Here is a 224810-nt window from a genome sequence, read left to right as displayed (position 1 = left end):
GAGTCGTTGACCCGCTGCTCCGGCGCGGCCGAGGGCAGCCCGCCCGCGAACCCGCGCAGGGCGGTGAGCACGGTGGCGCCCGGGGCGCGGCGGTGGTGCAGGTCAGGTTCCCTGACCAGCCAGCCGTCCGGCTCGGGCTCCAGCGCGTACAGCCCGCCCGCGCGGTGCCACGGCGTGCCCTGCGTGTGGTACCAGCGCTGGTAGGCGTGCTGCAGCACGCTCACCGGGTGCTCGGCGAGGCCGAGTCCGCGCGCCATCCGGGCGCGGATCATCGCTTCGAGGGTGAACAGCGTCATCTGCGTGTCGTCGGTGATGCGCCCCGGCCCGCCGTAGGCGATCCCGTACTCCCGCACCCCGCCGGGGAAGCCCGCCCTGATGTCGGCCAGCCCCATGAACTCCACCGGCCCGCCGAGCGCGTCGCCCACCGCTCCCGCCAGCACACATCCCAACCACTGGTCCCGCATGTCAGGAGCCTAGTGGAGGCCGGATTGCAGCTCCGCGAGCCGTTTGCCGATCACCTGCGTCGTCCCGGGGACAGCGGTGACGAACGGCTCACCGCGCCCGGCCACCCGGTAGAGCGCCCACCGCCCGGCGGCCACGTCGATGACGTCCACCCACGCCGTCGCCCTGACCCGCCTGCCGCGCGGGTCGCGGCGCGCGGTGTAGAGCTTGCCGCCGCCGGTGCGCTCGGTCTTGAGCAGCGCCTCCAGCCTGCGCGCCGGGGGCGGCAGTCGGCGCCCGAAGCCGTCGCCGTCGGCGAGGTCCTGCACGCGCACCGACAGCGCCTCACCCCGGGCGGGCGGGGTGCTCGGCAGCCGGTAGAGGAACGCGTCGAGCAGCCGCGCGGCCTCCACCGGCTCGACGGTGACGGTGTCGCCGATCCGCTCGGCCAGCACCCCGACCCGCCCGGCGGCGGCGGTGAGCACCGAATACGGCCCCTCGGCGTCGTGCAGCCACCCGTAGTACTCGACCTGCCCGCGCTGCATCACCGTCAGCAGCTCCACGAACCCGTGATCGAGCCCGTCACGCCCGGCGACCCCGGCCGCGGTGAGGGCGGCGCGGAACTCCGCGTCCGCCTCCTGCTGAAACCGCGGCGAGTAGTAGCGCTCGCCGCCGGTGAACAGCGGGTGCGGCTCGCCGAGGTCCAACTGCTTCAGCAGCCGGTACAGCGCCGCCACCGACAGTTCCGCCTTCACCGCCTACCCCCCGATCACGGGCGGCGCGGTCACCTGGTCGGTGCCGAAGATCGCCTCCGGGTCGTCCTCCTGCAGGAACGAGGCGCGGGTGTGCTCCTCGTCCTCCCCGCCCTGGCCGCGCGCGCCACCACCCGCACCGCCCATGCCGCCTCGCCCGCCGCCCTGAGCCCCTTGGCCGCGCGCGTGCGGGTCGGCCTGCCCGTGAGACCTGCCCTCCGCGCCCAGGGCACCGGGGCCGATCCCGCCTGGCCTGCCCCCGATCCCGCCTGCGCCTCCTGGCCTGCCACCGGCTGTGCCCGCGGCTCCTCGTCCCGCGCCACCGGAACCTGATCCCAGGCCCTGCGGGAGGTAGGGCGGGAAGGTGGTCGGTCCGGGCGGCGGGGTGACCGGTGGAACCACCGGGAGCCTGCCGGGCTGCACGACCTTGGAGTCCACCTGCTGCGGCAGCGTCGTCCCGTCATCGACCAACTGCGGCCGAGTCCGCTCGTCCCCGACCACCGGCGGCGGCGTCACCCGCCCCTCGCCCCGGTCCCCACCGCCGGGCGGTGTCACGTCGTCGCGGTCACCGGGACCGCCCGGCGGCGGGGTCCGCTCCGGCGGGTCGACAACGATCTCGCCATCCCAACCGTCCAAGCTTGGGTAGTCCGTGGGGAGCGCGGACTCGTTGTCCCAGCTCGCCATGTCGTACTGGTCGTAGACGCGGATGTTGTGCTCGGACTTGGCCTGGTGGCGGGCGTACTCGGTCTCGGTGTCGGTGGACCACGGCGCGATGTCGTCGAGGAAGCCCGTCTCCGGCGCCCTCTCCGCGACCGGCACGACGTTCCCCTTGGCCGAGTCGAAGGAATGCGCCTGCTGGTCGAGCAACTGGTCCGTGCGCTCGAGGTTGGCCACGCCGATACTGCTCACCCGCGCGATGGGGTACGCCGCCCCGAACGCCGCCGCGCCCGCCGAGCCCTGCCAGCCGGACTCGATCTTCATGCCCAGCGCCGTGATCCGCTTCGCTCTCTCCAGCTCGTGTTTGGCCTCGGCCACGGTGATGTCGTGCACCTCCCGGAGGGCTGACGACCCGGGACCGCCGTGCAGCGCGTGGTAGATCTCGTACCCGCTCATCCCGGTCATGTCAGCCCGCCTTCATCGTGGTGATGACCTGGCTGGCGACCGACGCGGCGACCAGGCACGGGTCCTTGTCCCCGACCTTGTCGCGGGACTGCCCGAGAGCGACCCCGACCATCTCCTCGTCGGAGGTGCCGACCCACACGGTGCAGTCGCCGGTGTCGCGCAGGTCGACCTTGTTGGCCACCACGGCGGGGAAGCCCTCGACCGGCGGCAGCTCCTCGAAGACCGCCAGCTCGCCGCGGGCCTTCGCGCCGTAGACGCCGTCGAGCCCGTTCGCGGTGACGACGGAGAGCAGCACGCTGCCCCCCGACTCGTTGCGCCACAAGCACGCCTTGCCCCCGACGGCGGGTTCCCCGACCCCGGGGTGCGCGACGCCGAGAGCGCCCGCCTGCGCCTTGGTGATGGAGGTGCACGGGTCGGCGGCGAACGCCGAGACGTCGAGCGGGTTCGACACCTGGGGCGTGCCCTGGTCCGGCCCGGTCGGCTCGGCTGTGCGGGTCCGCGGGAGGGTCGTGGTCGCGATGTCGTCGGTGGGCACGGGGCTGCCCTTGTCGGTGGTGGAGCAGCCGGAGAGCAGGCAGGCCATCAGCACTGCCGGGGCGGCGAGACGCACGTCAGATTCCTCCGGGCTTCGAGGCGGGCGCGTCGATCTTCATCAGTCCTTCGGCGGTGATCTGTTCGACGCCGAGGTACCTGTTCAGCGAGTTGGTGAACTTCACGGCCTGCTGGAGGCAGTACTTGTGCTTCTCTTCCAGAGACGTCAGGTAGCGGTTGCCCGAGAAGCACGTCTTCGCGGCGTAGTGCTCGCTGACCCACTCGCTGCCGGAGGGTCGGGCCATCTGCCACCCCTCGACACGCTTGATCGAGAGCTGGTACTCGTCCGCGAGTTCCCTCCACTCCTTGGCGATCGCCCTGATCTCGTCCGGGGAGAAGGAGAACTTGCCCGTGCCGCCGACCAAGCCGATCTGGCTCGGCGGCTGCGGCGTGGGTGCTGCGCCGGCGATGGGTGCCAGCGATGCCTGGATGCTGTCGAAGGCAGGTTGCATGGTGAAGAGACCCCCCTGGTGCTCACCCTGTGAGACAGAGCGTACGACATCTGTAATCGGACTCTGGGGGTATCGGGAAAGTCAGCGTCCGATGACCTGGGGATTCACCCGTTCTCAGCGGTCGCGAGGACCACGGACGCAGCGGCTGTCGCGGTCGAGCACGGGGTGTCGACCTGGGTGCGGGGCTGTTGGACCGAAACGGTGAACATGGTGGTCTCGGCGGTGCCGACGTGGATGGAGCAGGCGCCGGTGGGGCGGTTGTCGTGGCGTTCGGAGGTGACGGCGGGGTAGCCGTCGAGTTCGGGGAGGGGCTCGAAGTAGGCGGAGAGCTGGCGGGTCTGGTAGACGGCGTCCAAGCCCGCTTCGGCGGACCAGAGGACGGTTACGGCGCCGTCGCCGCCGTAGGTCCAGCGGCACGTGAGGCCGCCCTGGTTGCGCTGTTCCGCGCCGTCGGCCGCGCCCAGGGAGGAGAGGTGTTCGGGGGTCAGGGAGTCGCACGGCGCCTTCTGCAGGCGGGCGGTGTCCAGGGGGGTGGTCACCGCCGGGGCCTGGAAGTCGGTGGGGGCCAGGGAGGGCGGCTGGGCCGACGGAGTCGGCCCATCACCGGATGTCTCGGGGGAACCGCAGGCCGCCAAAACGACGGTGAGCAGGGCGAAGGCACCCACGTGGCGCACGTCAAACCTCCGGTGCTGTGCAGAAGGACCACCGCCAACCCTATGGCGTAGATCTCATATCAGCGTGATCCCGCACACTGGCTGGGATGAGCGAGCGGGAGCGGTTGGCGGGGTCCGGGTCCGCGCAGGCGCCGTGGCGGCTGTGGGGGCCATATCTGTCTGCCCGGCAGTGGGGCACGGTGCGGGAGGACTACTCGGCGAACGGGGACGCCTGGGGGTACTTCCCGTTCGAGCAGGCGCGGTCGCGGGCCTACCGGTGGGGGGAGGACGGGATCGCCGGGGTGTGCGACCGGCACGGGTTCCTGAACTTCGCGGTGGCGGTGTGGAACGGGCGCGACGAGATCCTGAAGGAGCGGTACTTCGGGCTGTCCAACGCCGAGGGCAACCACGGTGAGGACGCCAAGGAGCACTGGTGGATCACCGACGGGACGCCGACGCACTCCTGGATGCGCTGCGTCTACCGCTATCCGCAGGCCGCCTTCCCCTACGCCGAGCTGCGCGAGATGGCCGCGCGCGCCGGGCGGGGCGCGCGCGAGCCGGAGCTGTCGGACACCGGGGTGCTCGACGACGACCGCTTCTTCGACATCCGCGTCACCTACGCCAAGGCGGGTCCCGATGACCTGTGCGTGGAGATCGCGGCGACCAACCACGGGCCCGACCCCGCACCGCTGCACCTGGTGCCGCAGTTCTGGTTCCGCAACACCTGGTCGTGGGGCCGGGACGCGCGCAGGCCCGCACTGATCGCCTCCAGCGCGGGCGGCTGGAGCCGGGTGCTGGCCGAGCACGCGCTGCTGGGCCGCTACACGCTGCAGTTCGACGGCGAGCCGACGCTGCTGGTGACCGACAACGAGACCGACGAGGCCGCGCTGTTCGACCGGCCGGTGAACCCCAGCCGCTACACCAAGTCCGGCATCGGCGACCACATCGTCAGCCAGATGATCGATGCCTGCCAGGTCCCGCCCCCCGGCACGGCCTCGCAGCCGGGCACGAAGGCGGCGGGCTGGTACCGCTTCGCCGAGGTCGCCCCCGGCGAGACGGTGACGGTCAAGCTGCGCCTGGTCGCGGGCGACGGGCACGGCGCGGCCTTCGGGCGCACGTTCGCCGCGGCGATGGCCGAGCGCGAGGCCGAGGCCGAGGAGTTCTACGACGAGCTGGCCGGCCACCTCGACGCCGACGAGCGCACCGTCGTGCGCCGCGCCTACGCCGGTCTCTTGTGGACCAAGCAGCACTACCGCTTCCGCGTCAGGGAATGGCTCGACGGCGATCCCGCGCACCCGCCCGCCCCCGGCGAGCGGCTCGGCGGGCGCAACGCGCACTGGAAGCACGTGGACGTCTCCGACGTGCTGTCCATGCCCGACGAGTGGGAGTACCCGTGGTTCGCCGCGTGGGACCTGGCCTTCCACATGGTGCCCTTCGCCGTGGTCGACCCGGCCTTCGCCAAGGACCAGATCCTGCTGCTGTGCCGGGAGTGGCTGATGCACCCCAACGGCCAGCTCCCGGCCTACGAGTGGGCCTTCGGCGACGTCAACCCGCCGGTGCACGCCTGGGCGGCGCTGCAGGTCTACCGGGCCGAGCAGGCCGCGACCGGCGAGGGCGACCGGGTGTTCCTGGCCAGGGTGTTCCACAAGCTGCTGCTGAACTTCTCGTGGTGGGTCAACCGCAAGGACCCCGAGGGCAACTACCTGTTCGAGGGCGGCTTCCTCGGCATGGACAACATCGGCCCGGTCAACCGCTCCGAGCCGCTGCCGGGCGGGTGGCGCCTGGAGCAGTCCGACGCGACCTCGTGGATGGCGACCTACGCGCTGCACCTGATGCAGATGGCGCTGGAACTCGCCCGCGCGGACGAGGCCTACGAGGACGTGGCGACGAAGTTCGTCGAGCACTTCCTGTCGATCGCGCACGCCTCGACCCACTTCGGCTCGGCCGACCGGCCGATCTGGGACGAGGAGGACGGGTTCTGCTACGACCTGCTCTCCCGGGTGCGCCCCGACGGCGGCGTGGAGTCGCACCCGGTGCGGGTGCGCTCGATGGTGGGCCTGATCCCGCTGTTCGCCGTCGCGCCGCTGCCCGCGTGGGTGTTCACCGAGCTGCCGAACTTCGCCGAGCGGCTGAACTTCCTGCTGCGCCGCCAGCCCGCCTTCGGCCAGTTCCTGACCTGGCACACCGACGGCGAGCGCAGCGCGCTGCTGACGCTGCTGGACACGCGCAAGCTGCGCCGGGTGCTGCGCCGGATGTTCGACGAGGGCGAGTTCCTCTCCGCGCACGGGGTGCGCTCGCTCTCCGCGGCCCACCGCGACGGCGTGGACGTGCACATCGACGGCTGGCCGCACCGCATCGCCTACGAGCCGGGGGAGTCCAGCACGCCGATGTTCGGCGGCAACTCCAACTGGCGCGGCCCGATCTGGTTTCCCACCAACGCGCTGCTGGTGCAGTCGCTGCACGTGCTCGACGCCTTCCACGGCAAGGACCTGCAGGTGGAGCTGCCGACCGGTTCGGGCACCCAGGTCACCGCCGGTGAGGCGGCGCGCGAGCTGCAGCGCAGACTCGCCGGGCTGTTCCTGCCCGGCCCGGACGGCCGCAGGCCTGCCGACGGCGACCGCGTCGAGGCGCGGCCGGGTGAGCGCTGGCGCGAGCACGTCACGTTCAGTGAGTACTTCGACGGAGACACCGGTGAGGGCCTCGGCGCGGCCCACCAGACGGGCTGGACGGCGCTGGTCGCCGTACTTATTGCGGGCTGGCCCGGCACGAGCGGGAAATAATCCACCACCGAAGGTGATGCGTCCGTAACCAAGGCCGTGCTGCGCTGACCGCCGATCGGGTGGCAGTATCCCCACCACTCCGGTTAACCAGACACGAGGAGTAGATGGTGTCCCGACGACAGTTCCGCAGGCTGAGCCAGGTGACCACCGGGCTGGCGGCTCTCGCGCTCGCTGTGACCGCGTGTGGCGCGAGTGGCAGCGGCGCCCCGGAAGACCCGGGCGGCGCCCCGGCCAACCCCACCTCGGCAGCCCCCTCGGTGGCGAAGGACCCGGCGCTGGCCGCCATGGTGCCGACCGACATCGCCAGCGACGGGAAGATCGTCGTAGGGCAGGACCAGAGCTACCCGCCGAACGAGTTCATCGACGAGCAGGACAAGGCCGTCGGCATGGACATCGACCTCGGCAACGCCATCGCGGCGAAGCTCGGTCTGACGATGGAGTACCAGAACTCCGCCTTCGACGGCATCATCCCCGGCCTGACCTCGGGCAAGTACGAGCTGGCCATGTCGTCGTTCACGATCAACGCCGACCGCCTCCAGCAGGTCGACATGGTGTCCTACTTCAGCGCGGGCACCTCGATGGCCGTGCTCAAGGGCAACCCGGACGGCATCAGCATCGATGACCTGTGCGGCAAGAACGTGGCCGTGCAGAAGGGCACCGTCCAGGTCGAGGACCTGGAGAAGAAGTCCGCCGAGTGCACCGGCGCGGGCAAGCCCGAGATCACCGTCACCCAGTTCCAGAACCAGACCGACGTGACGCTGGCGCTGACCGCCAAGCGCGCGCAGGCCATGCTGGCCGACTCGCCGGTCATCGACTACGCCGTCAAGCAGACCGAGGGCACCCTGGAGACCGCGGGCGCCCCGTACGACACCGCGCCGTACGGGATCATCGTGCCCAAGGGCAAGGGCGACTACGCCAAGGCGGTGCAGGGCGCGCTGCAGGCCCTGATCGACGACGGCACCTACACCAAGATCCTGGAGGCGTGGGGCGTGCAGGGCGGCGGCATCCCGACCGCCGAGGTCAACCCCGCACCGGCGGGCTGATGTCGCAGGAGCAGCCGCTGAAGGTCGTGCCGGTGCGCCATCCCTGGCGGTGGGTCACCGGCGCGATCCTCGCGGTCCTCATCGCCCAGGCCGGGGTCAGCGTCGTCACCAACGACAATTTCGGCTGGCCGGTGGTCTGGGACTACCTGTTCGACGAGCGCATCATCCGGGGCCTGCAGAACACGCTGGTCCTGACAGTGCTCTCGATGCTGATCGGCGTGTTCGGCGGCATCCTGCTGGCGATCATGCGGCTCTCTGGCAACCCGCTGGCCGCGGGCGTGGCCAGCGCCTACATCTGGCTGTTCCGCGGCACGCCGCTGATCACCCAGCTGATCTTCTGGTTCTTCTTCGCCGCGCTGTTCCCCAGGATCGGGCTCGGCGTGCCCTTCGGCGGCCCGGAGTTCGTCTCCTGGGACACCAACGTGCTGATCACCCAGTTCTACGCGGCCCTGCTCGGGCTCGGGCTGAACGAGGCGGCCTACATGGCCGAGATCGTGCGCGGCGGCATCCAGTCGGTGGACGAGGGCCAGACCGAGGCGGCGGGCGCGCTGGGCATGACCCGCGGCCGCGTGCTGCGCCGGATCGTGCTGCCGCAGGCCATGCGGGTGATCATCCCGCCGACCGGCAACCAGACGATCTCGATGCTGAAAACCACGTCGCTGGTGATCGTCATCGGGTACTACGAGCTGATGGTCGCCGCGCAGACGATCTACTCGCGCAACTTCCAGACCATCCCGCTGCTGATCACCGCGGCGCTCTGGTACCTGGCGCTGACCTCGGCGCTGACCGTGGTCCAGATGCAGATCGAGAAGCGCTACTCGCGGGGCACCAGCCGCTCGGTGAAGGCCCAGCGCGGACTGGTGAACCGGCTGCTCGCCTCGGGGAGTGATCGAGTATGACCGAGACCGGCACCCCGGTGGTGCGCGCCGTGGGCGTGTGCAAGAGCTACGGCAGGCTCGACGTGCTGCGCGGGATCGATCTGGAGGTGGCCTCCGGTGAGGTCATGTGCCTGATCGGGCCGTCGGGCTCGGGCAAGTCGACGTTCCTGCGCTGCATCAACCACCTGGAGAAGGTGGACGCGGGCGAGCTGTACGTCGACGGCGAGCTGGTCGGCTACCGCAAGGGCGGGGACAAGCTCTACGAGCTGAAGGAGAGCGAGGTCGCGTTCAAGCGGCGCTCCATCGGCATGGTGTTCCAGCGGTTCAACCTGTTCCCGCACATGACGGCGCTGGGCAACGTCATCGAGGCGCCGATCGGTGTGCTGGGCAAGAGCAAGGCGCAGGCCAGGGCGCGGGGGGTCGAGCTGCTGGAGCAGGTCGGCCTGGGTGACAAGGCCGCCGCCTACCCCAACCAGCTCTCCGGCGGCCAGCAGCAGCGCGTCGCCATCGCCAGGGCGCTGGCGATGGAGCCGAAGCTGATGCTCTTCGACGAGCCGACCTCGGCGCTGGACCCGGAGCTGGTGGGCGACGTGCTCGCCGTCATGCGGGACCTGGCCGAGCAGGGCATGACGATGGTCGTGGTGACCCACGAGATGGGCTTCGCCAGGGAGGTCGGTGACTCGCTGGTCTTCATGGACGAGGGCGTCGTGGTCGAGCACGGCCACCCGCGCGACGTGCTGACCAGCCCCCAGCACGAGCGGACGAAGTCCTTCCTGAGCAAGGTTCTGTGAGCGCGGCCTGGCAAAGAAGTTACCCGTCGGTAGGATCTGGCCCTGTGAGCACACCTGACGCACAGGGCCAGATCGCCGTCTCGGCCTCGGCGGCGCGCGTGTACGAGCTGGTCAGCGATCTGCCCGCGATGGCGAGGATGGCCGAGGAGTTCGCAGGCGGGCGCTGGCTGGGCCGCGACACCATCGCCCGGGTGGGCGCGCGTTTCCGCGGCTCGAACCGGCGCGGCGTGCGGTTCTGGACCACCGTCGCCACCGTGACCGCCGCCGCCCCCGACAAGTTCGCCTTCCGGGTCAGCTCGATGGGGCTGCCGGTGTCGGAGTGGGCCTATGAGATCACCCCGACCGAGTCCGGCTGCCGGGTCGTGGAGAGCGCCTGGGACCTGCGGCCCGGGTGGTTCCGCCCGCTGACCGTGCTGGCCACCGGGGTGACCGACCGCAAGGCCCGCAACCAGGCCAATATCGCCACCACGCTGGCCCGGCTCAAAGCGGCCGCCGAGGGGTAGGTCGGTTGCCCATCGCGACCAAACCCCTGCCCAGGGCGCGGGTCGATCTCTATGATCGACCTGCCGGGCGACTACAGGGGGTGGTTCCGCGATGACGAGCAGCGACGGCGAGCGCAGGCTGGACCCGCACGACGAGCACCCCCCGGCCTGGGCGCACATCACCGCGGCCGAGGTGCTGCGGCGCACGGCAGAGCAGGACAGCGGCGGCGTGCTGCGCAGGCGCAGACTGGCCACCCCCGCCGTGCTGAAGTGGGCCGACCGCTACATCACCGGCACCCTCGACCTGCGCAACACCGAGTTCGCGCTGCTGGAGTTCGAGCGCTGTCGCTTCGAGAACGCCCCCGACCTGCGCCAGGGCAAGCTCGCCGGGATCGAGTTCCACGACTGCGTGCTGCCCGGCCTGCAGGCGCGCAACCTGCGCACCGACAACGACCTGGTGCTGCTGCGCACGTTCGTGCGCGGCACCGTCGACCTGACCGACGCCGACGTGCGCGGCACCGTGGTGCTGCGCGACAGCACGCTGGTCAGCCGCAACGGCAGGCCCGCGCTGCACGGCGACCGGCTGCAGGCCGCGGGCGCGCTGCTGGCCGCGCGGCTCTCGGCCAAGGGCGAGATCCGGCTGCCGGGCCTGCGCACCGGCGGCAACGTCAACTTCGCGGGCGCGGTGCTGGACAACCCGAAGGGCTTCGCGCTCAACGGCAACGGCATGCAGGTCGGCGGCAACCTGTACTTCACCGTCTGCCCGCAGGGCAACCCGTTCCGCAGCGTCGGCCAGGTCTTCCTGCCGACCGCGCGGGTGGAGAGCGACCTGTCGATGCGCGGCGCGCGGCTCTCGCCGAGGACCGAGCACTCCCGCGCGGTGCCGCCGGACGACCCGTTCTTCGACCCCAACGCCACCCTCGTCGCGGACCGGTCCAAAGTGGATGGCAATGTGAACCTCGACCGCGGGTTCACCAGCACCGGCACCGTGCGCATCGTCAACGCCACGATCGGCGGCTCGCTGCGCCTGGCCGCCTCCCGCGTCGACCTCTCCGGCGGGCACGAGGAGTTCGTGGAGATGGGCGTCAAGGCGGGCCCGTACTCCGATCGCTCGCTGCACCTGGACGGCACCGCCGTCGGCAGCAACATCGACGCCCGCGACATGCGGGTGGCCGGGCAGGTGCGGCTGGTCGAGGTGGCGGTGCAGGGCAGCGCGCTGTTCGACCGCGCGGTGATCAGCAACCGCGGCGGCGACGCGGTGGAGGGCAGGCGCTTCAGCGTCGGCGGCAACCTCGACGCCCGCGCGGTGCTGGTGTTCGGCTCGGTGCTGCTGTCCGGGGCCAAGATCGAGGCCAACCTGGACCTGCGCGGCAGCAGGCTGCTCGCCCCCGGCGTCTACCACCGCGACGGCTCGGTGAAGCCGTCGCTGGACCTGCGGGTGGCCCGCGTCGGCCGGGACCTGATCTGCGCGGCGGGCGACGAGCCGTTCTCCGCCCACGGCGAGATCCGGCTGCGCCGCGCCGAGGTCGGGCAGGTCACCGACTTCACCGGCGCCGAGCTGGGCAACAGCCACAACGCGATGACGGTCAACGCCTTCGGCTTCCAGACCCAGGAGCTGCGCCTGGCCGTGGCCTCCCCGCCGCGCGGGCGCGTCGACCTCGCCCACGCCAAGTGCGCCTCGCTGCTGGACAACGCCGCGTTCTGGTCGGCCCAGGGCCGGATAGAGGTGGACGACTTCCGCTACGAGTCCCTGGCCGACCCCATCCCGCTGGATGACGACGAGCGGGTGCTGACCAGGCTGGGCTGGCTGCGCAAAGGCCTGCGCGAGACCTACAGCCCCGGCCCGTACGAGCAGCTCGCGGCCATGCTGCGCGACGCGGGCAACGAGGAGCACGCCTCCACGGTGCTGGTGGAGAAGCAGCGCCGCCGCTACGCCGCCCTGGCCGACGGCGCCCGGTTCACCGCGCCGGGCATCCGGCTCTGGAGCTGGATGCAGCGCGCCACGGTCGGCTACGGCTACCGCCCGACCAGGGCGCTGACGTGGCTGCTCACCTTCCTGGTGATCGGCACGGTGTGGTTCTTCACCATCCCCGAGCCGCCGGAGTCCAACACCGACGACGAGCTGGTCTGGAACCCGCTGCTGTACACATTGGACCTGCTGGTGCCGATCGTGGACTTCGGGCACAAGAACAAGTGGACCGTCGTCGGGGTCTCGCAGTGGATCTCGGCGGTGTTCATCGCGCTGGGGTGGATCTTGGCCACGACCGTGGCGACGGGTCTGACGCGGCTGCTGCGCCGGGGCGGCTAAGCTGCGCGAACGTGGCCACGCTCGCTGAGTACCCCCTGATCGCCGCAGGCAAAGTGCGGGAGCTCTACGCCGTCGACGACGACCACCTGCTGATGGTGGCCTCCGACCGCGTCTCCGCCTACGACCACGTGCTCAGCACGCCGATCCCGGACAAGGGCCGCGTCCTCACCGCGATGAGCGTGTTCTGGTTCGAGCTGCTGGCCGACAGCATGGAGAACGCGGTCCCGCACCACATGGTCGCCTACGACGACCCGCGCATCCCGACCGAGGTCGCCGGGCGGGCGCTGCTGGTGCGCAGGCTGGACATGCTGCCGGTGGAGGCGGTGGCGCGCGGCTACCTGGCGGGCTCGGGCACCGCCGACTACCGGGCCACCGGCGCGGTCTGCGGCGTCGCGCTGCCCGAGGGCCTGACCGAGGGCTCGCGGCTGCCCGAGCCGATCTTCACCCCGGCCACCAAGGCCGAGATCGGCGCGCACGACGAGAACATCGACTTCGGCGCCGTGGTCGGCCTCATCGGCGCGGACCTGGCCGAGCGGGTCCGCGCGCTGACCCTGGACATCTACCGGACCGCGGCCGCGCACGCCCTGGACCGGGGCATCATCCTCGCCGACACCAAGATCGAACTCGGGCTGCGCGGCGGCGAGGTCGTGCTCGGCGACGAGGTGCTGACCCCGGACTCCTCGCGCTACTGGCCGACCGAGACCTGGGAGCCCGGCCGGGCCCAGCCCTCCTACGACAAGCAGTACGTCCGCGACTGGCTGACCTCGCCCGCCTCCGGCTGGGACCGCGCCGCCGACGGCCCTCCGCCGCCGCTGCCCGACGAGGTGGTCGCCAACACCCGCGCCCGCTACGTGCAGGCCTACGAGCGCCTGACCGGCCGGGAGTTCGCCGACTGGATCGGCTGAGTCAGCGCCGGGGCCACCCGCGCGTCAACCGCGTGCGGTGTCCTCGACGCCATGACGGCCCGCCTGCTGGTGTCCCTGTCCGGGATCGGTGCCCGGAGCCTGGCGAGCGCCGACGCGCTCGCCGACGACCTCGACCGGCGCGGGGCGCCGCTGTCGGTGCTCATCACCCCGCGCGGCGTCGACCCCGACGTCGCCGACTGGGCGCGCGGGCGGCCGGTGCTCGCCCACGGCTACGACCTCACCGCGCCGCGCGGCCGGGGCAGGAAGGCGGAGTTCGCGGGGCTGCCCGCGCACGAGGCCGGGCTGCGCCTGACCGCCGCCGTGGCCGCCCTGGACCGGGCGGGCCTGCGCACGAGCGCCTTCGCCCCGCCGCGCTGGCTGGCCTCGCCCGGCACGCTGACCGCGCTGCATGCCCTGGGCTTCACCCGCTGCGCCGACCTGCTCGGCGTGCGCGACCTGGTCGGCGGGGGTGCGGATCGGGGCAGGGTGCTGGCGGTCGGCGCGTGGCCGGAGCACCTGGACAAGCAGTGGTGGCGCCACGCCGTGGTGCGGGCCGCGGGCCGCTCGGCCCGGCGCGGCGGACTGGTCCGGCTGGCCGCCGACACCGGCGACCTCGCGCGGCCGGGCGGGCGCGACACCCTCCTCGCCGCGGTGGACGCCGCGCTCGCCGCGGGCGCGGCGGCATCGGCCTACCCGGGAACGGGGACGGCCCCCGCCGGGGCGGGGGCCGTCGTGCCGCTCTGGCGTCAGAAGGTCAGCTTCCAGGAGTTGATGTACCCGGTGTCGCTGCGGTAGGTGTCGCGGACCTGGAGCTTCCAGGTGCCGTTGGCGGCCTCCGACGAGGCGTTCACCGTGTAGGTGGTGATCACGTTGTCGGCGGAGTCCGACGTGCTGGAGTTCTTCAGCCGGTAGGCGGTGCCGTCCGGGGCGATCAGGTCGATGACCAGGTCACCGCGGTAGGTGTGGCGGATGTCGACGCCGACCTGCAGGTTCGACGGCGCGTTGCCGGTGCGGCCGGTGACGGCGATGGAGCTGGTGATCGCCGCGCCCGCGTCCGGGATGGTCACGTCGGTGGTGTTCTCGAAGGTGCCGCCGGGCGGGGTGGTACCGGTGTCGACCGCGGCGAAGGCGTCCACCCGGCCCTCGCCGAAGAAGTTGTTCTTCGCCGTGGTGCCCTGGCAGCGGCTGTCGGAGCAGGACAGGTCGTCGGCCTGGGTGGCCAGCAGCTGGCGCAGCTGGGCCGGGGTGGCCGACGGGTTGACCGACTTGAGCAGCGCGGCGACGCCCGCGACGTGCGGGGAGGCCATCGAGGTGCCGGACATGCTGGAGTAGCGCCCGCCCGGGACGGTGGAGTAGACGCTGTCGCCGGGCGCGGCCACGGCGATCTTGTCGGTGCCGAAGTTGGAGAACGACGACTTGCCGTTCGCGGAGGTGATCGAGGAGACGTTCACGACGCCGGAGACCTCACCGGGCACCTTCAGGCAGGAGTTGCTGATGGTGCGGTTGCCCGGGGTGGAGTCGTTCGGGCTGGAGGAGTCGCTGGTCTTGTTGGCCAGGTTGTAGTTCTCGTTGCCCGCCGCGGCGACGTTGAGCACGCCCTTGCCCTCGGCGTAGTCCACCGCCCGCTTGACGCCTTCCAGGATCGCGTCCTGGTCGAGGTTGTTGGGGCAGTTGAACATCCACGGGTCGGTGTAGTAGCTGTTGTTCGTCACCTCGAAGCCGCGGTCGCCGGAGAAGACGAACGCGCAGATGGTGTTCTCCGGGAAGAACAGCCCGCTCGGGTTCTCCGCGATGCGCACCGAGGCGATCTTCACCCCGGGCGCCACGCCGACCGCGCCGCGGCCGTTCTTGGCGGCGGCGACGGTGCCCGCGACGTGCGTGCCGTGGGTGCCGGTGTCGCGCCAGGCGCCCGTCCTGGTGTCGAGCTTGCCGTAGGCGCAGGAGGCGGAGTTCGCGGCGTCGAAGTTGGCCTTGAGGTCGTAGTGCTGGTCGTCGACGCCGGTGTCGAGGATGCCGACGGTGACGTTCGCCGAGCCCGGGTTGACCGCCCAGGCCCGGTCCGCGCCGATCTGGCTCATGTCCGAGCGCACCGGCTCCCCGGTTGCGGGGGTGACCTGCGACGGGTTCGCCGGGATGGCCGGGTTGGCCGCCGCGGCGGGCACGTCGGAGGTGCGGGTCGCGCCGACCTTCTGCACCCCGGTGACCGAGCGCATGCGGGTGGCGAAGTCGGTGGCGGTCGAGTGGGCGACCACGACGCCGATGGCGTCGTAGGAGGCCCAGACGGTGCCGTTGTTGGTGCCGATGGCCGTCTTGGCCCCCGCGGTGTCGCCGGGGGCGGTGATGACCAGGTAGGCGCGGTTGCCCGCGGCCGGGGCGGCCTGGGCCGGGGTGGCCGCCACCAGGACCCCGGCGCCGGCGACCGCGGCGGTGACCGCGGCGCGCAGGGCGCGTGAACGCAGGAACACGTTTCCTCCGATGTGTCCGCGGGGCGGGTGCAGGGGCCGCCCCGTCGTGGCTAATGAGGGGACCGGAGGCGGTTCGGGACGCGCGGGCGGCGAAGATGCTCCGCGCGGGTGAGTGCGGGGTCTATCTGCGCACCGCGCGCGCCGGGGTTTCGGCGCTCGGGCACTCAGACCTCGGTGGTGTCGGCCAGGGGGAGCACGACGAGCTTCGCGCCGTCGGGGGCCAGGCCGTCGAAGCGGGCCAGGGAGATGTCGATGCCCGCGCGGCTGAGCGTCATCTCGTGGATGGGCACCGCGGCCCTGGGCGCGACGGCGCGGAAGAAGTCGACGGCCTCCGACAGCTTCAGCCAGGGCGCGCCGGTGGGCAGGCCGAGCACGTCGACGCGCTGCTCGGGCACGTGCAGGGAGTCGCCGGGGTGGTAGAAGGCGCCGTGGTCGATGACGTAGCCGACGTTCGGCGGCACCTCGACCTCGGGGTGGATGCTCGCGTGCGAGCCCCCGACGGCGGCGATGGCCGCGCCCGCGACCTCGGCGTCCTCGCCCGCGTGCAGCACCCGCGCGTCGTGTCCTGCGAGGTCGACGGCCGACGCCGGGTCGGTGATCAGCTCGGCGTGCGGGTTGGCGGCCAGCAGCGCGGCGAGCCGGTCGACGTCGAGGTGGTCGGCGTGTTTGTGGGTGACCAGCACGGCGTCGAGGTCGCGCAGGTCCTCGAAGCCGTGCGACCAGCAGCCCGGGTCGACGAGCAGCCGGGCGGTGCCGGTCTCCAACAGGACGCAGGAGTGGCCGAAGTGGGTGATCCGCACGCCGCACAGGGTATCGCCAGCCCCCCGTACCGGCGGGTAGCTTGGCCGCATGACGACCGTTCAGGCGAACACGTTCGAGTCGCTCAACCCGGCGACGGACGAGGTGGTGGGCGTCCACCCGGTGCACTCGGCCGAGGACGTCCGGGCCGCGGTGGCCGCCGCGGGACCGGCCGCGGACTGGTGGGCGGGCCTCGGCTTCGCGGGCCGCGCCGAGCGCCTGACCCGCTGGAAGGGCGTGCTGACCCGCCGCGCCCAGCAGCTCGCCGAGGTCGTCCACGCCGAGACGGGCAAGCCGCACGGCGACGCGATGCTGGAGATCGTCCTGGCGATCGACCACACCGCCTGGGCGGCCCGCAACGCCCGCAAGGTCCTGGGCGCCAAGCGCCGCCCGTCGGGCCTGCTGATGGCCAACCAGGCCGCGACGGTGGAGTACCAGCCGCTGGGCGTGGTCGGCGTGATCGGCCCGTGGAACTACCCGGTGTTCACCCCGATGGGCTCGATAGCCTACGCCCTGGCCGCGGGCAACGCCGTGGTGTTCAAGCCCAGCGAGTACACCCCCGGCGTGGGCCGCTGGCTGGCCGACAGCTTCGCCGAGGCCGTCCCCGAGCACCCGGTCCTCCAGGTCGTCACCGGCTTCGGCGAGACCGGTGCCGCCCTCTGCCGCTCCGGCGTCGCCAAGATCGCCTTCACCGGCTCGCCGGGCACCGGCCGCAAGATCATGGCCGCCTGCGCCGACACCCTCACCCCGGTCCTCATCGAGGCGGGCGGCAAGGACGCCCTCCTGGTCGACGCCGACGCCGATCTCGCCGCCGCCGCCGAGGCCGCCGCGTGGGGCGCGATGTCCAACGCGGGCCAGACCTGCACGGGCGTGGAGCGCGTCTACGTCCACGAACGCGTCTACGACTCCTTCCTCACCCACCTGACCGACCAGGCCACCGGCCTCAGGGTCGGCTTCGACGGCGACGCCCAGATCGGCCCCATCACCATGCCCGGCCAGATCGACATCATCCGCCGCCACATCGCCGACGCCCTCTCCCGCGGCGCCCGCGCCCTCATCGGCGGCCCCGTCCCCGAAGGCGAGCGCTACGTCCAGCCCACGGTCCTGGTGGACGTCCCCGAGGACTCCTCGGCGGTCCGCGAGGAGACTTTCGGCCCGACCATCACCGTGACGAAGGTCCGCGACATGGACCAGGCGGTGGAGCTGGCCAACGCCACCGCCTACGGCCTGGGCGGCACCGTCTTCGCCAAGGCGCGGGGGATGGAGCTGGCCCGCAAGCTCCGCGCGGGCATGGTCAGCGTCAACTCGGTGATCAGCTTCGCAGGCATCCCGTCACTTCCCTTCGGCGGCGTGGGCGAATCCGGCTTCGGCCGCATCCACGGCCCCGAGGGCCTGCGCGAGTTCGGCCGGGCCAAAGCCATCACCCGCCAACGCTTCAAGGCCCCCCTGAACATGACCACCTTCGCCCGAACGCCCACAGTGGACGCCCAGGTCGCCAAGCTGATCACCCTGCTGCACGGCAAGCGCACATGACGCACTGAACCCGCCACGCCTACGCCTTTGTCCACAGCCCCCGGTACTGCACGGGAAACCACCGCCCCCACAGCGATAACCTGGCGGCGGGGGGCCGGATGTCGGGCCTGTCACCGCGGCGAACGCGCTTCGCCCGCCGAGACCGCCCGGCCGCCGCGATGTCATCGGCGTTGCGCTGGACAGCGAGCTGGTAGAGAGCATCGGGATGCATGGTGTTCTCCTTCGGGTAACCATCGGGAAGGCAGGAGCCATCGGACCGGCACCCACGTCGGTGCGGCCTGGCCGGATCAAGGACCTACAAGGTCAGGGCGTCTCCGCCGTGCCCGGAATCGCGTAGCTCATCAGCTGGAACCGCACCGGCCGCGACCCGCTGGGCCGGTTCTCCAGCTCGTTGCGCCCGGAGTAGCGCTGGAACAGCGCCTCGATGTCCTCGCGCAGCTGACTGGCCTCAGCGGCGGTGAGGTGCTGTGTCATGCCGGTGAACCCCCCGAACCCGCGCCAAGCGTCCGGCTCGCGGTCGTGCGTGCGCAGATAGTCGCGCATCCGCTGAAACTCGTGCTCCAGCAACGCTTCCGTGGCGGCCTCGGCGGCGAGGGTGTCCTCCTCGCTGAGCCCGTCATGGGTGTAGCTCTGCTCTCGATCAATGAGCCGCCAGGGCTTCTCCCGCCCCTGACCGCCCTCCGCCTGCTGCACGAACCCGTACTTGGCCAGCATGTTCAAGTGGTACGAGCAACTGGCCACGCTCTCGCCCACAGCCTCAGCGCACTGCGTGGCCGTCGCCGACCCGTTGATGGTGAGCAGGTCGATCAACTTCCACCGCAACGGGTGCGAGAGCGCCTTGAGCCGCTTCGGGTCGCTGATCATCTTCCGGTCCGCCATACATATCAAGCTACCTTGCTAAAGCACTCTTGAGCAAGAGTTCTTTAGCAAGATTCCTTGATATACCCCTCAGACCGTGATGACCCCTTCCAGGTGCGGCTTCCCCTTGCGCACGTCGACGAGCCCGAACCGGTACCCGTCCTCCACCCGCACCGACGAGAACGCCACCTTCGCGGGCAGCAGCACCGGCAGCTTGAACCGCACATCGACCGTGTGCGCCTCAGGCAGCCTGCCCTCGTAGGCCGCCAGACAGCGCGCCTTCGTCCACATCCCGTGCGCGATCGCCCGCCTGAACCCGAACAGCCGCGCCGACAGCGGGTGCAGGTGGATCGGGTTGCGGTCCCCGGACACCTCCCCGTACCGCCGCCCGATGTCCTCGGGCACCCGCCACACCGCCGACGGCGCCCCGGGCGCCGAGCCCGACCCAGCCGACGACGCCCCCGACCCCCCGCCGCGCACCAGGTACGTGCTGGTGTCGTGCCACACCGCCTCGCCCGCCGCGAACGCCTGGCTCACCATGTCGAACTGCCTGCCCTTGGCGTGCGGGCGCAGGTTCTCCACGTGCACGCGCAGGTCGAACTCCTCGTCGACGCGCAGCGCCCGGCTCTGGCTGATCCGGTTGCGCAGGTGCACCGACCCGATCAGCGGGAACGGGAAGTCAGCGTCGGTCATCAGCTTGACCTGCATGGGAAAGGTCAGCACGTGCGGGTACGTGGCAGGCAGCTCGTCGGCGAGCCGGAACCCGCAGACCCGGTCGTAGGCGGCCAGGTGAGCGGGGTCGACCCGCACGCCCCGCCACTGGTAGACGCGCTCGGGCAGCTCGTCGCCCCCGCGCTTGGTGAGGCCGGCGACGGCGGCCTTCGGGTAGAGCAGGCCCAGGCTCGGGGACTCGCCGAGATCCACCACCGCCATCACGCCCCCAGCAGGCTCTGCCCGCACACCCGCACGACGTTGCCGGACACCGCCCCCGACGCGGGCGCGGCGAACCACGCGACCGTCTCGGCGACGTCGACCGGCAGGCCGCCCTGGGACATGCTGTTCATCCGCCTGCCCGCCTCGCGGATGACCAGCGGCACGGCCGCCGTCATCCGCGTCTCGATGAAGCCGGGGGCCACCGCGTTGATGGTGATGCCCTTCTCGGCGTAGCGCGGCGCGTAGGCATCGACCATGCCGATGACGCCCGCCTTGCTCACCGCGTAGTTCGTCTGGCCGACGTTGCCCGCGATGCCCGCGATCGAGGACACCCCGATGACCCGCCCGCCCGAGCGCAGCGCGCCGGACTCCAGCAGCGCGTCATTGACCCGCAGCTGGCAGGCCAGGTTGACCTGCACGACCGACTCCCACGCGGAGTCCGTCATCTTGGCCAGGGTCTTGTCGCGGGTGATGCCCGCGTTGTGCACGACGATGTCGACGCCGCCGTGGCGCTGGGTCAGGAACTCCACGAGGGCGTGGGGCGCGTCGGCGGCGGTGATGTCGAGCTGCAGGGCCAGGCCGCCGACCTCGTTGGCCACCCGCACCAGGTCCGCGCCCTGGGCGGGGATGTCCAGCAGGACGACCTTCGCGCCGTCGCGGGCCAGGACCTCGGCGATGGCCGCGCCGATGCCCCGGGACGCCCCCGTGACCAGGGCGACCCGGCCCGCCAGCGGGGCGGCCCAGTCCTGCGGGTCGGGCGCGTCGCCGCCGTGGCCGCCGATCCTGATGACCTGGGCGTCGACGTAGGCGGACTTGGCGCTGAGCAGGAACCGCAGCGTCGACTCGGCCTTGTCCTCGTGGCCGTCGGCGACGTAGACCAGCTGCGCGGTGGCGCCGCGCTTGAGCTCCTTGCCGACCGAGCGGACGAAGCCCTCCAGCGCGCGCTGGGCGATGGCCGCGCCCGGCTCGCCCGCGCTCTCCGGCGGGGTGCCGAGCACGACGACGCGCCCGGAGCCGGCCACCGAGCGGATCACGGGGTGGAAGAAGTCGTACAGCGCGCGAAGGCCCTCCGGCGAAGTGATGCCGGTGGCGTCGAAGACGAGCGCGCCGTAGGCCGGACCCCCGGGCGGCGGGTCGGTGAGCACCTCGGCGCCCGCGGCCTTGAGCACCGCGCCGACCTGCTCCAGCAGCCTGCCGCCCGGTGCGGCGCCCAGCAGCGCCGGGCCGGGCAGCGGCGGCTCGCCGGGCCGGTGGCGGCGCAGCGGCGTCGGGTTCGGCAGTCCGAGTCGCTTCACCAGTGCCTTGCCCACGCCGGTCGTGCTGAACTGCTGGTAGCGGTCCGTCATCCGCGCATCCTCCCTACTCCGTAGTATTCTTACTGATGAGTAGGTTAGGATCGTACCCCAGAAACCGACCCGTGTTCAGGAGGAAAGGCCATGGCCCCGAGTCGCGTGCGCCGGGTGGCGATCGTCGGCGGGAACCGCATCCCGTTCGCGCGGTCGAACGGGCCCTACGCCCAGGCGTCGAACCAGGACATGTTCACCGCGGCGCTCGACGGCCTGGTGGCCCGCTTCGGCCTGCGGGGGCAGCGCGTCGGTGAGGTCGCCGCGGGCGCGGTGCTCAAGCACAGCCGCGACTTCAACCTCGCGCGCGAGAGCGTGCTGGGCAGCAGGCTCTCCGCCGAGACACCCGCCTACGACGTGCAGCAGGCCTGCGGCACCGGCCTCCAGGCCATCGCCCAGGTCGCCAACAAGATCGCCTTGGGCCAGATCGACTCGGCCATCGCCGGGGGCGTCGACACCACCAGCGACGCGCCGCTGCAGGTCAACGACAAGCTGCGCCGCATCCTGATCCAGCTCAACAGCGCCAAGACTCTCGGTCAGCGCCTCGCCCTGCTGTCCAAGCTCCGCCCCGGCCACATCGTGCCGGACATCCCGCGCAACGCCGAGCCGCGCACCGGCCTGTCCATGGGCGAGCACGCCGCGGTCACCGCCAAGGAGTGGGGAGTCGGGCGCGAGGCCCAGGACGAGCTGGCCGCGGCCAGCCACCAGCGCCTCGCCGCCGCCTACGAGCGCGGCTTCTTCACCGACCTGGTGACCCCCTTCCAGGGCCTGACCCGCGACCAGAACCTGCGCCCGGACTCGTCGGCGGAGAAGCTCGCCACGCTCAAACCCGCTTTCGGCGGCCCCGAGGGCACCATGACCGCGGGCAACTCCACCCCGCTCTCCGACGGCGCGTCCACCGTGCTGCTGGCCACCGAGCAGTGGGCCAAGGAGCGCAAGCTGCCCGTGCTGGCCTACCTGACCTTCACCGAGACCGCGGCCGTGGACTACGTGCAGGGCGGCGAAGGCCTGCTGATGGCCCCGGCCTACGCCGTGCCGAGGATGCTCGCGCGGGCCGGGCTGTCACTGCAGGACTTCGACTTCTACGAGATCCACGAGGCGTTCGCCTCGCAGGTGCTGGCCACGCTGGCCGCCTGGGAGGACGAGGCGTTCGCCAAGGAGAAGCTGGGCCTGACCGAGCCGCTCGGCCCGATCGACCGGGCCAGGCTCAACGTCAACGGCTCCTCGCTGGCCGCCGGCCACCCGTTCGCCGCGACCGGTGGGCGGATCGTGGCGACGCTGGCCAAGCTGCTGGCGGAGAAAGGCTCGGGCCGGGGCCTGATCTCCATCTGCGCGGCGGGCGGCCAGGGCGTCACGGCGATCCTCGAACGCTGATCTGCGCACCTCTACGGCTCTCTAGCGTGAGTGCTAGAGAGCCGTAGAGGCTGCTAGGCCGGGGCGGACACCCGGCGGCGCATGACGAGGTTGTTGCCGATCAGGGCCGCCGCGGTGACGGCCGCGCCGAGCAGCTGCGCGGGCACCGGCACGGTCTCGGTGGCCGCGGAGACGGCGAAGGCGGTCAGCAGGACGACGTCCGTGAACAGCACGCGTTGAGCGGGGTGGTGACCCGGTTGCCGGTGTTGCAGGCCAGCACCCCGGCGACCAGGGCCAGGCACACCAGCAGCCCCGGCAGCACCTCGCCATAGGCCGACACCGCATCGACCGCTCGACAAGCCGCGCGCCCTCCGCCTGGGCGCCATGGTTGATTCCCCCCGGTGCGGACCGACCCCAAGTCGCGGTCCGTACACGCCTCAGGACGCGCAGGCATTGCCAGAGAGTTGAGTGATCCACGCCACACACAGGCGGGCGACACGCGATACCGCTTTCTGCCCGTGTATCGGACAGGGCCTATACGCGCCGATAACGTCCGAGGATGGACCCCATCCGCAATCCGTTCGCCCCCGGAGCCGGTCAGCGGCCGCCCGAGCTGGCCGGGCGGGAGAAGGAGCTGGCCGCCTTCGACGTCGTGCTGGAGCGGGTCGCCAGGGGCAGGCCCGAGCGCAGCCTGGTGCTGACCGGCCTGCGCGGCGTCGGCAAGACGGTGCTGCTCGGCGAGCTGCGGTCGATGGCGGTCCGCCGGGGCTGGGGAGCGGGCAAGATCGAGGCCCGCCCGGAGTCCGACCTGCGCCGCCCGCTGTCGGCCGCGCTGCACCGGGCCATCCGCGACCTCGCTGTGCGCCACCGGGCGCCGGACCGGGTCGAGGGCGTGCTCGCCGTGCTGAAAGCGTTTGCGCTGAAGTCGAACCCGGGCGAGGCGAAGCTGCGCGACCGCTGGCAGCCGGGCATCGACGTGCCCGCCGCGGCCGGGCGCGCCGACTCCGGCGACATCGAGATCGACCTGGTGGAGCTGTTCACCGACGTCGCCGAGCTGGCCCAGGACGTGGGCACCGGGGTGGCGGTGCTGATCGATGAGATGCAGGACGTCGGCGCCGAGGACGTCTCGGCCCTGTGCGCGGCCTGCCACGAGCTCTCGCAGTCCGGCGCGCCGCTGGTCGTGGTGGGCGCCGGGCTGCCGCACCTGCCGACGCTGCTGTCGGCCAGCAAGTCCTACTCCGAGCGCCTCTTCCGCTACGTGCGCATCGACCGGCTCGCCAGGGCGGACGCCGACCAGGCGGTGCTCGTCCCGGTCGAGCGGGAGGACGCGGGCATCGCCCCGGACGCACTCGACGCGCTGTTCGAGCGCTCCGGCGGCTACCCGTACTTCATCCAGGCCTACGCCAAGGCCGCCTGGGACGCCGCGCCCGCCGATCCGATCACCGTCGAGGACGTCGCCGTGGCCGCCCCGGAGGCCGAGTCGGAGCTGGCCGTGGGCTTCTTCGGCTCGCGCTACGAGCGGGCCACCCCCGCCGAGCGGGAGTACCTGCGGGCGATGGCCGAGCTGACCGAGGGCCGCGACGAGGGCGCGAGCACCGCCGACGTGGCCGTGCTGCTGGGCCGCAAGCCCTCGTCGCTGTCGCCCGCCCGCGACAGCCTCATCAAGAAGGGCCTGGTCTACAGCGCCGAGCGCGGCCGGATCGCGTTCACCGTGCCGCACTTCGGCAAGTTCGTCCTCACCATGGAGGACTAGAACCACCTCGCGCGGACTCCCCGATCAGAGTCGTCTCACCGTGTCTAGCGACGACGCTAGACAGCGGGATAACCCGGCAGTCATTTTCCGTTCACCGGACGATCGTCAGCCGAGGGCCACTTAAGCCGGCGATCGTCCGGCGTGTGCGCCACCTCACCGGCTGATCGCTGGCTTTCCCTTCGCGAGCGAGGCATACTAGAGCTACCAGGAACGCAAGGCAACATCCGAGGGGAAGCGAAAAGCAATGAACGTCGCCGCGAAGATCCGAGCCCGCCGCGCCGAGGCCCGCACTCGCAAGGCGGTGACCCGCGCCATCGAGCAGGCCGCCACGCCGTCGATGCGCCACGAACTCATCACGCTCGCGCAGACCCAGCAGGTCAACTGGCGCTGAGCCCCCCGATCGCGGCGCGAGGATGTGATGCAGGGCACATTCTCGCGTCCGTGTAACACCACCGGACTCCCTGGCGATGTTCCGGTTGACCCCGTAGTGCTGGCGGACCCCCGACCTGGCAGCACTACGGGGTTTCTTTCTGTCCGGACCCAGGTGCGCCCACTGGTGCCCATCACTCGCAGTTAGCGGTGACTGGTCCATCCGGCGCGACGGGCGGCAGCCGGCCGTCAGCCTGTTGGCCTAACTATTGACCCGGCAGCCGTAACCAGCGGTACTGTGATCACCCCGGCGAGTGACCCATCCCACAGTTAGCCGTTCGGCGATGAACACACTCCGTTCACCGTCTACTACGGGGTAGTCACGATCTTCAGTCGCGGAATGCAGCAGACTGATCACCGACAGCGCCAGCCGAACAGGAGTAAGCGACTGTGACCGTGACCGGATCGGAGACCCGACCCAATCTCCGGCCTGTTGTGCGCCCCGCCGACCACGCGCCCGCGCCGACCGCGTGGAGTCCCGCGGTCGCGCCGCCGCTGCGCGGCACCGAACGGGTGCTGCTCGTCGCCGAACGCGCCGTCGGCAGGCTCGCGCCCACGCTGCGCGCCGCGCTGCTGATGCTGCTCAGCGCGCTCGCGGGCGTGGCGACCGTCGCCGCGTTCGCCGGGCTGCTCGCCGCGGTGCTGAGCTGTCTGGTGCTCCTCACGCTGGCGGTCCTGCGCCGCTAGGGATCTCCCAGGGCCGGGACAACGGCCCGCACGAGCAAGGACCGGCTGGGACAGGGGTGCCCCAGCCGGTCCTTTTCTTCCCGCGTCAGTGCGAGCCGACCGCCCGCAGCTTCGGGTCGCCCTCGTCGGCGTGGTAGTCGGCCGGGGTGGTCTTGTCCAGGCCGTCGGCCCAGCGCAGCTTCCTGGCCAGCAGCGTCACCAGCACGGCCACCACCAGGTTCGCCAGCAGCGCCACGAAGCCGACGTAGATCGTCATCGGCGAGTCGATCGGGTGCCAGCCGAACAGGCTCAGCTCCGAGAGCTTCAGCGCCGAGCCGCCGAAGTGCAGGCGGCTGCCATCGGCGCTGGGGATGGTGTAGAGCAGCCACATGCCCCACGCCATGCCGACCGCCCAGCCCGCGATGAGGCCCTTCAGGTGGAACCAGCGGGTGTAGAGCGCGATGGCCACCGCAGGCAGCGTCTGCAGGATCATCACCCCGCCGATGAGCTGCAGGTCGATGGAGAACTGCGGATCGATGAACAGGATGAACCCGACCGCGCCGAACTTGACCACCAGCGAGGCGAGCTTGGCCTGCTTGGCCTCCTGCACCGGGGTGGCCCGCTTGTTCATGTACTCCTTGTAGATGTTGCGCGTCCACAGGTTCGCCGCCGCGATCGACATGATCGCCGCGGGCACCAGCGCGCCGATGCCGATGGCGGCGAAGGCGATGCCCGCGAACCAGTCCGGGAACATCTGGTCGAACAGGTTCGGCACGATGGTGTTCGTGTCCGGACGGCCGGTCGCCTCGTTGACCAGCGGCTTGGTGCCCGCCGCGATGGCCATGTAGCCCAGCAGCGCCAGCAGGCCCAGCAGCAGCGAGTACGCGGGCAGCGCCGACATGTTCCGCTTGATCACGTTGCGCCCGCGGGAGGCGAGCACGCCGGTGAGCGAGTGCGGGTAGAGGAACAGCGCCAGCGCCGAGCCCAGCGCCAGCGTGGCGTACTGCAGCTGGTTGTTGCCGGAGAGCAGGATGCCGTCGCCCGGCGCCGGGGTGGCGTCGAACTTGGCGTCGGCCGCGCCGAAGATCTCCGACCAGCCGCCGAGCTTGATCGGCAGGTAGATCACCGCGACGATGATCACCACGTAGATCAGGATGTCCTTGACGAACGCGATCAGCGCGGGCGCGCGCAGGCCCGACTGGTAGGTGTAGACCGCCAGGATGATGAAGGCGATCAGCAGCGGCAGGTGCCCGACGATGCCCGAGCCGTTGAAGCCCAGCGTGCGCAGCACCGCCTCCAGGCCCACGAGCTGCAGCGCGATGTAGGGCATCGTGGCGACGATGCCGGTGATCGCGATCAGCAGCGCCAGCGTCGGCGAGCCGTAGCGGCCGCGGACGAAGTCGGCCGGGGTGACGTAGCCGTGCGTGCGCGAGACCGACCACATGCGCAGCAGCGGCAGGAACACCAGCGGGTAGACGACCACGGTGTACGGCAGCGCGAAGAAGCCCGCCGCGCCCGCGGAGAACATCAGCGCGGGCACCGCGACGAAGGTGTAGGCGGTGTAGAGGTCGCCGCCGATGAGGAACCAGGTGATCCACGAGCCGAACTTGCGCCCGCCCAGGCCCCACTCGTCCAGGTGGTCGAGGGTCGACCCGGCCTTCCACTTCGCCGCCACGAACCCCATGACGGTGACCACGCCGAACAGCACGGCGAAGACGACCAGCTCGGTCCACTGCAGGTCGTTCACCGGCCCGCCCCCTCATCCAGCTCGTCCACGTCGAGCGGCTCGCCCGGCGCGGTGGTGGTCGGCTTCTCCCTGGTCTTGAAGTAGACGATCGAGGTGGAGAGCACGCCGACCACGATCCCGAGGAACTGGAACCAGTAGTAGAAGGGCATCCCGAACAGCTCGGGGCCCGTGCGGTTGAAGATGGGCGTGACCAGCCACAGCAGCGGAACGATCAGCAGCAGGTTCCACGGGCTCCAGCGCAGCCCGGACGTCCCCGGTGGTGCCATCGACTCACTCCCTCACGACGGTGTGGTGCGGCGAAACAGTAGAGCCGCGAGCGGGAGAAGTCACCAATCAGTTTGACAACCGGACAAAAAGACGCGACGAACGGTCCGGTCGCTCGCTACGGTGCCCGCCATGACCGTCGACGCGTCCGCCCTCACCTGGGCGGAGACCGTTCTGGGCCGCCCCGTCGCCGGGGTCAGGAGCCTGCGCGCGCAGGGCTCGCCGTGGCTGCTCGACCTCGACGGCGGGGACCAGCCGACCGCGGTCCTGCACACCGGCAGACCCCCTGCCGACCTGCGCACCCAGGCCGCCGCCCTGCTCGCCGCCGCCGAGCGCGGGGTGCCCGCGCCCCGGCTGCTCGGCCAGGACCCGAGCGGCCTGCTGCTCACCACCACCCTGCCCGGCGGCAGCCACCTGTCGGCCCCGCCGACCGTGCCGCGGCTGCGCGCGATGGGGGCGGCGCTGCGCCTGCTCTCCTCGGTCCGCATGGACCCGACCCCGGAGCTGCCGCTGCGCGCGCGGGCGATCGAGGGCGAGGAGTTCGTCCCGTCGCCGCTGCAACGGGCGGCCGAGGCGGCGCTGGCCGCGCTTCCGCCGCCGTCCGGGCCCACGGTGCTCGTGCACGGCGACCTGTGGACAGGCAACACGATGTGGATCGGCGACGAGCTGACCGGCTTCATCGACTGGGACTGCGCGGGCGTCGGGCACATCGGCCTCGACCTCGGCTCGCTGCGCTGCGACGCCGCCATCCAGGTCGGCCGCGCCGCCGAGCGGCACGTGCTGCACGGCTGGGGCGAACCCGTCGCCGACCTGGCCCGCTGGGACGTCTTGGCGGCGCTGAGCACGCCCGCCGACCTCGCCCTGTGGATACCGATCATCCACGACCAGGGTCGCACCGACCTGGACGCGGCCACCGCCAACGCCCGCCGCGACGAGTTCCTGGAACGCGCGATGGCGAACCTTGCACCCTGAACCTGCACCCCAGAGGTCCACAGGCTGTGCACAAGTCCATCCCCAGGCTGTGGACAACTGGTGTGCACGTGGGAGCCCAGTGACAGGTGTGACTACCGAGGTCCGTCCACCGTGTTGTCCACAGGTCCGGGGCTGTGGACGGCCAGCGCGTCGCCGACGATCAGCAGGCAGGAGACGCACCGCAGCCCGGAGTGCGTGCGCGCGGCCTTCGCGTAGGGCACGGTGTGCGCGCACAGCGCCTCGATGAGGCTCGCCCGATCCTCGGCCGGGAAGGCGTGCACGCGGTCGTCGTAGGCCGACCTGCGCCATTCCCATCTCGCCGCGTCCATCGCCGCGCGTCCTCCTCGATTCGCCCCAACCGCGCCTTCCCGACAGAAGCGAAAGGCCACCGCGGGGAGTAAATACCCCGCGGTGGCCTCCAGCCAAGCGTTTACGCCAGGCGCTGCTTGAGCGCGGCCAGCTCGTCCTTGAGCGAGCTCGGCAGCTTGTCGCCGATCTTGGCGAACCACGCCTCGATCAGCGGCAGCTCGGCGCGCCACTCCTCGACGTCGACGGCCAGCGAGGCGTCGATGTCGGCCGGGTCGGCGTCCAGGCCGGAGAGGTCGAGGTCGGCGGCGGTCGGCACCCAGCCGATCGGCGACTCGTGCGCGGCCGCGGTGCCCTCGATGCGGTCGATGGCCCACTTGAGCACCCGCGAGTTCTCGCCGAAGCCCGGCCACAGGAACCGGCCGTCCTCGCCGCGGCGGAACCAGTTGACGTAGAAGATCTTCGGCAGCTTGTCGGCGTCGGCGCGCTTGCCGGTCTCGATCCAGTGCCGGAAGTAGTCACCGGCGTGGTAGCCGATGAAGGGCAGCATGGCCATCGGGTCGCGGCGCACCTCGCCGAGGTTGCCGGTCGCCGCCGCGGTCTTCTCCGAGGAGAGCGTGGCGCCGAGGAAGGTGCCGTGCTGCCAGTCGAAGGACTCGCTGACCAGCGGGATCGTGGTGGCGCGGCGGCCACCGAAGAAGATCGCCGAGATCGGCACGCCGTTCGGGTCGTCCCACTCCGGCGCCAGCACCGGGCACTGGTTCATCGGGGTGCAGTAGCGGCTGTTGGCGTGCGAGGACAGCTCGTCGGACTCCGGGGTCCAGTCCGCGCCCTTCCAGGAGGTGGCGTGGGCCGGGGGGTTCTCCATGCCCTCCCACCAGATGTCGCCGTCGTCGGTGAGGGCGACGTTGGTGAACAGCGAGTTGCCCTTGTCGATGGTGCGCATCGCGTTCGGGTTGGTCTTCCAGTTGGTGCCCGGAGCGACGCCGAAGAAGCCGTACTCCGGGTTCACCGCGTAGAGGCGGCCGTCCTCGCCGAAGCGCATCCAGGCGATGTCGTCGCCCAGGGTCTCGACCTTCCAGCCGGGGATGGTCGGCTCCAGCATGGCGAGGTTGGTCTTGCCGCAGGCGCTGGGGAAGGCCGCGGCGATGTAGTGGACCTTGTTCTCCGGGGAGATCAGCTTGAGGATCAGCATGTGCTCGGCCAGCCAGCCCTCGTCGCGGCCGATCGCCGAGGCGATGCGCAGCGAGTAGCACTTCTTGCCCAGCAGGGCGTTGCCGCCGTAGCCGGAGCCGTAGCTCCAGATCAGCCGCTCCTCGGGGAAGTGCACGATGTACTTCGTGTCGCTGCACGGCCACGCCACGTCGCTCTGACCGGGCTCGAGCGGCGCACCGAGGGAGTGCAGCGCGGGGACGAAGTCGCGCTCGCGGCCGTCGGCGTCGGTGAAGCGGGCGAGCGCGGTCGCGCCCATCCTGGTCATGATCTTCATCGACACCACGACGTACTCGGAATCGGTGATCTCCACGCCCAGCATCGGCTTCTCGGCATCGAGCGGGCCCATGCAGAACGGGATCACGTACATCGTGCGACCGCGCATCGAGCCGCGGTACAGCTCGGTCATGATCGATTTCATCTCGTCCGGGGCCATCCAGTTGTTGGTGGGCCCGGAGTCGGCCTCATCGACCGAGCAGATGAATGTGCGCTCTTCCACGCGCGCGACGTCATTGGGGTCGGAAGCGGCGTGGAACGAGTTGGGCTTCTTCGCCAGGCGGGTGAAAGTGCCCGCCTCGACCAGCTTGTCGGTGAGCCGGGTCCACTCCTCGTCGGAACCGTCGACCCACACCACGCGCTCCGGTGCGGTCAGCTCGGCGACCTCGCGCACCCACGCCAGGAGCCTTTTGTGCGTGGTCGGTGCCTGGTCAAGACCTGGGATGGTCACTGCCGTCATCTCGCCTCGTCTCCTGACTGAAACGCCGGAACGCCGATCAGGACGCACTCCGCCCCCGGACCGGGGACGTCGGCGTCCTCATCGAACGACTGACACCCGCCCCGGGTGGGGGCGGGTGGAGCCGGAAGGAATGAACTGAGGTTAGCGAAGTGAACGGCAGGCCACCGAACGGCGACCTGTAGCTTCTCTCACAGGAACGATAAGGGTATCGATTCAGTACCCAGATGCCCAGGAGAACGCATGTCCCATTTGATGGTGTTCCTCGTCAAACCGTGATTCCGCGCACGTGAGGCGGATTACCAAGAAAGAAGTCCCGCCGCACCGGGGTGCGACGGGACTCTTTGCGTTCGGTCGATCAGCCGGGGATCGGCCGGATCAGCCCTGCCAGGCGGCGTCGGAAGCGGTGTCCGACTGGTACTCGCCGTCCGCGGTGATCTTGCCGGTCTCGACGGTGGTCCACTCGTCCTCGCCGGTGTGCGTCGCCACGGTGACGTCGCCGTCGGCCTCGATGACGACCGCCTGGTCGGCGGAGCCGTCGCCGTCGGTGTCGGAGAAGGCGTAGGTGTTGCCCTGCTCGTCGGTGACGACCGCGGTCTCGTTGGTGCCGTCGCCGTCGGCGTCGTACTCCGCCGGGCCGACCTCCATGTCGCCGTTGGCGGTGTCGACGGTCATCGAGTCGCCGGAGGCGTCGGTGCCCGTGGGGTCGTCACCGGTGTCGGTGCCGGTGGTGGTCGGGGTGTCCGAACCGGTGTCGGAGCCCGCGTCGTCGGCGCCGCCGCCGGACGGGGCCTCGATCGAGTTCGGGTCGGCCGCGGCCCACTCGCCCGAGGCCTCGTCGTACTCGGCCGCGCCGGTGACGTTGCCCTCGGCGTCCAGCTCGACCATCGTGTCGGCGGTGCCGTCGCCGTCGGTGTCGTGGAAGGACATGTAGCCGTTGTCGGTCTGGACCACGGCGGCGTCGTTCTGGCCGTCCTGGTCGTAGTCGTAGTTCTCGGCGACCTCGTACTCCTCGCCGCCCACCTCGACGGTCAGTTCGTCGTGTGCCGCCTCAGCGCCGGCGTCGGTGGTGTCGACATCGGTACCGGTCTCGTCCACGTACACAGTGCCCCCTCAACCCTTCCCTCAACGGGATGCTCTAGTTGGAAAGTAAGACTGCCGAGACCCCCGTCGGGTTCCGCGTGTTGCGGAGATTCCTCGGCTCGCCGTACCTGGTCAGGATTTGTCGCGCAGGGCGCGGATGCTGGCAAGCAGCTTCTCCGCCCGCTCCCGTCCCGCGACGACGTCCGTCAGGCGCTTGTTTACCACGGTGACGCGCTTCTGGCGCTCGCTGACATCGAGTCGCAACGCCTTGTCGACCTCGCGGAGTTGTTCCTCGATCCCGGCGATGCGCTTGCCGAGCGCCTCGTCGAGGGCGAGCGAGAGCTGCGACTCGGCGTCGATGAGCTGTTCGGACACCAGCTGGTCCAATGTAGAGCGGGAATCGGCGATGGCGTCGGAGAGCCACTGCTTCATGTGCTGCTTGTCGGCTGTGTGCTTGCGGGTGCGCGCGATCCACCAGCCCGCGCCCAGGCCGATGATGATCGTCGGCACCAGCAGCACCGGCGCGGCGACCGCGCCCGCCAGCGGCAGCACCGCCATCTTGCCCGCGCCGAAGCCGCCGGAGACGCCCATGAAGACGAGCAGCTTGTCCTCGGCGGTGGCCTGGCGCTTCTCCGCGGCGCGCAGCACCACCTGGGCGCCGCCCGCGCGGGCGAACTGACCGCGGATGACCGAGAGCTCGTCGGGGGTGAACAGGTCGGCCAGCACCAGGTCGGCGACCTGGTTGAGCCGGTTGCCGACGTTGTTGCCGATGCGCGCGGACACCATCTGCAGCGCGGCGTCGACCTGGCCGGGCAGGGACTTGATCTTCTCGCGGTCGGCGGCGTCGATGGCCGCGCGGAACCAGCTCTGCACGTCGCGCATCTCGCGGCTGACCTCGTGGGCGTTCTCCAGCCGCGCGCGCTGCACCTCGCTGCGCAGCCGCACCTGCCAGCCGCGGGTCGACGAGCGCCGCTCGGCGGTCAGCTCCTCCTTGCGCGAGCGCAGCGCCTCGGCCTCGGCCTCGCCGGTGGTCAGGACCCGCTTGTCGGCCTCCAGCCGGACCCCGACCTCCTGCAGCGCCGAGGACAGCGCGCGCAGGGTGTTGGCCTCGGCGAGCATCACCGATCGGCCGACCAGCAGCGAGGTCAGCGCGGTCTGCAGCTCCACGACACCGGAGCGCTCCTTGAGCATCTCCGCGGCCTCCGGGCTGGGCGCCTTCGCCGCCATCTCGAACATGCGCGAGGACACCGGGTGGAACTTGGCGCCCGCGAAGCGCGGGGCGTGTTCGGCCAACAGCGCCTGGTTCGCGTCGAGGACCTGCCGCCAGCCGCGGAACTGGTCCACCTTGGACAGCGCGAAGACGACCGTCTCGACCTTGTCGCCGACGTTGGCCAGGAAGGCCAGCTCGCCGATGGTGAACGGGGCGGAGGCGTCGACCACGAACAGCAGCGCCGTGGCACTGGCCGCCGCCTCGATCGCCAGCTCGCCGTGCATCGAGTCCAGCCCGCCGACGCCGGGGGTGTCCACGATGACCAGCTTCTCCAGCATCGCGGCGGGCCCGTCGATCTCGACGTAGCGCGGCGGGATCTCCCCGTCGGGCAGCTCGTGCGCCGCGGAGACCCAGTTGATGAGCCTGCCGAGGTCGATCGGCACGTCCGGGTGCTGGCCGGGGTAGCAGGCGCGGGCCTTCCACTCCTCGGCGTGGTCGAACATCAGGTAGGTCGCCGTGGCCACCTCGGCGTCGACCGGCGACATGCCCGGAGCCTCGATCAGGGCGTTGACCAGCGACGACTTGCCGCGGTTGGTCTCGCCGACGACCACGACCGAGGGCTTCTTCGACCGCTTGCCCCTGGCCTCCTCGACCCACTGGGCCGACTCCGGCTCGATGTCCTTGAGCAGCGCGAGCAGCGTGTCGCGGGCGTGGGCGACCTGCTTGGGCAGCGACGGCGGCTGCGGCTTGGTCATGCGCCGTGCGCCTTGTAGACGGTCACGATCGGCGGGCGCAGGACCACGCCGCGGTCGCTGAACCCGACCACCTCGGTCTCGGCGACGACGCCGTCGAGCGCGGGGTCGGCGGTGTCGGCGGTGCCGCCCGCCTCGTGCACAACGGGGTCGAAGCGCTCACCGTCCGGGCGCAGCGCCCGCACGCCGACGGCGGCCAGGCCCTCCTCCAGCCGCTCGGCCACACCGGAGCTGCGGGCGCGGTCGTGGGCGTAGAGGCACAGCGACACCATCGCCTTGCGGTCGGCGATGAGCTGCTCGTGCTCGGCGGGGTCGATCGGCGCGACGCCGGGCTGCGGCGGATCGGCGTAGACCGGCGGCGGGTACTCCGAGGCTGCGTACTCGGAGTGCACGTACTCGGGCTGTGTGTACTCCTGCTGGGCGTATTCCTGCTGGGCGTACTCCGGCTGGGCGTAGTCCTGCTGTGTGTACTCCGGCTGGGTCGGCTCGGCGTCGCCGCCCGCGTTGTCCTTGCGCCTGCCCTTGAACCAGGTCGCCACGGTTATCACCCAGCCTGTGCTTTGAGTTGCTGCCAGATCAGGAAGTACGAGCGGTGCACCACGTGCGCGACCCGGCTCTGCGCCGGGGTCGCGCCGAAGGAGGCGAAGGAGCGCCACCAGCCCGCGCGCTCCAGCGCGTAGGCCGAGAGCTCCTTGGCCGGGCGACCCTTGAGGCCCAGCTGCTCGCCGATGTCGGCGGTCGAGCCGACCCGCAGCACCTCGTCGGCGAGGTCGTCGGGCATGTTCACCGCGCCGGAGGCGACCAGCGTCAGCGCCTCCAGCAGCCGCAGCTGGTGGGCCTCGGGCTTCTGCAGCAGCACCTCGATGGCGTCGTGCACGCGCTGGCGCTCGCCCGCGTCACCGGTCGCCGAGGCCAGCGCGGTGACCGAGGCCAGCGCGGCGGCGGCCTTGATGCCGTCGGCGCGGGCCCGGAAGACGCTGTCCAGGCGCGTGCGCACCCCCGCCAGGCCGGAGGACTCCAGCAGCCGCCTGCGCAGCGCGCCCGCCGTCAGGTCCGGGTCGGCGCGCAGCGCGGCCACGGCGCTGGCGATGCCGTAGAGGTCCAGCTTCTCCAGCAGCCGCACCCTGGTGCCGACCGGGACGTCGCACTCCCAGGTGGTGAAGATGTCGGCCGACATGAGCAGGGTCTCCCAGATCATCTCGTCCAGCTGCGAGAGCGACCGGAGCGCGTCGGCGTCGGCTGAGGTGAAGCCGCCGGACTCGGCGGTCTCGGCGAGCAGGCCGATCACCGGGATGACGTCGGCGACCCTCGGCTTGAGCGTCGCGGCCTGCTTCTCGGCGATGATCGACGCGGCCCGCCACACGTCGCCGTCGGAGCCCGCGACCGACTCCGGGGTGATCGTGTCCGCCTTGTTGAGCACGGCGATGGCGTTGACCGGGCCCGCCTCGCGGCTGGCGGTGGCCGCGGTGAAGGCGGCCAGGGCCTGCTGGTCGTCGGCGCGCACGCCCTGGGTGACGACGTAGAGCACGGCCTCGGCGCCCGCGACGGCGTTGCGGGAGGTCTCGTCGAGGTCGTCGTCGGTTGGGGTCTCGTCGTCGGCGCCCTCGCCGTCGTCCTTGCGGTGCTTGGCGGCGCCGAGCAGCTGCTCGGTGCGCTTGACCGAGGCGAGGTCGAGGGAGCCGAGGCCAGGGGTGTCGATGACGGTCAGGTCGCGCAGGACGGCGTTGGTCAGGTACGCCTCCAGGTGCGAGACCTTGTCGAAGTCGACCTCCAAGTCCTTGGGGATCATGCCCGCCGCGTCGAAGGGCAGCACCTGCTTGCGGCCGTCGAAGAAGACCAGCTCGACCCGGTCGACGCTGCCGTACTGGAAGCGGGTGACCAGCCGGGTGCACTCGCCGACGTCGGTGGGGGCGACCCTGCGGCCGATGAGCGCGTTGACCAGAGTGGACTTGCCGGACTTGATCCGGCCCGCAACGGCGACCTGCAGCGGCGCGCCCAGCCTGCGCAGCACCTCGCGGAAGCCCGCCGCGGTGCGCGGCGAGACCTGCGGCTGCAGCCGCGTGCACAGGTGCGCCACCGCCGCCGACAGCGGACCGGCGAAGGTGGGCTGCTCGGTCGTCACGCTTCTCCCCTCGGCACGCCTGAGATCGTGCCATGCCGGGGGCGGCGCGCGCGGGCGGTCCTGGGCATTCACCCGGCGTACACCCGTGGGCGGACGCCGGGTGCGACGCCAGTCGGACGCCGGGGCGGTCGGGCGCTGCCTAGGCTTGCCGGGTGCGGAGGCTGAGCCTGTGGTTCAAGGCCCACCCGATGGCGGGCGACGCCCACATCGCGGTGGCCATCGCGCTGTTCGAGCTGCCCCTGATCGCGAGCAACTGGTCGGGCACGGCGACGTGGGTGCTGCTGGTGGTCGGCTTCGCGCTGATCGCCCCGCTGGTCATCCGCAGACGCCACCCGGAGCTCTCGGCCTACCTGGTGCTGATGGCCGGGGTGGCCCAGCTGGTGACCCACGGGCCCAGCGGCGACCCGGAGATCCCCGACCTGCGGCTGCGGCTGGCCGACATCGCGCTCGGCATCGCGCTGTACACCCTCGTCGCCTACGTCGGCAGGCGCCAGGCGGCGCTGTACGCGGTGTGGCTGGCGATCGGCACCGTGACCTGGGCGCTGTGGCGCTTCGACGGGGCCGACTCCGTCATCATGATCGTCTTCGTCTCGATCGTCTTCGCCCTGAGCTGGGTGCTGGGGGAGTTCGTCGGCGCCCGGCGGGCCTACAACAGCGAGGTCGAGCGCAGGCTGGCCCTGCTGGAGACCGAACGCGACCACCAGGCCAAGCTCGCCGTCGGCGAGGAGCGCGCCCGCATCGCCCGCGAGCTGCACGACGTGGTCGCGCACGCGGTCAGCGTCATGGTGGTCCAGTCCGAGGGCGCCGCCTACGCGGTGCGCTCGGACCCGGACCTGGCCGAGCAGGCGATCCGGACCGTGGCCCAGACCGGCCGCGACGCCCTCACCGAGATGCGCCGCCTGCTGGGCGTGCTGCGCAGCGACCCGGCGGCCGAGACCGGCCGGGCCCCGCAGCCGGGCGCCCAGTCCATCTCCGAACTGGCCGAACGCGTCCGCGCCGTCGGCGTCCCGGTGGTCCTGGAGCTGACCGGCGAGCTGGACGACCTGCCCGCGGGCGTCGGCCTCGGCCTCTACCGGATCGTGCAGGAAGCCCTGACCAACACCATCAAGCACGCGGGCCCCGGCGCCTCGGCCTCGGTGAAGGTCAAGCGCACCGCCGAGCAGGTCGAACTGGAGATCAGCGACCGCGGCCGCGGCGCCCGCCGCGGCGACCTCGCCTCCGGCGGCAACGGCCTGATCGGCATGCGCGAACGCGCCAACGTCTTCGGCGGCACCCTCACCGCGGGCCCCGGCCCGACCGGCGGCTGGCGCGTGCACGCCGTCCTGCCGCTGAGCGCGGCTTAGGGCGCACTCAGGAACGGCGCGCTAGTTTGGCGCGGTGATCCGGGTAGTGGTGGTCGATGACCAGGAGCTGATGCGCGTCGGCTTCCGCATGGTGCTGGGCGCCCAGGACGACATGGAGGTCGTCGGCGAGGCGGGCAACGGCCAGGTGGCCATCGAACTGGCCGAGCAGCTGCGCCCCGACGTGGTCCTGATGGACGTCCGCATGCCGGTCCTCGACGGCGTCGAGGCGACGAAGGCGATCACCGCCGCGGGCACGTCCAAGGTCCTGGTGATGACCACCTTCGACCTCGACGAGTACGCCCTCTCCGCCCTGCGCTCCGGCGCCAGCGGCTTCCTCCTGAAGGACACCCCACCCGCCCACCTGGTCTCCGCCCTGCGCTCGGTGGCCAGCGGCGACGCCGTCGTCTCCCCGAGCGTCACCCGCCGCCTCCTGGACCGCTTCCTCGGTCAGAGCGGCGGCGAACTCCGCGACGCCAAGGTCCTCGACGCCCTGACCGACCGCGAGCGCGAGGTCCTCGTGCTGGTCGCCCAGGGCATGTCCAACACCGAGATCGCCCGCAAGCTCTTCCTGTCCGAGGCCACGGTGAAGACCCACGTCGGCCGAGTGCTGTCCAAACTGGACCTGCGAGACCGAGTCCAAGCCGTGGTCCTGTCCTACGAAACCGGCCTGGTCCGCCCCGGCGACCTGTAACCCCTACCCGCGCTCACGCCCCGGCAGCGCGGCCCCGAGCAGAAACCGGTCGTAGTGCTCCTCGGCGTCGCCCTCGACCACCGGGGGAGTGGAGCCGTACCGCCCGTCCGCGCGGTCCCGCTTGGGCCCGGACACCCAGAACTCCTCCCCGGTCTCGACGTCGAAGAAGTTGCCCTTCCTCCCTGGCCACCGCCGCAACGTCCGCCCGTGCAGATACGCCGTCCTCCACGTCTTGCTGAACCGCACCCACGCAATCCACGAGGGCCCTCGGTCCAGGTCGAAGCCGGTCTTGAGCTGCACGTACATGATCCGCCGAGCCATGCCGCCGACGCTAGACGGCCACACCCGCACTCGCGCGGCATTTCCCCCGGCCCCCACCGCCGCAGGCCACCTGCCCACCCGACGCAAGTCGCCGACGAGACCTGTCCGGTGGGGTGGATGCGCTTCGGTGGGAGAAGAATCGCCGCCAGACTGGCGTGCGTGAGACCGGCTTGCCGACCCCGCGCTGTGGCTCACGCAGCGGCGATTCTTCGTAGGGGCCCCGCCGAAGCGCGTCCACCCACCGGACACACCCCGACAACCCCGCGCACCCGAGACCCGCGTTCCCCAGCCGCACGCGAACCGGCCCAAACAGCCGGCCCCCCGCCGCCAGGTTATCGAGGATGAACCCCCAGATTCACCCTCGAACCCTCACCCTGTGGACAACCTCACCGATAGTCAGCAACGTCCACAGTGGCCAGATCCACCCCGGGAACCACCACCTCGGAGTACCACCGCCCCCAATCCGGCCGACTCCCGTCCACATCGCTGAACCCGTAGTGCCGCATCAACGTCCAGCTGGCCAGGGTCTGCCCCCGATACCGCCCCACATCCGGATCACCCGCCAGGTGCGCCACCGCCCGCCCCAGGTACCGCGGCGTCTCCGAGAGCGCGTAGTGCGGGTCCTCGGCCTCGCGCCAGTTCTCCTCGGTGACCTTGAAGTGCTCCAGCATCATCTCCGACCGCAGGAACCCCGGCGTCACCCCCATCCCCACCACCCCGTGCGGCTCCAGGTCCTTCCCCAGCACCCGAGCGATCGCCCGAACCCCCGACTTCACCAGGTGGTACGGCACCCCGACGCCATAGGGATAGTCGTCCTCGTCGCCATCGGTCACCTCGATGACCAGCCCCTTCGCCGCCACCACCAGCGGCAGCAGCGTGTGCAGCGCGATCAGGTGCGTGTCCAACCCGTTGCGCACGACGCCCAGGGCCATCTGCAGGTCGCTCTCCCACAGCGGCTTGTTGAACTCGACGAACAGATCACCGCCCCACACGTCATCGATCAGCACATCGATGCGCCCGTGGTCGGCGGCGACCTTGTCCCGCAGAGCCTCCACATCGGCCACGACCGTGAAGTCGCAGCGGACCGCAATGCCGTGACCGCCCGCGGCGGTGACCAGTTCGGCGGTCTCCTCGATGGTCTCCGCGCGCTTCATCGGCGACGCGCTCTCGCGGGTGGTGCGGCCGGTGACGTACACCGTCGCCCCGGCGGCCCCCAGTTCGACCGCGATGCCGCGGCCGCAGCCGCGGGTCGCCCCGGTGACCACGGCGACCTTCCCCTCCAGGGTCTTGCTCATGTGCGCTCCTCACAGCGGCGCCAGGCGTCCAGCACCGCGTCGACGTCGTCGCCCAGCCGGTCGGCCAGGGTCCCCAGTGGTCGGATGGACCAGTCCACGCAGGCGCCGTTGGCCAGCGACAGCAGCACGCGCGCGGCCCGCTCCGGGGCGGGCATGCCCGGCAGCGCGGGCGCGGCGGCGCGGCAGGCGCGCAGCAGTTCCTCCCGCATGGCGGCGTAGTGCAGGCCCAGCAGCTCCCGCAGGACGGGGTCCTGCAGGTCGACGCCGAGCTGGGACAGGTTGTTGCCCGCCTGCTCGGCGTCGCCGAGGTTCAGGTAGGTGTGGACGAGCGCGGCGCGCAGGCCGTCGACCGGCTCGACCTGCGCGTCGAAGGCGGCGCGCATGTCGGCGGCGACGGTGGCGGTGGTGTGCTCGGTCAGGGCGCGCAGCAGCCCGGCCTTGGAGCCGAAGCGACCGGCGACCGTGCCGACCGACACCCCCGCCTCCCCGGCCACCATGGCCAGCGTGAAACCCGGTCCCACCCGGCTGATGACCTGCGCCGACGCATCCAGGATGCGCTCGTCGGAGATCGTCTTCGGCCGGGCCACGCCGTTATTGAACCACTGTTCATTAACTCGCGCCACCCCGACCCCGGGGTACCGGATCAGGGTCGGGGTCAGGGTCGTCACCGATTGGTCCCGATCCCGCGACTGCGCGAAGCTACTCCCGGAAGCTGACCCGAGGTACCTACCGCAGGACGACGCCGTGGGACCGGGGGACGGGACACGATGGGTCCGATGCCGCCGGGGGGGCGGTAACCGCCCAGGGGACACCCACAGGCAATGAACCGAGGAGCCACACCATGATCGAGGCAAGGGGCCTCAGCAAGCGGTACGGCAAGACGCTGGCCGTCGACAACCTCTCTTTCACCGTCACGCCGGGTCGCGTGACCGGCTTCCTCGGACCGAACGGCGCCGGGAAGTCCACCACGATGCGGATGATCCTCGGACTGGACACCCCCAGCGGCGGCACCGCGCTCATCGACGGCAAGCGCTACGCCGAGCTGAAGCATCCGCTGCGCACCGTGGGCGCCCTGCTCGACGCCAAGTGGGTGCACCCCAACCGCAGCGCCCGCGGCCACCTGCGCTGGATGGCCAAGTCCAACAAGCTGCCCGCCAAGCGCGTGGACGAGGTGCTGGACCTGGTCGGCCTCGGCGCGGTGGCCAACAAGCGCGCGGGCGGCTTCTCCCTCGGCATGTCCCAGCGCCTGGGCATCGCCGCGGCGCTGCTCGGCGACCCCGAGGTGCTGCTCTTCGACGAGCCGGTCAACGGCCTGGACCCCGAGGGCATCCTCTGGATCCGCAAGTTCATGCACCGCCTGGCCGCCGACGGCAAGACCGTCTTCGTCTCCAGCCACCTGCTCTCGGAGATGGCGCTCACCGCCCAGGACCTGATCGTGATCGGCCGGGGCAGGCTCATCGCGCACAGCAGCACCGAGGAGTTCGTCGCCGCCGCCACCGAGAACACCGTCCGCGTGCGCAGCCCGCAGCTGGCCGCCCTGCGCAGCGCGCTGGGCCGCACCGGGGTCTCGCTGCGCGACGAGGGCGACAGCCTGGTCGTGTCCGGCATGGAGAGTGCCGACATCGGCGAGCTGGCCGCGGCCAACGGCGTCGTGCTGCACGAGCTGGCCCCGCAGCGCGGCTCGCTGGAGGAGGCGTTCATGCAGCTCACGGGTGACTCCGTGGAGTACCACACCGACATCGACGGCGCGAACGCCGCCGACCTGATCGCCGCGGGGAAGTGACGACATGACCTTGCTCGCCGTCGAGCGCATCAAGCTCTTCACCACCCGCTCGCCGTGGTGGTCGGCTCTGGCCGCGCTCGCCCTGACCATCGGCTTCGCCGCGCTGATGGCGGCCACATCGGACTCCGACGTGCCGATGAGCCTGGCCGCCACCCAGTTCGGCTACAACTTCGGCGTTGTGGTGATCATGGTGATGGCCGCGCTGGCCATCACCACCGAGTACCGCTTCTCCACCATCCGCGCGACTTTCCTCGCGGTGCCCAACCGCACGGCGGCGCTGCTGGCCAAGACCGTCGTCGTGGCCACCCTCGGCGCCGTCATCGGCACGCTGGCCGCCTTCGGCTCGCTGGGCATCGCCAAGCTGATCACCCCCGACGCGCAGCTCGCGCTGGACTCCGCCTACTCGTGGCGGGCGGTCGCGGGCGTCGGGCTGATCTACTTCTTCTCCGCGGTCATCGCCGTCGCGGTGGGCACCTTCGTGCGCCACTCCGCGGGCGCGATCTCGCTGCTGCTGATCTACTCGCAGCTGGTCGAGGGCCTGGTGCAGCTCATCCCGAACATCGGCGACGACATCTACAAGTGGCTGCCGTTCAACGTGGCCAACAACTTCGTCACCGGCGACCCGGACCCCAACAACCGCGACGCGATGTTCGGCCCGCCCGTCTCGACCGCGGAGCTGAGCCCGTGGTGGTCGCTGGCCTACTTCGCGGGCTTCGCGCTCATCCTGCTCATCGCCTCCATCGTCACCGCGAACCGGAGGGACGCGTAATGGCCACCCTGATCGCCACCGAGCGCATCAAGCTGCTCACCACGCGTTCGCCGTGGTGGTCGACGGTGCTGGCGCTCGGGCTGACCACCGGGTTCGCGGTCATCTTCGCGCTGAACTCCAGTTCGCCCGCCGACGTCGAGGTGTGGCACACCCAGCTCGGCTACCAGTTCGGCCTGATGGTCGTCATGGTGATGGCCGCGCTCGCGGTCACCACCGAGTACCGCTTCTCCACCATCCGCGCGACCTTCCTCGCGGTGCCCAACCGCACCGCGGCGCTGCTGGCCAAGACCGGGGTCGTCGCGGCGCTGGCGCTGCTGATCGGCCTGGCCGCGGCGTTCGGCTCGCTGGCCGTGGGCTGGACGCTGATCCCGGACGCGAACCTGGCGCTGAACAGCGCCGACGCCTGGCGGATGGTCCTCGGGGTGCCGCTGGTGTTCACCGTTGCCGCGGTGATCTCCGTGGCCGTCGGGATCATGCTGCGCCAGTCCGCCGGGGCGATCGCGGTGGTGCTGATCTGGTCGATGCTGGTGGAGAACCTGGTCTCGCTCATCCCGCAGGTGGGCGCGGAGATCCGCACCTGGATGCCGTTCGCGATGACCGAGCAGTTCCTGCAGGGCCCGCTGGAGGGCCGCCCGCTCGGCCCGTGGGCCTCGTTCGCCTATTTCGCCGGTGTCGCCGTGGCGCTGCTGGTCGCGGCACTGGTGGTGGCCAAGAAGCGCGACGCCTGAGATCCACCGGTCGGCCGCCTATTCGGGGAGCGACCGACCAGCCGGGGGAAATGACGGAGCCCGGGTCCGCCTATCGGGGAGCGGACCCGGGCTCCGCCCCGTCTGTCCTGCATGTTTCCACCTGGAGTGGCAATTTTCACTGCTCGGTCGAGAGAGTCGGTTTCGCGCGGCGAGCGGCTCGATTAAATACACGTTAAGCGGTGGTGAGGTCGTTCACACAATGCGGACAATGAGGATAAGAAACTGGTCGTATTGGTGCTGAGAGCCCGTCAAGAGCCCCCGGAGGTGAACCTTGACGGTGATCAACGCCGAGATCCCTCGGCAGTCCTCGTCATCGCCGCAGAGCCGCGGCGGAGTGCACGTCGAACCCCTCATCGGGCTGGAGTGGTCCGACGCCATCGAACAGCCCGCGGGCCGACCCGCCACGGCGCCCGCGGACGCGCGCCTGTCCTGGCTGCACCGGGCCCCCGAGGCCAGGGTGCTCGCCCTGTACCGGGCCGCGTCCCTGGCCAACCCGGCCCTGCCGTCGCCGTGGTGGCTGCGCGCGGTCGCGGCCGGGGCGCTGCGCTCGCGCCGCGAGGGCTTCGCCGTGGAAGACCGCGTGGCCAAGCTGCTGGCGGCGCGGCCGGGGTGGGTGTTCGTGCCCTGGGGCATCGACGGCGACACCGGCTACTGGGAGTTCATGCCGTCGGAGCGGGCGCTGGGCGTGCCCGGCGTGCCCACGACGCTGGCGCACACCGACCGCCACGGCGGCTGGATCGACGTCGTCGCCGTGCACGCCGGGACGCCGCCGCCGCCGATCGCGGTGGCCGGGCTGGGCGACCTGCGCGCGAACCTGGCCCGATTGGAGTCCATCCGCCCCTGACCTGGCAGGCTGCCGGGGTGACACCGACCGACCAGCACCGCCGTTCCGTCGTCAGCTTCGTGCACCGCGGCGGCCGGATGACCGTCGGCCAGGAGCGCGCCTGGCAGCGCCGCTGGCCGGAGCTGGGCCGCCAGATCGGCGACCTGCCCGACGGCCCGCTCGACACCGCCGCGTGGTTCGGCCGCGAGGCGCCCGTCCTGCTGGAGATCGGCTCCGGCATGGGCGAGACGACCTCGCAGCTGGCCGCGGCCGCGCCCGAGCTGAACTACCTCGCCGTGGAGGTCTACCAGCCGGGCCTGGCGCAACTGCTGCTGCGCGCCGAGGCGCTGGAGCTGAGCAACCTGCGGCTGCTGCGCGGCGACGCGCTCGACCTGCTCGAACGGCACATCGCGCCGGGCTCGCTGGCCGGGCTGCGGCTGTACTTCCCGGACCCGTGGCCCAAGAAGCGCCACCACAAGCGCAGGCTGGTGCGGCCCGCGTTCGTCGCGCTGGTCGCCTCCCGCCTGGCCCCGGGCGCGGTCGTGCACATGGCCACCGACTGGGCGGACTACGCCGAGCAGATGATGGAGGTGCTCTCCGGCGAGCCGCTGCTGCGCAACCAGCACGCCGACGAGCCCGGCGGCTGGGCGCCGCGGCCGGCGTGGCGGCCGGTGACGAAGTTCGAGTCCCGGGCGAACGAGGAAGGTCGGATCTCCCGCGATCTGATGTTCGTTCGAGTGACCGGTTGACAGAACGTGACGTAACTCGTCACGACACCACGCTATCGAGTAGTCGAGTCGACGGTCCCCGGTACCGATATCAGTGATGTGACCGCTCTGCGCGACGACCCGGCGACCCTCTCGGCACGGTCGGCGCGGAACCCGCTGCTCGCCGACGCCGCCGAGTTCCTGCGGGAGTTCCACGCCGTCCGCCCCAAAGCGGGCGACATCGACACGCGCATGGCCAAGGTCAGAGCCGAGATCGCCGCCACCGGCACCTACCGGCACACCCCCGCCGAGCTGGCCTTCGGCGCCCGGGTCGCGCTGCGCGAGAGCGGCTGGTGCCCGCAGGACGTGCCATGGCGCGGCATCCTCGTGCGCGACCTGCGCCAGGTTCGCGACTCCGCCGCCGTCGCGGTGCACTGCGCCAAGCACCTGGTGATGGCCGCAGGCGACGGCGAGGTGCGCCCGATGGTCACCGTCTTCGCCCCCGACACCCCGTGGCGGCCGGGCCCGCGCATCCGCAACGACCAGCTGGTCCGCTACGCCGGGTACCGGATGGCCGACGGCATCGTCGGCGACCGCCGCTACGCCGACTTCACCACCGGCGTGTGCCGCCTCGGCTGGCGCCCGCCGAGCACCCGCGGCCGGTTCGACCACCTGCCGCTGGTCGTGGAGACCGACCACGAGGGCGTCGTGGTGCACCCGCTGCCCCGCGACACCGTGCTGGAGGTGGGCGTCGCCCACCCCGAGCTGCCCTGGCTCGCCGACCTCGGCCTGCGCTGGCACGCCGTGCCGGTGATCAGCAACATGTGCCTGACCATCGGCGGGATCGACTACCCGGCCGCTCCCTACAACGGCGTGTACCTCAGCCGCGCGATCGGCGAGGACGTCCTGGCCGACGACGACGCCTACGCGATGGCCCCGGTCATCGCCGCGCACCTCGGCCTCGACACGACCTCCGAGCGCACCCTGTGGCGCGAGCGGGTGGCGCTGGAGCTCAACCGCGCGGTGCTGCACTCCTTCGACGCGGCGGGCGTGACCGTCGAGCACGCCCCCGAGGCGTACGTGCGGGCTTCGGACGTGCCGGGCCGACCGGCTTTCCACCGGCGCTGAGATCTTGGCAGGATGCGGGGATGCGCCTGCGTGCCCCCGCCGTCCTGCCCTGTGACCCGTCCTGCACCGTCCTCCGCGACGCCGTCGTGGACGTCGTCGACGGCCGCGTCGCCTACTGCGGCCCCGCCGCCGAGGCCCCGCCGCACGAGGGACCCGAGCGCCTGCTGACCGGCATCCTGATGCCGGGCCTGGTCAACACCCACGCGCACAGCCCGATGACGGTGCTGCGCGGCATGGGCGGCGACCTGCCCCTGATGCGCTGGCTGACCGAGGTCATCTGGCCCGCCGAGGCGCGGATGACCCCGGCCGACGTGCGCGCGGGCATGCTCCTGGGCTCGGTGGAGATGCTGCGCGCAGGCGTGACCACCTCGGCCGAGATGTACTTCCACTGCGCCGAGGTCGCCTCCGCGGTGCTGGAGACCGGCGCCCGCGCCGTGCTCGCCCCCGCGATCATCGACGCCCCCGGCTGGGACTGGAAGGCGCAGACCGCCGAGGCGGGCGCCTGGATCGACACCGACGGCCTGCGCTTCGGCCCCGGCGACCGGATCGAGATCGGCTACGGCCCGCACTCGGCCTACACCCTGCCTCCGGAGGCGCTGACCGCCGTCGGCGAGCAGGCCCGCTCCCGCGGCGCGCTGGTCCAGGTCCACGTGGCCGAGTCCCTGCAGGAGGACGTGGCCCAGCGCGAGGCGCACGGCACCGTCCCCACCCTGCTGGAGAAGACGGGCCTGCTCGGCGGCCGCGTCCTCGCCGCCCACGCCGTCCACCTCTCCGACGACGACATCGCCCTCTTCGCCCGCCACGGCGTCTCGGTGGCCCACTGCGCGGGCTCCAACGCGAAACTCGCCTCCGGCATCGCCCGCGTCCCCGACCTGCTGACCGCGGGCGTCCCGCTGGGCCTGGGCACCGACGGCCCGGCCAGCAACGACGACCTGGACCTGTGGGAGGAGATGCGCTGGACGGCGATGATCGCCCGGGTGTCCCGAATGGACTCCACGATCCTGGGCGCCGCCGACGTCCTGCTCCTGGCGACCCGCGGCGGCGCGGCGGCGCTGCACCGCGACGACATCGGCTCCCTGGAGCCGGGCACCTGGGCCGACCTGGTCCACATCGGCGTGGACGACCCGGCCTTCGCGGGCGGGGTCGACGTGCCGGACGAGCAGCTGATCGCGAACCTGGTGTGGGCGGCGGGCTCGCGCACGGTCAGCGACGTGTGGGTGGCGGGCGAGCACGTGGTCGCCGAGGGCGAGTCCACGAAGGTCGACCGCCACGAGGCCCAGCGCGCGACGGTGGAGATCACGGGTCGTCTGCGCGGGTAGTCCGACCACGGGAACCGGCACCCCGCCGGTTCCCGCGATCGACCGGGTCAGCTCGGCCGGATGACGATCTCGGTGAGGTGGGCGTCGGCCGGGGCGGTGGCGGCGTGGTGGATGGCGGCGGCGACGGATTCCGGGCGCAGGTAGCGGTCGGGTTCGTAGGCGCCGCCCTCGTCGGTGCGGACGGTGCGCTGCATGTCGGTGTCGGTGCGGCCGGGGTAGACGGTGGTGACGCGGAGGTCGGGTTCCTCGCCGCGCAGGACGTCGGCGTAGGCGCGCAGGGCGAACTTGCTGGCGGCGTAGGGGCCCCAGCCGGGGTGGGCGGTGCGGCCCGCGCCGGAGTTGATGAGGATGACGCGGCCCTTGGCCGCGCGCAGGGCCGGGAGCAGCAGGCGGGTCAGCTCGGCGACGGCGACGACGTTGACGTCGTAGGTGTGGCGCCAGAGGGCGGCGTCGGCGTCGGCGAGGGGGCCGACTCGGCCGACGCCGGCGGAGTGGACCAGCAGGTCGAGGCGGTCGATGCCGCGGACGGCCTCGGCGAGGGCGGCGGGGTCGGTCAGCTCGACCGGCCACGGGGTGGACCCGGGCAGCTCGGCGGCGACCTTGGCCAGGGCGTCGGCGTCGCGGCCGCCGAGCAGCAGGTCGTGGGTGCCGTGCAGGGACCTGGCCGCGGCGGCGCCGATGCCGCGGGAGGCGCCGGTGATGAGGGCGAGCGTCATGCCGGTCAGCCTAGGCCGGTGGCGGGCGGGTGCCCGCGGCGAGCCGCGCCGCGGGCACCCGTCCACTCAGCACTGATCAGGTGCCGATCTCGCGGCCGGGCTTCCAGATCACCGCGACCGACGGCCGGGGCTGGGAGTCGCCGCCGTCGGGCCAGTGCGAGGCCGGGTTGTTGGCGTCGGCGCCGTCGACCTCGCCGGGGTGCTGGACGGAGACGAGCACGAAGTCCTCGGTGACGACCGGGCCGCAGGTCTCGGCGCCGACGGGGACGGTGAGGAACTGCTTGAGGTGCCCGCGCTCGCGACCCGTGGTGGTGGTCGCGAACAGGCCGTCGTTGGCGCCCAGGGCGTTGCCGTCGGTGGAGACCCAGAGGTTGCCGTACTTGTCGAAGGCCAGGTTGTCCGGGCAGGAGATGGGGCTGACCTGGGTCTTGTCGTATCCGCCGAAGTAGGTGTCCGGGGAGTTCGGGTCGCCGCAGACCAGCAGCAGGCGCCAGCGGAAGGTGGTGGCGGTGTTGTCGCCGCGGTGCTCCTCCCACTCCAGGACGTGGCCGTGGCGGTTGGCGTTGCGCGGGTTGATCTCGGTCGCGCCCTCCTTGCCCGCCTTGCCGCGGTCGGTGTTGTTGGTCAGCGCCGCGTAGACGCGGCCGTCGCGCGGGTTGGGCTCGACGTCCTCGGGGCGGTCCATCTTGGTCGCGCCGACCTTGTCCGCCGCCAGGCGGGTGAAGACGTAGACCTCCTCGGCCGACATCCCCGGCACGAACGATGTGCGGCCCGAGGCCAGCGGAATCCACTTCCCGCTGCCGTCGAACTCCCCGTCGGAGGGCAGCGTCCCGGTGCCGTCGATCTCCGAGGCAGGGGAGTCGCCGGTGAACTTCGCGACGTAGAGCGTGCCCTCGGTGAGCAGCTTCTTGTTGTGGTGACGCGCCCAGCGGCTGTTGCCGGGCAGCATGCGGTGGCGGGAGACGAACTTGTAGATGTAGTCGAAGCGCTCGTCGTCGCCCATGTAGGCCACGACGCGGCCGTCGCGCGCGACGTGGACGTTGGCGCCCTCGTGCTTGAAGCGGCCCAGCGCCGTGTGCTTGACCGGCTTGGCGTCGGGCTCGTACGGGTCGATCTCGACGATCCAGCCGAAGCGGTTGGCCTCGTTGGGCTCCTTGGCCAGGTCCCAGCGGTCGTCGAAGCGCTCCCACTTGCGGCCGCTCGCGCCGCCCGACAAGCCGTAGCGGGCCATGCGGGCCTTCACCACCGGGTCGGTGACCTGGTCGGCGTTGGCGAAGTACTGGTTGAAGTTCTCCTCACCGGTCAGGATCGTGCCCCACGGCGTGACGCCGCCCGCGCAGTTGTTGAGCGTGCCGAGCACCAGCCGCCCGGTCGGGTCGGCGGTGGTCTTGAGCAGGTCGCTGCCCGCGACCGGGCCGGAGACGGTGAACGGCGCGGTGAGCGGGTGGCGGCGGTTGTAGTGGCGGTCCACCTTCGCCTTGACCGTGCCGGAGCGCTTGTCGCGCTCGATGACGACCACCGACAGGCCGTGGCTGGCCCAGGCGATCTCGACCTGCTCGCGGGTCGGGTTGGCCGGGTCGTAGTCGGTGAACATGAACGTCTCGGTGGTGTACTCGTGGTTGCTGACCATGAGCCACGCGTCGCGGCGCAGCGGCACCAGGCCGCAGAAGTCGTTGTTGAAGCCGAACTGCTTGTTGGCCGCGGCCGCGGTCTGGTTGTGGAAGTCGAAGCGCGGGGCGCCGGGCAGCACCGGGTCGCCCCAGCGGATGACGATGTCCTGGCGGTAGCCGCGCGGGGGGACGAGGGCGTCGAGGCGGTTGGGGGCCACGGGCTCGAAGTCCAGTCCGCGCGGCGGCTTGGGGCCGTGGCCACGGCCGGGAGCGCCGGGCGCCGCGGCGGCGGCTCCGCCGGTGGCGGCGATGCCCGCGCCCGCGATGCCGAGCACGGCTCCGGCCTTCAGCATGCCGCGGCGGGAGACGATCCCGCGCACGACGTCGCCGAAGTACTCGTTGCCGGAGGTGTTGGGCGCCTCGTGGGCGCAGGCGTTGCCACAGCGGTATTCGCAGGTCACCGCGGCACGGCCGGTCGGGGGCGTGGTGGGGAGCAGGGGCAAGGGAATCCGGCCGTCAGACGACACGGTGCCTCCTCGTGGCCGTCCGGGCGTGGGCGGCCGTGGTGGGTCGGGAACGGCGCGAACCTAGGAGCCGCAGGCCATGAGCGGCGGTCATCCCGGTGAACGCGCGACTAACACTCGCTTCCCAACCCTGCTCCACAGGCAGGGGGGCCGCCACCCGTCAGGTGGCGGCCCCCCGGGGCGCGTTCGGCCTAGCGCTCCACGTCACCGCGGATGAACGCCTCGACGGCCTCGAAGGCGTCGTCGTCGGAGTACTGCTCCGGCGGGGACTTCATGAAGTAGGACGACGCCGACAGGATCGGGCCGCCGATGCCGCGGTCCAGCGCGATCTTGGCGGCGCGGACCGCGTCGATGATGACACCCGCGGAGTTCGGGGAGTCCCAGACCTCCAGCTTGTACTCCAGGTTCAGCGGGGTGTCACCGAAGGAGCGGCCCTCCAGGCGCACGTAGGCCCACTTGCGGTCGTCGAGCCACGGGACGTGGTCCGACGGGCCGATGTGCACGTCGGCCTTGGCCATCTCGTGCGGGATCTGGGAGGTCACCGACTGCGTCTTGGAGATCTTCTTCGACTGCAGGCGGCTGCGCTCCAACATGTTCATGAAGTCCATGTTGCCGCCGAAGTTGAGCTGGTAGGTGCGCTGCAGCTCGACCCCGCGGTCCTCGAACAGCTTGGCCATGACCCGGTGGGTGATGGTGGCGCCGACCTGGGACTTGATGTCGTCGCCGACGATCGGCACGCCCGCCTCGGTGAACTTCGCCGCCCACTCCGGGTCCGAGGCGATGAACACCGGCAGGGCGTTGACGAAGGCCACGCCCGCGTCGATGGCGCACTGCGCGTAGTAGCGGTCGGCGTCCTCGGAGCCCACCGGCAGGTAGGACACCATCACGTCGACCTCGGCCTCGCGGAGCGCGGCGACGACGTCGACGGCCTCCTCGTCGGACTCGGTGATGATCTGGCGGTAGAACTCGCCCAGCCCGTCGTGGGTGGCCCCGCGCTGCACGGTGACCCCGAGCGGGGGCACGTCGCAGATCTTGATCGTGTTGTTCTCGCTGGCCACGATCGCCTCGGACAGGTCGCGGCCGACCTTCTTGGCGTCGACGTCGAACGCGGCGACGAACTCGACGTCGCCGACGTGGTAGTCGCCGAACTGCACGTGCATCAGACCCGGCACCCGCGTCGCCGGATCGGCGTCGCGGTAGTAGTGCACACCCTGGACGAGCGACGCGGCGCAGTTCCCGACGCCGACGATGGCCACCCGCACCTTCCGGCGGTTACCGCCCATGTCGGATTCCCTTCTCCTTGTAGCCCGCGCGGTGCGCGGTGTAGTGCCTGGTGGCAGCGCCCTTGCTGCCGCTTAGGTGGTGCTGCCCGTGGTGGCGCGTGTCAGTCCGGCCCTGGTCGGTCAGTCCGCTTCGCGCTGTTCGCGCTGCTCGTTGGCGATCAGCTCGTTGAGCCAGCGGACCTCGCGCTCACTGGTCTCCAGGCCGAGGCGGTGCAGCTCGCGGGTGTAGCGGTCGATCTGCTCACCCGCTCGGGACATGGAGCTGCGGAAGCCCTCCCTGCGCTCCTCGACGCAACGGCGCCTGCCCTCCAGGATGCGCATCCTGACCTCGGCGGGTGTGCGCGAGAAGAAGGCCATGTGCACGCCGAAGCTCTCGTCGTCCCAGGTCTGGGGGCCCGCGTCGGCGAGCATCCCGGCGAAGTGCTCCTTGCCGTCGGCGGTGAGCTTGTAGACCCGCTTGGCGCGCCCGCCCCACTTCCTCGGGTCGGGCGCCTCCTCGGCGATCAGCCCGGCGCGCAGCAGCCGCCGCAGCGTCGGGTAGAGCGACCCGTAGGAGAACGTCCGCCAGGCGCCGAGCACGTCGTGCAGTCGTTTCCGCAGCTCGTAGCCGTGCATCGGGGCTTCGTGCAGCAGCCCGAGGATCGCGAAGTCGAGCACGGGCCACCTCCTGCGCGCACGGACGAGAGCTGCTTGACCTACCGACTCACTATATCGTGCCGATACATCAGCCCGCACACAACTTGAGCGCCTGTGGCCATGGCCACGCCGGGTGGGAGATCCGGCAACCGGGCCGGTCAGGGGGTATTGATACCCGGATTCGGCCGTTTCACGCATGTCGTCTCGGCCGATCGGACCGGCACCGTGATATTGGGCCCGCGTACGCTGTCGGTCGTGCGAACCCAGCGGCAGGTGGTGGATTACGCGTTGCAGCGCAGGACGCTGCTCGCGGACGTCCACGCGGGCCGGGTCGGCACCTCCGAGGTGTGCGACGCCAACCCCTACCTGCTGCGGGCGGCCAAGTTCCACGGCGACCCGACGGACGTGGCCTGCCCGGTCTGTCGCAAGGAGCAGCTCACCAGGGTGAGCTGGGTCTACGGCGACGAGATCAAACACCTGGCGGGCTCGGCCCGCACCCCGGACGAGCTGACCAGGATGGCCACGGCGTTCTCGGAGTTCACCGTGCACGTCGTCGAGGTTTGCCGCACCTGTTCCTGGAACCACCTGGTGCAGTCATACGTCCTGGGGACCGGGGGCGTGCGCGCCCCGGGAAACCGCAGGAAGACGGCGGCCGAGTGACCGGCGCGGCGAGAGTCGCGCCCGCGCGGTCCGCCGGGCACGACGACGCCCCCGAACCGGGGCGCCGATCTGGAGGCTTTGCGTGAACGACCACCGTGACCGCCACCGGCGGGATGAGCCCGACTGGCCCGCCGGCGACGATCCGGACTCCGGTCACGCTCCGGAGGAGCGCACCGGGTTCTGGAGCCCGCAGTTCGACGACGAGCGCGGCAGCCAGCCGTCGCGCCCGGCCCAGCACCGCCCGCCGCCGCCGCAGGGCAGGCCGCCCGCCGGTCCGCCCCCCGGGCAGCCGGGCAGGCCGGGCCAGCCCGGTCCGCAGGGCCCCGGCAGGCAAGGGCCCGGTCAGGGCCCCGCCCACCAGGGCCCCGGCGGTCGTCCGCCGATGCCCGCTGGTGGCCCCGGGCGCCCCGGCGGTCCCGGCGGTCCCGGTGGATTTGGCGGTCCCGGTGCGCCTGGCGGCCCTGGTCGTCCTGGCGGTCCCAGTGGTCCCAGTGGTCCCGGCGGGCCGAACGGCCCCGGCGGACCTGGCAGGCCCGGACCCGGCAGGCCGCCCATGGGCGGACCCGGCACCCCGCCGCCCGGCTTCCGCTCTCCGGGTGGCCCGAACGGCTCTGGCGGTCCTGGCGGACCTGGCGGCCCCACCGGCCCCGGCGGCCCTGGAGCCCCCGGCGGTCCCCCCCGACGCGACCCCGCGCAGGACCCGACGGTTCTGCTGCGCCAGCCATCGACCGACCGCCCCAAGCCCGAGCCCTCGCTGCTCACCCACCGCGAGCCCGACGACGACGCGGCGTTCTACGACCAAGGCTACGACGACGACTACGACGACCAGCCGCAGCGGCCCGCGGGCGACACCAAGCTCGCCCGGCGCAAGAAGATCTGGCGGCGCGTGCGCCGCACGGCGTACGTGTGCACGGCGCTGGGCATCGTCATGCCGGTGGTGGCGTTCTTCATCACCTACCAGATGGTCGAGGTCGAGGACCCCGCGTCCGTCGCGCAGAAGCAGAACCAGGTCGTCACCTTCAAGTACGCCGACGGCAAGACCGAGATGACCAAGGTCGCCGAGGACGGCGGCAACCGGAAGATGCTCACCTACGAGCAGATCCCGGACCAGATGAAGAAGGCGGTCTACGCCGCCGAGGACGACACCTTCGAGTCCAACGCGGGCTTCGACCTCGGGGGCATCGCCCGCGCGGTGCTCAAGCAGATCAAGGGCGAGGCGGGCGGCGGCTCGACCATCACCCAGCAGTACATCAAGATCTCCAGCGGCCAGGACGACGCCACCCTCGCGCGCAAGTGGGAGGAGGTCGTCAAGGCCTACAAGATGAGCGAGACCTACGACAAAGAAGAGATCATCACCGCCTACCTGAACACGATCTACTTCGGCAAGGGCGCCTACGGCGCCGCCGCGGCGGCGAAGGCCTACTTCAACCTCGACGACATCAAGAAGCTCACCAAGTCGCAGGCCGCGCTGCTCGCGGGCATGATCCAGGCGCCGGGCCGGGCCAACAACCCCGAGTACCAGCAGCAGCGCTGGAACTACGTCACCAAGCGCATGGTCGACCTCGGCTGGATGACCCCGGACGAGAAGGGCGAGTTCCCGACCCCGGTCAAGGCCGAGGACACCAAGTCCGCGCTGCCCGGCCCGCGCAAGGGCCTCACCGCGCTCGCCTTCGAGGAGCTGACCGGCAAGGGCATCTCCGAGGAGGAGATCAAGGCGGGCGGCTACACGATCATCATGACGATCGATCCGCGCGCCCAGACGATCGCCGAGAAGGCCGTCGCCGAGGTGATGAAGGGCCAGCCGAAGAACCTGCACCCCGCCCTCGTCGCCGTCGACCCGAACACCGGCGCGATCCGCGCCTACTACGGCGGCCAGCGCGGCTGGGAGTTCGACTTCGCCGCCGCGCTGCAGCAGCCGGGCTCCTCGTTCAAGCCGTTCGACCTGGTCGCGCTGCTCAAGACCGGTGAGGGCCTGGGCAAGATATACGACAGCACGCCCAAGGCGTTCGGGCCGGAGGGCCAGCAGACCAAGATCGTGCGCAACGCCTCGCAGCCGCGCTGCGGCAGCCAGTGCACCGTCGCCGAGGCGATGAAGGAATCGCTCAACGTCGTCTTCAGCGACATGGTCTACAACGACGTCGGGCCCAAGGGCGTCGCCGAGGCCGCCAAGCAGGCGGGCATCCGGGTGCCGATCAAGGACCGCAGCATCAACATCGCCATCGGCGGTGGCGACACGCTGGTCAGCACCACCGACATGGCCTCCTCCTACGCGACCTTCGCCGCGAACGGCACCTACCGGGCCCCGCACCTGGTGGCCAAGGTGCTCGACGCCAAGGGCGAGATCGTCTACGACGCCTCGATCCACCCCGACAACCAGGACAAGCTGGCCTTCGACGCCGACCGCGACACCAACGCCAAGATCGCCCGCAACGTCACCGAGTCGCTGCTGCCCGTCCCGGAGTACTCCGGCATCGGCTGCGGCGGCGGCCGCGAGTGCGCGGGCAAGACCGGCACGCACCAGTACGTCAACCCCGAGGGCGTGGAGACCAAGCACAACGCCAAGGCGTGGATGGTCGGCTACACCCCGCAGATCTCGGCGGCGGTCTCGCTGACCGGCGACAAGAGCGAGCGCAGGCTGATCGACGGCGACGGCACGATCATCTACGGCAGCGGTCTGCCGGGCGAGATCTGGAAGCTGTTCATGGACCGCTACCTGGAGAAGTCGGACATGGTCGACTTCGGCCCGTACGAGCCGATCGGCCGGATCGAGGTGGAGACGCAGACGCAGACCACCACCGAGCAGCCGACGACCACGACCACCGAGCAGCCGACCACCACCACCGAGGAACCGACGACCACCACCGAGGAACCGACCGACACGGAGCCGACCGAGCCCGGCGAGGAGACCTCCACGACGACGCGGACCCGACCGGGCAGGCCGGGCGACGACGACGACGGGCCGGGACTCCCGTTCCCCGGACCCTAGGAACTCCTACGCCGCCCGAACACCGCAGGCCGTAGCATCGCGCCGTGCCAGGTGAAGAGCGGGGTGCTGGAGAGTCGCCCGTCGGGGAGCCGGACGCACGCCTGTCCACCGGCGTGCCGGACACCGCGACGCTCGGGCCCGACGAGCGGGTGCGCCCGTCGCTGACCGAGTCGATGGGCCGCGACGCCAGCATCCCGCTGGGCGGGCCGATCGGCGAGCACGCGGTGGTCGGCAGGCACTGGTTCTGGACGCCGCTGCGGGTGGCGCTGCTGCTGGGCGTGGTCGCCCTGGCGCTGAGCTGGTTCGGCAAGGCCGCCTGCATCCAGCAGAACGCGGGCCAGGACGGGTCACTCGGCCTGGACTGGAGCGGCAGCAGGCAGTTCGTGGCCATGTGCTACTCCGACATTGTCCCGCTGTACGGGGCCGAGCGCCTGGACAAGGGCGGCTTCCCGTACGCGACCATGTGGTACGACGACGAGGGCAAGCCCACCCAGCACGAGCGGTACATGGAGTACCCGGTGCTGACCGGCATGTTCATGTGGGTCAACGCCCAGATGGCGCAGGGCTGGGTGGAGATCGCCAAGTCGGGCTGGCTGCCGACCGGCCTGGAAGTGGTCGTCTACTTCGACATCACCGCCGTCTGGCTCGGCCTCGCCTGGCTGATCACGCTGTGGGCGGTGGCGATGTGCGCGCGGCGGCGCAAGTGGGACGCGGCGTTCATCGCGCTGTCACCGCTGGTCATCGTGCACGCCTTCACCAACTTCGACACGCTGCCGACCGCGTTCGCGGCGTGCGCCCTGCTGGCCTGGGCGCGCAAGCGGCCCGTCCTGGCAGGCATCCTCCTCGGCCTGGGCGGAGCGGCGAAGCTGTACCCGCTGTTCCTCCTCGGTCCGCTGCTGGTGCTGTGCCTGCGCTCGGGGAAGATGCGCGAGTGGTGGCTGACCGCGGCGGCGGCGATCGGCACCTGGGCGGCGGTGAACGCGCCGTTCTTCCTGCACCCGGACACCGCGCGGGGCTGGGGCGAGTTCTTCCGCCTCAACTCGACCCGCGGCGCGGACCCGGACTCGATCTACAACGTCATCATGCAGTGGCTGAACTGGCCGGGCTTCGACGGCGTCCTGGGCTTCAAGGAGCCGCCGTCGGTGCTCAACACGGTCACCGCGCTGCTGTTCCTGGCCGCGTGCGCGGGCGTGGCGTTCATCGCCTGGCACGCGCCGACGCGGCCCCGGGTCGCGCAGCTGTGCTTCCTGGTGGTCGCCCTGTTCCTGCTGACGAACAAGGTGTGGAGCCCGCAGTACTCGCTGTGGCTGGTCCCGCTGGCGATCCTGGCCATCCCGCGCTGGAAACCGCTGCTGGCCTGGATGGCGATCGACGCCGCCCTGTGGGCGCCCCGGATGTTCTTCTACCTGGGCACCGACAACAAGGGGCTGCCGCAGGACTGGTTCCTCGGCTTCGTGGTCGCCCGCGGCCTCGCGGTCATCGCCCTCTGCGTCCTGGTGGTCATCGAGATCTACAAGCCCGACCGCGACCTCGTCCGCGCCCACGGCGACGACGACCCCATCGGCGGCGTGCTGGACGGCGCCCCCGACAAGTTCACTCTCAAGCGGTTCACCCGAGGCAAGGCCGAGGCGCCCGTCTAGTCGAAGGGCACGGCCACCTCGGCTGGTTCCACGTGGAACCGGCGCCTTTCCGGTCGGCACGCACGCCCGGGGCCGCCCGGCGGCGGGTCCTATGAACTGGGGTACTCCGGGAACAACTCGGTCGACAGCGGTGTCCTCAGAGGTGACGATGGGTGGGATGATCGGAGGGGTGCGGTGGGCACTCGGGAGAACGGCTTTCTCGCCGGGCTCGGGGCGTACGTGGCGTGGGGGTTCTTCCCGCTCTACTGGCCGCTGCTGACGCCCTCGGAGCCTGTCGAGGTGCTGGCGCACCGGGTGCTGTGGTCGCTGGTCTCCGTGGCGGCGCTGCTGGTCGCCGTGCGCAAGTGGGCGGCGCTGCGGGCGGTGCTGCGCGACGGGCGGACCATGGGGCTCATCGGCGTCGGGGCCGTGGTGATCGGGGTCAACTGGATCCTGTTCATCTGGGGCGTGAACAACGGCCACGTCGTCGAGGTGTCGCTGGGCTACTTCATCAACCCGCTGGTCACGATCCTGATCGGCGTGCTGCTGCTCGGTGAGCGCCTGCGCAGGGTGCAGTGGGCGGCGCTGGTCGTGGCGTTCGCCGCCGTGGTGCAGCTGACCATCGACTACGGCGACCTGCCGTGGCTGGCGCTGGCCCTGGCGGGCACGTTCGCCACCTACGGGCTGATGAAGAAGAAGGCGAACATCGGCGCCGTCGAGGGCCTGGCCATGGAGACCGCGCTGCTGGTGCCGCTGGCGGGCGGCTACCTGGTGTTCCTGGCGGGATCGGGCACGGCGACCTTCGGCGCGCACGGCTGGGGCCACGCGGTGCTGCTGGCCACCACCGGCCTGGTCACCGTCATCCCGCTGCTGCTCTTCGGCGCCGCGGCCACCCGGGTGCCGATGGCGACCCTGGGCCTGCTGCAGTACGTGACCCCGACGCTGCAGTTCCTCATCGGCCTGCTCGTCTTCCGCGAGGAGATGACCACCGCCCGCTGGATCGGCTTCGCGATGGTGTGGGCGGCGCTGCTGCTCATCACCACCGAGACGCTGGTGCACCGCAGGCGCGCGCTCACCCCGCGGCCCGCGCTGGTCTAGCTCTTGGCGGGCAGGAACTCGTCCTGGCGGGTCATCAGCGGCGGGTCGACCGTCGAGCGGGCCGCCAGGAAGGCGATGAACAGCCCGATCAGCAGCCCGGCCCTGCCCCACACGCCGACCATCACCGCCTGCGCGGCGAACCCGTCGTAGATGCCCGCGGGCCGGTCGGCGGCGATCTCGCCGAACCACAGGAAGATGCCGACGCCCATGGCCAGGTCGGCGAAGAAGTAGGCGATGATCCAGCCCCACTTGATCCGCATGAGCACGAACATCGGCACCAGCCACAGCGTGTACTGCGGCGAGTGCACCTTGTGCAGCAGCAGGAACCCGCAGAGCATCGCCGCCGAGACCGCCACCCACGGGAAGGTGCCCTCGCGCTGGTAGCGCGACCAGCCGACGTAGCAGGCCACGCCGAAGGAGGCGAACATGAACACCGGTGAGGCGATGCCGATGAGCCCGTGCACGACGGCGTTGTCGGTGTTGGAGCTCGGCCGCAGCGCCCAGAACCAGATCGAGTTCGAGGAGATGTCGGCCTTGCGCATGCCCTGGAAGGCGAACGAGGCCAGCCAGCCGTTGAACCCGGCCACCGCGAACGGGATGTTGACCGCGACCGCGGTGCCCATGGCCACCAGCGCCGTGCGGACCATGCCGGGGACGTCGCTGGTGCGGCCCTCGGGCAGCTCACGGCCGCGCACGCCGCCGGTCACCACGTAGAGCATCAGCGGCAGCACGAAGATCGCCGGGTAGATCTTGAACGCGAACCCGATGCCGAGCAGCGCCGCGGCGACGTAGGCGCGCTGGCGCAGCGGGCGGTCGGCGCCGCGCTTGCCCCAGCCGCGGTGCACGACGTAGACCGCCGCCACCGCGCACGCCACGACCGGCAGCTCCCAGTTGTGGAAGGCGTAGAGCACCATCGGCGGCGACAGCGCCCAGAGCAGCGCCCGCCAGCGCGAGAGCCTGCCGAGCAGCCACGCCGTCGCCAGGCCGAACGGGGCCATGAGCAGCGCCGAGTACAGCAGGAAGCCCGCGTCGGTGGTGGCGAAGAGGGCGCCCGCCCAGATCATCAGGCCGGTGAGCACCGGGTACTCCACCGCGCCGCCGACCATCTCGCCGCGCTCGTTGATGCCGCCGTGCACGTAGGGGAACACGTGCTTGTCGATGTCGCGGCCGATCCAGAGGTACTGGATGTCGGAGTAGCAGACGTCCATGTACTTGCGGGTGTCGAAGTCCGGGCCGCTGCGGCCCCACGCGTCGAACTCCGGGCCGGTGCAGCGGTCCTTGTTCGCGAACCCCAGGAAGAGGGTGAACCCGCAGATCAGGACGAGCACGGCCAGCGCCGCCCTGCCGAGGCCGACCACGGGCTTCTCCCGGTCGGGGGAGCCATCGGGCACGCCGGCCGCCGCCTTCCCTGATGCGGTCACTCCTGGGGTCACGCCGGTCACCGCCCGAGCGCGGCGCGCAGGTACGCGATGTCCTCCGCCTGGCCCTCGCTCGGCGTCTCCACGACGACCGGCGCGCCCGCCGCCGCCACGACGGCCACGAGCTGCTCGGCGTCGATGGTGCCAGTGCGGATGTTGTCGTGCCGGTCGCGGGCCGAGTCGAACTCGTCGCGGGAGCTGTTCAGGTGGACCAGGTCGATGCGCCCGGTGATCGCCTTCACCCGGTCGACGATCCCGACCAGGTCCTCACCGGCGGCGAAGGCGTGGCAGGTGTCCAGGCAGAACCCGGCGCCGAACTCGCCGACCTCGTCCCACAGCCGGGCGAGCATGTCGAAGCGGCGGGCCATGGCGTTGTCGCCGCCCGCGGTGTTCTCGATGAGGATCGGCACCGCGAACCCGCCCTCCTTGCTCTGCCGCTCGAAGAACTTGCGCCAGTTGACCAGGCCCTCGGCGGGGTCGGCGTCCTTGACGACGTGGCCGCCGTGCACGACCAGTCCCTTGGCCCCCACCTTGGCCGCCCCCTCCGCGTGCTGCACCACCAGCTTTCGGGACGGGATGCGGATGCGGTTGTTCGTGCTGGCCAAGTTGACCCGGTAGGGCGAATGGATGAAGACGGTCAGGTCCTCGGACAGCAGCGCGTCGGTCTGCGGGTGCGGCTCCGGGGCGGCCCAGCCCTGCGGGTCGGAGAGGAAGAACTGCACGACTTCAGCGCCGCGCTCGCGCGCTGCGCCGATGGGGTCGTCATCGCGGACGTGGGCGCCGATGCTCATGGGACGCGAGCGTAGTCGCCGGGGTGTCGTGTGGTAGCCCTCACCTGCTGGGGTGAGCGTTTGCGGACCATGCGTGGTCACGCTCTGCTCCATCCGGGCCACCCGTAGCTGAAAGTAGGGAATCTCCACTGGTCGGCGTCACGCGGCCGGGTTACCGTCGTTTTCATCATTGAAGCTACTCGCGGGTACCCCGGAGGATGATCATGCGACGGCGCGTCCGGACGATCGCGGCCGGCCTGGCCCTGGTGCTGGGTGGGGCGTCGGCCGGCCTGGTGGCGGGCGCGACGCAGGCCGCGGCCGCCGAGCCCATCGTGGTGGGCAGCTGCGCGGCCTCCATCCAGGGCGCGCCCGGCACCCCGATCTCGCTGGCGCCGAGCGCGGTGCTCGGCCCGGTGCTCTCCATCGTGCGCGCGGTGCCGCTGCTGGGCCCCGGCCTCGCAGGCGGCGTCGAGGACGCGCTCAGCACCATGGGCAACATCCCGCTGGGGGTCATCCCGAACGCGGACACCACCATCGGCGGCGGCACCATCGCCGCGGCCGCGGTCCCGCGCATCAAGAGCGCCATCTCCAAGGTGCCGCTGATCGGCCCGGCGCTCGCGGGCATCGTCACCCAGGTCCAGGGCGCGCTGACCACCGGCTGCGGCATCGTCGTCGACGTGGTCAACGCCGTGGCCGAACCGGTCCAGGAAGGCGGCGAGACCGTCGGCAAGGTGGTCGAGGGCACCGTCGGCCGGGTGCTGCCCGGCGGCAGCGCCCCCGGCCCCGGTCCTGGCCCCGGCCAGCCGAACCCACCCGGCGGCGGCAACCCCGGCGGCGGCTCGCCCAACCAGCCCGGCGGCGGCAACCCCGGCGGCGGCGGTGGCGGCGTCCCCGGCGTCTCCAACCCGATCCTCGGCGGCGGCGCGGGCATCGGCACCCCGCCGCTCTACGACGGCCTCGGCCGCGCCCCCCGCGACTACTACGGCGGCATCCCGGTCTTCTCGCCCGGCCTGTTCAGCCCGTCGCCGGCGGTCCGCTACGGCGGCGCGGTGCCCGGCTACACCCCCGAGTTCGGCATCCTCGGCGGCGAGTCCGGCGGCGACGGCGTGCAGGCGGCGGGCCACGCCGAGGCGATCGGCGGGCCGGTCGGCAACCGGATCGCGCTGCCGGTGCTGCTGGCCGTGCTGATCCTCTCCGGCGTGACCGCCGCCCTCGTGCGCACGTGGGTTCTGCGCCGAACGGCCGCCTGATCCGTCAAGGGTTGACCGACGATCTAGGGTGACGACCACACAGCCCAGTCGGAAGGACCCCAGGACGTGCGCAGGTCGTTCGGCGTCGCCGTGACCGCCGCGCTGGCCGCCCTCCTCGCCGCACCCGGCGCGGCGGCCGCGCCGCTGCCGTTCCTCGCCGTCGACTGCGGGCAGAGCGTCCACGCCCTGCGCGGTCAGCCCGTGCACCTCTCCCGGGTCGCGGTGTCGCGCATGGTGGCCAAGGCCGCGCGCGACGAGCTGGGCGGGCTCGCGGCGGCCGCGGTCGGCCTGGCGTTCCCGCTCGGCGGGAGCATCCCGGTCGGGACCGTGCCCGACGGCGCGGGCGAGATCGCCGGGGAGGACATCGCCGAAGCCGTCGTCGCGGTGGTCGCGCCGATGCGCGAGATCGCCCCGGCCGCCGACGCCGTCACCGCCTCGGTGCGCGAGCTGGTCACCGACGGCTGCGGCATGGCGGTGCGCGCGATCAACCCCACCGGCGACACCCCCGGCGAGGTCCCCGGCCGCACCGATCCCCCCGGGCCCCCCGGCCACTCACCCGGCGGCGACCCGTCGACCACCCCCAACGCCCAGCCGGTCGGCGGCGGCGACGCGGGCCCCGACGAGGTCTCGCTGTACGACCCGGCCCAGTTCGCCCGCACCCCGCCGCGCGACTACGGCGGCATCCCGGTCGCCGAGGCGGGCCGCTTCGCGCCCAGCCCGGCCCAGCGCTACGGCTGCGCTTCCGGCTGCGTCCCCGGCTACAGCCCCGAGTTCGGCCTGCTCGGCGGCGACCCCGGCATCAGCACCGCGGGCGGCGCGCAGGCCCTGCCCGTCGACGGCGCGGGCCGCGGCCAGGTGGCCTTCCCGGTGCTCGCGGCTGTGCTGCTGCTGTCGGTGCTGACCGGCGCGCTCGTGCGCACCTGGGTGCTGCGCAGGACCTGACGGGGGCTTGTTAGGCTGACCGGCGCAGACCCTCCTGCCACGGAAAGTCCGTGGCCGCCGAGTCCACAGGAGGTGAGTGGTCTTCATGCGTCATTACGAGGTCATGGTCATCCTCGACCCCACACTCGATGAGCGCACCGTCGCCCCGTCGCTGGAGACGTTCCTGAACGTCATCCGCACGTCGGGCGGCAACGTGGAGAAGGTCGACATCTGGGGCAAGCGCCGCCTCGCCTTCGAGATCAAGAAGCACACCGAGGGCATCTACGCCGTCCTCGACATCAACTCGGAGCCCGACGCCGTCAAGGAGCTGGACCGCCAGCTCTCGCTGCAGGAGTCCGTGCTGCGGACCAAGGTCCTGCGGCGCGAGAACGCCTGAGGCGCGGGCAATGGCTGGCGACACGACGATCACCGTCATCGGCAACCTGACCGCCGACCCCGAGCTGCGGTTCACCCCCTCCGGGGCGGCCGTGGCGAGCTTCACCGTCGCGTCCACCCCCCGCACCTTCGACAAGGCGTCGGGCGAGTGGAAGGACGGCGAGGCGCTGTTCCTGCGCTGCAACATCTGGCGCCAGGCGGCGGAGAACGTGGCCGAGTCCCTCACCAGGGGCGCGCGGGTCATCGTGAGCGGGCGGCTCAAGCAGCGTTCGTTCGAGACCCGCGAGGGCGAGAAGCGCACCGTGATCGAGCTTGAGGTCGATGAGGTCGGTCCCTCGCTGCGCTACGCCACGGCCAAGGTGAACAAGGTCAGCCGCGGTTCCGGTGGCGGCGGCTTCGGCGGTGGCCCGTCGGCCCCGCCCGCCGACGACCCGTGGGGCTCCGCGCCGCCCGCCTCTTCCGGCGGTGGCGGCGGCGGTGGCTTCAACGACGACCCGCCCTTCTAACTTCCCACGAGCTCTAGCTATCCAGGAGTACTGACGTGGCCAAGCCACCCATCCGCAAGCCGAAGAAGAAGGTTTGCGTGTTCTGCAAGGACGAGAAGAAGCAGCGTCCGGTCAACATCGACTACAAGGACACCACGCTGCTGCGCAAGTACATCTCCGACCGCGGCAAGATCCGCGCGCGCCGGGTGACGGGCAACTGCTCGCAGCACCAGCGCGACATCGCCATCGCGGTGAAGAACTCCCGTGAGGTGGCTCTGCTGCCCTACACCTCGACCGCGCGCTAAGGAGGGGACGACATGAAGCTCATCCTCACCACCGACGTGAGCGGCCTGGGCGGCCCCGGCGACATCGTCGAGGTCAAGGACGGCTACGGCCGCAACTACCTGCTGCCCCGCGGCTACGCGATCCTGGCGACCAAGGGCGCCGAGAAGCAGGTCCAGGTCATCCGGCGCGCCCAGGAGGCCAGCCGCATCCGCGACCTGGACCACGCCAAGGAGGTCAAGTCCAAGCTGGCCGACCTCGGCACCGTCCCGCTGAAGGCCAAGGCCGCCGCGGGCTCGGGCAAGCTGTTCGGCTCGATCACCAACGCCGACATCGTCTCCGCCGTCAAGAGCGCGGGTGGCCCCGTGCTCGACAAGCGCGCGGTGCAGGTGTCCGGTCACATCAAGACCGTCGGCAAGCACTCCGTGAGCGTCCGCCTGCACCCCGAGGTGTCGGTCGCGTTCACGATCGTGGTTTCCGCCACCTGACAGCGACAGGCGAGAGCGCCCCTTCCGCGGCCGTGGGAGGGGCGCTCTGCTTGTCCACAATTCTGTCCACAGGCCGGCGTCACCCGGCCGGGCGATGGGGTGCGGCGACACGCCGAACGGAGCAACGGGCGCGACACGCCGAACAAGTTTGTCCCCAGTCTTTGCACAGGGTCTGACCTGCTAGTTCGGTGTATGCCACACAAGTTGTCCCCAGACTGTCCACAGGGTCGCGGCGACCTGTGCTCAGCCGGGTGAACCCATCCCCAAGTTGTCCACAGGCGCGTGCACAGCCCGATTTTGCGACCGCCCGGATGGGGCCTAGCGTCGCCGGGACACGCGATCTTGTCGTGCCCCGGACGTACCGTTCTCCGGGAGATGCAAGGGGGTACCCGTGGCGCTGACCGACGACCGTATGTCCGCTCCGCCGGAGCCCGGCATGGATCGGCAGCCACCCCAGGACCTCGCCGCCGAGCAGAGCGTCCTCGGCGGCATGATGCTGTCCAAGGACGCCATCGCCGACGTGGTCGAGGCCCTGCGCCCCGGCGACTTCTACCGCCCGGCCCACCAGAGCATCTACGACTGCATCCTCGACCTCTACGGCCGCGGCGAGCCCGCCGACCCGATCATGGTCTCCGCCGAGCTGGAGCGCCGCGGCGAGCTGCGCCGCATCGGCGGCGCGCCGTACCTGCACACCCTCATCGCCACCGTGCCGACGGCGGCCAACGCCGGCTACTACGCCGAGATCGTCGCCGAGAAGGCCATCCTCCGGCGCCTGGTGGCCGCGGGCACCCGCATCGTGCAGCTCGGCTACCAGGGCGCCGAGGGCGCCGACGTGACCGACGTGGTCGACCGCGCCCAGGCCTCCATCTACGAGGTCACCGAGCGCACGATGAGCGAGGACTACGTCGCCCTGGAGGACCTGCTCCAGCCGACGATGGACGAGATCGACGCCATCGCCTCCCGCGGCGGCCAGTCCCTGGGCATCCCGACCGGCTTCGCCGACCTCGACGAGCTGACCAACGGCCTGCACCCCGGGCAGATGATCATCGTCGCGGCCCGGCCAGGCGTCGGGAAGGCCCTGGCGCTCGACACGCCGCTGCCGACGCCCGAGGGCTGGACCACGATGGGCGATGTCCAGGTGGGCGACCGGCTGATCGGCGCGGACGGCCGCCCCACCCGGGTCGTCGCCGCGACCGCGGTGATGGCGCAGCGCCCGTGCTACGAGGTCGAGTTCTCCGACGGCACCGTGATCGTCGCCGACGCCGAGCACCAGTGGTTCACCCAGTGCCCGGTGGGCGCCGACATCCGCACGACCCGGCAGATCGCGGCCACGCTGCGCCACCCCGACGGCGGGTTCGCCCACTCGGTGGCGAACGCCGCCCCGGCCGAGCTGCCCGAGCGCGACCTCCCGGCCGACCCGTACGCGCTGGGCCTGGCGCACCGCGGCCCGGCCCGCGTCCCCACCGCGTTCCTGCGGGCCTCGACCGAGCAGCGCCGGGCGCTGCTGGCCGGCCTCCTCGACGCGGGCGCCACCGTCACTCCGGACGGCTCGATCCACCACGCCGACGCCCAGACCGCCGAGGACGTGCGCGACCTGGTCGTCGGCCTGGGCTACCAGTGCGCTCCCGGCGCGGCGGACGCGGTCGTGTTCGACACCGAGGACGAGGTCTTCCGGCTCGACCACAAGAGGCTGCTGCACAAGGAGCGGCGCCGGGCGGGGCAGGCGGTGCGGCACATCACCGACGTGCGGCCCGTGCCCAGCGTGCCCGTGCGCTGCGTCGAGGTCGACAGCGCCGACCACCTGTACCTGGCGGGCCGCGCGATGGTGCCGACCCACAACTCCACCCTGGGGCTGGACTTCGCCAGGTCGGCCTCCATCACCCACGGCATGACGAGCGTCATCTTCAGCCTGGAGATGAGCAAGACCGAGGTCGTCATGCGCATGCTGTCGGCCGAGGCGAAGATCCGCTTGGCGGACATGCGCGGTGGGCGCATGGGCGATGAGGACTGGACCAAGCTGGCGCGGCGGATGAGCGAGATCAGCGAGGCGCCGCTGTTCATCGATGACTCGCCGAACATGACGATGATGGAGATCCGGGCCAAGGCGCGGCGGCTCAAGCAGCGCCACGACCTGCGGCTGGTGGTGCTGGACTACATGCAGCTGATGACCTCGGGCAAGAAGGTGGAGTCCCGCCAGCAGGAGGTCTCGGAGTTCTCCCGCCAGCTCAAGCTGCTGGCCAAGGAGCTGGAGGTCCCGGTCATCGCGATCAGCCAGCTGAACCGCGGTCCCGAGCAGCGCACCGACAAGCGCCCGATGCTGTCGGACCTGCGCGAGTCCGGCTCCCTGGAGCAGGACGCCGACATCGTGCTGCTGATCAACCGCCCGGACGCCTGGGAGCGCGACGACCCGCGCGCCGGCGAGGCCGACCTGATCGTCGCCAAGCACCGTGCCGGGCCGACGGCGACGGTGGTGGTGGCCCACCAGCTGCACTACAGCCGGTTCACCGACCTCGCCCAGAACTGACCCCGTCGACCGCTGTCGCTCGGCAGCGATCGGTACCGCTCGACGAGCGCGCCGCCGATCCCGGCCAGGTGCTCCCGGACGCCCGGTGGGCCGGTCACCTCGACCCACGCGACCAGCCCGGCGAGTTCGCCCGCCAGCAGCCGCTCGTCCTGGCCGCCGATCACGACCTCGACGCGGCCGTCGGCAGCGGGACCGACGACGTCGAGCCGTGCGCCGAACGCCAGCCGCAGCACGCCCACCCCGTCGGGCGCGCACACCGCACGGGCCCGCACGGGCGTCCGCTCGCGGTCGACCTCGTCGGTGATCGCCCGCCAGCTCTCGGCGAGGTCGAAGCCCTCGGGCCGGTGCACGGGTTCGCCGGTCTCCTCGGCCGAGGACACCCGGTCGACCCGGAAGCTCCGCCTGCCCGCCCCGGTCGCGGCGACCAGGTACCACGACGGGCCTTTGACGACGATGCCCAGCGGGTCGACGGTCCGCTCGGTCTCGGCCCCGTCGCGGTCGGTGTAGCCCAGGCGCACCCGCACGCCGCGGATGACCGCGTCCTGCAGCGCGTCGAGGAAGCGGGGAGGCGGGTGCCCGCCGCGGACCGCCCCCCACCGGTGCGGGTCGGTGACCACCGATGACGCCGCCGCCTCGGCCTGCGCCCGGAAGGGCTCCGGCAGGGCGTGCACGAGCTTGCGCAGGGCCGCTTTCACCGCGGGCGTCGCCGCTGATGCCTGGCCCGCGACCAGGAAGAGGGCGCGGACCTCGCCCGCGGTCAACCCGGACAGGTCGGTGCGGGCGCCGCCCACCAGCCGCCAGCCGCCGCCCCGGCCGCGCGCGGAGTACACCGGCACCCCGGCCATGGCCAGGGCGTCGAGGTCGCGGCGCGCGGTGCGCTCGCTGACCTCCAGCTCCCGGGCGACCTCGGCGGCGGTCACCCGCGCGCGCCGCTGCAGCAGGAGCAGGACGGCCACCAGCCGGTCGGTTCGCACGCGGTCGAGATTCCCACCGAAACCGGTCAGGGGATGTCCGGTACGGGTCGCCAAGGTGGAGCCATGACCTCTCGACCGGTGTCCATCCCGGACTTTCCCGAGCCCACCCTCGTCTCCGTCAACGGCGTGGAGATCACGTCATCGTCCCGAACCAGCGGGGGTACGGGAACTCCTCCCGCCCGGCGGACGTGGCGGACTACGACATCGAGCACCTCACCGGCGACCTCGTCGCGCTCCTCGACCACTACGGCTACGACGAGGCCACCTTCGTCGGCCACGACTGGGGATCGTTCGTCGTGTGGGGGCTGGCCCTCCTGCACCCGCACCGGGTGACCCGGCTGGTCGCCCTGAGCCTGCCGTACCCCGTTCGCGGGGAGCGGCCCTGGGTCGAGGCCATGGAGGAGGCGCTGGGCGGCGACCACTACTTCGTGCACTTCACCCGGCGGCCCGGCGTGGCCGACGCCGTGCTCGACGAGAACGCCCACCGGTTCCTCCGCAACCTCTACCGCAGCAACGAGCCCCCCGCGACTCCCCAGCCGGGTATGGCGATGATCAACCTGGCCAGAGCGGAGACACCGCTCGGCGATCCCCTCCTGAGCGAGGCCGAGCTGGCCGTCTACGTCTCCGCCTTCACCGCGACGGGGTTCACCGGCAGCATCAACTGGTACCGGAACCTCGACCGCAACTGGCATCTGCTGGCCGCCGCCGACCCGGTCGTCCGGCAGCCCGCGCTCATGGTCTACGGCGCCAGGGACCTGGTCCAGAAGTCCGCGGCGCTCGCGGAGTTCGTGCCCAACGTGGACGTGGTCGAGCTGGACTGCGGCCACTGGATTCAGCAGGAGCTGCCCGAGGACGCCAACCAGGTGATCCTCGGCTGGCTGCGGCGCCAGGACGCCCTCCGGTGACAAACGGCCCGCCTGCCAGCACAATCTCCGCGTGCGCTTGGTGGGCCGGGAGGCCGAGCTGGCCGGGCTCGCCGACGCCGTGGGCGGGGGCGGGGCCGTGGTGCTCGTCGCGGGAGCGGCGGGGATCGGCAAGAGCAGGCTGGCCGACGCCGCCGCGGCGATGGCCGACGCGGCGGGCCGGGAGGTCCTGCGGGGCCGGGCGCTGCCCGACGAGGGGGCGCCCGCGCTGTGGCCGTGGTGGCAGGCGCTGCGCCCGGTCCCCGAGCTGGCCGCGCTGCTCGACGGCCCGGCCGAGGAGCCGGGCGCGCCGCCGCAGGTGCGGGTCGGTGCGCGGCTGCGGCGGTTCGAGCGGGTGGCCCACGCGCTGGGCGAGCGCGGGCCGCTGGTGGTCCTGGACGACCTGCACTGGGCCGACGAGTCCTCACTGCGGCTGCTGCGCTTCACCGCCGAGCGGCCGGGGCTGGTGGTCGTCGCCTGCTTCCGCGACGCCCGCGCCGGGTCCGCGCTGGCCGACGCGGTCGCCGACCTGCGCGGGCGCTCCGGCACGCTCCTGCTGACCCCGCGACCGTGGTCCACCGCCGACGTCAAGTCCTATGTGGATGGCCGGGCCGATCCGTCGTGGGCTCCGGTGCTCGCCGCCGCCTCCGGCGGCAATCCCCTGTACGCCGCGGAACTGCTGCGCGCGCTGGCCGACGCGGGCGCGGCCGGGCGGCCCGCCCCCGCCGACGGGCGCTGGCCGCTGGGCGTGCCCACACAGCTGCGCGCGATCATCGCCGCCCGGGTGGGCAGGCTGGGCGAGGACGCGCGGCTGGTGGTGCGCGCCTGCGCCGTCGCGGGCGACGGGTGCGGCGTCGACGCCATCGCCCTGCTGACCGGGTTCAGCCCCGACCGGGTCGTCGCCGCGGACAGCGGCGGACTGCTGAGCGGGCAGCCGACACCGGCGTTCACCCACGTCCTCGTCCGCGACGCCGTCTACGCCGACACCCCGGACGCCGACCGCATCGCCTGGCACGCGCGCCTCGCCGACGCCATCGCCGACGGACGCCTCGACGGCGACGAGGTGACCCACCGGCTGCGCTCGGCGGCCGACGAGCCCGGCAGGCGCGCCGCCGTGGCCGCGACCAGGGCGGCGGCCGCCACCGCCGCCCGCGCGCTCGCCTTCGACCGGGCGGCCGAGCTGGCCGACGCCGCCCGCGCCGTGCTCGGCTCCAGCGCCCCCGGCCCGCGCGCCGAGCTGCTGCTGGACGCCGCCGACGCCGACTACCGGGCAGGCCGCTTCGACCGGGCGCTGGAGCGGGCCAAACAGGCCGCCGACCTGGCCGACGGCGCGGGCAGGCCGGAGCTGCTGGCCCGCGCGGCGCTGGTGGTGCGCGGCATCGACGGGCCGTCGGGCCCGGCGATCACCGCGCTGTGCGACCGGGCGCTGGCCGCGCTGCCCGCCGACGCGCTCGCCTGGCGGGCCAGGGTGCTGGCGCAGCGCGCGCTCACCCTGTCCTACCTGCTGCCCGCCGCCGCGGCCGAGCCCAGCGGAACGGCGCTGGAGCTGGCCGAGCGCACCGGCGACCCGCTGGCCCTGGCCGACGCGCTGCGCGCCCGCCAGCAGGTGTTCAGCGCGCCGGAGGGCGTCACCGAACGCCTCGCCGCGGCCCGCAGGATGCTGGAGCTGGGCGCCCAGGCTCCGCCCGACGGCGAGCTGTGGGCGCGGCTCTGGCGCGTCGACGCCGCGTTGCAGCTGGGCGCGATGGACGTGCTCGACACCGAGCTGCACGCGCTCGCCGTGCTGTCCGAGCGGCTGGGCTGGGCGCTGGCGCGCTGGCACCTGCACCGCATGCGCGGGGTGCGCGCGCTGCTCGCGGGCCGCTTCGACGAGGCGCTGGCCGAGTCCGAGCTGGCCACCGCCGCCGGGCGGGAGACCGACGACCCCGCCGCCCAGGCCCTGCGGTTCGCGTTCCTGATCGAGCCGCTGGCCCTGCTCGGCCGCTGCGCGGAGGGGGTCGAGCCGTGCCTGGCGGCGCTGCGGGCGACCTCGATGCCGATCGTGCTGGCCCACATCGGCGAGTTCGCCGCGCGGGCGGGCTTGGCGGAGGTCAGCGCCGACTGCCTGGACCGGCTGCGCCCGCGGCTGGCCTCGACCCCGCGCGACGGACGGTGGCTGCCGATCGTGCACAGCGCCGCCGAGCTGACCCTGCTGCACGGCGACCGCGACGTCGCCGAACACTGCTACACCGAGCTGGCCCCGCTGTCGGGCTACCTGCTGGCCTCCGGCAGCGGCAGCGTGCTGTGCCGGGGGTCGGTGTCGCGGCCGCTGGGCGCGCTCGCCGCCATGCTGGGCCGGGCCGAGGACGCCGAGCGGCACTACGCGGCCGCGATCGCGACCGAGACCCGCGTCGGGGCACGGCCGTACCGGGTGCTCTCCGAGATCGGGCTGGCCGGGGTGCTCGCCGAGGCCGACCCGGCCCGCGCGCTCGCCCTGGCCCGCTCCGCCGCGGTGACCGCGCGCGGGCTCGCCATGACGCCCGCGCTGCGCGACGCCGAGCGGCTCATCACCGCGATCACCACCCGGACCAGGGCGAACACCGGGCTGACGGCGCGCGAGCGCGAGGTGCTGGCGCTGCTCGCCGCGGGCGCGCAGAACCGGGCCATCGCCGAGCGGCTGGTGCTCTCGGAGCGGACCGTCGAGTCGCACGTCGGCAACGTGCTGGCCAAGCTCGGCGTCGCCAACCGCGCCCAGGCGGCGACGTGGGCGGTCGCCAACGGGTTCGACTGAGACCCCAGGCCCGGAAACCCCCGTACCGCACCTGCGTGGTTCCACGGATCCGCTGGAGGCCGATCGCGGCGAGGCTGGTCCCACCGAGAAGGAGGTGGGCGCGATGTTCGCGAGAGTGGCGGCAGGGTCCGATGTGGAGGGTGCGCGGGAGGTGGTCCGGCTGCGGGCGCTGGCGGGCAGCCAGGAGCTGCTGCTGAGTCTGTGGGACTTCCGCGCCGACGCCGAGGGGCCCGGCCAGTGGTACGAGGTGCGCTCGGAGCTGCTGATGGCCGACTCCGGAAGCCCGGCGCGGGCGGCGGGGCTCTACCACTTCGCCGGGCCGATGAGCCCGGCGCACGTGCAGGCCGCGGACGCGGCGAACGACCGCCGCATCCAGCCCGCGATGGCCGAGCACCCCGGCGGGGTGCGGACGCTGGTGCTGTGGCAGCCCGACGCGCGCGAGCAGCTGGTCGTCGTGCTGGCGACGTCGCTGGACTCGCTGGAGGAGGGCCAGCGCAAGATCGCGTCGATGGAGCTGCTGCCCGGTGAGGACCCGGCGCTGCTGCCGGGGCCCGCGCGGGTCGAGGTGTACCGGGTGGTGTCGCCGTGAGCGCGCCGGTCGAGCTGGTCGCGGGCGCGTTCCGGGTGTAGCCGGGCCGCAGCGCGGTGCGCTTCACCGTGGCGGACGGGACGGCGCGCGTGCCCGAGGGGTGATCGCGGGCGGGGACGCCGGTGCGGCGTCCCCGGCCGGGGGCGATCAGGCGGCGGGCATCTTGTCGATGAAGCCGTAGACGCCCTTGAGCTTGCCGTCCTCGGTGACGACCACGTCGAGCCCTTCGACCACCGACTCGCCGCCGTCGGCGGGGGCGATCTGCCAGCGGAAGCGGGCGGTGCCGTGGTGGTCGTCGATGTCGCCGAGGCGGGTCAGGGCGTGGCCGGGGAACTGGGCCAGGACGGCGCCGATGCCGCCGTTGACGGCGTCGTGGCCCTGGACCTCCATGAACGGGTCGACGAAGACGCCGTCGTCGGTGAAGACGTCGGCGATGATGGCCCGGCGGGCGGCATCGTCGGGGGTGTTCCAGGCCGTGAGGTAGTGGTCGACGAGTTCCTTGAGGTCGCTCACGCGATTGCCCCTTCAGTGGTGAGTCCGGTGGAGTCCGTCGCGACGGGTCCCACCATGCCGGCGGGAGGGACGGCGGGTCGACCGCTGGTCAGCGGGGTGTCAGCCGACGATCAGGAATAACACCATCGAGTGAAGCGTCAGGTAAGATAGTTTAAGGTTCAACTCTTACTTGGCGGTTCTCATGCACCCCGTGATCTACCTCAGCCACGGCGCCCCGCCGCTGGCCGACGACGCCACCTGGACGGCCGAGCTGGCCGCGTGGTCGGCGGACCTGCCGAGGCCCACGGCGATCCTGGTGGTCTCCGCGCACTGGGAGGCCGCCCCGGTCATGATCGGCGCGACCACCACGGTCGGGCTGACCTACGACTTCTGGGGCTTCGCCGACCGCTACTACCAGGTCCGCTACCCCGCCCCCGGCGCCCCGGAACTGGCCGCCTCGGTCCGCAAGCTTCTTGCGGGCACCGCCGATGACCCCGAACGCGGCCTCGACCACGGCGCGTACGTCCCCTTGGTGGAGATGTACCCCGCCGCCGACATCCCGGTCCTGCAGATCTCCATGCCCACCCTGGACCCGGTGGAGCTGTATCGCCTCGGGGAGAAGCTGGCCCCGCTGCGCGCCGAAGGCGTGCTGATCATCGGCAGCGGCTTCTTCACCCACAACCTGTCCGCCCTGCGCGGCACCGAGGTCCCGTCCTGGTCCAGCGAGTTCGACGACTGGGGCAACCGCGCGCTGCTGGCCGGCGACGTCGACGGCCTGCTGGACTTCGAGCACAAGGCCCCCGCTGGCAGACTGGCCCACCCGCGCACCGAGCACTTCGCCCCGCTGTTCGTCGCGATGGGCGCGGCGGGCGGACCAGGCGGGCACACCGCCATCGACGGCTTCTGGCTAGGGCTTTCCAAGCGCTCCTGGCAGTTCGCCTAGCCCGCCCGGTCCGATCCCGCGCTAGGCGGGCTGTTCGACCAGCACGCTCTCCGGCCGCTCGTCCCGGCCGTCGGTCCCGGCGGCGCCCGCCCCGAGGACCGCGACCAGGCACAGCGTCACGAAGGCCACCCCCGCGATCAGCCACAGCAGCGATGCGAATCTCATGGTCACGTACATCGCACTCCTCCTCCCGTCCCACTCCCCAGAGTCCGCTCGGCCCAATGCGGCTGTCCAAGCCGACCTGGCGGGGTGAGCCGAACCGGGTAACACCTCCCGGGTGCGCCCAGATACCCAACCCGAGCGAGGCGCGCCCGGTCCGGTTGCACCGTCCGGGTGATGACCACGGAGGGGTTCCCATGGCCACCGGCAGCCGATCACCCACCGCCCACGACGACGACCTGGCCCCGGTGCTGCGCGACATCGGGATGGGCAGGCTCGCCTCGACCAGGGCGAAGCTGGCCAACAGCACCGAGACCAGGGCGTTCCTGGAGATCGGCCTCGACCTGTTGCGGGTCGACCTGCTCCAGCACACCGGGCCGGACTTCGACTCCGGCAGCCGCTCGGCGCTGTTCGAGTCGGTCTCGCGCGAGCGCATCCTGGAGCGGGCGGGCGGCGGGCGGGCGCTGAGCGTCAACATGTTCCGGTACCGGTGGGACCGCAAGGACCGCTACACCGAGGACCTCATCTCCTACATGTTCCGGCTGGCCCCGCACCGCAGGCACCTTGAGCTGATGGACCGCACGTGCGACGAGCTGATGCGCACGCTGAGCTTGGCCGACCTGGTGCGCGCGGTCTCGGCCGTCGAGGTGGACTCGATCGTGGCCGATCCGCTGATCAGCGTGCAGAGCGTCATCCAGGGCGCGCTGCCCAACCACCCCAGGGTGCGGGAGTTCTGCCAGGCGCAGCTCGATCAGCTGCTGCCGATCTGGGCGGGCGTCTACGAGAAGGTCGCGGGCAACTACGGCCTGCGGCTGCGCCCCGGCCTGACGTGGCTCGACATCGCGGTCGTCTTCAACACGATCATCGAGGGTGAGCTGGCGTGGGCGCGGGTCGGCGGTCGGCCGCGGCTCTCCAGCGGCGACCACGTGCTCGCCGCGACGATCCTCGCGCTCGTGCCGTCGCTGTGGGAGGGCGCGCCCGAGGACCTGACGACGCTGTACCGGGTCTGAGCGCAGACGAACGGGCCCCGGAGCGCGAGGCTCCGGGGCCCGTCCACAGTGGATCGGTGGTCAGCCGATCACTAGCCGACCAGGTTGGTCAGCCGGGACTGCGTGTCCGCCAGGGAGGGGGCGGCGGCAGTCGGGAGGGCGGACGCCGTGTCCAGGCCCGACAGCGCGGGGGTCTGGACGGGCAGGCGGTCCACCGAGGGGGTCTGGACGAGGTTGCCCGCGAAGGCGCCCTCGACGTTGTCCAGACCGGGCACCGCGTCCAGGCCGGGCATGACCGGGGCGGCGGTGCGGGGCAGTGCGGGGGAGAGGGTCACCAGGCCGGCGGCGCCGTTGGCCAGGCCGTGCGCGCCCTGGGCGGGCACCATGCCGGACACGCCGTCGAGCGGGGTCTGGCCGGGGGTCACGCCCAGCGGGGCCTCGGCGAAGAGGTTGCCCAGGACGTCGGTGACCGGGTCGGCCGAGCGGGGCTTGACGGTGTTCATCGGCAGGGTGTCGGTCACGTTGTGGCCGCTCAGGGTGCTGGTGAACAGCTCGGCGAACGGGTTCGGCACGTCGGTGCGGGCCGTGCTGCCGACGGGCAGCTTGGACATCGAGCCCAGGCTGGGCAGCGCCGGGACCTGGGTGGCCTCCAGGACGCCCGCCTTCGGCAGGGCCAGGGCCATCGGGTCCTGCTCGCCGACGGCGACGTCGCTGAAGTGGGTGCCCTGGGCGACGGCCTCGGCCAGCACCTCGACGGGCACGTCGTAGATCGGGGCGTCGACGCCGACCGGGGCGGTCAGGTCGATGCCGTTGAGCTGGCCGTCCTCGCCGGAGGTCTGCGAGGTGCCGCCCACCGAGCCGGTGGTGACGTTGTCGGAGACGCCGAGGGCCTGCGCGCCGATCGCCGAGACGGCGTCGCCGTGCGGCTGCACCAGGGCCGCCGCCGGGACGTCGACCAGGTTGCCCGAGAGGGAGCCGTGGTCGCCGTTGGTGGTCAGGTCGCCGCCGGACTGGCCGACGGTGGTGCTGGTGGCCACGCCGGTGGCGTCGCCCGCCACGCCGGAGACGGCGTCGCCGAAGCCCTGCGCGACCGGCAGCGCCTGGGCGCCGACGATGTTGCCGGAGATGTTGCCGAACTCGCCGCTGGTGGTGCCCGAGCCGCCCGCGGTGGTCTGCGTGGCGTTGTCGGCGACCGACAGCGAGTCCCCGCCCGCGGCCACGGCCGAGCCGAAGACCTGCGCGGTCGAGGCGACCGGGGCGGTCACCAGGTTGCCCGCGAGGTTGCCGTCGGTGCCGTCGGTGACGGCGTCGCCGCCCGCGGTCGAGTCGGTGGTGTTGGTGGCGGTCTGCACGCCGTTGCCGACACCGTGCGCGCCGACGCCGAAGACCTGCGTGGGCACGGCCACCGGGGCCTGGCCGATGTTGCCCGAGAGGGTGCCCAGGGTGCCCTTGGACTGCGAGGGCCCGCCCGCGGTGACGGAGCTGACCCCGTCCATCTCGGTCTCGGTGTTGGCCACCGCGCCCGCGCCGTTGCCGAAGACCTGCACCGGCCCGGCGACCGGCACGGTCACCAGGTTGGCGCCCGCGACCGCGGCGTCGTCGTTGCTGTTGTTGCCGCCGCCCGCGGAGGAGACCTTGTTCTCGATGACCTCGGTCTCGGCGTCGCCGATGGCGCCGCCCGCGTTGCCCAGGCCCTCGACCGGGATGGCGACCGGCACGGAGCCGTTGTTGCCGCCGCCGACGGAGTCGTCACCGGTGGTGCCGGTGTTGCCGCCCGCCTCGCTGGTGGAGGTGTTGTTGCACACCGCGTCGGCCATGCCGCCGCCGCCCGCCACGTTGCCGCAGGCGTCGACCGGGCCGGTGACCGGCGTGGTGACGGTGGTGCCGCCCAGCACGCTGTCGTGGCCGCGGGTGTAGCCGTCGCCACCGGCGTCGGAGGTGACGGTGTTGGTGTGGTCGGTCTCGCAGGTGCCGCCGAGGGTCCCGCAGTTCGACTGGACCTGCGCGGGCATGGCCACCGGGGCCGCGCCGATCGCGCCGGAGAGCACCGAGTCGTCGCCGAAGGTGCGGGTGCCGCCGCCGGCTGCCGCGTCGGTGGTGGTCTCGCACAGCGAGCCGGTGTTGCCGCCGAGGTTGGCGCTGTCGCAGTCCACCGCCGCCGGGCCGGACACCGCGGGGGCCACGGCGTTGCCGGAGAGGGTGCCGCCGCCGCTGCCGTCGGTCTCGATGTAGGCCGGGACGCCGTAGATGTCGGGCTGCTCGTCGCCCGCCTGCGCGGTGGTGGTGGCCGAGGAGAGCGAGTCGGCCACGCCGCCCAGGGAGGCCGAGTCGCCGCTGACGCGCACCGGCAGGGCGACGGGGGCGCCCGCGGCGTTGCCGACCAGCGCGCCGTCCTCGCCGGAGGTCTCGATCGTGCCGCCCGCGGTGGCGTCGGACGAGGCGTCCGAGATCGCGGTGGCCACGCCCGCCAGGGACGCGGAGTTGCCCACGACCTGCACGGGGGTCGCGCCCTGTGCGGCGACGACGTTGCCGGAGACCGCGCCGCGGTCGCCGCTGGTGGTGATGTCGCCGTCGGCGGTGGCGCTCTGCGAGCTGCTGTTCAGCGTGGTGGCGGTGCCGCCCGCGGCGACAGCGTTGCCGCTGACGTCGATGGGCAGGCCGTAGGCCAGGTTGACGACGTTGCCCGCCAGGCCGCTGCCGCTGCCGTCGGTCTCGACGTCCTGCGTGTTGGTCACGTGCTGCTGGGACTCGTCGGCCACCGACGCGTCGCCCAGCACGGCGACGGCGTTGCCGGTCACCTTCACCGGTGCCACGACGTTGCCCACGACCTTGTTGCCGCGCAGCACGTCGTTGTCGTCCGCGGCGGCCTTGGCCAGCGGCAGCTTCTTGGCCACGCTGCCGGGGGCGACGGTGACGTCGCGGTTCACGCTCGGCAGGTGGCGGTCACCCAGCGGGGTCCCGATCGCGTTGTTGTCGATCCGGACCGGGACCTTCACCGAGGCGTCGAGCGCCGACGGCGGGGTGTCGGGGTGGATGGTGTCGTCGGCCGACGCGATGCCGGTGCCCAGCATCATGAGGCCACCCGTGACCAGCGCGGTCTGGATACCGCGCTTTGCCCAGGTCTGCATTCTGGTGTTCTCCTTCATCGGTTTCCGCGATGTATTCGCGGGGAGTGGGCGGCACGGACGAAATGCGTCCTGAGTGCTCACGCCCGGTTCAAGGGAATGCGGAATTGCCCGCCGTGAACGCGCGGCCGAGGGCAGGTGAGGAGTTCCACGCGCCTGCTCGAAACGACGACGCCACGAGGGCGTGCCGCGGCCGCGCGGGTGATCAGTCGGGGGTGACGCCGGGCTGCTGGTCGACGGCGGCGGGCACGTCGGCGCGCGCGGTGCGCTGGGTCAGCGCGATGGCGGGCGCGGCGGCCGCGGGGGCCGTGGACAGCAGGCCGAACTGAGGCACGTCCCCGTGGCCTGCCCCGGTGTGCCCGGACTGGGCGGGGGCGGGCAGGGTCAGCGGCGGGACGCCGCTGGGCAGCCCGGGGAGCCCGGGTGCCTCGTCGGACGAGGCGACGGGCGGGCCGCGACGGGTGCCGGTGTCCGCCTCGGCGGGCGTGGCCGCCGAGGGGACGGGCTCGCCGTGCCGCTGCGCGTCGGCAGCGGGCACGGCGACCGGCCGCCCGGTTTCCGGCGCGACGACGAGGGGCCCGTCCGTCGCGTCGGTTCCGGGCTGCGGGGAGATGTCGGGGAGATCGGGCAGCAGGTCGCTGACCTGCCGGCCCGGCGTGGCGGCGAGTCCGCGGTCCAGGTGCTTGGCGAAGGACTCGCCCACCTTGTCGACGGCCGCCTTGGCGCCGTCCTCCACCTCGTCGAAGTGCAGGACGTTGAGAGCGCCGTCGATGACGTCGACGACCACGGACTTGCCTTCGGCGATGACCGGCGAGTCGGGCAGCGGGGCTGCCGCGACGGTCGCGCCGAGGTCCCTGGCGAGGTCCGAGCCGGTGTCGGCGGCCGCGGTGGCCGAGCCGATCGCCCACGCCGCCGCCGCACCGCCGAGGACGAACAGCACGCGGCCGAGCACGCGCCGGGTGGCGCTCCGCTCGGTACGCACTGCGGCCACGGTGGAATCCCTCTCGGTTATCTGCGACGGGGGGCGCGGCGGAAAACGCCGTGCGATGCAGACACTTTCACCAACGACCACCGTTATGCACGCGTGATTGGCGATGCCCACCTGATCGTGTGATGAACCGAGCGTGATTCCACAGGCCACGTTCCGTGCACGGCGCAGGTGACCAAGCGTGACCGCGAGTTGTCCACAGGTCAGCTCCGCTTGAGGACGCGGGTGGCCCCGGTCGCCGCGGTGGTGGCCAGGATCCAGCCCGCGGCGATGAGCCCGCCGCTGACCCACTGCGAGGCGCCCACCATGCGCCACTTGTTGTCCTGCCCCAGATCGATGATGGGCAGCAGCAGGTCGGTGGCCAGCATCGGCGGGTTCCAGACCGGGTTCTGGTCGGAGTCCAGGCGCTCCATCACGTTGAAGGAGAACCAGAACACGCCCACCAGCCAGAACAGCGCCAGCCACAGCATGGCCAGCCACGGCCGGTACCCGAAGCCGACGGTGACGTGCTGCAGCTTGCCCCAGATCCGCCCGGCCAGGTGCAGCTCGGCGTAGCGGCGGCGCTGGCGCTCCAGCAGGACCTTCTGCGCCAGCTCTTCCTCGCCGCCGTCGGCGTAGACCGCGGCGAGCTGCTCGTAGGGGCCGGGCGCGAAGTCCGGCTGCACGGCGCGCAGCCAGTGCAGCCGGGTGCGCACCGAGACCTCGGGCTGGGCGCGGATGGCCTCGAAGGCGAAGTCCTCCACGTCGACCCCGCCCGCGGCCGCCCACAGCGCGGGTCCGTCGGTGACGGAGACGACCTTGGCGCGGGTCAGGGTGACCGAGCCGCGCGGCGGCAGGCGCTCGGGGAAGGTGAGGACCAGCTCGTGCGCGGTGAGCCCGTAGGCCGAGAGCACCTTGTCGGTGACCGGGTGCCGCGGGTGGGTGCGCCCGCCGAGGCGCGCGCCGTCGAAGCTGACCATCTTGCCGACCTCGACCAGGCGCACCCGCACGCCGCCGACGGCCTGGAAGCCGCGGCTGCACAGCAGGTCCTTGCCGATGGTGGCCACGCGCGCGTCCAGCGAGGGCTTGACCGAGCCGTCGGGTCGCAGCCTCGGCTTGCGCAGCCGCGCGCCCGAACAGTCCACACTGGACCCGATGGTGGCGTTCTGCAGCCGCACCGAGCCGCTGGCGCGGACCCAGCGCAGGAACAGGGTCCCGCCGACGGTGAGCCGGTCGGCGAAGAACACATCGATGGCGGGCCCGTACAGCCTGGTGCGGGAGAAGCTGGCGCTGCCGTGGATGGTGGCGTCGACAAGGCGGACCTGGCCGTAGGCGCGCAGCGCGCCGTGCGGGTCGCCGTCGGTGTCGTGGTTGCGCCAGGCGCCCCTGGCCTCGACGTCGCCGCCGACCTCGACGCCATCGGCCAGCAGCGCCACCGGCACGTGCTCGACGGGCCGCGCGGCGGCGAAGCTCTCCGACATCCCGGCCACCACGGCCGGATCGCCCAGGCGCGCCCCGGAGAGCAGCAGGTGCCCGCCGATGCGGGCCCCGCGCAGCGCGACCGAGCCGCGGGCGCTGAAGCCTGCGTCGAGCTTGACGTCGCCCTCCACGCGCAGCCGGTCGGCGTCGAGCACGATGCGGTCGGCGGCCTTGCCGTGCGGCAGCACCAGCACCGACTCCGCGGCCGAGCCGTCGTGCAGGGTGGCCCCGGAGAAGACCGCGTCCCCGCCGACGCGCGCCCCGGAGAGCTGCACCACCCCGGCGGCGTCGAAGTGGGTGCGCGCGGTGGCGTCGCAGAGCAGGTTGCCCTCGACCAGCATCCCGGTGGCCTCCAGCGCGACGCCGTCGGGCTGGGACAGCCGCGCGCCGGTGAGGTGCACGCTGCCGCCGATGTGCGCGCCGCGCAGGCGCACCTCCCCTTCCGCGCGCAGCGAGGTGGCCTGCACCGACCCCGACACCCGCAGCCGCGCGCCCAGCAGCGCGCCCGCGCCGGGGTTGCGCACGGCCGCGCCGATCATGCGCAGCGAGCCGTCGACGGTGGCGTCGGTCAGGTCGAGCGCGCCCTTGCAGGTGAAGCCGTCCTCCAGCACCAGGTCGCTGGACACGCGCAGGTTGCGCGCGCGCAGGCCGGGGGTGGTGCAGCCGCGCAGGTGCAGCGAGACCAGCCGGGCCATGCGCAGCGCCGGGGTGCGCTCGAAGACGCAGCCGCGCATCGTGATCACGGTGTCGACGGTGCGGCCTTCGAGGTCGAAGCGCCCGGTGATCCTGGCCCCGTCCAGGCGCAGCGCGGGCATCGCGCCCTCGCCGAGCGGGTAGGCGCCGGTGAGCATCGCCGCCAGCACGGGACCGCGGACGCGCCCGCCGTCGAGGTCGAGGCGGAAGCCGGTGCCGTAGGCGGCGAGCACCTGCCGCTCGACGTCAGTCAACCCGCCGATGGGCACGTAGGACACGTACTCGGACACGTGTCCATGAGATCAGAGAATTCGTCGCGTTCGACGTGATTCGGCCTATACGGTGCACGCGATGAACAGGAACCGCGTCGCAGGTCGCAAGCACCCTGCCAAGGCGCCCCTCGAAGACGTCACCCCGCTCGTGCCGCAGGGGTTGCGCGTCGGCGCGGCGCTGTCGTGGCGCTTCCTGGTCCTGATCGGCGCGCTGTACGTCGTCATCTGGCTGATGGGCTACTTCGCGCACGTGGTGATCCCGCTGGCGATCGCGCTGCTGCTGGCGGCGCTGATGGCGCCGGGGGTGGCGAAGCTGGTCGAGTACCGGGTGCCGCGCGGGCTGGCGGCGGCGATCGTGATGATCGGCGGCATCGCCGTGGTCGGCGGGGTGCTGACCTTCGTGATCTCGGAGTTCACCACCGGCCTGCCCGAGCTGCAGCGGCAGGTGAACCAGAGCCTGGAGCAGATCCGCGATTGGCTGGTCAACGGCCCGCTGCACCTGCGCGTCGAGCAGATCCAGGGCTACCTGGACTCCATCATCGAGACGCTGAAGGCCAACCAGTCGGCGATCACCTCCGGCGCGCTGACCACGGCGGCGACGATCGGCGAGGTCCTGACCGGCCTGCTGCTGACCATCTTCATCCTGATCTTCTTCCTCTACGACGGCGAGGGCATCTGGCGCTTCACCGTGCGCGGCGTGCCCGCCGGCGTCCGCGACCGGGTGGACGTGGCGGGCCGCCGAGGCTTCTCCTCGCTGGTCAGCTACGTGCGCGCGACCGCGGCGGTGGCGGTCTTCGACGCGGTCGGCATCGGCATCGGCCTGTGGATCGTGGACGTGCCGCTGTTCGTGCCGCTGGCGGCGCTGGTGTTCCTCACCGCGTTCATCCCGATCATCGGCGCGCTGCTGGCGGGCACGGTGGCGGTGCTGATCGCGCTGGTGGCCAACGGGTTCGTCACGGCGCTGATCGTGCTGGCGATCGTGGTCGGCGTCATGCAGATCGAGAGCCACGTGCTGCAGCCGTGGCTGCTGGGCCGGGCGGTGAAGCTGCACCCGCTGGCGGTCGTGCTGGCCATCGCCGTCGGCCTCATCGCCGCCGGGATCGCGGGCGCGCTGCTGTCGGTGCCGCTGCTGGCGGTGCTCAACGCGGGCATCCGCTCGCTGGTCGCCCCGGCCGAGTCCGACCCCGACGAGGTGGAAGTGCTCGACGACACCGGCTCGGTGCCGGGCGCGGAGAACGGCGGCCTGCCGGGGGACAACCGGTCATGAGCCGCAAGGACCCCACCGCGCCCCTGTGGCGGGCGGCGGTCCTGCTGCGGGTGATCACGCTGGTGTTCGCGGCGGCGGTCGTGGGCACCCACCACGGCGAGTACGCGAGCACCGCGCTGGCCTGGACGACGGTGGGCGCCATGGCGGCCTGGACGGCCGTGACGTCCTGGTACTACCTGCGCCCCGACCCCGCGGCCTGGTTCACCGGGGTCGACCTGGCGGTGTGCTGCGCGATCATGGCGCTGTCGCGGTTCGTGCTGACCGAGGCGCAGCTGGAGGTCCAGTCGGTGCCGCTGGTGCCGACGGTGTGGGTGACGGCCGCGGTCGCCGTCGGCGCGGTGCGCGGCGGGCCCGTGCTGGGAACGGTCTACGGCGGCGTGATCTCGGTGTGCAACTACGTGGTGCGCGGCTACGTCGACGTCGACCTGACCAGGGACATGGTGCTGCTGGTCGGCGTCGGCTTCGTGCTGGGGCTGGCGGCGCGGACCTCGCGGCGCTCCGCCGAGCGCCTGGAGCGGGCGCTGCGGGTGGAGGCCGCCACCGCCGAGCGCGAGCGCCTGGCCCGCTCCATCCACGACGGCGTGCTCCAGGTCCTGGCGCGGGTCGGCAAGCGCGGCCGCGAGCTGGGCGGCGAGGCCGAGGAGCTGGCCTCGCTCGCGGCCAGGCAGGAGATCGCGCTGCGCGCGCTGGTCTCGGCCGCGCCGCTGGACTCCGGCGCCGACGAGGTCGACCTGCGCGGGCCCCTGCAGGTCCTGGCGACCGACCGCGTCCAGGTGTCGGTGCCCGCCACCCCGGTGGTGCTGCCCGGCGAGACCGCCGCCGAACTGGGCGACCTGGCCAGGGAGGCGCTGGCCAACGTCGAACGGCACGCGGGCGGCGACGCCCGGGCGTGGGTGCTGCTGGAGGATCTGGGCGGCGAGGTGGTGCTCAGCGTCCGCGACGACGGCGTCGGCATCGCCGCCGAGCGCCTGGCCGCGGCCGAGGCGCAGGGCCGCATGGGCGTGGCGAGGTCGATCCGCGGCCGGGCCGAGGCGCTGGGCGGAACCGCGGCGCTGGACACCGCGCCGAACGAGGGAACCGAGTGGGAGGTGCGCGTGCCGCGCCGGACCGGGAAGCGGGGCAGCAGGTGAGCATCACGGTGATGGTCGTCGACGACCACCCGATGTGGCGCGACGGCGTCGCCCGCGACCTCGCCGAACGCGGCTTCGAGGTGGTCGCGACCGCCGCCGACGCCGCCGCCGCGGTCCGCATCGCGGGCACGGTGCGCCCGCGGGTGGTGCTGATGGACCTCAACCTGGGCGCCGAGTCCGGGGTGACCGCGATCGCGGGCATCACCGCGGCATCGACCGAGAGCCGGGTCCTGGTCCTCTCCGCCAGCGGGGAGCACTCCGACGTCCTGGAGGCGGTGAAGGCGGGCGCGTCGGGCTACCTGGTGAAGTCCGCCTCGGCCGAGGAACTGGTGGAGGCCGTCCGCCGCACGGCGGCGGGCGACGCCGTCTTCACCCCCGGCCTGGCGGGCCTGGTCCTGGGCGAGTACCGCAGGATGGCCTCGGCCCCAGCCGACGACGGCCCCCGCCTGACCGACCGCGAGACCGAGGTCCTGCGCCTGGTCGCCAAGGGCATGACCGCCCGCAGGATCGCCGAGAAGCTGGTGCTCTCCCACCGCACCGTGGAGAACCACGTCCAGTCGACCCTGCGGAAACTGCAACTGCACAACCGCGTCGAACTGGCCCGCTACGCGATCGAACACGGCCTTGACGAGGAGCCCCAGCAGTAGCCTGATGGACATGCACCCCGCGCCGATCAACCCCCGCGACCTGCGCGTGTCCGACGCCGAGCGCGAACACGTCGTCCTCGTGCTGCAGAAGGCCATCGGCCGCGGCCTGCTGGACCTCGACGAGTTCACCCGCCGCACCGACACGGCCCTGGCCGCGAGGACCCGCGGCGAGCTGAACGGCGTCCTGGTCGACCTCCCGGGCATCACCCACACGGACTCCGGTCCGGCCCGTTCCGGCCCGGTGGAGTTCCGCAACACGATGTCCTCGACCAAACGCGACGGCAAGTGGGTCGTGCCGTCCTCGATGCGCGTGTACAACCGCCTGGGCTCCACGGAGCTGGACTTCACCGACGCGGTGATCACGCACGCGGACGTCCTGGTGGAGATCGACCTGGCGGGCGGCTCGGTGGAGATGCTGCTCCCGGACGGCGCGTCGGTGGACGCCGACGACGTGCGGGTGACGGCGGGCAGCGTCACGAACAAGACCTCAAGCGGGTCGGGGCGGCCGCGCTTCCACATCACGGGGACGGTGACGGCGGGCTCGCTGACGCTGCGCAAGCCGAAGTACGTGCGGATCGGGAACATGGTGGTCCGCAGGCCGTGGAAGCTCACCTGGGAGAGCTAGTGCCTCGCCCCAGAACGTTTGCCGTGCCTCGGCGTGGCTGGGTGAGTCGACGGGGCGTTGGTTGTCCGCGGGCGTTCCGGCGGCTCGGCCAGGCGCGTCGTGGGCATGTCGAGACAGGGTGAAGGTTCTGGGCCTAGCCCTCACCGGCGGGCGTCACCACGTCTCCGCGCACCGGCCCGTCGGTCATCGATTCCGCCGCCGTGCGCAGGGCGGCGCGGACGGTGGAGATGAGGGGGTGGTCTTCGCGGCCTCGGCGGATGGCGGCGAAGACGCGGCGGGTGGGGGGATCGCCCGCTACCGGGAGGACGCGGGTGCCGTGGGCCGCTGTCCTGGGGATGAGCGCCACGCCGACGCCCGCGTCGACCAGGGCGGACTCGGCGGCGAAGTCGTCGGAGGTGTGGGTGATGCGGGGGGCGAAGCCCGCGTGTTCGCAGGCCAGGAGGACGACGTCGCGGCAGGGGTTGCCCGCGGCCGGGGCGATCCAGTCGTCGGTGGCGAGGTCGGTCAGGGAGACGGTGGGGCCGGGGGCCGGGTGGTTCGGGGGGAGGACGGCGTCGAAGGGTTCGGTGTAGAGGGGGTCTCGGGTGGTGCGGTCGTCGGCGGTGAGGGCGGTGAGGGCCCGGTGTTCCATGGTGATGGCGATGTCGATCTCGCCGTCGAGGAGCATGGGGAGGCTGTCGTGGCCTTCGGCGTCGCGGACCTGGATGGTGATGCCGGGGGCGTGGGCGCGCAGGTGGCGGACGGCGGGGGCGACGACCTGGACGATGGCCGAGGCGAACGCGGCGACGCGCACCCGGCCGAGGCGGCCCGCGCCGAGTTCGGCGAGGCGGGCCTCGGCGCGGTCCAGTTCGGCCAGGACGGCGGTGGCGTGGTCGACCAGGAGTTCGCCCGCCGAGGTCAGCCAGACCCGCCTGCCCTTGCGGCGCAGCAGGTCCTGGCCCGCCTCGGATTCCAGGGCGGCCAGCTGCTGGGACACCGCGGACGGGGTCAGGTGCAGCGCCCGGCCCGCCGCGGTGACGGTCCCGTGGTCCGCCAGCGCGCGCAGGACGCGCAGGCGGCGCGGGTCGATCGGCATGAAGCAGAAGCTAGTGCCTCGCTGCTCAGAGCTCGTCAGCGCTCGGATAGGACGGTTGCGCGCCCGGCCTGGTCACCGACACCGCCGCCACGCGGCACGCGTACCCAGCGGCCTCGACCAGGTCGTCCCCGACCGCCAGCCTGCGGGCCAGCGCCCCGGCGAACGCGTCGCCCGCGCCGGTGGTGTCCACCGGCGCGACCCGCGGCGCGGCCACGCGCGTCGTCCCCGCGGGGGTGATGACCTCGGCCCCCTCGGCGCCCAGGGTCACCACCGCGCTGCGCACCCCCAGCTCCAGCAGCGGTCCCAGCGCCTCGGCCTCGTGCTGGTTGACGATCAGCGGGTCGAGCCCGGCCAGGGTCGCCGCGCCGAGCGAGGTCACCGGCGACAGGTTCAGCACCACCCGCACCCCGGCCGCCACCGCCGCCGCGACCGCGTGCTCGACCACCGCGACCGGCACCTCCAGCGACGCCGCCAGCACCGCCGCCCCCGACAGGTCGACGTCCTGCGGCCGCAGCGCCGCGTTGGCCCCCGGGGACACCACGATGGCGTTCTCCCCGTCCCCGGTGACGGTGATGAAGGCGGCCCCGGTGGGCCGCTCGACGGTCCGCACCTTGCCGATGTCGACACCGTTCATTGTCAACGACCGGCGCAGCAGCTCTCCGTGCCCGTCGTCGCCCACGGCCCCGATGAAGATCACCCGACCGCCCAGCCTGGCCGCGGCCACGGCCGTGTTCGCTCCCTTGCCGCCCGGAAGAACGCGCACGTCAGAGCCGAGAACGGTCTCCCCGGGGCCAGGCCGAGACACGACATCGACGACCAGGTCGGCGTTGGCCGACCCCAGCACAGCCACCACCGGCTCCACCCGCCACCCACCCTCTGATCGACCCGACATGGACACAACATCGACCCAATATCGACACAGCAACGTGCGCAAGTGTGAACGAATGCGTAGTCGATTGGCTCCTGAGTGCCACAATCAACGTCACTGTTCTAGCGGGCGCCGTTCTGCGGCGCCCGTGGTGACCCGGGGCCCCGAGCCCCGGGTGCCGGTCAGGGCCAGGGGGCCACGGCCGGCACTGGTCACCGGCGCCGGTCGCGTAGCCCCCCGAGCGATCGGCGCCGGTGGCCCCCCTCCTAGACCCGTTCCAGCTCCCGGGGCGGCGTCTCGACCTCGGAGAGCCCGGCGCGCTCCTGCAGCCGGCGCAGCCCGCGCGGGGCCCACCAGGCCGCGTCGCCCATCAGCCGCATCAGCGCCGGGACGAGCAGCATGCGCACGACGGTGGCGTCCAGCAGCAGGGCGACGATCATCCCCGTGCCGATGAACCGCATGCTGGCCAGCGACGACATCGCGAACGCGCCGGTCACCACGCCCAGCAGCAGCGCCGCCGCGGTGATCATCCGACCGGTCCTGACCAGCCCGGTGCGCACGGCGTCGGGAGTGGACATGCCCTGGTGGCGGGCCTCGACCATGCGCGAGAGCAGGAAGGTCTCGTAGTCGGTGGACAGGCCGAAGACGACCGCGCCGATGAGCACCAGCATCCCCGCCTGCACCGGTTGCGGCGTCACCCCCAGCAAGTCGGCCAGGTGTCCCTCCTGGAAGACGAACACCAGCACGCCGAAGGTCGCCGACAGGCTCAGCGCGCTCACCACGACGGCCTTCACCGGCAGCAGCACCGACCCGAACGCCAGGAACATCAGCACCAGCGTCGCGGCGACCAGGATGAGGACCATCCACGGCACCTGCGCGGTGATGGAGTCCACGCTGTCGGCCACCATCGCCGGGAAGCCGCCGACGAGCACGTCGGCCTGCGACGGCACCGCCCGCAGCCCCTCGACGGCCTCGCGCGCGGTGTCGGAGGCCGAGTCCCCCGCCAGCGGCGCGGTGAACACGCGGACGTCGCCCGCGGGCGGGCTGGGCAGCACGTCAAGCACGCCGGGCACCTGCTTGGCGTCGGCGGCGAACGCGGCCGCGGCGGCGTCGTCCGCGCCGCGCAGCAGGACCGTCGCGGTGTTGTCACCCGATCCGGGGAAGTTCTCGGCGATCACCTCGGCGGTGACCCGGCTCGGGTCGCCGGGCGGGAGCTGCTTGACGTCCGCGCCGCCGAACTGCACGTTGCCGAACGGCAGCGCGAGCACGACCAGGACGGCGATGATCGGCGCGGCGAACCAGACCGGCCGCCTCATGACCGCGTCGGCGACCCGGCCCAGCCGGCGCGGTTCGCCCGCGGGCGCGCGGCGCACCGACCACTTGTCGACGTTGCGGCCCAGGATCGCCAGCAGCGCGGGCAGCAGCGTCAGGGAGACGATCGCGGCGATGGCGACCGCGGACATGCCGCCGTAGGCCATGGACTTGAGGAAGTCCATCGGGAAGACCAGCAGCCCGGACAGGGCGATGACCAGCAGCGTCGCCGAGAACGCCACCGTGCGGCCCGCCGTGGCGACGGTCCTGCGCACCGCGGCGGCCGGTTCCGCCCCGCCCGCCAGCTCCTCGCGGTAGCGGCCGACGATGAACAGCCCGTAGTCGATCGCCATGCCCAGGCCCAGCAGCGTGGCGACGTTGACGGCGAAGGTGTTGACCTCCAGGCCCGTGCTCAGCGCCCGCAGCACGCCGAGCGATCCGAGGATCGAGAGCCCGCCGACGAGCACGGGCAGGGACGCGGCGACCACGCTGCCGAAGATGAGCACCAGCAGGACCAGCGTGACCGGCAGGGAGATCGCCTCGGCGACGACGAGGTCCTTGTTCGACAGCTCGGTCATCGCCCGCTCCAGCGGCACCTGGCCGCCGAGGCTGGTCGGCACGCCGTCGACGCGCAGCCCCTGGGCGATGGCGTCGAAGTTGGCGCCGCGCACGTCGTAGTCATCGCCCGCGAGCGTGATCGTGGCGAGGGCGAGCGTGCGGTCGGCGCTGGCCAGGGTCGGGGCCTGGGTGGACCAGTAGTCCAGGCGCTGGGCGACCCGGTCGGCGGGGAGCGCGGCGAGAGAGTCGGTGACCTTCTTGGCGACCTCGGGGTCGTCGACGGTCGTGCCCGCGGGCGCGGTGTAGAGGACGACGACGTCGGCCTGGCGCTGGCCGAGGTCGGCCAGCACCCGCGTGACCTGGGCGGACTCGCTGCCCGGGTCCTCGTAGCCGCCCTGGGTGAGCTTGTCGAAGACGCCGAGGCCCCACAGGCCCCCCGTGACCATGATCGCCAGCACCGCGACCAGGACCGCCCAGCGGCGCCGGTGCACGGCTCCGCCCCACCGTAAGAACACGACCGCTCCCTCCCGCCGTTGGCCATGCCGACCAGCGACGACTACCGTGCCTGGGGTCAGTGGCGTAAACGCCGTTCACTGAAACCGTAGAGTGAAGTTAACGGCGTTTACAAGAGCACGGAGTGAGGAATGACGGAGGCCACACGCCGCGATCGTGTACGCGCAGACACCGATAGAGCGATCCGCGCCCAAGCGCGCGCACTCCTGGTGAACCACGGGCCCCAGGCTGTCACCCTCCGGGCCATCGCGCGCGAGATGGGCATCACCGCGCCTGCGCTCTACCGCTACTACGCCTCCCGCGAGGACCTGGTCGAGCACCTGCGCACCGACGTCTGCGAGGACCTCGCCCAGGAGCTGACCGACGACCTCGCCCGCCTGGACGGCGACGACCGCCTCGATCAGGTCCTGGCGATCTGCCGGGGCTTCCGCCGCTGGGCGCTGGCCCACCCGCAGGAGTTCGTGCTGGTCTTCGCCTCGCCGTCGGACGCGTCGGCCAACTGCCCGGCGGGCCCCGACGGCGCGGACCTGTCGAAGGACTCCTTCGGCCGGATCTTCCTGTCCGTCGCCGGGCGCGTGCTCGCCTCGGGCCCGCTGGTCCTCCCGCCCGAGCGGACCATCCCGCCCAGCCTGCGGCCCGACCTGGCCGTCTTCCGCGAGGAGCTGCTGCGCGTGGTCGCCGAGTCCGGCGTCGAGCTGCCGCCGGAGCGGCTGGGCGTGGGCACGGCGTTCGTGATGCTGCAGTTCTGGGTTCGCCTCTACGGCCAGGTCGCCTTGGAGGTCTTCGGCCAGTTCCCGTTCCCGGTGGGCGACCCGGAGCCGCTGTTCGAGTCGATGCTCACCGACCTGCTGCGGGAGGCGGGCCTGTGAGGGCGCGCAGGAACAGGTCGGTGGCGGTGGCGGTGCTCTGGTCGTGCCGCCTGTGCAGCGCCGCTGAACAAGCACTGCAGAAATCCCCGATGGACCGCGCGGCGCGACGGGGCCACACTCCGCGGTGAGGAAGCACCTGGAGGAGTGACAGACGTGAAGGCTCTGGTCAAAGGCGCCCCGGGCCCCGGGCTCGACCTGGTGGACGTGCCCGACCCGCACCCGGGTCCCGGTGACGTCCTGCTGCGGGTCAAGCGCACCGGCATCTGCGGCACCGACCTGCACATCGACGCCTGGGACGACTGGGCGGCGCGCACCGTGAAGGCCCCGCTGGTCGTCGGGCACGAGTTCGTCGGCGAGGTGCTGGAAGTCGGCGCCGCGGTCACCACGGTCAAGCCGGGCGACCTGGTCAGCGGCGAGGGGCACCTGATCTGCGGGACCTGCCGCAACTGCCGCGCCGGGCGACGGCACCTGTGCGCGCGCACCCTCGGGCTGGGCGTGCACGTCGACGGCGCGTTCGCCGAGTACGTCGTGCTGCCCGAGCAGAACGCGTGGGTGCACAACCACGCCGTCGACCTCGACGTCGCGGCGATCTTCGACCCGTTCGGCAACGCCGTGCACACCGCGCTGGCCTTCCCGGTGCTGGGCGAGGACGTGCTCATCACCGGCGCGGGGCCGATCGGGCTGATGGCCGCCGCCGTGGCCAAGCACGCCGGGGCGCGGCACGTCGCCATCACCGACGTCAGCCCCGAGCGGCTCGCGCTGGCCGAGAAGCTGGGTGTGGACGTCGCGCTGGACGTCTCCCGCTCGGCGATCTCGGAGGTCTACGGGCGGCTGGAGATGACCGAGGGCTTCGACGTGGGCATGGAGATGAGCGGGCAGCCCTCGGCGCTGCGCGAGATGATCTCGACCATGTCCCACGGCGGCAAGATCGCGATGCTGGGCCTGCCCGCGCAGGAGATCTCCGTCGACTTCAGCCAGGTCGTGCTGAAGATGCTGACCGTCAAGGGCATCTACGGGCGGGAGATGTTCGAGACCTGGTACGCCATGTCCGTGCTGCTGCGCGCGGGCCTGGACATCACCCCGGTCATCACGCACCGCTTCCACCACACCGAGCACGCCGAGGCGTTCGAGACCGCGCGCGGCGGGCACAGCGGCAAGGTCATCATGGATTGGGAGAGCTGAAGCATGTTCGGCGCGATGCGCGAGAACCTCCGCACCACCCTGGACGAGATCAGGGAGGCCGGGCTCTACAAGTCCGAGCGGGTCATCACCAGCCCGCAGCGGGCTTCGGTGACCGTCGGCGGCGACGAGCCGGTGCTGAACTTCTGCGCCAACAACTACCTCGGCCTCGCCGACCACCCCGCGCTGGTCACCGCGGCCCAGCGCGCGCTGGACGAGTGGGGCTTCGGCATGGCGTCGGTGCGCTTCATCTGCGGCACGCAGGCCCCGCACAAGCGGCTGGAGGCGCGGCTCTCGGAGTTCCTCGGCACCGACGACACCATCCTCTACAGCTCCTGCTTCGACGCCAACGGCGGCCTCTTCGAGACGCTGCTGGGCGAGCAGGACGCGATCATCTCCGACGAGCTGAACCACGCCTCGATCATCGACGGCGTCCGTCTGTCCAAGGCCCGCCGCTTCCGCTACCGCAACGCCGACATGGCCGACCTGGAAGCCAAGCTCATCGAGGCCCGCGACGCGCGCTACCGCCTCATCGCCACCGACGGCGTCTTCTCCATGGACGGCTACCTCGCCCCGCTCGACCAGATCTGCGACCTCGCCGACAAGCACGACGCGCTGGTCATGGTGGACGACTCGCACGCGGTCGGGTTCATGGGCGCCACCGGCCGGGGCACGCCCGAGCACTTCGGCGTCGGCGACCGCGTCGACATCTACACCGGCACTCTCGGCAAGGCCCTCGGCGGCGCGAGCGGCGGGTACACCTCGGGGCGCGCGGAGATCATCGAGTTGCTGCGGCAGCGCTCGCGGCCCTACCTGTTCTCCAACTCCCTGGCCCCGTCGATCACCGCGGCCGGCCTGGCCTGCCTCGACCTGCTGGACTCCTCCGGCGAGCTGCTGACCCGGCTGCGCGAGAACGCCGCGCTGTTCCGCTCGCGCATGACCGAGGCGGGCTTCGACCTGCTGCCCGGCGAGCACCCGATCATCCCGGTGATGATCGGCGACGCCGCGCGGGCCGCCCAGCTGGCCGACCTGCTGCTGGAGCAGGGCGTCTACGTGATCGGGTTCTCCTACCCGGTGGTGCCGCACGGCAAGGCGCGCATCCGCACGCAGATGTCGGCCGCCCACACCACCGACGACGTCAACCGCGCGGTGGAGGCCTTCATCACCGCCCGCGAGAAGCTGGGCTGACCCCCATACACCGCGACAGCTGAACGGCACAACCGGCGCCGCCACCGCCGTCCCCCGAGGACCGCGGTGGCGGCCAGCGTGAGGACGCAGAGCAGGGTGATGATCATGGCGGTCGCCATGATCAGACGTAGAGCAGCGCGCCGGCCCCCGCCAACGGAATGCGGCCGTCCCGCCGCCGGAGTCACCCCCGACAGCCGCGGACGGCCGCCGCCGAACGGTCGAGCCGCTACAGCACCACGTTGACCAGCCTGCCCGGGACGACGATGACCTTCTTCGGGGTCGTGTCGCCGATCAGCGCGGCGACCTTCTCCTCAGCCAGGGCGACCGCCTTGATCTCGTCCTGCTGGGCCGAGGCCGACACCGTGACCCGGCCGCGGACCTTGCCGTTGACCTGGATCGGGTACTCGACGGTGTCCTCGACCAGGTAACGCTCGTCGGCGACCGGGAACGGGCCGTGGGCCAAGGACTCGGAGTGGCCCAGGCGCGACCACAGCTCCTCGGCGATGTGCGGGCACATCGGGGCCAGCAGCAGCACCAGCGCCTCGGCGACCTCGCGCGGGCAGCCGTCCGGGTGGTGCTTGGTGACGTGGTTGGTCAGCTCGATCAGCTTCGCGCCCGCGGTGTTGTAGCGCAGGTTGGCGTAGTCCTCGTGCACGCCCGCGATCGTCTTGTGCAGCAGGCGCAGCGTCGGCTCCGCGACCTCGCCGCCGGTGACGCGGACCTCGCCGGACTCCTCATCGATCACCGCGCGCCACAGGCGCTGCAGGAAGCGCTGCGCGCCGACGACGTCCTTGGTCGCCCACGGGCGGGAGACGTCCATGGGGCCCATGGACATCTCGTACAGGCGGAAGGTGTCCGCGCCGTACACATCGCACATCTCGTCCGGGGTGACGACGTTCTTCAGGCTCTTGCCCATCTTCCCGTACTCCTGGAACACCTCGGTGTCACCGTGGAAGTACTTGCCGTCGCGCTCGACCACCTCGTGGGCGGGCACGTACACGCGGCGGGCGTCGGCGTAGGCGAAGGCCTGGATGTAGCCCTGGTTGAACAGCCTGCGGTACGGCTCGTCGCCGCTCACGTGGCCCAGGTCGAACAGGACCTTCTGCCAGAACCGCGAGTACAGCAGGTGCAGCACCGCGTGCTCGACGCCGCCGACGTACAGGTCCACGCCGCCGGGGTCGGTCGCGCCGTGCTCCTTCGGGCGCGGGCCCAGCCAGTAGCGCTCGTTCTCCGGGGCGCAGAAGTGCTCGGCGTCCTCCGGGTCGACGTAGCGCAGCTGGTACCAGCACGAACCGGCCCAGTTGGGCATCGTGTTGGTGTCGCGGCGGTAGGTCTTGGGGCCCTCGCCCAGGTCCAGCTCCACGTTCACCCAGTCGGCCGCCTTGGACAGCGGGGGCGACGGCTCGGTGTCGGCGTCCTGCGGGTCGTAGGTGGCGGGGGAGTAGTCGTCCACCTCGGGCAGCTCGATGGGCAGCATGGACTCCGGCACCGCGACCGGCGTGCCGTGCTCGTCGTAGACGATCGGGAACGGCTCGCCCCAGTAGCGCTGGCGGGAGAACAGCCAGTCGCGCAGCTTGTACTGCACGGTGCCGCGGCCGTGGCCGTGCTCCTCCAGCCAGGCGATGATCGTCTTCTTGGCCTCGGCGATGTCCAGGCCGTCCAGGAAGCCGGAGTTGACCGCCGGGCCGTCGCCGGTGAACGCCTCGCCGTCGAAGCCGTCGCTCGGCTGGACCGTGCGCACCACCGGCAGGCCGAAGGCGGTGGCGAAGTCCCAGTCGCGCTGGTCCTGGCCGGGCACGGCCATGATCGCGCCGGTGCCGTATCCCATCAGCACGTAGTCGGCGATGAACACCGGGATGCGGGCGTCGTTGACCGGGTTCACCGCGTAGGCGCCGGTGAAGACGCCGGTCTTCTCCCGGTTCTCCTGGCGGTCCAGTTCGGACTTCATCGACGCGGCGCGGCGGTACTCGGCGATGGCCTCGGCCGGGGTCGCCGCGCCCGCCGTCCAGCGGCTGTCCACATCGGAGGGCCACGCGGCGGCGGCGATCGCGTCGACCAGGGGGTGCTCGGGCGCCAGCACCATGTAGGTGGCGCCGAACAGGGTGTCCGGGCGGGTCGTGAAGACCTCGATGTCGCTGCTGGGGACGTCACCGCCGCCGGTCGCGAAGCGCACCCGGGCGCCGTGCGAGCGGCCGATCCAGTTGCGCTGCATCGACTTGACCTTCTCCGGCCAGTCCAGCCGGTCCAGGTCGTCGATCAGGCGGTCGGAATAGGCGGTGATCCGCATCATCCACTGGCGCAGGTTCTTGCGGAAGACGGGGAAGTCGCCGCGCTCGGAGCGCCCGTCGGCGGTGACCTCCTCGTTGGAGATCACCGTGCCCAGGCCCGGCACCCAGTTCACCGGGGCGTCGGACAGGTACACCAGGCGGTGCTCGTTCAGCAGCGCCTGGCGCTCGGCGTGCGACAGCTCGGCCCACGGGCGGCCGTCGGGGGTGGCGCGCTCACCGGTGACGAACTGCGCGGCCAGCTCCGCGATCGGCCGCGCGCGGCCCGCCTCGGCGTCGTAGAAGGAGTTGAAGATCTGCAGGAAGATCCACTGCGTCCAGCGGTAGTAGTCCGGGTCGATGGTCGAGATCCGGCGGCGGGTGTCGTGGCCCAGGCCGATCCTGCGGATCTGGCGCAGGTAGGTCTCGATGTTGTCCTCGGTGGTCTTGCGCGGGTGCTGCCCCGTCTGCACCGCGTACTGCTCGGCGGGCAGCCCGAAGGCGTCGAAGCCCATCGTGTGCAGGACGTTGCGGCCCGTCATGCGGTGGTAGCGCGCGAAGACGTCGGTGCCGATGAACCCCAGCGGGTGCCCGACGTGCAGCCCCGACCCGGACGGGTAGGGGAACATGTCCTGCACGAACAGCTTGTCGGCGGGCACCGGTCCGGCCAGCGCCCCCACCGGGTTCGGCGCGTGGAAGGTGCCGTGCTCGTCCCAGTGGTCCTGCCAGCGGCTCTCGATGTCACCGGCCAGGGCGGCGGTGTACCGGTGGGCGGGCTCGTCGCTCATGGAAAGTTCCTCCTGTGGGGTCCTGCTCCGGACAAACGAAAACCCCCCAGCCCAGGAGGGCATGGAGGGTCGCCGTGCTCACCGACGCGGATCGGTCAGCACGGCCCACTAAGGAGCAGGTATCCCTTGCTCATGGGTCCAGGGTAGCGCAGCCTGTCCAGCGCACTTCGGGGTGACCTGGCCCACGACCTACCATCGACACCGTGACGCTGCTGCCGCTCGTACCCCTGGTCGCCGGGATCGCCCTGCTCGCCATCGGCACCCTGGCCCTCACCGGCCGCCTCCCCCGCAACCGCTTCGCCGGCGTCCGCACGGCCGCGACCCTCCGCAGCGACGAGGCGTTCCGGGTGGGGAACAAGGTGGCGGGGCTGCCGACCGTGGTCGCCGGGGCCGTGGGGATCCTCGGCGCGCTCGCCGCGTGGGCGACGCAGCCGCTGATGGTCACGATCATCGCCCTGGCCGGCCTGCTGACGCTGTCGGTGGGCGGCGGGGTACTGGGCTCGCGCGCCGCCGCGGCGGTGCCCGAGCCGGAGCCGGAGCTGCCCGCGGGGTGCAAGGGCTGCCAGTGCGGCGCGGGCGGGTGCGGGGTCTTCCAGAAGGCGTAGCTGTCGCCTTATCTCAAGAGCAGCACAGTCGACCATTTGCCGTTCACCAGATCGACTATTCGGCAGATCGCGCCCACGGAAATGAATCCCTGAAGGTTGGCCGCCCGAACGGCGGCTTGTCCGCCGTTGCAACTCTCCGAGTGGGCCGCTCGTTCAATCCTGACGGCGATGCCGGCCAGTGCGTCGGACGCAGCCTTCGGGATCCGCGATCTGGCGAGCAACCTCGCCGGGCTGACGGTGAACTACCGCTTCGAGGTCAGCCCCGGTGGCGACGGAGGTCAGTGCGGCAATCAAGGGGACCACTCCCTGCCCATTGCCGCGAGCCAAGCACTCGGCCCTGCTGTCAAGGTGGATTCCGATGACAGGAGAGGCTACTCGCCTCGAATGACCACTCCGCGGGGCGTAGATGGGTCAGTTCTGGCGGACGTCGCCCGGGTGGGTGGCCAGGAGGGCCAGGGGCATGCCCTGGCGGCGCAGGACCCGGCCCCACAGGTCGACGGTGGGTGGGGTGAGGACGTCGGTGGGCAGGGCGGGGACGACGATCCAGTCGCCGCGGTCGATCTCGCCGGCGAGCTGGCCGACCTCCCAGCCGGAGTAGCCCGCGAAGACGCGGACGCCGCGCAGGTTCGGGATCAGGGATTCCGGGTCGACGTCGAGGTCGACCAGGGCGACCGGGCCGCGGACGCCGATGAGGCCGGTGATCCCCTCGACGGTGACCCCGGTGCGCATGGCGGCCAGGCACAGGGCCGTCTTCTGCTCGACCGGGCCGCCGACGAAGACCGAGCCGGGGTCGGTCACGTGGGGTCCCCAGGAGGGCAGGACCTCACCCACGGGGACTTCGCTCGGCCGGTTGAGCACGACTCCGAGCGTGCCTTCGCCGCGGTGGTCGATGACGAACACCACCGTGCGGCGGAAGTTCTCGTCGAGCAGGCTCGGCGCCGCGACCAGCAGCGTTCCCGGCTCGACCGACACGTCGGAGGACACGGGGGACATGATCCCATCCGTTATCCAAGTGTGAGGACTCGACCGGGGAACATCTTGGCCACCTCGCTCGTTGTACGGGTCGTCGGCGTCACCGTGTCCCCCGGGCTCAACCACAACCGCCTTAGTGGAATACCGCTCGGCTGGAGCCACTCTGCGCGACTCGCCGTGAGGCGACCGGGCGCCGGCAGGCGGGCGGGCGGCTTCCCAGCTGGGAGCCGCCCGCCCGTTCCTCTTCTGGGGTTAGGCTGGCCCATCGTGAGCACCGCGCAGGCCGCGGGCCCGGCAACAGGCCACGACCACCACCACGACCGCATCGGTCCTCGGCGGATGCTCCGCTTCCCCGGTTTCCGCAGGCTGCTGCTGTCCCGCTTCGCCGCCCAGTGGGGTGACGGGCTGTTCCAGGCCGGGCTGGCGGGGGCGGTGCTGTTCAACCCCGAGCGCGAGACCGACCCGCTGGCCATCGCCGCCGGGTTCGCCGCGCTGCTGCTGCCGTACTCGGTCGTCGGGCCGTTCGCCGGGGCGCTGCTGGACCGGTGGGACCGGCGGCGGGTGCTGGTGACCGCCAACGCGCTGCGCGGGCTGGTGATCGTCGTGGCCGCGGTGTGCCTGATCGCCGGGGCGCCGGGGACGGTGCTGTTCACCTTGGCGCTGGTGGTGGTCGGGATCAGCCGGTTCGTGGGGTCGGGGCTCTCGGCGTCGCTTCCGCACGTGGTGCCGGTGCGCAACCTGGTCGAGGCCAACGCCATCGCCACCACGCTGGGGGCGGTGGTCGCCGTGCTGGGGGCCGGGTGCGCGGTCGGCATCCGGGCGCTGCTGGGCGAGGACGACACCGGTTCCGGGCTGACCACCTCCGTCGCGCTCGTCGGGTCGGTGGTGGCCGCGGTCGTGGTGATCGGGTTCCCGCGCGGGTCGCTGGGGCCCGACGCCGTCGACGAGCCCGCCCAGACGCTGGTGGCCGTGGCCAGGGGGCTCTTCGACGGGGGACGCGTCGCGCTGCGCACGCCGACCGTCCTCGCCGGGTTCGTGGCGCTGCTGGCGCACCGGGCCGTGTTCGGCGTCCTGCTGCTGCTCACCGTGCTGCTGATGCGCTTCGAGTTCGACGCGGGGCTGGCCGGGCTCGGGCAGGTCGCCGGGCTGTTCGGGCTCGGCGTGCTGGTGGCCGGGATGACCACGGCGCGGATCGTCGCGGGGTTCGGCCGCAGGCGGACGATGGGCGCGGGCATGGTCGTCGGCGCGGTCGCGCTCCTGGCGCTCGGGCTGCCGACGACGATGGGCACGACGATGGCCGCGGCGTTCGTGGTCTCGTTCGTCGGGCAGGTGGTCAAGCTGTGCGTGGACGCCGCGGTGCAGCGCGACATCGGCGACGAGAGCCGGGGCCGGGTCTTCGCCCTCTACGACACGCTGTTCAACGTCGCGCAGGTCGTCTCGCTGTCGCTGGCCGCCCTGGTCGTGGCCCCGGACGGGGTCTCACCCGGCCTGATCGTCACCGCCGCCGCGGTCTACCTCGTGGGGCTCGGCGGGTTCGCTTGGGCAAGCCGTGGGCACCACTAGCCCACGTTCGGCCGCCCACCCGTAGAGCGCCTGGACGGCCTCGTCGCGCTCCAGCGGGCCCTTGTCCAGGCGCAGTTCCTTGAGGAAGCGCCACGCCTGACCGACCTGCGGGCCGGGGCGCAGGCCGAGCAGCCGCATGATCTCGTTGCCGTCGATGTCCGGGCGCACCCTGGCCAGGTCCTCGTCGGCGGCGATGCGCTCGATGCGCTCCTCCAGGCCGTCGTAGGTGCGCTGCAGCGCGCCCGCCTTGCGCTTGTTGCGCGTGGTGCAGTCCGCCCGGACCAGCTTGTGCAGGCGGGGGAGCAGGTCACCGGCGTCGGTGACGTAGCGGCGGACCGCGGAGTCGGTCCACTCGCCCTTGCCGTAGCCGTGGAAGCGCAGGTGCAGGAACACCAGGCGGGCGACGTCCTCGGTGATCTCCTTGGAGAACCGCAGCGCCCGCAAGCGCTTGCGGACCATCTTCGCGCCGACCACCTCGTGGTGGTGGAAGCTCACCCCGCCCCCCGGCACGTGCCTGCGGGTGTCCGGCTTGCCGATGTCGTGCAGCAGCGCCGCCAGCCGCAGGACCAGGTCCGGCCCCGCGAAGTCCGGGTCGGCGGCCTCCAGTTCGACGGCCTGGTCCAGCACGACCAGGGAGTGCTCGTAGACGTCCTTGTGCTGGTGGTGCTCGTCGATCTCCAGCCGCATCGCCGGGACCTCGGGCAGCACGTGCTCGGCCAGGCCGGTGTCGACCAGCAGCTCGACGCCGCCGCGCGGGTCGTCGCCGCAGAGCAGCTTGGCGATCTCGGCCTGCACCCGCTCGGGGGTGATGCGCAGGATCTCCGCGCTCATCGCCGTCATCGCCTCGACCACGCGGGGCGCGGGCACGAAGCACAGCTGGCTGATGAACCGCGCCGCGCGCAGCATGCGCAGCGGGTCGTCGGCGAAGGACTCCTGCGGCGTGGCCGGGGTGTCCAGCACCCGCGAGTCCAGCGCCGCCTCGCCGCCGTGCGGGTCGATCAGCCGCTTGGTCGCCAGGTCGACGGCCATGGCGTTCACGGTGAAGTCCCGGCGCACCAGGTCGCCCTCGATGGTGTCGCCGAAGCGGACCTCGGGGTTGCGCGAGACCCGGTCGTAGGCGTCGGCGCGGAAGGTCGTGATCTCGCAGGTCCGCCCCGCCTTGGCCGCCCCGACCGTGCCGAAGGCGATGCCGGTGTCCCAGACCGCGTCGGCCCAGCCCTTCACCAGCTCCATGATCTGCTCGGGCCGGGCGTCGGTGGTGAAGTCGAGGTCCGTGCCGAGCCGCCCGAGCAGCGCGTCGCGCACGCTGCCGCCCACCAGGTACAGGCGGTGGCCCGCCTCGGCGAAGCGGGCGGCGAGGTCGTCCACGACGGGGTTGGCGGTGAGCAGGTCCGTCAGGGGCTCGGAATGGGTGACCGGCGAACTCGACACAAGGACCGAGGGTAACGGCCCGACGCGGCCCCCCTGGCAGCCAGTCGGCCGTTCCCAGGTCGGCGCTGCGCCATTCGCACTACCATCGGGAGGGTGCCCCCCTCGTCCGGCAGGTCGCGCGGTGCCCGGTCGGGGCGCCGTGCCCGGGGGCGCGGACGCAGGCTCAAGACCGTGGTCGAGACCTCGGCGGGCGGCCTGGTCGTCGACGCCGACCGGGCCAGGGTGGCGCTGATCGGCAGGCTCGACCGGCGCGGGCGGCTGCTGTGGTCGCTGCCCAAGGGCCACATCGAGGCGGGCGAGACCCCCGAGCAGACCGCGGTGCGCGAGGTCGCCGAGGAGACCGGCATCGATGGCGAGGTGCTTCGCCCGCTGGGCACCATCGACTACTGGTTCATCGCCGACGGCGCCAAGCGCGTCCACAAGACCGTGCACCACTTCCTGCTGCTCGCCCACACCTACGAGCTCTCCGACGCCGACGTCGAGGTCAGCGAGGTGGCCTGGGTGGACCTCGCCGATCTTGAGGGCCGCCTGGCCTACGCCGATGAGCGGCGTTTGGTCCGCAAGGCCCGCCAACTACTCTCCGAGCAGCAGATCGTTCCCGGCACCACCGGTCCCGACCGGGACCTGTCCCCGCATGGAGAGCCCACGTGAGCACCCGCCTGCGCCGCGGCACCGCCGCGGTGGCAGTCGCGCTGGCGGCCGCGGCGAGCGCGCTCGTCCCGACCCAGTCAGCAGCCACAGCCTCAGCCACAGCCTCCGAGGCAGCCGCTGCCAGAGCGCAGCAGGCGCAGTCCAGCAGACTCCGGGTCGAGATCGACTCGCTGACCCCGCGCGTGGTCCGCGCCTCGACCACCGAGCTGCGCATCACCGGCACGCTGACCAACACCGGCGACCGCCCCATCACCGAGGTCGACCTGCGCGTGCAGCGCGGCGACGTGCTCGCCGACGAGGCCGGGCTGCGCGAGGCCATCACCGACCCCACCGCGACCAGCGCCCTCGACCGGCCCGCCGAGACCACCCGCTTCACCGAGGTCACCGCGCAGCTGCCGCAGGGCGCGAGCGTGGACTTCCAGGTCAGCGTCGACATCGCCGAGGACCTGGGCATCGACCGGCCCGGCGTCTACCCGGTGGCGCTCAACCTCAACGGCGTGCCCGACTTCGGCACCACCGAGCGGCTCGGCTCGCTGAGCACGCTGATCCCGGTGCTGTCGGCGCCCGGCGGCGGCCCCGGGGTCGCCCCGCCCGCCGAGCCCACCCCGCTGGCCGTGCTCTGGCCGCTGGTCGACAAGCCGCGCATGGTCGAGTCGCCGCTGGGCCAGCCGGTGCTGGCCGACGACGAGCTGGCCGCGTCGCTGGCCGTCGGCGGCAGGCTCTACTCCCTGCTCGACGCGGTCCGCACGGCCGCGGAGTCCGACAGCGCGATCCTGCGCTCGCTGTGCTTCGCCGTGGACCCCGACCTGCTCTCCACCGTCGCGGCGATGTCCGACGGCTACCAGGTCCGCACCGGCGACGGCGTCACCGAGGGCCGCGGCGCGGGCACCGCCGAGCTGTGGCTGTCCACGCTGCGCGAGCTGGTCGACGGCCGCTGCGTCCTCGCGCTGCCCTTCGCCGACGCCGACCTCGCCGCGCTGTCGCGGGCCGACACCGTCGCCCTGCAGACGCTGGCCGCAGGCGGCCCCGGGATCACCTACGACGGCGAGGGCACCCCGCGCACCACGACCGACATCGTGCGCTCGGTGCTCGGCGTCGCCCCGGTCGACGGCCTGGTCTGGCCCGCGGGCGGCACCCTCGACCAGCGCACCCTCGCCGACCTGGCCGCCCTGCGCCCGACCACCGTGCTCGCCGACAGCGCCCGGCTGGCCGGGACGACCGGCTCCGCGCCCTTCGACCTGGCCGCCAACGTGCGCGCCATCCCCTACGACGGCCTGGTCTCGGCGTCGCTCGAGCCCCCGGTGCGGGGCGGCGCGGTGGCCACCTCGGCCACCCAGAACGGGCTCTCCGCACTGGTCTACCGCGGTGGCCTCGCCGCCACCCCGGACCCGGTCGTGGTCGCGCCGCCGCGCCGCTGGGCGGCATCCGACGCCGATCTCGCCGTCTTCCTGGAGACCGTCCGCACGCTCGGCGACGACGGCTTCACCACCGAGCTGTCGCTGCCCGCGCTGGTCGCCGGGGAGGGCAACGGCGCCGCTTCCGGTCTGGACTACCGCGCCGCCGACACCGCCGCCGAGATCCCCGCGCCCGCGATGGCGCGCGTGTCGCGTTCGGACGCGGTGCAGCGCGAGCTGGTCGACAAGGTGCTCTTCGAGGACGCCACGAGCCAGGTCACCCCGTCCGCGCTGGTCGCCCCGCTGCGCCGCGGCCTGGTCAGGGCCACCTCGACGGCGTGGCGGGCCGAGCCGCGACAGGCCGAGCAGGCGGTGGCCAGGGTCACCGACGGGCTCGACGGCCTGCTCGACCGGGTCTCGGTCACCGACCCCGGCAGGCCGCTGTCGCTGGCCTCGAAGGACAGCCCGCTGCCGGTCTACCTCAGCAACGACCTCCCGGTCGAGGTGCTGGCGAAGATCAACGTCGGGCAGACGCCGGGCCTGCGGCCGCAGGAGGAGACCCTGGTCCGCATCCCGGCCAACGCCAAGATCCCGCGCTACCTGTCCACCGAGGTCACCCGGTCCGGCCGGTTCGTGGTCAACGTCTGGCTGACCACGCAGAACGGCACCGGCCTCGGCGGCACCTCCCGCGTCGAGCTGAACTCGACGTCCTTCGGCAACATCATCCTCATCGTCACCGGGACCGCGGCGGGCGCGCTGGTGCTGCTCATGGGACTGCGCCTGGTGCGTAGGCTGCGGGCGGCCAAGACCGCGGACCCCGCGGGCAGCGACCTCTGACCCGGGCGGGAGCGCAAGTGCAGCAGGGCGGCGAACAGCCGAAGGCGCCGTCGCTGGCGCGCGCCACCAGCGGCATGGCGGTGGCGACGCTGGTCAGCCGGATCACCGGGTTCGGCTGGAAGCTGCTGCTGGTCGCCATCGTCGGCGTCAACGTCGTGCAGGACTCGTTCACCGTCGCCAACACGCTGCCGAACATCATCTTCGAGCTGCTGCTCGGCGGAGTGCTGGCCAGCGTGGTCGTGCCGCTGCTGGTGCGCTCGCAGGACGACCCCGACGGCGGGCGCGAGTACGTCAACCGGCTGCTCACCATCGGCATCACCGGACTGGCGGTCGGCACGGTCATCGCCGTCATCGCCGCGCCGGTCTTCACCTGGCTCTACGTCGACGGCTCCACCGGCAGGGCCTCGCCGGAGCTGACCACCGCCTTCGCCTACCTGCTGCTGCCCGAGATCCTCTTCTACGGCCTCTTCGCCCTGCTCAGCGCGATCCTTCAGGCCCGGCAGGTGTTCGGCCCGACGGCGTGGGCGCCGGTCATCAACAACGTCGTGGTCGTGCTGACCCTGCTGCTCTACCTGGTCGTACCCGGCGAGATCACCGTCAACCCGGTCGACATGAGCCAGCCCAAGCTCCTGGTCCTCGGCATCGGCGTCACCATGGGCATCGTCGCCCAGGCCGCGGTGCTGCTCCCGGCGCTGCGCCGCATCGGCTTCCGCTTCAGCTGGACCTGGGGCTTCGACGCCCGGCTCAAGGAGTTCGCCGGCCTGGCCGCGTGGGTGATGGGCTACGTCGCGGTCAGCCAGGTCGGCATGGTCGTCACCCAGCGCGTGCTCACCGCGGGCGACGAGGGCGGCGTGACGATCTACTCCAACGCCTGGCTGCTGTTCCAGCTGCCCTACGGCGTCATCGGGGTCGCGCTGCTCACCGCGATCCTGCCCAGGATGAGCAAGCACGCCGCGCGCGGGGACACCCAGAGCGTCATCGACGACCTCGCCACCGGCAGCAGGCTCTCCACGGTCATGCTCGTGCCGATCAGCGCCGTGCTCACCATCGCGGGCACCGCCATCGGCGTCGCGCTGTTCGCCTTCGGCGAGTCCGACGTCGAGCAGGGCGCCCGGCTGGGCACCGCGCTGGCGTTCTCCGCCTTCGGGCTGCTGCCGTACGCGCTGGTGATGCTCCAGCTGCGCGTGTTCTACGCCATGAAGGACGCCCGCACGCCCACCCTGATCATGATCGGGATGACGGTCGTCAAGATCCCGCTGCTCTACATGTGCGGCGCGGTGCTCAGCCCGCAGAACGTCGTCATCGGTGTGATGCTGGTCAACTCGCTCAGCTACGTCATCGGAGCCGTCGCGGGCCAGATGTGGCTGTGGGTGCGGCTGGGCCACCTGCGCAACAAGAAGATCGTCTCGGTGATCACCAAGACCGTCGCGGCGAGCGCGGTGGGCATGGCCGCGGCCTGGCTGGCGGGCGAACTCATCGCCCCTGACGGCTTCGACAGCATCCTCATCGCGTGGGTCACGCTGATCGTCCAGGGTGGGCTCGCGCTCGCCGTCGCGTTCGGCGGGCTGGCGGTGCTCAGGGTGCCCGAGCTGCGCCCGGCGACCGCCCGAATCACCCGACTGGTCCGGAGGGGCTGATCCGTCCGACCCCTGGCGTGCGCCGGATTCCCGTACGCTCGACCGCGGGAGCGACGAGGAGCGCAGAGCGGTGACGACAAGGCGACCCGAGGCGCCGACGGGTGCCGGGGCGGCAGGCCAGCGGCCTGCGGCCGACACCCTGGTGCCCGGAGCACTCGTCGGCGCGGGCCGGTACCGCCTGCTCGCCCAGTTCGGCGCCGACCAGCGCGCGGGCGCGGAGTTCTGGCGGGCCCGCGACGGCCAGCTGCGCCGCGACGTCGCCCTCACCGCGCTCGTCGGCCACCCCAGCGACGGCGCCGCCGCCGAGCGCGCCCGCCGCGTCCTGGAGCGCGCCGCGCACGCCGCCCGCTTCGAGCACCCCGCCGTCGCCCGCGTGCTCGACGTCGTCGGCCCCGGGGTCGGACCCGGCACCGGGATCGGGGCGGGCGAGGGCGTCCTCGGGCTCGTCGTCGCCGACTGGTCGGCGGGCACCGACGTCATCGACGTCATCGCCGAGCACCCGCTGCCCCCCGGCACCGCGGCCCGCCTGCTCGAACCGCTGGCCGCCGCCGTCGATCAGGCCCACCACGCGGGCCTCGTGCTCGGCCTCGACCACCCGCAGCGGGTCAGGGTCGGCCCGGACGGGCAGCTGCGGCTGTCCTTCCCCGGCCCGATGGCCCACGCGGGCCTGCGCGACGACGTGCGCGGCCTCGGCGCGCTGCTGTACCTGCTGCTCACCGGCCGCTGGCCGCTGCCGGGCGGCCCGGAGGGCGTGCCGCCCGCCCCGCGCGGGCCCGACGGCGCCGTGGTCGCGCCGCACGCGCTGCTGCCGCACATCCCGATCGAGCTGTCCATCGCCGCGGTCCGCTGCCTGGCCGACGACCCGATGGGCGGCATCCGCACCGGCGCCGCCCTGCTCCAGGTGCTGGAGCGGGTCAGAGTGGCCGACGACGAGACCGAGCGGCTGGCCGCGGCCACCGAGGCCGAGTACGACGACGGCACCGTGTGGACGACCCGCCCGCCGAGCAACGACCGCTCGCAGCGGCGCAAGCTCGCCGTCGGCGTCACCGTGCTCGCCGTGGCCACCGTCGGTGTGCTGGCCTGGCTGGGCATGCAGCTCATCAGCTTCTTCGAGGACGAGGGCGGCACCGCGGGCCCGACGATCACCGCGCCCGCGCCCGGCAACAGCACCGGCGCCTCGGGCGCGCCCAAGCCGCCGCCGGTCGTGCCCGCCGGACCCATCCGCCCCGCGGGCGTGGAGGTCTACAACATCGGCGGGACCCCGGACAACCCGCGCCGCGCCACCCTCGCCGTGGACGGCGACCCGGCCACGGCGTGGAAGACCGACACCTACAAGCAGCCGTTCCCCGCGCTCAAGCCCGGTGTCGGGCTGATGGCCTCCTTCGCCGAGCCGATCTCGCTGGCCGAGGTCACCATCGACTCGCCGAGCGACGGCACCGTCGTGGAGATCCGCAGCGCGCCGTCGGAGAACCCGGACATCGGCGAGACCAAGGTCATCGGCAAGGCCACGCTCAACGACGGACAGACCAAGCTCCAGCTCGACCGCGCCGAGCCCACCCAGCACGTGCTGGTCTGGATCACCACCCTCGCCGAGGGCAACCGCTCCGAGCTCAGCGAGGTCGGGTTCATCCGGGCCAAGTGAGGCCCGCGCATGCCCTGGCCCACGGCCGCCGGCAGGCGGCCGACCGGCACCGTTACATTGTCCCGGTGACCGCCGCAGCCAGCTCGGACGCCGACCTCATCGCGGCGCATGCCGCCGGTGACCCGCGCGCGTTCTCCGAACTGGTCCGCAGGCACCGCGACCGCCTGTGGGCCGTCGCGCTGCGCACCCTGCGCGACCCGGAGGAGGCCGCCGACGCGCTGCAGGAGGCGTTCATCTCCGCCTTCCGCGCCGCCGGGTCCTTCCGCGCCGAGTCCCAGGTCACGACCTGGCTGCACCGCATCGTCGTCAACGCGTGCCTGGACAGGGTCCGCAGGCGCAACGCGCGCCCGACCGTGCCGCTGCCCGAGGCCGGTCCCGGCGAGCCGGTCAGCCCGCGCGACGCGATGGCCGACCGGGAGACCCAGCTCGTGGTGCAGCGCGCGCTGCAGGAGCTCTCCGAGGACCAGCGCATGCCGATCGTGCTCGTCGACGTCGAGGGCTACTCCGTGGCCGAGACCGCCAAGATGCTCGGCATCGCCGAGGGCACCGTGAAGAGCCGGTGCGCGCGCGGCCGCGCGAAGCTCGCGAAATCCCTCGGACATCTGCGGAACCCGAGTGCAGATGCGAACGTCCCAGGTGGCGCTGGTGGTTGGCGAGGCGTGCCGGATGGGCGCCACGGGGAGGGACGATGACGGACAAGATTCGGGGCAGTATCGGCCCCGACGGCCCGCCATGGCCCGAGGACCTGCTGGCCGACCTGCACGCGGGCGTGCTCGAACCGCGGCGCGCCGCGGTCGTCCAGGCCGATGTCGGCGCTGACGCGGACGCCCGGGCGTTCCTGGCGGCGCTGGACGCGGTGCGCACCGACCTGAGCGCGCTGGGCGCGGCCCCGGTCCCGCCGATGCCCGAGAACGTCGCCGCCCGCATCGACGCCGCGCTCGCCGAGGAGGCCGCCCGCGCCTTCGGGGCGCCCGGCACCCCGGCATCGGGCATCCCGGTCGCCCCGTCCAGCACCTCGCTCAAGGCGACCGGCTCGCTGGCCGACGACGACCCCGAACCCGCCCCGGTCATCGACATGGCCGCCGCGCGCCGCAAGCGCGGGCGGATGGCGGTGTGGGGCGCCGGTCTGCTGACAGCGGCCGCCGCCGCGGTGGCCTTCGTGGTGGTGCCCGGTCTCGGCGGCCAGGACGACACCGACGGCGGCATGGCCGCCGAGCAGCCCTCGCCGACGGTGAGCGCCCCCGGCGACGCGGGCGCGCAACCCCCGCTTGCCTTCGGCCGCGAAGAGGTCGGCGAAAAGGTGCCGCAGGTCGTCAACAGCCGCGACTACGGGCCGCTCAAGACCAAGGCGGGCCTGGACTCCTGCCTGGAGGCCAACGAGCTGGACCCGGCTAAGGCGCAGGTCGTGGGCGTGCGGCCGGTCACCCTGGACGGCAAGGACGGCGTCATGGCGCTGCTGCTGACCCAGCAGGTCGGCCAGTTCCAGGTGCTCGTCCTCACCCCGGACTGCACCGCGCTGTTCAACGACACCATCGGCTGACCCGCCCCGACCGCGAGCGCACCTCCCGCTGAGCCGTCCCACCGGCTGGGCGGTGCCCGACCGGGGTGGAACAAGCTGCCCATACCATCGCGTTGACACCTATGCGCCGGGACGACATCCGGACCGGCGGGAGCGATGGAGGGCGAATGTCTGCGCAGATCCGCAACCTGATCATCATCGGGTCCGGACCGGCCGGCTACACCGCGGCCGTGTACGCCGCCCGCGCGCAGCTCGACCCGCTGGTCTTCGAGGGCGCGCAGTTCGGCGGCGCGCTGATGACCACCACCGAGGTGGAGAACTACCCCGGCTTCCGCGACGGCATCATGGGCCCGGACCTGATGGAGCAGATGCGCGCCCAGGCCGAGCGCTTCGGCGCCGAGCTGCGGCCGGAGGACGTCGAGTCCGTCGACCTGACCGGGCCGGTCAAGGTGGTCGAGGCCAACGGCGTGCGCTATGAGGCCAAGGCCGTGGTCCTCGCCATGGGCGCGGCGGCGCGGTACCTGAACGTGCCCGGCGAGCAGGAGCTGCTCGGCCGCGGCGTGTCCGCCTGCGCGACCTGCGACGGCTTCTTCTTCCGCGACCAGGACATCGCCGTGGTCGGCGGCGGCGACTCGGCGATGGAGGAGGCGACCTTCCTCACCCGCTTCGCCAAGTCGGTGACGATCCTGCACCGGCGCGAGGAGTTCCGCGCCTCCAAGATCATGCTGGAGCGCGCGCGGGCCAACGAGAAGATCCGGTGGCGGCTGAACACCGCCGTGGACGAGGTCCTCGGCGAGCAGAAGGTCAGCGGCCTCACCGTCCGCGACACCCGCACGGGGGAGTCCGAGACCCTCGACGTCACCGGCTTCTTCGTCGCCATCGGCCACGACCCGCGCAGCGCCCTGGTCAAGGGCCAGGTCGAGGTGGACGACGAGGGCTACGTCGTCACCAAGGGCAGCAGCACCTACACCAACCTCGACGGCGTGTTCGCCGCCGGGGACCTGGTCGACCACACCTACCGCCAGGCCATCACCGCCGCGGGCTCGGGCTGCGCGGCGGCCATCGACGCCGAGCGCTGGCTCGCCGAGCACGGCACCGAGGAAGCGGAGATGGCCGCCGAGCTGGTCGGCGGCGGCTACGGCAAGAGCGAATGAACCGAGGAGACAAGATGGCTGGCAACACCGTGACCGTGACGGCGGACTCGTTCGACGCCGACGTGATCAACAGCGACAAGCCCGTGCTGGTGGACTTCTGGGCCACCTGGTGCGGCCCGTGCCGGATGGTCGCCCCGGTGCTGGAGGAGATCGCGGGCGAGCACGCCGAGAAGATCACCGTCGCCAAGCTCGACATCGACGCCCACCCCGGCATCGCGCGCGACTACCAGGTGATGTCGGTCCCGACGCTGATCCTGTTCTCCGGCGGCCAGCCGGTGAAGACGATCGTCGGCGCCAAGCCGAAGGCCGCCCTGGTCGGCGAGCTGGGCGACGTGCTGGCCTGATCCCCTCCCGGGGGAGCAAGCAACCCGAACCCGGGGTCCGAACGTCTCGTGGGACGAGGCGGCGGGCCCCGGGTTCGCCGCGTCCGACACCCGCACCTCCCGGTGCGCGGGACACGCGGGGCGGCAGGGCACAATGGTCAGCTGTCAGGCATGCCGGGTGTGCGGTTCTTTCACCCCCGATCGAGAGCGAGGGTCCATGCGGGTACTCCGCCGAGGCGACACCGGTCCGGCCGTCGCCGAGGTCCGGTCCACGCTCGGCGCGCTGGGCTTCGCCGCGGCGACCCAGCCCGCGGAGGTCGCGGAGATCTTCGACGCCCAGCTGGAGCACGCCGTGCGGGGCTTCCAGCAGCGCCGCGGCCTGATCACCGACGGCATCGTCGGCCCGGCAACCTACCGGGCCATGCGCGACGCCACGTACTCCCTCGGCGGCCGTCCACTGGCCTTCATGGTCTCGGCCCCGCTCTCCGGCGACGACGTGCAGACCCTGCAGGAGCGCCTGCTGGAGCTGGGCTACGACGCGGGCCGCTCCAACGGCGTCTTCGGCGCCCAGACCGAAGCCGCGCTGCGCAACTTCCAGCGCGACTACGGCCTGACCGTGGACGGCATCTGCGGGCCCAAGACCGTGCGCGCCCTGCACCAGCTCTCCCCGCGCGCCCGCGGCGGGCGCCCGGTGCTGCTGCGCGAGCAGGAGCGGGTCCGCAAGTCCGGTCCCCGGCTGCGCGGCAAGCGCATCGTCATCGACCCCGGCCACGGCGGCGCCGACACCGGCCTGTCCATCGCCGGCATCGACGAGGCCGAGCTCATGTGGGACCTGGCGACCCGGCTGGAGGGCAAGATGGTCGCCACCGGCATGGAGGCGCTGCTCTCCCGCGGCAAGGACCAGTGCCCCGACGAGGCCGACCGCGCGCACTTCGCCAACGACGCGGGCGCCGACCTCGTGCTCTCGCTGCACACCGACGGCAACCGCTCCCCGCTCGCCCAGGGCGTCGCCGCCTTCCACTTCGGCACCGGCAACGGCGCCACCTCCACCATCGGCGAGGCGATGGCGGGGCTGATCCAGCGCGAGCTGGTCATGCGCACCGGCATGCGCGACTGCAAGGCCCACCCGAAGAGCTGGGACCTGCTGCGGCTGACCCGCTGCCCGGCCGTGCGCATCGAGATCGGCTACCTGACCAACGACGAGGACCGCCGCAGGCTGACCGAGCCCGCCTTCCGCGACGTCGTCGCCGAGGGCATCCTGGTCGCGGTCAAGCGGCTCTACCTGCTCGGGCAGAACGACCAGCCCACCGGCACCTTCACCTTCGCCGACGTGCTGGCCCACGAGCTGGCCAAGGCCGAATAGGCGGCGGGCGCCCGGCGGCGTCGGACCGACGCCGCACCGGAGCTAGCGCTGCATCGCCGGGGCCGGAGTGGTGACCGTGCTGATCGTGACGGTGCCCAGCAGGCGCTCCAGGGCGGCCTCGACGTCTTCCTTCCAGGTGATCGCCGAGCGCAGCTCCAGGCGCAGCCGGGGCCAGCGCGGGTGCGGGCGGACGGTCTTGAAGCCGACGGAGCTGAGGAAGGCGGCGGGGACCACGCAGCTGTGGTCCTCGTGCGGGTCCATGTCGCCGAAGGCCTCGATGGCCTTCACGCCGCGGCGGGTCAGATCCGCGGCCACGGCCTGGATGAGCATGCGCCCGAGCCCGCCCTTGCGGAACTCCGGCAGGACGTGGAAGCCGGTCAGCACGACCGCGTCGGGGCTCACCGGGGACGTCGGGAAGGCCGCCGAGCGGGGGACCGCGTTGGGCGGGGCGTAGAAGACGAAGCCGACCGGCAGTTTGTCGCTGTAGACGATCCGGCCGCAGGAGCCCCACTCCAGCAGCACGCTGGAGACCCAGGCCTCCTTCTCCAGCTCGGTGGTGCCGAACTCCTCGGCCTGCTCCTTGAGGTGGGGCGCGAGCTCCCAGTACACGCAGGACCGGCACTGCTTGGGCAGGTGCTCCAGGTTGTCCAGCGTGACGCCGACGACGCGTCGCGACACCCAACCTCCCCCGCCCGAAGTTCTCCCTTACCTCGGACAGGATAGGGCGATGTGACCTGCGCCGGAACCGGAGGCCGGATTATCCGGCCGACGTCACCCCTCCGGTTACACTCGGGAAACCCCTGAGCAGGGATGGAGACGCCGTGAGCCAACCCCAGCCGCCCGACAGACTCCGGGCGCGCAGCCTCGACCCGCACCTGAGCCGCTACGCGGCCCGCGCGGAGGGGATGACGGCATCGGAGGTCCGAGCGCTCTTCGCCGTCGCCAGCAGGCCCGAGGTCGTCTCCCTGGCGGGCGGCATGCCCAACCTGGCGGCGCTGCCGCTGGACACGCTCTCCCAGCAGATGGCGGCCATCATCGCCGAGGAGGGCATGACGGCCCTGCAGTACGGCTCCGCCCACGGCGTGCCGCTGCTGCGCGAGCAGATCTGCGACGTGATGGCCCTGGAGGGCGTGCACGGCCACCCCGACGACCTGGTGGTCACCGTCGGCTCGCAGATGGCCCTGGACCTGGTCACCCGCATCTTCTGCGACCCCGGCGACGTCATCCTGGCCGAGGGGCCCTCCTACGTGGGGGCGCTGGGCACCTTCGCCTCCTACCAGGCCGACGTGCGGCACGTGGCCATGGACGAGCAGGGCCTGGTCCCCGCGGCGCTGGAGGAGGCCATCGCGGCCGTGCGTACGGCGGGCAGGCGGGTCAAGTTCCTCTACACGATCCCGAACTTCCAGAACCCCGCGGGCGTGACGCTGGCGGTGCCGCGGCGCGCGGAGATCGTCGACATCTGCGCCCGCAACGACGTGCTGATCATCGAGGACAACCCCTACGGGCTGCTGGGCTTCGACGGCCAGATCTACCCGGCGCTGCGCTCGATGGACCGCGACAACGTGGTCTACCTCGGCTCGTTCTCCAAGACCTTCGCCTCCGGCCTGCGCGTGGGCTGGGCGCTGGCCCCGCACGCGGTGCGCGAGAAGCTGGTCCTGGCCGCCGAGTCCGCGGCGCTGTGCCCGCCGACCCTCAACCAGCTGGTGGTCTCGCGCTACCTGGCCACCCACGACTGGAAGGGCCAGATCAAGTCCTTCCAGTCGATGTACCGCGAGCGCCGCGACGCGCTGCTCTCGGCGCTGGAACAGCACCTGCCGCCGGGCTGCACGTGGACCCGGCCCGACGGCGGCTTCTTCGTCTGGCTGACCGTGCCCGAGGGCGTGGACACCAAGGCCATGCAGCCGCGCGCGGTCACCGCCCGGGTGGCGTACGTGCCCGGCACGGGCTTCTACGCCGACGGCTTCGGCAGCAGGCAGATGCGCCTGTCGTTCTGCTACCCGCCGCCGGAGCGCATCACCGAGGGCGTGCGGCGCCTGGCCGGGGTGCTCGCCGAGGAGCTGGAGCTGCTGCGCACCTTCGGCCCGTCGGTGAGCCGCACGCTGTCGGGTCCGCAGACGCCGTCGCCGGACACCGCCTGAGGGTCTCGCCGAAGTGTGCCGGTGTAGCGTCGGCACCGCTGTCGCACGCCTCCCGTTAGGAGTTCGCCGTGTCCGATCGCTGGGTCACCGTCCTGGCCGGCGGCCTGTCCCACGAGCGCGACGTGTCGCTGCGCTCGGGCAGGCGCGTCTCGGCGGCGCTGCGCTCGGCGGGCGTGTCGGTGGAGGAGTGGGACGCCGACGCCGCCCTGCTGCCCCGCCTGCGCGAGACCCGCCCCGACGCGGTCGTGGTGGCCCTGCACGGCGGCGAGGGCGAGAACGGCTCCATCCAGACGATCCTGGAGCTGCTGGGCATCCCGTACGTCGGCACGGACGCCGACGCGTGCAGGCGCGCGTGGGACAAGCCGACGGCGAAGGCCGAGCTGGTGCGCGCGGGATTGCAGACCCCGGACTGGGTGGTGCTGCCGCACAGCACGTTCCGCGAGCTGGGCGCCCAGCCGGTGCTCGACGCCATGGTGGAGCGCCTCGGCCTGCCGATGATGCTCAAGCCCGACCAGGGCGGCTCGGCGCTGGGCGCCCAGGTCGTCCGCGACGCGGCCGACCTGCCGACCGCGATGGTCGGCTGCCTGGCCTACAGCGACGCCGTCCTCGCCGAGCGGTACGTGGAGGGCACCGAGGTGGCCGTCACGGTCGTCGACACCCCCGACGGCCCGACCGCCCTGCCCGCGGTCGAGATCGTCCCCCAGACCGGCGTGTACGACTACACGGCCCGCTACACCGCGGGTCTCACCGAGTTCCACTGCCCGGCCCGGCTCGCCCCCGAGGCCGCGGCCCGGGTGGCCGACCTCGCGGTGTCGGCGCACCGGCTGCTCGGCCTGCGCGACATCTCCCGCACCGACGCCGTGGTCGACGCGGCGGGGGAGGTCCACTTCCTTGAGGTGAACCTCTCCCCGGGGCTGACGGAGACCTCGTTGGTCCCGATGGCCGTCGAGGCCGCCGGCGGCTCGCTCGGCGAGATCTACGCGGGCTTGGTCGACCGCGCCATCACCCGCGGCCGCTGATCGCGGGCGGTCGCGCACCGTCACCGAAGCGGCTACCCAGGATCATCGTCACCGTGACGAAACGGGCTGGGGTGATCCTATGTGGCCGCTTCATGTCTGATTAGTCCCTTTCTTCGCCATCATCTCCACGATGCGCTCCAGGTCGTCCACGGACCCGAATTCGACCACGATGCGGCCCTTGCGCTTGCCGAGTTCGACCTTCACGCGGGTGTCGAAGCGGTCGGAGAGGCGATCGGCGACGTCCTGGAGGCCGGGGGCGTGCATCGGCTTGCGGGGGGCGGGCTTGGCCTTCGGCGGGGGAGCGCCCTTGGCGAGGGTGACGGCTTCCTCGGTGGCGCGGACCGACAGGCCCTCGGCGACGATCCGGGTGGCCAGGGTCTCCTGGGCCTCGGAGTCGTCCAGGCCCAGGAGTGCCCGGGCGTGGCCCGCGGACAGGATGCCCGCGGCGACGCGGCGCTGGACCGGCAGGGGGAGCCGGAGCAGCCGGATGGTGTTGGTGATGACCGGGCGGCTGCGGCCGATGCGGGTCGCCAGCTCCTCGTGGGTCACCGCGAACTCGTCCAGCAGCTGCTGGTAGGCCGCCGCCTCTTCCAGCGGGTTGAGCTGCACCCGGTGGATGTTCTCCAGCAGGGCATCGCGCAGCATCGCGTCGTCGGCGGTCTGGCGGACGATCGCCGGGATCTGCTCCAGCCCCGCGCGCTGGGAGGCGCGCAGCCTGCGCTCGCCCATGACCAGCTCGAAGGTGCCGCCCAACTCGCGGACCACGATCGGCTGCATGAGGCCGAACTCGCGGATCGAGTGCTCCAGCTCGGCGAGCGCGTCGTCGTCGAAGACCTGCCTCGGCTGCCTCGGGTTCGCCGTGATCGCCGCGATCGGGATCTCCCGGTACACCGCGCCCGCCACCGGGGCCGGGGCGTCCGGCTCGGCGGGCGGGGGAGTGGGGAGCGTGAGGCCGGGACCACCGGGCAGCGGACCGGCGGCGGGCGGGCCCTGGGGGATCAGCGCGGCCAGGCCGCGGCCCAGGCCGCCCTTGCGTCCGGGGGCGCTCACTCGGCCGCTCCGCGCTCGGCGATCTCGCGGGACGCGTCGAGGTAGCTCATCGCGCCGCGGGAGCCAGGGTCGTAGGCGAGGACGGTCTGGCCGTAGCCGGGCGCCTCGGAGACCTTCACGCTGCGGGGGATGACCGTCTTCAGCACGGTGTCGCCGAAGTGGGTGCGGACCTCGTTGGTCACCTGGTCGGCGAGCTTGGTGCGGCCGTCGTACATCGTCAGCAGGATCGTGGAGACGGTCAGCGAGCGGTTGAGGTGGGTCTGCACCAGCTCGATGTTGCGCAGCAGCTGGCTCAGGCCCTCCAGCGCGTAGTACTCGCACTGGATCGGGATCAGCACCTCCTGGGCGGCCACCATCGCGTTGACGGTCAGCAGGCCCAGCGACGGCGGGCAGTCGATGAAGACGTAGTCCGGGTTGATCTCGTTCAGCGCTTCATCGGACAGCGCCTCCTTGAGCCGCGACTCCCGGCCCTGCATCGACACCAGCTCGATCTCCGAGCCCGCCAGGTCGATCGTCGCGGGCACGCAGAACAGGCGGTCCGACTGGTCGCTGGTCTGCGCGGCCTCGGCGAGCGACATCTCCCCGAGCAGCACCTCGTAGACCGACGGGGTGCCCGAGCGGTGGTCGACGCCGAGCGCGGTGCTGGCGTTGCCCTGCGGGTCGAGGTCGATGACGAGCACACGCAGCCCGTGCAGGGCGAGCCCGGCGGCGAGGTTGACCGTGCTGGTCGTCTTGCCGACACCGCCCTTCTGGTTGGCGACGGTCAGCACGCGGCGCGCCCTCGGCCGCGGGAACATGCGGTCGGGGTGCTTCACCCGGGTGGCGCGGGCGGCTTCCTCGGCGATGGGCGTCCATCCGGCGACGGACGCGGCGGACGGCTGGGTCATCGGGTCGCCTCCGACCGCCGGTGTTTCACGTGGAACATCCCTCGCTCCGTTCCTAGCCTCGACGTGCACGCTGGTCCTTCCCTGTCCGCCTCGGCACCCGGTCGACCACCACCACGGTGGTCGGCGGGTCCACCACATCGACCCCACACCGCGCGATGCGCGGGTCTCCACCACCCGCGCGCCGGATCTCCGCGCGGTCCCGTTCGATCTCCTCGGCCGCGCTCGCCCCCTTGAGCGCGACCATCGTCCCTTCCATCCGCACCAGCGGCAGACACCACGCGCAGAGCTTGCCGAGCGGGGCGACCGCGCGGGCGGTGACCACATCCGCTCCGGTGAGCTCGTCGCGCACGGCGGGGTCCTCGGCTCGCCCGCGCAACACCACGACGGACGACAGGCCCAGAGTCTCCACCACCTCGGTGAGCCATGCCACCCGTCTGGCCATCGGTTCCACGAGGGTCAGCGCGAGGTCCGGCCGGGCGATCGCCAGTGGTATGCCGGGCAGCCCGGCCCCCGATCCGACGTCCACCACGCGCGCCCTCGGCGGCAGCACCTCGGCGACCACGGCGGAGTTCAGCACGTGCCGGTCCCAGAGCCGGTCGATCTCACGCGGCCCGATGAGCCCCCGTGCGACGCCGTGCTCGGCGAGCAGTTCGACGAACCGCTCGGCGAGTGCGGTCCGGTCCCCGAAGACCGACGACACCCGGTCCCGATCAAGGTTCGTCATGCGCCTTCCGATGTTCCACGTGAAACAGCGCCTCTGCGGCGCTCTCCGCTGATTGTCGCCGATGGACCCCGCGCACCCGCGAACCGCCTCCGGTGTTTCACGTGGAACACGCCGAAAGAGAAAGGCGCGGCCCGCCGAAGCGGACCGCGCCCTCCTGTTCTCCGCGACTACTGCGGGAAGACGACCACCCGGCGACGGGGGTCCTCGCCCTCGCTCTCGCTGTGCACGCCCTTGACCGACGCGACGGCGTCGTGCACGACCTTGCGCTCGAACGGCGTCATCGGCTGGAGCCGGACCCGCTCCCCGGAGGAGAGCGCCTTCTCCGCCGTCGCCCGGCCGAGGTCGGCCAGCTCCTCGCGGCGGGCCGCGCGCCAGCCCGCGATGTCGAGCATCAGCCTGCTGCGGGTGCCGGTCTCCTGCTGCACCGCGAGGCGGGTCAGCTCCTGCAGCGACTCCAGCACGCTGCCCCGGGGACCGACGAGCTTCTCCAGGTCGTCACCGCCGTCAATGCTGATCACCGCACGGCTGGCCTCGACGTCGAGGTCGATGTCGCCGTCGTAGTCGAGGATGTCGAGCAGGCGTTCCAAGTAGTCGCCCGCGATGTCGCCTTCCTTGACCAACAGGTCCTCGGTGACGACCGCCTTCTCGGCGGGTGCCTCCTCGGTCGTGGTGACCTCGGACTCCTGCACCGTCTCCGGCACGGTTTCTCCTCTCCAGGTCGAGCGACGCCTCAGCGGTTCTTGCGACCTGACTTCTTACGGGAACGGTCCGCACGCGAACCGGGAACCTGGGTGCCGCCTGGCTTGCCGTTGGCAGGCTGCCGCGGCTTCGCGCCCGCCTGGGGCTTCTGCCCGGGGCGCGGGGTGGTGTCGGGCGTGGTGCCGGTGGCGGGCGCGTCGGGCGCGCTGTCCGCGTCGGCGGGCCCGTCGTCCTTGCGCGTGGTGGCCTTCTTCGGCTGGGTGGGCTTCTGCCCGACCTTCGGCGCGGCGGTGGAGCGCTTCTCGGCGGCCTGCGCCTTCGCCGCGGCCTCCTCGCGGTCGATCTTCTGGTAGACGACGTGCTGCTGCATCAGGGTCCAGCTGTTGTTGCTCAGCCAGTAGATCAGCAGGCCGATCGGGAAGAAGAAGCCACCGACGAGCACGCCCAGCGGGAAGATGTACAGCGTCAGCTTGTTCATGATCGCGGTCTGCTGGGTGGCCGCTTCCGGGTTCTGCCGGGAGACCGAGTGCCGCGCGGTCAGGTGGGTCAGCGCGCTGGCGAGGATCATCAGCGGGATCGCGACCAGGAACAGCGAGCCGCGCTCGACGCCGAAGCGGGCCAGCTCCTCGGTGGGCTGGGTGATCCAGTTGCTCAGCCGCGCGCCGAACAGGTTCGCCGCGAGGTAGGACTCGACGCCCTGCTGGTCGAAGAAGTAGTTCTCGGTCTTGTTCGGCTCGAACTCGCGGAGCACGTGGAACAGGCCGATGAAGACCGGGATCTGCAGCAGCATCGGCAGGCAGCCGCCGAGCGGGCTCACCCCGTGCTGGCTCTGGAGCTTCTGCATCTCCTGAGCCTGCTTCTGCCGGTCGTTGGCGTACTTCTTCTGGATCTTCTTCATCTCCGGCGCGAACTCCTGCATCTTTCGCATGGAGCGCACCTGCTTGACCATGGGCTTGAACATGATCGCGCGCAGGGTGAAGACCAGGAAGACGATGCCGAGCGCCCAGGAAACGGCACTGGCCTCGCCGAAGACGTGACCGAAGACCCAGTGCCAGCACCACAGGATGAAGGACACCGGGTAGTAGATGAAATCGAGCACGAACTACTCCTCGGCAGCTCTCGCGTCGGCCGGGCCGGTCCCGGGCGGGTTCTCGGGGCGCCGCGGCGGCACCGGGTCCAGGCCGCCGGGGTGCCAGGGTCCGCAGCGCAGCAGGCGGCGCAGCGCGAGCCACGCGCCGCGCGGCGCGCCGTGCTCGGTCAGCGCCTCGACGGCGTAGGCGCTGCAGCTGGGGTGGAAGCGGCACGCGGGCGGCAGCACCGGGGAGATCCACTTGCGGTAGCCGTGGACAGGGGCGAGCAACACCCGGGCCGCCAGGCCGGGGCGGGTCCGCTCATCGACCGCCGTCACGCCTCATCACCACTGGCTTCATCACTGCTGTCGGATACGAGCCTGAGCCTGCGCAGGGCCGCGTCCAGGTCGGCGCCGAGCTCGGCACTGGTGGCCGAGGCGGCGCGCGGCAGCGCCCGCACGACCAACGCGCTGCCGGGCGGCAGAGTTCCGATGCGGTCGCGGACCACGTGCCGCAGTCGCCTGCTCACACGGTGTCGCACGACCGAGTTGCCCACAGCCTTACTCACGACGAAACCGACCCTCGGCGTGCCGGGGTCGGTTTCCTCACGCGTCCCGCCCGCCGCGGCGTGCACCACGAGCCGGGGACGACCGGCGCGGCGACCGCTGCGGGTCACCAGCCGGAAGTCCGCGCTGCTGGTCAGCCTCGCGGCCGCGGGGAGCACGGCGGCGGCTGGGCTCAGGCCGACAGCTTTTCGCGGCCCTTGCGCCTGCGGGCGGCGAGGATCGCGCGGCCCGCGCGGGTGTGCATCCGCAGGCGGAAGCCGTGCGTCTTGGCGCGGCGACGGTTGTTCGGCTGGAAGGTGCGCTTGCTCACAGCTCTATCTCCTGAGGTACTAGCCTGCCAGTCGTTCTGGCCGTAGGTCTGGAGGTCTCGCACGAGGACCGGGGGCGGAGCGCGGATCGCACAGGTGCGGGCACGCGGAACCCACCCGCCGCAAGCGGGAGACCTTCTGAGGGTACGCACCCGCTCGGCGGGCGACAAACCCGGGTGCCGGTGCGCCTTGTGGCCGGCGGGCGGACCTTGTTAGCGTGCGGGCTCCCAGCTCGCCGGACGCCGACGGAGCCCCCTCCGGGCCGACCGCGCCGGACCACTGAGCCGGACCACTGAGTACCGTCTGACCCATCACGGGGTGTCGCCGCGGTTCGCCGTACCTTCGTGCACAGTTGTGGACAACTCTGTGGATGAGCGCCGCGACCGCGCGTGCGGGGTGCCGACGGAGGGGGAGGGGAGCGGCGTCGATGTCCGACCACCAGATGAACCTGGGCGTGGTCTGGGAGCAGGTCGTGCGCGAGCTGTCCGCCGGGACCCTGTCCCCGTCGCAGCGCGCCTGGATGCGGATGACCAGGCCCATCGGCCTTCTCGATGAGACCGCGCTGCTCTCGGCGCCGAGCGAGTTCGCCAAGGAGGCCATCGAGCGGGCCCTGCGCGAGCCGATCACCAGCGCCCTGTCTCGCAGGCTCGGCCGGGCTGTCTCCCTCGCGGTGAAGGTCGACGTGACCCCCGCCGCCGCGCCGCCGCCCGTGGCGCAGCCGCCGATCGTGCCCCCGCTGCCGGTCGGGCCGCTCCCGGTCGACCAGCCGACGGTGACCCTCCCGCTGCCCGCCGACGACGGCCACCAGGCCGACGACGACGGCGAGGAGGTGGACGAGGAGGGCGACGCGCTCGCCGCCGTCCACGAGATCTGGCCGACCTTCAACGGCAGCCGCCCCGCGACCGGGCAGCCCTACACCGCGCCCGCGCAGCCGCAGACGTCCAAGACCCGGCTGAACGAGAAGTACACCTTCGACACCTTCGTCATCGGCGCCTCCAACCGCTTCGCCCACGCCGCCTCGGTGGCCGTCGCCGAGGCCCCGGCGCGGGCGTACAACCCGCTGTTCATCTGGGGCGAGTCCGGCCTCGGCAAGACGCACCTGCTGCACGCCGTCGGGCACTACGCCCAGCGGCTCTTCCCGGGGATGCGCGTGCGCTACGTGTCCACCGAGGAGTTCACCAACGACTTCATCAACTCCCTGCGCGACGACCGCAAGGTGGCCTTCCAGCGCCGCTACCGCGACATCGACGTGCTGCTGGTGGACGACATCCAGTTCCTGGAGGGCAAGGAAGGCACCCAGGAGGAGTTCTTCCACACCTTCAACACGCTGCACAACGCGAACAAGCAGATCGTGGTGTCCTCCGATCGCCCGCCCAAGCGGCTGGAGACCCTGGAGGCGCGGCTGCGCACCCGCTTCGAGTGGGGCCTGATCACCGACATCCAGCCGCCCGAGCTGGAGACCCGCATCGCGATCCTGCGCAAGAAGGCCGCCCAGGACCGGCTGGCCGTGCCCAACGAGGTGCTGGAGTTCATCGCCTCGCGCGTCGAGGCGAACATCCGCGAGCTGGAGGGCGCGCTGATCCGGGTGACGGCATTCGCCTCGCTCAACCGCCAGCCCGTCGACGTCGGCCTCGCCGAGATCGTCCTGCGCGACCTCATCCCGGACTCCCAGGCCCCGGAGATCAGCGCGGCCCAGATCATGGGCGTGACCGCGGAGTACTTCGGCGTCTCGCTGGACGACCTGTGCGGCCCCGGCAAGACGAAAGCGCTTGCGGCCGCCCGGCAGATCTCGATGTACCTCTGCCGCGAGCTGACCGACCTCTCCCTGCCCAAGATCGGCCAGACCTTCGGCGGCCGCGACCACACCACGGTCATGCACGCCGACAAGAAGATCCGCAAGGAGATGGCCGAGCGGCGCCGTGTCTACGACCAGGTGCAGGAGCTGACGACCCGCATCAAGCAGCGGGCCCGCGCCTAGCGCGCTCGGCCACCGGCGGCCGCGCCGTCGGCGTCCCCACACGATCCACAGATTGCCCACAGGTTGTCCACAGGATGGACAACGTCGTCGTGCCTGCTGAACGGCAGGTCGCCGAAGGTTTCTGCGCCTGTGGACAAGCGGCTGTGCACACCTGTGGGTCGCCGCCGTCCCCAGGGATGGGGACGGCCCCTGAGCAGATCCGTCCATCTGCTCAGGGGCCGCCTGCCCGCTGTCGCGAAGGGTTCGCGAGGGTCGCGAAGGGTTCGCGAGGATTACGAGGGGTTGTCGACCTTCAGGGTGTAGCTGCCCGCGCCGCGGTAGGACAGCACCTGCCAGCGGTAGTAGCCCGCCGTGCCGCTGTACTCGACCTGCTCGTCGGCGGCGGGGGTGGTGCCCGACTTGACGTTCGCCCAGGTGGAGCCGTTCCACTTCTGCAGGTAGAGGTCGAAGTCCGCGCCGGACGGGCCGGTGAGGCAGCCGCGGTGCACACCCGAGGTGGTGGACTGGTAGTAGCTGCCGTTCGGCTGGATCACCGACGCGCCGCTGTTCAGCGAGCCGTTGTAGGTCGTCTTGGAGCAGTTGCCGGGCTCCGGGTCCGGGCCGGGGCCCGGGTTGTCGAGGTCACCGGTGTAGCCCTCGATCCAGGACTTGAAGGCCGGGACCTTCATGTAGATCGACGGCGCCTCGGCGCAGGTCGGCTGGCCGCGGCCGGCGCGGCTGGTGGCGCCGCCGAGCTCCCAGCGGTTGTTCACCCGCACGACCAGGGGGCCGCCCGAGTCGCCGTAGCAGGCGCCGCGGGCGGTCTGGTCGCCGACGCACAGCTCGTAGTTGGGCTGGAAGTTCGCCGTACAGCCGGTGACCAGGGTGGTGTCGAGCTGCATGAGCTGGTTCGGGGCGCTGCCGCAGCCGCGGGTCGGGCAGGTCTGGCCGTGCCCCATGATCCGCACCGCCGACCCGGTGCCGAGCGCCGAGTCGGTGATCGGGATCGGGGTCTGGGTGGAGGCGCTGCCGAGCTTGAGCAGCGCGAAGTCCAGCCCGCTCGGGCCCGCGATGCGCTGGACGACGCTGCGGGTCTCGCCCGCGCCCAGGGTGGTGCCGCCGATGCGCACCGAGGTCACGCCGCTGATGCAGTGCTGCGCGGTGGCCACCCACAGCGGGGCGATGAGCGAGCCGCCGCAGCCGAACTGCCCGTTGGCCAGGAGCTTGGTGTAGAAGGGGTAGTTCTCCGAGGCGGGAGAGCCACCGATGATGTACGGCTGGACCTCGCCGGGGGTGGAGCTGGGGGGTGCTGCCTGGGCCGATCCGGTAAGCGCGATCAGCCCGCCGGTACAGACCGCCGCCGCGACGGCGGTCGCCACGATGTTGCGAAGCCGCATGCCGGCTTCTCCTTCCATCTGCAGGGTTGGCCTCGCGCGCAGGGTTGCGCGAGGCGCACCGTCACTATGCGGTGACCCGACGCGGGCGGAACAATCACAGTTGCCCATAGCTTCACTCGATGGCCCGGCGTGCGTCGCCGGGCTTTATTGCGGCCGTGGATGCCCCGACCGGGTGGCCGGGCGGAGATCTGCGTCACCGGTATGGGGGAGTTCGGCCATCCACAGCCCTGTGGGTGGCGGTGCGCCGGCCTGTTGGCTACTCGGCCCACATCTGGGGATGGCGCTGTGGACAACCCGGCGCTCCTGTGGAGCGTTCGTGCACAGGCCGGAGTTGTCCACGGGAGGGCCGAGTTGTCCACCGGCGGCACACACCGGTCGTCCACATCGATGGGCGGGTGCTGACCTGGGCGGACGGGCGTTGTCCACACGATCCACAACGCTTACTACTACTGCTGTTCTCTTCTCTTCTCCACAAGAAGAAAAAGAAGAAATAAGCCAGCTGTGGATCTGGGGACAGCGCCCTCGGCGAGGGGGTCCGGCACGACCGGCCCGGGATGACGCCCCGGGCCCGAACGCTCTACGGTTGGGCCCTACAGCGTGGACAGCCCGCCCCGGCCCACGCCCCCGGCGTGGGGGAGGCGGCACGGGCGGTGGAAAGGACTTCTCATGAAGATCCGCGTCGAGCGCGACAGCCTCGCCGACGCTGTCGCCTGGGTGGCGCGCAGCCTTCCGTCCCGGCCCCCGGTCCCGGTCCTCGGCGGCGTCCTGCTGGACGCGTCCTCGGCCGACGGCACCGACGGGCTGACGGTCTCCGGCTTCGACTACGAGGTCTCCGCCACGGTCAACGTCGCGGCCACCATCGCCGACGAGGGTCGCACGCTGGTGTCCGGGCGCCTGCTGGCCGACATCACCAAGGCGCTGCCCGCCCAGCCGGTGGAGATCTCCGTCGACGGCGCGCGGGTGACCATCACCTGCGGCAGCGCCAAGTTCTCGCTGCCCACCATGCCGGTCGAGGACTACCCGTCCCTGCCCGCCATGCCCCAGCACGCCGGTGAGGCCGCGGGCGAGGTCTTCGGCCAGGCCGTCAGCCAGGTCGCCATCGCCGCGGGCAAGGACGACACCCTGCCGATGCTGACCGGCGTCCGCGTCGAGATCACCGGCGAGAAGCTGACCCTCGTGGCCACCGACCGCTTCCGCCTGGCCATGCGCGAGTTCGACTGGAAGCCCTCCGGCGACGTCGAGGACGCCGCCGTCCTGGTCCCGGCCCGCACGCTGGCCGACGCCGCGAAGGCGCTGGGCACCTCCGGGCGCACCGTCGAGCTGGCGCTGTCCTCCGGCGACGGCCTGCTCGGCCTCTCCGGCTCCGGCCGCCGCGCCACCACCCGCCTGCTCGACGCCGAGTTCCCCCGCTACCGGCAGCTGCTGCCCAGCGAGCAGAGCTCCGCGGCGATCATCACCGTCGCCCCGCTGGTCGAGGCGATCAAGCGCGTGTCGCTGGTCGCCGAGCGCGGCACCCAGGTCCGGCTGGAGTTCGCCGACGGCGGCCTGCGCCTGACCGCGGGCGGCGACGACGAGGGCAGCGCGGAGGAGGAGCTGCCGGTGGAGTACACCGGCGACCCGGTGACGATCGCCTTCAACCCGGCCTACCTGCAGGACGGCCTCGCCGCGCTGCACGCCGACCGCGCCGAGCTGTCGTTCACCACGCCGAACCGTCCGGCGCTGATCAAGCCCGTCGGCGAGGATGGTCAGGTCACCCCCGGGTACCTGTACCTGCTGATGCCGGTCCGCCTGCCCGGCTAGACCGGCCCGAAGCGAGAGGATCACCGTGCAGCTCGGACTCGTCGGCCTGGGCAAGATGGGCTTCAACATGCGCGAGCGGCTGCGCGCCGCCGGGCACGAGGTCATCGGCTACGACCGCAACGCCGAGGTCAGCGACTCCGAGTCGCTGGCCGACATGGTCGGCAAGCTGGCCGCGCCGCGCACCGTCTGGGTGATGGTGCCCGCGGGCCAGGTCACCAGGACGGTCGTGGCCGAGCTGGGCGACCTGCTGGACACCGACGACCTCGTCATCGACGGCGGCAACTCCCGCTACACCGACGACCGCGGCAACGCCGACCTGCTGGCCACTTCCGGCGTCGGCTACCTCGACGTCGGCGTGTCCGGCGGGGTGTGGGGCCGGGAGAACGGCTACGGCCTGATGGTCGGCGGCGACGAGAAGTTCGTCGAGCGCGCGATGCCGATCTTCGACTCGCTGCGCCCCGAGGGCGACCGCGAGGAGGGCTTCGTGCACGCCGGGGCCACCGGCGCGGGCCACTACGCGAAGATGGTCCACAACGGCATCGAGTACGGGCTGATGCAGGCCTACGCCGAGGGCTACGAGCTGCTGGCCGCCGCGAGCGAGGTCACCGACGAGCGCGGCGTGCTCAAGGCGTGGACCCGGGGCACCGTGGTGCGGTCCTGGCTGCTGGACCTGCTGGTCAAGGCGCTGGACGAGGACCCGGGGCTGAGCCAGATCAGCGGCTACGTCGAGGACTCCGGCGAGGGCCGCTGGACCGTCGAGGAGGCGGTGCGCCACTCGGTGCCCGCCCCGGTGATCTCCGCGGCGCTGTTCGCCCGCTTCGCCTCCCGCCAGGACGACTCGCCCGCGATGAAGGCCGTGTCCGCGCTGCGCAACCAGTTCGGCGGGCACGCGGTGCACAAGGCGGGCCCGACCTCCGGATCCGGCGAGACCTAAGCCGGACACAGGCCAGACGCCGACACACACAGACCAGCCCCCCACGAGACGCAGAGAAGATGCACGTCCGGCACTTGCAGGTCACCGACTTCCGCTCCTGGGAGCACGCCGACCTGGAGCTGGAGCCGGGGCCCTCGGTGCTGGTCGGGCGCAACGGGCAGGGCAAGACGAACCTGGTCGAGGCGGTCGGCTACGTGGCGACCCTGGCCTCCCACCGGGTCGCCGCCGACGCCCCGCTGGTGCGCAGCGGCGCGCCGCGGGCCATCGTGCGGCTCGCGGTGGTCAACGAGGCCCGCGAGCTGACCGTCGAGCTGGAGATCACCCCGGGCAAGGCCAACCGGGCGCGGATCAACCGGGGCTCGGTCGGGCGGCCGCGCGACGTGCTCGGCATCCTGCGCACGGTGCTGTTCGCGCCCGAGGACCTGGCGCTCGTGCGCGGCGACCCCGGCGAGCGGCGCAAGTTCCTGGACGACCTGCTCGTGCAGCGCGCCCCCCGCTACGCCGGGGTGCGCGCGGACTACGACAAGGTGCTCAAGCAGCGCAACGCCCTGCTCAAGAGCGCCGCGGTCAACCGCCGCTCCCGCCGCGCCGACCCGGACGCGCTCTCCACGCTGGACGTGTGGGACGGCCACCTCGCCGCGCACGGCGCGCAGCTGCTGGCGGGCAGGCTCGACCTGGTGGCGGGTCTGCGCCCGGAGGTGGCCGCGGCCTACGCCTCGGTCGCTCCCGAGTCCGCGCCGGCGCGCATCGCCTACCGCGCCGGGGTCGAGCTGCCCGGCGGCTACGGCGTCGACGTGCCCGCCGACGTGACCGCGGTGTCCGAGGCGCTGCTCGCCGGGCTCGCCGAGCGCCGCGATCAGGAGCTGGAGCGGGGGGTGAGCCTGGTCGGGCCGCACCGCGACGAGCTGGAGCTGCGGCTCGGCGAGTTGCCGGCGAAGGGCTACGCCAGCCACGGCGAGTCCTGGTCGTTCGCGCTCGCCCTGCGCCTAGGCTCCTACGAGCTGCTGCGTGCCGAGGGCAGCGAGCCTGTCCTGGTCCTGGATGACGTCTTCGCCGAGCTGGACCGGCTTCGCCGCGAGCGGCTCGCCGAGACGGCGGTGCGGGCCGAGCAGGTGCTGGTCACCGCCGCCGTCGCCGAGGACGTGCCCGCCGAGCTGGCGGGCGCCCGCTACAGCGTGGCCGACGGGGAGGTGCGCCGTGTCCGATGACCTGTTCGGCGGGGAACTCGATCGGCCTAAGCAGGCACCACAAGGGGTGACCGCTGCCCGCGCCAAAGACCCCACATCTGGGGACAACCCTGTGGATAGTGTGGATAAACTCCGCACCGAGCGGGCGTTCGGCGTAACCGGCGCACCTCGATCGGGTGGGCCATCCACACCGCAGAGTGGGACCACGACGCACGGTGACGAGCCGTTGCGCGGCTCCGACCTCGCCCGCGCCGCCCTGGAGGCGGCCCGCCAGCAGGCCAAGGCCCGGCCCAAGCGCGCTGTTCCACGTGGAACAGCGACCGGCTCCCGCAGGCGTCGCCGCTGGTCGGGCGCGGGTTCCGACGAGCGCGATCCGCAGACGTTGGGCAGACTGGCCTCCAGGATGGCCGCCGACCGCGGCTGGTCCGACCACCTCGCGGGCGGTCGGGTGTTCGGCAGGTGGGCGGCGCTGGTGGGCGCCGACGTCGCCGAGCACGCCAAGCCGCTGGCCCTCAAGGACGGGGAGCTGACGGTCCAGGCCGACAGCACCGCCTGGGCCACGCAGCTGCGGTTGCTCCAGCGCCAGCTGCTCGGCCACATCGCCGCCGGGGTCGGACCGGGAGTGGTCACGAAGCTCAAGGTCCAGGGTCCGAGCGCGCCGAGCTGGCGGCACGGCCCCCGGCACGTTCCGGGTCGTGGACCCCGCGATACCTACGGCTGAAAATCGCGGCTCGAACGGCTCTGTCGGGCGTCCTGACCCGCGACACTTCCGATCCGTCGTTCTGTGAGCGAGTCAGACGGGTCCTTGGCCCGCTTCTGAGCGACCGCACCAGTAGTATGTGCACCAGGCGCGCGCAGGACCGGTCAACGGCCCCCGCCGAGCAGACAGACCCGATCGCGAGGAGAACCCGGTCACGTGGCAGCTGAGAAGCAGGACAACACCTATGGTGCCGGGTCTATCGGGGTCCTCAAGGGGCTGGAAGCCGTCCGACTGCGCCCCGGCATGTACATCGGCTCCACCGCCGAGCCCGGTCTGCACCACCTGATCTGGGAGGTCGTGGACAACTCCGTCGACGAGGCGATGGCGGGCCACGCCACCAAGGTGGAGGTCTCGCTGCTCTCCGGCGGCGGGGTGCGCGTCGTGGACGACGGCCGCGGCATCCCGGTGGACGAGCACCCCGAGGAGAAGCGGTCCGCGCTGGAGGTCGTCATGACCGTCCTGCACGCGGGCGGCAAGTTCGACTCCGACAGCTACGCCGTCTCCGGCGGCCTGCACGGCGTCGGCATCTCGGTGGTCAACGCGCTGTCCACCTCGCTGCACGCCGAGATCAAGCGCCAGGGCCACGTCTGGCGCCAGGAGTACCGCGACTCCGAGCCGGTCGGCCCGGTGGTCAAGGGCGAGGAGACCGACGACACCGGCACCTCGATCACCTTCGTGCCCGACGGCACGATCTTCGAGACCACCACCTTCAACGCCGAGACGGTCGCGCGCCGCCTGCAGGAGATGGCCTTCCTGAACAAGGGCCTGACGATCACCCTGCGCGACGAGCGCGTCTCCGACGAGGACGCCGAGGTCGACGCGGCGGGCCAGGCGGCCGGGGTCAAGGAGCGCACGTTCCACTACCCGGGCGGCCTGGAGGACTTCGTCCGCCACATCAACCACGCGCGCGAGGCCCTGCACCGCAACGTCATCGCCTTCGAGGCCGAGGACAAGGACAAGGGCATCCAGGTCGAGGTCGCGATGCAGTGGAACACCGGCTACAGCGAGTCGGTGCACACCTTCGCCAACACGATCAACACCCCCGAGGGCGGTACCCACGAGGAGGGCTTCCGCGCCGCGCTGACCCGGGTGGTCAACCTCTTCGCGCGCGAGAAGAAGCTGCTCAAGGAGAAGGACACCAACCTCGGCGGCGACGACGTCCGCGAGGGCCTGGCCGCGATCGTGTCGGTGAAGCTGGCCGAGCCGCAGTTCGAGGGCCAGACCAAGCAGAAGCTGGGCAACAGCGAGGCCAAGACCTTCGTGCAGGCCACCTGCAACGAGTGGCTGGCCGACTGGTTCGAGCGCAACCCCACCGAGGCCAAGATGATCGTCACCAAGGCGGTCTCCTCGGCCCAGGCCCGCCTGGCCGCGCGCAAGGCCCGCGAGCTGGTCCGCCGCAAGGGCGCGCTGGACATCGGCGGCCTGCCCGGCAAGCTGCGCGACTGCCGCTCCACCAACCCCGAGGAGTGCGAGCTCTACATCGTCGAGGGCGACTCGGCGGGCGGCTCGGCCAAGGAGGGCCGCGACTCGGCCTTCCAGGCGATCCTGCCGATCCGCGGCAAGATCATCAACGTGGAGAAGGCGCGCATCGACCGGGTGCTCAAGAACACCGAGGTGCAGAGCCTGATCACGGCGCTGGGCACGGGCATCCAGGAGGACTTCGACCTCTCGAAGCTGCGCTACCACAAGATCGTGCTGATGGCCGACGCCGACGTCGACGGCAAGCACATCACCACGCTGCTGCTCACCCTGCTGTTCCGCTTCATGCGCCCGCTGATCGAGCACGGCCACGTGTACCTGTCGCAGCCGCCGCTGTACAAGATCAAGTGGCAGCGGACCGATCCGGAGTACGCCTACTCCGACGCCGAGCGCGACGGCCTGATGGAGACCGGTCTCGCGGGCGGCAAGAAGATCAACAAGGAAGACGGCATCCAGCGCTACAAGGGCCTCGGCGAGATGAACGCCGAGGAGCTGTGGGAGACCACGATGGACCCGGCCAACCGGCTGTTCCTGCGGGTCAACCTGGAGGACGCCGCCCAGGCCGACGAGCTGTTCAGCGTCCTCATGGGCGAGGACGTCGAGGCCCGCCGCTCGTTCATCACCCGCAACGCCAAGGATGTGCGCTTCCTCGATGTGTAACCCGCAGGCCGCAGCACCTCTGCTCGAAGGGACCCCGCAGTCGTGACCGAAACCCTGCCGCCTGGCGACCGGATCGAGCCGGTCGACATCCAGCAGCAGATGCAGAGCAGCTACATCGACTACGCGATGAGCGTGATCGTCTCGCGCGCCCTGCCCGACGTCCGCGACGGCCTCAAGCCGGTGCACCGCCGCGTCCTCTACTCGATGTACGACACCGGCCTGCGCCCGGACCGCAGCTACGTCAAGTGCTCGCGCGTCGTCGGCGACGTCATGGGCAACTACCACCCGCACGGCGACTCGTCGATCTACGACACTCTCGTGCGCCTGGCCCAGCCGTGGTCCATGCGCTACCCGCTGGTCGACGGCCAGGGCAACTTCGGCTCGCCGGGCAACGACCCCGCGGCGGCCATGCGCTACACCGAGGCCAAGCTCATGCCGCTGGCCATGGACATGCTGCGCGACATCGGCGAGGACACCGTCGACTTCGCGCCGAACTACGACGGCAAGACCGAAGAGCCGAGGGTCCTGCCTGCCCGCATCCCGAACCTGCTGGTCAACGGCGGCTCCGGCATCGCGGTCGGCATGGCGACCAACATCCCGCCGCACAACCTGCGCGAGGTCGCCGACGGCGTCGTCTGGGCGCTGGACAACCCCGATGCCGACGACGACGAGACCCTCGCCGCGCTCATGCTGCGGGTCAAGGGCCCGGACTTCCCGACCCACGGGCTCATCCTGGGCACCTCGGGCATCGAGGAGGCCTACCGGACCGGGCGCGGCTCGGTGCGCATGCGCGCGGTGGTCGAGGTCGAGGAGGACGCCAAGGGGCGCACCATCCTCGTCGTCACCGAGCTGCCCTACCAGGTCAACCCGGACAACCTCATCGAGAACATGGCGCAGCTGGTGCGCGACGCCAAGCTCACCGGCATCTCCGAGATCGCCGACGAGTCCAACCGCCGCTCCGGCATGCGCATCGTCATCGGCCTCAAGCGCGACGCGGTCGCCAAGGTCGTGCTGAACAACCTGTACAAGCACACCCAGCTTCAGCACTCCTTCGGCGTCAACATGCTGGCCCTGGTCGACGGCGTGCCGCGCACGCTGCGCCTGGACCAGATCGTGCGCCACTACGTGAAGCACCAGGTCGAGGTCATCGTCCGGCGCACCCGCTACCGGCTGCGCAAGGCCGAGGAGCGCGCGCACATCCTGCGCGGCTACCACAAGGCGCTTGACCAGCTGGACGAAGTCATCGCCCTCATCCGCCGCTCACCGTCGGCCGACGAGGCCCGCACCGGGCTGATGGGGCTGCTGGAGGTCGATGAGATCCAGGCGACGGCGATCCTGGAGCTGCAGCTGCGCAGGCTCGCCGCCCTGGAGCGCCAGCGCATCATCGATGAGCTGGGCGAGATCGAGCGCTACATCGGCGAGCTGAACGCGATCCTGGCCAGCGAGGAGCGCCAGCGCCAGATCGTGCGCGAGGAGCTGCTGGAGATCGTCGACAAGCACGGCGACGACCGGCGCACCCGGATCGTGCCCTTCGACGGCGAGGTCTCCGTCGAGGACCTCATCGCCGTCGAGGACGTCGTCGTCACCATCACCCGCACCGGGTACGCCAAGCGCACCAAGACCGACCTGTACCGGGCGCAGAAGCGCGGCGGCAAGGGCGTGCAGGGCGCGGCGCTCAAGCAGGACGACATCGTGGCGCACTTCTTCGTGTGCTCCACCCACGACTGGATCCTGTTCTTCACCAACCAGGGCCGCGTCTACCGCGCGAAGGCCTACGAGCTGCCCGAGGCCAACCGCAACGCGCGCGGCCAGCACGTGGCCAACCTGCTCGCCTTCCAGCCCGAGGAGCACATCGCCCAGGTCATCCAGATCAAGGACTACCAGGTCGCGCCGTACCTGGTGCTGGGCACGCGCGCGGGCCTGGTGAAGAAGTCGCGCCTGGCCGACTTCGACAGCAACCGATCCGGCGGTCTGATCGGTATCAACCTGCGTGACGGCGACGAACTGGTCGGCGCGGTGCTCTGCGCCGCCGACGACGACCTGCTGCTCATCTCCGCGGGCGGGCAGTCCATCCGCTTCCACGCCGACGACGACGCGCTGCGCCCCATGGGCCGCGCCACCTCCGGCGTCACCGGCATGCGGTTCCGCGACGATGACAAGCTGCTCACCCTCGGTGTCGTGCGCGACGACACGTTCGTTTTGGTCGCCACCAAGGGCGGGTACGCCAAGCGAACGCCGATGGACGACTACTCGGCGCAGGGCCGGGGAGGCAAGGGCGTGCTCACCATCCAGTACGACGACCGCCGTGGCAGGCTGGTGGGGGCGCTCATCGTGGACGAGAGCGATGAGGTCTTCGCCATCACCTCGGCGGGCGGGGTCATCCGGACCAAGGCCCGCGAGGTGCGCAAGGCGGGCCGCCAGACGAAGGGCGTGCGCCTGATGAACCTGGGCGAGGGCACCGAGCTGGTGGCCATCGCCCGCAGCGCCGAAGACCTCGACGAGGTGATCGACGCCGAGGTGATCGACGCCGAGGTCGTCGACGGCGAGAGCACGGGCGCCGACGCGCCCGACAGTGGCGCGACCGCGGCCGCGCCGGAGAACCCGACTGCCGAGTCGCCTGGCGACGCGGGCAGCGAGACGTAGGGATTTCGCAGGTGACCACACCCGACAAGCCGGAAGAGACCGGGCAGGAGACCTCCGCGGAGCGGACCTCGGTCATCGCCGCCAGTCAGCTCCCCGACCTCACCGGGGCTCCCAGTGACCGGGCTCCCAGTGACCGGACTCCCAGCGACCGGACTCCCGGTGAAGACGAGACCGCGGCGGTCACCCCGCCGCCCTGGCAGCGCGTCACGGCCGACCCGAGCGACACCGGCCACGACACCACCGAGAGCACCACGCAGAACCTGACCCGCAACGGCGACACCCCGCAGGCCACCCCCAGCTGGCCGACGGAGACCGACGCCACGACGGTGACGGTGCAGCGCCCTGTGGTCAGCGGCACCGCGGCCCCGCGCCTGTTCGGCGGCACCACGCCCCCGGCAGGCGACTCGCAGGACAGCGGCGTCCGCACCGGCTTCGGCGCGGGCGCGCTCGGCGGCCTCGGCGCCACCACCAGCGCCCCGCCGTCCGCCCTGCGCAGGCCCGGCCGCGGCCCCCGCCGCGCCAACCTCCAGATCAAGCGCTTCGACCCGTGGTCGGTCCTCAAACTGTCCCTGGTCCTCGGTGTCGCGCTGTTCTTCGTCTGGCTGGTCGCCGTCGGCGCCCTCTACGCCGTCCTCGACGGCATGGGCGTCTGGGACAAGCTCAACGGCATCTCCAGCGAGCTGCTCAACGCCAACACCGCCGCGGGCGGCGAACCGCTCATCAGCGCGGGCCGCGTCTTCGGCATCGCCGCCATCATCGGCGCCATCAACATCGTCCTGTTCAGCGCGCTGGCCACCGTCGGTGCTTTCGTCTACAACGTCTCGGCCGACCTCGCGGGCGGCTTGGAGGTCACCCTCGCCGAACGCGAGTGACCACCCGGTTTGGGGGACGAGGGGCCGCTCCTGTAACCTTTCCCTCGTTCCCACGGGCCTATAGCTCAGGCGGTTAGAGCACTTCGCTGATAACGAAGGGGTCGGAGGTTCAAGTCCTCCTAGGCCCACCCCGGGACGAAGGGCGATCCGCGAGCCGGGTCGCCCTTCATCGTTCTCCGGGCATCCGCATCCGGGGCTCGGGAAGATGGCTAGACTGACCGCAGCGCCCTCGGGGCGGTCGGATACGTGTAGGAGGCAGGGGTCGTGAAGAAGGTTCTCGCGCTGGCCGCCATCGTCGGCGGGGTGCTGTTCGTCGTCCGCCGCAAGAGCGCGGCGAAGGCGGAGGCCAACCTCTGGCGAGAGGCCACCGCGCCCGCCAAGTAGGCATCCGGGCCCGGCGCGTTCGCCGGGTCCGCCAGGGGACGTAGCTCAATTGGCAGAGCACTGCCTTTGCAAGGCAGGGGTTAGGGGTTCGATTCCCCTCGTCTCCACAACTGAACGAACACGACGAAGGTCCAAGCAGCGGGACAACCTCGCTGCTTGGGCCTTCGTCGTGTTCGGTGCCAGGGAGATTCCAGGGTTCGACCCCGATTCGGGGCGGAGGTCGGGTGCTTAGCTTGGGAGGTATGGAGAAGCCACATGTGTCCACTGTGTTCAGTGAGGGTGGAGGTGGGCTGCCCGCGACCACCGGGGAGTTCGCGGTGGGGGTCGAGTCCCTGCGGGTGGTGGACCGAGGGCGGGCGGATGTGTTGGGGGACAAGGGTTTTCGGGAGTTGATGGTGGATGTGCGGTATCCGGGGCGGTGGGCGCGCGGGGAGCGGGTTCGGCAGTTCTCGGGTGCGGAGGCGGGGGCGTTCGGGGAGTTGGCAGGGGCGGGGCGCTACGGCGTGGCCGAGGGGGAGTTCGCGTGGGGCGAGACGCTGACGCACGGGTACCGGGGGGTGCCGGTGCGGGACGGGTGCTGGCCGGTGGTGGTGTTTTCGCCGGGGTTGGGGGACTCGCGGGGGTGGAACGCGGGGGTCGTCGACGACCTGGTGAGCCAGGGGTTCGTGGTGGTGGCGGTGGATCACCCGTACGACTCGGCGGGGGTGGAGTTCCCCGGCGGGCGGGTGGAGCGCAGCGTGCTGTTCGGGGCGGGGGCGTCGCCGGGGGCGGTGCGGGTGGCGCTGGCGGCGCGGGTGGCGGACCTGGGGTTCGTCGTGGGGCAGCTGCCGCACATCGCCGGGCGGTACCGGATGGACCTGCGGCGCGTGGCGGTGCTCGGGCACGGCGCGGGTGGCGCGGCGGCGATGCAGGTGGCGGCGCGGGAGTCCCGGGTGCGCGCCGCGGTGAACCTGGACGGGGGGCTGACGGCCGCGGCGGACGGGGAGTCCGGCGAGCTGCTGGAGGTGGCGCGCACCGGGCTGGGCAAACCGTTCCTGCTGGTGGGCAGCGGCAGGTGGAAGGCGTCGTGGCGGGCGGTGATGCGGTGCTCGGCGGGGGCGCACAGCGCGCTGACGGCGCCGAACGCGGTGCACTCCTCGTTCACCGATGCCGAGTCGCTGCTCCGGGGGGACCCCTACGGGCTGGTGGGGTGGAACCGGACCGTGGTCGCGGACTTCCTGCGGCGCGCGCTGCGCTAGCCGGGTGGCGGCGGTCGACCAGCGGGCCCGGCGGGTGGACGGCCGGGGAGCGCGGGACCGCGGGGTGGTGGGAGCGGCGGTCGTGGAAGCGGTGTTCCACGTGGAACCCCGGTGGCCTGCGCTGGTCCCGGCGCAGGCCACCGCGGGAGATCACGCAGGCGCGAGGTATGCGTCGTCGGATTCTCGGGCGGCGGCGGAGCGGTACTTCGCGATGGCGGTGTCCAGCGCGTAGCGGCCGGGGCCGACTACCGCGATCAGGAGGAAGGCCCAGCAGAACAGGGCCGAGAGCTCACCGCCGTTGGTGAGCGGGGACAGGTCTTGCGGCTGGTGGGCGACGAAGTACGCGTAGGCCATCGAGCCCGAGCACAGCAGCGCGGCGATGCGCGTGCCCAGGCCGACGAGCACCAGCGCGCCGGCGATCAGCTGGATCATCGCGGCCCACCAGCCCGGCCAGGCGCCGATGTCGGGGGCCGAACCGGACCTCGGCGATCCCATGAAGCTGAACAGCGTCGCCGTGCCGTGGAGCGTGAACAGCAGTCCGACGACGATCCGGAACAGCTCCTGGACGTGCGGTTTCGCCTTGTCGAGCAGAACCATCTCGCTATGCCCTCTCTGTGGATGATGCAGGGTCCCTCACTTCTCCGTGGCCGAAGCCACACATGGAGTAATGCTGGACACGAACGAGTGGTTCAACGAGTGGTGTGGATCACACGCGACGGGGTCTGGTTGACTGGCCCCGCCATGAACCGAGCCCTCCTCGTGCTGCCCTTGATCGCGCTCGCCGCCTGCACGGCCGCGCCCGCCCAGGACCCAGCGCCGCAGCCGCAGCCCACGACGCCGCCCGCGCGGACGACCACGGCCCAGGCGCCGGGGACGCCGCCGCCCGCTCCCGAGCCCAGCGCCGACGGGCAGTGCCCGTACCTGGAGAGCGCCGAGGTCGCCGACGCCAACGGCCAGCGGGTCGGCGGGGTCAAGATCTCCGACGGCAAGCCGCCGTCGTGCTTCTTCTACCGCTCCGACGGCAGCCTGCAGCTCAGCGTGCGCGTCTTCACCGGGGAGCCCGCGCTGGCCGAGGCCGTCGTCGACGAGGCCGCGCCGGTGGCCACCTCCAACCCCGCCACCGCGCCCGCGGGCTGGGAGGGCGGCTCGCTCGCCGGGGACGACGGCGCGGTCTACGCGGTGGCCAAGGGCGGCACCGCGGTCGTGGTCACGAGCAACCAGGAGCAGACGATCAAGGCCAGGCGGATCACCGAGTCGGTTATCGAGAGCCTGGGCCTGTAACGACGCCACGAGGCCGCGTCCCCCGGCGGGAGACGCGGCCTCGTGTGGTCGTGACTAGTTGTTCTTCTCCGCGGACACGCGCGGCTCGGGTTTGGCGTGCCCGTTGCGCTCCGGGGCGGACTGCGCGGGCGGGGGCGTCGGCACCGGGGGAGCGGGCGGCTCCTCGTCGGCCTTCTTGCCCCGCAGCACCACGGCGGCGCCCGCCGCCAGCGCGACCGCGGCGAGCAGCCACGGCCAGCGGCGCGGGCCGCGCTGCTCCTTGGCCGCCTGCTTCGCGGCGGCCTTGGCGGCGTTGAGCTGGGAGCGCAGTTCCTTCTGGTAGGCCGCCATCTGCGGCTTCAGGTCCTTCTTGAGCTGCTTGGCCTGCGCGCGCAGGGGCTTCACCGCGTCGACGGCGCCGCGGACGGTCTTGTTCTTGCCCGCGTCCTTGCGCGCCTTCTTCGCGGCCTTCGCCAGGTCCTTGCGGGTGTGCTTGGCGGTCTCGGCGAGCCGCTTGCGCGTCCGCTTCGTGGTCTCCTGCAGCTCCTCGCGGGCGACCTGCGCGGACTCGGCGAACGCCTCGGCGACCTGCTGCGGGGCGAGGCCCCTGGCCGCCAGCTTGTGCTCAGCCGCGTGCGCCGCCTCGGCGCCCGCGACGCGGGCTTGGGCGGCACCCTGGCGCACGGCGCGCCAGCCGGTGCCGACGGCCTTGCCCACCGTCTCTGCGGCCCGGGTCATCGCTTCACCTCTTGTCAAGATCTCGTCGGGTAGCTGGTGAGTACCCCGGCAATCCTGCCCCCAACCGGCCGATCCCGCTGAAGATGGCACGATGGGGCGGTGGCAGACAGCAACGATTCGCTCGTCGGGACCAAGGTGACGGCCATCCTGCACACCTCGCAGGGTGACATCCGGATGAACCTCTTCCCCGACCACGCCCCCAAGACGGTGGCCAACTTCGTCGGGCTCGCGGAGGGCACCAAGGCCTACTCCGAGCCGAACGCGCAGCAGGGCACCTCGGGCCCGTTCTACGACGGGTCGATCTTCCACCGGGTGATCTCCGGCTTCATGGTGCAGGGCGGTGACCCGACCGGCACCGGCCGGGGCGGCCCCGGCTACAAGTTCGCCGACGAGTTCCACCCGGAGCTGCAGTTCAACAAGCCGTACCTGCTGGCGATGGCGAACGCGGGGCCGAACACCAACGGCTCGCAGTTCTTCCTCACCGTCGGCCCGACGACCTGGCTGAACTTCAAGCACACCATCTTCGGTGAGGCCGCCGACCAGGAGTCGCGCACCATCATCGACAAGATCGCGGGCACCACCACCGGTCCCCAGGACCGGCCGGTGGAGGACATCGTGATCAACCGCGTGTCCATCGAGCGCTCCTGACCGCGTGAGCAGCCCGCACGGGGCGCAGACGGGCCAGCCCGTCTGCGCCCGGCACCGCGACCGGCCGACCGGCCTGTCCTGCGCGCGCTGCGGCAGGCCCGCCTGCCCGGAGTGCCTGGTGGAGGCGTCGGTCGGCTTCCAGTGCGTGGACTGCGTCCAGGAAGGGCGCAGGACCACTCGTCGGGCGACGACGGTGGCGGGCGCGGAGGTCGGCGGGAAGGTCCTGCTGATCCCCGTCCTGATCGCGGTCAACCTCGCGGTCTACCTGCTCACCGCCGTGCTCGCGGGCAGCCCGATGGAGAACAACGACTCGGCGTTCTTCCGCGCGCTGGTCGGGTTCGACCCCTCGATCACCGAGGGCGAGCCGTGGCGGCTGCTCACCGCCGGGTTCCTGCACTTCGGGCCGTTCCACGTGGCCGTCAACATGCTGTCGCTGTGGTTCCTGCGCGACGTCGAGGTCGCTTTCGGCAGGGTCCGCTTCCTGGCCATCTACCTGCTGTCGGTGATCGGTGGCGGGATGGCCGAGTACGTCTTCGGCGGGGTGGACAACGCCCTCGCCGGCGCCTCCGGCGCGGTCTACGGCGTGCTCGGCGCGCTGGTGGTCGTCGTGATCCGGATGAAGAGGCAGGGCGCGGCACAGCTCATCGGCTACGTCGTGCTGCTCACGCTCATCACCTATTGGGCGATCCCGAACGTGTCACTGCTCGGGCACGTCGGCGGCTTCGTCGTCGGCGCCGCGCTGGCGGTCGCGTTCGTCTACGCCCCGGCCGCCAACCGGGTCCGCCTGCAGGCCGGGGCCGTCGTGCTGGTGCTGGTCGCGCTCGCGGGGATGTTCCTGCTGCGCCAGAACCAGCTCGCCGAGGTGGTCTTCTGCACCGACCCCACGGCGATGGTCTGCTTCATCCGCGCCTAGCTCACGTGCCCTGGCTCATGTGCCCTGGCTCATGTACGCAGCCTGACCAGGGCGTCGGCCACCTCGACGGGGTCGGCGCCCAGGTCGAGGCGGCCGAGCAGGACCAGGGCGGGCGCCTCGGCGTTGTCGGCGTCGAGTTCCACGGCCGTGGACTCGCGCCCGAACCGCCGGGTCCGCACCAGCCGCGCGTTCACCTCGCCCCAGCGCCAGCTCCGGCTGCTCAGCATCCCCCGCACGGTCACCCCGTCGGTGTCGGCGCGCAGCCGCGGCCGGGCGAGCGTGCCGAACAGCGCCAGCACGCCCAGCAGCACGGCCGCGACCACCAGCAGCACGCTGCCGCGGACGTCGTCCACCACCGCCGCGGCGATCCCGGCGACGACGGCGAGCGCCCAGCCGACACCGACGGCCGCCGGGTCGGGCGACCACGACAGGGCGGGCTCAGCCATGGTTGTCCACAGCAGTTGTCCACACTGGGGATGACTTACATCCGTGTGGTTCAGACACCTTGGGCTGAACGGGGCACAGTGTGAGACCCCGATCGGGCGTCGAGGGCGACTGAGCGTGGATGTCGGCTACCGCCAGCGCATCGTCATCAGCAGGCCCGCGATCATCAGCGCGAAGCCGATCGCGAAGTTCCAGTTGCCGAGGTCGGTCATGAACGGAATCTTGTCCCCGGCGATGTAGTTCACGACCAGCCAGGCCAGCCCGAGCACCATGATGCCGAGCATGATGGTGACGTAGAGCGGGTGGGACGGGCCGGCGGGCTTGACCTTCACCGCTGTCCGGCGGTCGGCCGGAGGGGTGTAGGAGGCCTTCTTGCGGACCTTCGACTTCGGCATGCTGTCCTCGCCTGGCTGGGAACACTGGATGCGCGCGGCATGGGCGCAACTCGCGCCGATGCAACACGTTAACGTAACGGAACAGGTGGCCGGATCACCAGTCGCCAACGATCCGCGGAGGAAGTTCGGGTGAGGTGCCGATGAGCACGGCCGAAGCGGTGGCGCCCCCTGAGCCGGAGCGGCCCGGCGGCGGTGACCGCGCCCGCGCCGTCGTCCGCGGGATCGGCGAGGTCTTCATCACGTTCGGCCTGGTCATCCTGCTGTTCGTGGTCTACGAGGTCTACGTCACCGACCTCTTCTCCGCGGCCAAGCAGCGCGACGCCGAAGCCGCCCTCGACCAGCGCTGGGTCGAGGTGCCGCCCGCGGGGCCCGACGACCCGGACCGGGTCGAGAGGTTCGACACCCTCGCCGAGGGCGCGGGCTTCGCCAAGATGTACATCCCGGCCTTCGGCGCCGACTACTCCTTCACCGTCCTCAAGGGCACCACCGAGAAGACCCTGGAGGCGGGCCCCGGCCACTACCCGGGCACCGCGCTGCCGGGCGAGCCCGGCAACTTCGCCGTCGCGGGCCACCGGGTGGGCAAGGGCGCCCCGTTCAACGACATCGACCTGCTGGAGTCCTGCGACGCCATCGTGGTCGAGGACCAGGACCGCTGGTACATCTACCGCGTGCTGCCCAAGGCCGACGAGGTCGCGGGCTGGGCGGGCGAGCGCGCCGCCCTGCCGCGCTGCGCCGGCGTCGCCCCGCTGGGCGCGCCGTACGACGGCGTCGTCGGCCAGCGGATCGTGCGGCCGTCGCAGGGCGAGGTCATCTCGCCCGTCCCGGGCAGGCCGGAGGCGCAGATCAGCGCGGGCGAGCAGGTCTCGCTGCTGACGCTGACCACCTGCCACCCCCGCTTCTCCGACCGCGAGCGCCTCATCGTGCACGCCGTCCTGGTCAAGGAGTGGGCCAAGGACCCGAACGACCCGGGCGCGCTGCCGCCGGAGATGAAGGAGACGGTCTGATGTACGGCTGGATCTGGCGGCACCTGCCCGGCCCGACGGCCGTGCGCGTCGCCACCGCCACCCTCCTCGTCCTCGGCGTGGTCGCCCTGCTGATGTTCGTCGTGTTCCCGTGGGTCGAGCCGAAGCTGCCGTTCAACGAGGTCACGACCGAATAGCGGCGCGTCCGCGCGCGGGTGGCCGGTAGGTTGGCCGCATGCGCGTCCTCGTGGTCGACAACTACGACAGCTTCGTCTACAACCTGGTCCAGTACCTGGCCCAGCTCGGCGCCGAGTGCGTCGTCTGGCGCAACGACGCCCCGGAGCTGACCGAGGACGGCCTGCTGGACGGCTTCGACGGGGTGCTGGTGAGCCCGGGTCCCGGCACGCCGGAGCGGGCCGGGCGCAGCATCGAGATCATCCGCGCGTGCGCGGCCACGCGGCTGCCGGTGTTCGGGGTGTGCCTCGGCCACCAGGCCATCGGCGTCGCCTGGGGCGCGACCGTGGACCGGGCGCCGGAGCTGCTGCACGGCAAGACCAGCCAGGTCGAGCACGACGGCGCGGGCGCGCTGGCCGGGCTGCCCAGCCCGTTCACCGCCACCCGCTACCACTCGCTGACGGTGCTCGCGGAGACCATCCCGGACGCCGAGTTCGAGATCACCGGGCGCACGGCCTCAGGCATCGTCATGGGCATGCGGCACCGGGACCTGCCGGTGGAAGGCGTGCAGTTCCACCCCGAGTCAGTGCTGACCGACGGCGGGCACCGAATGCTGGCGAACTGGATGGCCTCGGCCGGGTTCCCCGTCGCCGAGACCCGCGTGGCCGAGCTGGAGCGTCAGATGCGGACGCTCACCGCCGCGCTGGCCTGACCAGCGCGGCGGCGAGCGCCGCCGTCGATCACGGCATTCCGGGAACGCAGGCCGGGCGCTCCTGGTAGAGCAGCACGCGGACGGTCTCGTCGCGCTCCAGCTCCCGGCCCGGGTTCGGGTTCTGCTCGGCGATCCGGTCGATCAGCGCCTCGTCGCAGGTCTGCTCGCCGCCGGGCACCGGGTCGATGCGCCCGGTCCAGCCGAGGCCGCGCAGCTGCTGCTCGGCCTCCTGGACCGTCTTGCCCGAGAGGTCGGGCATCTCGATGGGCTTGTCGATCTGGTCGCCGTTGGAGACGTCGAGCACCACGGTGAAGCCGGGGGCGACCTCGCCCTCCTTGGGCGCCTGGTTGATGACGGTGCCCTCGGCCTGGTCGGAGGAGACGTCCCGGCGCTGCGGGTTCAGGCCGGCGTCGGTGAGGTTCTTGGCCGCCGTCTCGTAGTCCTGGCCGACGACGTTGGGGACGGAGACGGTTTCCTTCTTCTTGCCGACCGTCAGGCTCACCGACGTGCCGACGTCGACCGACTGGCCGGCCGCCGGATTGGTCTTGATCACCTTGCCGACGAGGTTCTCGTCGTCGACCTCTTCCTCGCCGACGGTGGCCGAGACCTGGAGCCGGGCCTTCGTCAGGGCCTCGATGGCCTCTTCCTGGGACTTCTTGGTGACGTCGGGAACCGTGACCTTGCCCGGCTTCACGCCGACCTCGTAGACCACCGTCGAGCCGGGGGCGACCTGCTCGTTCGCGCCGGGCTTGGTGGCGATGACCTGGCCGATCTGCTCGGCGCCGCAGCGGCCGGGCTCGCCGTTGGCCTGCGGCTCGCAGGGCACCTCGACGCGCTCGACGGTCAGCTTGGCCTCGGTGAGCGCGCGGCGGGCGTCGGCCTCCAGCTGCCCGACCACGTCGGGCACGCCCACCGTGGCGGGCGGGGTCGGGGTGTCGTCGGAGTTCAGCAGCCAGAACAGCAGGCCGACCAGGGCGGCGACCACCAGCGCGGCCAGGATGACCGCCCACGTCTTGCGCTGCTTGCGGCGGCGCTCCTCGTCATCGTCGTAGTCGTCGTAGTAGTCGTCGACCAGGGCCTCGGGCCGGTGCCTGCCGCCGCCGGAGCTCGGCGCGGGGCGGCCGGCGTTGAGGACCGCGGTGCGGTCGTCGTCGGTCATCACCATCGGCGCGGCCGGGCGCTGGCCGGAGAGCACGCGCACGATGTCGGTGCGCATCTCCGCGGCCGACTGGTAGCGGTTGGCCGCGCCCTTGGACATGGCCTTGAGCACGATCGCGTCCAGCTGCGGGCTCACCCTGGGGTTGAGCTGCGACGGCGGGCGCGGGTCCTCGCGGACGTGCTGGTAGGCCACGGCCACCGGGGAGTCGCCGGTGAACGGCGGCTCGCCGGTCAGCAGCTCGAAGAGCACGCAGCCGGTCGCGTAGACGTCGGAGCGGGCATCGACGGTCTCGCCCCTGGCCTGCTCGGGCGAGAGGTACTGGGCGGTGCCGATCACCGCGGCGGTCTGGGTGACCGCGGCCTGGCCGTCGGCGAGGGCGCGGGCGATGCCGAAGTCCATGACCTTCACCGCGCCGGAGCGGTTGATCATGACGTTGGCGGGCTTGACGTCGCGGTGCACGATGCCGTGGCGGTGGCTGAAGTCCAGCGCGGCGCAGACGTCGGCCATGATCTCCATGGCTCTCTGCCCGGACAGCGGACCCTCGCCCTTGACGATGTCGCGCAGGGTCCGGCCCTCGACGTACTCCATGACGATGTAGGGCAGCGGGCCCTGGTCGAGCAGGGTCTCGCCGGTGTCGTACACGGCCACGATCGCCGGGTGGTTCAGCGCGGCGGCGTTCTGCGCCTCGCGGCGGAACCGCTCCTGGAACTGCGGGTCGCGTGCCAGGTCGGCACGCAGCACCTTGACCGCGACCTCGCGCCCGAGCCGGACGTCGCGGCCGTGGTGGACCTCGGACATGCCGCCGTAACCGAGCGTCTCGCCGATCTCGTAGCGGTTGGAGAGCAAGCGCGGTGTGGTCATCGGTGCGTCGTCCCGCTCCTAGTCATGTCCAGGTCCCTGATGTTCGAGTTCCTGATTCAGATCCTGATGCTGCATCGGCCGTCACCGCGACCCGCCTTGGGGTCTGCACACGATTGTGACCGTATCGCCGCGGTAGACCGGCCCCTCGGGCACCGATCCGACGACCGCGCACGCCGCGGCGTTCTCGGGGCGCTCGTCGTCCTCGGTCCGGACGTCGACGGCGACGCCGTTGGCGGCCAGGTCCTCGGCGGCCACCATGGCGCTCTGGCCGAGGTAGGGGGTGGGCAGGAAGGCGACCGGCTGCTCGCCCATGCTGGGCGGCCCGCCCGGCTCGGTGTCCTCCGGCTCGGCGGTGGTCGTCGGCGCGGCGTCGGACTCCTGCTCGGAGTCCCCGCGGCCGGGGGTCTGCGGGGTGGTGACCGTGGAGTCGGCGGGCGCGCCGCCGGAACCGCCGTCGTCTTCCATGACCGCGGGCAGGCCGATCGCCAGCGCCGCGATCAGCGCGACGGCCAGCACGACGATCGTCACCCACAGCCCCGTCCTGCTCCGCTCCTGGGGGGCGGGGGGCGGGACCGGCGCGAAGGTGCCGGTGCCCTGCACCGGGTGCATGCCGGGGTGGGTGCCGGGGTGGCCCGCCCTGGCGTACCCGGTCGGGGCGGGCAGCGGCCTGCCCGCGCGCACCGCGGCCACCGCGGCGGCGAACTCCCCGCCGCTGCCGTAGCGGCGGCGCGGGTCCTTGACCAGGGTCGCCTCGATCACCGCGCGGGCGCCGGGGGGCACGTCCGGCGGCAGCGGCGGCGGCGCGTCCCGGATGTGCATCATCGCGACCGTCACCGCGTTCTCCGACAGGAAGGGGCGGTGTCCCATGAGGCACTCGTACCCGACCACGGCCAGGGAGTACACATCGCTGGCGGGCTCGGCCTCGTGGCCGAGCGCCTGCTCGGGGGCGATGTAGTGGGCGGTGCCCATGACCATGCCGGAGCGGGTGACCGGGGCGGCGTCGGCGGCCTTGGCGATGCCGAAGTCGGTGAGCTTCACCACCCCGGAGGGGGTGATGAGGATGTTGCCGGGCTTCACGTCGCGGTGCACGTAGCCGCGCTCGTGGGCGGCCTGCAGCGCGAAGCCCGCCTGTTCGAGGATGTCGAGCACGCGGTCGGCGTTCATCCGGCCGTCGCGGGAGACGATCGCGGCCAGCGGCTCGCCCTCGACCAGCTCCATGATCAGGTAGGCGGTGTCCTTGGGGCCGTCGACGATGGCCGCCGTCTCGCCGTAGTCGTGCACCGCGGCGATGCCCGGGTGGTTCAGCGACGCCGTCGTGCGCGCCTCGGTGCGGAAGCGGTGCAGGAACTCCGCGTCCCCGCACAGCTCCGGCTTGAGCACCTTCACCGCCACGGCTCTGTCCAGCCGCGTGTCGGCGGCCTCCCACACCTCGCCCATGCCGCCGACCGCGATCCGGCGGCTGAGCCGGTAGCGGTCGGCGAGCAGCTGTCCCGAGGTGAGCATGGTCAGCGCCCCCCGACCCCGAGCACGGCGCGCATCGTCAGCCTGCCGATCTCGGCGGAGAGCTTGCCGCCGGTCGCGGCGACGTCCTGGCTCTCCACCACCACGGCGACGGCGACCTTCGGGTCCTCGGCGGGCGCGAACGCGACGTACCAGGCGAAGGGCGGGGTGTTCTTCGGGTCGTTGCCGGTCTCGGCGGTGCCGGTCTTGGAGGCGATGGTCAGCCCGTCGACCTTGCCGCCGCCGCCGGTGTTCTGCTCGGAGGCCACCATCATCTGGGTGAGCTGCTCGGCCGAGCCGCCGGACATGGCGTCGCCGATGCTCTCCTCGTCGAAGCGGGTGATCTCGCTGAGGTCGGGGGCGAGCACCCGGTCGATCAGCTGCGGGCGCATGACCTCGCCGCCGTTGGCGATCGCCCCGGCGATCATCGCGTTCTGCAGCGGGGAGAGCCGAACGTCGCGCTGGCCGATGCCGCTCTGGTAGAGCGCGTTCTCGTCGGCGACGACCATGCAGGCGCCGTCGACGTTGGGCCCGATGCAGGACTGCACGACCGGCATCGGCACGGCCAGCTCGGGATCGCCGATGCCGAAGGCCTCGGCCTGCTCGGCGAGGCGATCGGCGCCCATGTCGTGGGCGAGCTGGGCGAAGGCGGTGTTGCACGACTGCGCCAGCGCGATCTCCATCGGCACCGTGGTCCGGCTGCCGTTGCAGAAGCCGCGGTTGTAGTTGCGCAGCTCCGAGCCGCCGACGGCGATGCGGTCGGTCGCGGTGACCTGGTCGTCCTTGCTCATCCCGTCTTCCAGCGCCGCCGCGGCGACGACCAGCTTGAAGGTCGAGCCCGGCGCGTACAGCTCGCGCGCCGCCCGGTTGAGCATCGGGTTGGACTTGTTCTTCTCGTAGGAGGTCCAGGCCTTCTCCTGCACCGACCCGTCGTGGGCGGCCAGCGGGTTCGGGTCGAACGACGGGGTGCTGACCATCGCCAGGATCGCCCCGGTCTTCGGGTCCAGCGCCACCACCGAGCCCCGGAAGTCCTTGGACTCCATCGCGTCGTAGGCGGCCTTCTGCGCGGCCGGGTTGATCGTGGTGACGACGTTGCCGCCGCGCGGGTCGCGTCCGGTGATCAGGTCCGAGAGCCTGCGCACGAACAGCCGGTCGTCGGAGCCGTTGAGGATCTCGTCCTCGGCCCGCTCCAGGCCGGTGGCGCCGTAGCGGGTGGAGTAGAAGCCGGTGATCGGGGCGTACATCGGGCCGTTGGTGTACTGGCGAAGGAACCGCAGTCGGTTGTTCGTCGGCGTGACGGTGGCCAGCGCGACCATCTGCCCGTCGGCGTTGCGCAGCAGGATCTTGCCGCGCTCGCGGGAGTACTCCTCCAGCAGCACGCGCCGGTTGCGCGGGTCCTCGCGGTAGTCGTCGGCCTTGATGACCTGCAGGTAGGTCGAGTTGGCCAGCAGCAGCACGACCATCACGAGCATGGCCATGCCGACGCGGCGGAGCGGGGTGTTCATTTCGGACGCTCCACCAGCACCGTGCCCGCCTCGGCGATCGGGGTCTGCGGCAGCGGCTTGCGGGGAGCCGCGGTCTGGGGCCTGCGGGCGGCGTCGGAGATGCGCAGCAGCAGCGCCACCAGGATGTAGTTGGCCAGCATCGACGAGCCGCCCAGCGACAGGAACGGGGTGGTCAGACCGGTCATCGGGATCAGCTTGGTGACCCCGCCGACGACGACGAACACCTGCAGGATCAGCAGGAACGACAGACCGCCGCCCAGCAGCTTGCCGAAGGAGTCGCGCACCGCGAGCGCGCTGCGCATGCCGCGCATCGCCAGCAGGGCGTAGAGCAGCAGCAGCGCGGCCAGGCCGATGAAGCCCAGCTCCTCGCCGATCGCGGCGACGATGAAGTCGGAGTTGGCCAGCGGGACCAGGTCCGGGCGCCCGGCGCCCAGGCCGGTGCCGCCCATGCCGCCGGTGCCCTGGCCGAACATGGCCTGGGCGATCTGGTAGCCGCCGCCGATCTCGTTGTAGGTGGCCAGCGGGTCCAGCCAGTTCGCCACGCGCTGCTGCACGTGGCCGAAGAGTTTGAAGGCGATGAGGCAGCCCGCCACGAACAGGCTCAGCCCGGTGACCACCCACACGGCCCGCTCGGTGGCCACGTAGAGCATCACCAGGATCGTGCCGAAGAACAGCAGCGAGGTGCCCAGGTCCTTCTGGAAGACGAGGACGCCGACCGAGACGCCCCAGGCGAACAGGATCGGGCCGAGGTCGCGGGCGCGGGGCAGGTCGACGCCCAGCACCCGGCGGCCCGCGGCCATGAACAGGTCGCGCTTGGAGACCAGGAAGCCGGCGAAGAAGATCAGCAGCAGGATCTTGGCGAACTCGCCGGGCTGGATGGACAGCGGGCCGATCCGCAGCCAGATCTTCGCGCCGTTGATCGTCGGGGCGATGACGCTGGGCAGCACGGCGGGCAGGGCCAGGGCGAACAGGCCGACGGCGCCGAACATGTAGCTGTACTTGGTCAGCGTGCGGTGGTCGCGCACCATGCGCAGGACCACCAGGAACAGGATCAGCGCGATGACGGTCCACGCCAGCTGCTTGGGCACGTCGTTGTTGATCGCGCGCCCGGCCTGCAGCGCGCGCTCGGCCAGGGCCAGGTCGATCCGGTAGATCATGACCAGGCCGAGCCCGTTGAGCAGGGCGACGCACGGCAGGATCAGCGGGTCGGCGTACGGCGCCCACTTGCGCACGGCCGCGTGCGCGACGCCGAAGAGGGCGAAGTAGGCCAGGCCGTACCAGACGATGCGGAGGGTGAGCTGCTGTTCCTGGTTGGCCTCGACGAGCATCAGCGCGGCGAAGACGATGAAGGCGGCGAACCCGAGGAGCACCAGCTCCGTCCCGCGCCGCGTCGGCGCCTGGTCAGCGCCCTGCCCGGTCGCCGGACCCGTCCCGCCCTGGACCGGTGCCGCCATCAGCCGCCGCCGTCCCTGGGCTGCCTGCAGTTGACACCGGGCTGGGGCGTGCGCTCGACGGTCCCGGGCCCGGTGGTCGTAGTGGGTGCAGTGGTCGTAGTGGGTGCAGTGGGTGTCGTCTCCTGGGTGCCCGTCGGCCGCGCGGACCCCCCGGCCGGACCGGTGGCGGGCTGCTCGGGCGGCGGCTGTGCGGCGAAGTCGACGCAGGTGGGCAGCCAGTACCGGTGCCGCAGCTCGTTGAGGAACCCGCGCGCGGAGGCGACGCTGTCGAAGGAGCCGGACCCGCTGCGGACCGCGTCCTTGCCGAACTGCTCCAGGTCCTCGACGAAGAGCCGGTCGCACTGCGGCTCGGTCCCGCAGGAGCCCTCCAGCCTGCTGTTCAGCGACAGGCCGAGCACGCTGCCGCGCACGCCCTGGAAGATCGCGACCTCGCCGACGTCGCTCTCGCCGACGAAGTACTGGTTGTTGACCCACAGCCGCGCGGCCACCGCGCCCGCGACGAGCAGCAGCACCACCACCAGCGAGATCACCACGGCGCGCACGCGCTTGCGGCGCTTGACCCTGGGGTCGGCGGGCGGCGGGGCGAGCGGGTCGCGGCGCGGCTCCTGTGGCCGCGGCGGGTTCAGCGCGCTGGCCCGCGAGGCGGCCGAGTCCGGCGGCGGCGTGGCGTCCTGGCCGTTGCCCGCGGCGCCGCCCACGATCGGGTCGCTGTCGCCGTAGTCGACGTCGAGGACGTCGGCGACGATCACCGTGACGTTGTCGGGGCCGCCGCTCTTGAGCGCCAGCTCGATGAGCCGGTCGGCGCACTCCTGCGGGTTCGGGATCTGGATGGCCTCGGCCAGCGTCTCGTGGCTGACCGGGCCGGAGAGGCCGTCGGAGCACAGCAGGTAGCGATCGCCCGCGCGCGCTTCCCTGATGGTGAGGCTCGGCTCGACGTCGTGGCCGGTCAGCGCCTTGAGCAGCAGCGAGCGCTGCGGGTGGGTGGCGGCCTCCTCCTCGGTGATCCGCCCCTCATCGATCAGCGACTGGACGAACGTGTCGTCGTGGGTGATCTGGGTGAACTGGCCGTTGCGGCGCAGGTAGACGCGCGAGTCGCCGACGTGGACGAGGCCGATCCTGCTCCCCGCGAACAGGATCGCCGACAGGGTCGTGCCCATGCCGTCGAGGTCGGGGTCGCCCGCCACCAGCTCGGCGATGGCGCTGTTGCCCGCCAGCACCGCCTCGCGGAGCTGGCCGAGCAGGTCCTCACCGGGCTCGTCGTCGTCAAGCGGGGCCAGCGCGGCGATGACGACCTTGCTGGCCACCTCGCCCGCGACGTGGCCCCCCATGCCGTCGGCCAGGGAGAGCAGGCGCGGACCCGCGTACACGGAGTCCTGGTTGTTGGAACGGACCAGGCCCCGGTCGCTGCGGGCCGCGTAGCGAAGCACAAGCGTCATGAGCGCAGCTCGATCACCGTCTTGCCAATGCGGATCGGGGACCCGAGGGGCACCCGAAGGGGTGCGGTGACCTTAGCCCGGTCCAGATATGTCCCGTTAGTGGAGCCCAGGTCTTCCACGTACCAGTCCGTGCCGCGCATGGAGAGGCGGGCATGGCGGGTGGAGGCGTAGTCGTCGTCCAGGACCAGCGTCGAATCGTCCGCCCGGCCTATCATGATCGGCCTGCCGTCGAGGGAGATCCTGGTCCCGGCGAGGGCGCCGTGCGTGACGACCAGCTGCCGGGGGGCCTTGCCCCTGGCCTTCTGGGCCGACTTGCGGAACCCCGGCATCGCCACCCGCAGACCCGACGCCGCGTAGATGTCCGAGCGCACCACCCGCAGCGCGGCCAGCACGAACAACCAGAGCAGGGCCAGGAAGCCCGCCCTGGTCAGCTGCATCACCAACTCCGGCACTGAGGAGACCGCTCCCGCTTGTAGGTGGACATGGCTTAACGACCACCGGGGCTGGTGGGCCCCGCTGGTCAATCAGACGTGCGACCGGTCCCGGACGTTGCGCCGGAGACCGGACGCGTTCAGCCCTGGGTCCGGAACACCAGCGACGAGTGGCCGATGCGCACGACGTCGCCGTCGGCCAGCTGCCACGTCTGGACCGGGGTGCCGTTCACCGTGGTGCCGTTCGTGGAGCCCAGGTCGGCGAGCGTGGCGCTCTGACCATCCCAGGTGATCTCCAGGTGGCGGCGCGACACGCCGGTGTCGGGCAGGCGGAAGTCGGCGTCCTGGCCGCGGCCGACCACGTTGCCGCCCTGCTTCAGGCTGTAGTTGCGGTTGGAGCCGTCGTCCAGCTGGAGCGAGGCCGAGAGCTGGCGGGGGCCGGTCTGCACGGCGGGCGGGGCGTAGCCGCCCTGCTGGCCGTAGCCCTGCTGCTGCCCGTAGCCCTGGTCATAGCCCTGCTGGCCGTAGCCCTGCTGGCCATAACCCTGGTCGTAGCCCTGCTGGCCGTAGCCCTGCTGCTGGCCGTAGCCCTGGTCATAGCCCTGCTGGCCGTAGCCCTGCTGGCCGTAACCCTGGTCGTAGCCGCCGCCTTGCTGCTGGCCGTAGCCCTGGTCGTAGCCCTGCTGGCCGTAGCCCTGCTGCTGCCCGTAGCCCTGGTCATAGCCCTGCTGGCCGTAACCCTGGTCGTAGCCGCCTTGCTGCTGGCCGTAGCCCTGCTGCTGGCCGTACTGATCGTTGCCGTACTGGCCTTGCTGCCCGTAGCCCTGCTGGTTCTGCTGTCCGTAGGGATCGCCCTCGGGCTGGTGGCCGTAGCCGGGAGGCTGGCTCATGGATCGGTCTCCTGCGTTGCGGGGGGATGCCTGCCGTCTTCCCTCCGAGGATGACGCTTCCTCGGACTGACGCTTCACGTCGGGGTCGACGGTAGAGCGGGTTCGGAACTGTCCGGTGTGCAGCCCGTCGGAGCGCTCCAACGAGACTACGACGTCGCCGTAGGTCTCCCATCCGTTCTCGGCGAGGTGCTCGGCCACGCAATCCGCGAGCAGCGTAGTCAGCCGACCCTCGTCACCGGTGAAGTTCTGATGGTCGGCAGGGCCGAGCGCCACAACATAGTGGTTGGGCGCAAGCAGCCGCCCGCCCGCGAGCTCGCGGACGTTGGCCTCGCCCTCACGCTGCAGCGCCTGCGCCACCTCCTGCGGCACGACGTTGCCACCGAAGACGCGCGCGAAGGTGTTGCCGACGACGTCTTCCAACCTGCGGTTCAGCCGCTGGCCGATGTTCAAGGGATCCTCCTTCCCGCGCGTGCTCCTGGAGCGATCGTATCCGGGTCGGCAGCCCTCGACACGGGTATGTGTGGACCTGTGTGAAGACCCCTAAAACACTCTGCTAGAGTTCCCCTCGTTCCGCTGAGGAACACCGCACTCGGGCGAGTGGCGGAATGGCAGACGCGCACGGTTCAGGTCCGTGTGTCCGAAAGGACGTGGGGGTTCAACTCCCCCCTCGCCCACAGGCCGAAGGCCGACCTTGTTCGCGCGAAGCGCTCACCGGGTCGGCCTTCCGTCATTTCCGGGGCCGAGCCCCCGGACCCCCACGGTGCGAAATCTCTCGATGCGGGGTGGAGAGGGCGGTTCGCGCGGTCGTCGTGGCGACCCGGCGTGACCGCTGATCGGCTCGGCGTTCCGCCAATTGACTCTGCGTGGTCGCGAGGTTGCCCTCGGTCGGGGGCAGGCGAGTGGCGATGGGTGAGCGGCTCCGCACCCTCTGTCGACGCGTTGGTGCAGGTGGGTGGCCGGTCACCCGGTTGGACGCACAGTCGGGGTGAAGTCCTGATACCGCCTGTCGACCGGTTATCGCCCGCTTTGCGCCGCCGGTCGCAGGAGGGGCGCGACGGTCTCTGATTCACCCCATCCAGGCTGGTACTCCAGTGGTGTACCAATCGACACTCTTGCCCGACCGGCTCCCGGTCTGCGACGGGTGGCAGATGAAGGGCGGATTTCGTGAGTGGCACCCCTGGGCGCACGGCGGTCAGCGAGCACGTCAACACGCTGCCCGCGCAGCTGGCCCCGCCGGTCGAACTGCCCGGTCCCGTCGCCGACCTGGCCGAGGCCGCCGCGGCGGCCATGGGCTGGGCCGGTGTCGTCCTGCCGGAGACGACCGTTCTCGGCAGGCGGGTGTGCCTGGTGGCCGAGCTGCTGCCCGACGCCCACGCCGAGCGGATCTGCCTCGGCCAGCAGCCGGTGACCGACCGCACCGCGGTCGCCACCTGGGCCTGGCCCGAGCTGGCCGGCCGGGTGCCCGAGCCCGCCGTCCGCGTCGTCGGCGCGATCGCCGTCGCCCGGCACTGGCGGACCGGCCTGGCCAACGCCGTGCCGTTCCTGCGCTACGGCGACGCCGCCGTCGTGCTGCCGACCTCGGCGGTGCTCACCCACGACTACCTCGCCAACTGCCTGCCCCGGGCCCGCGCCTACGGCGTCGCGGTGCTGGCCGCCGAGCCCGACGGCGACGCCTGCGGCCCCGTGCAGGTCGACCTGCCCGGCCGCGTCGACCGGGCCCTCCCCGAGGTCGACGCGCTCTACCGCTGGGTCTCGGAGCTGGCCTACGAGCAGATCCTCGAATCGGCGGTCAGCCCCGCCTGACCGGCGTCGGCGGGAGGACCGCTCAGGCTTCGGCGAACCGCCGAGCGGACCACGGATTCCCGCGCGCTCCCGGTGGACGTGATCGAAATCCGACTCCGTCGAAAGAAGCGCGCGCACCCTCGCCGATCGTGATGTGACAAGAACGAGAACCACATCGTGCGGTGCCGGTGTTCGCGAGCCCCACCGGGACCGGCCTGCGCATGCGCACCTTGCCAGGAGGGCTGGAACCGCGTCCTCGGACCGGCGGTCCCGGCCGCCGGGGGTTAGGTTTCAGGCCATGCGCATCGCGATCGCGGGTGGCCACGGCAAGATCGCTCTGTTGACGACCGCGCTCGCCGCGGGTCGCGGTGACGAGGTGGTCGGCATCGTCCGCAATCCCGACCATGTCGCCGATGTGCGCGACCTCGGGGGCGACGCGGTCGTGCTGGACCTGGAGTCCGCCGGGGCCGAGCAGGTCGCGGCCGCGCTCGCGGGGGCCGACGCGGTGGTCTTCGCTGCGGGTGCCGGTCCGGGCAGCGGACTTGAGCGCAAGGACACCGTCGACAGGGGGGCCGCCGCGCTGGTCGCCGACGCCGCTCGGGTGGCGGGTGTGCTCCGCTTCCTGCAGATCAGCGCGATGGGCCTGGACCGCGCGGCCGACCCCGGCGTGGACCCGGTCTTCGCCGCCTACCTGGCCGCCAAGGCCGCCGCCGAGGACGACCTGCGCTCGCGCGACTTCGACTGGACGATCCTGCGGCCCGGCCGCCTCACCGACGACCCGCCCACCGGCCTGGTCACCCTCGCCGACTCCGTCGAGCCCGGCGCGGTCACCCGCACCGACGTGGCGGGCGTGCTCCTGGCGCTCATCGATGAGCCCGCCAGCGCGGGTCGCACGCTGGAGCTGGTCGGCGGGGACACCGAGATCCCCGCGGCGGTTCAGTCCGCGATCGGGCCGAGCACGCGGTCGGTGTAGGGGTTGCGGAACAGGCCGCCGGGGTCGACCTCGGCGCGGACGCGGCGGAAGTCGGCGAAGTGCGGATACCGCTCGGCGAGGGCGGGCGCGTCCAGCGTGTGCATCTTGCCCCAGTGCGGGCGCCCGCCCGCGGCCCGCGCGATCGACTCGAACAGCGCGAAGTACTCCGCGTGCGGCATGCCCTGGAACTGGTGCACCGCGAGGTAGGCCGAATCGCGGCCCTGGGCGGTGGAGAGCCAGATGTCGTCGGCGGCGGCCACGCGCACCTCGACGGGGAACATGACCGGGTCGGCCAGCCTGGGCACCTCGGCGCGCAGCTCGCCGAGCACGTCCTTGAGCGCTTCCCTCGGGATGGCGTACTCGGATTCGGTGAAGCGGACCTTGCGGCTGGTCACGAAGACGCGGTGCGAGACGTCCTGGTAGGACCGCTCGGACACCGCGGTCGAGGAGAGCCGGTTGAGCGGGCGCACCAGCGCGGGCACGGCGCGGCCGAGGCGGCACAGCGCGCCGAAGGCGGCGTTCTCCAGCAGCTCGTATTCGACGAACGTGCGCACCGGGCCCAGCGGCTTGGCCTGGCTGCCCGCGGGCAGCCGGTTGTTGCGCTTGGTCAGCGCCTTGGCGCCGTAGGGGAACCAGTAGAACTCGAAGTGGTCGTTGGCGGCGCAGTGCTCGTCCAGGCCGTCGAGGACGTCGTCCACCGGTTCGGGGCGCTCGACGGCGGAGAGCACGAAGGCCTGCTCGGTGCGCAGGGTCACCGCCGTGATCACGCCCAGGGCGCCGAGCCCGACGCGGGCCGCGGCGAAGAGGTCGGGGCGCTCGTCCGCCGAGCAGGTGACGACCGATCCGTCGGCCAGCACCAGCTCCAGCGCCTCGACCTGGGTGGCGATGCCGCCGAAGCGGGCGCCGGTGCCGTGGGTGCCGGTGGAGATCGCGCCCGCGACGGTCTGGGCGTCGATGTCGCCGAGGTTGGTCATGGCCAGGCCGAGCCGGTCCAGCTCGGCGTTGAGCCGGGCGAGCGTCGTGCCCGAGCGCACCGTGACGAGGCCGCTGGACACCTCTGATGAAACGATTCCCGTCCAGTGGGCGAGGTCGATGGCGACGCCGTGCGCCGCGCCGACCGCGGTGAACGAGTGCCCGCTGCCGCGGGCGCGCAGCGTGAGCCCGGCCGCGGTCGCCGCGGTGGTCGCCGCCGCGATCTCCTCGACCGATCGGGGAGTCAGCACTTCCGCGGCCACCGCGCTCTCGGTGCCCGCCCAGTTCCGCCAGGCCCTGGTCATCCCAGGACAATATGTGAATCGACTTCACATTTCAACCGGGATTGCCGTACCGTTGCCCGCGTGGACCAGCGCAGCCTCGACGCCGCCACCGCCCACCTCGACCCGCCGTTCGCGGTGGTCGACCTGGCGGCGTTCGACAGCAACGCCGCCGACCTCGCCCGCCGCGCCGACGGGCGGCCGATCCGGGTGGCGAGCAAGTCGGTGCGCTGCCGTCCCCTGCTGGAACGAGTGCTGCGCGCCCCGGGGTACGCGGGCGTGATGGCCTACTCCCTGGCCGAGGCGCTGTGGCTGAGCGAGGCCTGGGCGGACACCGACCTCGCGGGCACCGACATCCTCGTCGCCTACCCCACCGCCGACCGAGCGGCCCTGCGCGAGCTGGCAGGCCGCGAGCGCGCCCGCGCCGCGGTCTCGGTCATCGTGGACTCGGTGGCCCACCTGGACTTCATCGCCGCCGCGCTCGGGCCCGGCCACCCCGAGATCCGCGTCTGCCTGGAGCTGGACGTGTCCTGGCGACCGCTGTTCGGCGACCCCAAGGTGCACGTCGGCGCACTGCGCTCGCCGGTGTTCACCCCGGCGCAGGCCCGCGCCCTGGCTGTCGAGATCGGACGCAGGCCCGGGATCGCCCTCGTCGGCGTGATGGCCTACGAGGGCCAGATCGCCGGTCTGGGCGATGATCCGATGAGCCGACCGCGCGGCGCGGTGCTGCGCTGGATGCAGAAGCGCTCCGGCGCCGAGCTGCTGCGCAGGCGCTCGGCGGCCATCCGGGCCGTGCGCTCGGTCGCGGAGCTGGAGTTCGTCAACGGCGGCGGCACCGGCAGCGTGGAGCTGACCCGCGCCGACCCGTCGGTCACCGAGATCGCCGCCGGGTCCGGGCTCATCGGGCCTGCCCTCTTCGACGACTACCGGGCGTTCACGCCGCGGCCGTCCCTGCTGTACGCGGTTCCCGTCGTGCGCAGGCCCGCCCCCCGCGTCGCGACCGTGTTCGCGGGCGGCTATCTGGCCTCCGGGCCCGCCGACAAGGCCCGGCTGCCGCGGCCGCACCTGCCCGGTGGCCTGCGGCTGACGGCCATGGAGGGCGCCGGCGAGGTGCAGACCCCGGTCATCGGCGAGGCCGCCGACCGGCTGCGCGTCGGCGACCGGGTGTGGATGCGCCACGCCAAGGCGGGCGAACCCGCCGAGCGCTTCACCGAGTACCACCTCATCGACGGCACCGGTGGCACCGACGCGACCGCCGTGCCCACCTACCGGGGCGAGGGAAAGAGCTTCGGCTAGACCCGCCAGGACTCCAGCTGCCCCGACAGGTACGCCCTGACCACCATCTTCGCCTCCGAGATCACCGTTTCCTCGGGGAACAGGCTGCGCCGGAAGGCCAGGTTCAGGATGCTGTCGGCGATCTCGTGGGCCACCGCGACGGGCAGCCGGATCTCCTCGGCCGCCACCCCGAACCGGGCGCCGAGGAACGCGGCGATGTCCTCGGCGATCACGGTGTTGTTGTCCCGGTCGTCATCGATCAGCCGCACGTCGACCACGTCGCCGAAGCGGATGCGCCGGAAGCCCGGGACCTCCCGGTACATCTCGACGTAGAGGTCGAAGACGATGTCCGCGCCGAGCGTCCAGTGCGCCAGCGGCGTCGCGTCGAAGCGGCGGCCGATCTCGGTCATGAAGTGCGCGAGGTTGCGCTGCGTCAGCGCCTGCACGACCGCCCGCTTGTCCGGGAAGAACTGGTACAGCGATCCCACCGCCACCTCGGCGCGCTCGGCGATCAGAGTGGTGGTGACGCCGTCGTATCCGAGGTCATCGATCAGCTCCGCGCACGCGTCGAGCATGCGCTGGACGCGCTGGGCGCTGCGCTGCTGGACGGGCTGCCTGCGAAGCGGGGTCGGGCTGGCCACGCGACTCCTTCCGGGTGGTCGGTGGCCTCCATAGTGCCCGGTCGAGCCGTCGGGCGGGGCGGGTTCGGTGCGGACTGCCCCTTTGGTACCGCGGACCGGTGCTGGTCGGGGGAGGGGATCAGCAGCACCGGCCCGCGGGGGTCTGTGTCAGGTCAGGCGGCAGCCGGTTCACCGCGTTCGGGGGCACGGGTGAACCGGCCGCCTGCCTGGTCGGCGGTCGCGTCGTCGCACGTGTCCGGGGTGGCGACGACCCGACCGCCGGGTCTAGCGCGCGCCCGCGGGAACGGGGCGCAGGGCGTGGCGCGCGGGCTGCTGCGGGGCGAGGCCGCCCGCCACGAGGTGCTCGTAGGCCGCGCGCCAGACGGGGCACGGGGCCTTCTGCTGGCGCCAGCGGCTGGAGCAGACCGGGCAGTTGCCCTTGTCGTCGGGCTCGTGGGCGCTCAGCATCGCGCGCCAGCCCTCGGTGAGGCGGGGCAGCTCAGAACGCGCGACGGACAGCAGAGAAGGGGCATCGGCCCTGTTGGCCAGCTCGGTGAGCATGTCCAGGCGCTCCCACACGGCGCTGCGCAGGACCTGGCCGAGTATTTCGTCCACCTAACGTCACCCTCACCTTTCCGCCTGTGCGGCGGCTTCCTCGAGGGCGGTCCGCAACTGGCCGAGCTGGCCGGAGGTGAGGACCGCCGTCTCGCCGGGGGGTCCGACGAGGACGACCGTGTCTTTCTCGACGAGCACGGTGAGGCAGCGGTCGCGGTTGACCACGTCGCCGCAGGAGATGCGCCACACCCGGCGCCCGCCCGCGGGCACGTCGCGGAGCCCGGTAGGTGCCGACCCGGTTGGCGTCGTACCCAGCAGCTCCACGACTTTGGTTTCCCTCCGTGCTCTCACGCTTACAAGGAACTACATTGAGGTGTGGTGGACGGGATTGTCAGAGACGCAGCGCCGATCGGCGGCCGATCCACGGTAAGCGGTCGACGGTCTTCGGTCGGACCGATCAGGTTCACCGAAGTGCACTTCTCGTGCCTCGTGAAGTGCGCTTACGCTGCGCTCGACGCCCGATGGACTGTGAGGGGGCGGAATGAACTCGATCGGATCTCAGAGTTCTCCCATTACGAGTGACACGTGGGAAGACCCGGAGATGCGTTCCGCGCTGGCCGCGCGGGAGGTCAGTTCCGTCTACCGGCTGCTCAGGCGCACCGGTGTCTCACAGCGCCAGATCGCCGCGATGACCGGCCAGTCGCAGTCCGAGGTGTCGGAGATCCTCAAGGGTCGGCAGGTCATGGCCTATGACGTGCTCGCCAGGATCGCCGACGGTCTGGGTGTCCCGAGGGGATACATGGGCCTCGCGTACGACGAAGTCACCGCGGTGCGAGTCGCGGTCAGTCGCGAGGCCTCAGACTCTGAGGAGAGCGAAGAGGTGAAGCGTCGGGAGTTCCTGGCACACGCCGCCGCCGTGACGGTGGGCGCCAATGTGCTGGGCACCAACTCCGGCTCGTGGGTGGCGAGCCCTGAGCACACCCCGGGACCGGGGCGGATCGGGATCACCGACGTCCGCCAGGTGGAAGCCGCCACGCGCGCGCTGCGGTCGCTGGACTACCAGTACGGCGGCGGCTTCTGCCGCGACGCCGTGGTCGCGCAGCTGTCGTGGGGCCAGCAGATGCTGAACGCCTCGGGCACCGAGCACGTCAAGCAGCGCCTGCATGTCGCCCTGGCCGACCTGCACAACCTGGCCGGGTGGACGTCCTTCGACATCGGACTGACCGACTCGGCCCGCACGCACTTCGGCAAGGCGCTTGAGCTGGCCAAGGCCGGGCGCAGCGAGCCGCTGGTCGCGAACATCCTCTACCGCATGGGGCGGGTCTACCTGCACCAGAAGTCCCCGGACGACGCGCTGAAGATGTTCCAGCTGGGCCAGATCGCCGCCCAGGAGTCCGGCTCCGAGCTGGCGGTCGCGGTGATCTGCGCGAACCAGGCGTGGGCGTACGCGATGCTGGGGCGCAAGGAGCAGACGATGAAGCTGCTCAACCGCACCCGCGACGAGTTCGGCCGGGCCAACCTGGCCGACGCCGACGACTGGGTGAAGTTCTTCGACGAGACCGACGTGCACGCCATGATCGGCACCGTCCACACCGCCCTGGCCGCCACGGTCGACCCGAGCCACACGAAGTTCGCCATCCCGGCGCTCTCGCGCGCCCTGGACGGCTATGGCGACGACATGGCCCGCAGCAAGGCGTTCAACCTGAGCGCGCTCGCGGTCAACCACCTGCTCGAAGGCGACATCGATCATGGCGCGAAGGTGGGCCGCCAGGCCGTAGACCTGGCGGTGAACCTGAAGTCCAAGCGGGTCGTGGACCGGCTCGACACCCTGCACGACGAGGCCGTCAAGCGCAGCAACAACGCCGACGCGCGCGACCTCGCCGAGCAGATCTCCAGCGTCAAGATCGCCTAGGTCGACCGGTGTCACGGTGCCTGTGGTCGCCGAGGGGATGTTCACCAGGGAGAATCTGCGCTCCGCGCTGGCGGAGGTCTGCGCGGCCGCCGGTCTGGACCCGGCGGGCGCGCGGCTGCTGAGGTTCACCAACAACGCGGTGTTCCTGCTGGCCGGCGCGCCGGTCGTGGTCCGCATCGTCGGGTCGGTGGCGCTGCGGCACCGGGTGCGCAAGGTCGTGGACGTGGCGCGCTGGTTCGCCGAGCACGACGTGCCCGCGGTCCGGCTGATGGCAGGCGTCGAGCAGCCGGTCGAGGTGGGCCCCTACTCCGCCACGCTCTGGGACGAGGTCCCGCTGACCGGCCGTCGACCCGAGCCCGCCGACCTGGCCGCCCTGCTGCGCGAGGTGCACGGCCTGCCCGCGCCCGCCGGGCTGCCCGCCTGGGACCCGCTGGACGACGTCCGCAGGCGCATCAGCGAGGCCGAGGGGCTCGCGAGCGGTCTTGTCGACGGCGAGCTGGACTTCCTGCGGGAGCGCTGCGCCGAGGTGGCGCAGCGGCTGGGCGGCGTCGAGTACGCCTTGGCCGCCGGGTTCGTGCACGGCGACGCGCACCTGGGCAACCTGATCCCCGGCCCGGCGGGGCCGGTGCTGTGCGACTTCGACTCCAGCTGCGTGGGCCCCCCGGAGTGGGACCTGACGCCGCTGGCCGTCGGGGTGCGCCGCTTCGGCGAGCCGGTGGCCCGCTACGCCGAGCTGTCCTCGGCGTACGGCTTCGACGTGATGGCGTGGCCGGGGTTCGCGGTGCTGTGCGAGGTGCGTGAGCTGAAGCTCACCACCAGCGTTCTGCCGATCATCGGCAGCAGCCCGGAAGTGCGGCCTGAGCTGCTGCGCCGACTGCGCGACTTCCGTGTCGGTGACACCTCGGCGACCTGGTCGCGCTACACCTGACGCGGGGGTTAGCCCGTTCGGCGGTTGTGCGCCGGTAACGAGCTGCGTTGTGTGAACGACAGCACGGACGAAGGGCCGATCGGGGTGAAGGGCGGCGCATGTTCGGGAAGGCGCGACGCGGCAAGCGGGCGCTGGAGTCCGCCCAGGTGCTGGACGACGTCGTGGAGAGCCAGCTCGCCCTGGTCGCGCGCCTGCCCGAGGAGAGCCGGGTCCGCGCCGCCGAGCACCTCGCCGAGATGGTGCTGCTCGCCCAGGCCTACCGGCACTACGCGCAGGGCTGGATCACCCGCAGGGAGCTGGACCGCCGGGGCCGCGAGGCCGCCGAGAAGCTGACCCTGATGCGCAGGCCGAGCCCGATCCGCGTGCATCTCACCGAGCCGGACTGACCATTCACCGTTAAGCCCTCGGCCGCCGGGCGGGTTGCACGCCGCGGGCCACTCGCCGCCGAACGGCACGGGTGGGGCGATGAGAGGAAGTTGTCCACAGGTTGTGTGGACAAACCTGTGGACTGACCTGTGGACAAGAATGCGGGAATCCTGTGTCCCAGGTCATGCGGCGGGCACCCTGGTGAGCACCACGGCCAGCCCGAACGCCAGACCCATCACGCCCAGCTCCACCGCCGCCCACGTCACCAGCGGTGTCCGCCGGTGCGCGGCGATCCCGGGCAGCAGCCGGAACCGGATGTGCGCGCCCAGCGCGCCGAGCGCGACCAGGCAGCCGAGCTTGAGCAGCAGCACGACCCCGTAGCCGCCGGCGAAGACGGCGAAGTCCGGGGCCAGCTCGATCGCGCCGTTGACCACCCCGGACACCCCGACCACGAGCACGCACACCGTGGCCAGGCGGGAGAACCGCGGCAGCGCCACCGCCAGCAGCGTCCGGTTGGCCGCCAGCAGCACCACCACCGCGCCGAGGCCGCCCGTCCACGCCGCCGCCGCCATGACGTGCAGTTCCATCGAGATCATCGTGACGTCGTGCCAGCGCCACCCGCTGGCGTGCCCGGTCACCGGCAGCGGCAGCAGCGCGAACAGCGCCACGGCCGCGCGCAGCTCGGCGGGCACCGCCTCGCCCTTGCGCACCGCCAACCCGCACAGCACGGCGCTGACCAGGGCGAACCCGGCGACGAACACCAGTGCCTTGCCCGCGCCCACGGTCGAGACGTACTCGGCCACCGCGGCGGGCGACACCGCCCCGGACGCCCGCAGCTCCGCGGTCTGCAGCACCAGGGCGACCAGCGCGGCCACCGCCCACAGCAGCGACGTGGCGACCGCCGCGCGCCGGGCGGCGGCCAGGACCGGCTCGGCGCTGCGCGGGCGGTCGAAGCCGACGAGCATCGGCAGCAGGCACAGCCCGACCGTGGCCACCGCGGCCAGGTCCAGCAGCACCCTGGCCAGCGGCAGCCCGATCCGCACGCCGGCGCCCGCGTCGGGCAGCCCGGCGATCGGCTCGGCGGCGGTCACCGCGATCCCGAGCAGCACGCCGGCCGCGGCCGCCACGGTGACCGCGGGCAGGACGAGCCTGCCCGCGGTCCGCGCGCGCTCGGTCACTTGGCGGGCGCGCCCAGGCGCATCGCGGCGACGATGCCGACCGCGACCAGCACGACCGCGCCGCCGATCCACACCCACACCGGCACGCCGCCGTCGGCGGAGCCGGTGTCCGGGGCGGGCGCGGTGATCTCGGCGGGGGTGCCGTTGCCCGCCTCGGTGAGGGTGAACGTGACCTCCCCGCGCACGGGGTGGCCGTCGGCGGACAGGATCTGGTAGCCGATCCGGTACTCCCCGGCCGGGCCCAGCTCGCGCACCGGGGCGCTGACCGTGGTGCCGCTGACCGTCGGTGCGCCTGCCTGCCACTGCGTGTCGCCGGGCCCGATCACGACGACGGTGTTGAGGTCCTCGCTGCCCTGCACCGCCTGGTCGAACACCAGCTCCACGGTCGAGGGCCCGGTCTGCAGCGACGCCTTGTTCGCCGGGTTGCTGCTGACCAGCTGGTTGTGCGCGTACGCCGGTCCGGCGAGGCCGAGGAGTCCGAACAGGACCAGGCCGAGCAGCCCCAGCAGGCGGGTGCGCACGTCAGGCCTTCGTCAGGCGCCGGGCGCGCAGCGTCGCGCCGACGCCGATGCCCAGGCCGAGCGCGCCGACGGCCAGGCCGATCCCGCCGAGCCAGCGCGCGGTGGTGTCGGTGCCCGCGGCCTCGGCGTGTCCGCCGTCGGAGTCGTTGGCGGTGTTGGTGGCTCCGCCCGCGCTGTCGGTGCCGCCGGAGCCGTGGCCGTGGCCGCCGTCCTCGGAGTCCTTGGCCGCCAGCTGCACGACCGGCGCGGGGCGCTCGGGCTCGGCGCCGTCGGTCGGCGGGGCGTCCCAGGCGACGACCTTGCCGCCCTCGTAGGTCTGGATCGCCGGGATGACCAGCTGCTCGGTCTCGGGCATCGGGCCGCCGCTGACCTCGAACTCGCCGAACTCGCCCGGCGCGATGCGCACGCCGGAGTCCGCGGTCCAGGTGACCGAGAGGACGGCCTCCTTGATCTCGTTGCCGTGCACGGTGACCGGAGTGTCCAGCGGGCCCTTGGTGACCTTCGCGGTCCAGCCGGGGACCGGCTTGGTGCGCAGCGAGACGAGCGGGGTGTCCTGCGGGAGCTTGATCTCCAGCTTGACGGTGCCGTTGGCGTCGTCCTCGTTGGGCACCCGGAAGGTGATCTTGGTGTAGCCGCCCTGGGTGGCGGTCTCGCCGATGACCTTGGCGGTGACGTGGGCGGAGGCGGTGCCCGAGGAGAGCAGCAGGGCGCCGCCCGCGCAGAGGGCGACCGCCGCGGCGCGCGCGGAAGTGCGGTTCATCGTTGGGGGGTTCTTTCCTGATCGGTGGATTCGGGGGTTCGGTGATCAGGAGGGGATAGGGGGGCCGCGGCGGGCGCACACCACCCGCAGCACCACGGCGAGCAGGGTGCCGACCCGGGGGCCCGCAGGCGGCGCGACCGCGGCGGGCGGGCTCGACGGCGGCGCGACGAGCGCGCGGACCAGCCCGCGCAGCGCCGCGCCGATGAGGTCTAAGGCGTGCCCGGCCCGCGCGTGCAGCCACGCCGCGAGCGCGGTGGCGAGCACGTGGGCGGCGGTCATCAGCAGTCCGTTGACCGGGGCGTCGCCGGCCGGGGTGTCGGGGTGCGCGACCCCGGTGAGCAGCAGGTGCAGGGCGGACTGGCCGCCCGCCAGCAGCGCGAACGCCACCCACGGCCCCGTGCCTGCCAGCGCCGACCCGGCCCACGCCACCAGCGCCACGATGGCCACGGTGGGCGCGGCGTCGGGGAACCCGCCGCCCGCCGCGCCGTGCGCGGCGATCGCCAGCGCGCCGGTGCAGGCGCCCAGCAGGGCGCCTCGGGACCGGCGGGACGTCATGGCCCCAGCGTAGTCAGCGCTGTCCAGACCACCAGGTCTTCGTGTGTGCTCAGACACCCAGTCGGCGCAACAGCCGCGCCTCGATGCCGTCCAGCTCGGTGGAGACCGCCTTGTGCGCCGCGCGCCTGCGGCCGGCGGGCATGCGCTCGGCGGCGCGCACCGCGGCGGCCAGCTGGCGCAGCCGGGTCTCGGTCTCCTCGGTCAGCTCGGCGGCCTCGACGGCGTCCTGGCCGTCACGCTCGGGAAGCTCCGCGAGCGCCGTCGCCACGCCCGAGATGCGCGCGTGCAGCACGCCGCCGTGCCCGGAGTACTGGGCCAGCTCGCCGACGTCGATGCCCATGCGGCGCGCGCGGTGGCGGTCCCAGCGCTCGCGCAGCACCCCTGTCGCTTTGATCAGGTACGGCGTGACCACGGGAATCACGGCGGGCGCGACCACCTTGGCCACCGCGATCGCGTTCTTGGCACTCCCCGGGTTGATCCGCGACATCTCCTGCCTCCACAGCTCGATGGTGTGCAACCTACCGACCCGTCCGATCCGTCGCACAGGGCAACTAAACTGCGGTACGTGACGAACACGGTGCTCCTGGACGCCGGCGTGGTGAGCCGCTGCAGGCGTCGCGTGCACCTTGAGCACGATCCGGCGATGCGCGAGGCCCACCGAGCCGCGCCCGACCCCACCGGCGAGCTGCGCAAGGCCGACGCCGCCGCGCACCGCCGCGCCGTCGCCGACCGGCTCGCCGAGCGCCACGGCACGGCCTGGCGCGAGATCGGGCCGGGCCCGGCCGCCGAGCGCGAGCTGGCGACGTCGGCCGCCATCGCCGACGGCGCCGCGTTCATCTGGTCGGCGCAGCTGCCGCGCGACGCGGGGGGCGGCAGGCGCGGCACCATCGATCTGCTGGTGCGCTGCGCCGAGGGCGCGGGCGGCGCCTTCGGGTACGTGCCGGTGCTGGTCGTGCGGCACAAGGTGACCGACCCGGGCACGGGGGCGCGCACCTGCGCGCTGGCCGAGCTGCCCGCCGTCGGCGGGTCCCCCGACGAGCGGCGCAAGGTGCGTCCCCAGCCGCGCGACCAGCTCCGCCTCGCCCACGTGCGCAGACTGCTGGAGGCGGCCGGTCACGCCGCGCCCGGCCCCGCGCTGGCCGGGGTCATCGGCCTCGACGGCGACGTCGTCGTCTGGCACGACCTGGACGCCCCGACCTGGCCGGGCGGGCGCACCGCGCTGGAGGAGTACGACAGCCGCTTCGCCGACCGGCACGCCGTCGCCGCCGCCGCGGCGGCGGGTGGGCGGGCGCTGGCGGAGCCGTCGCGGATCGTGGAGTGCCGCAGCTGCCCGTGGTGGCCGGTCTGCGAGGGCGAGCTGATCGCAGGCCGCGACGTGAGCCTGGTCGTGCGCGGGGAGGACGCGGGCCTGCTGCGGGAGGCGGGGGTGCGCACGGTCGACGAGCTGGCCGCGGTGGACCCGGACGCCTCCGGCGATGAGGTGCCCGCCCTGGTCGGCATGCCGGTCGCCGACGCCGTCGGCCTGGCCAAGGCCTGGCTGGCCGACCTGACGCTGGTCCGCCGCGCGGAGCGGGTCACCGTGCCGCGCGCCGATGTCGAGGTCGACGTCGACATGGAGAGCTTCGGCGACGCGGGCGCCTACCTGTGGGGCGCGCTGCTCTCCGGCGCGGACGTGGGCCTGGCGCCGGGCTATCGCGCGTTCGTCAGCTGGGAGCCGCTGCCCACCGACGACGAGGCCCGCTCCTTCGCCGAGTTCTGGGCCTGGCTGACCGGGGTCCGCGCCGCCGCCGCGCGCCGGGGGCTGACCTTCCGCGCCTACTGCTACAACGAGCTGGCCGAGAACCGCTGGCTGCTCGCCTCGGCCAAGCGCTTCGCCGGGCGTCCCGGCATCCCGCGCCGCGCCGAGGTGCTGGCGTTCATCGAGTCCGACGCCTGGTTCGACCTCTTCGCCAGCGTCCGCGCCCACTTCCTGTGCTCGCACGGCAAGGGGCTCAAGACGATCGCCCCGGTCGCGGGCTTCACCTGGCGCGACCCGGATGCCGGCGGGGAGAACTCGATGCGCTGGTACCGCGCCGCGGTGGGCCTCGACGGCGGCGTCCCGGACCCGGCACAGCGGGTGCGGCTGTTGGAGTACAACGAGGACGACGTCCTCGCCACGGCCGCGCTGCGCGGCTGGATGTCCTCGCCGGAGGTCGAGAAGATCCCCTACGTCGGCGACCTCTGAGGCGTCCGGTCGACCGCGATCGGTCCGAACTCGACGGTGACGTCGCCGAGCACGAGCAGCGCGGCGGTGAGCAGCGCGACGAGCACCGCCAGGGTGGCGGCCAGGCGCGCGGCGCTCGACCAGGAGTTGGTCCAGCGGTGCAGCAGGGCGGGCCAGGTGGTGGGGTCTGCGGTCATGGCGGAATCCGTTCTCTCGGTTGTGCCGTTGGCGCATTCCTATGCCGTGGCGCCGCGCCCGGGCAAAGTCCCGAGGTGACAAATCGGTGCCGGACCGACCGATAACGGAGTGGCTCACCTGCGATTCTTAAGAATCTCTTGATCTTCGCGTTTAATGGTTGAGTTGTCACCGAGTTGGCTTGATCGAATCGGACTTGTCGCAGCTCAGGCCAAGTTGTCAGACGCTTGTACACCAAGTTGTCCGGTGATGGGCCGAGTGACCCCGATCTCCCCTGAAGGGGGGAAGTCGAGTGCGGCGCGATTTGACTCTCCGCTACGCTTTGGCCACCTTGAGAAACCGCCAAGAAAGGGGGATGGCGGTGCGTAGAACACTGGAATGCCGACTGCACCACGGTCGCGGGGTGCGCGATCCGGACCTCATCGCCGCACTTCCCGCCGACTTCGCCCGGCGCCTGCACATCGACCGCGGCGCCCACCCCGACCTCGTGCTCGCCACACTGGTCTGGCAGGTCAGGACCGCGATCGCGCGGGTGCCGCTCAGCACGGCCCACCGCCGCGTCTTCACCGCCGCCTTCAACCTCGACCGCGACCCGCGCCTCACCGCGACCACCACCCGCAAGGAGCGCTTCGCCCTGCTGCGCGCCGCGGGCGGGCCCGCGCCCGACACCGCGAACCGCTACTGCTCCAAGGACATCGGCCCGGTCACCGACCTGCTCAGGAACGGCCGCTTCGCGCCGCCGCCCGCGGCGGAGCTGGCCCGCGAGGCCGGGGAGGAAGCCGAGCACCGCACCCGGCACGCCCGGCCCGCGGCGCTGTCGGAGGACGAGTTCGCCCGCGTCGTCGCCGAGCGCGGCCCCGGCGCGGGCCCGGCGGTCAAGCGCGGCGTGGTCCACTTCGCCGTCTCCGAGCGCGGCCTGATGGTCGTGCGGCGCACGGCGGGGGTCGGCGACGTCGCCTGCGTGTTCACCAGCGCCGAGCTGCTGGCGCGGTACCAGCGGGCGACGGGCGCGCCCGAGTCCGACCGCCGCACGCGCGCGCCGGGCCTGAAGGTGCTCCAGCGGCTGGTGCAGGACGGCTCGCTGGGCCTGGCGGTCAACCCGCTGGGCGGAGCGGGCGCGGACGCGGGCCACGCCTGGACATCGGAGGAGCTGATGGCGCTGATGGCGCTGTGAGCGGGTTCTCCGTCGACCTCGCCGAGCTGGCCGCCGTCGCAGGCCGGGCCAGGGCGCTGGCCGACGACGTGCGCGACGACGCGGTCTGGAGCTTCGCCCTCGACGTCGCCAACTGGCCTGCTGAGGACCCGGTGCGCGCGGCGGTCGAGCGCTACCAGCGCAGCCTGCGCGCGGCGGTCTGGCGGGTGTGCGCCAAGGCCGACGCCACCGCCGAGAACCTCGACGCCACCGCCACGGCCTACCGGCGCGCCGACGACGACGTGCGCGCCGCACTGGACGAACTGGGGTAGGGGCGTGGAAGAGCAGGTCCCCGGCGCCGCCCGCTGGGTCGCCATGTTCGCCGAACAGCTCGCCGCGCAGGCCGAGCCGCTGCACCGCGGCCTGGCCGCCGCGCGCGACCTCGACCCCGCGCACTGGGCGGGCGCGGCCAGCGAGGTCTACGCCCTGGCCCGTCCCGAGCTGCCCACGGCCATGGGCGCGGTCGTCGACCTGCACGCCGGGGTGCGGGCGCGGGTCGAGGGGCACAACACGTTCGTGCACACCCTCCCGCACCTGCTGCGCGACGCCGACCCGGACGAGCGGGCCCGCCTCCGCGCGCTCTACCTCGGCACGGCTCAGGATGTCGCCGCGTTCCTGCGCGCTCGCGCCGACGCCCTCGACCTGGTGCTCCCCGACCCCCTCTCCGAGTCCGTCCCCGAACAGCGCCTCCCGGAGCAGGTCCCCGAGCAGCGCGCCCCGCAGCGGGCACTCTCGCGGGAGGACAGGTACGCGGCGCTGGTCAGAGACGAGGTGATCGCGGGCACGCGCACCGAACGGCTGCGCTGGGCTGTCTGATCGGCCCGCGCCCACTACGGTTCAAGCATCAACGAACCGGCGTCGAGGAGGACGGATGGCTCAGCGGGTACAGGGCGTCGTGGCGAAGGCCAAGGGGCAGCCGGTTTCGGTGGAGACCATCGTGGTCCCCGACCCGGGACCGGGCGAGGCGGTCGTGCGGGTCCAGTCCTGCGGGGTGTGCCACACCGACCTGCACTACCGCGAGGGCGGGATCAACGACGAGTTCCCGTTCCTGCTCGGCCACGAGGCCGCGGGCGTGGTGGAGTCCGTCGGCGAGGGCGTCACCGACGTCGCGCCCGGTGACTTCGTGATCCTGAACTGGCGCGCGGTCTGCGGCCACTGCCGGGCCTGCCTCAAGGGCAAGCCCTGGTACTGCTTCAGCACCCACAACGCCGCCCAGCCCATGACGCTGGAGGACGGCACCCCGCTCTCGCCCGCGCTGGGCATCGGCGCGTTCGCCGAGAAGACCCTCGTGCACGCGGGCCAGTGCACCAAGGTCGACCCGGAGGCCTCGCCCGCCGCGGTCGGCCTGCTCGGCTGCGGGGTGATGGCGGGCATCGGCGCGGCCGTCAACACCGGCGGTGTGACCCGCGGCGACACCGTCGCGGTGATCGGCTGCGGCGGTGTCGGCGACGCGGCCATCGCGGGCGCGCGCCTGGCGGGCGCCACCACCGTCATCGGCGTCGACCTCGACGACCGCAAGCTGGAGTGGGCGAGGAAGCTCGGCGCGACCCACACCGTCAACGCGGGCGCGGGCGACCCGGTCGCGGCCATCCAGGAGCTGACCGGCGGCTTCGGCGCGGACGTCGTCATCGACGCCGTCGGCAGGCCGGAGACCTGGAAGCAGGCCTTCTACGCCCGCGACCTCGCGGGCACCGTGGTCCTGGTCGGCGTGCCGACCCCGGACATGCGGATCGAGATGCCGCTGATCGACCTGTTCTCCCGCGGCGGCTCGCTCAAGTCCAGCTGGTACGGCGACTGCCTGCCCAGCCGCGACTTCCCGTACCTGGTCGACCTCTACCGCCAGGGCAGGCTCGACCTGGACGCCTTCGTCACCGAGACCATCCCGCTCGACGGCGTGGAGGCCTCCTTCGAGCGCATGCACCACGGCGACGTCCTGCGCTCGGTGGTGGTCTTCTGATGCGCGTCGACCACATCGTCACCTCGGGCACCTTCAGCCTCGACGGCGGCACCTGGGACGTCGACAACAACGTCTGGATCGTCGGCGACGACCGCGAGGTCATCGTCATCGACCCCGCCCACGACGCCGACGAGATCCTCGCCGCCGTCGCCGACCGCGAGATCAAGGCCATCCTCTGCACCCACGCCCACGACGACCACATCAGCGCGGCGGAGGCCCTCGCCACCGCCACTGACGCCCGCGTCCACCTGCACCCGGCCGACGAGCCGCTGTGGCGCATGGTCTACCCGGAAGCCGACTACGACCCGCTGCACGACGGCCAGACCTTCGAGGTCGCCGGCGGCGAGCTGCTCGTCGTCCACACCCCGGGCCACGCCCCCGGAGCGGTCTGCTTCCACGCCCCCGAACTGGGCGTCCTCTTCAGCGGCGACACCCTGTTCCAGGGCGGCCCCGGCGCGACCGGCCGCTCCTACAGCGACTTCGACACCATCGTGGACTCCATCACCGACCGGCTGCTGTCGCTGCCGCCGGAGACGATCGTGCACACCGGCCACGGCGACTCCACCTCCATCGGCGCGGAGTCCCCGCACCGCCAGGAGTGGATCGACCGCGGCCACTGAGCGGGCTGGGGACTGGGCCACCGGCCCAGTCCCCGCCGCCGGTGCTAGCGCGGCGCCATCCGCAGGGCGCCGTCCAGGCGGATGACCTCGCCGTTGAGGTAGTCCTGGTCGATGACCGACAGGGCCAGCTTGGCGTACTCCTGCGGCAGGCCCAGCCGCTTCGGGAACGGGATGCCCGAGGCCAGGGCGGCGCGGAACTCCTCGCTGACGGTGGCCAGCATCGGGGTGTCGATGATGCCCGGGGCGATGGTCACCACCCGGATGCCCGAGGTCGACAGGTCGCGCGCGGCGGGCAGGGTGAGGCCGACGACGCCGCCCTTGGACGCGGCGTAGGCGGCCTGGCCGATCTGGCCGTCGAAGGCGGCGATCGAGGCGGTGTTGATGATGACGCCGCGCGCGCCGTGGTCCAGCTCGTCGGTCTGGGCGATCGCCGCGGCGGCCGTGGTGAGGACGTTGAAGGTGCCGACCAGGTTGACCTGCACGACCTTGCTGAACAGCCCCAGGTCGTGCGGGCCCTTCTTGGACAGGATGCGCGCCGACGGGCCGATGCCCGCGCAGTTGACCGCCACGCGCAGCGGGGCCGGGCCCGAAGCCGCCTGGGCGACGGCGGCCTCCACGGAGGCGGGGTCGGTCACGTCGGCGCCGATGTAGGTGACGCCGTCCACCTCGGGGCCGGTCGCCGAGGGCAGGTCGAGGGCGTACACCGTCGCGCCGCGCCCGGCGAGGGCCGCGGCGGTGGCCGCGCCGAGGCCGGAGGCGCCGCCGGTGACGATGGCCGCGATACCGTCGATCTGCATGGTCGTCCTTTCGCCCGGATCAGTCGGGCGCCAGGTTAACGCTCGTTCAGCCCGCGGGCCGCGACGGTGTGACGCACCCCTACCGGGGCAGGTCGTAGACCACGCCGCTGAGTTCCTCGCTGACGTCCCACAGCCGGCGCGCCGTGCCCCGGTCGCGGGCGGCCTCCAGCGGCTCGACCAGCGCGGGGTGGCCCTTCTGCTCGCGCCTGCCGTTGGGGCCGATGAACTGCCCGCCGTCGACCTCGGGGTGGGTGGCGGCGTAGAGCTGGGGGAGGGCGCCCATCTCGGCGTCCTGGGCGAGCAGGCGGTTGCCGAGCCGGAGACCGAGCTTCTGCACGCCGGTCGGCCCGGCGGACTGCAGGTTGGTGGCGGCGTAGCCGGGGTGGGCGAGCACGCTGGCCACCGCGACGCCGTTGGATCTCAGCCTGCGGTGCAGCTCCAAGGCGAAGACGACGTTGGCCAGCTTCGACTGGGCGTAGTAGCCGCGGCGGCTGTACTTGTGCTCGCCCTGCAGGTCGTCGAAGTGCAGGAAGCCCTGCTTGTGCAGGAACGAGCTGACGGTGACCACGCGCGCGTCGCGGCCGTCGGCGAGGACCGGCAGCAGCAGGCCGGTCAGCGCGAAGTGGGCCAGGTGGTTGACCGCGAACTGCAGCTCGAAGCCCTGGGCGCTCTCCAGGCGCGGCGTCCACATCACCCCCGCGTTGTTGACGAGCACGTCGAGGCGCTCGACGCCCGCGGCGAAGGAGCGCACCGAGTCGAGGTCGGCCAGGTCGAGGTGGCGGGCCTCGACGTGGGCGTCGGCGTCCTCGGCCTTGATCCGCTCGACGGCCTCGGCGCCCTTCGCCAGGTCGCGCACGGCCAGCACGACGTGGCCGCCCTTGCGGGCCAGGGCCAGCGACGTCTGGTAGCCGAGGCCGCTGTTCGCCCCGGTGACCACGAACGAACGGCCGATCAGACTGGGCATGTCGGCCGCGGTCCAACCGGCGGAATCACCCGGGGGCGTCGTCATGGGCTCAGCCTCTCACCCCGGGCGCTCCCACACCGGACATCTGGATCACAACCTGCCGCGCGCTTACTGTCGCGGTGTGGAGATGCGGCACCTCGGCGAGTCCGGCCTCGTGGTCAGCGCCGTCGGCCTGGGCTGCAACAACCTGGGCAGGCCGGGCACCGCGGCCGAGTCGCTGGCGGGCGCGCGGGCGCTGGTCCGCGGCGCCCTTGAGGCGGGGATCACCCTCTTCGACGTCGCCGACGTCTACGGCGCCCCGCGCGGGCGCAGCGAGGAGCTGCTGGGCCAGGCGCTCTCCGGCCGCCGCGACCACGCCGTCATCGCCACCAAGTTCGGCGTCGACATGCAGGGCGGCAACGGCCCGGACTTCGGCGCCCGCGGCTCCCGCGGCTACGTGCGTCGCGCCGTGGAGTCCTCGCTGCGCAGGCTGAACACCGACTGGATCGACCTCTACCAGCTGCACCGCCCCGACCCGCGCACCCCGCTGGCGGAGACCCTCACCGCCCTGGACGACCTGGTCCGCGACGGCCTCGTCCGCTACGCCGGGGTGTGCAACCTGGCGGGCTGGCAGCTGGCCGACGCCGCGTGGACCGCCCGGGACGCCCGGGTCCGGGCCCCGGTGTCGGCCCAGAACCACTACTCGCTGCTGGAGCGCGAGGCCGAGCGCGAGGTGCTGCCCGCCTGCGCCCGCTTCGGGGTGAGCCTGCTGCCGTACTTCCCGCTGGCCAACGGCCTGCTCACCGGCAAGTACGCGCGCGGGGCCGCCCCGCCCGACGGCAGCAGGCTCGCAGGCCGCCAGCGGATGCTCCTCGACGCCCCGTGGGACCGGGTCGAGCGGCTGCGCGCCTTCGCCGCCGAGCGCGGGGTCGCCATGACCTCGGTCGCCATCGGCTGGCTGGCCGCCCAGCCCGGGGTCGGCTCGGTCATCGCCGGGGCGACCACCGCGGAGCAGGCCGGGACCAACGCCGCCGCGGCGCGCTGGCGCCCCACCCCCGGTGACCTGGCCGCTCTCGACGAGATCTGCCCGCCGGGCAGGCGCTGAGCGGGCCCGCCAGGTTGTCCACAGGGCTTATCCACAGTGTGCACAAGTGTTCGATATGGGAAGAACTGACTCTTTAGCAACGGTAACTAGTTGGGGTAGCTTGGCCGGATGTTCACGACGAGGCCTGAGCTGGCGGGCACGTACGGCATGGTCGCCTCCACGCACTGGATCGCCTCGGCCGCGGGGATGGCGGTGCTGGAGGACGGCGGCAACGCCTTCGACGCCGCAGTGGCCGCCGGCTTCGTCCTGCAGGTGGTCGAGCCGCACCTCAACGGGCCGGGCGGGGAGGTGCCCGCGATCTTCGCGACCGCGGGCGACCCGGAGCCCAGGGTGCTGTGCGGGCAGGGCGTCGCCCCGGCCGCGGCCACCCCCGAGCGCTACGCCGACCTCGGGCTCTCGCTCGTGCCCGGCAGTGGGCTGCTCGCCGCGACCGTCCCCGGCGCCTGGGACGCCTGGCTGACGCTGCTGCGCGATCACGGCACCAAGGAGCTGAGCGAGGTCCTGGCCCACGCCATCGGCTACGCCCGCGACGGGTTCCCGCTGCTGGAGCGGGTGACGGCGGTCGTGGACACCGTCCGCGACCTGTTCACCGAGCACTGGCCGACCTCGGCGCGGCAGTGGCTGCCCGCCGTCGGCGAGCGCTTCGCCAACCCGGTGCTCGCGGGCACCTGGGAGCGGCTGCTGACCGAGGCCGTCGGCCCCACCCGCGAGGCGCGCATCGACGCCGCCCGCCGGGCCTGGTCCAGCGGCTTCGTCGCCGAGGCCGTGGACAAGTTCTGCCGCACCGCCTTCCGCGACGACTCCGGCCGCGACCACGCGGGCCTGCTCACCGGCGAGGACATGGCCTCCTGGGAGGCCTCCTACGAGGACGCCGTCTCCGCCGACTTCGGCAGCTGGACGCTGGCCAAGTGCGGGCCGTGGACGCAGGGTCCGGTGCTGCTGCAGCAGCTGCTGATCCTCGAAGGCCTCCCGGTGTCCTACGTGGACGGCGTGCCCACCGCCGACACCGTGCACCACGCGCTGGAGGCCACCAAGCTGGCCTTCGCCGACCGCGAGGCCTGGTACGGCGACGACCGGGACGTGCCGCTGGAGGCGCTGCTCTCCCGCTCCTACGCCGCCGAGCGCCGCGCCCTCATCGGCGACACCGCGTCGATGGAGCTGCGCCCCGGCAGCCCGGACGGGCGCGCCCCCCGCCTGCCGGAGTTCCTGGTCTCCGGCTCGGCCCCGGTCCCCACCAGCGGCGCCATCGGCGAGCCGACCGTGCGCCCCGACGGCACCACGCGCGGTGACACCGTGCACGTCGACGTGGTCGACCGCTGGGGCAACATCGTCTCGGCGACCCCGTCCGGCGGCTGGCTGCAGTCCTCGCCGGCGATCCCCGAGCTGGGCTTCTGCCTCGGCACCCGGGCGCAGATGTTCTGGCTGGAGCAGGGCCTGCCCAACTCCCTGGCCCCGGGCAGGCGTCCGCGCATCACCCTCACCCCGAGCCTGGCCCTGCGCGACGGCGTGCCCTCGCTCGCCTTCGGCACCCCCGGCGGCGACGGGCAGGACCAGTGGCAGCTGTGCTTCTGGCTCGCCCACGTCGAGGCGGGCCTCAACCTGCAGGCCGCCATCGACGCGCCCGCCTGGCACAGCAACGCCGTGCCGAGCAGCTTCTACCCGCGCGACCACGTCCCCGGCGAGGCGCACGTGGAGTCCCGGCTGGGCGCGCAGACGCTGGCCGCCCTCGCCGCGCGCGGGCACAAGCTGGTCGACCTCGGCCCGTGGACGCTGGGCAGGCTCTCGGCGGTCTCGCGGCACAACGGCCTGCTGCGCGCGGCGGCCAACCCGCGCGGCATGCAGGGCTACGCGGTCGGCCGCTGAGCGAGCAGGCCGAGCAGCCTGGTCGTGGTGTTCCAGTTGCGCGCGGTGCCCAGGATCTTCCACTTGCGGTCCAGCAGCGGGAGCAGCGCGGGCGCCGTGGAGATGCCGTCGGGACACCACTGGTAGATCGCGTGGTCGCCGACGCGGACGCGGTCGGGGTCGAGCGCGACCGGGTCGTGCTCGGCGAGCTGGGCGGGGGTGGGGTTGGACTCCAGGAAGTAGACCTGCATGCGCGAGCCGTTGTCGGCGACGTCGCGGAACGGGTGGCCGTCGACGACCGCGCGCAGCTGCGCCTCGGTGCGCACGAGGCAGCGGGTCCGCAGGCCGACCCCGGCGGCCAGCGCGGCCTCGATCACGGCGGGCTCGGGCGCGCGTTCGGCCTCGAAGACGGCGTTGCCCGAGCGCAGGACGGTCGTCACACCGGTGTAGCCGAGTCCGGTGAGGACGGTCTTCAGGTCGGGCATGGACAGCGCCGTGCCGCCGCCGAGGTTGACCCCGCGGAGCAGGAGGACGTAACCGGTCACGTCCGGATTGTGCCCGCGGCGACCTCGGCCGGGTAGTCGGCGTAGTACGGGACGTACCCGCCGTCCTTCAGCACGTGCACGGCCCCGCTCCCGGAACCGTCCACTTCGTACCCCTCGGCGCGCAGGTCCACCTTGCGGGACTTGAAGGTGGAGGTCTGCTCCACGGCGTCGATCACCCGCACGAACAGCGGCACGGCGTACCCGGGCAGCCTGCCGCGCAGGTGCTCGGCCATCCCCGTCCCGTCGAAGTCCGCGCCCTCGCGCAGCTTGACCGCGGCCATCCCCGCCTTCCCGTCGGCCCCCGGCACGGCGACCCCGTAGACCACCGACTGGTCGACGTCGGCGTGCTCGTCCACGGCGGCCTCGACCTCGGTCGTGGCCACGTTCTCGCCCTTCCAGCGGAAGGTGTCGCCGAGCCGGTCGACGAACGCGACGTGCTTGAACCCCTGCGCGCGCACCAGGTCGCCGGTGTCGAACCAGCAGTCGCCGTCGGCGAAGGCGTCGCGGACCAGCTTCTTCTCGGTCGCCTCGGCGTCGGTGTAGCCGTCGAAGGGGGCGCGGTCGGTGACCTTGGTCAGCAGCAGGCCCACCTCGCCGGTCTTCACCTTGCGCAGCCTGCCGCCGACCCGGCGGGCGGAGTCGCCGTCGTACTCCACGACGGCGTGCGGCAGCGGGCAGGCGCCCGCGGTGCGCGGGACGTTGAGCGCGTTGACGAAGGCCAGGTTGCACTCGCTGGCCCCGTAGAACTCCGCGACCCGCTTGATGCCGAACCGGGAGGTGAAGTCGTCCCACAGCTCCGGGCGCAGCCCGTTGCCGACGACCACGCGCACGTCGTGGTCGCGCTCGGCGGCGCGCTCGGGCTGGTTGAGCAGGTAGCGGCACAGCTCGCCGATGTAGCAGAAGGCGGTGGCCCCGGTGCGGATCACCTCGTCCCAGAACCGCGACGCCGAGAACGAGCGTCCCAGCGCGAACGTCGCCCCGGCCGCGAGCACCGACGACAGCGACACCGTGAGCGCGTTGTTGTGATATAGCGGCAGACAGCAGTAGAGCGCGTCGCCGCCGCGCAGCCGCACCCCCAGCTTGCCGAGCCCGGCCATGCTCTTGAGCCACCGGAAGTGCGACATCGCACTGGCCTTCGGCAGCCCGGTCGTCCCCGACGTGAAGATCAGGAACGCGGTGGTCCCCGCGGTGATCGCGGCGGTCCGCTCGGGGTTCGCCGCGCTCGTCCCCTCCTCGGCGAGGGTGTCGATGTCGAGCGCGTCGGGCAGCAGCTCGCGGTGCTCACCCCCGGCCACCAGCACCACGGCGTCGAGCAGGCGAACACTGTGGTCGAGCACCTCGCCGCGCTGGTTGTGGTTGATCATCCCGGCGGCGGCCCCCAGCTTCACCACCGCCAGCGCCACCAGCAGCGTGTTCGGCGCGTTCGGCGCCATCACCCCGACCACCGAGCCGGGCCCCACCCCCCGCGCCGCCAGCGCCGAGGCCATCCGGTTGACCGTCGCGTTGGCGGCGCCGTAGGTGATCGCGGTGTCCTCGAACCGCAGGAAGTCGCGCCCGGGATGGCGGGCTGCGGCCTCCTGGAACACCAGCCCGACCGACTTGGCCGTCGTCGGCTTCACCGACACCAGCCCGACCAGCCCACCCAGCATCATCGGCCCGTCCGCCACCAGCGACGGCACGGCCCGCAGGACGTCCGCCACCCGCACCCTTGCGTCCATGCCACCCGACACTACTCGACAGTAGGTTCAGGCGACAGCGGTCGCACGCACCCGGCCCGCGACGCCCAAGGTGGATCCCCGCGGGCTGAAGCGCCGGGGCGCGCGGGAGGGCCGGCTATCCTGGCCGGGTGCCAGGGGACCAGCAGACCGAGCTGCCAGCGGTGCACGAGGCGTGGCTGCCGCGGGAGCACTCCCTCTACCGGCCGCGCTACTCCAAGCGCCAGCGGTCGGGCCTCATCTGCGCCGCGGTCTTCTTCCTCACCCCCGTCCTGCTGCTCGTGCTCGGGGTCCGGCCCGCCTCGTTCGAGAACCGGGAGCTGGCGGCGTTCCCCAGCGTCGGTGACGGGTGGGGGCTGTTCACGGACCTGCCCGCGTGGGCATCGGACCACCTGCCGCTGCGCGATGTCGCGGTCGGCGCGGTCGACGACGTCAGCCGGGGGGTCTTCGGCGAGGCGCCGGAGCTCGGCCGCGGGCACGGCACCGCGCCCGTCGGGCCGATCGCGGGCCCCCGGTTCCCCGACCCGGACGACCCCGCGGCGCGTAACTCGTCCTACCCGGACGTGATCCAGGGGCGCGACGACTGGCTCTATCTGGGGGAGGACATGCGGGGCGCCTGCCTGCCCTCCCTGCAGCGGGAAGAGGTGATCGCCCGGCTCCAGCGGCTGCGGGCCGCGGTGGAGAAGTCCGGGCGGACCTTCCTCTTCGTGGTGGCCCCCAACAAGTCCACGATGGTGCCGCAGTTCCTGCCGGAGACCTACGTCGGTTCGGACTGCGCCAAGAGCGTCTCCGAGGTCTTCTGGCGCGACACCGTGCCCAAGACCGGCGGCGTGGACCTGCGCGAGTCGCTGCGCGCGGTGGCCGACGACGACGTGCTCTACACCAAGGTGGACAGCCACTGGACCCCCGGCGGAGCCCTGGTGATGGTCCGGGCGATCGCCGAGGGAATCCAGCCGGGGGTGACCGGTTCCTGGCGGGTCGGCTCCGGAGACCTGCTGACGGCCAAGGGCGACATCCCCCTGCTGATCGGGCGGGAGGAGACCGCGACGGTGCGCCACTACGACCTGCTCCCGGACGGCAGGACGGTGCGCAGCAGGCCGGTGAACAAGCAGTTCCTCGAACCCCTGCCGCTGACCCAGGCGCCCGGCGACGGGGTCGTCGGCAACCGGGTGGCCATGGTCGCGGACTCGTTCTCCCTCTCCGCCACCCCGTACCTCGCCGGCGCCTTCGCCGATGTCACCGTCGTGCACGCCGACTCGGTCGGCAGACGGGCCGTGGACCTGGCGCGGTTCTTCGCCGACCGCGACGTCGTGGTCGTCCAAGCCGTCGAGCGGTCCCTGGTGAGCGGGCGCAACGGCCTGCTGGAGGACGGGGTCGTCGAGGAGGTCGAGCGGGTGCTCGCCGCCGATCCCATCCGGTGAATAATCCGGCTGTGGGAACAAACGTCGATGTGTGGGCAGAGTCCGACCAGCCCGGTCTCGGCGGCCAGGTGCTGGCCCGGGTCGCCGTCGCCGGGATCGCGAAGGCGGGCGCGCGACCCCGCGTTCTGGCCTCGGGCCCCGGTCTCGACGCGGCCTTGCCCACCGTCGTCGGTGTCGCGGGTGCCCCGGTAGTCACGGTGGTCACGGGGGCGCATCCGCTGGAGTCTCCCGTCCCGGTTCCGGGCGGCGCGGTCGCATGGTCCGGGGTCAGTGTCGGCCCGCGTCCGTCCCCGGAGTGCCTGCGCCAGGCGCGCGATGCCGTCCTGGTGGCCGTTCGGGACGAGGAGTCCGCCGCCCGGCTGCGCGCCCACGGCGTCGAGCGCGACATCGCCGTCGTCCCGCACCCGGCGCTCGCCGCCCGGCTGCTCCTCGACCCGGCCGAGGTCGAGGAGCGGGTGCGGCAGCTGAGGATGCTGGGCTACCTGCCCGAGAAGGGCGACTACCTGCTCACCGCGGGCGTCGCCGCCGAGGCGCTGCCCGCGGAGATCACCGAGCCGGTGCTGCGCCTGGACGACGACCTGCTGGTGGAGGACCGCCTCGCCGCGATCGCCGCGGCGAGCGCCGTCATCGCCTGCGACGACGACACCTGCGCTGTGGCGATCTCGTTCGGCGTGCCCGCCGTGCTGTACTCCCCGGCCGGGCACCGTGGCACCGAGGCGGCGCGAACCGCCACCACCCCGGCCGAGCTGGTCGCCGCGGTCCACGACCGGACGCCGCCACCGCGAGCGGAGGCCGCCCAGGAGCGGCTGGCCGCGCACCACGCCGCCATCGCCGACCTGGTGGCCGAGCGCGAGGGCGAGGTGGGCCGGGCCGAGCTGCTCGCCGAGAACGCCGCCCTGCGCACCGCGCACGCCCGCCTCCGCGAGCGCCAGCTGGTCGAGCGGGCCAGGCTCGCCGAGCCGATGGCCGACCTGCTCGCCGAGCGGGTGCGGCTGCTCGCGGAGATCGAGCTGCTGCGGGCGGAGGGCGTCGCGCACCGCGAGCGCGCGGAGCGGGCCGAGGGGCTGGCCGAGGCCAGGGCCGTGGAACTCGACGCGTGGCAGCGGACCAAGCTGGTCCGCTGGAGCAGGCCGCTGCGCTCGGCCTACGGCCGGACGGCGGGCAGGTGAGCCCGCGCGTCACCGTCATCCTGGTGTCCTACGGCGGCGCCGAGCTCGTCGTGCGCTGCCTCGACCTGCTGGCCCAGCACACCCCGCAGGCCTACGACGTGATCGTCGTGGACAGCGCCTCGCCCGACGGCACGGGGGAGTGGCTGCAGGCCAACCTCACCGGGGCGAGCGTGCTGCGGATGAGCGAGAACCTCGGGTTCGGGGCCGGGTGCAACCTCGGTCTCCGGCACGCGAGTACGGAACTGGTGTGCTTCCTCAACGCCGACGTGGAGGTCTCGCCGGGCTGGCTGGAGCCCCTGCTCGCCTTCCTCGACGCCCACCCCGAGGTGGGCGCGGTCGCTCCGGTGATGCTCAACCCGGACGGCACCGTGCAGGAGGCGGGCAGCGTCATCGGCGGCGACGGCTGGTGCCGCGCGTACACCGCCGACGAGGCGGAGCTGTACCCGAGGGCCGTCGACTACGCCTCGGCCGCGTGCCTGGTCGCCAGGAAGCAGGCCGTGGTCGAGGCGGGCGGCTTCTGCACCGAGTACGAGATCGCCTACTTCGAGGACGTCGACCTCGCCATGGCCATGGCCGCGCGCGGCAGGCCGACCTGGCTGGTGCCCGCCTCCCGGGTCGTGCACCAGCGCCACGGCAGCAGTTCCTCGGCCCGTGCCGAGGAACTGATGCGGCTCAACCACGGCACCTTCGTGCGGCGCTGGGAGGCGGAGTTGGCGGCGCGGCCCGCCGTCGTCGGCGTCGACGAGCACCCGCACCGGATGACGTGGCTGCGCGACCACGCCGCGCCCTACCGGGTGCTGCTCATCGATGACCGCGTGCCGCAGGCCGACCGGGGCCGGGGCGACCCGAGGACGATGGCGGTGCTCGACGCCTGGCGCTCGGTCGACCCGCGCGCGTCGGTGACCTTCTACGCCGTGACCCCCGACCGCGCGCAGGAGTGCGCGCCGCTGCTGCGGGCACGGGGGTACGAGGTCGTCACCGATGTCGCCGACCCCGTCCGCTGGTCGCGGGAGCGTGCCGGCCTCTACGACGTGATCGTCGCCTTCCGACCGCACAACTTCACCACTGTGGGGTTGTCCATCGCCTCGGCGCAGCCGCAGGCGGTGCGCGTCTACGACTCCGAGGCGCTGTTCCACCGGCGGCCGGAGCAGCATTTCCACAGCGCCGAGGACCTCGACGTCCGGCGGCGGTACGCGATCGAGGCCCACCGCCTGCGCGAGGAGGAGGTCGCGGCGTTCACCTGGGCGGACGTGGCCGTGTGCGTCAGCGAGGAGGAGGCGGGCTGGGCGCGGCGGGTTGCTCCCGGCACCAGCGTCCACGTCGCCTGCTACCCGGCGTCGGTCCCCGACGCCGTGCCCGGCCGCGAGGGGCGCGCCGGGATCGCCTTCTTCGGCGGGTTCGACAACACGCCCGGCACCCCGAACGAGTTCGCCGTGCTCGAACTCGCCGACGAGGTCTTCCCGGCGCTCGCCGAGCGGCACCCCGGCTTGCGGATGCGGGTCGTCGGGGCCGACCCGTCGCCCGCCGTGCTCGCCCTCGCGGCCCGGGGCGTGGACGTGGTCGGCAAGGTCCCCGATCCGCAGCCGGTCCTCGCCTCGTGCCTGCTGCACATCGTCCCGATGCGCTACGGCGCCGGGGTGAAGATCAAGTTCGTCGACTCGATGGCCGCCGGGCTGCCGTTCGTGACCACCCCGGTCGGCGGCGAGGGCCTGCACCTGGGATGGACCGCGCGGCACCTGATCGGCAGCTCGCCTGCCGAGCTGGTCGAGCTGAGCGACCGGTTGATCGGCGACTCGCCGCTGTGGACCGACATCCAGCTCGCGCTGCTGGACATCTGCCGCACCCGGTTCTCCGCGACCGCCTTCGCCGAGGAGATGCGCGGCGTCATCGCCGACTGCGGCGTGCTCACCTGAGAGCGGTCAGGGAGTCGCCGTCCGCGCGCCGAGCGCGAGCCGCGACCGCCTGAGCAGGCGCTTGCGCACCGCGGCGGCGACCAGGCGGTGCTCGGCGCCCGCGGTCTCGTCGGCCCGTCGCAGGCGGACCCCCGCAGCCGCCACCAGCAGCGGCAGCAGCTCGTGGTCGGCGCGGGCGAGCAGGCGCAGCGCCCGCCGGGTGCGCGCGTCGGCGGGGTCGCAGCGCGCCGAGAGCACCGCGGCGAACTGCGCGATCCGCGCCAGCTCGTACTCGGCCACCGCTTCGAGCTCGGCGGCCTTCACCCCGCCCGACGGAGCGCTCCCCGTCGCCGCCCAGCGCAGCATGCCCAGGGCGCCGGGCAGGTCGGCGTCCAAGCGGTCGTCGCGGCGCCCGGTGACGTTCGCCCCGTGCTGGCGGTAGGAGTAGAGGGGCCTCGGCACGAACCTGACCGACCCGTGGGCCAAGGCCACCGACCCCACCCACTGGTCGTGGAAGGCGGACGGGCTCCCCGGCGGGAACGGCAGCACCGTGTCGCGCACCAGCGACGCGCGGACCAGCATCGAGGCGCCGGTCATGGTGTTGAGCATCAGCAGCGAGTCCAGGTGCGACCACTGGTTGGTCCGCCCGCCCCAGAACGACGACCCGATGACCGATCCCTCGTCATCGATGAGCCGCATGTCCGAGTAGGCGAGGGCGACGTCGGGGTCGTCCAGCTCCTTGGCGAGGGTCGAGAGCTTGTCCGGGTCCCACACATCGTCCTGGTCGCACAGCGCGATGGCGTCGGCGTCGGCGGGCGCGCACATCAGCGCGCGCTCGAAGTTGCGGTAGAAGCCGACGTTGTCGGTGTTCGCGACCACCGTGAAGCGGTCGTCCCCGGCCACGATCTCGCGGATCTCCTCGACGAACGCCTCCCCTGAGGCGTCGTCGCAGATCACGCAGTGCCAGTTCGGGTGGTCCTGATTCCGGATCGACTGGATCTGCGCGCTCAGGAAGTCCCGGTCCGGGCGGTAGGCCGCCAGGCAGACGGCGATCCTCGTCCCGGTCCCGGGCCAGTCGGCGGCCGTCTCCGCGGCCTCGAACCGGGGGACCGCGCGTAGCGCGCCAAGTTCCCGGCGCAGCACCGTGCCGTCGACCAGCCGGACCAGCAGGACCACCGGAAGATCCACCGCGGTGTCCACAGCGGGCAACAGCACCCGGAAGACCACGCCCGCGCCGCGGGGCGCGCGCACGCCCGCCGCCGCGAGCGCGGCGGCGACGTCCGGGCGGTCGTGCCCGCGGTCGCCGGTGACGCGGTGCGCGCCCACGGCGATGTCGACCTCGCGCACCGGGACCGCGTCGTGCGCGACCCACCCGCGGAACTCGACCGCCTGACCGCTCCCGACCGCGACCGGCCCCACGGGGACGGGCAGGTCGAACCGCAGCCCCGCGTCGCGCTCGGCCGCGGCCCGGTAGTCCCGGCGCACCAGTGCCGGGACCGCCCACGGAGCCGTGCGGGACACCCGGCGCAGCACGCCGTCGGGTTCCTCGCCCGGGTGGGCCATGGCGAGGTCGCGGACTCCCCTGGCCAGCCGGGCCGCGGGCCACAGGACCCTGGCCGCGGTGCGCACGACCCTGGACCCCGCCAGCGTGGCCAGCTCGGCCTCGGTCCTGGCCAGCCTGTCGTCCAGATCGGCGGCGGAGCGCGCCGCGTCGACCGCGGCGGCCTCGGCCACCCCGGCCGAGCGCCACGCCGTCGCGGCCTCGGCGGCGGTCCTGGCCACCTCGGCGAAGGCGCGGCCCAGCCGGTCGTCCTTGACGGCGAGTTCGGCTCGGGTCATCGCCAGTTCGTGCTCCAGCAGCGCGCCGCGGTCGGCGTCGCGCCGGGCGACTTCCTCGGCGGCGTCGCGCTCATCGGTGAGGTCGCGCTCCCGGTCGGCGAACCAGGCTGTGGCCTCGGCGAGGTCCCGGGCCAGCCGGGCGCGCTGCGCCCGGTCGGCCATCAGCTCGGCGAGCCCGCCCACCACGTCGGCGGCCGACTCCCCGGGAACGGCCGCCGCGGTGCGGGCGATGTCCTCGGCGATGGCTTCGGCGGGCGCCCCGGAGACCGCTTCCTGGAACGCCGCCTCGGCGGCGACGAGTTCGGTCCACCGGGATCGCGCGGCACCGCCGAGGCCCACCAGTCCGGCGAGCCGCGCGGTGACCTCGGCGGGCGAGGCCCCGAACCACGGTGTGGGCAGCTTGTCCGCGACCACTTCCCGGGAGAACTCCAGCAGCGCGCGCAGCAGGGCGAGATCGCGGTCGACGCCGCCACCCGCCGCCCATTCCAGATCGATGCGCCGCAGCCCGGCGGGCGTGCTGATCAGGTTGCCGGGGTGCACGTCGAGGTGGTCGGCGGGGAGCACGGGAACGCCGGGCACCCCCGGGAGGTAGGGGTGGCGGACGTCGTCGGGACCCAGCGCGCGGGCGTCCTGCTCGCACACCCCGCGCCAGGCCCGGAGCAAGGCGGTCACGTCGTCGAGGTCACCGCGGGCCAGCGCGTCGATGAGGCAGGTGTCGAGCGGCTTGCCCGGCACCAGCGGGTCCTCGTCCACGCGGTTCTGCCGCAGCCACGGGTGCTCGTGCTCGGCTCCGCGGTCTCCCAGCGCCCTGAGCACGAGGTCGTCGCCGAGGACCCGGTTGCGGCGCCACTGCGGCAGCCTGCCGCGGGTCAGCAGCCACGCGAGGCCGGGGTAGGTCGCGGTCGCGACCGCCGAGGGACGTCGGGCGGCCAGCACCAGCAGCGCGGGCGCGGTCGCGCGCGCACCGCCGTCGGCGAGGAGCGCGCGGTGCGCGGCCCGGCCCGGCACCGGCACGTCGGCCAGGCCGAACATGCCCGCGAACGGATGGCGGACCAGCTTGTCCACCAGCTCGTCGGCGTCCTCTCGGCCGTAGGCCGCCTCGTCCACGACCACCCTGGGGACGGTCCAGTCGGGGTAGGGGTGGAGGAACCGCTGGACCACCAGCCCGGCGGCGGCCAGTTCGGCGCTCAGCTCCGAGCGGGTCCACCGGGCGGGCGCACCGCCCAGGAGGCGGTGGAAGCCGGTGCGGTTGGTCGCGGCCCACACCAGCAGCCCGTCATCGCCCACCGCCGCCGCGGCGGCGGCGACGGACACCGCCTCGCCCGTGACGACCACGAGATCCGCGGGCCGATCGGCGTCAGCGGGGGTGCTGGTGATCCGCACCGACGGCAGGTCGCCGCACCGCTGGCGGGCCGCGTCGGCCAGCTCGGGGTCGACCTCGACCCCGAGCACGGACACGCCCGCTTCCCCCAGCACGCGGGTGATCGCGCCGCTGCCGCAGCCGAACTCGACCGCCGTGGTCCCCGCGCGCAGGCGGACCGGGGCGAGCACTCCCGACCGTGCCGCGGAGAAGTGCAGCGCGCCGTCCCAGCCGGTGGCCAGCCGGGAGAGTTCAGCCGACTCGGCGGTCACGTCCGCCGCGGCCCGCAACAAGCGGGCCGCTTCCCGCCCGCCGGTCATTTCAGCGGCGGGAACTTCTCGGTCTGCGCGGCGAGGAGCTCGAAGAACGCCTTCTCCGACCCTTCAGCGTCCAGGCCGAACGCCTCGACGCGGACCATGTACCCGCCGTCGGCGACGTAGTGGGCGCGGAAGACCGTCGGATTCTTCTTATCGGCGGCGGCCAGCTTGCGGATCACCACGTCGGGGTAGTCCGTCGAGTCGACCTCTTCGTACTTGGCCTGCTCGTAGAGGGCGTCCATGGCCACCAGCGCGGCGCTCGCGTCCTTGCCGTCGCCAACCTTGAACGCCCACAGCCCCCGGCGCATGCCGTTCTCCTCGGTGACCAGGCCACCGATCTCCACGACGCCGTTGGCCTGCATGAGCTTCGACTCGCGCTCGGTGGGCAGCTTGCGCTGCAGCGCCTGGTCGATCGTCATGGTGCGGTTGAGCGCCTCGCGGCCGACGATCTCGATGAACGGCCCGCTGGGGACGTTCGGCGGCGGCAGGACCGGCTCCTGCTTCGACGTGGTGGTCGGCGGGGGCGTCCCGGGGTCGGCGCTGTCGTCGCCGCTGAACCCGAAGAACCACACGGCGCCGCCCGCCAGTGCCAGGACCAGCACGACGGCCACGGCGATGAGCGCGACCTTGCCCTTGCCCTTGTCCGGCTCGGCGAAGATCTCCGGGCCCTGGCGCGGCCACCCGCTGTTGCCGAACCCGGCGGGCAGGTCGTCGCTGCCCCACGGGGTGGAGGGCGCGCCGCCGGTGGTCGGGTGCACCGACTCCCACGGCGGCGGGGACGCGGCGTAGTTCGGCGGCGGTGGGGGCGCGACGTGGGAGGTGGAGACGATCTGGGTGCGGTCCGAGGACGCGTCGTGCCCGCTGACGACCTGCGTGCGGTCGGAGTGCTGCTCCGGCCTGACGGCTTGCGTGCGGTCGGCCTGGCCACCGGGCGGCGGGCCGCCCGCGTGCTGGCCCGGCGGGGGGCCGGTGATGGGCTGCACGTACTGCGTCCGCTCGGCCTCGGGCGGCTGCTGCTGTTGCGGCGGCGGTTGTGCCGGGCCGCTCTGCCCCGCGGCCTTGCTCAGCAGGGCGTCGCGGCGCGACCGGTACTCGTCGGCCGAGAGCTGACCGGCGGCCAGCGCCGAGTCGAGCTGCTGCAGCTCGTCCTGCCAAGACATCGAAGTCCTCCCACCCACATCACTACGAGGTCATTGTGCCCAAGCGTCCGCGCGCACCGGCCGGCGGTCCGCCGTCACCGGGGCGGGGCCGCGCCGACGACGACGCCCGCCACGTCGCCGAGACGTGCCAGCAGGTCGTCCCGGTCGCCGCGCGGAACCTGCAGGACCAGCGCCTGGACGGTGCCGGTCGCGGTGGCGTAGGTCAGCCGGGCTTGCGCCGCCCGCTCGTTGCCGAGTTCGGCGGCGCGCACGCCATCAGGCAGGCCGGGCACCTCGGCCTCGGTGAACCCCAGCGCGCTCTGCGCGGCGACGAGCTTGTCGGTCTGCCCGGCCGGGTCCGCGCTCGGGTAGGCGAAGACGAGGTACTGGTAGGGCTTGTCCGCAGAACCCACGTAGGTGATCTCGGCGACGCCGACCTCGCCCAGGAGCGCGGTCTCGGCAGCGGTGATCAGGTTCTCCTCGCGCGCCTCCGCCAGGCTCATCGTGCCCGACCGAGCGTCCGCTTCGCCGGGGAGCCGCAGCTCGGTGAGCGCGGGCGGGGCGGGCGGAGCGGCCTGCGGAGGGGGCGCGCCGGGCTCGCCCGGCGCGCTGAGCATCCACACCCAGATCCCCGCCGCGACGAGGGCCAGCACCGCGAGCACGGCCACCGGCGCCAGCCAGGGCTTGCGCAGGGTCGACGGCGCGGTCGAGAAGATGGCGCTCGCCTCGCTCGGGGTCACCAGCGGCGGCGCGGTGGCGGGGCCGGTGATGGCGGGGCCCGCCAGGGGGGACGCGGCGAGCGGCGGGGCGGCGGCGGGAACCGGGGCGGGGTGGCGCGGGCCGTGGTGCTGCAACTGGGACTGGGAGGACGCCTCGGCCAAGATCTCGTCCCGCCTGCTGCGGTGCTGCGCGGAGGTGATCTCGCCCGCGGTCAGCGCGCGGTCGAGGCGCTGGATCTGGTCGAGCCAGTCGGTCATCGTCGGTGCTCCCGCTCCGGATCGGTGCCTGCCGGATCTGTGCCATCCGGATACGAAGCGTGCGCATCGTACCCAGAACCGACCACCCCCGGTGGGGGCTTCATCCGCTGGATGGTGAACAACCCGTATCGAATCGCCAGGCAGAGGTCACCCGCCGTGTGACAGGCCCTGAGCACCAACGCGACCGAGGCGGCCTCGGCCAGCCCGATCAGCGGCGTGAGGACGAGCGCCACCGCCGCCTCCCGCGCGCCCAGGCCCGCGGGCGCGAACACGACCACCAGGCCGACCAGCCACCCGAGCGCGAACACCCCGGCGCCGACCGCCGCGATCCTGCCCGCCGATCCGTCGAATGAGGACGCGAGCAGCCAGACCGACCCGCCGTAGAGGACCCACGCGAGCGCCATCCACCCGACAGGTGCGCCGAGGTGCGCCCAGCGCAGCTCCGGGACGTCGCGACCCGACCGGCTCGCCGTGCGCGCGGCGAACCGGATCGCCCGGGGGTGGAGCAGGACCAGCGCGGCCGGGGCCGCCAGGCCCAGCCACCAGTACCGGTCGGCCAAGCCCGGTTGGGTGATCAGCAGCGTCGCCGCCGCGACCACCGAGGTCACCGCGTGCACGGCGAGGAACATCGCGCCGGAGACCAGCGCCCTGCTCGCGGGCACCCCCGCCGACGCCGCCAACCTGACCTGCGCGAGGAAGGGCCAGATGGCGCCGGGAAGGTACTTGCCGACCTGCGCGGGGAAGAAGATCCGCCGGGCGGCCGGCCCGGTCACCGGCGAGCCGAGCGCGGCCAGGCAGCTCCGCCAGACCTCGGCCGTGGCCAGCAGGCCCGCGACCGCGAGGGCGAGCGCGCCGCCGATCCGCCACCACGACATCGCGCCGACGGCGTCCCCGATCCGAGCCCACTCACCGCGCAGCGCCCACACCGCGGTGGCGCAGGCCGCGGCGACGAAGACCGCCGCGGCCAGCTGCGCCACCCGGCGCGGGCGATCAGCCACGGCTGATGAGGCCGGTGGTGGTGGGGTAGGGCAGCGCCGGGGTCGCGCCGCGCAGGTGGCGCACCCGCAGACCGGGCGCCTCGACCGCGGGCCGGTAGCGGGCCCGGCGGACGTTGTCGAACACGATCAGCCCGTCGTCGGCCAGGTGCTCCAGCGCGCGGCGGAAGCTGTCGACCCTGGCCCGGCCGTCCACGACGATGAGGTCGAAGCGGCCGCCGACGGCCTCGATCGCGTCGACGTAGTCGTCGAAGGCGAGGTCCTCGTGGCCCGCGCGCCCCGAGCGGGCCCGGCTGCCGGGGCCCGCCGGGGTGGGCGCGACGACCCGCAGCTCGACGTTCGGCAGGTCGGCGACCATGGCGGCCACGTGCCTGCCGAACTCGGCGTCGTGCTCCACGCTGTGCACCCGCGCGGCGCGCTTGGCCAGCCAGACCGTGGACGCGCCCGCGCCGTACTCGAACACCCGGGCATCGGCGCGCCGGGCCAGGAACCGCTCGACCTCCCGCATGGCCGGGTAGCTCCACCAGGCGAGGTCCTGCGCGACCAGGTCATCGACGTCGTGGATGGAGAAGAGCGTCCGCACGTGGCGCAGGACGGGGGAGGCGCTGTTCCCGAGCCGGGCCAGCAGGCCGCTCCGCTCGGCGATGCCCCGGGTGCCCCGCACCGCGCGCACGTAGGCCGTCCGCAGCCCGCTCACCGCTCCAGCTCCCGCGTCGGATGGACCGCGCGGTCGGCGATCAGGTCGGTGATCTCGTGGCGGTTGGCGGTCCGGTGCAGCACGATCTCCGCGATCAGCCCGAGGGAGACCATCTGCACCCCGAGGATCACCAGCAGGACCCCGAGGTTGAGCAGCGGGCGGGTGCCGATCGGGTCGCTGGTGAAGATCCACACGCAGGCGAGGTAGGCCAGGATCAGGAAGCCCACCCCGCCGAAGAGCAGGCCAAGGCCGCCGAACAGGTGCGCGGGGCGCCTGCCGTACCTGGTGATAGTCATGACCGTCATCAGGTCGATCGCACCGCGCACGTACCGCTCGAAGCCGTACTTGGACACGCCGTGCTCGCGCGGGCGGTGGTTGACCGCGCGCTCGACCACCTTGTAGCCGTGCTGGTGCGCCAGAGCCGGGATGTAGCGGTGGAGTTCCCCGTAGAGCGGCAGCTTGCGGTAGACCTCGGCGCGGGCCGCCTTGAGCCCGCAGTTGTGGTCGTTGAGCTTCAGCCCGGTGATCACGCCGGTCGCCTTGTTGAACAGCTTGGACGGCAACCGCTTCGACAGCGGGTCCTTGCGGTCGGCCTTGTACCCGCTGACCAGGTCGGCGCCATCGGCGAGGTCGGCCAGCAGCCGGGGCACCTCGGCGGGGTCGTCCTGCAGGTCGGCGTCCATCGTCACGATGATGTCGCCGCGGGCCTCGGTGACCGCGCCCGCGAGCGCCGCGGCCTTGCCGAAGTTGCGGCGCAGCCGCAGCGCCCGCACGTGGGGGTGCTCGGCGGCCAGTCCCGTCATCACCGCCCAGCTCCGGTCGGTGCTGCCGTCGTCGACGAAGACGACCTCGTAGTCCCGGTCGGTGATGGCCTTGGCGAGCTGGTCCACGAGTTCGGCCAGCGTGGCCTCCTCGTCCTTCACGGGGACCAGCACGCTGATCTCCACCGGCTTGTCGGTCACGTTCCCCCCTCGGGATCGGCTGCGGGCAGCTCGGTGGTCAACACGCGGCCGTCGAGCAGGACGACGACCAGCCGGGCTCCGGGACCGCCGCGGCCGACGACGACGAACCCGGTGTCCTGTCCCGCCCACCGGTACTCGGTCGCCACGTCCGACCTCGGTTGGGACACCAGCCCGCCACCGGTCACGGTCCCGTCGGCGGACACCAGGATGGCGCACCGCGCGCCGAGGCCCGCGCCCGACACCCAGCCCCGCACGAGCAGCGCGCCGTCCCGCGGCTCCACGGAGTCCAGGTAGCCGACCACCGCGGGCGGGGCGTCCGGGCCCGGCGGGGCGCCGAGCGGGGCGGCGGTCGAGAGGTCCACCCGGGACCCCAGCTCCGGGCCCGCGCACCCGAGGCTGAAGTCCGCGGAGAAGGGGAAGTGGCCCATCGCGGCCAGCCGCGGGTTGAGCCTGTCGGAGTCCGGCAGCCGGTAGTCGAGGTCCTCGGCGATGCCCGCGCGCATGGCGATGGCCTGGACCTGGGCCTCGCGGATGTTGGAGCGCACGGAGATCGCCTCGGGCGAGCCGAGGGCGAACCCGAGCACCCCCACGCCCACGGCCAGCACCGCGGCCTTCGCGGCCTCGCGCCGGGCGAGCAGGGCGGCCGCGATCACCAGCAGCGGCAGGCACGACAGCGTCGCCAGCGAGGTGTAGCGGCCGGTCAGGCCCTGGTTGGCGCCGTAGTCGAGGCGGGCGAGCGCGATCATCCCGCAGCACATCAGTCCGTGGCAGGCGAGCACCCACCAGAAGAGCAGGTCGGACCGGCGGGCGTCCGCGACGGTGAGCAGCAGCGCCAGCGCGGCGACGACCGCGACACCCGCGGCGGCGGCGAGGCCCGCGTCCTTGGCGGTCCACAGGTGGCCGACGACGGTGAAGAACCGGAAGACCAGGGTGCCGAAGTCGTCGGTGCCCGCCGTGCCCGCCTCGACCGCCGGGCGCAGTGCGGTCCATGTCGCCAGGACCCCGGCGAGCGCGCCGATCGGCAGCACCCGCCGCCACACCGGCTCCCCCCTGACGACGGCGATCACGGCGATGCCGACCCACACCGGGAAGCCGGTCCCGTAGCTCAGGCAGGCCAGCAGCGCCGCCGCCCAGGCGGGCCACCAGCGCCCGCGCACCGCGAGCAGGAGCGCGGCGACGGAGAACAGGTTGGCCATCAGCCAGGCCGCGCCGCTCATCGCCATCGCGAAGTTGTGCAGGCCGTGCGGGCTGAACACCAGCAGCGACGCCGCCGCGACCAGGCCCGCCCGCACGATCGGGGGGATCGATCTCGGCAGCGCCGCGCGCAGGAGCAGCACGGTGAGCGCGGCGATGAGGACCACCGCGAGACCGAGGGTGCGGTTGTCGCCGTCGAAGATCCTGGCGTTGATCCAGTAGAGGACCGACGGCAGCATCAGCGGGTGCTCGTTCTGCAGCGTCAGCAGGCCGTCGGGCTCGAAGCCCCCGCTCGGGGTGGTGATGCGCAGCAGCACGTCCCAGTAGTCGAGGAGGGGGAGCTTGGGCGCGCGCAGGACGTCGACGACCATGACGACCAGCGGCACCAGCGCCACCGCTTCCACCAGGCGGGGGATGGCCCTGGCCGCGAGCTGGGCGCGGCCGGTCCGGTCCGCGGTCGGTGCGGACATGGTCGTGGTCACAGCTTTCCCCCGAGAGCGCCGGTCCTTCGGGTGGGCAGTGTAGGCGGCCTGTTCCGGGCCCCGCGCTCAGCACGATCGGCACGTAGGATGGGACCCATGTTGTTCGGCCGCCGTCAGGACCGCGTCATTGATCCCGCCCGAGCACTGCCTGGCAGGTCCACGCCGATCCCCGGCGTCCCCGCCACGCACGCCGTGAACGGGCGCCGCATCCAGCCGCCGTTCCCCGACGGGCTGGCCACCGCCGTGTTCGGCATGGGGTGCTTCTGGGGTGCCGAGCGCATCTTCTGGAAGCTGCCGGGGGTGTTCTCCACCGCTGTCGGCTACGCGGGCGGGCACACCCCCAACCCGACGTACGAGGAAACGTGCTCCGGGCAGACCGGTCACACCGAGGCGGTGCTGGTCGTCTTCGACCCGGCTGCGGTGTCCTACGCCGAGCTGCTCAAGGTGTTCTGGGAGTCGCACGACCCCACCCAGGGCATGCGGCAGGGCAACGACGTCGGCACCCAGTACCGGTCGGCCGTCTACTTCACCGACCCCTCCCAGCGCGCCGTCGCCGAGGAGAGCCGAGCCGCCTACCAGCGCGCTCTGGGCGCGGACGGATACGGCGAGATCACCACGGAGTTCGCCGAAGCCGGGCCCTTCTACTACGCCGAGGACTATCACCAGCAGTACCTGCACAAGGTTCCGCACGGCTATTGCGGCATCGGCGGCACCGGTGTGAGCTGCCCGGTCGGCCTGGGTGTGGGCGAGGACTGAGGCGGACATCGCAGGCACTGTTCGGCGAAACCCTTTCTCCGGGACGCCGCTGAGCGCATGATGCCCGCTTATGGGCAAGCGGGAGCAGGCTGCGCGGCAACTCGGGCGGTGGGTCGAGCCGGACGAGGTCGAGGCCGAGGGGCGCGCCCTGCGGGACGCGGTCGGGCACGACGCGCACCGCAAGGTGCTGCTCGCGGCGGATCGGCCCTCCATCGTGGAGTTCGTGGAGCGGTCGAACGTGGGGCGCATCCCGGAGCTGGTGCCGTTGCGGGTGGCGCGGATGGTGGTCTCGCCGTTCGCGTTCTTCCGGGGCAGTGCCGGGCTGATGGCCGCCGACCTCGCCGCCGGGGCGCGGTCCGGGGTGGACGCGCAGCTGTGCGGGGACGCGCACGCGGCCAACTTCGGGCTGTACGGGACGCCCGAGGGCAAGATCGTCATGGACATCAACGACTTCGACGAGACCGTGCCCGGTCCCTGGGAGTGGGACCTCAAGCGGCTGGCGACGAGCATCGTGCTCGCCGGGCGCGAGGGCGGGGTGGGGGAGAAGGCGTGCCGGGTGGCCGCCGAGGACGTCGTCGCCTCCTACCGCAGGACGCTCGACCACCTGGCCGAGCTGCCGTTCCTGGAGTCGTGGTCGGCGCTCGGCGACGAGGCCGTGCTGAGCAAGGTGGCCGCGGACGCGCTCGTGGACGACTTCGCCAAGGCGGCCAAGAAGGCCCGCAAGAACACCAGCGCCAAGGTCGCGGGCCGCTGGACCGCGCGCGGGGACGACCAGCGGTGGCGGTTCATCCCGGACCCGCCGGTGCTGACCGCGGTCACCGAGGGGACCTGGCACGCGGTGGTCGACGCGCTGCCGGACTACGTCGACACGCTGCGCGAGTCCCGGCGGAACCTGATCATGCGGTACGGGGTGTCCGACGTGGCGTTCCGCGTTGTCGGGACGGGCAGCGTGGGCCTGCGCAACTACCTGGTGCTGATGCACGGCAACGGCGACGAGGCGCTGGTGCTGCAGGTCAAGGAGGCCCGGCCGTCGGCGCTGGCGCCCTATGTCGGGCACACCGCCAGGCACGAGGGCAAGCGGATCGTGCACGGCACGCGGCTGGTGCAGGCCGAGACCGACATCCTGCTCGGCTGGACCACGGTGGCGGGCAGGCACTTCATCGTGCGCCAGTTCCGCAACCGCAAGGGCGAGATCGACGCGACCACCCTGGAAGCCGACCACCTGGACGACTACGGCCGGTTCGCGGGCGCGCTGCTGGCCCGTGCGCACTCCCGCTCGGTCGACCCGCGCCTGCTGGCGGGCTACTGCGGCGGCGGCCTGGACGAGGCGATCGCCTGCTACGCGGTCGACTACGCCGACCGCACCGAGGCCGACCACGCCGAGCTGGTCGCCGCCGTGCGCGCGGGACGACTGGACGCCGCCGCCGAGGCGTGATCCGATGCGCCGGTGGACCGCAAGCGGCACGGCCTGCACTACACCCCGCCCGCCCTCGCGGCGTTCGTCGCCGAGCGCGCCCTGGCCGCCGCGCCGCGGCGCCCGCTGCGCGTCCTGGACCCGGCCTGCGGGGACGGCGAGCTGCTGGCCGCCGTCGCCGCCCTGGCCCCCGACGCCGAGCTGACCGGCTACGACCTGGACGAGCGCGCCGTGGCGGCGGCATCGGCCCGGCTGCCGCGCGCGGCCATCGCGCACAAGGACTTCCTGGAGAGCCCGCCGCCGGAGCGCTTCGACCTGGTGGTGACGAACCCGCCCTACGTGCGCACCCAGCTGCTGGGGGAGCGCGCGGCCGAGCTGGCGAAGCGCTTCGGCCTGCGCGGGCGGGTCGACCTGGCGCACCCGTTCGTCGCGGTGGCGCCGAGCCTGCTCGACGACGGCGGGGTGCTCGCGCTGCTGTGCTCCAACCGCTTCCTCAGCACCCGCGCGGGGGAGAACGTGCGGCGGGTGCTGACCGAGGAGCTGTCGGTGCGCGAGGTCTTCGACCTGGGCGACACGAAGCTGTTCAGCGCCGCGGTCCTGCCCGCGGTGGTCGTCGCGGTCAAGGGCGCCGCGCGCGGCGACGCGCGCTACGCGACGGCGTACACAACGGACTCCCCGGCTCCCGAGGGCGACCTGTTCGCCGCGCTGCTGGCCGACTCGGACAGCATGATGTCGTTGCAGGGGAAGGCTTTCGCGGTGTCGGTCGGTGTGATGCGCGACTGGCGTCTGTCCACACCGGAGCGTGACAGCCGGTTCGAGCGGATCGCCCAGCGCACCTGGCGCACGGTCGGCGAGGTGGCCAAGATCCGCGTCGGCATCAAGACGACCGCCGACAGCGTCTTCATCGCCGACTGGTCATCGATGCAGGACCCCCCGGAAGCCGCGCTCCTGCGCCCTCTGCTCAACCACACCGACCTGCGCGCCTGGACCCCACCCGCCGCGCCCGCCACCCGAGTCCTCTACCCCTACCTCGACCGCCCCACCCGCCAGCCGGTCGACCTCGCCGACCACCCCCGCGCCGCCGCCTACCTCGAACGCCACCGCGACCGCCTCGAAGGCCGCGCCTACCTGCGCAGAGCCGGCCGCGAGTGGTTCGAGATCTGGGTTCCCCAACGCCCGTCGGCCTGGCGCGAACCGAAGATCGTCTTCCCGGACATCAGCCCGGAACCGCGCTTCACCATCGACCGCACCGGCTCCATCGTCAACGGCGACTGCTACTGGATCAGCGTCCCGGAGATCGGTGAGGACCTCGCCCACCTCATCCTCGGCGTCGCCAACTCCGCCTTCGGCCTTCGCCACTACGACGACGTCTGCGGCAACCGCCTCTACGCCGGCCGGCGCCGCTGGACAACCCACTACGTCGGCCGCCTCCCCCTCCCCGACCCGCAATCCCCGGCCGCCCGCGGAGTCATCGCCACCGCCCGCGCTTTGATGGCGGGCGACGGGAACCAGGATGGCCTCGACGCCGCGGTGGAGCAGGCCTTCCACGCCCAGTGGGGAGCGGGCGGGCGGTGATCCGACGAGGAGCGCGGCCCGCGCCGAACGCGAATGAGGGCCGATCCGGGTGGATCGGCCCTCATTCGGTGGAGCGGACGACGGGATTCGAACCCGCGACCCTCACCTTGGCAAGGTGATGCGCTACCAGCTGCGCTACGTCCGCGTAACGCGACGAACTATAGCGCCTGCCCTGGACGTGCCCGCACAGGGGGCCACCGGAGCGCCCCTTCGGTCGGACCGGGTAACCCAACCGTGGGAGCGCTCACTCACTCGGTCAGGGGAGGCTGATCGGCGGTGGTTCCTTACCGTTATTCACGGTTGAGGTCCGATCACCCGTCGGATGTGGCATGTTGTTCAGAATTGCCAGGTGTGGCGTGCGAGGGAGGTACCGGGCCGGATGAGCTTGACCGACCGGCCCGCCGAGGAGCCGAGGGCCGTCAACGGGTGTCCCGAGGACCGTGCCCTCCTGGAGCGGCTCCGGGCGGGGGATGACGCCGCGTTCGGGGAGCTCTTCTCCCGGCACAGCGACGCCGTGCGCAGGCTGGCGCTGGGGATCGTGTCCGATCGGGCCGAGGCCGAGGACCTGGTGGCCGAGGCGTTCTTCCGGGTGCTGCAGGCGATCCGCCGCGGTGCGGGGCCGGTCGACAACGTGCGGGGCTACCTGCTGATCGTCGCCCGGCGCGTGGCCTGGGAGTGGAACGGGCGCCGCCGCGACGTGCCGGTCTCCGACGAGGAGCTGGACGTGCGGGTCGGGGCCGACCCGGACAACACCGGGCAGTCCACCGAGCGCACGCTGATCACCCGCGCGTTCACCTCCCTGCCCGAGCGCTGGCGCAGCGTGCTGTGGAAGGTCGAGGTCGAGGGCGAGCGGCCCGCCGTGGTGGCGGGCAACTTCGGGCTCAGCCCCAACGCCACCGCGGCGCTGGCGCGGCGGGCCCGCCAAGGCCTGCGCGCGGCCTACCTGCAGGCGCACCTGACCACCGAGACCCGGCCGATCGGCTGCCGTCCCGTGCTGGAGAAGCTCGGCGCCTACACCGCGGGCGCGATCAAGGGCTCCGAGCTGCGCCGCGTGACCAGCCACCTGTCCGGCTGCGCCTCCTGCACCGCCATGTACGACGAGCTGCGCGACGTGTGCTCCGGCCTGCGCGCCCACGCCGCCTTCATCACCGCCCCGGTGGTCGGCATCGGCGTCTGGGCGCAGGTGAAGGGCTTCCTGGCCGGGGCCAAGACGCAGATCGCGCTGGCAGGCGCCGCCGCCATCGGCGCGCTGGGAATCGCCCTGGTGCCCGGCGGGCCGGACACCGAGTCGACCGCGCTGGACGACCTCGACTCCGACGACGGCATCGTCCTGACCTCCGACGCCTCGGCGCCCACCGCCCCCGCGATCGTCACCACCACCGGCCGGCGAGCCCCGAAGACCCGTTCGGAGACCATCGCCGTCGACGCCCCCGCCGCGGCAGGCGAGGCGACGACCACCTCGGACGCGCCCGCCGTCCCCCCGGCGGGCAGCTCGTCGGAGACGACGACGACCGCCCAGGACGCCCGGGTCGACACCCCGCCGACGTCCGAGGAAGCGGACATGGGCGTCAAGCTCGTCGAGCCCTACGACGAGTCCCTCCCGGTGGTCTACACCCACACCTCGACGCAGCGGAAGTGGCAGGTCTACGACGACCGCGAGGTCTACACGGTCACCACGCGCGAGACCCGGGTCAACACCGCCAACCAGACCACGGTCGCGACGAGTTCCACGGCCTACACCAGCATGCGGCCCACGCCGGACCCCGGCACGCCCTAGTTTGTTGATCACCTGACCCCTCGGTGCGACAATGAGTGTCAAGAACGCCGCCGAGGCGGTAACGTGCGTCTCGGTTGCAGTGACTGACAGCGACGTCCCGGTTACCCCGCTACCGCGCCGAAGGGCAGGACATGACGCGCCAGGTACGTGACGCGAACGGCAGGCTGTGGACGCTGGACGGCCAGCTCGAATGGCGAACCCCGGCGACCGAGGACGACTTCGAGCACGACGTCGCCGCGGGCATCGCGCCCGGCGTCATCATGATCGTGCTGATCGTCACCCTCGGCGTGGTGCTGGTCAGCTGGATGCCCGCCGACGTGGTCGTGCCCGGCTGGCTGATCCTGATCCTGCTGCTGGTCTTCCTGTTCTTCCCGGCCCGCTGGGCGCTGCGCCGCCCGTGGACGCTGACCGCCGAGACCGGCGACGGCGAGGAGGAGGACGGCGAGCCCGTCGAGCGCTGGGTCGGCACGGTGCGTGGCTACTTCGCCGCCCGCGGTGAGATCGCCAAGATCGCCAAGGACCTGCAGCAGGACGCCCAGCCCAGCTGGGAAGGCGTCCTCAAGCCCATCGAGTGACAGGAGCGCCGCGCCGGGCGAGACTGGTCGCGTGCCCGAGCTGCCCGAGGTCGAAGCCCTAGCCCACCACCTGCGCGAGCACGCCGTCGGCCGCACGGTCGCCCGGGTGGACGTGGCGTCGCTCAGCGTGCTGAAGACGGCCTCGCCGCCGTGGACGGCGCTGCACGGGCGGACCGTGACCGGCGCGGGCCGCCAGGGCAAGTACCTCGACCTGGACTGCGACGGCGTGCACCTGGTGGTGCACCTGGCCCGCGCGGGCTGGCTGCGCTGGTCGGACACGCTCTCCGCGGCCCCGCCCAAGCCGACCGGCAAGGGCCCGCTGGCGCTGCGCGTGCACCTCGGCCCGCCCGGGGAGGGCCCCGGCTTCGACCTGACCGAGCAGGGCACCAAGAAGGGCCTGGCCGTCTGGATCACCGACGACCTCGGCTCCATCGAGCAGCTGAGCACCCTCGGCCCGGACGTCATGGGCCTGACCCGCGACGAGTTCGCGGGTCTGCTCGCCGGGCGCACCGAGCGGCTCAAGACGGTGCTGACCAGCCAGCGCGTCATGGCGGGCATCGGCAACGCCTACAGCGACGAGATCATGCACACCGCCCGGCTCTCCCCGTACGCCACGGCGGGCAAGCTGCCCGACGCCGCCGTCGACGACCTGTACGCGGCCCTGCGCACCGTGCTCAGCGACGCCGTCGACCGCTCCGTTGGCCAGTCCGCCGCCCGGCTCAAGGGCGAGAAGCGCTCCGGCCTGCGCGTGCACGCCCGGACCGGCCTGCCCTGCCCGGTCTGCGCCGACACCGTGCGCGAGGTGTCCTTCGCCGACAAGTCCTTCCAGTACTGCCCCCGCTGCCAGACCGGCGGCAAGCCGCTGGCCGACCGCAGGATGTCCCGCCTGCTCAAATAGGCCGGGTGCGAACCGGGGCCGGGGTAGCCTGCGCCCTTGTCTCACCTCCGGCTGGACGGGAGCATGGGCCAGTGGCCGAACTGCTGACCGAGCGCGCCTTCATCGGCGTCCTCGCCACGCTGCTGGTCCTCAGCCTGTTCGTCGTGCTGTGCAGGCCGCGCAAGTCGGGCTCGGTGCAGGACGCCGTGCTCGACGCGGTGTCGCGGCTGTCCAAGGCCGCCCCCGGTCTGCGCGGCGGGCTCACCGAACAGGCCGCCGACCAGGCGAGCAAGCACCTGCTGGAACTGCTGAAGAACGTCGCCGTCGGCGTGTGCGACGCCGACGGGCGGCTGCTGTCCTGGGACGGGCAGGCCAACGAGCACTACGAGGACCTGGAGACGCCGGTCTTCGAGGTCGTCCAGCACGGCACCCGCGCGCACGTCAAGCACGAGGACCTGCAGTGCCGCAAGCGCGGCAGCTGCCCCATGCGCGCCGCGGTCATCGTCCCGCTGATAGTCGACGGCCAGATCGAGGGCGCGCTGATCCTGGTGGGCGGCGTCGACAGCAGGCGTCTGATCCGCGCCGCCGACGAGGTCGCCACTTTCCTGCAGGTCCAGCTGGAGCTGGCCAAGCTGGACGAGCAGAAGCAGCAGCTGGCCCAGGCCGAGATCCGCGCGCTGCGCGCCCAGATCTCCCCGCACTTCATCTACAACGCCCTCAACACCATCTCCGCGCTGATCCGCTCCGACCCCGAGCAGGCCCGCGAGCTGCTGCAGGACTTCGCCGACTTCACCCGCTACTCCTTCCGCACCTCGGGCCTCTACGCCACGATCGCCGACGAGCTGGCCAACGTCGAGCGCTACCTGACCATCGAGTGCGCCCGCTACGGCGAACGCCTCAGCGTGCGCTTCCGCATCGCGCCGGAGGTCCAGTCGGTCGTGGTCCCGTTCCTGGTCCTGCAGCCCCTGGTCGAGAACGCGGTCCGCCACGGCATCGCCAAGAAGCCCGGCGGCGGCACCGTCAGCGTCTTCGCCCACGACAACGGCAACGAAGCCCTCATCACCATCGAGGACGACGGCGTCGGCATGGACGCCGACCGCCTCCAACGCGACCTGCGCGACGCCCACAAGACCGGCTCCCACGTCGGCGTCGGCAACATCAACCAGCGCATGCGCCAGGTCTTCGGCGAGTCCCACGCCCTCATGGTCGACACCGCGCCCGGCCAGGGCACCAAGATCACCCTGCGGGTGCCGAAGTTCCACCCCGGCGTCAGCATCGGCTCCACCCCCTTCGCCCCGGTCGAGGCCGAGCAGACCGGTCCCCAGCAGCCCGTGCGGTAGGTTGCGCGGACTTCTGAAAGTTCAGAACTGAGCCATGGCGACCACCGAGGTGCAGTGGAGCGAGTTGCAGCGCGACCCGAAGGCGGTCGCCGCGCTCGCCGATGCGGGCGACGTGCACGTACGCAGGCGCGACGGCGTCCCCCTGCTGTCAACCAGGGCGGACCGCGTCCGCACGACCACCGAGGGGACTGTCTTCGCCGCGCGGGCGTTGCGCCACACGCTGGTTGAGGATGCCTCCGAGGCGCAATGACCGGGTAGCGCCGCCCCGCGCGCCCGGGCGGCTGGGAGCTTCGATCGGGTTCAGCCGTCGTAGCTGGTGAGAGCTTGGCGCAGTGGCAGTACGAGGTCACCTCCGGCGGCCGGATCTGGTAGTGCCCGGACTCCTCGCGGCGCATCGTCTGGATCATGCACGCTGGGCCCGGTCACCCCAAGGCCACCGACTGATCGCTGAACCGCGTGATCGCGCACCCGCACGTAATGTGGGGTGATGAGCGTGACCGAGAAGCTGGTGTCCCGGCTGCCCCGCATCGGCGAGAAGTCCGAGCGCGCGCCCGTCGTCGCCGTCGTGCGGTTGCACGGCGTCATCAGCCCCACGCCGACGCCGCTGGCCGCGCGCGGGGTCATCAACACCGCGACGACGGAGAGCGCGCTGACGCGGGCCTTCGAGCACGAGCGGCTGGTCGCCGTGGCGCTGGCGATCAACTCCCCGGGTGGGGCGCCCACGCAGTCGGCGCTGGTGGCCGAGCGGATCAGGGAGCTGGCGGCGAAGAAGTCGGTGCCGGTGCTGGCCTTCTGTGAGGATGTCGCCGCCTCGGGTGGGTACTGGCTGGCCTGCGCAGGCGACGAGATCTTCGCGCACGGGTCCTCGATGGTCGGGTCGATCGGGGTGGTGTCGGCGGGGTTCGGGCTGACGGGGCTGCTGGAGCGGTTCGGGGTGGAGCGGCGGGTGCACACGGCGGGGACGCGGAAGGTGCGGCTCGATCCGTTCCGGCCGGAGGAGCCGGAGGACATCGCCTGGCTCAAGGACCTGCAGGGCCAGTTGCACGACCAGTTCACCGCGTGGGTGCGCGAGCGCCGCGGCGGCAGGCTCGTGGGCACCGACGACGAGCTGTTCTCCGGTGAGGTCTGGACAGGGCTGCGGGCCAAGGAGCTGGGCCTGGTCGACGGGGTCGGCACGCTGCGGTCGGTCATCGCCGAGCGGTACCCGGACGCGGAGCTGGCGGTCGCCGCGCCGAAGCGGCCGCTGCTGGCCCGGCTCGGGGTCAACGCGCCGGGCATGTCGACCGCGGACCGGATACTCGCCGCGATCGACGCGGTGGAGGCGAAGGCGTCGTGGTCCCGGTTCGGGCTGTGAGCGGCACGAAACCATAAACGCAGAGTCACGATTGATCTTTCGGTCTCACCCGGTCGACGGACCCCGGGTTTGGCCGTAGACAGGCGTGGGCGACACTCGGCAAGATGCAGGTCACCGTGAGTACCGCGAACCCCACCTCCGGTCTCGTCGTCCTGGCCGTCGACGACGAGCCCGCAGGCATGGACCTGCTGGAGGAACGCCTCACCGGCAACCGGCACATCCGCCGGGTCATCCGGGCATTCGACGCCACCGAAGCGCTGCTGACCCTCGCCGGGGACGACGCCGAGCTGGCCGCGCGCAAGCAGGCCGGGCTGTCGGTGGTCGACGCCGTCTTCGCCGACCTGGACATGCCCGGCCTCACCGGCATGGAGCTGGCCAAGGTGCTGACCGGCTTCTCCCCGCCGCCGGTGCTGGTGTTCGTCACCGCGCACGCGCACGAGGCGGTCAACGCCTTCGACCTCGGCGCGGTCGACTACATCCTCAAGCCCGCCGAGCAGGACCGGATCAACAAGGCCGTCGAGCGGGTCCTGGCCAAGATCGACCGCGACGACGCGGGCAAGCAGGCCGTCGTGCCCGAGCAGCGCGACGACGAGGTCATCCCGGTCGAATTGGCGGGCACCACCAAGCTGGTCTCCCGTGCCTCGGTGCGCTGGGTCGAGGCCCAGGGCGACTACGCCCGCCTGCACACCTCCGACGGCTCGCACCTGGTGCGCATCCCGCTGGCGCAGCTGGAGGAGCGCTGGGAGAAGGCCGGGTTCGTGCGCATCCACCGCAGCTACCTGGTGCCGATCAACCTGATCACCGAGCTGCGCATGGGCGGCTCGGGGTACTCGGTGGTCATCGGGCACGAGGAGAAGGTGCTGCCGGTCAGCCGCAGACACACCCGGGAGCTGAAGGACCGCCTGGTCCGCGGTCAGGGCAGATGATCCGGGCATGAGCAAGCACTCGGCGGGTGACGGGGCGGGCACGCAGCCCGGCCAGGCGGCGCGACCGCGGCGCAAGCGGGTCATCCTCGCCGACTCCGCCGCTCCCGTCACCCTGCTGCGCACCGTCGACGAGCTGGAAGAGCAGACCAGCTGGGCCGAGGAGGTCGTCAGCGAGTTCATCAGGGCGCAGATCCGCTCCGCGGTGCTGCTGGCCTGCCTCGCCATCGGCGTGCTGGGCGTGCTGCCCGCGCTGTTCTTCCTGATCCCCGGCCTCTCGCAGGTGTCGGTGGCGGGCATGGCCCTGCCGTGGCTGCTGCTCGGAATCCTGCCGTTTCCCCTCCTCTTCGGGATTGGTTATTGGTACAACGTGCTAGCCGAGGAGCACGAAAAGGCGTTCGTCGGCATGGTCGAGAAGTAGCCGCTTCTCCCGGCGACCTTGGACGCGAATGGACTTCAACATCTGGGCGACGGCGGGCATCGTGCTCGTCAGCGCCGTCACCTTCGCGCTGGGGTTCCGCAGCTCGCGCCAGGCGAACACCACCCAGGACTTCCTGGTGGCGCGCCGGACCGTGCGCTCGCGGCGCAACGCGGCCGCGGTGTCGGGGGAGTACCTGTCGGCGGCGTCGTTCCTCGGCGTCGCCGGGCTGGTGCTCAAGGACGGCGCCGACGCGCTCTGGTACCCGATCGGCTTCACCGCGGGCTACCTGGCGCTGATGCTCTTCGTCGCCGCGCCGCTGCGCCGCTCGGGGGCCTACACGCTGCCGGACTTCTGCGAGTTCCGGCTGCGCTCGGCCGGCCTGCGCAGGCTGGCCGCGGTGTTCGTGATCTTCATCGGGATGCTGTACATGGTCCCGCAGCTGCAGGGCGCCGGGCTGACCGTGCGCCACATCCTGCCCGGGGTGCCGACGCAGGTGGGGGCCGCAGTGGTCGCGGTGCTGGTGGTGGCCAACGTGGTCGGCGGCGGGATGCGGGCGATCACGCTGGTGCAGGCGTTCCAGTACTGGGTCAAGCTGTTCGCCATCGCCGCGCCCGCCTTCGTCCTGTGCGCGCTGTTCATCGGCGGGGGCGGGGCCCGCGGCATCGGCGCGACCGGCCTGTCGGAGCCGCTGCCGCCGACGTTCACCCGCGACGCGGTCATCCAGGTCGAGACGTCGGTGGTGCTCTCGGTCGACGCGCACGTGCGCCTGGTCGCCGAGGGCACGGTGGACGGCAGGCCCGCCGACGGCACCACGCTGTGGGGTCCGGGCGAGCACGAGGTGGCGGCCGGGTCGACGCTGCGCTTCACCGAGGGCTCGCCGGTCCCGGTGGTCAAGGGCGCGGTGGGCGACAACGCGGACTGGCAGAGCCCCGCCTCCGACGCCGAGGACCTGCTGACCACCTATTCGCTGATCTTCGCGCTGTTCCTGGGCACGATGGGCCTGCCGCACGTGCTCGTGCGCTTCTACACCAACCCCGACGGCCAGGCCGCGCGCCGCACGACGCTGCACGTGATGCTGCTGCTGGGCCTGTTCTACCTGTTCCCCACGATCATGGGCGCGCTGTCGCGGGTGTACCTGCCGGAGCTGCTGGTGACCGGCCAGAGCGACCGCGCGGTACTGGAGCTGCCGATGGCGGTGGTGGACAACGTGTTCGGGGAGATCCTCGGCGCGGTGGTCGCCGCGGGCGCGTTCGCGGCGTTCCTGTCGACCTCTTCCGGGCTGCTGGTGAGCGTGGCCGGGGTGCTCTCCACGGATGTGTTCAAGTCGAGGGTGCGCGACTTCCGCCTGGCCGCGGCGCTGGCCGGTGTCCTCCCGCTGACCGCGGCGCTGCTGTTGCAGCCGTCGGATCTGTCGCTGAGCGTCGGGATGTCCTTCGCGCTGGCGGCCTCGACGTTCTGCCCGGTGCTCGTGCTGGGCATCTGGTGGCGCAAGATCACCTGGGTCGGCGCGGCGGCGGGGATGCTGACCGGCGGGACGCTGGTGCTGACCGCGCTGGCGCTGACGACGGTCAGCGGCTACACCGGCGGCTGGGCGCCGTGGTTCGTGCAGCAGCCGGGGCTGTTCACGGTGCCGCTGTCGTTCCTCGCGGTGATCATCATGAGCAAGGCGACGCACCGGCACATCCCGGCCGAGACCAAGCACATCCGCATGCGGATGCACGCGCCCGACCGGCTCGGGCTGATCAAGGACCGGGCCACCGGTCTGGGTGACTCGCGGGCCAAGCACGTGCTGGGCAGGCACCGCCGCTGACCCGGTGGTGGCGGTTTGGTAAGGCCGAACATCGAGTGAGCGTATTGCTGATCGGGTGAAAGTCGATTCACTCGAATTGGTGACTGGAAACTCATTGTTTGGCATTTGTGACTCGTCTCACGAGATATGCCGTTCGGCGCATCACCCGACGGTCTTGCCGAATTCCCCCGAAATGGAGGAGTAACCGCAGCCGCAACCGGCCCTAGGGTTTCGCCTCGGTCCTCACCCCCGAGCGCGAAGGATGTGACAGTGTCCGCCAGTCCAGCGGAAACCTCCTGGGAGCAGGTCCAGGACGGCCCGGAGTTCACCGAGTTGCGGCGCAGGCTGCGCCGTTTCGTCTTCCCCATGACCGCGGCGTTCCTGGTCTGGTACCTGGTCTACGTCGTGCTCGCCGATTACGCGCCGGAATTCATGGCGCAGCGGGTCGCGGGCAACATCACCGTCGGCCTCGTGCTCGGGATCGGGCAATTCGCGTCGACCTTCCTCATCACCTTCCTCTACGTCCGCCACGCGAACCGCAGGCTCGACCCGCTGGCCGACAAGATCCGGACCGACCTGGAGTCCCGATGACCGCCGCCCACCTCGCCGCCCAGGCGGAGGGCTCGAACGTCGCGCTCAACATCGCCATCTTCGGCGCGTTCGTCGCCGTCACGATGGTCGTGGTGTTCCGCGCCAGCAAGAACTCCCGCACCGCGGCGGACTACTACGCCGCGGGCCGCTCGTTCACCGGCCCGCAGAACGGCGTCGCCATCTCCGGCGACTACCTCTCGGCGGCCTCGTTCCTGGGCATCGCGGGCGCGATCGCCCTCAACGGCTACGACGGCTTCCTGTACTCGATCGGCTTCCTGGTGGCGTGGCTGGTCGCGCTGCTGCTGGTGGCCGAGCTGCTGCGCAACACCGGCAAGTACACGATGGGCGACGTCCTGGCCTTCCGCATGCGCCAGCGCCCCGTGCGCGCCGCGGCGGCGACCTCCACCCTGGCCGTGTCGTTCTTCTACCTGCTGGCCCAGATGGCGGGCGCGGGCGGCCTCGTGGCGCTGCTGCTGGGGATCACCGACTCGACCGGGCAGGCGCTCGTCATCGCCGTGGTCGGCGCGCTGATGATCCTCTACGTGCTGATCGGCGGCATGAAGGGCACCACCTGGGTGCAGATCATCAAGGCGGCGCTGCTGATCTCCGGCGCGGCGGTGATGACGGTGTGGGTGCTCGGCAAGTACGGGATGAACCTCTCCAGCCTGCTCGGCGCGGCCGTCGAGGCCAGCCCGCAGGGCGAGAAGGTGCTCGGCCCCGGCCTGCAGTACGGCGCGACCGGGCTCAGCAAGCTGGACTTCCTGTCCCTGGCCATCGCGCTCGTGCTCGGCACCGCGGGCCTGCCGCACATCCTGATGCGCTTCTACACCGTCCCCACGGCCAAGGAAGCCCGCCGCTCGGTGGTCTGGGCGATCGCCCTGATCGGCCTGTTCTACCTGTTCACGCTGGTTCTGGGCTACGGCGCGGCAGCGCTGGTGGGCCCCGAGGCGATCAGGAACGCCCCCGGCGGCCCCAACTCCGCCGCCCCGCTGCTGGCCGAGGCGCTCGGCGGACCGGTGCTGCTCGGGTTCATCGCCGCGGTCGCCTTCGCCACGATCCTCGCCGTCGTCGCGGGCCTGACGATCACCGCGTCGGCGTCCTTCGCCCACGACATCTACGCCAACGTGATCAAGCGCGGGCAGGCCGACGACAAGGACTCCGAGGTCCGCGTCGCCCGCATCACCGCCGTGGTCATCGGTGCGCTGGCCATCGTCGGGGGGATCGCGGCCAACGGGCAGAACGTGGCCTTCCTGGTCGCGCTCGCCTTCGCCGTCGCGGCGTCGGCCAACCTGCCGACCATCCTGTACTCGCTGTTCTGGAAGCGGTTCAACACCACCGGTGCGCTGTGGAGCATCTACGGCGGCCTCGGCGTGTGCGTGCTGCTGATCGTGTTCTCCCCCGCGGTGTCCGGCAACGCCAAGGCGATGTTCCCGACCGCGGACTTCGACTGGTTCCCGCTGGCCAACCCGGGCATCGTCTCGATCCCGGTGTCGTTCCTGCTCGGCTGGCTCGGCACCGTGCTCGGGCCGAAGGCGGACGCGGGCAAGTACGCCGAGATGGAGGTCCGGGCGCTGACCGGGGTGGGCGCGGAGAAGGCGACTGTCCACTAGTTCACCCGCGCGCTACAGGGGGGCGTGGCAGCATCGACGGCGTGACGAACGTGCCCGAGGTGACCGTGTCCGACATCCCCGCCGACGCCACGCTGCTGGACGTCCGCGAGCAGGACGAGTGGGACGCGGGCCACGCCCCCGGCGCGCTGCACATCCCGATGGGCGAGGTCGCCGGCAGGCTCGCCGAGCTGCCCGACGCGCCGCTGCACGTCATCTGCCGCATGGGCGGGCGCTCGGCGCGGGTGACGCAGTACCTCAACGCCAACGGCTGGGACGCGGTCAACGTCGGCGGCGGGATGACGTCGTGGGCGGCCGAGGGCAAGCCGATGGCTTGCGCCTCGGGGGACCCCGAGGTCATCTAGTGGGGCGGCCGGTCCCGCGGCTGCGCTGGGTGGCGACCCCGCCCCCCGGCGGCCCGGCCGCGCCGCCGCCCGCCCCCCGCCGCGAGCCCTACCTCGGCCCGCCCGCCTACCGCGTCCCGCCCCGCTGGGGCTTTCCCGCGCTGGCCTGGCGCCGCCCGACCTCGATCCCCGGCGTCGACGACCTCACCCCGCCCCCCGTGCGGGTGCGCACCAGGGCCGCGGTGGCCGTCGCCACCCTGTGGACGATGACCGCCCTGGCCACCGCCGCCGCGGGCGCCGAGGTCTTCCGCTACACGCTGCTGGTGCGTGCCAGGTCCAACGCGCTGGAGCGCGACACCGTCGTGCTCTCCGACGCCTTGGTGGTGACCGGCGCGACCTTGGCGCTGATCGCGGGCGGACTCGCGGTGGTGGTGACCGTGTGGTGGCTGCTGGCCGCCCGCCGCGCCGCCGCCGAGCAGGCGGGCTACCGCCCCGCCCGCGACGACTGGCGGGTGCTGCCGCTGCTGCTCGTCCCCGGCGTCAACCTGGCGGTCGCGGGCTCGGTCGTCGCCGAGCTGGAACACGCGGCCCTGGCCCGCCCCGCCGACACCCGCCCCCGCCCCGGCCCCCTGGTCCGCGGCTGGTGGATCACGCTGACCGCCGCGGGCCTGCTGTTCGCCGCCGCCGTCGCCTGGCGCTTCCGCTCGGGCGTGCAGGCCCAGGCCGACGGCGTCCTGCTCACCGCAGCCAGCGACCTCGCCGCCGCCGCGACGGCCGCCGTCACCGCCGTCCTCGTCTCCCGCCTCACCGGCCTGCTCGCCCCGATCGACCCCGCCTCGGTGCCCCGCCTGCGCCTGGTGCGCGTCACCGGAGCGCCGGAGCCCTCTCGTCGGACCCGTCCGAGCACGTCGCGTCGCTGAGCGCGGTCTCCAACCGGTCGCCCGCGTCGATCAGCAGCGCGCCCAGGCGCTTGCAGGTGTCGACGTCATCGATCAGCAAACGCACGGAGCTGGTGTAACCCCTTGATGAACCGATGACAACCTCGATGTCGCCGTCGACCCGGTTCAGCTCCGAGGACATCGGGCTGTGGGAGTCGACCTGGACGTATGACTCGATCTTGATGCTCATGGGCACCTCCTTGTCGCTCTAGTCTGGAACTCTCAAAGTTGGAATGCAACCTTCGACTCGCGATCCGATCGGGTGGTGTGCCACTACGCTTGAGCAGTAGCGAGCAGGGAGGGGCGCGCGTCGAATGGCCACCGTGCGGACGGTCAGGAAGCTGATGCTCGGCCGAGAGATCGAGCACATGATGAAGTCTGCGGGCAAGTCACCTGCCGACCTCGCGGACATCCTCGGCACCAGTAGGTCGCGGGTGGGACAACTGCTGAGCGGGCAGGGGCTGGTGTCGGTCGGCGACTTGGAGCGACTGGCCAACCAGTTGGGATTCTCCGACGCCGACTACCACGCGGCGCTGTTCGCGTTGCAGAAGGACAACCACAAGCGCGGCTTCTGGAACACCGGCTACCGGCGTGCCTACATCCACGAGTTGCGCTTGCGCGTCGACATCGAGATGCACGCTGACCGCATCCGGGAGTTCGAGGTCGAGGTGGTCCCGGGTCTCTTGCAATGCCCCGATTATGTTCGCGCGTTCTACGCGGGCATGCCGGAGACCGAGGGCTTGACTCTGGATGACGAGGTGGAAGCCCGCGTCGCTCGTCAGGACATCTTCGGCAAGGAGAGTCCGCCGAACGTCCATTTCGTGTTGTCCGAATCGTGCTTGCGCCGGGTCTGGTGTGATGAGCTGACCATGATCACCCAGCTGGAGTACATGATCGCATTGTCCCAGCGGGAGAACGTGATGATCCAGGTGCTTCCCTTCAACCGCCCTGTCGGTAGGCGGACGCCGATCGGCAATCGGTTCACGCTGCTGCGCATCCCGGCCGTCGGTGTCGCAGGTCCACTGGAACTTGCCTACACCGAGGGGCGTGGCGAGATCCGCTACCTGGATGACGTGGACGCCCTCACCGCGTACGACAACGCATGGACCAGGTTGAGCACCGCGTCGCTAACCTTTGACGAGACCCGCAGCTTCCTCCATGAGATGATCAAGGAGTGTCGATGACCGAGGGCCGCACCGCTTTCCGCAAGTCGTCTTTCAGCGATCCCCAGGCGAACTGCGTCGAGGTGGCGCGCGGGGTGCGCTCGGTGGAGCTGCGGGACTCCAAGGTCGAGTTCGGCGGTCCCGCCGACGCCCGCATCCGCCTCCGCCCGGCCGCCTTCGCCGCGTTCCTGCGCGCGCTCTAGACCGTCACCGGCAGCGCCGCCCACCCCCGGATCACGAACTGCGGCCTGCGCACCGGAGCCTCCGCCGCGGCCAGCTCCGGCAGCCGCGAGCGCAGCGCCCGCAGCGCCGCCGCGATCTCCACCCGCGCCAGCGGGGCGCCGACGCAGTAGTGGATGCCCGCCCCGAAGCCCAGGTGCGCGTTCGGCGATCGGCCGATGTCCAGGCGGTCGGGGTCGGGGAAGACGAGCGGGTCGCGGGCGGCAGCGCCCAGCAGGGCGGCGATCTTCTCGCCCGGTTCGATCCGGTGGCCCGCGATCTGCACCGGTTCGGTGGCGGTGCGCTCGAAGAGCTGGAGCGGGGCGTCGAAGCGGATCAGCTCCTCGACGGCGGTGGGCAGCAGCTCGGGGGTCAGGCGATTCCACTCGGCGCGGTGGGCGAGCAGGGCGTGCACACCGTTGCCGATGACGTTGACGGTGGCCTCGTGCCCGGCCATGAGCAGCAGGACGGCGGTGGCGACCAGTTCGTCGTCGGAGAGGCGGTCGCCGTCGTCCCGCACGGCGACCAGGTCGCTGACCAGGTCCTCGCCCGGGGTGCCGCGGCGGTGGGCGGCCAGCTCGCGCAGGTAGGCGACGAACTCGCCCGCGGCCCGCTCGGCCTCGGCGGCCTGCTCGGCGGGCAGGCCGTACTCGTACATCTTCACGATCGCGTTCGACCACGGCTGCAGCAGGCCGCGGTCGGACCCGGGCACGCCCAGCAGCTCGCCGATGACCTGGATCGGCAGCGGAGCGGCCAGATGGGCCAGCAGGTCGGCCGAGCCGTCCTCGGCGATCGCGGCGGCCAGGTCCTCGACCATCGTCTCGGCCAGCGAGTCCACCCACGGGCGCAGGCGCTCGGTGTGGCCGCGGCCGAACGCCGCCGAGATCAGCCTGCGCAGCCGGGTGTGCGTCGGCGGCTCGTTCTCCAGCAGCGAGTTGCGGTGCAGCAGGTTGAACGCGGCGAACGCCTCGACCGGGCGCGCGTCCGTCCACAGCCGACCCAGGCCGCGGTGGCGCAGCACCGCCGAGCAGGCCGCGTGCGAGACCGCGACCGCCTGTCCCAGCGGCTCGCTCACGTGCACGTCGGCCTCGGCGCGCAGCGCGGCGAAAACCGGGTACGGGTCGGCGAGGACGGCGGGGTCGGCCGGGTCGAAGCTCATGGGCCCATGACACCATCCGCGCGTGCAGCCCGCCGTCGTCGCCCACCGCGGCGCATCCGCGCACGCGGCCGAGCACACCCTCGCCGCCTACGACCTCGCCATCGCCCAGGGCGCCGACGCCCTGGAGTGCGACGTCCGCCTGACCCGCGACGGGCACCTGGTGTGCGTGCACGACCGCAGGGTCGACCGCACCACCAACGCCAAGGGCGTGGTCAGCACCCTGTCGCTGGCCGAGCTGTCGCTGCTGGACTACGGCGGCGAGATCGGCGTGCTCACCCTGGACGCGCTGCTCGGCCTGGCCGCCGACCACGGCGTGCCGCTGTTCGTGGAGACCAAGCACCCCGTGCGCTACGGCGGCCAGGTGGAGGCGAGGCTGGTCGAGCTGCTCGCCACGCGGGGGCTGGCCCGACCCTCCACTAAGGAGGAATCGCCGGTGGTGGTGATGTCGTTCTCCACGCTGGCCGTGCGCCGGGTCAGGGCGCTGGCCCCTCGGCTGCCCACCGTCCTGCTGCTCACCCAGCTGTGGCCGACCCTGCGCGACGGAACGCTGCCCCCGTGGGCCGACCACACCGGCCCGTCGGTCGCCATGCTGCGCCGCGACCCCGAGTACGTCGCCCGCGCCGCCGACCACGGCCACGCCACCTACACCTGGACCGTGGACGACCCGGCCGACGTCGAGCTGTGCGCCGGCATCGGCGTGCGCTGGCTGGCCACCAACGCCCCGGCCGCCACCCGCGCCACGCTCGCCCGGTAGCGTCTCGGCAGGTCCGGTCTCGATGAGGAGTTGCAGGTGTCCAAGCGATCCGCGGTGAAGAACGCGCGCAAGGCCAAGGAGCAGGACCCCTCGGGCGTCAACCCCCGCCAGCCCTGCCCCTGCGGCTCCGGCAAGCGGTACAAGGCCTGCCACGGCTCCGCGGGCGGCGTCGTCGACGTCCCCGTCGCGCGCCCCTTCGACGGCCTGGCCAACGAGTGCGAGCTGATCGCCATGCGCGAGTTCGTGCCCTCCGGCACGGCCCCGCTGAAGCTCAAGGACGGCGAGGTCACCCTGGCGACCGTGCTGCCCATGGCCGCCGCCGCCCTGGTCCGCGCCGACGGCGTGAAGTTCCTCGGCCTGCAGGTCCAGACCCGCTCCAACGACATCAGCCGCGACCTCGCGCGGGCCCTCTCGTGGCTCATCGACGCCAAGGAAGGCGACGTCCTGCCGGTCGTCGGCCCCGAGTCCGACCCCGGCCCCGACGCCGAGCGCCTGCAGGACCTGGTCGACACCGCCGCGGAGCTGGTGGTCGAGGTCCGCCCCGACTTCACCTGGTGGCTGCCCGAGGGCAGCGAGCCCAGCGGCGACGTCGCCCTGTCCCTGGAGCGCGCCAACCAGGCGATCATGCCCACCGAGCGCATCGGCCCGGCCGCCTACTGGGTGGACGCCGGCGAGAAGGCCCACCTGCGCTGGGTCCGCCCCGAGCCGGAGGAGGAGCTGCTCGCCGCCCTGGCCCGCCTGCACGCCCGCGGCGAACTGACCCTCGGCGACGGCTCCCGCTACGCGGGCTCCTTCCGCGCCCACGGCCTCCTGGTCCCGGTCTGGGACCTCGACCGCGAGCGCCACGCCCGCGAGTGGACCACCGCCGCCGAGGAACTGGGCGCCCGCCTCGCCGACTCCCTGGCTTCCCTCGCGTCGGAGCCGCTGACCGGCACCGAGCGCCGCGCCCGCGACGGCCTCCTCGGCAGGCAGATCACCATCCGGTGATCCTGCACATCCTCCCGGAGTCGGACTGGCCGGTCGCCGAACTGCGCCCGGCCAGCCTGGCGACCGAGGGCTTCATCCACTGCTCGGACCCGGGCACCGCCCACCTCCCGGCCAACCGCCTGTTCCGCGGCCGCGCCGACCTCCTCCTGCTGGAGATCGACCCCGCCAAGCTCGACGTGGCGCTCCGCTGGGAGCCAGGCTCCCCGCCCATCCCGGACGGCCCGTGGTTCCCCCACGTCTACGGCCCGATCCCGGCCGCGGCCGTCGTCGCCGCGCACCCCTTCCCGCCGAACTCGGACGGCACTTTCACGCTCCCGGAGTCACTGGCCCACCGCTGACCGGGCCTCTGGTGCGCAGCCCTGGGTGTGCCGGTGCCGGGGACGTCGCCTCGTTCGCGGTGCGGAGAGCGGAAAGCGGGGCGGCCTGCCCGGCCACCCCGCCCGCACGTTCCTCCGATCAGCCGATCAGAGCGTCCCGCCCGCCGCGCGCGGTGCCAGCGGGTCCTCGCCGCCGTCGCCGACCTGCTCCCGCGCCAGGTAGTCCTCCACGTGGAACAGGTTGCCCGCGGCCCGCCGGACCACGTTCAGCAGCGTCGTCATCTGCGCGACTTCTTCGACCTGCTCCTTGAGGAACCACTGCATGAACTGCTCGCCCGCGTAATCGTCCTCATCCCGCGCGACCTTCGCCAGCGCGATGATGTCGTCGGTCACGCCGCGTTCCTGCTGGAGCGCCAAGGCCACCAGATCGGCCGGTTCGGTGAATTCATTGCGGACCTCGTCAACGCCGGGAATGGTGACGGCGACGTCGGAGTCGATGAGGTACTGGACGATCATCATGGCGTGGTTGCGCTCTTCCAGCGACTGGCGGTAGAAGTGCCGGGCCAGGCGGGGGAGGTCCTGGCCGTCGAACCACACCGCCAGTGCCACGTACTGCTGGGAGGCGGTGAACTCGTTGCGAATCTGCGCTTGCAGCAGGCGGTGGAACTTGGAGGTCATGGCACCGAGAATACGTGCGAGAGGTTTCCGGCGCTAACCAGGTGAGCCTAATCTGTGACACATTAGGTAAGCCTATAAAAAGGGCCGATCAGGTAAGGCATTCCTAATCTCAGAAGTGATCACCGAAATGGGGGAACCAGATCGGGCCCGCGGGCGACGAAGTAGGGGCATGATCACCAGACAGTCGCAGGAGGCGCCCGTGCTCACCCGATCGGCGACGGGCAGGGCAGCGGCCTTGCTCGTCGCCGCCCTGCTCGCCGTGTTCGGTGCCGCCGTGTTCCTGGGGGTGTTGTGGTTGCTCGGTTAGAGCGGGTCGCGGCTGATGGGGCAGGACATGCAGCGGGGGCCGCCGCGGCCGGTGCCCAGTTCGGAGCCGCTGATGCGCAGCACCTCGACGCCTGCGTCCTCCAGGCGGGAGTTGGTCTCCACGTTGCGCTCGTAGGCGACCACCACGCCGGGGGCCACGGCGAGGGTGTTGTTGCCGTCGTCCCACTGCTCGCGCTCGGCGGTGACTGGGTCCAGGCCGGTGTCGATGACGCGCAGGCGGTCGATGCCCATCGCGGCGGCGGCGGCCTCGAGGAACGGGGCCGGGCCGTCGACGGCGACGCCGCCGTCGGGGCCCATGCGCAGCGAGTACGCGGTGAGCGTGTCGCGCACCGCCGGGTACATGACCACCGCGTCGCGGTCGACCATCGTGCACACCGTGTCCAGGTGCATGGTGGCCCTGTCCTGGGCGATCGGGACGGCCAGCACGGTGTGGGCGAGGCCGTCGGCGAAGGCGGAGCGGGCCAGCGACTCCGCGCCCGCGGGGGTGGTGCGCTCGCCGACGCCGATCGCCAGCACGCCAGGGGCCAGCAGCAGCACGTCGCCGCCCTCCACGGGCGCGGAGCTGGCGCCGTAGGCGCGGCCGGCTGAACGGAACCGGGGGTGGTAGGCGTACACCAGGTCGAGCAGCGCGGTCTCGCGGGCGCGCGCGGGCAGGGCCAGCGAGGCGATCGCCACCCGGTCGCCGATCCACACCGAGGAGTCCCGGGTGAACAGCAGGTTCGGCAGCGGGTCGACGACGAAGTCGTGCGGGTGGTGCATCTTGCGCACCAGCGACGCGCCTTCGGCGGCGGGCAGCTCCTCGAAGGTCATGCCCCCCATCAGCACGTCGGCCAGGCCCTTGGCGTCGACGGTGGCGAGGTACCCGGCGAGCGCGTCGGCCAGCTCGTTGCCGATGCGGCGGCGGTCGACGGCGGTGGCCGCGGCGGCGGCGTGGGCGCGCTCGTCGGCGAGGGCGGCCACCAGCGCGTCGGAGAGCAGCATCACCTCCACGCCGCGGCCGGTGAGCACGTCGGCGAAGGCGTCGTGCTCGTCCTGGGCGCGGTCGACCCACGGGATGCTGTCGAACAGCAGCTGGTCGTTGTTGCGCGGGGTGAGCCGCTTCAGCTCGTTGCCGGGGCGGTGCAGCAGCACCGTGCGCAGCGGCCCCACCTCGCTGTCGACCCGCGGCGCGGGGGCGGTCTGCTCGGCGTCGGGCACGGGGAGGTCGGTCACGTCCGCAGCGTAACCACTCGATACGGGATCTGCCGCCGCCGAGCGGCCGCACCGGAGAAAGAAGCCGGATTCCGTGAAGCAAGCAATCGATCTGTTAACTGAAAGGCGAGATCAGTGCGTAGTTTGTTGCGCAAGAAGGTGACCTGGGCGGCGTTGGCGTTCGTCGTGGCCGTCGTCACCGTCGGATTGTGGGCGTTCCAGCCCTGGAAGCTGTGGACGCGCAGCGAGGTCAATGAAGCCCTGCCGAGCGAGTTCGCCGTCGCGCAGACCACCACGCCACCCCCGACCAGCCCGTCACCGACCGAGACCGCCACCACGACCGCCACCACGGCCGCCACCACGACCGTCACGACGACCACGACCTCGACCCCCGCGGGCCCGACCGTCCTCGCCGAAGGCGAGTTCGTCACCCAGGAGCACGAGACCCGCGGCACCGCCCGCGTCCTGAGCAGCGGCGGCACCCGCATCCTGCGCCTGGAGGGCTTCTCCACCTCCGATGGCCCCGACCTGCACATCTGGCTCTCCGACGCGACCGCGGGCGGCGAGTGGGGCAAGTACGACGACGGCCGCTACGTGCGCCTGGGCGCGATGAAGGCCACCGACGGCAACCAGAACTACGCCATCCCCGCCGACGCCGACCTGGCCGGCCTGCGCAGCGTCGTCGTCTGGTGCGATCGCTTCAACGTCGCCTTCGGCTCGGCCCCGCTGGACCTCTAGGAGGGCAGCTTCGGGCCATCGCCCAGCAGCGGCGCGAACAGGTCGCCGTGCTCGGCCACCCGGTCGAGGACCTCGTCGGCGGTGAAGCGCACGTCCGAGGGCGAGCCGCACGCGGCGACCTCGTCCCAGGTCAGCGGGGTCGAGACGGTGGGCTGGGCGCGGGCGCGCAGGGAGTACGGCGCGACCGTGGTCTTCTGCGGGTTGTTCTGGCTCCAGTCGATGAACACCTTGCCCGGCCGCAGGTTCCTCGCCATCCGCGACAGCACCAGCCCCGGCGTCTGGCGCTCGAACTCCTCGGCCAGCGCCTTGGCGAACTCCGAGGGCGTGGACTCCGCCGCGGTCCGGACCGCGGCGCAGACCTGCATCCCCTTGTTGCCGCTGGTCTTGGCGACCGGGTCCATGCCCGCGGCCACCAGCACCTCGCGCAGCCGCAGCGCCACCGCGCAGCACTCCACGACGGTGGCGGGCTCGCCGGGGTCGAGGTCGAAGACCAGCCGGTCGGGCAGCCGCTTGCCGCCGCGCGGCCCGACCGTCCACTGCGGCACGTGCAGCTCCAGGCCCGCCATGTTCGCCGCCCACACCACCGAGGGCAGGTCGCCGAGCACGGCGAAGTCCAGCGTCTCGGCCCCGGTGCTGCTGCCCGGCGTCGCGATGGTGACCGTCCTGATCCAGTCCGGGGCGTGCCGGGAGGCGTTCTTGTCGAAGAAGCCCGCCTTCGCCACCCCGTCGGGGAAGCGGCGGAAGGTGACCGGCCGGTCGGCCAGGTGCGGCAGCAGCACGGGCGCGACCCGGCTGTAGTAGTTGATCACCTCGCCCTTGGTGAAGCCCGCCTCCGGGTAGAGGACCTTGTCCAAGTTGGACAGCCGCATCCGCTGGCCGTCGACGTCGACGAGCACCTCACCGGCCATCGGGGTCCCACCTCTCGACGTCCTCGGGACGCTTGTCGGCGCGCAGTCCGCGCCAGGCGGCGGCGCGCAGCTTGTCGTCGCCGGTCCAGTTGCGGAAGACCACCTCGCCGACCAGCGTCGGCTCCACCCAGCGCGCGCCCTTGGCCTTGTCGCGCGGGACCTCGTTGCAGAACGGCGATGTCCGGCGCGCGATGCCCTTCAGCTCGCCCATGAGCATGCGCAGCACCTCCTCGCTGAACCCGGTGCCGACCAGGCCGACGTAGCGCAGCCCGTCGGCGCTGGGCAGGCCCAGCATCAGCGAGCCGAACACGTCCGAGCGCTTGCCGTCGCCGGGGCGCCAGCCGCCGACGACGACCTCCAGCGCCCGGATGTTCGCGATCTTGATCCAGTCCGGCGAGCGCCTGCCCGGCAGGTAGCGCGAGGTCAGCCGCTTGGCCACCACGCCCTCCAGGCCGCGCTCGCTCGCCGCCGCCACCACCGCCGCGCCCTCACCCGGGTAGCTCGGCGAGGTCAGCCAGCGCGCCCCGCGAAGCTCCAGTTTCTCCAGCAGCGCCCGGCGCTCGCGCAAGGGCAGCGACAGCGTCGAGTGCCCGTCCAGGTGCAGCAGGTCGAAGACGATGTAGGTCGCGGGCAGCTCGGCGGCCCAGCGGCGGGCGGCGCGCTCGTCGCTGGTGTGCATGCGCTTCTGCAGCGCGTGGAAGGACGGACGGCCGTCCTCCAGCACGACGATCTCACCGTCGAGCCACACCTGGGTCGAGCCCAGCTCCTCGGCCATCGGCCGCAGCTCGGGGTAGTGCGAGGTGATGTCGTTGCCCAGCCGCGACAGCAGCGTCAGCCGCCCGCCCTCGCAGCGGGCCAGGCCGCGCACCCCGTCCCACTTGAACTCATACGCCCACAGGTCGTCCTCGGCGGCGGGCGGCAGCGCGCCCGCGGTGGCCAGCATCGGCTCGACCGACTCCGGCAGCGGGGCCCAGCCCGTGGGCGCGGGCTCGGAGCGGCGGACCATCCAGTCCTTGTCGGACTTGCCGCCCTTGAAGAACGTGTACCGCCCCCGGGCGCGCTCGCCGTGGAAGACCACGGCCACCTCCCGCTCGCTCCACTTGAGGGTCTCGTAGCGGCCGCGGTCCCAGATGGTCATGGAGCCGCCGCCGTACTCCCCGCGCGGGATCTCCCCCTCGAAGGCGGCGTACTCCATGGGGTGGTCCTCGGTGTGCACGGCGAGGCGGATGTCGTTGGGCTCGGTCGGCAGGCCCTTGGGCACCGCCCAGCTGACCAGCACGCCGCCGCGCTCCAGGCGCACGTCCCAGTGCAGGCTGCGGGCGTGGTGCTCCTGGATGACGAAGGTGTCGTCGCCGCCTGCCGGGGCGTCGTCGGCGGGGATCGGCTCGGGCGTGCGGCCGACCGCGCGCTTGCGCCGGTACTCACCGAGTCCTGCCATCCGTCATTGGTACCCCGACCTGCGGCGACGCGCCAGTGAACGCGCCGGAGCGCGCGGTCGGCGACGGGGCTGCCGCGCGGAGGGACGTATCGGTCAGAATGCGGGGATGACCGACCTCACCGACCGCGATGAAGCGCCCGGGTGGGACGCGATCGACGCGGCGCTGGCCGACCTCTACCCGGGGATCGAGCCGCGCCACGTCGGCTACCCGCCCGGCGTCCACTTCGGCAGCGGCTTACAGGGGTGCAGCGCGTACCCGACCGAGGAGTTCTGGCACTACGTCAGCTACGGCCTGACCGAGCTGTGGGCCAAGGACGCCGAATCCGACCCGCGCTGGAGCGGCTGGGGCTTCGAGCTGACCATGCGCGTGCGCAGGCTGCCCGGCCAGGACCTCGCCCCCGGCTGGCCGTTCTCCCTGCTGGAGCACCTGGCCCGGTTCGTGCGCGACCAGCGCGCCCTGCTCGCCGACGGCCACAAGGTGGACCTGCGCCAGCCGCTGACCGACGGCAGCGGCCTGACCGCCGTCGCGTTCGCCTTCGACCCCGAGCTGGACCCGATGGACACCGCCAACGGCCGCGTCGAGTTCCTGACCGCCGTCGGCATCTCTCCCGACGAGCTGGCCGCGCTGCACGACGGCGAGTGGTCCCTGGACGACCTCGGCGACCCGATGCTGGTCACCGACCCGACTAGGGCAGCCAGCTGACCTCCTCGCGCAGCAGCGCGTAGCCGAGGAAGGCGACCACGTCCAGCAGCGTGTGCGCGATGACCAGCGGCCACAGCCGGTTGCTCCGCTGCCACACGCGGCCGAACACCAGGCCCATGACCACGTTGCCGATGAACCCGCCGAACCCCTGGTAGAGGTGGTAGGAGCCGCGTACGAGGCTGGACACCAGCAGCGAGGCGTTCTCCGACAGGCCCAGCTGCCGCAGCCGGGTGATCAGGTACCCGACGACGAGCACCTCCTCGGCCCAGGCGTTGCCGAAGGCCAGCAGCGACAGCGCGATCGGCCGCCACCAGGTGTCGTCCAGCGTCGAGGGCGCCACCGCCAGGTTGAACCCGGCGGCGTGCGCGGCGAGGTAGAACGCCAGGCCCGGGATGCCGATGAGGGCGGCCAGCCCCGCGCCCGCCGCGGCGTCACGGCCCGGCCTGCTCCGGTCGAGGCCGATGGCGGCCAGCTTCATCCCGGCCCGGTAGAGCAGGTACGCGCCGAGCGCGCCCCAGGCGATCAGCCGCACGACGCCCAGCAGCTGCTTGAACAGGTCGATCAGCCCGGCACGGGCGAGCGGGACGTTGATCGCGATGGTCTGGTCCTTGATCGGGACCGGGGCCAGCAGCGAGTCCAGCAGCGTCAGCAGGCTGCTGAGGCCGGACAGGCCCAGGGTCACCGCGAAGACGATGACCAGCTCGATCGTGATGAGCCTGCGTTCCTCTGGCGGCGCGGGCTCCAGCGGCCGGGGCGGGTTCAGCCAGCCCATCAGCCGATCCTGGCCACGGTGAGGAACGGGTAGCCGGGCAGGCCGACGGCGACCGGCCCGTCGGCGGGCGCGCCCGCGGTCCACATCCGGCCGGTGGCGGCGATGTTGGCCAGCAGGGCGTGGCCTGCCCGGTGGAACCGCACGTCGGCGGTGCGGCCGTCGGCCAGGGTCGCCTGGGCGATGACGGTGCGGGCGTCGGTCAGCTCCAACTCGACCGGCACGGGGGTCCAGGCGCCCGCGCCCAGCAGCGCGCCGACCCGGCTCCAGTGCCGCAGCCGGTAGACCCGCCAGGCCAGCAGGCCCAGGATCAGCGCGGTGGCGACGAGCAGGCCGAGCAGCAGTTCGCCGCGGCCCTGCGTGCCCCGGCGCAGCAGGTCGACCAGGACGAACACGGCGAAGGCCAGCAGCAGCGCGGGCGCGAGGATGTCGGTCTTGGAGCGGCGGCGGGGCCCGGCGATGGCGCGGGCCAGCACGGCGTCCTCGGCCGCGGTGGCCGCGGCGCGCGGGTCGCTCTGCACCGGGCTGATCTCGTAGCCGCCGCCGATCTGCACGTCGGCGACCTTGGCCTGGCCCAGCGGCAGCGCCAGGCCGGGGGAGCGGATGGCCGCCCAGCCGCGCTCGTCCGGGCCGACCAGCCAGACGCGGCCGGTGCGGGCGAGCACCTGCTGGGCGGTCCAGGACAGCGCCGGGGCGAGCAGGTCGGTGGTCACGCCGTCGGGCTCGCGCAGCCGCAGCGGCGTGCGCGGCAGGCCCTTGAGCGTGCGGTAGACCCGCACCTTCGCCGGGCGCCACGGCTGGGCGCGCAGCAGCGCGGCGGCGGGCCCGATCCAGAACGCCGTGGTGGCCAGGACGACCAGGGTGCCGAGCACGAACGCGAGCGCGGCCATCGTGAACAGGGCGCTGGCCAGCCCGCTGAGCAGGATGGCGGGGACGGCGAACACGGCGGCGGAGACCGGTAGGACGATCAGCGGCAGGCGCAGCGCGCGCAGGGCGCGCGCGGTGGCCGGGTCGTCCACCGCGACGCCGCCGCCGGGCGGTTCGGCGGCCGGGACCTCGCTCATTGCTGGCTCCGTCCGGGTCGGGCCGCGGGATCGTCCGCGGGTCGACGGGCAGCGTAACCACATGGGGGACAATGGCGGCGCTCGACTTCCGCGCCGGACACATCCAAGTTAGGGTGTCCTAACTAGGGAGGTGACCAGTGACCGCTTCCACCCCGCGTCCCCCGGCGCCCTCGCCTGCCGAGCGGGCCAGGACGATCGCCGCGCTCGGCGGTCGCGCCACGCTCGCCCCGTCGGCCGCCGACGAGCGCGTCACCCCCGTCCTGCACCACGTGCACGCCGACGGCGGCGTCAGCGTCCTGCTGCCCGCCGCCCACCCGGTGGTCGCCACCGCCTGGCAGTCCCCGCGCGGCGAGCTGGCGACCATGGTCGAGCTGGCCGACGCCGCCCCGGTCCCGCTGCGCGAGCCGGTGCGCGGGCTGCTGTGGATCAGCGGCTGGCTGCGCGCCCTCACCGACGAGCAGGCCCGCGCGCTGGCCGTCGAGGTCGCCGAACACCGCCCGGACCCGCGCCTGCTCGACGTCGGCCACACCGCCGCGCTGCTGCACCTGACCCCGGCCGCGCTCGTCCTCGCCGACGCCGAGGGCACGCACCCGGTGCGCATCGGCGACTTCAGCGCCGCCACCCCCGACCCGTTCGCCGCCAGCGAGGCGGGCTGGCTGCGGCACCTGGAGCTCTCGCACACCGACGTCGTCGGCGCGCTGAGCCGCCACCTGCCCGACGAGCTGCGCGGCGGCCACGTCCGCCCGCTGGGGCTGGACCGCTTCGGCATCCGACTGCGCGTGGAGTCCGTCGACACCGACCACGACGTGCGGCTGGCCTTCACCCGGCCGGTGCGCACGAACGAGGAGCTGGGACTGGAGCTGCGCAAGCTCCTCGGCTGCCCGTTCCTCGCCGCCCAGACCTAGCCGCCCAGACTTAGCCGCCCAGACCCAGCCCGGGTCAGACCTGCGAGGGCGCCGCGACCGCCTGGCGGATTTCTTCCAACAGCTCGGCGAGGGCGGCGACGTCGGCCGGCGCCGGGGCCTCCGGTGTGGACAGTCCCGCGATGTGGGAGGCCGCGTCCTGCAATCCGAGCGTCGCCCACTCCAGGACGGCGAGGTCGTCGGTCGTGTCGCGCCCGGCCCGGCGCTGCGCGGTCACCAGCTCGGCCACCGCGTAGAGCCCGGTGACCGCCTCGTCCAGGGTGCCCCGCAGGTCCAGCAGGGGGCCGTCGGCGACGAGCGCGTCGAAGTCGGCCTCGGCGTCGATGGCGCGGTCGAGCCACCCCGCCTCCGGCGAGCCCGGCTCCACGTCGGGGGGCGCGGGCTGCCCGGGCTGCCCGGCGAGCCGCTGCGTCAGCCACGGGACCACCGCGCGGCCCAGCCACACCGCCAGTCCCACGAGGACGATCGCGACGGCGGGCAGGTGGATCACGACGCCGACCAGGACCGCGCACACGGCCAAGAGCACGCCCCACGGGTCCGCGAGCGCGCGCACGTGGCTGGACATCCGACCTCCCCTGGTTTCGGGCGACAGTATGCGTCCCGAACGGGCCGAGCGGGAGTATCGGTTCCGGATCTAGGTCCAGTCGGGACCGCGCTTTGCCCAGGACCAGGCGTAGCGCGGGTCCTCGGTGTCGACCGCGGCCTCGCCGAGGTCCAGGGGGCGGAAAGTGTCGACCATGACCGCGGTCTCGTCGAAGCGGTCCGCGCCGAGGGAGGCCTCGGCCGCGCCGGGCTGCGGGCCGTGGGTGAACCCGCCGGGGTGCAGCGACAGCGAGCCGATGCCGATGCCCGAGCCCTTGCGCGCCTCGTAGTCGCCGCCGACGTAGAACATCAGCTCGTCGGAGTCGACGTTGGCGTGGTTGTAGGGCACCGGGACCGCGAGCGGGTGGTAGTCGACCTTGCGCGGGACGAACGAGCACACCACGAAGTTGGGGCCCTCGAAGGTCTGGTGCACCGGCGGCGGCTGGTGCACGCGACCGGTGATCGGCTCGAAGTCGGCGATGTTGAACACCCACGGGTACAGGCAGCCGTCCCAGCCGACGACGTCGAACGGGTGGTTGGCGTAGGTGTAGCGGGTCAGGCCCGCGCGGTGGCGGACGAGCACGTCGACGTCCTCGCCGTCGACCACCAGCGGCTCGCTCGGGCCGCGCTGGTCGCGCTCGCAGTAGGGCGCGTGCTCCAGGAACTGGCCCTTCTTCGACAGGTACCGCTTCGGCGGGCCGACGTGGCCGGTCGCCTCCAGGATGAACAGCCGCAGCTCGCCCTCGGGCACCACGCGGTAGGTGGTGGAGGTCGGGATGACCACGTAGTCGCCGTCGCCGACGCTCAGCGCGCCATAGATGGTCTCCACGACGCCGGAGCCGCCCTGCACGTACAGCAGCTCGTCGCCGACGGCGTTGCGGTAGAGCGGGCTGGGCCGGGTCGCGACCACGAACGCGATCACCACATCGGGGTTGCCGAACAGCGTCCGCCTGCCGGACACCGCGTCGGCGTCGCCGGAGAACTTGAGGTCCTGGGTGCGGAAGTGCCGCGGCTTGAGCGGGTGGTTGGGCGTCAGCGGGGCGCGGGGGTCGGCCACCGCCTGCGCGTCCACGATCGCCGTGGGCAGGTGTCGGTGGTAGAGCAGGGCCGAGTCCGACGAGAAGCCCTCCACGCCCATCAGCTCCTCGGCGTAGAGCCCGCCGTCGGGCTTGCGGAACTGGGTGTGCCGCTTCGGCGGGATCTCACCGACCTGGCGGTAGTAGGGCATCGCTCCTCCGAGACTCCCGGAAAGTGTCCGCTGTGCGGACATCTTTGTTCATTTGCTGATACGCTACTAGCGTGTCAGGCGTGTCAAGTGCCGTTCCACTCCCTGCGCCCGGTCCTCGTGGCATCCCGCCCCTGTTCGCGCGGCTGGTCGATGACGCCGCCCTGTTCCCGCCGGGCAGCGCGGCGATGCCCGACGCGGTGCGACTGCACCTCGAAGGACGGGAGGGCGCCCACGCCGGACTCATGGGCGTGTTCCTCTGCCCGGCCTCCCGGCTCCCCGAGCTGATCACGGAGTTGATCAAGGCGAAGCCGACCAAGCCGGTCGGCCTCTCGCTGGTGATCGACACCGGGCTCGGGGGCGTCCCGAAGGCCCTGTCGATCGTGGAGTCGCGAGCCGAGCTGCTCGCGCTGCGCATGGTCGAGATGCCCGCCCCCACCGACGTCGACGACGTCTGGCTGGAACGGGTCAACGAGTTCGTGCCCGAGGACGTCATCCGGGTCGTGGAGCCGCGCCGCGGCGGCGCGGGCTGGCTGGAGGGCATCCGCCGGGTGGTCGAGCACGGCAGCTGGCCCAAGATCCGCTGCGGCGGCCTCAGCCGCGAGGCGTTCCCCAGCGTGGACGAGGTCGCCGACTTCCTCGCCGTGATCAGCGCGGGCGAGGCCTCGTTCAAGGCCACCGCGGGCCTGCACAACGCCGTCCGGCACACCGAGGAGGCCACCGGGTTCACCCACCACGGCTTCCTCAACCTGCTGGTCGCCGTCAGCCGCGTGCTCTCCGGCGGCGACGTCCGCGGCGCGCTGTCGGAGACCGACGGCGCGAAGCTGGCCGAGGAGGCCGCGGGCCTCGGCGACCAGGCCGCGCACGCCGTGCGCGCGGTCTTCGGCTCCTACGGCTCCTGCTCGCTGGCCGAGCCGATCGACGACCTCGAAGGGCTGGGCCTGCTGTGACCGCGCCGACCTGGATCGATGACCCCGCGTTCGCCGCCGACAAGCCGTTCGGGCCGCAGACCCTGCCCTACGGCGTGGTCGCCGAGGGCGTGGCCGTGCGCGTGGGCGACAAGGCGCTGCCGCTGGCCCCGATCGCCGAGTCGTTCACCGAGGACCTGCGCCCGCTGCTGAGGGCGGCGACCCTGGACCCGCTGCTGGCCGAGGGCAGGCAGGTGTGGTCGCGGCTGCGGGCCCGGCTGCGCGAGCTGGTGACGGCCGCGACCGCGCCCGACGGCGCGGTCCTGACCTCGATCGACACCGCGCGGCTGCCGTTCACCGTCGGCGACTACGTGGACTTCTACTCCTCGCGCCACCACGCCGAGAACGTCGGCCGCATCTTCCGCCCGAACGCCGAGGCGCTGCTGCCCAACTGGACGCATCTGCCCGTCGGCTACCACGGCCGCGCGGGCACGGTGTACGCCTCCGGCACCGACATCCGCCGCCCGCACGGCCAGCGCGCGGGCGAGTCCGGCCCGGTGTTCGGGCCGAGCGTGAAGCTCGACATCGAGGCCGAGATCGGCTTCGTCTGCGGTGGTCCGGTGGCGGGCCGGGTCTCGACCTCGGCCGCGCCCGACCACGTCTTCGGCGTGGTCACGGCCAACGACTGGTCGGCCCGCGACATCCAGGCCTGGGAGTACGTGCCGCTGGGCCCGTTCCTCGGCAAGTCCTTCGCCACCTCCATCGGCGCCTGGATCACCCCGCTGGAGGCCTTCTCCGCCGCCCGCGTCCCGACCGAGGCGCCGGGCCCGCTGCTGCACTACCTGGTCGAGGACCAGCACTGGGGTCTGGACATCGCCATCGAGGTCGAGTGGAACGGCGCGGTCGTCTCCCGCCCGCCGTTCAGCACGATGGCGTACTCCTTCGCCCAGCAGCTGGCCCACATGACCGTCAACGGCGCCACGGTGCGCCCGGGTGACCTCTTCGCCTCCGGGACCGTCTCCGGGCCCGACAGGCACCAGCGCGGGTCGTTCCTGGAGCTGTCCTGGAACGGCGGCGAGCCGGTCGAGGTGGGCGAGGACAAGCGCGCCTTCCTGGAGGACGGCGACACCGTCCGCATCACCGCGACCGCGCCGGGCCCCGACGGCTCGGTGATCGGCCTGTCCGAGGTCGTCGGCACCGTCGTTGCGGCGGACTGACATGCCCGGCATCCGGTCGTCGGCGCCGCGCCCGGCCAACCCGGCGGGCAAGGAGAGCTCGCTGACCCTCGACCGCGGCCTGGCCCTGCTGCAGGCCGTGGCCGACGCCGACACCGAGGCGCCGACGATCAGCGACCTCGCGCAGGCGATCGGGGCGAGCCGGGCGGCGGTGTACCGGCTGCTGGTGCCGTTGCAGACCCGGGGGCTGGTCCGGCGCGAGGGGTCCAAGGTCCGGTTGGGCCTCGGACTGCTCCAGCTGGCGGCGAAGGTGGCCCCGCAGCTGCGGGTGGCCGCGCTGCCCGCGCTGCGCGAGCTGGCCGAGGCGGTGGGGGCCACGGCGCACCTGACCGTGGCCGACGGGGACGAGGCCCAGGCCGTCGCCGTGGTGGAGCCGTCGTGGACGACGTATCACGTGGCCTACCGGGTGGGGACCCGGCACGCGCTGCACAAGGGCGCGGCGGGCAAGGCGATCGGGCTGCGCTCGGACGGGCCCGGCTGGGTGACGACCATCGGCGAGTTGCAGCCCTCCGCGCACGGGGTGGCCGCCCCGGTTCGGGGGGTGCCGGGGCTGCGGGCCAGCGTGGGGGTGGTGACCTTCACGCCGCTGGACCCGGAGGCGGTGGGCCCCCGGGTGGTCAGCGCCGCATCGGCGATCGCCTCCGCGCTGCGGTGAGCCGGGGTCAGAGCGTCACCGCCTGGTAGACCGCGAAGACGGCGAACCCGGCGAAGACCACCCCGGCGACCCGCTGCACGAGCTTCGGCCGGATCTTGTCCGCGATCTTGCGCCCCACCAGGACCGCGATCCCGGCCACGGTGACCAGGGCCAGGAACGCCCCGATGGCCACGAACACCGGCTCCCCGTAGCGGGCGGTCAGCCCGGCGGTGGCGATCTGGGAGGCGTCGCCCCACTCGGCGGCGAAGAGGACGCCGAACGAGGTCAGCGCGATGCGCGCGAAGCTGGTCGTCGCGGCGGTCTCCTTCGGGCCGTCCTCCGGCCCGTCCTGGCTGAAGCCCTCCCGCAGCAGCAGGAAGGCGCCGATGCCGAACAGCAGCGCCACGACCCCGGCCACCACCCGGTCCGGAAGCAGGGTCAGGACCCCGCCGAACGCGGCGGCGATCACCACCTGCACGGCGAAGGCGGCGACGACGCCGACGAATACCGGCAGCGCCCGGTAGCGGGTGGTGAGGATGAGCGTGGCGACCAGCGTCTTGTCCGGCAGCTCGACCACGAAGACCAATGCGAACGCGCTCAGCAGCGCGACCAGTGCGGTTCCCACAGGGTGTGCCTCTCGTCCGACGTGCGAACCCGGACGGAGGGGTGGATTCTCCGACCGGGCGTGTTCCTACCCGGCCGGAGGTCTCGTTCGCCCGCGTGGACGCGGGTGGGGTGCCGGACTCTCGCGAGTCAGTGTGTCGACAGCCCCGCCGGATCGCTCGCGCGATCGTCGGAACTACTCCCCTCAGGCGGTTCCACCTTAGCCGCCGGGCTCCGGCGGCGGCTATGAGGCCGGTCACGGGACCTACGTCCCGCGCGGACAGGACCGCGGCACCTGCCCGGCGGGGACCGCGCGGGAGCAGGCTGGACGCGTGGACGTTCTCGACCTGGCGCGGTGGCAGTTCGGTATCACCACCGTCTACCACTTCCTGATGGTGCCGCTCACCATCGGACTGTCCATCCTGGTCGCCGGGATGCAGACCGCGTGGGTGCGCACCGGCAA

213 protein-coding genes, 4 tRNA genes and 3 pseudogenes (1 of these 220 running past the window's edge) are annotated in these 224810 nt (G+C 72.4%); 124 read left to right on the top strand and 96 right to left on the bottom strand.

What is annotated here, in order from left to right; genetic code table 11:
- The 6 genes from ACFPM7_RS01100 to ACFPM7_RS01075 all read right to left on the bottom strand — a co-directional run.
- A protein-coding gene (locus tag ACFPM7_RS01100; RefSeq protein WP_378242750.1) for an ADP-ribosylglycohydrolase family protein crosses the window boundary here: on the bottom strand, positions 1-464 show its 5' portion. 607 nt of this gene lie to the left of the window's left edge; the window shows 464 of its 1071 coding nt (coding positions 1-464); it begins with the start codon at positions 462-464; the stop codon falls past the left edge of the window.
- A gap of 9 nt (positions 465-473) precedes the next feature.
- Positions 474-1196 carry an ESX secretion-associated protein EspG gene (locus ACFPM7_RS01095; RefSeq protein WP_378242748.1) on the bottom strand — a complete coding sequence of 241 codons (723 nt, stop codon included), beginning with the start codon at positions 1194-1196 and terminating at the stop codon, positions 474-476.
- 3 nt (positions 1197-1199) lie between these two features.
- The gene (locus ACFPM7_RS01090; RefSeq protein WP_378242746.1) at positions 1200-2306 is read right to left on the bottom strand and encodes a hypothetical protein; all 1107 of its coding nucleotides are present in this window, start codon (positions 2304-2306) and stop codon (positions 1200-1202) included.
- Positions 2307-2316: 10 nt separating this feature from the next.
- On the bottom strand, positions 2317-2925 hold the full coding sequence (locus tag ACFPM7_RS01085; protein WP_378242744.1) for a DUF3558 domain-containing protein: 609 nt from the start codon (positions 2923-2925) through the stop codon (positions 2317-2319).
- Position 2926: 1 nt separating this feature from the next.
- The gene (locus ACFPM7_RS01080; protein WP_378242742.1) at positions 2927-3358 is read right to left on the bottom strand and encodes a hypothetical protein; all 432 of its coding nucleotides are present in this window, start codon (positions 3356-3358) and stop codon (positions 2927-2929) included.
- A 104-nt stretch (positions 3359-3462) separates the two neighbouring features.
- Positions 3463-4032 carry a DUF3558 domain-containing protein gene (locus ACFPM7_RS01075; protein WP_378242740.1) on the bottom strand — a complete coding sequence of 190 codons (570 nt, stop codon included), beginning with the start codon at positions 4030-4032 and terminating at the stop codon, positions 3463-3465.
- 86 nt (positions 4033-4118) lie between these two features.
- Between ACFPM7_RS01075 and ACFPM7_RS01070 the strand changes: the two genes are divergently transcribed.
- The 8 genes from ACFPM7_RS01070 to ACFPM7_RS01035 all read left to right on the top strand — a co-directional run bounded on the left by ACFPM7_RS01070 (position 4119) and on the right by ACFPM7_RS01035 (position 13993).
- Positions 4119-6791, top strand: coding sequence for an MGH1-like glycoside hydrolase domain-containing protein (locus tag ACFPM7_RS01070; protein WP_378242738.1), 2673 nt, complete (start codon positions 4119-4121; stop codon positions 6789-6791).
- 107 nt (positions 6792-6898) lie between these two features.
- Positions 6899-7834: an ABC transporter substrate-binding protein gene (locus tag ACFPM7_RS01065; protein WP_378242736.1), complete on the top strand. Its 936-nt coding sequence runs from the start codon at positions 6899-6901 to the stop codon at positions 7832-7834.
- Entirely contained in the window at positions 7834-8733 is a 900-nt protein-coding gene (locus ACFPM7_RS01060) for an amino acid ABC transporter permease (RefSeq protein ID WP_378242734.1), read from the top strand. The genes ACFPM7_RS01065 and ACFPM7_RS01060 overlap by 1 nt, the downstream gene beginning before the upstream one ends.
- Entirely contained in the window at positions 8730-9503 is a 774-nt protein-coding gene (locus ACFPM7_RS01055; RefSeq protein WP_378242732.1) for an amino acid ABC transporter ATP-binding protein, read from the top strand. Before ACFPM7_RS01060 ends, ACFPM7_RS01055 begins: the two co-directional genes overlap by 4 nt.
- Before the next feature lie 44 nt (positions 9504-9547).
- Positions 9548-10006, top strand: coding sequence for an SRPBCC family protein (locus tag ACFPM7_RS01050; protein WP_378242730.1), 459 nt, complete (start codon positions 9548-9550; stop codon positions 10004-10006).
- Between the two features lie 91 nt (positions 10007-10097).
- The gene (locus ACFPM7_RS01045) at positions 10098-12293 is read left to right on the top strand and encodes a hypothetical protein (protein ID WP_378242728.1); all 2196 of its coding nucleotides are present in this window, start codon (positions 10098-10100) and stop codon (positions 12291-12293) included.
- 11 nt (positions 12294-12304) lie between these two features.
- Positions 12305-13198 carry a phosphoribosylaminoimidazolesuccinocarboxamide synthase gene (locus ACFPM7_RS01040; RefSeq protein ID WP_378242726.1) on the top strand — a complete coding sequence of 298 codons (894 nt, stop codon included), beginning with the start codon at positions 12305-12307 and terminating at the stop codon, positions 13196-13198.
- 51 nt (positions 13199-13249) lie between these two features.
- Positions 13250-13993 carry a DUF2334 domain-containing protein gene (locus tag ACFPM7_RS01035; protein WP_378242723.1) on the top strand — a complete coding sequence of 248 codons (744 nt, stop codon included), beginning with the start codon at positions 13250-13252 and terminating at the stop codon, positions 13991-13993.
- Here ACFPM7_RS01035 and ACFPM7_RS01030 read toward each other — a convergent pair.
- Together ACFPM7_RS01030 and ACFPM7_RS01025 are read right to left on the bottom strand one after the other, a co-directional pair.
- Positions 13945-15663: a S8 family peptidase gene (locus ACFPM7_RS01030; RefSeq protein WP_378242721.1), complete on the bottom strand. Its 1719-nt coding sequence runs from the start codon at positions 15661-15663 to the stop codon at positions 13945-13947. The genes ACFPM7_RS01035 and ACFPM7_RS01030 overlap by 49 nt on opposite strands.
- A 164-nt stretch (positions 15664-15827) precedes the next feature.
- On the bottom strand, positions 15828-16463 hold the full coding sequence (locus tag ACFPM7_RS01025) for an MBL fold metallo-hydrolase (protein WP_378242719.1): 636 nt from the start codon (positions 16461-16463) through the stop codon (positions 15828-15830).
- 49 nt (positions 16464-16512) lie between these two features.
- Between ACFPM7_RS01025 and ACFPM7_RS01020 the strand changes: the two genes are divergently transcribed.
- Positions 16513-17994 carry an aldehyde dehydrogenase family protein gene (locus ACFPM7_RS01020; RefSeq protein ID WP_378242716.1) on the top strand — a complete coding sequence of 494 codons (1482 nt, stop codon included), beginning with the start codon at positions 16513-16515 and terminating at the stop codon, positions 17992-17994.
- Positions 17995-18297: 303 nt separating this feature from the next.
- Here the strand turns inward: ACFPM7_RS01020 and ACFPM7_RS01015 are convergent, their stop codons facing one another.
- From ACFPM7_RS01015 to ACFPM7_RS01005, 3 genes are all read right to left on the bottom strand, one after another.
- Positions 18298-18858 carry an ArsR/SmtB family transcription factor gene (locus ACFPM7_RS01015; protein WP_378242714.1) on the bottom strand — a complete coding sequence of 187 codons (561 nt, stop codon included), beginning with the start codon at positions 18856-18858 and terminating at the stop codon, positions 18298-18300.
- Between the two features lie 84 nt (positions 18859-18942).
- Positions 18943-19785, bottom strand: coding sequence for a MaoC family dehydratase (locus tag ACFPM7_RS01010; protein ID WP_378242712.1), 843 nt, complete (start codon positions 19783-19785; stop codon positions 18943-18945).
- Entirely contained in the window at positions 19785-21131 is a 1347-nt protein-coding gene (locus tag ACFPM7_RS01005; RefSeq protein ID WP_378242710.1) for a 3-oxoacyl-ACP reductase, read from the bottom strand. The genes ACFPM7_RS01010 and ACFPM7_RS01005 overlap by 1 nt, the downstream gene beginning before the upstream one ends.
- Before the next feature lie 90 nt (positions 21132-21221).
- On the opposite strand from ACFPM7_RS01005, the gene ACFPM7_RS01000 reads away from it, so the two are divergent.
- Positions 21222-22502 (top strand): acetyl-CoA C-acetyltransferase, encoded by a 1281-nt coding sequence (locus ACFPM7_RS01000; protein ID WP_378242708.1) that lies wholly within the window; start codon positions 21222-21224, stop codon positions 22500-22502.
- Between the two features lie 53 nt (positions 22503-22555).
- Here ACFPM7_RS01000 and ACFPM7_RS00995 read toward each other — a convergent pair whose 3' ends face one another.
- On the bottom strand, positions 22556-22714 hold the full coding sequence (locus tag ACFPM7_RS00995) for a hypothetical protein (protein WP_378242706.1): 159 nt from the start codon (positions 22712-22714) through the stop codon (positions 22556-22558).
- Positions 22687-22821, bottom strand: a complete 135-nt coding sequence (locus ACFPM7_RS00990) for a hypothetical protein (RefSeq protein ID WP_378242704.1) — start codon at positions 22819-22821, stop codon at positions 22687-22689. The genes ACFPM7_RS00995 and ACFPM7_RS00990 overlap by 28 nt, the downstream gene beginning before the upstream one ends.
- Before the next feature lie 219 nt (positions 22822-23040).
- On the opposite strand from ACFPM7_RS00990, the gene ACFPM7_RS00985 reads away from it, so the two are divergent.
- From ACFPM7_RS00985 to ACFPM7_RS00975, 3 genes are all read left to right on the top strand, one after another.
- Positions 23041-24234 (top strand): AAA family ATPase, encoded by a 1194-nt coding sequence (locus tag ACFPM7_RS00985; protein ID WP_378242702.1) that lies wholly within the window; start codon positions 23041-23043, stop codon positions 24232-24234.
- A 244-nt stretch (positions 24235-24478) separates the two neighbouring features.
- Positions 24479-24625, top strand: a complete 147-nt coding sequence (locus tag ACFPM7_RS00980; RefSeq protein ID WP_378242700.1) for a hypothetical protein — start codon at positions 24479-24481, stop codon at positions 24623-24625.
- Positions 24626-25098: 473 nt separating this feature from the next.
- Positions 25099-25350 (top strand): hypothetical protein, encoded by a 252-nt coding sequence (locus ACFPM7_RS00975; protein ID WP_378242698.1) that lies wholly within the window; start codon positions 25099-25101, stop codon positions 25348-25350.
- Between the two features lie 85 nt (positions 25351-25435).
- On the opposite strand, the gene mctP is transcribed toward ACFPM7_RS00975, so the two are convergent.
- Together mctP and ACFPM7_RS00965 are read right to left on the bottom strand one after the other, a co-directional pair.
- A complete protein-coding gene (gene mctP / locus ACFPM7_RS00970; protein WP_378242696.1) occupies positions 25436-27076 on the bottom strand; it encodes a monocarboxylate uptake permease MctP in 1641 nt (546 codons plus the stop codon).
- Positions 27073-27342, bottom strand: a complete 270-nt coding sequence (locus ACFPM7_RS00965) for a DUF3311 domain-containing protein (protein ID WP_378242693.1) — start codon at positions 27340-27342, stop codon at positions 27073-27075. Before ACFPM7_RS00965 ends, mctP begins: the two co-directional genes overlap by 4 nt.
- A 130-nt stretch (positions 27343-27472) precedes the next feature.
- Between ACFPM7_RS00965 and ACFPM7_RS00960 the strand changes: the two genes are divergently transcribed.
- Positions 27473-28312, top strand: a complete 840-nt coding sequence (locus ACFPM7_RS00960; RefSeq protein ID WP_378242691.1) for a phosphotransferase — start codon at positions 27473-27475, stop codon at positions 28310-28312.
- A gap of 92 nt (positions 28313-28404) precedes the next feature.
- Here the strand turns inward: ACFPM7_RS00960 and ACFPM7_RS00955 are convergent, their stop codons facing one another.
- The 6 genes from ACFPM7_RS00955 to ACFPM7_RS00930 form a co-directional block, all read right to left on the bottom strand.
- Entirely contained in the window at positions 28405-28641 is a 237-nt protein-coding gene (locus ACFPM7_RS00955) for a hypothetical protein (protein ID WP_378242689.1), read from the bottom strand.
- A gap of 101 nt (positions 28642-28742) precedes the next feature.
- Entirely contained in the window at positions 28743-30566 is a 1824-nt protein-coding gene (locus ACFPM7_RS00950) for a phosphoenolpyruvate carboxykinase (GTP) (protein WP_378242687.1), read from the bottom strand.
- 375 nt (positions 30567-30941) lie between these two features.
- A complete protein-coding gene (locus ACFPM7_RS00945) occupies positions 30942-31661 on the bottom strand; it encodes a hypothetical protein (RefSeq protein WP_378242685.1) in 720 nt (239 codons plus the stop codon).
- A 117-nt stretch (positions 31662-31778) separates the two neighbouring features.
- The gene (locus ACFPM7_RS00940; protein ID WP_378242683.1) at positions 31779-33611 is read right to left on the bottom strand and encodes a dynamin family protein; all 1833 of its coding nucleotides are present in this window, start codon (positions 33609-33611) and stop codon (positions 31779-31781) included.
- Positions 33608-34147, bottom strand: coding sequence for a nucleotide exchange factor GrpE (gene grpE / locus ACFPM7_RS00935; protein WP_378242681.1), 540 nt, complete (start codon positions 34145-34147; stop codon positions 33608-33610). Before grpE ends, ACFPM7_RS00940 begins: the two co-directional genes overlap by 4 nt.
- Positions 34148-34152: 5 nt before the next feature.
- Positions 34153-35730 (bottom strand): dynamin family protein, encoded by a 1578-nt coding sequence (locus ACFPM7_RS00930; protein ID WP_378242679.1) that lies wholly within the window; start codon positions 35728-35730, stop codon positions 34153-34155.
- A gap of 152 nt (positions 35731-35882) precedes the next feature.
- Here ACFPM7_RS00930 and ACFPM7_RS00925 point away from each other — a divergent pair, with 152 nt between their 5' ends.
- A complete protein-coding gene (locus ACFPM7_RS00925) occupies positions 35883-37073 on the top strand; it encodes a sensor histidine kinase (protein ID WP_417281760.1) in 1191 nt (396 codons plus the stop codon).
- Between the two features lie 34 nt (positions 37074-37107).
- Positions 37108-37764: a response regulator gene (locus ACFPM7_RS00920; protein ID WP_378242677.1), complete on the top strand. Its 657-nt coding sequence runs from the start codon at positions 37108-37110 to the stop codon at positions 37762-37764.
- Between the two features lie 3 nt (positions 37765-37767).
- On the opposite strand, the gene ACFPM7_RS00915 is transcribed toward ACFPM7_RS00920, so the two are convergent.
- From ACFPM7_RS00915 to ACFPM7_RS00905, 3 genes are all read right to left on the bottom strand, one after another.
- A complete protein-coding gene (locus tag ACFPM7_RS00915) occupies positions 37768-38085 on the bottom strand; it encodes a hypothetical protein (RefSeq protein WP_378242674.1) in 318 nt (105 codons plus the stop codon).
- Between the two features lie 386 nt (positions 38086-38471).
- Entirely contained in the window at positions 38472-39368 is an 897-nt protein-coding gene (locus ACFPM7_RS00910; protein ID WP_378243798.1) for an SDR family oxidoreductase, read from the bottom strand.
- Between the two features lie 8 nt (positions 39369-39376).
- Positions 39377-39967 (bottom strand): TetR/AcrR family transcriptional regulator, encoded by a 591-nt coding sequence (locus tag ACFPM7_RS00905; protein WP_378242672.1) that lies wholly within the window; start codon positions 39965-39967, stop codon positions 39377-39379.
- A 254-nt stretch (positions 39968-40221) separates the two neighbouring features.
- Here ACFPM7_RS00905 and ACFPM7_RS00900 point away from each other — a divergent pair, with 254 nt between their 5' ends.
- The 7 genes from ACFPM7_RS00900 to ACFPM7_RS00870 all read left to right on the top strand — a co-directional run bounded on the left by ACFPM7_RS00900 (position 40222) and on the right by ACFPM7_RS00870 (position 46658).
- Positions 40222-41163: an ABC transporter ATP-binding protein gene (locus ACFPM7_RS00900; protein WP_378242670.1), complete on the top strand. Its 942-nt coding sequence runs from the start codon at positions 40222-40224 to the stop codon at positions 41161-41163.
- A 4-nt stretch (positions 41164-41167) separates the two neighbouring features.
- The gene (locus tag ACFPM7_RS00895) at positions 41168-41932 is read left to right on the top strand and encodes an ABC transporter permease (RefSeq protein ID WP_378242668.1); all 765 of its coding nucleotides are present in this window, start codon (positions 41168-41170) and stop codon (positions 41930-41932) included.
- Positions 41932-42660 (top strand): hypothetical protein, encoded by a 729-nt coding sequence (locus tag ACFPM7_RS00890; RefSeq protein ID WP_378242666.1) that lies wholly within the window; start codon positions 41932-41934, stop codon positions 42658-42660. Before ACFPM7_RS00895 ends, ACFPM7_RS00890 begins: the two co-directional genes overlap by 1 nt.
- Positions 42661-42961: 301 nt before the next feature.
- Entirely contained in the window at positions 42962-43525 is a 564-nt protein-coding gene (locus ACFPM7_RS00885; RefSeq protein WP_378243796.1) for a hypothetical protein, read from the top strand.
- Between the two features lie 77 nt (positions 43526-43602).
- A complete protein-coding gene (gene trmB / locus ACFPM7_RS00880) occupies positions 43603-44253 on the top strand; it encodes a tRNA (guanosine(46)-N7)-methyltransferase TrmB (protein ID WP_378243794.1) in 651 nt (216 codons plus the stop codon).
- A 78-nt stretch (positions 44254-44331) separates the two neighbouring features.
- On the top strand, positions 44332-45339 hold the full coding sequence (locus tag ACFPM7_RS00875; RefSeq protein ID WP_378242664.1) for a nitric oxide synthase oxygenase: 1008 nt from the start codon (positions 44332-44334) through the stop codon (positions 45337-45339).
- Positions 45340-45359: 20 nt separating this feature from the next.
- A complete protein-coding gene (locus ACFPM7_RS00870) occupies positions 45360-46658 on the top strand; it encodes an amidohydrolase family protein (RefSeq protein WP_378242662.1) in 1299 nt (432 codons plus the stop codon).
- A 47-nt stretch (positions 46659-46705) separates the two neighbouring features.
- Here ACFPM7_RS00870 and ACFPM7_RS00865 read toward each other — a convergent pair whose 3' ends face one another.
- The 4 genes from ACFPM7_RS00865 to ACFPM7_RS00850 all read right to left on the bottom strand — a co-directional run bounded on the left by ACFPM7_RS00865 (position 46706) and on the right by ACFPM7_RS00850 (position 51448).
- The gene (locus tag ACFPM7_RS00865) at positions 46706-47383 is read right to left on the bottom strand and encodes an SDR family oxidoreductase (protein ID WP_378243792.1); all 678 of its coding nucleotides are present in this window, start codon (positions 47381-47383) and stop codon (positions 46706-46708) included.
- Positions 47384-47450: 67 nt separating this feature from the next.
- A complete protein-coding gene (locus ACFPM7_RS00860) occupies positions 47451-49511 on the bottom strand; it encodes a PhoX family protein (protein WP_378242660.1) in 2061 nt (686 codons plus the stop codon).
- 188 nt (positions 49512-49699) lie between these two features.
- On the bottom strand, positions 49700-50791 hold the full coding sequence (locus ACFPM7_RS00855; protein WP_378242658.1) for an inositol-3-phosphate synthase: 1092 nt from the start codon (positions 50789-50791) through the stop codon (positions 49700-49702).
- Positions 50792-50911: 120 nt separating this feature from the next.
- Positions 50912-51448 (bottom strand): PadR family transcriptional regulator, encoded by a 537-nt coding sequence (locus ACFPM7_RS00850; RefSeq protein WP_378242656.1) that lies wholly within the window; start codon positions 51446-51448, stop codon positions 50912-50914.
- 234 nt (positions 51449-51682) lie between these two features.
- Between ACFPM7_RS00850 and ACFPM7_RS00845 the strand changes: the two genes are divergently transcribed.
- The 4 genes from ACFPM7_RS00845 to rarD all read left to right on the top strand — a co-directional run bounded on the left by ACFPM7_RS00845 (position 51683) and on the right by rarD (position 57790).
- On the top strand, positions 51683-52087 hold the full coding sequence (locus tag ACFPM7_RS00845) for a DUF5318 domain-containing protein (protein WP_378242654.1): 405 nt from the start codon (positions 51683-51685) through the stop codon (positions 52085-52087).
- Positions 52088-52640: 553 nt separating this feature from the next.
- A complete protein-coding gene (locus tag ACFPM7_RS00840) occupies positions 52641-55073 on the top strand; it encodes a transglycosylase domain-containing protein (protein ID WP_378242652.1) in 2433 nt (810 codons plus the stop codon).
- A 44-nt stretch (positions 55074-55117) separates the two neighbouring features.
- Entirely contained in the window at positions 55118-56713 is a 1596-nt protein-coding gene (locus ACFPM7_RS00835) for a glycosyltransferase family 87 protein (RefSeq protein WP_378242650.1), read from the top strand.
- Positions 56714-56887: 174 nt separating this feature from the next.
- Positions 56888-57790 (top strand): EamA family transporter RarD, encoded by a 903-nt coding sequence (rarD, locus tag ACFPM7_RS00830; protein ID WP_378242648.1) that lies wholly within the window; start codon positions 56888-56890, stop codon positions 57788-57790.
- Here rarD and ACFPM7_RS00825 read toward each other — a convergent pair.
- The gene (locus tag ACFPM7_RS00825; RefSeq protein ID WP_378242646.1) at positions 57787-59232 is read right to left on the bottom strand and encodes a glycosyltransferase family 87 protein; all 1446 of its coding nucleotides are present in this window, start codon (positions 59230-59232) and stop codon (positions 57787-57789) included. The genes rarD and ACFPM7_RS00825 overlap by 4 nt on opposite strands.
- Complete coding sequence (locus tag ACFPM7_RS00820; RefSeq protein ID WP_378242644.1) at positions 59229-59999, bottom strand: deoxyribonuclease IV; 771 nt, start codon at positions 59997-59999, stop codon at positions 59229-59231. Before ACFPM7_RS00820 ends, ACFPM7_RS00825 begins: the two co-directional genes overlap by 4 nt.
- 203 nt (positions 60000-60202) lie before the next feature.
- Here ACFPM7_RS00820 and ACFPM7_RS00815 point away from each other — a divergent pair, with 203 nt between their 5' ends.
- The 7 genes from ACFPM7_RS00815 to dnaB all read left to right on the top strand — a co-directional run bounded on the left by ACFPM7_RS00815 (position 60203) and on the right by dnaB (position 66324).
- Positions 60203-61228 carry a hypothetical protein gene (locus ACFPM7_RS00815; RefSeq protein ID WP_378242642.1) on the top strand — a complete coding sequence of 342 codons (1026 nt, stop codon included), beginning with the start codon at positions 60203-60205 and terminating at the stop codon, positions 61226-61228.
- Between the two features lie 66 nt (positions 61229-61294).
- A complete protein-coding gene (locus ACFPM7_RS00810) occupies positions 61295-62170 on the top strand; it encodes a hypothetical protein (RefSeq protein ID WP_378242640.1) in 876 nt (291 codons plus the stop codon).
- Between the two features lie 85 nt (positions 62171-62255).
- Complete coding sequence (gene rpsF / locus ACFPM7_RS00805; protein WP_378242638.1) at positions 62256-62546, top strand: 30S ribosomal protein S6; 291 nt, start codon at positions 62256-62258, stop codon at positions 62544-62546.
- 10 nt (positions 62547-62556) lie between these two features.
- Positions 62557-63051, top strand: a complete 495-nt coding sequence (locus ACFPM7_RS00800; RefSeq protein ID WP_378242636.1) for a single-stranded DNA-binding protein — start codon at positions 62557-62559, stop codon at positions 63049-63051.
- A 35-nt stretch (positions 63052-63086) separates the two neighbouring features.
- On the top strand, positions 63087-63335 hold the full coding sequence (rpsR, locus tag ACFPM7_RS00795) for a 30S ribosomal protein S18 (RefSeq protein ID WP_378242634.1): 249 nt from the start codon (positions 63087-63089) through the stop codon (positions 63333-63335).
- A gap of 12 nt (positions 63336-63347) precedes the next feature.
- Complete coding sequence (gene rplI / locus ACFPM7_RS00790; protein ID WP_378242632.1) at positions 63348-63800, top strand: 50S ribosomal protein L9; 453 nt, start codon at positions 63348-63350, stop codon at positions 63798-63800.
- A gap of 412 nt (positions 63801-64212) precedes the next feature.
- The gene (dnaB, locus tag ACFPM7_RS00785; protein ID WP_378243790.1) at positions 64213-66324 is read left to right on the top strand and encodes a replicative DNA helicase; all 2112 of its coding nucleotides are present in this window, start codon (positions 64213-64215) and stop codon (positions 66322-66324) included.
- Here dnaB and ACFPM7_RS00780 read toward each other — a convergent pair.
- Entirely contained in the window at positions 66291-67298 is a 1008-nt protein-coding gene (locus ACFPM7_RS00780; RefSeq protein WP_378242630.1) for a helix-turn-helix transcriptional regulator, read from the bottom strand. The two genes, dnaB and ACFPM7_RS00780, sit on opposite strands and share 34 nt — an antisense overlap.
- A gap of 89 nt (positions 67299-67387) precedes the next feature.
- Between ACFPM7_RS00780 and ACFPM7_RS00775 the strand changes: the two are divergent.
- The 3 genes and pseudogenes from ACFPM7_RS00775 to ACFPM7_RS00765 all read left to right on the top strand — a co-directional run.
- A pseudogene (locus ACFPM7_RS00775) lies at positions 67388-68203 on the top strand (alpha/beta fold hydrolase); the annotation flags it as partial.
- Positions 68204-68234: 31 nt separating this feature from the next.
- Positions 68235-70970, top strand: coding sequence for a LuxR C-terminal-related transcriptional regulator (locus tag ACFPM7_RS00770; protein ID WP_378242628.1), 2736 nt, complete (start codon positions 68235-68237; stop codon positions 70968-70970).
- 103 nt (positions 70971-71073) lie between these two features.
- Positions 71074-71559, top strand: coding sequence for a hypothetical protein (locus tag ACFPM7_RS00765; protein WP_378242626.1), 486 nt, complete (start codon positions 71074-71076; stop codon positions 71557-71559).
- A gap of 147 nt (positions 71560-71706) precedes the next feature.
- Here the strand turns inward: ACFPM7_RS00765 and ACFPM7_RS00760 are convergent, their stop codons facing one another.
- Positions 71707-72072 carry a nuclear transport factor 2 family protein gene (locus ACFPM7_RS00760; protein WP_378242624.1) on the bottom strand — a complete coding sequence of 122 codons (366 nt, stop codon included), beginning with the start codon at positions 72070-72072 and terminating at the stop codon, positions 71707-71709.
- Between the two features lie 181 nt (positions 72073-72253).
- Between ACFPM7_RS00760 and ACFPM7_RS00755 the strand changes: the two genes are divergently transcribed.
- Positions 72254-72994, top strand: a complete 741-nt coding sequence (locus ACFPM7_RS00755; RefSeq protein ID WP_378242622.1) for a dioxygenase family protein — start codon at positions 72254-72256, stop codon at positions 72992-72994.
- Positions 72995-73015: 21 nt separating this feature from the next.
- Here ACFPM7_RS00755 and ACFPM7_RS00750 read toward each other — a convergent pair whose 3' ends face one another.
- Positions 73016-73165, bottom strand: a complete 150-nt coding sequence (locus ACFPM7_RS00750) for a hypothetical protein (protein ID WP_378242620.1) — start codon at positions 73163-73165, stop codon at positions 73016-73018.
- Between the two features lie 185 nt (positions 73166-73350).
- Here ACFPM7_RS00750 and ACFPM7_RS00745 point away from each other — a divergent pair, with 185 nt between their 5' ends.
- The gene (locus ACFPM7_RS00745) at positions 73351-74163 is read left to right on the top strand and encodes a hypothetical protein (RefSeq protein ID WP_378242618.1); all 813 of its coding nucleotides are present in this window, start codon (positions 73351-73353) and stop codon (positions 74161-74163) included.
- A gap of 71 nt (positions 74164-74234) precedes the next feature.
- On the opposite strand, the gene ACFPM7_RS00740 is transcribed toward ACFPM7_RS00745, so the two are convergent.
- The 3 genes from ACFPM7_RS00740 to ACFPM7_RS00730 all read right to left on the bottom strand — a co-directional run bounded on the left by ACFPM7_RS00740 (position 74235) and on the right by ACFPM7_RS00730 (position 80696).
- The gene (locus ACFPM7_RS00740) at positions 74235-77270 is read right to left on the bottom strand and encodes a beta strand repeat-containing protein (RefSeq protein ID WP_378242616.1); all 3036 of its coding nucleotides are present in this window, start codon (positions 77268-77270) and stop codon (positions 74235-74237) included.
- A 202-nt stretch (positions 77271-77472) separates the two neighbouring features.
- Positions 77473-78258: a hypothetical protein gene (locus ACFPM7_RS00735; RefSeq protein WP_378242614.1), complete on the bottom strand. Its 786-nt coding sequence runs from the start codon at positions 78256-78258 to the stop codon at positions 77473-77475.
- Between the two features lie 200 nt (positions 78259-78458).
- Positions 78459-80696: a translocation/assembly module TamB domain-containing protein gene (locus tag ACFPM7_RS00730; RefSeq protein ID WP_378242612.1), complete on the bottom strand. Its 2238-nt coding sequence runs from the start codon at positions 80694-80696 to the stop codon at positions 78459-78461.
- Between the two features lie 61 nt (positions 80697-80757).
- On the opposite strand from ACFPM7_RS00730, the gene ACFPM7_RS00725 reads away from it, so the two are divergent.
- Genes ACFPM7_RS00725 through ACFPM7_RS00710 form a run of 4 tightly spaced genes read left to right on the top strand, consistent with a single transcriptional unit; the run spans position 80758 to position 84347 of the window.
- Positions 80758-81945, top strand: a complete 1188-nt coding sequence (locus tag ACFPM7_RS00725; RefSeq protein ID WP_378242610.1) for an AI-2E family transporter — start codon at positions 80758-80760, stop codon at positions 81943-81945.
- Complete coding sequence (gene macS / locus ACFPM7_RS00720; RefSeq protein WP_378242608.1) at positions 81942-83075, top strand: MacS family sensor histidine kinase; 1134 nt, start codon at positions 81942-81944, stop codon at positions 83073-83075. Before ACFPM7_RS00725 ends, macS begins: the two co-directional genes overlap by 4 nt.
- An 11-nt stretch (positions 83076-83086) precedes the next feature.
- Complete coding sequence (locus ACFPM7_RS00715; RefSeq protein WP_378243788.1) at positions 83087-83722, top strand: response regulator; 636 nt, start codon at positions 83087-83089, stop codon at positions 83720-83722.
- Positions 83723-83732: 10 nt separating this feature from the next.
- Positions 83733-84347: a DUF1707 SHOCT-like domain-containing protein gene (locus tag ACFPM7_RS00710; protein ID WP_378242606.1), complete on the top strand. Its 615-nt coding sequence runs from the start codon at positions 83733-83735 to the stop codon at positions 84345-84347.
- A gap of 133 nt (positions 84348-84480) precedes the next feature.
- Here the strand turns inward: ACFPM7_RS00710 and ACFPM7_RS00705 are convergent, their stop codons facing one another.
- The 3 genes from ACFPM7_RS00705 to ACFPM7_RS00695 form a co-directional block, all read right to left on the bottom strand.
- Complete coding sequence (locus tag ACFPM7_RS00705; RefSeq protein ID WP_378242604.1) at positions 84481-85422, bottom strand: LysR family transcriptional regulator; 942 nt, start codon at positions 85420-85422, stop codon at positions 84481-84483.
- 25 nt (positions 85423-85447) lie between these two features.
- Entirely contained in the window at positions 85448-86284 is an 837-nt protein-coding gene (locus tag ACFPM7_RS00700) for a ribokinase (protein WP_378242602.1), read from the bottom strand.
- Positions 86285-86556: 272 nt separating this feature from the next.
- The gene (locus tag ACFPM7_RS00695) at positions 86557-88674 is read right to left on the bottom strand and encodes an MMPL family transporter (RefSeq protein WP_378242600.1); all 2118 of its coding nucleotides are present in this window, start codon (positions 88672-88674) and stop codon (positions 86557-86559) included.
- 129 nt (positions 88675-88803) lie between these two features.
- On the opposite strand from ACFPM7_RS00695, the gene ACFPM7_RS00690 reads away from it, so the two are divergent.
- The 3 genes from ACFPM7_RS00690 (at position 88804) to ACFPM7_RS00680 (ending at position 91908) form a co-directional block, all read left to right on the top strand.
- Positions 88804-89541, top strand: a complete 738-nt coding sequence (locus tag ACFPM7_RS00690) for a TetR/AcrR family transcriptional regulator (RefSeq protein ID WP_378242598.1) — start codon at positions 88804-88806, stop codon at positions 89539-89541.
- A 153-nt stretch (positions 89542-89694) separates the two neighbouring features.
- The gene (tdh, locus tag ACFPM7_RS00685) at positions 89695-90723 is read left to right on the top strand and encodes an L-threonine 3-dehydrogenase (protein ID WP_378242597.1); all 1029 of its coding nucleotides are present in this window, start codon (positions 89695-89697) and stop codon (positions 90721-90723) included.
- 3 nt (positions 90724-90726) lie between these two features.
- A complete protein-coding gene (locus ACFPM7_RS00680) occupies positions 90727-91908 on the top strand; it encodes a glycine C-acetyltransferase (protein WP_378242595.1) in 1182 nt (393 codons plus the stop codon).
- 226 nt (positions 91909-92134) lie between these two features.
- Here the strand turns inward: ACFPM7_RS00680 and leuS are convergent, their stop codons facing one another.
- Entirely contained in the window at positions 92135-94960 is a 2826-nt protein-coding gene (gene leuS, locus ACFPM7_RS00675; protein ID WP_378242592.1) for a leucine--tRNA ligase, read from the bottom strand.
- A gap of 203 nt (positions 94961-95163) precedes the next feature.
- On the opposite strand from leuS, the gene ACFPM7_RS00670 reads away from it, so the two are divergent.
- Positions 95164-95565: an SdpI family protein gene (locus tag ACFPM7_RS00670; RefSeq protein WP_378242590.1), complete on the top strand. Its 402-nt coding sequence runs from the start codon at positions 95164-95166 to the stop codon at positions 95563-95565.
- 411 nt (positions 95566-95976) lie between these two features.
- Here the strand turns inward: ACFPM7_RS00670 and ACFPM7_RS00665 are convergent, their stop codons facing one another.
- On the bottom strand, positions 95977-96558 hold the full coding sequence (locus ACFPM7_RS00665) for a YqgE/AlgH family protein (protein WP_378242588.1): 582 nt from the start codon (positions 96556-96558) through the stop codon (positions 95977-95979).
- A gap of 318 nt (positions 96559-96876) precedes the next feature.
- Between ACFPM7_RS00665 and ACFPM7_RS00660 the strand changes: the two genes are divergently transcribed.
- On the top strand, positions 96877-98100 hold the full coding sequence (locus ACFPM7_RS00660; RefSeq protein ID WP_378243786.1) for an MFS transporter: 1224 nt from the start codon (positions 96877-96879) through the stop codon (positions 98098-98100).
- Here the strand turns inward: ACFPM7_RS00660 and ACFPM7_RS00655 are convergent.
- A complete protein-coding gene (locus ACFPM7_RS00655; protein ID WP_378243784.1) occupies positions 98017-99498 on the bottom strand; it encodes a CCA tRNA nucleotidyltransferase in 1482 nt (493 codons plus the stop codon). The genes ACFPM7_RS00660 and ACFPM7_RS00655 overlap by 84 nt on opposite strands.
- A 126-nt stretch (positions 99499-99624) precedes the next feature.
- Here ACFPM7_RS00655 and ACFPM7_RS00650 point away from each other — a divergent pair, with 126 nt between their 5' ends.
- The 9 genes from ACFPM7_RS00650 (at position 99625) to ACFPM7_RS00610 (ending at position 110051) form a co-directional block, all read left to right on the top strand.
- Complete coding sequence (locus tag ACFPM7_RS00650; RefSeq protein WP_378242586.1) at positions 99625-100182, top strand: NUDIX hydrolase; 558 nt, start codon at positions 99625-99627, stop codon at positions 100180-100182.
- Positions 100179-102413: a DUF6049 family protein gene (locus tag ACFPM7_RS00645; RefSeq protein WP_378242584.1), complete on the top strand. Its 2235-nt coding sequence runs from the start codon at positions 100179-100181 to the stop codon at positions 102411-102413. Before ACFPM7_RS00650 ends, ACFPM7_RS00645 begins: the two co-directional genes overlap by 4 nt.
- 17 nt (positions 102414-102430) lie before the next feature.
- Positions 102431-104050: a murein biosynthesis integral membrane protein MurJ gene (murJ, locus tag ACFPM7_RS00640; RefSeq protein WP_417281759.1), complete on the top strand. Its 1620-nt coding sequence runs from the start codon at positions 102431-102433 to the stop codon at positions 104048-104050.
- A 70-nt stretch (positions 104051-104120) separates the two neighbouring features.
- Positions 104121-105692: a protein kinase family protein gene (locus ACFPM7_RS00635; RefSeq protein WP_378242582.1), complete on the top strand. Its 1572-nt coding sequence runs from the start codon at positions 104121-104123 to the stop codon at positions 105690-105692.
- 65 nt (positions 105693-105757) lie between these two features.
- Positions 105758-106384: an RNA polymerase sigma factor SigM gene (gene sigM, locus ACFPM7_RS00630; protein ID WP_378242580.1), complete on the top strand. Its 627-nt coding sequence runs from the start codon at positions 105758-105760 to the stop codon at positions 106382-106384.
- Entirely contained in the window at positions 106381-107232 is an 852-nt protein-coding gene (locus ACFPM7_RS00625) for a hypothetical protein (RefSeq protein ID WP_378242578.1), read from the top strand. The genes sigM and ACFPM7_RS00625 overlap by 4 nt, the downstream gene beginning before the upstream one ends.
- Positions 107233-107378: 146 nt before the next feature.
- Positions 107379-108365: a thioredoxin-disulfide reductase gene (gene trxB / locus ACFPM7_RS00620; RefSeq protein ID WP_378242576.1), complete on the top strand. Its 987-nt coding sequence runs from the start codon at positions 107379-107381 to the stop codon at positions 108363-108365.
- A gap of 14 nt (positions 108366-108379) precedes the next feature.
- Positions 108380-108709 (top strand): thioredoxin, encoded by a 330-nt coding sequence (gene trxA, locus ACFPM7_RS00615; protein WP_378242574.1) that lies wholly within the window; start codon positions 108380-108382, stop codon positions 108707-108709.
- Between the two features lie 196 nt (positions 108710-108905).
- Positions 108906-110051 (top strand): N-acetylmuramoyl-L-alanine amidase, encoded by a 1146-nt coding sequence (locus tag ACFPM7_RS00610; protein WP_378242572.1) that lies wholly within the window; start codon positions 108906-108908, stop codon positions 110049-110051.
- A 42-nt stretch (positions 110052-110093) separates the two neighbouring features.
- Here the strand turns inward: ACFPM7_RS00610 and ACFPM7_RS00605 are convergent, their stop codons facing one another.
- Entirely contained in the window at positions 110094-110729 is a 636-nt protein-coding gene (locus ACFPM7_RS00605; protein ID WP_378242570.1) for a GNAT family N-acetyltransferase, read from the bottom strand.
- Between the two features lie 143 nt (positions 110730-110872).
- Here ACFPM7_RS00605 and ACFPM7_RS00600 point away from each other — a divergent pair, with 143 nt between their 5' ends.
- On the top strand, positions 110873-112189 hold the full coding sequence (locus ACFPM7_RS00600; protein ID WP_378242568.1) for an aminotransferase-like domain-containing protein: 1317 nt from the start codon (positions 110873-110875) through the stop codon (positions 112187-112189).
- A gap of 68 nt (positions 112190-112257) precedes the next feature.
- Positions 112258-113208: a D-alanine--D-alanine ligase family protein gene (locus ACFPM7_RS00595; RefSeq protein ID WP_378242566.1), complete on the top strand. Its 951-nt coding sequence runs from the start codon at positions 112258-112260 to the stop codon at positions 113206-113208.
- A gap of 90 nt (positions 113209-113298) precedes the next feature.
- On the opposite strand, the gene ACFPM7_RS00590 is transcribed toward ACFPM7_RS00595, so the two are convergent.
- The 8 genes from ACFPM7_RS00590 to rpmH all read right to left on the bottom strand — a co-directional run bounded on the left by ACFPM7_RS00590 (position 113299) and on the right by rpmH (position 118514).
- Positions 113299-114258, bottom strand: a complete 960-nt coding sequence (locus ACFPM7_RS00590; protein ID WP_378242564.1) for a ParB/RepB/Spo0J family partition protein — start codon at positions 114256-114258, stop codon at positions 113299-113301.
- Positions 114255-115145 carry a ParA family protein gene (locus ACFPM7_RS00585; RefSeq protein ID WP_378242562.1) on the bottom strand — a complete coding sequence of 297 codons (891 nt, stop codon included), beginning with the start codon at positions 115143-115145 and terminating at the stop codon, positions 114255-114257. The genes ACFPM7_RS00590 and ACFPM7_RS00585 overlap by 4 nt, the downstream gene beginning before the upstream one ends.
- A 52-nt stretch (positions 115146-115197) precedes the next feature.
- Positions 115198-115869 carry a 16S rRNA (guanine(527)-N(7))-methyltransferase RsmG gene (gene rsmG, locus ACFPM7_RS00580; RefSeq protein ID WP_378242560.1) on the bottom strand — a complete coding sequence of 224 codons (672 nt, stop codon included), beginning with the start codon at positions 115867-115869 and terminating at the stop codon, positions 115198-115200.
- Between the two features lie 167 nt (positions 115870-116036).
- The gene (locus tag ACFPM7_RS00575; protein WP_378242557.1) at positions 116037-116570 is read right to left on the bottom strand and encodes a Jag family protein; all 534 of its coding nucleotides are present in this window, start codon (positions 116568-116570) and stop codon (positions 116037-116039) included.
- A gap of 29 nt (positions 116571-116599) precedes the next feature.
- Positions 116600-117667, bottom strand: a complete 1068-nt coding sequence (yidC, locus tag ACFPM7_RS00570; protein ID WP_378242555.1) for a membrane protein insertase YidC — start codon at positions 117665-117667, stop codon at positions 116600-116602.
- A gap of 3 nt (positions 117668-117670) precedes the next feature.
- Positions 117671-117976, bottom strand: a complete 306-nt coding sequence (gene yidD / locus ACFPM7_RS00565; RefSeq protein WP_378242553.1) for a membrane protein insertion efficiency factor YidD — start codon at positions 117974-117976, stop codon at positions 117671-117673.
- The gene (gene rnpA, locus ACFPM7_RS00560; protein WP_378242550.1) at positions 117973-118362 is read right to left on the bottom strand and encodes a ribonuclease P protein component; all 390 of its coding nucleotides are present in this window, start codon (positions 118360-118362) and stop codon (positions 117973-117975) included. Before rnpA ends, yidD begins: the two co-directional genes overlap by 4 nt.
- Positions 118363-118376: 14 nt before the next feature.
- On the bottom strand, positions 118377-118514 hold the full coding sequence (rpmH, locus tag ACFPM7_RS00555; RefSeq protein WP_378242548.1) for a 50S ribosomal protein L34: 138 nt from the start codon (positions 118512-118514) through the stop codon (positions 118377-118379).
- 425 nt (positions 118515-118939) lie between these two features.
- Between rpmH and dnaA the strand changes: the two genes are divergently transcribed.
- The gene (dnaA, locus tag ACFPM7_RS00550; RefSeq protein ID WP_378242546.1) at positions 118940-120490 is read left to right on the top strand and encodes a chromosomal replication initiator protein DnaA; all 1551 of its coding nucleotides are present in this window, start codon (positions 118940-118942) and stop codon (positions 120488-120490) included.
- A 272-nt stretch (positions 120491-120762) separates the two neighbouring features.
- Here dnaA and ACFPM7_RS00545 read toward each other — a convergent pair whose 3' ends face one another.
- A complete protein-coding gene (locus ACFPM7_RS00545) occupies positions 120763-121866 on the bottom strand; it encodes a S1 family peptidase (RefSeq protein WP_378242544.1) in 1104 nt (367 codons plus the stop codon).
- 666 nt (positions 121867-122532) lie between these two features.
- Between ACFPM7_RS00545 and dnaN the strand changes: the two genes are divergently transcribed.
- The 11 genes and pseudogenes from dnaN to ACFPM7_RS00490 all read left to right on the top strand — a co-directional run bounded on the left by dnaN (position 122533) and on the right by ACFPM7_RS00490 (position 133823).
- Positions 122533-123666: a DNA polymerase III subunit beta gene (gene dnaN / locus ACFPM7_RS00540; RefSeq protein ID WP_378242542.1), complete on the top strand. Its 1134-nt coding sequence runs from the start codon at positions 122533-122535 to the stop codon at positions 123664-123666.
- 25 nt (positions 123667-123691) lie between these two features.
- Positions 123692-124600, top strand: coding sequence for a phosphogluconate dehydrogenase (NAD(+)-dependent, decarboxylating) (gnd, locus tag ACFPM7_RS00535; RefSeq protein WP_378242540.1), 909 nt, complete (start codon positions 123692-123694; stop codon positions 124598-124600).
- 59 nt (positions 124601-124659) lie between these two features.
- The gene (recF, locus tag ACFPM7_RS00530; RefSeq protein ID WP_378242538.1) at positions 124660-125808 is read left to right on the top strand and encodes a DNA replication/repair protein RecF; all 1149 of its coding nucleotides are present in this window, start codon (positions 124660-124662) and stop codon (positions 125806-125808) included.
- A gap of 205 nt (positions 125809-126013) precedes the next feature.
- The gene (locus ACFPM7_RS00525; protein WP_378242536.1) at positions 126014-126508 is read left to right on the top strand and encodes a DciA family protein; all 495 of its coding nucleotides are present in this window, start codon (positions 126014-126016) and stop codon (positions 126506-126508) included.
- Between the two features lie 195 nt (positions 126509-126703).
- Positions 126704-128686, top strand: coding sequence for a DNA topoisomerase (ATP-hydrolyzing) subunit B (gyrB, locus tag ACFPM7_RS00520; protein ID WP_378242534.1), 1983 nt, complete (start codon positions 126704-126706; stop codon positions 128684-128686).
- A gap of 42 nt (positions 128687-128728) precedes the next feature.
- Positions 128729-131329 (top strand): DNA gyrase subunit A, encoded by a 2601-nt coding sequence (gene gyrA, locus ACFPM7_RS00515; protein ID WP_378242532.1) that lies wholly within the window; start codon positions 128729-128731, stop codon positions 131327-131329.
- Positions 131330-131340: 11 nt separating this feature from the next.
- Positions 131341-132201, top strand: a complete 861-nt coding sequence (locus ACFPM7_RS00510) for a DUF3566 domain-containing protein (protein ID WP_378242530.1) — start codon at positions 131341-131343, stop codon at positions 132199-132201.
- Between the two features lie 54 nt (positions 132202-132255).
- Positions 132256-132329: transfer RNA gene (locus ACFPM7_RS00505), tRNA-Ile, on the top strand.
- A gap of 136 nt (positions 132330-132465) precedes the next feature.
- Positions 132466-132582: pseudogene (locus tag ACFPM7_RS00500) on the top strand (DLW-39 family protein); the annotation flags it as partial.
- 37 nt (positions 132583-132619) lie between these two features.
- Positions 132620-132692 (top strand) — tRNA-Ala (locus ACFPM7_RS00495).
- Between the two features lie 135 nt (positions 132693-132827).
- On the top strand, positions 132828-133823 hold the full coding sequence (locus ACFPM7_RS00490) for an alpha/beta hydrolase (protein ID WP_378242528.1): 996 nt from the start codon (positions 132828-132830) through the stop codon (positions 133821-133823).
- Between the two features lie 150 nt (positions 133824-133973).
- Here the strand turns inward: ACFPM7_RS00490 and ACFPM7_RS00485 are convergent, their stop codons facing one another.
- Entirely contained in the window at positions 133974-134420 is a 447-nt protein-coding gene (locus tag ACFPM7_RS00485; RefSeq protein ID WP_378242526.1) for a DoxX family protein, read from the bottom strand.
- 144 nt (positions 134421-134564) lie between these two features.
- Between ACFPM7_RS00485 and ACFPM7_RS00480 the strand changes: the two genes are divergently transcribed.
- Complete coding sequence (locus ACFPM7_RS00480; RefSeq protein ID WP_378242524.1) at positions 134565-135104, top strand: DUF2020 domain-containing protein; 540 nt, start codon at positions 134565-134567, stop codon at positions 135102-135104.
- A gap of 54 nt (positions 135105-135158) precedes the next feature.
- On the opposite strand, the gene ACFPM7_RS00475 is transcribed toward ACFPM7_RS00480, so the two are convergent.
- A complete protein-coding gene (locus ACFPM7_RS00475) occupies positions 135159-135821 on the bottom strand; it encodes a hypothetical protein (protein ID WP_378242522.1) in 663 nt (220 codons plus the stop codon).
- A gap of 99 nt (positions 135822-135920) precedes the next feature.
- On the opposite strand from ACFPM7_RS00475, the gene ACFPM7_RS00470 reads away from it, so the two are divergent.
- Positions 135921-136469 (top strand): peptidylprolyl isomerase, encoded by a 549-nt coding sequence (locus ACFPM7_RS00470; RefSeq protein ID WP_378242520.1) that lies wholly within the window; start codon positions 135921-135923, stop codon positions 136467-136469.
- Positions 136470-136473: 4 nt separating this feature from the next.
- Positions 136474-137382: a rhomboid family intramembrane serine protease gene (locus tag ACFPM7_RS00465; RefSeq protein WP_378242517.1), complete on the top strand. Its 909-nt coding sequence runs from the start codon at positions 136474-136476 to the stop codon at positions 137380-137382.
- 29 nt (positions 137383-137411) lie between these two features.
- Here ACFPM7_RS00465 and ACFPM7_RS00460 read toward each other — a convergent pair whose 3' ends face one another.
- Both ACFPM7_RS00460 and crgA read right to left on the bottom strand, forming a co-directional pair.
- Positions 137412-137828, bottom strand: coding sequence for a PH domain-containing protein (locus ACFPM7_RS00460; RefSeq protein ID WP_378242515.1), 417 nt, complete (start codon positions 137826-137828; stop codon positions 137412-137414).
- Between the two features lie 126 nt (positions 137829-137954).
- A complete protein-coding gene (gene crgA / locus ACFPM7_RS00455) occupies positions 137955-138221 on the bottom strand; it encodes a cell division protein CrgA (protein ID WP_378242513.1) in 267 nt (88 codons plus the stop codon).
- 140 nt (positions 138222-138361) lie between these two features.
- Here crgA and ACFPM7_RS00450 point away from each other — a divergent pair, with 140 nt between their 5' ends.
- From ACFPM7_RS00450 to ACFPM7_RS00440, 3 genes are read left to right on the top strand one after another with little or no spacing between them, the layout of a single operon-like run.
- On the top strand, positions 138362-139225 hold the full coding sequence (locus ACFPM7_RS00450; RefSeq protein WP_378242511.1) for a class E sortase: 864 nt from the start codon (positions 138362-138364) through the stop codon (positions 139223-139225).
- On the top strand, positions 139225-139380 hold the full coding sequence (locus ACFPM7_RS00445) for a hypothetical protein (protein ID WP_378242509.1): 156 nt from the start codon (positions 139225-139227) through the stop codon (positions 139378-139380). The genes ACFPM7_RS00450 and ACFPM7_RS00445 overlap by 1 nt, the downstream gene beginning before the upstream one ends.
- A gap of 38 nt (positions 139381-139418) precedes the next feature.
- Positions 139419-140069 carry an aminodeoxychorismate/anthranilate synthase component II gene (locus tag ACFPM7_RS00440; protein WP_378242507.1) on the top strand — a complete coding sequence of 217 codons (651 nt, stop codon included), beginning with the start codon at positions 139419-139421 and terminating at the stop codon, positions 140067-140069.
- A gap of 28 nt (positions 140070-140097) precedes the next feature.
- Here the strand turns inward: ACFPM7_RS00440 and pknB are convergent, their stop codons facing one another.
- The 7 genes from pknB to ACFPM7_RS00405 all read right to left on the bottom strand — a co-directional run bounded on the left by pknB (position 140098) and on the right by ACFPM7_RS00405 (position 149755).
- Positions 140098-142089, bottom strand: coding sequence for a Stk1 family PASTA domain-containing Ser/Thr kinase (gene pknB / locus ACFPM7_RS00435; RefSeq protein ID WP_378242505.1), 1992 nt, complete (start codon positions 142087-142089; stop codon positions 140098-140100).
- Between the two features lie 81 nt (positions 142090-142170).
- Complete coding sequence (locus tag ACFPM7_RS00430) at positions 142171-143592, bottom strand: serine/threonine-protein kinase (protein ID WP_378242503.1); 1422 nt, start codon at positions 143590-143592, stop codon at positions 142171-142173.
- A gap of 2 nt (positions 143593-143594) precedes the next feature.
- Complete coding sequence (locus tag ACFPM7_RS00425) at positions 143595-145094, bottom strand: peptidoglycan D,D-transpeptidase FtsI family protein (protein ID WP_378242501.1); 1500 nt, start codon at positions 145092-145094, stop codon at positions 143595-143597.
- Positions 145091-146548 carry an FtsW/RodA/SpoVE family cell cycle protein gene (locus ACFPM7_RS00420; RefSeq protein ID WP_378242499.1) on the bottom strand — a complete coding sequence of 486 codons (1458 nt, stop codon included), beginning with the start codon at positions 146546-146548 and terminating at the stop codon, positions 145091-145093. The genes ACFPM7_RS00425 and ACFPM7_RS00420 overlap by 4 nt, the downstream gene beginning before the upstream one ends.
- On the bottom strand, positions 146548-147984 hold the full coding sequence (locus ACFPM7_RS00415) for a PP2C family protein-serine/threonine phosphatase (RefSeq protein WP_378242497.1): 1437 nt from the start codon (positions 147982-147984) through the stop codon (positions 146548-146550). The genes ACFPM7_RS00420 and ACFPM7_RS00415 overlap by 1 nt, the downstream gene beginning before the upstream one ends.
- Complete coding sequence (locus ACFPM7_RS00410; protein WP_378242495.1) at positions 147981-148436, bottom strand: FHA domain-containing protein FhaB/FipA; 456 nt, start codon at positions 148434-148436, stop codon at positions 147981-147983. Before ACFPM7_RS00410 ends, ACFPM7_RS00415 begins: the two co-directional genes overlap by 4 nt.
- Before the next feature lie 119 nt (positions 148437-148555).
- Complete coding sequence (locus ACFPM7_RS00405) at positions 148556-149755, bottom strand: DUF3662 and FHA domain-containing protein (protein WP_378242493.1); 1200 nt, start codon at positions 149753-149755, stop codon at positions 148556-148558.
- A 141-nt stretch (positions 149756-149896) separates the two neighbouring features.
- Between ACFPM7_RS00405 and ACFPM7_RS00400 the strand changes: the two genes are divergently transcribed.
- From ACFPM7_RS00400 to ACFPM7_RS00390, 3 genes are all read left to right on the top strand, one after another.
- A tRNA-Leu gene (locus ACFPM7_RS00400) sits at positions 149897-149979 on the top strand.
- 490 nt (positions 149980-150469) lie between these two features.
- On the top strand, positions 150470-151108 hold the full coding sequence (locus tag ACFPM7_RS00395; RefSeq protein ID WP_378242491.1) for a hypothetical protein: 639 nt from the start codon (positions 150470-150472) through the stop codon (positions 151106-151108).
- A 277-nt stretch (positions 151109-151385) separates the two neighbouring features.
- Positions 151386-152060, top strand: coding sequence for an NAD(P)H-binding protein (locus tag ACFPM7_RS00390; RefSeq protein ID WP_378242489.1), 675 nt, complete (start codon positions 151386-151388; stop codon positions 152058-152060).
- On the opposite strand, the gene ACFPM7_RS00385 is transcribed toward ACFPM7_RS00390, so the two are convergent.
- A complete protein-coding gene (locus ACFPM7_RS00385; RefSeq protein ID WP_378242487.1) occupies positions 152024-153337 on the bottom strand; it encodes a D-arabinono-1,4-lactone oxidase in 1314 nt (437 codons plus the stop codon). The genes ACFPM7_RS00390 and ACFPM7_RS00385 overlap by 37 nt on opposite strands.
- Positions 153338-153397: 60 nt before the next feature.
- On the opposite strand from ACFPM7_RS00385, the gene ACFPM7_RS00380 reads away from it, so the two are divergent.
- Positions 153398-154609, top strand: coding sequence for an amino acid deaminase/aldolase (locus ACFPM7_RS00380; RefSeq protein WP_378242485.1), 1212 nt, complete (start codon positions 153398-153400; stop codon positions 154607-154609).
- Here the strand turns inward: ACFPM7_RS00380 and ACFPM7_RS00375 are convergent.
- From ACFPM7_RS00375 to ACFPM7_RS00365, 3 genes and pseudogenes are all read right to left on the bottom strand, one after another.
- A complete protein-coding gene (locus ACFPM7_RS00375) occupies positions 154606-155229 on the bottom strand; it encodes a TetR/AcrR family transcriptional regulator (protein ID WP_378242483.1) in 624 nt (207 codons plus the stop codon). The two genes, ACFPM7_RS00380 and ACFPM7_RS00375, sit on opposite strands and share 4 nt — an antisense overlap.
- A 264-nt stretch (positions 155230-155493) precedes the next feature.
- Positions 155494-155823 (bottom strand): hypothetical protein, encoded by a 330-nt coding sequence (locus ACFPM7_RS00370; RefSeq protein WP_378242481.1) that lies wholly within the window; start codon positions 155821-155823, stop codon positions 155494-155496.
- Positions 155824-155835: 12 nt separating this feature from the next.
- A pseudogene (locus tag ACFPM7_RS00365) lies at positions 155836-156024 on the bottom strand (hypothetical protein); the annotation flags it as partial.
- 280 nt (positions 156025-156304) lie between these two features.
- Here ACFPM7_RS00365 and ACFPM7_RS00360 point away from each other — a divergent pair.
- From ACFPM7_RS00360 to ACFPM7_RS00350, 3 genes are all read left to right on the top strand, one after another.
- On the top strand, positions 156305-157675 hold the full coding sequence (locus ACFPM7_RS00360; RefSeq protein WP_378242479.1) for a helix-turn-helix domain-containing protein: 1371 nt from the start codon (positions 156305-156307) through the stop codon (positions 157673-157675).
- Between the two features lie 37 nt (positions 157676-157712).
- A complete protein-coding gene (locus ACFPM7_RS00355) occupies positions 157713-158603 on the top strand; it encodes an aminoglycoside phosphotransferase family protein (RefSeq protein WP_378243780.1) in 891 nt (296 codons plus the stop codon).
- Positions 158604-158701: 98 nt separating this feature from the next.
- Positions 158702-158989 (top strand): hypothetical protein, encoded by a 288-nt coding sequence (locus ACFPM7_RS00350; protein ID WP_378242477.1) that lies wholly within the window; start codon positions 158702-158704, stop codon positions 158987-158989.
- A gap of 162 nt (positions 158990-159151) precedes the next feature.
- On the opposite strand, the gene ACFPM7_RS00345 is transcribed toward ACFPM7_RS00350, so the two are convergent.
- From ACFPM7_RS00345 to ACFPM7_RS00325, 5 genes are read right to left on the bottom strand one after another with little or no spacing between them, the layout of a single operon-like run.
- Positions 159152-160147, bottom strand: coding sequence for a copper resistance D family protein (locus tag ACFPM7_RS00345; RefSeq protein WP_378242475.1), 996 nt, complete (start codon positions 160145-160147; stop codon positions 159152-159154).
- Positions 160144-160668, bottom strand: a complete 525-nt coding sequence (locus ACFPM7_RS00340) for a copper resistance CopC family protein (protein WP_378242473.1) — start codon at positions 160666-160668, stop codon at positions 160144-160146. Before ACFPM7_RS00340 ends, ACFPM7_RS00345 begins: the two co-directional genes overlap by 4 nt.
- A gap of 1 nt (position 160669) precedes the next feature.
- Positions 160670-161428, bottom strand: coding sequence for a YcnI family copper-binding membrane protein (locus ACFPM7_RS00335; protein WP_378242471.1), 759 nt, complete (start codon positions 161426-161428; stop codon positions 160670-160672).
- Between the two features lie 45 nt (positions 161429-161473).
- Positions 161474-161983 carry a hypothetical protein gene (locus ACFPM7_RS00330; RefSeq protein ID WP_378242469.1) on the bottom strand — a complete coding sequence of 170 codons (510 nt, stop codon included), beginning with the start codon at positions 161981-161983 and terminating at the stop codon, positions 161474-161476.
- Between the two features lie 49 nt (positions 161984-162032).
- Positions 162033-162470 carry a DUF6474 family protein gene (locus tag ACFPM7_RS00325; RefSeq protein ID WP_378242467.1) on the bottom strand — a complete coding sequence of 146 codons (438 nt, stop codon included), beginning with the start codon at positions 162468-162470 and terminating at the stop codon, positions 162033-162035.
- 78 nt (positions 162471-162548) lie between these two features.
- Between ACFPM7_RS00325 and ACFPM7_RS00320 the strand changes: the two genes are divergently transcribed.
- Positions 162549-164207: a TM0106 family RecB-like putative nuclease gene (locus ACFPM7_RS00320; protein ID WP_378242465.1), complete on the top strand. Its 1659-nt coding sequence runs from the start codon at positions 162549-162551 to the stop codon at positions 164205-164207.
- On the opposite strand, the gene ACFPM7_RS00315 is transcribed toward ACFPM7_RS00320, so the two are convergent.
- Positions 164189-164383, bottom strand: a complete 195-nt coding sequence (locus tag ACFPM7_RS00315) for a hypothetical protein (protein ID WP_378242463.1) — start codon at positions 164381-164383, stop codon at positions 164189-164191. The genes ACFPM7_RS00320 and ACFPM7_RS00315 overlap by 19 nt on opposite strands.
- Before the next feature lie 401 nt (positions 164384-164784).
- Here ACFPM7_RS00315 and ACFPM7_RS00310 point away from each other — a divergent pair, with 401 nt between their 5' ends.
- From ACFPM7_RS00310 to ACFPM7_RS00290, 5 genes are read left to right on the top strand one after another with little or no spacing between them, the layout of a single operon-like run.
- Positions 164785-165555 carry a hypothetical protein gene (locus ACFPM7_RS00310; protein WP_378242461.1) on the top strand — a complete coding sequence of 257 codons (771 nt, stop codon included), beginning with the start codon at positions 164785-164787 and terminating at the stop codon, positions 165553-165555.
- Complete coding sequence (locus tag ACFPM7_RS00305; protein ID WP_378242459.1) at positions 165552-165845, top strand: hypothetical protein; 294 nt, start codon at positions 165552-165554, stop codon at positions 165843-165845. The genes ACFPM7_RS00310 and ACFPM7_RS00305 overlap by 4 nt, the downstream gene beginning before the upstream one ends.
- A gap of 4 nt (positions 165846-165849) precedes the next feature.
- Positions 165850-166389 (top strand): hypothetical protein, encoded by a 540-nt coding sequence (locus ACFPM7_RS00300; RefSeq protein ID WP_378242457.1) that lies wholly within the window; start codon positions 165850-165852, stop codon positions 166387-166389.
- A 55-nt stretch (positions 166390-166444) separates the two neighbouring features.
- Entirely contained in the window at positions 166445-167530 is a 1086-nt protein-coding gene (locus ACFPM7_RS00295) for an S-(hydroxymethyl)mycothiol dehydrogenase (protein WP_378242455.1), read from the top strand.
- Positions 167530-168150, top strand: a complete 621-nt coding sequence (locus tag ACFPM7_RS00290; protein ID WP_378242453.1) for an MBL fold metallo-hydrolase — start codon at positions 167530-167532, stop codon at positions 168148-168150. The genes ACFPM7_RS00295 and ACFPM7_RS00290 overlap by 1 nt, the downstream gene beginning before the upstream one ends.
- A 44-nt stretch (positions 168151-168194) precedes the next feature.
- Here the strand turns inward: ACFPM7_RS00290 and ACFPM7_RS00285 are convergent, their stop codons facing one another.
- Together ACFPM7_RS00285 and ACFPM7_RS00280 are read right to left on the bottom strand one after the other, a co-directional pair.
- Positions 168195-168947: an SDR family NAD(P)-dependent oxidoreductase gene (locus ACFPM7_RS00285; RefSeq protein ID WP_378242451.1), complete on the bottom strand. Its 753-nt coding sequence runs from the start codon at positions 168945-168947 to the stop codon at positions 168195-168197.
- A 79-nt stretch (positions 168948-169026) separates the two neighbouring features.
- Positions 169027-169956, bottom strand: coding sequence for an oxidoreductase (locus ACFPM7_RS00280; protein WP_378242449.1), 930 nt, complete (start codon positions 169954-169956; stop codon positions 169027-169029).
- A gap of 82 nt (positions 169957-170038) precedes the next feature.
- Between ACFPM7_RS00280 and ACFPM7_RS00275 the strand changes: the two genes are divergently transcribed.
- Positions 170039-170995, top strand: coding sequence for an aldo/keto reductase (locus tag ACFPM7_RS00275; RefSeq protein WP_378243778.1), 957 nt, complete (start codon positions 170039-170041; stop codon positions 170993-170995).
- 108 nt (positions 170996-171103) lie between these two features.
- The gene (locus tag ACFPM7_RS00270) at positions 171104-172858 is read left to right on the top strand and encodes a gamma-glutamyltransferase family protein (protein ID WP_378242447.1); all 1755 of its coding nucleotides are present in this window, start codon (positions 171104-171106) and stop codon (positions 172856-172858) included.
- Here ACFPM7_RS00270 and ACFPM7_RS00265 read toward each other — a convergent pair.
- Together ACFPM7_RS00265 and ACFPM7_RS00260 are read right to left on the bottom strand one after the other, a co-directional pair.
- Entirely contained in the window at positions 172840-173382 is a 543-nt protein-coding gene (locus tag ACFPM7_RS00265) for a DUF1697 domain-containing protein (RefSeq protein WP_378242444.1), read from the bottom strand. The two genes, ACFPM7_RS00270 and ACFPM7_RS00265, sit on opposite strands and share 19 nt — an antisense overlap.
- Positions 173379-175100, bottom strand: coding sequence for an AMP-binding protein (locus tag ACFPM7_RS00260; protein WP_378242442.1), 1722 nt, complete (start codon positions 175098-175100; stop codon positions 173379-173381). The genes ACFPM7_RS00265 and ACFPM7_RS00260 overlap by 4 nt, the downstream gene beginning before the upstream one ends.
- Positions 175101-175228: 128 nt before the next feature.
- Between ACFPM7_RS00260 and ACFPM7_RS00255 the strand changes: the two genes are divergently transcribed.
- Genes ACFPM7_RS00255 through ACFPM7_RS00245 form a run of 3 tightly spaced genes read left to right on the top strand, consistent with a single transcriptional unit; the run spans position 175229 to position 179600 of the window.
- Entirely contained in the window at positions 175229-176518 is a 1290-nt protein-coding gene (locus ACFPM7_RS00255; protein WP_378242440.1) for an alginate O-acetyltransferase AlgX-related protein, read from the top strand.
- 11 nt (positions 176519-176529) lie between these two features.
- Positions 176530-177687 (top strand): glycosyltransferase family protein, encoded by a 1158-nt coding sequence (locus ACFPM7_RS00250; protein WP_378242438.1) that lies wholly within the window; start codon positions 176530-176532, stop codon positions 177685-177687.
- Complete coding sequence (locus ACFPM7_RS00245) at positions 177615-179600, top strand: glycosyltransferase (protein WP_378242436.1); 1986 nt, start codon at positions 177615-177617, stop codon at positions 179598-179600. The genes ACFPM7_RS00250 and ACFPM7_RS00245 overlap by 73 nt, the downstream gene beginning before the upstream one ends.
- A gap of 6 nt (positions 179601-179606) precedes the next feature.
- Here ACFPM7_RS00245 and ACFPM7_RS00240 read toward each other — a convergent pair whose 3' ends face one another.
- From ACFPM7_RS00240 to ACFPM7_RS00210, 7 genes are all read right to left on the bottom strand, one after another.
- Positions 179607-183098, bottom strand: coding sequence for a glycosyltransferase (locus ACFPM7_RS00240; protein ID WP_378242434.1), 3492 nt, complete (start codon positions 183096-183098; stop codon positions 179607-179609).
- Complete coding sequence (locus tag ACFPM7_RS00235; protein WP_378242432.1) at positions 183095-184255, bottom strand: SHOCT domain-containing protein; 1161 nt, start codon at positions 184253-184255, stop codon at positions 183095-183097. The genes ACFPM7_RS00240 and ACFPM7_RS00235 overlap by 4 nt, the downstream gene beginning before the upstream one ends.
- Before the next feature lie 74 nt (positions 184256-184329).
- Positions 184330-185211 carry a hypothetical protein gene (locus ACFPM7_RS00230; RefSeq protein ID WP_378242430.1) on the bottom strand — a complete coding sequence of 294 codons (882 nt, stop codon included), beginning with the start codon at positions 185209-185211 and terminating at the stop codon, positions 184330-184332.
- Positions 185208-186209: a lysylphosphatidylglycerol synthase domain-containing protein gene (locus tag ACFPM7_RS00225; RefSeq protein WP_378242427.1), complete on the bottom strand. Its 1002-nt coding sequence runs from the start codon at positions 186207-186209 to the stop codon at positions 185208-185210. Before ACFPM7_RS00225 ends, ACFPM7_RS00230 begins: the two co-directional genes overlap by 4 nt.
- A complete protein-coding gene (locus tag ACFPM7_RS00220; protein WP_378242425.1) occupies positions 186202-186903 on the bottom strand; it encodes a class I SAM-dependent methyltransferase in 702 nt (233 codons plus the stop codon). The genes ACFPM7_RS00225 and ACFPM7_RS00220 overlap by 8 nt, the downstream gene beginning before the upstream one ends.
- The gene (locus ACFPM7_RS00215) at positions 186900-187865 is read right to left on the bottom strand and encodes a glycosyltransferase family 2 protein (RefSeq protein WP_378242423.1); all 966 of its coding nucleotides are present in this window, start codon (positions 187863-187865) and stop codon (positions 186900-186902) included. The genes ACFPM7_RS00220 and ACFPM7_RS00215 overlap by 4 nt, the downstream gene beginning before the upstream one ends.
- Entirely contained in the window at positions 187862-189529 is a 1668-nt protein-coding gene (locus ACFPM7_RS00210) for a hypothetical protein (protein WP_378242421.1), read from the bottom strand. The genes ACFPM7_RS00215 and ACFPM7_RS00210 overlap by 4 nt, the downstream gene beginning before the upstream one ends.
- Positions 189530-189637: 108 nt before the next feature.
- Here ACFPM7_RS00210 and msrA point away from each other — a divergent pair, with 108 nt between their 5' ends.
- From msrA to ACFPM7_RS00195, 3 genes are all read left to right on the top strand, one after another.
- Positions 189638-190297: a peptide-methionine (S)-S-oxide reductase MsrA gene (gene msrA, locus ACFPM7_RS00205; protein ID WP_378242419.1), complete on the top strand. Its 660-nt coding sequence runs from the start codon at positions 189638-189640 to the stop codon at positions 190295-190297.
- A gap of 70 nt (positions 190298-190367) precedes the next feature.
- Positions 190368-191732 (top strand): DUF2252 domain-containing protein, encoded by a 1365-nt coding sequence (locus ACFPM7_RS00200; RefSeq protein WP_378242417.1) that lies wholly within the window; start codon positions 190368-190370, stop codon positions 191730-191732.
- Positions 191733-191744: 12 nt separating this feature from the next.
- Entirely contained in the window at positions 191745-193286 is a 1542-nt protein-coding gene (locus ACFPM7_RS00195; RefSeq protein WP_378242415.1) for an Eco57I restriction-modification methylase domain-containing protein, read from the top strand.
- A 69-nt stretch (positions 193287-193355) separates the two neighbouring features.
- Here the strand turns inward: ACFPM7_RS00195 and ACFPM7_RS00190 are convergent.
- Positions 193356-193431 (bottom strand) — tRNA-Gly (locus ACFPM7_RS00190).
- 234 nt (positions 193432-193665) lie between these two features.
- Here ACFPM7_RS00190 and ACFPM7_RS00185 point away from each other — a divergent pair.
- The 13 genes from ACFPM7_RS00185 (at position 193666) to ACFPM7_RS00125 (ending at position 205804) form a co-directional block, all read left to right on the top strand.
- The gene (locus tag ACFPM7_RS00185; RefSeq protein ID WP_378242413.1) at positions 193666-195063 is read left to right on the top strand and encodes a sigma-70 family RNA polymerase sigma factor; all 1398 of its coding nucleotides are present in this window, start codon (positions 193666-193668) and stop codon (positions 195061-195063) included.
- A 131-nt stretch (positions 195064-195194) separates the two neighbouring features.
- On the top strand, positions 195195-195638 hold the full coding sequence (locus tag ACFPM7_RS00180; RefSeq protein ID WP_378242411.1) for a DUF983 domain-containing protein: 444 nt from the start codon (positions 195195-195197) through the stop codon (positions 195636-195638).
- A 31-nt stretch (positions 195639-195669) separates the two neighbouring features.
- Positions 195670-196536, top strand: coding sequence for an Fpg/Nei family DNA glycosylase (locus tag ACFPM7_RS00175; protein WP_378242409.1), 867 nt, complete (start codon positions 195670-195672; stop codon positions 196534-196536).
- A gap of 71 nt (positions 196537-196607) precedes the next feature.
- The gene (locus ACFPM7_RS00170; protein WP_378242407.1) at positions 196608-197855 is read left to right on the top strand and encodes a histidine kinase; all 1248 of its coding nucleotides are present in this window, start codon (positions 196608-196610) and stop codon (positions 197853-197855) included.
- 34 nt (positions 197856-197889) lie between these two features.
- Entirely contained in the window at positions 197890-198105 is a 216-nt protein-coding gene (locus ACFPM7_RS00165; RefSeq protein ID WP_378242405.1) for a hypothetical protein, read from the top strand.
- Positions 198106-198342: 237 nt separating this feature from the next.
- Entirely contained in the window at positions 198343-199209 is an 867-nt protein-coding gene (locus ACFPM7_RS00160) for a S49 family peptidase (protein ID WP_378242403.1), read from the top strand.
- Positions 199210-199313: 104 nt separating this feature from the next.
- Complete coding sequence (locus ACFPM7_RS00155; RefSeq protein ID WP_378242401.1) at positions 199314-200135, top strand: LytR/AlgR family response regulator transcription factor; 822 nt, start codon at positions 199314-199316, stop codon at positions 200133-200135.
- A 7-nt stretch (positions 200136-200142) separates the two neighbouring features.
- Complete coding sequence (locus tag ACFPM7_RS00150) at positions 200143-200553, top strand: hypothetical protein (RefSeq protein WP_378242399.1); 411 nt, start codon at positions 200143-200145, stop codon at positions 200551-200553.
- A 28-nt stretch (positions 200554-200581) separates the two neighbouring features.
- Positions 200582-202363, top strand: coding sequence for a sodium/solute symporter (locus ACFPM7_RS00145; protein ID WP_378242397.1), 1782 nt, complete (start codon positions 200582-200584; stop codon positions 202361-202363).
- A gap of 243 nt (positions 202364-202606) precedes the next feature.
- Positions 202607-202933, top strand: a complete 327-nt coding sequence (locus tag ACFPM7_RS00140) for a DUF485 domain-containing protein (RefSeq protein WP_378242395.1) — start codon at positions 202607-202609, stop codon at positions 202931-202933.
- The gene (locus ACFPM7_RS00135; protein WP_378242393.1) at positions 202930-204543 is read left to right on the top strand and encodes a solute symporter family protein; all 1614 of its coding nucleotides are present in this window, start codon (positions 202930-202932) and stop codon (positions 204541-204543) included. Before ACFPM7_RS00140 ends, ACFPM7_RS00135 begins: the two co-directional genes overlap by 4 nt.
- Before the next feature lie 32 nt (positions 204544-204575).
- A complete protein-coding gene (locus tag ACFPM7_RS00130) occupies positions 204576-204905 on the top strand; it encodes a rhodanese-like domain-containing protein (RefSeq protein ID WP_378243776.1) in 330 nt (109 codons plus the stop codon).
- Positions 204905-205804, top strand: coding sequence for a DUF4328 domain-containing protein (locus tag ACFPM7_RS00125; protein WP_378242391.1), 900 nt, complete (start codon positions 204905-204907; stop codon positions 205802-205804). Before ACFPM7_RS00130 ends, ACFPM7_RS00125 begins: the two co-directional genes overlap by 1 nt.
- On the opposite strand, the gene ACFPM7_RS00120 is transcribed toward ACFPM7_RS00125, so the two are convergent.
- Entirely contained in the window at positions 205749-206012 is a 264-nt protein-coding gene (locus ACFPM7_RS00120; RefSeq protein WP_378242389.1) for a hypothetical protein, read from the bottom strand. The two genes, ACFPM7_RS00125 and ACFPM7_RS00120, sit on opposite strands and share 56 nt — an antisense overlap.
- Positions 206013-206136: 124 nt before the next feature.
- On the opposite strand from ACFPM7_RS00120, the gene ACFPM7_RS00115 reads away from it, so the two are divergent.
- Positions 206137-207006: a helix-turn-helix domain-containing protein gene (locus ACFPM7_RS00115; protein WP_378242387.1), complete on the top strand. Its 870-nt coding sequence runs from the start codon at positions 206137-206139 to the stop codon at positions 207004-207006.
- Positions 207003-207188: a DUF397 domain-containing protein gene (locus ACFPM7_RS00110; RefSeq protein ID WP_378242384.1), complete on the top strand. Its 186-nt coding sequence runs from the start codon at positions 207003-207005 to the stop codon at positions 207186-207188. The genes ACFPM7_RS00115 and ACFPM7_RS00110 overlap by 4 nt, the downstream gene beginning before the upstream one ends.
- Here the strand turns inward: ACFPM7_RS00110 and ACFPM7_RS00105 are convergent.
- Positions 207185-208363 carry a cytochrome P450 gene (locus ACFPM7_RS00105; RefSeq protein ID WP_378242382.1) on the bottom strand — a complete coding sequence of 393 codons (1179 nt, stop codon included), beginning with the start codon at positions 208361-208363 and terminating at the stop codon, positions 207185-207187. The two genes, ACFPM7_RS00110 and ACFPM7_RS00105, sit on opposite strands and share 4 nt — an antisense overlap.
- Before the next feature lie 22 nt (positions 208364-208385).
- Between ACFPM7_RS00105 and ACFPM7_RS00100 the strand changes: the two genes are divergently transcribed.
- From ACFPM7_RS00100 to ACFPM7_RS00090, 3 genes are read left to right on the top strand one after another with little or no spacing between them, the layout of a single operon-like run.
- Complete coding sequence (locus tag ACFPM7_RS00100) at positions 208386-209117, top strand: glycerophosphodiester phosphodiesterase (protein ID WP_378242380.1); 732 nt, start codon at positions 208386-208388, stop codon at positions 209115-209117.
- Between the two features lie 36 nt (positions 209118-209153).
- Positions 209154-210104 (top strand): DUF5926 family protein, encoded by a 951-nt coding sequence (locus ACFPM7_RS00095; protein ID WP_378242378.1) that lies wholly within the window; start codon positions 209154-209156, stop codon positions 210102-210104.
- Positions 210101-210442, top strand: a complete 342-nt coding sequence (locus ACFPM7_RS00090; protein ID WP_378242376.1) for a DUF952 domain-containing protein — start codon at positions 210101-210103, stop codon at positions 210440-210442. Before ACFPM7_RS00095 ends, ACFPM7_RS00090 begins: the two co-directional genes overlap by 4 nt.
- A gap of 126 nt (positions 210443-210568) precedes the next feature.
- On the opposite strand, the gene ACFPM7_RS00085 is transcribed toward ACFPM7_RS00090, so the two are convergent.
- The gene (locus ACFPM7_RS00085; protein ID WP_378242374.1) at positions 210569-211099 is read right to left on the bottom strand and encodes a ferritin; all 531 of its coding nucleotides are present in this window, start codon (positions 211097-211099) and stop codon (positions 210569-210571) included.
- A 169-nt stretch (positions 211100-211268) separates the two neighbouring features.
- Between ACFPM7_RS00085 and ACFPM7_RS00080 the strand changes: the two genes are divergently transcribed.
- Complete coding sequence (locus ACFPM7_RS00080) at positions 211269-211406, top strand: hypothetical protein (RefSeq protein ID WP_378242372.1); 138 nt, start codon at positions 211269-211271, stop codon at positions 211404-211406.
- Here the strand turns inward: ACFPM7_RS00080 and ACFPM7_RS00075 are convergent.
- The gene (locus ACFPM7_RS00075) at positions 211403-212638 is read right to left on the bottom strand and encodes an arginine deiminase (RefSeq protein WP_378242370.1); all 1236 of its coding nucleotides are present in this window, start codon (positions 212636-212638) and stop codon (positions 211403-211405) included. The two genes, ACFPM7_RS00080 and ACFPM7_RS00075, sit on opposite strands and share 4 nt — an antisense overlap.
- A gap of 114 nt (positions 212639-212752) precedes the next feature.
- On the opposite strand from ACFPM7_RS00075, the gene ACFPM7_RS00070 reads away from it, so the two are divergent.
- Positions 212753-213355, top strand: a complete 603-nt coding sequence (locus ACFPM7_RS00070; protein WP_378242368.1) for a DM13 domain-containing protein — start codon at positions 212753-212755, stop codon at positions 213353-213355.
- Here the strand turns inward: ACFPM7_RS00070 and ligD (ACFPM7_RS00065) are convergent.
- Both ligD (ACFPM7_RS00065) and ligD (ACFPM7_RS00060) read right to left on the bottom strand, forming a co-directional pair.
- Entirely contained in the window at positions 213352-214263 is a 912-nt protein-coding gene (gene ligD / locus ACFPM7_RS00065; protein WP_378242366.1) for a non-homologous end-joining DNA ligase, read from the bottom strand. The genes ACFPM7_RS00070 and ligD (ACFPM7_RS00065) overlap by 4 nt on opposite strands.
- Positions 214253-215701, bottom strand: a complete 1449-nt coding sequence (gene ligD, locus ACFPM7_RS00060) for a non-homologous end-joining DNA ligase (protein ID WP_378242364.1) — start codon at positions 215699-215701, stop codon at positions 214253-214255. Before ligD (ACFPM7_RS00060) ends, ligD (ACFPM7_RS00065) begins: the two co-directional genes overlap by 11 nt.
- 106 nt (positions 215702-215807) lie before the next feature.
- Between ligD (ACFPM7_RS00060) and ACFPM7_RS00055 the strand changes: the two genes are divergently transcribed.
- Positions 215808-216404, top strand: a complete 597-nt coding sequence (locus ACFPM7_RS00055; RefSeq protein ID WP_378242362.1) for a suppressor of fused domain protein — start codon at positions 215808-215810, stop codon at positions 216402-216404.
- Here the strand turns inward: ACFPM7_RS00055 and ACFPM7_RS00050 are convergent.
- Positions 216388-217176, bottom strand: a complete 789-nt coding sequence (locus ACFPM7_RS00050) for a CPBP family intramembrane glutamic endopeptidase (protein ID WP_378242359.1) — start codon at positions 217174-217176, stop codon at positions 216388-216390. The genes ACFPM7_RS00055 and ACFPM7_RS00050 overlap by 17 nt on opposite strands.
- Complete coding sequence (locus tag ACFPM7_RS00045) at positions 217176-218237, bottom strand: hypothetical protein (protein ID WP_378242357.1); 1062 nt, start codon at positions 218235-218237, stop codon at positions 217176-217178. The genes ACFPM7_RS00050 and ACFPM7_RS00045 overlap by 1 nt, the downstream gene beginning before the upstream one ends.
- Before the next feature lie 137 nt (positions 218238-218374).
- Here ACFPM7_RS00045 and ACFPM7_RS00040 point away from each other — a divergent pair, with 137 nt between their 5' ends.
- Positions 218375-219142, top strand: coding sequence for a DUF2470 domain-containing protein (locus tag ACFPM7_RS00040; protein ID WP_378242355.1), 768 nt, complete (start codon positions 218375-218377; stop codon positions 219140-219142).
- Between the two features lie 34 nt (positions 219143-219176).
- On the opposite strand, the gene ACFPM7_RS00035 is transcribed toward ACFPM7_RS00040, so the two are convergent.
- Entirely contained in the window at positions 219177-219725 is a 549-nt protein-coding gene (locus ACFPM7_RS00035; protein ID WP_378242353.1) for a hypothetical protein, read from the bottom strand.
- 69 nt (positions 219726-219794) lie between these two features.
- On the bottom strand, positions 219795-220970 hold the full coding sequence (locus tag ACFPM7_RS00030) for a homogentisate 1,2-dioxygenase (protein WP_378242351.1): 1176 nt from the start codon (positions 220968-220970) through the stop codon (positions 219795-219797).
- A gap of 80 nt (positions 220971-221050) precedes the next feature.
- On the opposite strand from ACFPM7_RS00030, the gene ACFPM7_RS00025 reads away from it, so the two are divergent.
- Genes ACFPM7_RS00025 through ACFPM7_RS00015 form a run of 3 tightly spaced genes read left to right on the top strand, consistent with a single transcriptional unit; the run spans position 221051 to position 223765 of the window.
- Positions 221051-221917: a hypothetical protein gene (locus tag ACFPM7_RS00025; protein WP_378242349.1), complete on the top strand. Its 867-nt coding sequence runs from the start codon at positions 221051-221053 to the stop codon at positions 221915-221917.
- Positions 221914-223092 (top strand): fumarylacetoacetate hydrolase family protein, encoded by a 1179-nt coding sequence (locus ACFPM7_RS00020; RefSeq protein WP_378242347.1) that lies wholly within the window; start codon positions 221914-221916, stop codon positions 223090-223092. The genes ACFPM7_RS00025 and ACFPM7_RS00020 overlap by 4 nt, the downstream gene beginning before the upstream one ends.
- Before the next feature lies 1 nt (position 223093).
- Positions 223094-223765, top strand: a complete 672-nt coding sequence (locus ACFPM7_RS00015; protein ID WP_378242345.1) for a helix-turn-helix domain-containing protein — start codon at positions 223094-223096, stop codon at positions 223763-223765.
- A gap of 7 nt (positions 223766-223772) precedes the next feature.
- Here ACFPM7_RS00015 and ACFPM7_RS00010 read toward each other — a convergent pair whose 3' ends face one another.
- Positions 223773-224357: a TMEM165/GDT1 family protein gene (locus tag ACFPM7_RS00010; protein WP_378243774.1), complete on the bottom strand. Its 585-nt coding sequence runs from the start codon at positions 224355-224357 to the stop codon at positions 223773-223775.
- Positions 224358-224679: 322 nt separating this feature from the next.
- On the opposite strand from ACFPM7_RS00010, the gene ACFPM7_RS00005 reads away from it, so the two are divergent.
- On the top strand, positions 224680-224810 hold a 131-nt coding region (locus tag ACFPM7_RS00005), incomplete at its 3' end, for a cytochrome ubiquinol oxidase subunit I (RefSeq protein ID WP_378243772.1).

Source organism: Actinokineospora guangxiensis, from assembly GCF_042657845.1.
Classification (GTDB): Bacteria; Actinomycetota; Actinomycetes; order Mycobacteriales; family Pseudonocardiaceae; genus Actinokineospora; species Actinokineospora guangxiensis.
This window is presented reverse-complemented; position numbering and strand designations above follow the sequence as displayed.

What these genes read in the sequence shown, in the direction of transcription:
- ACFPM7_RS01090 (WP_378242746.1), bottom strand. Translation starts at nt 2,306, where the DNA reads ATGAGCGGGTACGAGATCTACCACGCGCTGCACGGCGGTCCCGGGTCG.
- ACFPM7_RS01080 (WP_378242742.1), bottom strand. Translation starts at nt 3,358, where the DNA reads ATGCAACCTGCCTTCGACAGCATCCAGGCATCGCTGGCACCCATCGCC.
- ACFPM7_RS01070 (WP_378242738.1), top strand. Translation starts at nt 4,119, where the DNA reads ATGAGCGAGCGGGAGCGGTTGGCGGGGTCCGGGTCCGCGCAGGCGCCG.
- ACFPM7_RS01060 (WP_378242734.1), top strand. Translation starts at nt 7,834, where the DNA reads ATGTCGCAGGAGCAGCCGCTGAAGGTCGTGCCGGTGCGCCATCCCTGG.
- ACFPM7_RS01055 (WP_378242732.1), top strand. Translation starts at nt 8,730, where the DNA reads ATGACCGAGACCGGCACCCCGGTGGTGCGCGCCGTGGGCGTGTGCAAG.
- ACFPM7_RS01045 (WP_378242728.1), top strand. Translation starts at nt 10,098, where the DNA reads ATGACGAGCAGCGACGGCGAGCGCAGGCTGGACCCGCACGACGAGCAC.
- ACFPM7_RS01035 (WP_378242723.1), top strand. Translation starts at nt 13,250, where the DNA reads ATGACGGCCCGCCTGCTGGTGTCCCTGTCCGGGATCGGTGCCCGGAGC.
- ACFPM7_RS01020 (WP_378242716.1), top strand. Translation starts at nt 16,513, where the DNA reads ATGACGACCGTTCAGGCGAACACGTTCGAGTCGCTCAACCCGGCGACG.
- ACFPM7_RS01015 (WP_378242714.1), bottom strand. Translation starts at nt 18,858, where the DNA reads ATGATCAGCGACCCGAAGCGGCTCAAGGCGCTCTCGCACCCGTTGCGG.
- ACFPM7_RS01010 (WP_378242712.1), bottom strand. Translation starts at nt 19,785, where the DNA reads ATGGCGGTGGTGGATCTCGGCGAGTCCCCGAGCCTGGGCCTGCTCTAC.
- ACFPM7_RS01005 (WP_378242710.1), bottom strand. Translation starts at nt 21,131, where the DNA reads ATGACGGACCGCTACCAGCAGTTCAGCACGACCGGCGTGGGCAAGGCA.
- ACFPM7_RS01000 (WP_378242708.1), top strand. Translation starts at nt 21,222, where the DNA reads ATGGCCCCGAGTCGCGTGCGCCGGGTGGCGATCGTCGGCGGGAACCGC.
- ACFPM7_RS00985 (WP_378242702.1), top strand. Translation starts at nt 23,041, where the DNA reads ATGGACCCCATCCGCAATCCGTTCGCCCCCGGAGCCGGTCAGCGGCCG.
- ACFPM7_RS00980 (WP_378242700.1), top strand. Translation starts at nt 24,479, where the DNA reads ATGAACGTCGCCGCGAAGATCCGAGCCCGCCGCGCCGAGGCCCGCACT.
- ACFPM7_RS00965 (WP_378242693.1), bottom strand. Translation starts at nt 27,342, where the DNA reads ATGGCACCACCGGGGACGTCCGGGCTGCGCTGGAGCCCGTGGAACCTG.
- ACFPM7_RS00960 (WP_378242691.1), top strand. Translation starts at nt 27,473, where the DNA reads ATGACCGTCGACGCGTCCGCCCTCACCTGGGCGGAGACCGTTCTGGGC.
- ACFPM7_RS00955 (WP_378242689.1), bottom strand. Translation starts at nt 28,641, where the DNA reads ATGGACGCGGCGAGATGGGAATGGCGCAGGTCGGCCTACGACGACCGC.
- ACFPM7_RS00950 (WP_378242687.1), bottom strand. Translation starts at nt 30,566, where the DNA reads ATGACGGCAGTGACCATCCCAGGTCTTGACCAGGCACCGACCACGCAC.
- ACFPM7_RS00940 (WP_378242683.1), bottom strand. Translation starts at nt 33,611, where the DNA reads ATGACCAAGCCGCAGCCGCCGTCGCTGCCCAAGCAGGTCGCCCACGCC.
- ACFPM7_RS00915 (WP_378242674.1), bottom strand. Translation starts at nt 38,085, where the DNA reads ATGGCTCGGCGGATCATGTACGTGCAGCTCAAGACCGGCTTCGACCTG.
- ACFPM7_RS00900 (WP_378242670.1), top strand. Translation starts at nt 40,222, where the DNA reads ATGATCGAGGCAAGGGGCCTCAGCAAGCGGTACGGCAAGACGCTGGCC.
- ACFPM7_RS00895 (WP_378242668.1), top strand. Translation starts at nt 41,168, where the DNA reads ATGACCTTGCTCGCCGTCGAGCGCATCAAGCTCTTCACCACCCGCTCG.
- ACFPM7_RS00890 (WP_378242666.1), top strand. Translation starts at nt 41,932, where the DNA reads ATGGCCACCCTGATCGCCACCGAGCGCATCAAGCTGCTCACCACGCGT.
- trmB (WP_378243794.1), top strand. Translation starts at nt 43,603, where the DNA reads ATGACCGTCGGCCAGGAGCGCGCCTGGCAGCGCCGCTGGCCGGAGCTG.
- ACFPM7_RS00870 (WP_378242662.1), top strand. Translation starts at nt 45,360, where the DNA reads ATGCGCCTGCGTGCCCCCGCCGTCCTGCCCTGTGACCCGTCCTGCACC.
- ACFPM7_RS00855 (WP_378242658.1), bottom strand. Translation starts at nt 50,791, where the DNA reads ATGGGCGGTAACCGCCGGAAGGTGCGGGTGGCCATCGTCGGCGTCGGG.
- ACFPM7_RS00840 (WP_378242652.1), top strand. Translation starts at nt 52,641, where the DNA reads ATGGGCGGACCCGGCACCCCGCCGCCCGGCTTCCGCTCTCCGGGTGGC.
- ACFPM7_RS00820 (WP_378242644.1), bottom strand. Translation starts at nt 59,999, where the DNA reads ATGAGCATCGGCGCCCACGTCCGCGATGACGACCCCATCGGCGCAGCG.
- ACFPM7_RS00815 (WP_378242642.1), top strand. Translation starts at nt 60,203, where the DNA reads ATGCGACGGCGCGTCCGGACGATCGCGGCCGGCCTGGCCCTGGTGCTG.
- rpsF (WP_378242638.1), top strand. Translation starts at nt 62,256, where the DNA reads ATGCGTCATTACGAGGTCATGGTCATCCTCGACCCCACACTCGATGAG.
- ACFPM7_RS00800 (WP_378242636.1), top strand. Translation starts at nt 62,557, where the DNA reads ATGGCTGGCGACACGACGATCACCGTCATCGGCAACCTGACCGCCGAC.
- rplI (WP_378242632.1), top strand. Translation starts at nt 63,348, where the DNA reads ATGAAGCTCATCCTCACCACCGACGTGAGCGGCCTGGGCGGCCCCGGC.
- dnaB (WP_378243790.1), top strand. Translation starts at nt 64,213, where the DNA reads ATGTCCGCTCCGCCGGAGCCCGGCATGGATCGGCAGCCACCCCAGGAC.
- ACFPM7_RS00765 (WP_378242626.1), top strand. Translation starts at nt 71,074, where the DNA reads ATGTTCGCGAGAGTGGCGGCAGGGTCCGATGTGGAGGGTGCGCGGGAG.
- ACFPM7_RS00755 (WP_378242622.1), top strand. Translation starts at nt 72,254, where the DNA reads ATGCACCCCGTGATCTACCTCAGCCACGGCGCCCCGCCGCTGGCCGAC.
- ACFPM7_RS00745 (WP_378242618.1), top strand. Translation starts at nt 73,351, where the DNA reads ATGGCCACCGGCAGCCGATCACCCACCGCCCACGACGACGACCTGGCC.
- ACFPM7_RS00740 (WP_378242616.1), bottom strand. Translation starts at nt 77,270, where the DNA reads ATGCAGACCTGGGCAAAGCGCGGTATCCAGACCGCGCTGGTCACGGGT.
- ACFPM7_RS00725 (WP_378242610.1), top strand. Translation starts at nt 80,758, where the DNA reads ATGAACAGGAACCGCGTCGCAGGTCGCAAGCACCCTGCCAAGGCGCCC.
- macS (WP_378242608.1), top strand. Translation starts at nt 81,942, where the DNA reads ATGAGCCGCAAGGACCCCACCGCGCCCCTGTGGCGGGCGGCGGTCCTG.
- ACFPM7_RS00715 (WP_378243788.1), top strand. Translation starts at nt 83,087, where the DNA reads ATGGTCGTCGACGACCACCCGATGTGGCGCGACGGCGTCGCCCGCGAC.
- ACFPM7_RS00710 (WP_378242606.1), top strand. Translation starts at nt 83,733, where the DNA reads ATGCACCCCGCGCCGATCAACCCCCGCGACCTGCGCGTGTCCGACGCC.
- ACFPM7_RS00705 (WP_378242604.1), bottom strand. Translation starts at nt 85,422, where the DNA reads ATGCCGATCGACCCGCGCCGCCTGCGCGTCCTGCGCGCGCTGGCGGAC.
- ACFPM7_RS00690 (WP_378242598.1), top strand. Translation starts at nt 88,804, where the DNA reads ATGACGGAGGCCACACGCCGCGATCGTGTACGCGCAGACACCGATAGA.
- ACFPM7_RS00680 (WP_378242595.1), top strand. Translation starts at nt 90,727, where the DNA reads ATGTTCGGCGCGATGCGCGAGAACCTCCGCACCACCCTGGACGAGATC.
- leuS (WP_378242592.1), bottom strand. Translation starts at nt 94,960, where the DNA reads ATGAGCGACGAGCCCGCCCACCGGTACACCGCCGCCCTGGCCGGTGAC.
- ACFPM7_RS00665 (WP_378242588.1), bottom strand. Translation starts at nt 96,558, where the DNA reads ATGTCCCCCGTGTCCTCCGACGTGTCGGTCGAGCCGGGAACGCTGCTG.
- ACFPM7_RS00660 (WP_378243786.1), top strand. Translation starts at nt 96,877, where the DNA reads ATGCTCCGCTTCCCCGGTTTCCGCAGGCTGCTGCTGTCCCGCTTCGCC.
- ACFPM7_RS00625 (WP_378242578.1), top strand. Translation starts at nt 106,381, where the DNA reads ATGACGGACAAGATTCGGGGCAGTATCGGCCCCGACGGCCCGCCATGG.
- trxB (WP_378242576.1), top strand. Translation starts at nt 107,379, where the DNA reads ATGTCTGCGCAGATCCGCAACCTGATCATCATCGGGTCCGGACCGGCC.
- trxA (WP_378242574.1), top strand. Translation starts at nt 108,380, where the DNA reads ATGGCTGGCAACACCGTGACCGTGACGGCGGACTCGTTCGACGCCGAC.
- ACFPM7_RS00610 (WP_378242572.1), top strand. Translation starts at nt 108,906, where the DNA reads ATGCGGGTACTCCGCCGAGGCGACACCGGTCCGGCCGTCGCCGAGGTC.
- ACFPM7_RS00585 (WP_378242562.1), bottom strand. Translation starts at nt 115,145, where the DNA reads ATGACCCAGCCGTCCGCCGCGTCCGTCGCCGGATGGACGCCCATCGCC.
- rsmG (WP_378242560.1), bottom strand. Translation starts at nt 115,869, where the DNA reads ATGACGAACCTTGATCGGGACCGGGTGTCGTCGGTCTTCGGGGACCGG.
- dnaA (WP_378242546.1), top strand. Translation starts at nt 118,940, where the DNA reads ATGTCCGACCACCAGATGAACCTGGGCGTGGTCTGGGAGCAGGTCGTG.
- ACFPM7_RS00545 (WP_378242544.1), bottom strand. Translation starts at nt 121,866, where the DNA reads ATGCGGCTTCGCAACATCGTGGCGACCGCCGTCGCGGCGGCGGTCTGT.
- dnaN (WP_378242542.1), top strand. Translation starts at nt 122,533, where the DNA reads ATGAAGATCCGCGTCGAGCGCGACAGCCTCGCCGACGCTGTCGCCTGG.
- recF (WP_378242538.1), top strand. Translation starts at nt 124,660, where the DNA reads ATGCACGTCCGGCACTTGCAGGTCACCGACTTCCGCTCCTGGGAGCAC.
- ACFPM7_RS00490 (WP_378242528.1), top strand. Translation starts at nt 132,828, where the DNA reads ATGGAGAAGCCACATGTGTCCACTGTGTTCAGTGAGGGTGGAGGTGGG.
- ACFPM7_RS00485 (WP_378242526.1), bottom strand. Translation starts at nt 134,420, where the DNA reads ATGGTTCTGCTCGACAAGGCGAAACCGCACGTCCAGGAGCTGTTCCGG.
- ACFPM7_RS00480 (WP_378242524.1), top strand. Translation starts at nt 134,565, where the DNA reads ATGAACCGAGCCCTCCTCGTGCTGCCCTTGATCGCGCTCGCCGCCTGC.
- ACFPM7_RS00475 (WP_378242522.1), bottom strand. Translation starts at nt 135,821, where the DNA reads ATGACCCGGGCCGCAGAGACGGTGGGCAAGGCCGTCGGCACCGGCTGG.
- ACFPM7_RS00460 (WP_378242515.1), bottom strand. Translation starts at nt 137,828, where the DNA reads ATGGCTGAGCCCGCCCTGTCGTGGTCGCCCGACCCGGCGGCCGTCGGT.
- crgA (WP_378242513.1), bottom strand. Translation starts at nt 138,221, where the DNA reads ATGCCGAAGTCGAAGGTCCGCAAGAAGGCCTCCTACACCCCTCCGGCC.
- ACFPM7_RS00450 (WP_378242511.1), top strand. Translation starts at nt 138,362, where the DNA reads ATGAGCACGGCCGAAGCGGTGGCGCCCCCTGAGCCGGAGCGGCCCGGC.
- ACFPM7_RS00445 (WP_378242509.1), top strand. Translation starts at nt 139,225, where the DNA reads ATGTACGGCTGGATCTGGCGGCACCTGCCCGGCCCGACGGCCGTGCGC.
- ACFPM7_RS00440 (WP_378242507.1), top strand. Translation starts at nt 139,419, where the DNA reads ATGCGCGTCCTCGTGGTCGACAACTACGACAGCTTCGTCTACAACCTG.
- pknB (WP_378242505.1), bottom strand. Translation starts at nt 142,089, where the DNA reads ATGACCACACCGCGCTTGCTCTCCAACCGCTACGAGATCGGCGAGACG.
- ACFPM7_RS00430 (WP_378242503.1), bottom strand. Translation starts at nt 143,592, where the DNA reads ATGCTCACCTCGGGACAGCTGCTCGCCGACCGCTACCGGCTCAGCCGC.
- ACFPM7_RS00425 (WP_378242501.1), bottom strand. Translation starts at nt 145,094, where the DNA reads ATGAACACCCCGCTCCGCCGCGTCGGCATGGCCATGCTCGTGATGGTC.
- ACFPM7_RS00420 (WP_378242499.1), bottom strand. Translation starts at nt 146,548, where the DNA reads ATGGCGGCACCGGTCCAGGGCGGGACGGGTCCGGCGACCGGGCAGGGC.
- ACFPM7_RS00415 (WP_378242497.1), bottom strand. Translation starts at nt 147,984, where the DNA reads ATGACGCTTGTGCTTCGCTACGCGGCCCGCAGCGACCGGGGCCTGGTC.
- ACFPM7_RS00390 (WP_378242489.1), top strand. Translation starts at nt 151,386, where the DNA reads ATGCGCATCGCGATCGCGGGTGGCCACGGCAAGATCGCTCTGTTGACG.
- ACFPM7_RS00385 (WP_378242487.1), bottom strand. Translation starts at nt 153,337, where the DNA reads ATGACCAGGGCCTGGCGGAACTGGGCGGGCACCGAGAGCGCGGTGGCC.
- ACFPM7_RS00360 (WP_378242479.1), top strand. Translation starts at nt 156,305, where the DNA reads ATGAACTCGATCGGATCTCAGAGTTCTCCCATTACGAGTGACACGTGG.
- ACFPM7_RS00355 (WP_378243780.1), top strand. Translation starts at nt 157,713, where the DNA reads ATGTTCACCAGGGAGAATCTGCGCTCCGCGCTGGCGGAGGTCTGCGCG.
- ACFPM7_RS00350 (WP_378242477.1), top strand. Translation starts at nt 158,702, where the DNA reads ATGTTCGGGAAGGCGCGACGCGGCAAGCGGGCGCTGGAGTCCGCCCAG.
- ACFPM7_RS00335 (WP_378242471.1), bottom strand. Translation starts at nt 161,428, where the DNA reads ATGAACCGCACTTCCGCGCGCGCCGCGGCGGTCGCCCTCTGCGCGGGC.
- ACFPM7_RS00330 (WP_378242469.1), bottom strand. Translation starts at nt 161,983, where the DNA reads ATGACGTCCCGCCGGTCCCGAGGCGCCCTGCTGGGCGCCTGCACCGGC.
- ACFPM7_RS00325 (WP_378242467.1), bottom strand. Translation starts at nt 162,470, where the DNA reads ATGTCGCGGATCAACCCGGGGAGTGCCAAGAACGCGATCGCGGTGGCC.
- ACFPM7_RS00315 (WP_378242463.1), bottom strand. Translation starts at nt 164,383, where the DNA reads ATGACCGCAGACCCCACCACCTGGCCCGCCCTGCTGCACCGCTGGACC.
- ACFPM7_RS00295 (WP_378242455.1), top strand. Translation starts at nt 166,445, where the DNA reads ATGGCTCAGCGGGTACAGGGCGTCGTGGCGAAGGCCAAGGGGCAGCCG.
- ACFPM7_RS00290 (WP_378242453.1), top strand. Translation starts at nt 167,530, where the DNA reads ATGCGCGTCGACCACATCGTCACCTCGGGCACCTTCAGCCTCGACGGC.
- ACFPM7_RS00285 (WP_378242451.1), bottom strand. Translation starts at nt 168,947, where the DNA reads ATGCAGATCGACGGTATCGCGGCCATCGTCACCGGCGGCGCCTCCGGC.
- ACFPM7_RS00280 (WP_378242449.1), bottom strand. Translation starts at nt 169,956, where the DNA reads ATGACGACGCCCCCGGGTGATTCCGCCGGTTGGACCGCGGCCGACATG.
- ACFPM7_RS00275 (WP_378243778.1), top strand. Translation starts at nt 170,039, where the DNA reads ATGCGGCACCTCGGCGAGTCCGGCCTCGTGGTCAGCGCCGTCGGCCTG.
- ACFPM7_RS00270 (WP_378242447.1), top strand. Translation starts at nt 171,104, where the DNA reads ATGTTCACGACGAGGCCTGAGCTGGCGGGCACGTACGGCATGGTCGCC.
- ACFPM7_RS00260 (WP_378242442.1), bottom strand. Translation starts at nt 175,100, where the DNA reads ATGGACGCAAGGGTGCGGGTGGCGGACGTCCTGCGGGCCGTGCCGTCG.
- ACFPM7_RS00240 (WP_378242434.1), bottom strand. Translation starts at nt 183,098, where the DNA reads ATGACCGGCGGGCGGGAAGCGGCCCGCTTGTTGCGGGCCGCGGCGGAC.
- ACFPM7_RS00235 (WP_378242432.1), bottom strand. Translation starts at nt 184,255, where the DNA reads ATGTCTTGGCAGGACGAGCTGCAGCAGCTCGACTCGGCGCTGGCCGCC.
- ACFPM7_RS00230 (WP_378242430.1), bottom strand. Translation starts at nt 185,211, where the DNA reads ATGACCGACTGGCTCGACCAGATCCAGCGCCTCGACCGCGCGCTGACC.
- ACFPM7_RS00210 (WP_378242421.1), bottom strand. Translation starts at nt 189,529, where the DNA reads ATGTCCGCACCGACCGCGGACCGGACCGGCCGCGCCCAGCTCGCGGCC.
- msrA (WP_378242419.1), top strand. Translation starts at nt 189,638, where the DNA reads ATGTTGTTCGGCCGCCGTCAGGACCGCGTCATTGATCCCGCCCGAGCA.
- ACFPM7_RS00200 (WP_378242417.1), top strand. Translation starts at nt 190,368, where the DNA reads ATGGGCAAGCGGGAGCAGGCTGCGCGGCAACTCGGGCGGTGGGTCGAG.
- ACFPM7_RS00185 (WP_378242413.1), top strand. Translation starts at nt 193,666, where the DNA reads ATGAGCTTGACCGACCGGCCCGCCGAGGAGCCGAGGGCCGTCAACGGG.
- ACFPM7_RS00180 (WP_378242411.1), top strand. Translation starts at nt 195,195, where the DNA reads ATGACGCGCCAGGTACGTGACGCGAACGGCAGGCTGTGGACGCTGGAC.
- ACFPM7_RS00165 (WP_378242405.1), top strand. Translation starts at nt 197,890, where the DNA reads ATGGCGACCACCGAGGTGCAGTGGAGCGAGTTGCAGCGCGACCCGAAG.
- ACFPM7_RS00160 (WP_378242403.1), top strand. Translation starts at nt 198,343, where the DNA reads ATGAGCGTGACCGAGAAGCTGGTGTCCCGGCTGCCCCGCATCGGCGAG.
- ACFPM7_RS00155 (WP_378242401.1), top strand. Translation starts at nt 199,314, where the DNA reads ATGCAGGTCACCGTGAGTACCGCGAACCCCACCTCCGGTCTCGTCGTC.
- ACFPM7_RS00150 (WP_378242399.1), top strand. Translation starts at nt 200,143, where the DNA reads ATGAGCAAGCACTCGGCGGGTGACGGGGCGGGCACGCAGCCCGGCCAG.
- ACFPM7_RS00145 (WP_378242397.1), top strand. Translation starts at nt 200,582, where the DNA reads ATGGACTTCAACATCTGGGCGACGGCGGGCATCGTGCTCGTCAGCGCC.
- ACFPM7_RS00135 (WP_378242393.1), top strand. Translation starts at nt 202,930, where the DNA reads ATGACCGCCGCCCACCTCGCCGCCCAGGCGGAGGGCTCGAACGTCGCG.
- ACFPM7_RS00120 (WP_378242389.1), bottom strand. Translation starts at nt 206,012, where the DNA reads ATGAGCATCAAGATCGAGTCATACGTCCAGGTCGACTCCCACAGCCCG.
- ACFPM7_RS00115 (WP_378242387.1), top strand. Translation starts at nt 206,137, where the DNA reads ATGGCCACCGTGCGGACGGTCAGGAAGCTGATGCTCGGCCGAGAGATC.
- ACFPM7_RS00110 (WP_378242384.1), top strand. Translation starts at nt 207,003, where the DNA reads ATGACCGAGGGCCGCACCGCTTTCCGCAAGTCGTCTTTCAGCGATCCC.
- ACFPM7_RS00105 (WP_378242382.1), bottom strand. Translation starts at nt 208,363, where the DNA reads ATGAGCTTCGACCCGGCCGACCCCGCCGTCCTCGCCGACCCGTACCCG.
- ACFPM7_RS00085 (WP_378242374.1), bottom strand. Translation starts at nt 211,099, where the DNA reads ATGACCTCCAAGTTCCACCGCCTGCTGCAAGCGCAGATTCGCAACGAG.
- ACFPM7_RS00080 (WP_378242372.1), top strand. Translation starts at nt 211,269, where the DNA reads ATGATCACCAGACAGTCGCAGGAGGCGCCCGTGCTCACCCGATCGGCG.
- ligD (WP_378242366.1), bottom strand. Translation starts at nt 214,263, where the DNA reads ATGGCCGGTGAGGTGCTCGTCGACGTCGACGGCCAGCGGATGCGGCTG.
- ligD (WP_378242364.1), bottom strand. Translation starts at nt 215,701, where the DNA reads ATGGCAGGACTCGGTGAGTACCGGCGCAAGCGCGCGGTCGGCCGCACG.
- ACFPM7_RS00055 (WP_378242362.1), top strand. Translation starts at nt 215,808, where the DNA reads ATGACCGACCTCACCGACCGCGATGAAGCGCCCGGGTGGGACGCGATC.
- ACFPM7_RS00050 (WP_378242359.1), bottom strand. Translation starts at nt 217,176, where the DNA reads ATGGGCTGGCTGAACCCGCCCCGGCCGCTGGAGCCCGCGCCGCCAGAG.
- ACFPM7_RS00045 (WP_378242357.1), bottom strand. Translation starts at nt 218,237, where the DNA reads ATGAGCGAGGTCCCGGCCGCCGAACCGCCCGGCGGCGGCGTCGCGGTG.
- ACFPM7_RS00035 (WP_378242353.1), bottom strand. Translation starts at nt 219,725, where the DNA reads ATGTCCAGCCACGTGCGCGCGCTCGCGGACCCGTGGGGCGTGCTCTTG.
- ACFPM7_RS00030 (WP_378242351.1), bottom strand. Translation starts at nt 220,970, where the DNA reads ATGCCCTACTACCGCCAGGTCGGTGAGATCCCGCCGAAGCGGCACACC.
- ACFPM7_RS00015 (WP_378242345.1), top strand. Translation starts at nt 223,094, where the DNA reads ATGCCCGGCATCCGGTCGTCGGCGCCGCGCCCGGCCAACCCGGCGGGC.